Raw genomic sequence first — 230686 nt, 5'->3', positions numbered from 1 at the left:
CAAGTAGGTATTCACGGAAATGCTTCCTCACAGATCTCTTCATGCCGGATGTCAAGACATGGGGGAATTCCCCAATACTTTTATTGATTTCAGCGACATAAATTTTAGATGTTATATAATGCCCAACAAACATCGCAATGTAGCTTAAAATCATTGACCTAGAAGGTCGTTTTGCAAAACAATTGTGATAAGAAAAGCAATCCCGAAATCGTTTGAGAACGGGATAGAGGGTGTTAGGTTGCACCCACGAAGTTTAAGCATCAGACAGATGATGACTTCTAAAGGAGTTTGATAACATGGTCAACGAATTTCGTAACCTGAAAATAGCAGAGCTTAATTTGTATCAGAATACATGAAATAATGAATTTGTAATATGATACAAATATTATTGTATGTGTATTACAATACATATAAAAAAAGAAGGGAAGATCAGGTCAAGGGAGGAGTAGAGTCTATTGGATTGCGCTTTAAGACTCAATTTGAGCACCGTTGAGATGGTTACAATGGATTATGCATTTGAAGAATTGATGAATAACATCAGCATAAGATATACTCCAGCATCTGAATGGATGGTAAACAAGATGAGAAAATACGGGTTGTCTTAGGATTCTGGATTTTACAAAACTCAATATATGCAGAAAAGTTTAGGATTGGTCAATGTCAGAAAAAATAAGGTGTTCTCACATACTTGTGGAGAAGGAGACAACTGCAAAGGAAGTGCTGGAGAAGATTAAGAGTGGAGAAAGTTTTGCAAAAATGGCAGAAAAGTATTCCATAGATGGTACAAGGAAGAGAGGCGGAGACCTGGGATTCTTCAAAAGGGGTGCAATGGTAAAAGAGTTTGAGAAAGCCTCATTTGCCCTGAAGAAAGGAGAGGTATCAGGAATAGTGAAAACGAACTATGGATACCACATAATCAAACGCACAGAGTAGAATCAAGAAGAAATAGGGTAAATGAATTCAGGGCAGTTTTTTTCTTGTGCTTTTTTTCTCTCCCCAAAAATACAATAATTTCAGGTTCAGCATAATATGTGCGAAACAATCCAGTGAAAAAATTATTAGTATCCTCCATTTTCGTTTCATGAAATATCAATGAAAAATAAAAAATCCAGAAATTTCATCATTCTGTTACTGGTTGCAATTCTTATATTCATGCCTGCATTTAATTCCATTCAACAATACCATAGTTCATCGGTATCACAAAGTAATAAGACAATTAATTCCGGTCAATTTAGTGCAAATACAGCGGAAAACCATGGAAAAGCTTCTGCAAATCAATACTACGGGAATCAAGAAGTGCAATCTGCTACAGGATATAAGACACTACCTACAACCTTTATACCGGTGAAAAATTTTAGCAAAAATGGAACAGATATGTCCGTTAATCCGCAATTGTATTACAGTTCTGAGCCTGCACCAATGGGGATAGCTGATTATGGCCTCAGCACTAATGGAATCACCGGGTACAACTCCTATTCATACTCAACCCCGTCTTTTCTTGGCAAGGTCAATATAACCTCATTGAGCACCAATAATACCACAAGCTTTTCGGTAGAAGACCGGATGAGTTTTCAGATGAACGTGAATCTGGAATTTTACGATGCAGTAAGCGAATATGATTACTGGATACAGGATGTTGCACTTGTTCAGACATCCAGCCCTCAGTCCATATTATTTATAGATAACGTCTGGAATTACTCATCCGGGTCTGCTGAAATGCATAATTCTTCAATATCAGGAAATGGAACAGTTGCAAAATCAGGTTCAACAGGCTATTATTATGCAATCGCCAACTCAACTCTTCCGGGAAATAACATGAACTTTGTGTATCCAATGAAATTACAACTGAAGGTCTTATCCACAATTAACAGCAATGGAAAGCCAGAGGTTGCCTTTTTGTACAACGACGGTTATGGCTGGGTTACATTTGATAATGCCACATTCATATTTGCAAATCATGTTACATCTGATCTCGGTTTCGTCGTAAATGGATCGGAGTACAACCCATTCGGCGCATATTATGATGCAGAACTCATCTTGGGCGGTCCTGGAGGAGGCACAGACACAAACGACACATCTTCAAATCTATCATTGAAACTTCAATACTGGAACGGACACAACTACCAGCAGATCAGCAACGCCTTCAATCACGGAAGTGATACAGCTGAGGGGATTTCCAACATAATTTCCAGTGGGGAATTTTCCAAAGTTTCAGGTTCAGTATTAGCCATGGAAACACCCGGTTCATCAAGTCTTGGGCAGATATACAGCTATAAGGATGTAGGTATATTGAATCTCAGCACAACCCTTAGATCAGGGATTTTATCGGTAGGTGGAAGAAGGCATGATTTCCAGAATTACGGTGCAAATCTTACACTAGGCCCCGGAAATTACTCCATTGCGTTATATAATTCTACAAATCCGGATATTCCAGTATGGGATTCCACTGCGAATATAAGTGCCGGATCTTACACAGCACTGGCCGCTTATGGTTTTTATGCCGTGACATTTTCTGAGAGTGGCCTTCCTCAGGGAAGCGGGTGGTATGTCAACATCACAGGGATGGGATCTTCAGGAAAGATCACTGCAGGAGACTATATTGTGTACCTACAGAATGGAACTTATTATTATAATGTCAGTACTGGACTGAAAACATACAGATCATCCTATGCAAGTAAACTGGATGTTTCTGGATCAGATGCAACTCAATATGTTGTCTTCAGGGAACTAAAATACAACATTGAGTTCAGCGAAACGGGTCTCCCTGTTGGGACAGTGTGGAACATAAGCAGTTATCAGAACATTTCAGCCTCAACATCTGGCAGCAATCTAACTCTTCATGTTACAGATGGTACATACTATTTCTATGTTTCAACCTCATCTCCATACTATCCATTACAGAAAATATACAACATCACGGTTTCAGGATCAAACCTTACAGAGAACTTAACCTTCAAACAATATTCTTACATCAGCGGCACAATAACTCCTGCTGATTCTACTTTAAAAATAGACGGCAAGGCAGTGAATGTAACTGACGGAAAATTCAGTTTAAAAGCCATTAACGGCACCTACTCTGTAGTAGCATCTCTGCATAATTACAATAATTATTATACCAACATTTCAGTTAATTCAGGAAGCCATTATTACCTCAACATAAGCCTGAATCTGTCTTTAAATCCCAGGACCGTCAAAGCACAACCTCCAAGTGCAGATTACTATTTTATTGGGGCCCTGTCCGCAATAGTTGCTGTATTTGCCCTGGTTGCTCTGATTTCCAGAAGGAGAAGGTAATTCAATGCTTATATTTTTGAAAATGGTTGAAGGCAAAGCATATAAAATAATTTTCAATATCCATGGGTGCCAGAATGTATAAATGCGATGAAATTAAAAAAATAACGGTAATATATTCCAGTTCCGGCCCAGGTTCATACGCAGGCGAAAAATACAAGATTATCCAGTCGGAGGGTGCCAGAGCCATATGCATGGAAGCCAACAGGCTTGGCATAAGCATTGAGAAACTCTTCAAGGAGAGGGAGGACATAGAATCAGTTGTAATAAACCGGGATGTATCGGTCACTCCTCTAAAAACCGGAAATAACACGGAAAATAAGACCAATACTGAGAAAGAGAAACCTTCACCCGCACCATCATGAACCTCGAATCAAAAGTTAAATTTTCAAAATACTCTTTATGAAGAATTAAATCCGATGTTATATTTTAGGACTGATGACAGACGATTTACCATTGCAGAGGAGTGGGCATCCATATATAATGTATGATATGTTAAGGGATTCTTATAATGGAGTTATGAAAACACTCCAGATAATGAATAGAGTTGACATGTCTATTTTCAGGAGTCCAATCACTGTTACAGGAAACGGAACGGCACTACATTCCGGAATTGCAGGTTCCCAGATACTTGGAAGGAATGGATTTCAGTGGAAAAGCATCCAGGCATATGAGCTGGAACATTTTGGCAGGTCGGAAGGTACAGTTATTGGCATATCGCACACAGGAAAGACAAAATCCACTGTGGATGCAATGAAAAAAGCGGGGGAAAACGCCGTAACTGTGGGGATTTCACATTTTGATAACACCCCCCTCCTGAAAGCTTCCAGACACGGAATTGTCATTGGCAACAGTCCTGATATGTCTTTATGCAATACAAAAGCCTTTTTTGACAATGCGTTTGCCATGCTTTCCATTTCAAACCACTTTGGCCATCTGGGTATCAACCTCAATGATCTGGGAGAAAAATTCAGGAATGTGCTTGAAAAATCAGATGATCCTATGAAGAAAATGGCCCAAAGTATAGGCAGGGTTGAGAGAATATTCGTACTTGGTTCAGGCCCAAATTTTGTGGCAGCAAGAGAGGGTGCCCAGAAGATCAAGGAATCAACACATGTGCATGCGGAGGGGATAGAACTTGAGGAATTCAACCATGGATGCACCTCCGTCATTGATGACAGGTCACTGGTGATAATTGTAAATTCTGAAACCGACAACCCTAGAACAGAAGATATTGTGAAAGCCTGCAGATTTACAGTTACAAAGACTGCTGTTGTAAACGGAGATGGTGATTACAGCTTTACAGTTCCTGAGAAGGTCGATTCATATGTACAGCCCATTCTTAACATGGTGCCTGTCTACTATCTTGCCTACTATATGGCATTGGAGTACGGCGTGAATCCTGATTACCTGAGATTTGAGGATAAGCGTTATCTGGACTATGATAATGTTGTATTTCCCCCAGGTGCACATTAGCCTACTTTCCCATCCTCTCTCTCCAGTGTTCCCTTATTGTCTCCACTGCATCTTTCACAGCATCCTCTGCCTCCTTCATGCTGCTACCCTGTGAGGAGACCTCCACATCGATCTTTGGGTTATTGTTTTCAATGCCCAGGGGATGGGATTTGATGTAGACCTTCCCTTTATATTTCTTCATGAGTTCTGATACCATTGGAGCAAGGGAACTTTCCATGACGCCTTCAAGATGAATTGTATCCTCATAATAGAAAAAGTCGCCATTTCCAATCAGGGTAGATGCATTGGAAAGAATATCCTTCATTTCAGAAGGAACACCTGGAAGAATCAGTATCTTTTTCCCTTCAAGTTCCATGAATACACCTGGGGCAGACCCCACGTTATTCTTAACGGCTATAGACCCTGCGGGAAGCATGGCCATCTTCATCCTTTCAGGCGTAACCTTCAAATTCCGATCCCCGTATCTCTTTTTGAGAATAAAAAGAGCCTCCTGGTTTAAAACCAAATCAATATTGAAATGTTTTGCAAATGACGGGACAGTTATGTCATCAAACGTGGGGCCAAGACCCCCAGATGAGATGACAACGTCTGAGACTGAAAGCGCAGTGTCAAATGCCCATCCGATCTCGTCGGGATCATCCTTCACCACAAGATTGCGTATGACATCATACCCCATATGGGTAAGAAAAGATCCTATGTGGGCTGTGTTTGTGTTAACAGTCCTCCCTTTGAGTATCTCATTGCCCACTGTAATTATGGACGCTTTCATATTATGGAATTACGGGCTGGATTAAGAAGTTTTATTATGTTTTCTGTTAAATTTCTCGATCTTGTCCTTCAGCTTTTTCAGATCATAATTGTCGAGGGGTTTCTTATGCTTCATTACCCATTTTTTCAATTTTATCCTGTAATCTTCGTCCGGGCAGGTATCTATTGCATTCTGTTCATATTTCTCCAGTTCTCTTTCAGCCATTAAATAAAACCTCCAATTACTTTTTTTGCCTTTGTGCTATACTCTCTCTATGTCAAGGAGAAATATAAAAAATACTATTGACGACATCTACTGCCCATGGGATATGGACAGATTTTCCTCTGAACTCAATAAATTCTACAAAAAGGGTAACTCGGAAATAAGACAGGAGGGGATCATACTTGTCTATACAAAGAATCATTACTTAACTCCTTCATTTGATGAAAAATACATAATGTCATTTTCCCTCAGGCTGGATACCTCAACAAACACAATGAATATATCTGTAAAGCCTGAATCAAGCCAGTTGAACAGTTTTCTGCTTCACAAAGGTTTCATGGAGGCAGGAGGTTATTTTACAATCAAGGATATAATTCTAAGCGACTACAACCGACCTGTATACTGGTATTCTGAAAGAAATTTAAGGTCATTCCTCAAAGAACTGTCGGAATAGCCCACCGTTCCAGTTGATTATGAATTGCTATACAAACTAGACAACTACGTTCATGAAGCCTATAAAATAAAGCAGTACAGCATTAATCACAATAAATATCATGACAAGGACGAATGTTTTCTCCCTTGAATTCACAGTAGACAATTCGCTATAAAGATATCTATTTTGCGTTTGAATCTAAAATCAGTGTTTCTTCAATTTAACAGTGGTATCATCCTTTGCCAGATCCTCTCTTATTATTGATTTTATGCGATCCATCTCCTCCCTGAATGTTTTTGTAAATTTACCGCCGCTCATGATTACCAAAATTATATAATCTGGTAGTTTATAAATTTTGTCTGACAAGAGTCAAACACGAAAAAAATCGTCGATGATTCAAACCTTAGATTAAGCCATTTTCTGATTATTTTTACAAACTCATAAAATCAAATTCTCTTGGCAAAATGCGAAATTTCGTCAAAATAGATCAATATACACAAAATATTAAAAAGATAAAATTGCCGAACTACTTTCTCTTTACCATGCAATTTCATAATGGTTAAGGTTTAATACATGCTGTAAGTTTATACTTTAGCATGCTGTACCTGTTATACATATTTCCCGCAGTCATATTTGTACTGACCACTATAATCTATTTTGTGGTCAGAAATGGCCTTAAATCATATGTGGAAGATTTATCCTCAAAAGTGAAGGAAATAGAGAGTGTTCTAGACCTTTCATTTATGCGGGATATGCTTACCAGATTCATGAGCAGAAGCGCAGCAAGAGCTGCCCAGATGTTAAGGAACAACCAATCAGCCACATCAACAGAGGGATCGGCTCTTACAATAAACAGAGGTGATGATATAGATCGTTTTTATGCCTCCATAAGAAAGGTAGCTCAGCCCTCAATCGATCTGGAAAGAGTTAATTTCATAGCGTCCCTTCTTCAAAAGGTACTCTTGATCTATGGTTACACCATAGCAGTGGTGGAATTTGCACTTATTAGTTTTTCATTACTCCCGGCATATTCTTCATACTATGGGGACTTTGATGGAATATTCCTTGGAGGGACGATATTTTTTTCAATGGTTTTAGTGTTGATGATCGCCGATCTTCAGATCTATTCCAAGAGAATCAAGAATTCAGTCAATAAAGCATAAGATTAGCCATTATTCATGGGTTAATTTAGACCTCCGAAATAAACACACAAAGGCAATGATTATAAAGGTGCTATGAATAATCAGATATACAAATAATAAACGTGAAGTGAAGAGAATCAGATGAAAGACAAGGCAGGATCTTTAGGGGAATATATGTTGTTTGTTTACAATTCTACCTGCATATTTATTGATTCTTCTGCAAAGGTATTCTCAAGTATTGTTTTTCAGAAGTATCCAATAGGCACCGCTGGAGGATTGTAGGATGAGCATAAGAAGAGTTGTGCTTGATGTGGACAAGAGCCTTAACAGGCCTGGACTTATCGAGCTGGCAACATCAATTGAAAAAGTGCCGGGTGTGGAAGCAGTAAATATTATAGTTACTGAAATGGACATGGAAACAATGGGCACCAGTATAACAGTGGAGGGTGGAGGTATTGATTATGATAAGCTTATCAATACTATTGAGGACAACGGAGCTGTGATTCACTCAGTCGACGAAGTTGTTGCGGGAAAGAGGATTATAGAGAGCATTAGGCGAATTAATTGAAGTACAGTCTTCTGTTTCCAGCCACCATAGGACTGGCTGATGGAATCATCACTGCACTTATGCTTGTAACCGGAAGCATTCTCAGCGGCCAGGGAATCAGTCCCGGGCTTTCAGAACGGGTTGTGCTTGGATCGGCATTCGTGGGGGTATTCAGTTTCTTCATCGCAGAGTATTCCAGTTTAAGGGGAGAAATAAACAAGGCTTCAAGGCAGTTAAACCTTTCTTCTCCAAGGTCTCTTCTAAAGGGCAAAATTGGAAGGGATATATTCATAGAGGCACTGGTGAGCACTTCCATTTCAGGAGTTTGCGGATATGTGGGGGCCGGAATTCCGCTGTTCATCAACTACCTGTTTCCAAAAAATGGCCTAATTCCAATTATTTCTGCAATACTGGCAATGGGGGCCCTTGGAGCTGGAATTGCAAAGGCTGTTTCGGGCAGATACACTCTGTGGATAGTTGCCATGCTCATAGTTGCAACACTGATTGCCATAATAGGAAATTTCCTGAGAATAGTTCCTTAGTGAACAAAGAAGGTTTCTCTGGATGGTCTTTCACACATTCTCTCACTTCTAAAGTGAAAATTCTTTAACAGCATCGGCATAAGTGTGCCATGGAAAAAACGGTCCCGGATGGACAGAGATACATTAAAAATTTCATCCTCTATTCAGCACTTGATCAACCGGATGTGGACATCGAATCATATACTCTCACTGTTTTTGGGCAGACAGGTAAACGACTTTCATTTACCTACAGGGAACTTATGGAGATGGATCATATTAGTTATACAAAGGATTTCCACTGTGTAACCGGCTGGAGCATAAAGGATGTCGGGTGGGAAGGAGTGAGTCTTAAAAAACTCATAGACCTGGCTGAACCGAAAGGAGATCCCAGATGGGTGATGTTTCACTGCATGGATGAATACTCTGCACCTGTTCCATATGAGGATGCAATGGGGGAAGATTCCATAGTGGCTCTTCTCATGGATGGTAAACCAATATCACAGGAAAGCGGGTTTCCTGCAAGGCCATTCATACCTCACCTGTACGGATGGAAAAGTGCAAAATGGTTGAATGGCATAGAGATAATGCAGGATTATGAAGAGGGATACTGGGAGCTGAGAGGCTACCATTCAAGGGGGAATGTTTGGGAAAATGAAAGATTCAAAAGCCTTTTTAGCAGGCACCTAAAACGTTCTCCAATGACTAAGAAGGACAAGTGAAAATGGCTGTTCACTCTTTCTCCAACCTCTCCTTCATAGAGTAATAAGCCTTCCACAGATCATCCGGAAATCTCTCACCAAAGGATTCCAAAAATGGTTTTGTCGCCTTCATCTCTTCCAGATATCCTCTGCTGTCAACATGCAGAAGTTCTTTCATTACATTTCTTGAAACCTTCCCTGAGTCAAAGTTTTCCAAATTGGGCACAAAACCTATTGGCGTTTTCACAGCATCCTTTATCTCCCCATGGACTCTACCGCTTATCCATTTGAGAACGTATGTATTATAACCATATCCCGGCCACATGAATTTCCCCTCCCCATCCTTCCTGAACCAGTTCACGTTGAATATCCTGGGGGGATGGGTGAGTTTTCTTCCCATATCAAGGTGATGCTGGAAGTAGTCTGCCATATTGTATCCCACAAATGGCCGGTTTGCCATGGGATCATTTCTCAATACTCCAACCTTCCCCTCAGCAGCTGCAGTTGTCTCAACTCTCTGCATTGCACCAATGAGCACTCCCTCTTCCCATGAATATGCCTCATACACCAGAGGAACAAGATCCCCACGCCTTCCACCGTAGAGGAAAGCAGAAACAGGCACTCCATTGCCATTTTCGTACTCCTTTGAAAGATGGGGATACTGCTTTATGGGTGAAGTAAATCTTGAGTTGGGGTGGGCTGCATTCCCCTCACCGGTGTATGGTTTGCCAAGCCAATCCGTAATCTTTTCAGGTTTCGTGTCCATGCCCTCCCAGTATGGATTCATTTCATCGTCAACAGCCACATTTGTGAATATTGTATTTTTCTTTATTGAATTCATGGCATTTGGATTGGTCTTGTAACTTGTATGTGGTGCAACTCCAAAGAAACCATATTCCGGATTGATGCCCATGAGTCTCCCTTTATTGGGATGCATCCATGTTATGTCATCGCTTATCAGCCAGCTCTTCCATCCTGCAGAAGCAAGTTCCTCAGGCGGTTCTATCATTGAGAGATTGGTCTTCCCGCTTGAGCTGGGAAAAGCGCCACTGATATATGTAATGCGTCCTGAAGGTTCCTCAAGGCCTATGGTCATCATGTGCTCTGCCATCCATCCCTCATTTCTCGCCATACTAGTTGCAATCCTAAGTGCATGACATTTTTTGCTCAGGAGCGCGTTACCGCCGTAGTTGGAGTTCAGGCTGATTATAAGCCCCTGTCCCCTGTTCTCCTCAGGAAAGTGGCATATGTAACGGTTGCTTGGTATAAGATCCATTGTTGAATGAATGCCCACTGTCATCCTGTTTGTCTGTGCCATCCTTTCAAGTGCAGCTGTACCGGTTCTGGTGATTATATTCAGATTTACAACCACATAGGGGCTGTCGGTTATCTCAATCCCCCCCATTCCATATTTTGAATCCAGAGGACCCAGCCAGTATGGTACAACATACATAGTTTTGCCTGCCATTGCACCCTTCAGGAGGGTAAAAAGCCTTGAATATGCCTCTGATGTATGCATCCAGTTATTTGTCGGGCCAGCATCATCCTTTGTGCCTGAGGTGCATATGTATGTATCCTTCTCTGTCCTGGCAACATCGTTTGGATTGCTCCTGTACAGGTATGAATTGGGATAATTTTTTGGGTTGAGCTGCAGGAGTGATCCCTCATCCATGATCATTTTTAAGATCTCTTTCTGTTCATTTTCAGTCCCCTTTATGAAAACAATTCTTTCCGGCCTTGCATGGCTTGCGACAAGGGCGACTACGCTGCTTACCCTCTCAGCGAAATCATTATTATGTACGCTGATCTTGGCAGACAGTTCCCTGACATCTGCTTCCTTCATATACTTCCCGTATAATTCCTGATCCAGGAGATTTCCAGGAAGGTCTTCTGTAGTAAACATCTCATGTCATTATGAGGATACTTATTTTAAGGTTTTCACTTTTTCATCGTGATTTATATACGATCATCAACGAACCTCCGGAATTTCATTGCAGACAGATACATAATATGGCCTGAGAAAACTAATTATTGAGTTAAAGCTTTAATCCTTTAATGTATATGGGAGAAAATTCCTCAGTGGAGATCATAGTCGCCAATCCGGGAACCGGGAAGACTACAACCCTGGCAAAGAAGGTGGCCTCACTTCTTAAGGAAGGGGTAAACGAGAATGATATCCTCTGCATAACTTTTACCGAGAAGGCAGCGGATCATATGCTGAGAAACATTGAGAAGGAGGTCAGGAAACAGGGCATAGTAAGGGCTGACATTTTCGGAATAAGGGTTTCAACATTTCACAGCTATGCAATGCAGTACCTGAAGGAGAGGGACATCTCTCCAAGGATAGTTGGGAACAACTACCTCCGTTACTCAATTTACAGGAGCGTTATGGAGAGAAACGTTTTCAATTATCAGGCTGAATACATCATAGACCAGCTGATCCCAAAAATAGAGAATGCCATAAGGTACCTGAAAAGTTTCGGCATCCTTCCTGATCAGATCGCGAGGAATAAATGCATTCCGGATCTTGAGGATATGTACAGCCAGGAAGGCGTTTCCAATGCTACACTTGAAGAGGTCACTGCATTCCTTTCATACTTCATTGATATTTTCAGGGATTATGAGACAAGGAAGAACAGAGACGGAAGAATGGATTTCAATGATCTGCTCATAAAATTCCTGCAGATATACCATGAAAAGCCAGCAAGGTTCAGGTATGTGCTTGTGGACGAACTCCAGGATGTCAATGATCTTGAAGCGGAAATCGCAAGGCTGTCTGGTGACAACATTTTCCTGGTAGGGGATAGGAAACAGGCTATATTTGGTTTTCAGGGGGGTTCAGTTTCAAATTTCCAGATGTTCATGGATCAGAAGGGGGCAATTGTCTCAAAACTTGGCATGAACTACAGGAGCACAAGCAGGATCATAGAGTATTCCAGGGAGTATTATGAAGCGGTTTCATCACAGGGTGCAGAGGAGCTTCAGGAATTCAGGGCATATTACCAGGAAGAGGGTGAAGACATTGATCTCTGTATTACAAAAGATCCATACAGCGTGGTTCTGTCAAGAATAGAAGAACAGCTTCCATCTCTTCAAAATACTGATAAGAAACTGGCTGTTCTGGTACGAACAAACGGACAATTGGAGGAAATGGGCCAGTTGCTAACCGAGAGGGGCATACAGTTTTCCAGCACAATTTCAGGCGGTCTGGTCAGCAATGCCAGGAGAGATATCCTCACCATGATCAGGGGGATATTCTCATCCCAACCCGAGGACATGGTGAACTCCCTCTTCACACCATTTTCCGGCGTCAGCATGAGGGATGCCTTCAATATATCCCAGGCAAGAAGGAGAGACAGGCTGGATGCAGAGGCACTTAAGAAAATGATAGGCGAAAAGGGTGGAATCCCGGCAAGGGAATTCGACGCCGGGAACCTTATGGAACTCTTTGACAGTGTTGTCATACCGGTTTCCATTACAATGGGCAGGGGATATTTCGATTCAGCAGTTGCCATAAAGCAGGGAATCATTGAATATTTCGAAATAGGTGGTGAGAAGACCCTGGATGAGATGATGGATTTTCTCTCATTCTGTGATTACGGCAGCGATTCCGGAGATTCAGAGTCAAATATAGTTCTCTCAACAGTTCACAAGGCTAAAGGTCTGGAATTCGACCAGGTTCTCTACATCCCATCAGGCGAGAGGAAAAAGAGGAGTTTCATTGATGTTGTAATGCATTCAATACTGAAGGGGACACTTGGGAAGGATTCAAGGGAGGATCTGAACCAAGAGGATGTGAGAGTTGACTTTGTTGCATTCACAAGGGCAAAGAAAAAGCTTTCAATAGTCAAGAAGCCGACAAACGGAAACAGTTTCTATATCCAGGGAAAGACAACGCTGATAGACCCTCCCGAAACAATATCTGGTAAACAGCAGAGAAAACTTTACGATGAAGCCTATGCACTTTTTTTAAGCGGAAATCTGGAGGCATCCAAGTCGCTGCTTGAAGATAAGAGAAAATGGGTGAGGGAAACCATATCGTCTTACTTCCAAGGGCTAAAAAGCATCTCATTCAGCATGGTCAACACCTCAACCAAACCATTTGAATTCCTCAAGAGATATGTGTTGGCCGTACCGCTATCCACAAAAGCCCTTTCCAAAGGAACAAGGATACACAAGATTGCAGAGGACCTTTTCACCATGGAGCCTGAGGTCAGTGAGGAGGACAGAGTTTATTTTGAAAACATCAAAAATATCCACAGGGAAATTGAAGACAAATTTTCAATGATGCAGACTGGAGCTGAGAAGAATATGGTGATGGACCTTGATAAGGCATTTCCTGAAATTAAAGAGGCTGATGGGATCACATTCAACGGGAAGATAGATGCGGTATTCTCCGATGCATCAGGAGACAACCATCTCATACTTGACTACAAAACAGACAGGACATCAGACTATGGATCAGATCACAGGCAGCAGCTTTCAGTATACCGGAGGATATACTCCGTTGGGACAGGGATTCCAGAAAACAGGATAATGGTTGCACTTGGATATGTGAGCCTCAGAGGTTCAATAAATACCGGCAAGATTGGATACCTCCTGGATTGCAACCAACCCCGACCAAGCGCACTGGATACCTTCAAGAAGCATCTGGGGGAACTGATTCATTACAGAAACGATCCAGAATATTTCATAGAGGCGCTTATGGCAAAGGAGGAGGATGACACACTCTACAGATATATCACAAGATATCTCTGAAATTTTCTGTCCTCTGAAAGATGAAAAGGAATAAGGGATAATTCATGGGTAGGGAAACAAGAGAGAGGAAACAGAATGTCCATAACACCATAAGACCGTTTCCCACATTCCGTATTATTCTGGTAGTCGACCTGGTTATCTCCATGTTTTTTCCAGTTCTCACCTTTTACTCCCATCTGTGGTATATCATTGAAATTGTGTCAGTAATGGGGGCATATACTGCAGGTGCTGTTCACGATTTCATTGGTTATGCAAGGAAGCAAAATCATAGAAGGAAATTTGTTCGTTTTTATGTTAGAGGTATGATGGCTGTTCTTCCCGCTCTTCTTGTTTTAACCGTGGCATTTCTATTCCAGTTTCATATTATCAAAGGAATAAGGGAATGGTTGATGGTTCTATTTGTGTTGACAAACATACTTTTTGCCTTTTCCATCCTCTTTCCATTCATACGACAGGTGAGAATTGTGAAGGGGAAGGTCAGGACACTGATCAAGGCCCCAGAGAAAACCATGATCACTCTAAAGATGAGGCTGAAGGCAGCAGGATGCAGGGAACCACTGATCTATGTCAGGAATCTGGGAGGAAGGAAGATTGCCAATGCTTCCCAGATTGGTATCACAAGGCCAGTCATAATAATGACAGATTTCCTGTATGAAAACATGATGGAATCTCATCTGGCTGCCATAATTGGGCATGAAATGGGCCATTTTGCCAATCGAGATGCATTCCGATCCATGCTGATGTTCACTCTCCCCGTCTTTCTGGATCTTGACCTCCTTTTCTACGCCCTTATAAAATTTACAGTTACGTCATCAATACTCCTGGGAGTCTTTGCCCTTTTTTGTGCAGGCATAGATCTGGCATTTATCTTTCCATGGTCGAGAAAGCGATCCGAGATACAGGCGGACAGATTTGTGGGTGAAAAACTTGGAATGGCGGAGGGAATGGCATGGGCACTGGAGACCTTAATAATTATGAACGGGCGTCCCCCCGAGTACAGGTTTTTCTCTTCCAGGACCCATCCAAGCATTGACCAGAGAATACTCCTATTAAGGAAAAATTTCGATTTAAAACATTAAAGCTTCAAACTTTTCTCATCAGGAAGGATAAGCCAATGCACACAAGCATAAATTTAAAAGTAAAAATATATATTAATCCTGAGGACAGAACATGCCTTCAAACATGGGTTTCAGACAGTGGGAACATCTTTTCATAACGGGAAAGACAAAAGGTGTATATTTTGCATTCTTTTCATTTCTGTTGTTTATATTTCTCATTTTGTATAATAGAGAAGATCTCTTTTTCTTTGTAGTGGTTGAGGTGGGATCTTTTGCAAGTTTCGGAGTTCTTGTGGATATGGTGTCCCACCTGTTCAGGGACGATTACCTGACAAATATCACTTTTGATCAGTGGATTGAGAGATTCAAAGGTGGAAGAACCCATGATGCTTATGGCATAATCATCCAGTTAATTACTTCAGCAATGGATTTTGTTAAGTTTCATCTTGCTTTAATTCTCTGGATTATGTTATTACCGGAACTCTACTACATTATAAAGGCAAGGTTTTACCATTGAATAAATGATATCTGAAAATGAGGGAAGAATATCAATCTTCAAGATTCCTGGTTCTCTTCAATTTCAATAGAAATTTCATCTCCAGGCTGCAGCAAAGGCATCAACGTCCGCACAGTATCTGGATATTTAAGGCCGCTTCCCGTATTCAGGACAATAACCTTATCGCTGGGATCTATGAAGCCCTGATCCAGAAGTTTTTTGATGCCTGCCACCGCGGATGATCCCTCCGGGCATGCGAAAAGTCCCTCTTCCTTTGTTATCATCTGCTTTGTGCTGAGTATGTCGTTGTCATCAACTGATGTAGCGTAGCCTCCAGATGAGTAGAGAGATTCAAGCACCATAAAATCTCCTTTGGACTTTGGGACATTCATGCCGAAGGCAACTGTGTCGGATTCCTCCCACATTACGCTTTCCCTCTCTTTCTTCTCCCATGCTTCAGTTATGGGGGCGCACCCGGCCGCCTGGACGCATACCATTCTTGTCTTTGAATCATGGATCCAGCCCATTTCATTGAGTTCACGTATTGCCTTGTATATTCCAACCAGGCCAACACCTCCACCTGTTGGAAATGCGATTACGTCTGGAGGTTCCCAGTCAAGCTGTTCCATTATCTCAAGACCCATGGTCTTCTTTCCTTCAAGCCTGTAAGGTTCCTTCAGGGTTGCAGCATTGAATATCCCGTAATCTTGGTTCAGTTGTTCCGAAATGACATTTGCATCAGTTATCCTGCCATCCACAAGATAAGCATGGGACCCTGCGGCAGTTATCTCCTTTCTGGCAATTTCCGGTCCATTCCTGGGCATAATTATGTAGGATTCCATTCCTGCCCTTGCTGCATAAGTTGCCCAGGCTGCACCTGCATTTCCGTTTGTGGGGACTGTGACAGATTCTATTCCAAGCTCCTTTGCCTTGGATACTCCGGCAGTAGCACCTCTGGCCTTGAAGGTACCGGTGGGATTCATGCCCTCGTTTTTTATCATAAGATCTTTCAGGCCAAGTTTTTCACCCAGATGTTTCATCTGCAGAAGTGGTGTCATCCCCTCACCCAAAGTTACAATATTTCTTGGATCTCTCAAGGGGAGGAGTTCGTGGTATCTCCATGGAGAAAGCACTCTTTTTGACATGTTTCTCTTATCCATGTTTTCCTTAGCCTCTTCCAGGTCATATCTCGCAACAAGAGATCCTCCGCACTGGCACAGGTTCTGGATTTCGAATGGATCATAACTCTTTCCGCAGAGTGAACATTCAAGCCTCTCTATTGCAGTAAATTTTTTCGCCATAACTATTTATTAGGTTTAACCTTACTTAAGTATTAGTGAACCACAATGTTGTTTATACATCATATCAGTGCATCAGTTCATCTATTCTGGCATTATGCAATAGCTGGAAACTGATTTCATGTGATTAATCCATGACATATAGTTTCATATCCTTAATTTTCAGGGGTTTCAGCTTAATTGAAATATTGATTCAGGATATGGGATGGGTAAAATAATCAACCTGCTGAACAATTTCTGGGTACTATTCGCATCTCTGCTTATCTTTCTAATGACCATTTCAATCGGGTTCCTTGAGATTGGGAACTTGGCCTAAAGATGAGGAATATCCTTCACAAGTCAGTTCTCATCACAGGAATATAATTCATTGTAATGGCATTTATAAAATTCAATACTGCATTTCCACCTACAATAGGGGGGCATAATCGGGAATCCCTTCTATAGACCTGGGTTCTTTCTAGGTTCATTCGGATCTCCGGTGGCAATGTTCTCAACACAGTGGTGGAGGACTTCATCAGCATATTCTGGTACCGGACTCTTGTCCATAACTTATTTTATGCTGCAGGCAACCTCTGCCTATGTGACCCTGGCACTGGTCTCGGTTGTTGTTCTGAGAAAGTTGAAAATGTCAGCTTTTGCAGCCTTTTCAGTAATGTACTTCATCATAATATTCAACCTTCCGGCAGCCTGGATATGGAACTTGACAGGCTGGATCTACATCATGGGTATGAAGGATTTTGCCGGCGGAATTGTTATACACGGGGCAGCAGGTATAACTGGTCTGATCATACTTGTGAGGATATGGCAGGAGGAAAAGGCAAGAGGATTGAAGAAGAGTCCGAAAGAGATCATCAGGATAAACCATGGTTCTCTGACACTGGCCACCCTTCTTCTAATAGTGGGGTGGCTTTGCTTCCATCCAGGAAATGTTCTCGCATTGAATTTTGACACCATGATAGTTGTTTTCGTAATTCTTATATCCGGTTTTGCAGGGATGATCTCCGCGCTTGGAACCAGTTACATAGTGAGAAAAGACACTGGAGGGTTACTTAATGCTGTAAATGGCATTTTAATGGGTCTCATTGTGATCACACCACTTGCCGGTTTCGTCATTCCTTTAAGTGCATTTATGCTTGGAATCATAAGTGGACCTCTGTATGTCAAAGCAGAGATATTTTTTTCAAGACGTAAATGGTTCAGCGACCCAGTGGGGCTGCTTCCAGATCACATGACAAAAGGCATCTTTGGAATTGCGATGATTGCATTTTTTACCCAGCACAGCTACACAGTTCTTTCTGGAAATCCGGTTCTCCCCAATGGTTTTTTTTGAGGGAGGATTGGCAGCCCTGCATACACTTGGGATTGAGATACTGGGAGTTGTTACAGTTGCCTTAACTGTTTTCATCCTCTCCTACATCACAATATTTCTTATCAGAAAGGGCATGCTTGGCATAGTGGAAGATTACGGGAGATTAGACCCTGCAGGTCACCAGCCCCTTCATATTCACTCGTCCAAGTATGCGGGAGGAGATAAATAGGGATGTGGAATGAAAATATACCGCTGGTAAAGCTTCTTTCATCTCATTCTTTTTTCAACATTATCCATACCATGACTCTTTTCGCTGATCTGCATCCCAGTTATCTGATATGGAAAAAAAGGGGGAGTGACATGTCATACCTATCTTCAACAAATGTGTGATCATTCTGCAAGATTCTCTTTTGTCTCCTTGAACAGTATAACTTTCTCTTTTATGTACCCTATCCTGGTTGCAAATACATATATTAATCCACTTATGACCTTGGAATCACCAATTAATCCTTTCCTGAAACTTGCTGATATTTCTGCAATTTCTGAAATTGCCCACAAAAGCAATGTTCCTGTAGCGGTGGACAACACATTTGCAAGCCCGTATTTCCAAAACCCTCTGGATCTGGGTTCGGACATTGTTATTCACAGTACAACCAAGTACATCAACGGCCACAGTGATTCAATCGGTGGGGCGGTAATGGTTAATAACCAGGAACTCAAAGAACAATTCAAGTTTGATCAGAATGCCATTTGTTCCATGCTTTCCCCTTTTGGCAGTTACCTTGTTATGAGGGGAATAAGGGCACTTGGCGTAAGGATAAAGCAGCATGCTGAGAATGCGATGAAGATTGCAGAATATCTTGAATCGCAGAAATGGGTAAAAAAGTTCTCTACCCGGGTCTTTCATCCCACCCCCAGCATGATCTGGCAAAGAGGCAGATGAGAGGATTTGGTGGAATGCTGTCTTTTGAAATGAATGCTGACAGAAACCAGGTGGAGAAATTCCTCAAGAATCTCAGGGTCTTTTCACTGGCGGAAAGCCTTGGAGGTGTTGAATCCCTCATAGAACTTCCTGCCAGAATGACACATAAAGGTGTGGGGGCTGGAGAGAGGAAGAGTTTAGGAATATCTGATTCCCTGATTCGTGTTTCGGTTGGAATCGAAAACGTTGAAGACCTGATAGAGGATATTGAAAATGCAGTGTCAGGACTAAATCAGTAATTCTGGACTTATCAGTTCCCCCGCCAAATCGGTTCACCTTACCGGGGATAGTTCTGAAGCGGAGAATATGCTAAAATAACTATTATGTAAAAGCCATAAAATTTGCAACTCAGAACCTTTTTGGAAACATCATTCAGGCCAGTCAGAATCAAGAAGCAAGGAAGCATATGGTTAACACTGCTGATAACAGTGTTATGGGATCAACAATTGTAATCTAACTTATGTTTAAGAGAAGAAAATTACTAAAGAAATTCCCATACATCAGATGAATAAGGCAGCAAATGCATTATTGTTACGCCATGGTCATTCTTCCTTGCCTTGCTGTAGAGTAGGGAATAGTACTCGTACATGCTTGACCTGGGAAGAAAAACGGTAACCCTTAGCTTATCTCCAGCAGGCTTAACAAAATGGCGCAGTCTCATTATATGATTCTTGTTTGCATCAGATCTCACAGATTTCAGAAAAGGACTTGAAAATCTGAATTCATAAATATTGTCCTTTGTAGAGATGGGTAAAAGGTTGTTTATTGGATTGGATATGACATGATGTGAGTATACAACAAGCCTGAGATAACTGTCCTTGTCCTGGCTGTTCTTCAATTCTCCAATAATCTCAGCTTCATGTGCAAGATCAATCTCATTCTTATCTTCATTCCACAGGCTGAATTCGTATGTCAGAATGGACACTGGATAATCTGAATTGATCAGATCCATTATTCTTATTATACCCTGGCTGGGCCCAAGCCACTCCACCCTTGCGTTCTCAGAATCCGCGGTGTATTGAGCGACCAGGTCGGAGACAGCATCAATCTGGCTGCTGTGAAATCTTGCATATATGTTGAGGAATCCTCTATACATATCAGCTCTGTTGATGACGAATGAAGGGAGATCTATCAGCTTTCCTATTATTGCAAGATCTTCCAGATTGTTGATTCTTGAATCTACAACGTAGGAATCCTCCCTTTCTGTTGCATTGAATCTGTTCAGAAGGGCCATCATGTTTACTCCCTTTAAGATCTTAGGAAAATAAGTGCTAATTCTTGAGGTTCCATCAACACCGTAAACGTATGTTGGAAGCTTTATGTCAAGTTCAGATGTGACATTAAACAGTTCAGTGGCCTGTCTGACCTTAAGGACAAGTCTCATGTCGAGCTTTCTGTCGATGTCTCTAATAAGCATCTTTAATCTATAAAAACAAAAGAGATAAACTTTCTTATTGCCAGGCATTGCCCATATCTGGTTGATTTCCCATCCCATCTCTATTCTGCCTTTATGGTGAAACTTTCCTAATGAAGTGTGTTTCTTCAAAAATTATGAATGCGGAGGGTGCGATTCGAACGCACGGACCCCTGCGGGAATGGACCCTAAATCCATCGCCTTTAACCTAGCTCGACAACCTCCGCAGTGGTATCCTACATTATTGTGGAGTATATTAAAAGTATTCAAAGTTTATGGGATTTGAGGAAAGACCTTCTATCTAAGTCATTATTCCTGGAAAAATCAGGATTGGTTCCTTAAATAGTATTTTTAAGGATAGCGGTAAATATCTAACAAAATTAGAATATACATTATCTGTTACTATAGAGTACAAGATCTGCCTTATTATTGAAAATGCCATGCACAATCAAAATAAATCACATGAGACCTTAACAGAGAATTTAGATTTAAGTGTTATCAAGGAAATTAAGATGATAAATGTTAAACAATATGAATTCTGAACGTAAATCCATTACTTTAACCAGGACAGACAACCAAAGTTTCATATCTCACATTATAAGAAAGAAAGGATACATCCTGCATATTCGCCCGGAATTTTTATTTTTGATTCAACAACGATCTGAAAGTCTATTTCCAGTGCTGAAATTTAATATTCACAGACATAAACTATGAAATGTCCTTCCATATCCTTCGCAAGACCAATCTCCCTAAATTTATGGATGCATAGGGAACACCATCAATGGTAGGAATGAAGATGTCACATTGACAGTTTTACATTTCTGTGAAGCACTAGGAACTTCATTGCCGGTGGCACAAGTGTCAGCAAAGTTACAGTTCCCATTATAATAAATGCCCAATCAAAATTCCCAAAAATTCTGAATAAGTAACCCACTATTACTGGAGAAATAGCGCCCCCAATCTGAGAACTGAAATTGATAATTCCGCTTGACGATGATACGTTCTGATCCCCTCCGCTGAAGTCTGAAGCCATGCTCATTGACGGACCTGCATAAAGTCCGTAAAAGAATCCGGTCAGGGAGGAGATGATCAGCACATAGAATACCTGAACATAAGGCAGAAGAATCAGAGAGAGTCCAATAAGCGCAGCAGAAAAGATAGAAACTATTGACTTGCCCCTGCTGTGTTTTGCGGAAAGGTATCCACCTATTGGAGAACCTATTAGACCTCCTGACGCAGGAATCCATGCAAGTGAATAAGCTCCAGAGTATGCTATTATGTGATCGAAAACTATGAAAGTGGTAAAAAGAGAAAGGTAGCCAATATAGGAGAAACCGGCTGAAAATCTTATGAAACATACATAAATCAGATCTCTTGAGATCTTGCCCTTTGTCTTTTTCAAACTTTCTTTGGGCTCCCGGATATAAAATAGATTCAGGATGGCAACAGCTGCAAGAAATGCAAGAATAACCTGGAAGGGAAGAACAAAACTGAACCGGAACATCTCAAGGACAAAGAATTCCCCAAAGGATGCGCCCACGAAAAATCCAGTCTGATATAACCCCACAGATGCGGCTCTCCCAGACATGGGAGACCATTTCTGGACCAGTGAAGCGTCGGTGATGTAAATAACTGCGGATATTGCGCCTATAATAACCTGGAGTGCAAAAAGTCCTGAGTAGGAATCTCTGAGAAAATATATGAAAGGAAAAGATAAAGCAAGAAGAATAAAGAAAACCTTGTTCACTGGAGCTGTACCAAATCTGTCTCCAATAATTCCCGATGGAATCTGAAAAAATGTATAGCCTATCCAGTAAGCGGTGATTAAAAGCGATCCAAGGTAAAGGTCTATCCTCAGTGAAATAATGAGAAAAGGAAGAAGTACAGGTATGAAGAATCTGACTGTTGAATTCAGAATAAAGGAGAGAAATGAACTGAAAATTACTCTCCTTGAATCTGAATGTACTGATTCAATCCCCATCTTATGAGAATCAATGAACTCTAAAAAAGAGTATGCTTTATGGAATTTACCTGCATAAAGTCCAACTTATTCTTAAAATTCTTTAAAGTTGATCTAACAATGATATCTCATCTTGCTTTAATTATATAATAGGTTATTCCAATAACTATATTCCCGTGATATATTTTGATATTTACAATGAAGGCTAATGAAGTTTTAAACCTCTTGCGTATTTCTAGAAAAACATTACATGTATATGCAACAACTTGAAAGATAAGATTTACTGTAATGCCCAACCGTTAATATGATTATAACCATGAGGATGTTTACAAACTTCTTAATAGGGATATAAAAAGAAAAACAGTTCTTTATGCAAGGGTATCAACAATAAAACAAAAACACCATCTAGATAATCAGATTAATCAGTTGAAACAGTGGTGTTTCATGAATGGTTATACTATCAATGCAATATACTCTGATATTGCGTCTGGAATCTCCTTCGAAAAAAGAAAAGGGTTTTTTGATATGTTAGATGAAATTATCAATTATAAAGTTGAGAAGGTCATAGTAACATATAAAGATAGATTATCCAGGGTTGGTTTTGAACTTTTCAAGCATCTCTTCAATAAATTCGGAACAGAAATAATAGTTGTTTCAGAAGTTGGCAATGCAGAACTCGATTCGGAAGAGATTTTTGAAGAAATAGTTTCTATGCTTCCCTGTTATTCAATGAAGATCTATTCAAAAAGAGAGAATCACTCTATTGAGGTTGGTTATGAAGATCATTAGAACGGAAGAGATATACATCAAATCCAATGATATAATATCAAAGATGTGTCATTATTCAAATAATCTATACAATCAAGCAAATTATGTGCTTAGACAACAATTTTTCAATAAAGAGAAGCTTTTAGATTACAACCATTTAGTAAAATTGTTTCAGAATGAAAATGAAAGCGATAATAATAATTATAGAAAACTACCAGCACAGACAGCACAATGGACAATAAAGAAATCTTTTTCAGCTTGGATCTCTTTTTTCAAAGCAGAAAAAGAATATAGAAAAGAATATAGAAAACATCTTAAAACCTTTTTTGGAAGACCAAAACCGCCAAAATACAGAGGCAAAGATGGAGAGTTCATTCTAATATTCACAAACCAGCAATGTAAGATAAAGAATGGAATATTAAAATTCCCAAAGATAATGAATCTGGAGGTGAAAACCAGATTAGATGATAATGTAGATTTGAGGGAAGTGAGGATAATACCTCAGGGCATAGGATACAAAATAGAGATAGCATATTGGAAGGAGATGGAGAAGGAGATAGAGAATGTAAGGGGACAAAAGGAACAAAATAAAGGAATCATAGGTATAGATATTGGTGTAAGGAACATTGTAACTATTGTAGATAGTATTGGTAATAAACCAATTGCTATCAAGGGTGGTGCTGTGAGTTCCATTAATCAGTATTTCAATAAAGAGTATTCCAGACTAAAATCAGTAAGTGATAGGCAGTTAGAAGACAGATACATGACAAAGAGAGAAAAGAGATTATTCATGAAGAGAGATAGAAAAATTAAGGATGTTATGCATAAGATGAGTAGATTCATTATCAATTATGCAGAAACAGATCATATAGGTACAATTGCCATAGGCCATAATGAAGGATGGAAACAAAAAACAAATATAGGCAGGATAAACAACCAGAAGTTTGTACAGATACCATTCAATACACTTATACAACAGATCATATACAAAGCAGAAGAGAAGAGAATAAATGTTGTTGCAATAGATGAATCACACACTTCTAAAACATCATTTTTAGATCAAGAGACAATAGAACATCATGATAATTACAAAGGAAAAAGAATCACAAGAGGACTATTCAAATCGGCAAATGGAACAATAATTAACGCAGATGTAAATGGAGCATACAATATCATGAGAAAAGCAATCCCAGAATCATTTGAGGACGGGATAGAGGGTGTTGGGTTGCACCCAAGAAGTTTAAGGATCAGTCAGATCATAACTTCCAAAGGTGGATGTTAACAATGTTAACAGAAATCAAAACCTTGATTCTTAAAAGTGGGCCATCACATCTGTATCCCTCATGTTTTAAGCCAAGTAGTGGTACAAATTTCCTTCCTGATGTTCGGTCTTCTGATCATAATCTCAACGATAATGCTATACAAGAACATGCATCTGGGACTAATGCCTATACTGGCTCTTCTCCTTGATATATATGTTCTCGATGGAGCATACTGCATAGTTACACTGCATCTTGAATCAGGTAATAACCTGATAACTGCAATGGGGCTTTTCCTGTTTGACGGAATCGGTGCAATCCTGGCTCCAATAGCGTACCTTAAGCCTCGATCAAACAGTGTGAATAAGTATCTTTACTATCTTGAGTGGATCATACTTGGAACAGGTACAATTTTCGCGTTGATAATAGTTATATTGCACTGAACGGCCACCTGGGAATCCCGCCATAAAATTTTTATACCTATTTTATTAATTTTTTTCAAATTCTTTTTCCAGTTCTTTCAGTTTTTTGTACCAATAAATCAGAAGGGAACTTCTTGTAAGTTTGTGTTTCCTAGACCATTCAATGTCGATGTTCAAATAAGATAGATGGCTGTAGGTCCTTTTATCTTTTTCATAATCTGAACCAGCCATGTATTTTCGTATATTGTCAATAATGATCTGGCCTGGTTTATTCTCAATTATACCTTCATCAATCCTGGCCTGTATCATTTCTATTTCGGACTTGTAGGTCAGCCTTTCAATTTCGCTTACAGACATCCAGTCAGTATAGTAGTTCAGGAAATCAGTCCAGGAGTTGCCTTTATCAAGCAAATTGTAATAGTCATCTATTGTACTCGCGGTAATGTGGAAGCCATATTTGTCAGGCATCTCATAGATCAAGGAACCTGGATCTATGAATGGGGTCAGAGGAGAGATAAAGACATAAATAGGCATTTTATTCGGCACAGTACGAAGGGTCAGTGCTTTTGCATACTCTATGTCAGCATTCAGTTCTTTCTCACCCTGCTTGCTTAAACCCAGAGTGAAGTAAACATCAAACTTTTTGCAGCCAAATTCAGCAGCACTATCAATGCTTTTCTCAAGTTCCCTGTTCGTGTACTCTCTCCCGTTGAAACGCCTTATATTCTCGTCGGAGCTTTCTGGAGAAATCTCTGCAGCAAAATCATCGAAAGTCCTGCTAAGGGTATACAGATATTCACGTGATGGTGGTCTGAAATATTCTGTTAGGATAGGAATCGTAATCTTTCTTTCTCTCATCTCTGTAAACAGTTTTGAATAAAACTTTTCACCTGCAAGATTGATATCCCCTGCAATAAATCCGGGAGAACCCAGAATCTCCTGTGCCAGTTCAATCTCCTCTGCCACAGTTGATGGTTCCCTGAAGATGGGAGAAGCTCCAAAATAGTTATTCTTGTACGCGAAGTTTGATCCTCCGCAAAAACTGCAGTTGAACTGACAAACATGCTCGATTATCGTTACTGCTTCAGGATTGTTTATCCAATCAGCGTAAGGGAGGTGACCCTTGACGTCATTATATCTTATGGCGTTTTTCATGAGGATCTTATAGTCGAGAAATACATTCTTCATTGAGTTTTCAGGTGATTCAGGATTTTTCTTGATGCCCCCGTTCTCCCTGTAAACAAGGTTAGGAACATTTTCCAGTCCTCGCCCTACCTCCAGTGCATCTAGAAGCTTCATTGTGCTATATTCCTGAAAATCTCCTTTCAGAACATAGTCGATCTCAGGATAGCTCTTCATGATACCGTCAGAAAAATAGCTTGCCGAAAATCCACCAAGCAGTACAGGCTTATCGGGGTGGAGCTTCTTAATAATCCTTGCAACATTGATTGCCCCCTGAACATGCGGAAGCCAGTGAAGATCGATGCCGAAAACTTCAGTTTCGATGGATCCCAGGTATTTCTCCACATCAAATTCCCTTGACATGACCATCATTGTAGCAACATTGCTTATTCTAGAATTATATCCATTCTTGACCAGATACGAAAGCAAACTGATGAAGCCCATCGGATACATCTCAAATATAGGTGTGGAGGGTACAACGTCACTGATAGGTCCTGCCTTCAGATTTCTCTTCCTAAAATCATAAATACTAGGCGGATGGACCAGTGTAAGATCAGCCTTCAACGTGTATATATAGTAATAACGTTTAAAAATGTTGTGTAAGCAATATACAAGGAAACTGGAATCTTTCATTTCAGGAAGATATTGGCTTTATAAACAAAATAATATGTCTATAGCTTACTTTTAAATCAGATTATCCGATTTTTGTTGATGGTGTTTGACCAAATAGTAAGATTAGAAGAGAGAAAAAATCTACAGTGCTTCCATGAAAAAATACCTGAACGTACTGTAATTGAGCCCTAACACATCCATGTATTCAATTCTCCCAAACGATTCTATTACAGACAGAGAGTCTTTTACTGCAGATTGTGCCGCTTTCACGTCGATACGATCCCATCTGGGAAAAAGATCTGTTTCTTCAGTCGCTTTATGATCCACAACTTGTCTATATTTTCTGCCATAGTGATCAGCATTGGTACTTCATCATTATAAAGAAAGCGCATAGCCGGATTTATAAACTCTGATCAACGATCACTCTAATGGATTAAATAATGCATGCAAAAAGCCCCACTCCAAGGATGATCAAAGGATCAGTTAATAAAAAGGATTAAATCAGCAGATTGAATAAACAAGTCACATGGCTGACAAGAAGAATGGAGGCTTTTAATCAAAGGCAGTTTTAATTAGGTACTTTGAAGAAGAAATCAAGGGACCTGCCTTGGACCATAAGCTGGTGATATATCTTGCAGTCGCCATTGCAGTGTCTGTTGATCTTCTCAAGGTCTTCTTCCACATTTGAATAGACAGTTTGGACAGAAAGTAATCTTGTTAGTTTATTCCCGGAAAGGGTCTTTTCTCATTGCTTTTAATTTATCTTGAACCTTACCAATTAGGTTTTTCCTTAATTAAAGAAGAGGGTATAAATGGATGAAGGTGTAAAAATGACATTTGTTGATCCATTGGCAATAATGCTGATAGGTTTGGCTATTGGCACTGCGATAGGATCATTTTATTTTTATTTCGCAGCAAAAGGGAATAAGGAACAGATACAGATCTTGATATATCCTGCTATTGGAATCGGATTCTTTGATTTCATCAGTGGATTCTACATGTCCTTTGCCTAACCCATGACCGGTTTTGGATATGCTTATAACATGCTGTTCGGAGATCCGTTCCTGATGGTTCTCCTTTTCTTTCGAAATTCTATATCAATGCCTGATCTGCAATGTTTTCTGACATTGTATTTTCATAATTTCCATAGCTTTAGAATAATCTTTCTAAAAAATAAAGAAATATAATTTTAAGGTTACAACAATTTAAATCTCTACAGGAAAATCCCTATTGACCCTGTCCAAGTGAAAAACCGGGCTTTCCGTCAAAATTGAAGAGACCTTCAGTCTTTATTGCAGGAACGTCAGCTTCAACCAGGCGCCTTAAAAGATTTACAACTTCCATATGGGTAACAGGCTTACCATCGGATGGATTCTGAAATCTGCAGCGCCAGTGATCGACACAGAAAGTCTCGGGAATTCCTCCGGGATATACCTTTGTTCCCCTATTTGTGATCATTACGAGCTTGAATTCTGGCCCTGCAATTTTTTCCAGCATCCTGCCAAGGTCATCGGCTGAACCTCTCCAGTCAATAAAGGCGTCAACTCCTACAAGGTCCTTTTTCGGCAACGGGCGATCCTGGAGTTTTATAACAGGTGGAGTCGCATGATCAGGGTAACTGACACTTATCAGCTTCTGTGGAACCTTCCCCAAACGTTCAATCACAGCATCGGCAAATTCCCGGGTTCCAACTTTTTTTGTTGATACTGAAGGATCATAAATATCGTATGTGTGTATCCCATCCTCAATGGTTTTAAGCCATGCGTTGTGGACCTTTGTTGCTACATCTCCCTGCCCTATATGAACAAGCATCTGCACGGCTGCAAGCAAAAGTCCAGACGGGTTTGCAAGGTTCTGACCTGCCCTCCTAGGGGCTGAGCCATGGATAGCCTCAAACATTGCAAATCCATCCCCAATATTGGAACTTCCAGCCAAACCTACTGAACCGGCAATCTGAGCTGCAACATCGGAAAGGATATCGCCGTATAGATTTGGCATTACAATCACATCAAACTGTTCAGGGGAATCTGCTAATTTCGCAGCTCCAATGTCAACAATCCAGTGTTCATGTTCAATTTCCGGATATTCCCTGGCCACTTCATCAAAAATTCTGTGAAAAGTTCCGTCGGTAATTTTCATAATATTGTCCTTTGTGAAGCATGTGACCTTATGTCTGTTGTATCTCTTTGCATATTCAAATGCATATCTTATCACGCGTTCAGATCCAGGAATGGATATCAGTTTTAGGCACTGCATTACATCCGCAGTCTGCCGATGTTCTATACCTCCGTAAAGATCCTCCTCGTTTTCCCTGACTATTACCACATCCATTTTTTTATGTTTAGTTGCAACGAATGGATAATACGAAAGGCATGGCCTCACATTTGCAAAAAGTCCCAGAGTTTTTCTTACAGTAACATTCAGGCTCTTAAACCCTCCACCTTCAGGTGTTGTTATTGGCGCCTTAAGGAATACCCTGGTTCTTCTTAGGGAATCCCAGGCAGATGGTTCAATTCCGGAGGTTATCCCTTTCTTGAACACCTCTTCTCCTATTGTTATTGTTTCAATGTCAAGTTTCGATCCGGCGGCTTCTATGATCCTCAGGGTCGCTTCCATAATCTCTGGCCCAATCCCGTCTCCGTAGGCCACGGTTATGGGAACAGCATCTCTTTTTCCATCTTTGTGCATATCTAAGCCTTCTGCCATTTATATTCACTACAAATTGTGATCACCACAATACTTAAAATTATTATTGCGAAAACTATTGTACAACTGAGGAATGTTTATCATCGAATTAGATGAATAAGTTTTGTAAACCATAAATTCTATACAGTTTGTGGTGTAGAACTTTCACATTTGCTCTCAACTACCTTTTCTTAAAACGTAACTTGGCAGGCTTTTGTGCACATGTATTCTCGATACATGATCAGAGAGCAAGACATTTCACGATATTTTCTGTAAATTAAAAATGTATTTTTGTACCATTTTCATTTCAAGTTTAGAACAGACACTAACTCAGTTGTCTGCTAAGTTATCATGTCCCATGAGGTCATGTCATTTGAGAATGGTAAAAACAAGATTTAAATATATAAGCCTATGACAAACAATGAATAAATCTTATAGAAAAAGCATTGCCTGGTACATCTCCTTTTCATATCTTGGCTATATCTTTATTGGTCAACTTCCACTCTTTAAAAATCTGGAAACCTTCTCCACATTCAATGTCTCAATTGGTCTGCTTGTTGTATACATTATTTCTTCATATCTCATATTAGGAGGGAGAAAATCGGTTTATTTTTTCATGATAGCTGCGGTAGTTGGGTCGCTGTTTGAATTGATTAGTCTTAACACCGGTATACCATTTGGATTCTACAGGTACACAAATGAACTTGGGCCTATGGTTGGCCAGCTTCCAATTTTTATTCCGCTTCTATGGGCATCCCTCAGTTTCTATTGCTACATTGGCGGTAAAAAGTTTTTAATGCCGTTTCTTATGGTATTTCTGGATCTGTCCTTTGATCCCAGATATTCAGGAAGACTTTGGATATGGATCTCAAAAACACAGTATTTTGGAGATCCAGTAACAAACTTTCTTGGATGGTTTGTCACCGCAGCGGTTATTTCGATTATTGTTTCAATAGTGGTAAAGACAGATAACCGGCTGGATGAAAAAGCAATGATCTTTGTATACCTGTTTGGGTTGGATAATTGCATATCGGATGTTTACTCTAAACTTTATGTGCCAGCCATGGTGGCAGCTTCTGTTTTAACTGTCACCTTTCTGCTATACCTCTTCAGGGTTCGCATTGTGAGTTCCATTAGCCGAAAGAGTCTGTCAGAAAGATAACAGATACATATAAGGAAGTAGATAATGTTGGATCCAGTTATCATATGATGACATTTTCTTTCTTAATCTTTAATGACCTACCAAACTTTAAAGGGTTAGGGCAAAAAGCATAAAACTTCAGGGGAATGCATGGGATTCCTAAATTCTCAGTCTAATTACATTTTATTACTTTTTCACTCTTATCAAGTTTTCCTTGATTTTTAATAAATAACACAAATTATCAAAACGTAAATTTCATCTCCTATTCTCAGCATATTTATAATGGTCTACTGAAGGGTAGACCCGTTTAACATTTTAAGTTCAGTAAAAATGGTTTAGCAAGCTAAACTGTGATAATCGAAATTAAACAGATCAGAAAAATTTAACCTAAAGGGTTAGTGTATAGAAAGATTATAATTATATAATCAGGTAATATGAGAGTATGATGGTTAAAAACAAAATTGACATAAAGAGAGACCTGGAATTCTTCACCAAAGAAGATCCAATAGGAAAATTAGTTTATGAACACCTAGAGAAACTATAAAATTTTTTATGATTTTCAGTGCAAGCGACATAATTAAAATACACAGTGAGCTTTCTGCTAACTTTGCCATAGAGCAGGGGTACCGAGACAGAAACTCTGTGTACTCTATTTTTGAAAATGCGCATTGAATGATCAAAGGAGAGGAACTGTACCCTGGTTATACATTTAAGGCAGCGGCACTGTTCGAAGGGATAATTCGCTTGCACCCTTTCATCGATGGAAATAAACGTACTTCGCTAGCTACTTTGCAAGAGTATCTTTGGGCCAATGGTTTTATTTTTGTTATTCCTTTTACCGCGGTAAGATTTGCAATAGTTATCTCTAGGAACAACACGCTTAAGACCAACGAAATAAGGAGCCTTGTTCTGGATATTAAAAAATAAATAGAAAGTAGAACAGTAAAGAAAGGCAAAGGAAGTGATGTCCGGAATATAATTAATTATGACTTAAAGCTACTCAAAAGCATAAAAAAATTGGGTATCCAGCGACAAAATTCTAATTATGTACAAGGAATTTTGGATTACCTCCTGGGAAAAGATATCTATCCATTCAAGTCGATAAATTATGCTGAATTAGTTAAATTCCAGGGAATGCGAATTAGGAAGATCAAGCAGTTTTTATTAGACTAGGAAATCTGATTGGTGGTCCGATTATTATGGTCTCCATAGAATAGTTGTCGAATGCCGTATGACGACTGTTATACAGCATCAGACCGCAACAGTCTTTAAGTCCAAGTATTATATTGCACTTAATATGGACGAGTATAAGGATAAAAACATGCGGGAAAACATATTTGCTTTAGTCAAGGAGTATATCAATTCCAAGCTTCCTGAAAAATTCATTCCGGGTAAGACGTGGATAAGGTACGCGGGAAGAGTTTTTGATACAACAGACTTTCCGCATGTCTGATAATAGGTGAATCGCACATCCCTCTTCTTTTGTAGCTTTTGAAAATAATATCAATGTTTTGTTGTCAGACATATTAAAATTGGGTAAATTGATTTTGGATCATGACCTGAACAGCGACTGATATTATCACCTACAGATAGACCTCAAGGATTCACTGTAGCTTTGCGGTTGGGACGCAAATCATTTGCTCCTCTCATTTTCATTGAATATATTTCCGAATCCCATTTTATTCAGTGTTTCTGCATCATGCCTCTTCATGTTCAGGTACCATGTCCTCTTCTCCTTTCCCAGGGTCAGTTCAATTCTCTCCACCCTTGCCAGCCTGTCCAGTAGATCAGCCGCAGATTCCCATGGTTCCTCATGCCCTGTTCTTTTCATGGCCGAAACAAGAGCAGCCATTAGGCGATATGCAGTCACCATGACAAACACGTATGCTTTTACACTTCTTTCCAGGTGGTGTCTCACAGGGGTGATCTCCTCCTGTGTCTTCATGGTTCTGAAGACCTTCTCGACATAATCCTTCCCAAGGTACAGGTTGACGATCTCATCTGCTTTCAGGGATGGATCGGTGCAGAGGATTGCAGATTTGCCGTCCAGTCTTTCGGAGGCAAGGATTGCATGCCTCCTGTACCGCCATGATATCTTATGCTCACCCTTCCTGCTTACTCTCGCCTCAATGTACTGGGAATAACTGCCCACTATCTTCTCCATCTGCCTGTGAATGGATTGTTCATCCATGTCCCCAGGTTTCCGCGAGAGATCGTCAAGTTCCCTGCCGATCCTGGCAAGTTCTGTATTCCGTTCATCGGATTCGTTTAGCCTCTTCTGCGCATTCAGGTAGACGGCAATGTTCCTTTTCTTCCCATACAGATCTGCATGAACGAGATGGGCATACACGCTGCCTGATCTGGCCTTCCTGACAAAGTTCCCCGGTTCAGGATCGATACAGGCGCTGGAAAGTATCTCCCTGATCTGTTTCACGCTCTTCGGAATCCCGGATATCAGATACCATTCCGCCAGTTCCAGGTCATCCAAGTTATTCCGGGATATGTTGCCACGATCCCATATTATTGTATCTCGTTTCCCGCCATGCTTGGGGAGAACTGCAAGCATGTTCTTCACCGTTGTCACACCCGTTCTCGATCCTTCGAATACCGCATGATATTCAGGCTGGTGATCCTCCACTGATACCATCAGCGCAATATTGATCTGCCTTCTGTTCTCGTGGTTGGGATTATATCCGAACTCCGCCAGCGGACATGATGTACCGAAGAACAATACGGTGGTGAGATCATATGCGAACTTCTCCCCTTCCAATACAGGATGTTTTTTCCTCCACCCATCGTATATGGCAGCATCCATCCCCGGCGAGAGATCGACAGTTCTGTCCCTTGATTCGTCATAGCATATTGCATCCAGGGAATCGAGGAAGAGATCCTTTGTCCATCTCTTCTCTTCTATTTCCGCAAGCCTGGGAATATCCGTTGTCCTGACCCAGGATTCCAGCTGGGTAGCGCTTTCCGGATCAACCACGCGGTTTATGGCCCATGCTGTCAGCACTTTCCCTGTGGATATCGAGGATCCAGGGAGGCACATTTCATCGATTATACGTGGAATTGCAAGATCCTGTGCAATGGCCCACAGAAGATCAACATCACCCGCCCTTGTGGAACCTGGCGATTCTATCCTGTCTATGGATCTTGAGGATTTCTTCACGGTCTTATCCGCATTCTCCCTGCCTATGTACCTCACATACGTGCTCACAACCTTTCCATTGACCCTTTTGCTCTTGTATTCCGCAAGATAGACCTTGTTCCCCTTTTTATGCCTCTTTATTGCCACGATGAGTGATATATCACCTATACGCTTATGGACCTTTCCTTCAGGAAAAATAGGAAATCAAAGGCTTCAAACAAGATCGATTTATTGTAGGCGGTAAAAATTTTCTCTGTTCAGGTCATGATGGCATGAATAAAGAATTTGGTCTCGCATGGTGATATTTGTTTGCTGAATTACACATTTTGGAATAAGTCGAATCGGGAAGATTTGTTTCACGATTTCCAGAGTATGAAGTAATAGGGATAGTTTTTAGAAAAACTCTATAATTTATAGCAGTTTTATATCCTTCCTTTTGAATTTTTTCATTGTCATTTCATCTGCAATTAAATTTATTACTCTCTCAGCTAATCATTCACTATCTTTTATATTGCACAAATATCCATTAATGCCACCAGTAATATAATCCTCACTTCCACCCTTTCTTGTTACAATAACAGCATTGTAACATGCCATTGCTTCGAGCGATTGTGACGAAAAGCCTTCTACTAGAGATGGCAATATGAATATCTTTGAAACATTATACATAATTAACATATGCATCATTTGGTCTTAGATGATACTCTATCCATGATGGAGCCGAAGATTTATCTAAAACCTCAATTGCATATACTGCACCTTTGCTTTCACCTTTGGGAAGAATAAGGGAAATCACATTCTTTTTTTCTAAAGAATCATCTCTATGATATTTATCTAAATCAATGTATACTGTAATTTTTTGGACCATTGTTTATAAATCTGTTAAAGGTTTTATTATTTATCACTATTTTTCTTAATAAGAACTTATAAGTTTCCTTCGCTAGATTACAATATTTGGCACTAAATAAAGGTTCATCTTTACTATGTTGTGTAATATATGCTCCTATTTTTCCTGTAAGCTTGCTTTTCTTATATATTATTTTAGCAGTTTGCCTTCATGTGGCAAAGAATATATCGTAATCATCTCCAATATCATTTTCACTTGATATAAATTTTATTTCAATTTGATTTAAAAAACTATAATCATAGTCAACATTCATTATCCTTTTTTCAAATATTATATATATAAATTTAAATATTTTCGTATTTGAAAACGGAGCTGATGATTTTTCTATATAACTTATAAAATCTAACGGTGGCAAATAATCAATGTTATCGCCTCTATAGCCTATAAAATTCTCTTTTAAAAACCGAGAGTTACCGTGTATCCTCTATTCTCTAAACATATTGCAAGTTTGTAAATTACATCATATCCTCCGGCAGATCTTGTCAATGGAATAAGGGGTAATAAAAATAAAACTTTTTACAATTACTCATTTAATTCACTCTTATCTTATTATAGACTTTAATCTATTTTTCTTTATTAATCTTTAACCTCTCTCTTCATATTTAATTGACATTATATTATTTATTTTAATTAGATCATCATTTCTTTTTATCTTTATCTCTGTTATTATGAATCTAATATTCTTTGCCTTATTAGATATAAACTTAGAGAATTTCTTTATGTTATCAAACTTTATATTTTCTAAGGTATAATATTTACCTTTAAATTTATTATAGTTAAAGTTACAATAATTTCATTATATTATTAACGCCATATACTCTTTTTTTATTAAAATATTTTCTAAATAAAAATTTCTAATCTATCCAAAAATTATAAATCTTTATTTAAATTCATATTTTTTTTATAATGATTTATAGTTATTTTCAATGCATCATCGAAATTATATTTTGGTTTCCAATTTAATTCTTTCATGGCTTTATCAGGATTTATTCCATATCTTACATCATGTCCTGGTCTATCATTAACATAAGATATTAAAGATTCATCTTTGTTTAATGTTTTTAAAATTCTTTTAATAATATCGATATTCTTTATTTCATTTCTTGCACTGAATAAATAAGAATTGCCTATATTTCCCTTATGAATTACATCGTCTATACCTGAACAGTGATCTTCTACATAAATCCAGTCTCTTATCTGTAAACCATTGCCGTATACAGGTATTTTTTCATTATTCAATGCATTTAATATTGTTTTGGGTATTAATTTTTCTTTATGCTGATTTGGGCCAAAGTTATTTGAACAGTTAGATATAGTGGCTTTTATATTATATGTATTTATATAAGATCTTATTAGCATATCTGCTCCTGCTTTAGTAGCAGAATATGGATTTTTAGGATTGTATTTTGTATTTTCATCGAATAATTCATTAGAATGTAATGGCAATGAACCAAATACTTCATCTGTAGATATCTGATGAAATCTTTTATCATATTTTCTTATCAATTCTAAAATATTGTAAACGCCATAATAATTTGAAATTATAAATGGTTCAGCAGATTTTATTGAATTGTCAACATGAGACTCTGCTGCAAAATTTATTATTACATCAGAATCTTTTATTGATTTTTCCATTAATTCCTTATCATTTATATCTCCTTTAATAAATTTATACCTTTTTTCAAAATATTTTTGTTTTACATATTCAGGATTTGCGGCATATGTTAATCTGTCTATATTTATTATATAATCTTCCTTATATTTATTTAACCAGTAATTTATAAAATTTGAACCTATAAATCCAGCTCCACCTGTTACTAATAATTTCATATTACTCATCACCTAAAAATTTCTTTTAATGTTTTTAATTTTTTATCCTTTTCAGATATTATATAATCTTTAATTGGCCATTTAATGGATATTTCATTATCATTGAATATAATTCCTGAATCATAATCTTTATTATATTCTTTAGTAGTTTTGTACATTACATATGAATCATTAAGTGCCTGAAATCCATGTGCGAAACCTTCAGGTATATAAAACATTTTATTATTTTCATTTGACAATTCTATGGATACATATTTTTTAAAAGTTTTTGAATTCTCTCTTAAATCAACAGCAACATCAAATATTTTCCCTGAAATTACAGAAACTAATTTTCCTTGTTCATATGGATGCTTTTGAAAATGCAAACCTCTTATAACACCTTTTTTTGAAAATGATAGATTATCCTGTGGAAATTTAACTTTAATATTAAAATTATTAAAGTCATTTTTTTTATAAAATTCAAGAAAATAACCCCTATTATCATTGAATATTTTTGGTTTTATTATTTTTACTTCAGGTATTTCTGTTTCTTCTATTTCAAATGGCATAAAAGATAATTAATAATAATTATTTTAAATATTCTATTTCTTTTTTAAATATATCTAAATTTGAATTTAATGAATAAAAATCAAAATTAATTAATGATTTTGCTTTGTCTATATTTAATGATGAATCATAAGGCCTTTTTGCATACATCTTTACTTCATTTTCATTAATTAATTCTTTATTTAAATTAAAAAAATCAGCGATTTTATTTGCAAAATTTATTCTTGATATTCTTATGCCTGCAATATTTATTATTCCATATATATTATTATCGATCAATTTTTGTATTGCTAAAGCAAGATTATAAGCATGTATAGGCGAATAATACCCCTTAATAATATTTATATTTTTATTATCTTTTAATGAATTATAAACAAATAATGGAAAATTATTTTTATATCCATAAACACCCGAAGTCCTTACTATTAATGATTTATTATATGAATTTATATATATATCCCCTATTAATTTGGAGAAACCATAGTAATTTATAGGATCAGGTATTGATTCTTCACTGTAATATGAACTATTTCCATTAAAAACATAATCTGTGGATATATGAATTAAATATATATTTTTTGACCTTGCATATTCAGTTATAATTTTTAATGAATATCCATTTACTTTATATGCATATTCTTTTTCTTTTTCACATTTATCTACATTTGTTAATGAAGCTGTATTTATTATAATATTTGGATTTATTTTAGATAATTTATTAATGATATCATCTTCATTAAATAGATTTAAATTTAATTCTCCGTGATCTTTATGGTATAATTTTTTTGATTCTGGATATAATTTCGATAATTCTTTTCCTAATTGCCCGTCCGCACCTATAATAAGAATATTATTCATATTTATAACCTTATTTTTGAATCTCTTCCCAATATTAAATTTATATTATTATTTTCATTTTTTTCTATATTTGCATAAGGACCTATTATGCTTTCGCTAATTCTTTTTCCGTAATAATTTATGTTTGTATTATCCATTATAACGGAATCCTCTATTTCTGAATTTTTTATATGGCAATTATTTCCTATACTTGTATAAGGTCTTATAACAGAATTTTCTATTTTTGTATTTTTTCCTATATAGCATGGACCAAATATCTTTGATTTGTCATCAATAATTGCATTTTTTTCAATAATTATTCTCCCCTTAATATTTATATTAGAAATATTGTTGTTTATTTCATCTAAAATTAATCTATTGCAGTCAAGAAACTCATCGGGCGTTCCCGTATCCTTCCACCAGCCATTTACTATTGAATAGCCTATATTTTTATTATTATTTAAAAGCATTTTCAGTGCATCTGTTATTTCTAATTCTCCTCTTAATGATGGTTTTAAATTTGATATTATATTAAATATATCTGGTTTTAAGAAATAAACACCTACTAAAGCCAGATCTGATTTAGGATTCTCTGGCTTTTCCACCAAATTTATTATTTTATTGTTATATACTTCAGCCACTCCAAATCTTCTTGGATCTTTTACATTTGCTAATAGTAGAAAGGCATCATAATAATTTTTTATAAATTCATTATACATATTTTTAATTCCGTTTTGAACTATATTATCGCCTAAATATGCAACAAAATCTGAATTTTTGATAAAATCCTTTGCTAAATATATTGCATGTGCTATTCCTAATGGTTTATCCTGATAAATGTATTCTATACTAATATCCCATTTTTCTCCATTGCCATAATAATTTTTTACTTCTTCTCCGCCTATATTTCCTATAATAATTGCAAAATCTTTAATTCCTATGTCTATCATATTTTTTAATGCGTATTCACTAACAGGTTTTCCTGCCACAGGCAATAACTGCTTTACATCTGAATATGTAAAAGGCCTTAATCTTGTTCCTGAGCCGCCATGCAATAAAATTCCTTTCATTAAATGTTAATATGTAATTATTATTAAAATTTATTCATAATAAGATAATAATATTTAAATACAAAGTTATTATTAAATTTTATGATTTCTAAAGAAATTAACTTAAGTGCATTGCATACAAATTTAAATATAGAAAATAATGAATTGTTCTTTAGTTTAGTTGATTACAGAAACAATTTATTTATGAGCAATGATCCACAAAAAATTATTGAATTTTATAATAGTTTTGAAAATAGAGAACAATTAATACAATGGATGAAAGAAAGACCTAAAGGCGTATGTTATATTAAAGAAATAGAAGGTGATAAAGACATAATAGTCGTTATACCAACAGTTGATATAAATGGAAAATATGCAATTCAAGATAAAGATATATTTAAAGGTCTGCATATAATATTTGTTGAAAGTGGTGCCGGAAATTATTATTTTAATTATGCACATAACTGCAATGTAGGAATAAAAAAAGCTATGGAATACAATCCAAAATGGATTATTGTTTCCAATGATGATATGTATAAAATTGATAATATATCAATATTAAAAAAAGAATTAAATAAATTAAATTTCAATGAAAAAAAATTTGTACATACTTATCCTGCTAAATATCATTCAAGATATGCATATATATCAAATAGGACATTTAGGAGGAGTTTTATATTATCTATATATAAAAACTATAGAAAAAAATTAAAAATAGAATCTTTTTTAAAAATAAAATATGTGATAGGAACAAGTTCAGGAATTAAAAGATTTCTTTATAATAATAAAATTAAAATATTATATTCAGGTGCTATAACTATTCTCAGTTATGGATTAATAAAGAATTTAGAATGTAAAATATTCGACGAGAATTATGTCAATGGTGCTGAAGATATAGACTTAGCTATTAAACTTAAATTAGAAAAGGTAAAATATAATATTATAGATTTTAAAATTAAAGATATCGTTGGTGGTACATTGGGTTCTTATGGCGACATAAGAACCTTTAGAGAAATATGTAATCTATCTTATTTAAATACTAAAATTGTTAAAAACAATTTATTTAATTTTTTGAGTTAAAAAAGAGATTGTTCTATATATAGAATCATTATAAAAATTTTTATTAAGGAATCTATTTTTTAAATCAAGTTTCATTTGCATAAATTTATTATGGTCATTGGACCACATTTCCTTTAATTTAATGATTGCTTTTATTACATTTGTTGAATTTCTATTTACAATCTGCAAATATTCATTATTTAAAAAAAATATGGGCATTCCCATACTTGACCATTTCCATGTTGATATAACAAATAGACCAGAAGCCATTGCTTCAAGTTGTGATAAAGGTGCTGCTGCTTCGCGATTAGAAAGAAGAATAAAGACATCGCTCTCCTCTAAAAGATTTATTTTATCATTTTCAGAAATATAACCTAAATATTTACAATTATTAGAATTATTTACACTATTTATAAATTTATCCCCGCAATCATTATAGCCAGCTATAATTATTTCTGTATCATTATAATTCTTTAATGTATTTATAATATCAATTAATATATCACCTCCCTTTCTTTTATTAATTCTGTTTATGAACAAAATTCTAAACTTCGTAGATAACGAAACATTTTTTCCATATGAATAAGGAAAATTAGGAATATATTTATTGAATATTCCGTATTTTAACATTTCTTCTGAACATTTGTCATTTACACAACGTATCATAACATTTTTATTAGAAATTTTTAAAAAAATTTCTGGTATTATTCTTAAAAAGTCTCTAGCTAACTTTTTATTATTTAAATAGAAATCATGAGAATCTAATATTATTCTAAATTTGTTAATAATAGAATAATATATAATAAGTCTTATTGCATAAAAAGAAGGAATATAAATTGTATCATATTCTCTATTTAATCGTATTTTTATAAATGGCCAAGCAAAATTCATTAAATTAAGTTTCTTTAGTATACTAATAATATTAGACCTATAAAATACATATGTTACATTAGGTATTTTATTATCCTCTTCTTTTAAATATACATCTGGAATATAAAAGGTAACCTCGTAACCATCTTCTAATAATTTATTAGTTATTACGGTAATCCATTTTTCTCCTCCTCCACCAAAAGATAAACCCCATTTCATTATAATTGCAATTCTATATACCATATATTCACCTATTTAATTTCGAACAACACTAAATATCAAATTCAACCTATAAATTTATTGGTTTTTATAATTATTATTTCCTTATGATGGTGTACATGATCTGCTGTAATTTCGAAAAGATCCTGTACAATCCCAATCAACCTCCATGCCCAAATACTTTCTTCCAGTGATCCACTCCTCGTTTATCTATCATTATAGAGACAATTAGTCTTGATCTTGGATATTGTTTTTTGCATATAAATTTATTCATTTTTTGAGACATTTATAATCACCTTCTTATAATTATTTCTCTTTCTGTAACTTTCTTTTAATTTCATTTTGTATGATTTGTAATATTCACTATATTCAGGATCATTGTTATATTTTTCAATGAATTGATTGGGTGGATAATAGTCTATTGTAGAATGAGGTCTTATATTATTGTAATCATAAAATTCATTTTCTATTATTTTTTATCTTCTTCATAATTCTCTATTTCATTTACCCAGATATAATAAGTTTTCAATGAATTATGGAAAGATTCTATTTACTATTCTTTAGGTATTTCCTTTTCTATATATTTATATTAATATTGTATAATTTAATAACATCATTGAATTTATTTGAAATATATTGAACTCCATTATCTGTTCTTACGATTAAATTATTAGGTATTTTAAAACCGTATTCCCTTATTATTGCATCATCTAATGATTTTATTGCATCGCTGGATGTCATTGATTTTGAATAATTATAGCCTAACCATTTTTTAGTGAATGTATCTTTAAATGATATTAAATATGTCATTCCTTTTTTAGTAGGAATATATGTTATATCTTTTTAAGGCTTTATTAGGGCCATCGGCTTCCTTTAAATTGTATTTTATTGTTTTATAATGTATCTTTTTAATGTTAAATTATTTAATTTCATTATTTTATATTTTTTCTTTGATACTTTTATGCCTTCATTCCCTAATAGCCATATTCTGTTATATCCATATGTTATTTTCTCCCTTGATAATTCTATAATTTTGTTAATTATATATTAAATATCATTAATTTATTGATTCTTTTATTATTTCTATTTTTTATATTATAATAGTAAGTTCTTTCATTGAAATTAAGATATTTGCATATTTTATGAATATTAATATTATCTTTTATATCGTTTATTGACATTATTATTTCCTTATAATTTTTTTTTAAGCTTTCATTTATCATTGTCAAATCACTTATTATCCCTTTGAGATTTTCATTTTCTTTTAACAATGCTTTATCAGGATCTTTGCCTGATAATCCATTTTAGTTCTGAGAATTCATCCTTCCATTTATAGAATAAGGAAGGAGCTATTCCATGATTATGATATCTCTGCTATTGTTATATTATTCTTAATTGATTCCATTATAATATTATATTTTTCATCACTTGTATATACTCTTTTATTCATTATTTATTACCTTCTTAAACTTATTATAATTATATATTATATTAATTATATTAATCCTTTTAAAGTTATGCAAATTTGAAATGGTCATGACCAGTCTCAATAGAGACTGTTCCAATGTAAATGCTTCCATCTTCTCTGTATTTTTCTTTAATTCAGAATTCATTCCACAATTCATTCTCTTCAGTACATTTGTTGTTTTTATTTTTCTCATGTTTGAATATCCATATGCATGTTAATTGTAAAGATATGGATAGTATATCTAAAACATCTCTGATGCTTTATCAAGATCTTGTTTCAATATCTGCATAACAGAAGACTGCTTCTTTGGTATTAGTTTCATTTAAATTACTCATGAAATATCATTAGTTTTATCATTAGTTTTACACACTTCAGGTCTCTTCTCTTCATTCTCTTCAGATAATCGTATAATTATTTCCATTCCACTTCATTCCACTTCATTTTCGGAATCATGAACTGTTTGAAGGTATTTCTCTTCTACCTTCACTGTTTACACCAATGCATATAGATACAGATCTTTTTTTTCTGTATTCTTTCCCATATTCACATTGAAGTATGTTGCATCTATGTAGATGAATTTCATGTAAGATTCCATGGATCTCTCAGGGTCTCTCAAATAAATCAAGATATTTACATCCAGATCAGATGTAAGTGGTGATATGTGTGAAGGTGATACATTCTTTATTTTCAATGCCTTCACAAACTTTGTAAAATTGATTGTAAAAACCCTTTATTTATGATTCCAGCATGACCGAATCCAGTGCTTTTTCAACACTTGAATATATTTGGAACACCTCTGTCTGAAATGAAAACTTCCTTATCTGTGATCTCTTAAGAATTATTTTATTATGAACTGTCTTAAGTTTCATTGTTATGGTTCCATATCAGTATCTTTTCTTCTCTTCTAATCTCTCATATGGCATTGAATAGAACTGAACTCTTGCCTCTTCTTATATGAGATCATGGAGAAACTATTCAACAAGATGCTTCTTTCCTTCTTTTCTGTCTTTCAGAAAACTGATTATCATCTCTTTTACTATTTCCAATTGGTCCTGCATATTTTCACCCCTTCAAATCTGAATTGTGCAGGATCTCTTTAATTTTAGAGAACTTTCAGTACATTATTTTTTTTATCGAAGAATTTTGTCAGACTGATTAAATCAGAAAGTTAATAGAAATTCTCATAAAATTAACGTGGTCATAATAAGAATTTTTTAGATTTAAATATAAATACTAATTAATCACAATGATTTATACTTATTGAAATATTTTTTAATTTATTTAAAGGAGTATTTGCAATTGCTATATAATGCCATGTTTCATATGCTTTTGATGATGCAAATGAAAAAAACCCAAAACTACCATAACTTGTAAAATCATTTTCATATGCACTCTGATAAATAGTTCCATTCAATCCAGCATATTCATAAGTATTTCCATTACTTACATTAACAGAAACAAAATAATTTTGAAATTCATTAGTATAATAAGCAGAATCGGAACCAAAACTATTGTTTGCATGAGCAAGAGCCATCGTAGGATGTATTGATCCATTATACCAATTAAATCCAACTCTGTTCCTGCCATTAAAATGCATACCTAAATACAGAGAACTGCCTTCCTAGCCAACACCTGGACTTGTAGAATATGATGACGTTCCGGTATCAAATTCACCATTCCATAATACTGTAGAATTTTGTGGCATACTAAAATTTCTTAAAAAATTAATGCCTATGCCTCCATCATATATTGTTATTCCATTATGTATTTTTAAATATGTAGAATTGCCTGAAGATGAAGAAAATCCATTATAATTTGATATAAAATTCTGATAAAATGTAAAAACTTTCGCCCCATCGTCATATTCACCATATACTGAGCTTAATTGTGGAGCTTCTCCAATTGGTCCGTTGGCAGATAATACATTTATATTCTTGGGATATATATCTAATTTTATATTCTTATTTATATCATTGGTTAATTTGCTATATACTGTGATTGTTGTAGAACTTATACTTTGAATCCATGAATTTATTGGTAATCCGTCAGCATATGTAATTTTAAAATTGCTGCCGTTTGGATTTATGCCATATTTTGAATAGTTATTTATAAGTATCATTTGTTGGTAATATGAATTAATTTTAGCTAATATAGAATATCCATTATTAACTTTATATATATAAATAATTTTAAAAAGATTTGGATATTTATAAATAGGATTTCCATATAATTGTGAATACCATTGATCAACAACTATATAATCTCCAGAATAATGAGAAATAAAAGTTTTATTGACTGAGTTCCAGATTTGTATATAACTGTTTGATGGAGCATAATATACAATCATATCAGTTAAAGCTAGTGATAATATAGTTTTATTCTCAAGATTATGATTTTGTATATACATACCTATATATTTATCTGCTTGAGCTGAGTTAAAAGCACCGGAAAAATTTGCACCACCAACATTTTCCAAATAAGCCAATTTATTTGTATAAGTTGGTATATCGTTTTGATTAAAAGTAGAAGAATATAACAAAAAAACTATAAGAATTATTAAAGTTATTGTAACAAAATAATTTTTTTTAATATTTTTTATTTTATTATTTTCAATTTTTTTAGAATAATTATTAAAAGTTTTTAATGTTAATATTATTAATTTGGATAAAATTCCTGTCGTAATTAAAAGAATTGGTATAATTAATAAAACATAGTTACGTCTCATATAATTTAATAACATATCAAATATTATAAATAAGAAAAATGATAAAATTGAAAGTAAAATAAGATTATCTAATGGTTCATTATTTTTATTTTTTATATTCTTGAAATGTTTATAAATATAGTAATATATAGAAGTAATTAATAATATTAATATTGGAATTTGAGTCTCCATAATAATCATTATAATTGGAAAATATATGGGCGTTTTAAATGTAATTCTATTCATTAAAAATATAGGTATTCCAACAACCCCGGAAGAGGTAGATAAAACAGTTGTTGTATCAATATATATATGGTATAACATCTTAAAAGGATATAATATAAAAATAGGATTTAAAAATAAAAATGTAAGTAAAGAAATCGGAATAAAAATAAAATAAAATTTAATTATATCAATTCTTTTAATTTTTATTATTATATAATATAATAGTGGAATTAGAATCAAAATTATAGAATAATATTGTATACCCATAACAATCCCAAAAACTATAGCTGATATAATGCCATATCTATTAATTCTTAAATCTGATTTATATATGAAAAATATAAATAATAAACAAAAAGGAATTACAAAACCTGCAGTACTAATAATTATTGAATAAAATTCTAGATTGATATAAAATGAATATAATATGACGAACGATAAAGTAAAATATTTATTAATATCATATAAATATATAACAATTATTATAAGAATTATATAATTTATAAATAACGATAGTAATCTTTCAGTTATCAAAAATTTTATAGGTAAATAAGATAAATATGTATAATAAGTAATTTGCGGATTGTGAAATCCATTAACTATAAATATTGAAAAACCATATAAAATAAGATAAAATTGGGGTTTAAGAGCATTATTAACCATAAAATTATAATCTAAAGGTTTTGAAAATACTAATACTGATAAAGGCAAATTTGCGACTTCATCAATATATATTCCTTGTATAAAAATTCTATAAAGACGTAATAAAAAGCCTATTAATATTATAAATGCTATTAAGAATTTAAATGATTTATTTTTTTTTTCCATATTTTACTATACTATAATTTAATACAATATATATATATATTTCTTATTCTTATATAACAATATTAATATAGATAAAAAAAGAATAAAAAGTTGTTTTTAAAAACTTCTTATCTATAGCTCCAGATATTAATGAAACAACTAAAACTGCAATCCAGAACATAGGACTATAATCATGGTCCAGAAGAAAAGAAAGCATCATAATTCTAGATATAGTTATATATATGTAAATATCTTTATTTTTTATAATCATAAGTATTGATATACTCATAAGAATTAAAATTGTTGAATCTGCCCATATACCCCCTTCTGCATTTAAATTCAACGCAGGTGAATTATAATATGCAAATATAAAAATCGGTATTTTACTTATTTGTCCTTTAAAATTGTCTAATAATCTTACTTTCTCTGAATATTTGTTTGTAATTATATATATAAAAAAAATATTATAAAGGAACATAAAATAAGAAAACCTAGTAAAAAACGCTCTTTCTAAGATTCTTACATTATTTGTAAAAATTGAAAATAAATAATATGACCATGTAAAAAAAATTCTATCAAAAGAAAATCCATTTAATGGATTTAAAGAAATTATATATCAATAGGAGGTAACCAAGAAGATAATGGAAAATGTTGATCTGAATATGAATATAAACCACCTGAAAATAATAGTATTCTAATAGAAATTATAGGTATTATAATAATAAATAATAACCATATAATCGAAATCCAATACTTCTTTGATAGTGTACAGATTTTGCTGTAAATTTAAAACGGTCTTGTACAATTATGTTGAAGGTGATAAAAATACAAGACCAAGAAGTAATAATGCAAGAACTCATAAATAGTTACTTATATGACGGAAAAGAAGGAAAAAAGAAATTCATTACATGGTTTTTAAACAATGTAATGGATGAAGAGGCTAATCAGATGATAAAGGCTGAATTGTATGAAAGATCTGAGAATAGAAAAGCATATAGAAATAAAAAGAAGAAGATCACTGAATACAATTGACGGAAGAATAATATTAGAAAAACCACAGATAAGGGAATTTCCTTTAAAAAAAGTATTTGAAAGATATTCAAGAATAGAAGAAGCAATGAAATCAGTAATATTAGAATCCTATATTAATGGTCTATCTACAAGGAATGTTCAAAAGGTAGTATAATCATTGGGAATAGACAATATATGGGCATCATATGTATCATCATTAACATCTAAAATTGATATAAAGGTAAAGGAATTCTTGGAAAAGAAGATAGCATCAGAATTTAAATTTTTATAATATAGATGCTACTTACTTTAAGATAAGGGAAGATTCAAAATATAAAAACAAAGCATTATATGTTAATAGAATAAGTAATGAAGGCTATAGAGAGATATTATCATTTAAATATTATCATTTAAATTTTCAAATTATATGATTCTCAATCAGACATTCAATGGGAATCATTCTTTGATGATCTGAAACTAAGGGGATTAAACAATATAGAGATGGTAATATCAGATGGGCATAAGGGCATAAGGAAAGCAGTAACTAAATCATTCATGGGTTCATCATGGCAATATTGCCATGTACATTTTATGAGGAATATAATGAAATTAATACCTAAAAACAGATATGATGATGTATCATTGATAATAAAAAAGCTTTAGATAATGAATATTTAATATCAACAGCGCAGGATAAATTAATAGAGAATGGACTTAATAAAGCAAGTGATATGTTTGAGAAATACCATGATTCTTTACACAATTATCTTTATTATCCTAAAAATATGCAAAAGAGGTTAAGAACAACTAATGTAATAGAAAGGTAATAGAAAGATTAAATGAAAGAATTCAAGAGACGAACTATAAAAATAAGGAATTTCCATCTGATAATTCTGTACTTAGATTAGTATATTCAATTATAATGGATATAAATGAGGAATGGTTAACAAGAAAATATATAAATATGGAAATAATGTAATTTTGTATAAGATCACTTCAAATTTACAGCAATTTATGTACACTATCTTCTTTATATTAAAATATTTCATAATTTAATTAGTTATAATTAATTAGTTATAATTAATTAGTATTTATATTCTAATAGATATTCTATAAAAAAACCTGATAGAAGATTTTACTTTTCATGTTTTGCTGGTTTTTTTAATTCAAATGTTTTTTTAGAACATGTTATTATAGATATTGTTATGATTATTTAAGTATATAATAAAGTTCATTTAAACTTTTTTAATTTTATTGTAAATAAATTTATTTGTATATTTCTAAAGTTTTTTTAATATTAGTTAACCACAATTCAGCAGTTTTATCCCACGAATATTCCAATGCAATAGATCTCGAACTATTTATCCATCTATTATCATAATTTGAAATAAAATTATCAATTTTTTTTGTTAAATCATCTATTGAACCATCTTTAACAGTAAAACCATTTTTATTTTGTATTATAACATCCCTTACACCAGGTACATCATATGCTATTGTAGGAGTTCCTGCAGATGAAGCCTCTAAAATAGAAAAACCAAAACCTTCAGTTATAGAAGTATGGACATTCAGCCATGAAGATCCAACAATGTTTGATAAATCATTATTATTAATTCTGCCTAGAAAAATTACATTATTTTTAATATCCAAATCATTATATATTTTCATTGTTTTATTCAATGATGGACCTGAACCTATCATATAAAGCATAATATTATTACATTTTTTTATTAAATTATTTACTGCATAAATTACTTCCCAAGGTCTTTTATAATCCCTGAATCCGCCAAAATAAACTATGCTTGGAAATTCAGTTTTTTTTAAAGGCCTAAACAATTCAGTATTAACGCCAGGAGGTATTTTTATTATTCTCTTATTTTGAATTCCCAAATTTATTAAATCGTTTATTGATGAATTGCTTTCAGTTATAAAATGCCATTTTCTGTAAAATACAGGATAAAAAGCTTCTAAACCTGATAAAATCATCCTCATTGGAAAATTAACCTGACCTTTTAAAGATCTTCTATGCAAATGGTGAAAAAAAACAATTCCTGGAATTTTTGTAAAATTTTCAGATAAAAATGGCACAGCATGTCCCATGTCATCTACAATAAAATCCGGTTTTTCTCTTTTAATTATTTCAGGAACTTTTAAATGCAATAATGAATTATTCTTCTCTCTTTTAATAATAATATTATCCATAATTTCTTCAGAATATTTATTATTCCATGACGCAGATATCCATATAAATATATTTCCCTTTAAAGAAATTCTTTTTCCAACTTCGTATATTGTCCTTTCTGCTCCACCAGATCTTGGATTTTTTATATCCCTGTGAGAAAACCAAAGTATCTTCAATATAATGTTTATATTAATGATATATATTAATTTAACATAATATAGCAATTAATTTCAATAATAAAACAAAAATTTATAACTATCTTTATTATATATTTTTTATGCATATAAAAATAAAAAATATGTCTATTTCTTTTGAGGATAATCATGATATTTCTGCTATTATTGAGGTACTTGTTTTAGATGTATATAAAATGGAAAATATAAAAAATGGAGACACAGTTCTTGATTTAGGAGCAGGTATAGGATAATTTAGTTTATTAGCATCAAAATTAGTAGGAAAAAATGGTTTAGTATTAGCTGTAGAGCCTAATCCAAAAGATTATAATATTTTAAATAAAAATATTAAAGATAATAAATTGAAAAATATTATAGCAATAAATAAGGCAATTTCTGAAAATAATAATAAAATAAATTTATCCTTTAAAAATGAAAATTTTGATGCAGACCCATTAACTTTAGAATTATTAAATAAAATATTAAAAAATAATAATAAAAATAATATAGATATTATTAAAATAAATATTGAAGGATTTGAAGTTGATGCCATAAATATATTATATGATTATATAAGGAAATTACGATATATTCCAATAGAATTACTTGGAACTAAAAATAAGGTAGATCAAATTTTAAAATCTTTAGGTTATAATTTTAATAGAATAAATAAAAATGAATATTTATTTAATGCATTTAAATTTTCATTAAAACATCCATATTTGGCAATAAGATTGTATAAATATTTAAACAATATAAAAGAAAATCCTGGAATTAAAAAAATATTCAATGGCATAGAAATATCAAATAGTGAAAATTTAATTGTAGGAACATATATTAAATAACAACAATAAATAAATTTATATGAATTTTAACATTCAACATATATGAATATTTTAGTAACCGGAGGAGAAGGTTTTATAGGCCGAAATATAATATTATATGCTAAAAATAAAGGATGGAATACTGTTTCTTATGATATTAAAGAAGGAAATAGCAGTGCAGACAAAAAAATAAAAGCTTCTATTTTAGATAAAGATAAATTATCTAAGGCATTAAAAGATATAGATATAGTATTTCATGAGGCTGCAATGACATCGCCACCTGAATTTGAAAAGAATCCTGAAACAGGATATGAAATAAATTTACAGGGAACATTTAATGTATTGTCATTATCTGAAAAAGCAGGAGTGAAAAAAGTCGTTCTTGCATCATCGTCTGCAATATATGGAAATACATTTAAAATAACAAATGAAAACGATTTAAATTTAAATTTTATAAGTGCATATTCAATGACAAAATATTTCAATGAAATTTCAGGAAAATTTTTTACTCAAAATTCTGATTTAGAAACAATATATATGAGATATTTCAATACATATGGTTTGGGGGAAAATACTAAAGGATTATATTCAAGCATAATGCATAAATTTATTTATGATTTAAAAAATAATAAAACACCGATAATATATGGGGACGGAAATCAGAGCCGTGATTTTATTTACATAAAAGATGTTGCTAAAGCAAATATTCTTGCTGCACTTAATGGCAAGAACGGTGAAGCATATAATATAGGAACAGGCATAACAACAAAATTCAATGATATATATGAAATTATAAAAGATGAAATGAATTCAAATATAAAACCAAAATATGAAAAAATTCCATTTAAAACATATCAACTATATACATGTGCTGATATATCAAAGGCAAAAAAGGATTTAAATTTTATTCCAGAATATGATTTAAGGTCAGGAATTAAAGAAATGGTTAAATCCATTTAAATATTTTATAATATAATTTTACAATAAAATCCGGTATATATTTATAAATTCTTAAATGTCTTATCCTGAAAGCGATTAATGATATCCCATCCCCTATTATTTCACCAAAAGCATGGAATTTTGAATTTTCATTATGATTATATTTCACAGGTATTTTTATTGTATTTGAACCTTCTTTTTTTAGATAATATAATAATGCTACATCAAAAAATGTGTTTGTAAATGTAATTTTATTCATTGCTTTTTTAAACATTTTAGCATTTATTATTTTATATCCACTTTGAGTGTCTTTAATGTTTAATTTTAATATTGAATTTACAAGAAAATTAAATCCTCTGCTTATAAATTTTCTTATAAATGGAATTTTATTTTTTTTATATATCTATTAAATATTATTGTGTCATAATTATTTTTTAAATTGTTTAAGGAATTAATGATATCACTTAATAGCATTGAATTATCTGCATCCATTAAAAAAACATAATCCGAACTTACATATTTTAAAGAATTTTTAATTGCATTGCCTTTGCCGTTTCTTCCGTTATTTTTTAATCCTTTAATAAAATTATATTTTTTATTATAATCTTTTACTATATCTATTGTCTTATCATTTCCATCTATGGATGCTATAATATTCCATGGCAATTTATTTTAACTTATAATTGAAGAAATATCATCTAAAACCGGTATTATTCGATTTTCTTCATTATATGCAGGTATTATTTTATGGATATTTGTTTGAATATTTACATCTTATGCTTTAGATTTTATTTATTCTTGAATTTTTATATAAAAATCATAACAGTGTTATAAAGTATTATTTTTAAGATTTTTTAATATATACTTTGATGTGAAAGATAGTTTACAGATTTTGCTGTAAATTTAAAACGGTCTTGTACAATTATGTTGAAGGTGATAAAAATACAAGACCAAGAAGTAATAATGCAAGAACTCATAAATAGTTACTTATATGACGGAAAAGAAGGAAAAAAGAAATTCATTACATGGTTTTTAAACAATGTAATGGATGAAGAGGCTAATCAGATGATAAAGGCTGAATTGTATGAAAGATCTGAGAATAGAAAAGCATATAGAAATAAAAAGAAGAAGATCACTGAATACAATTGACGGAAGAATAATATTAGAAAAACCACAGATAAGGGAATTTCCTTTAAAAAAAGTATTTGAAAGATATTCAAGAATAGAAGAAGCAATGAAATCAGTAATATTAGAATCCTATATTAATGGTCTATCTACAAGGAATGTTCAAAAGGTAGTATAATCATTGGGAATAGACAATATATGGGCATCATATGTATCATCATTAACATCTAAAATTGATATAAAGGTAAAGGAATTCTTGGAAAAGAAGATAGCATCAGAATTTAAATTTTTATAATATAGATGCTACTTACTTTAAGATAAGGGAAGATTCAAAATATAAAAACAAAGCATTATATGTTAATAGAATAAGTAATGAAGGCTATAGAGAGATATTATCATTTAAATATTATCATTTAAATTTTCAAATTATATGATTCTCAATCAGACATTCAATGGGAATCATTCTTTGATGATCTGAAACTAAGGGGATTAAACAATATAGAGATGGTAATATCAGATGGGCATAAGGGCATAAGGAAAGCAGTAACTAAATCATTCATGGGTTCATCATGGCAATATTGCCATGTACATTTTATGAGGAATATAATGAAATTAATACCTAAAAACAGATATGATGATGTATCATTGATAATAAAAAAGCTTTAGATAATGAATATTTAATATCAACAGCGCAGGATAAATTAATAGAGAATGGACTTAATAAAGCAAGTGATATGTTTGAGAAATACCATGATTCTTTACACAATTATCTTTATTATCCTAAAAATATGCAAAAGAGGTTAAGAACAACTAATGTAATAGAAAGGTAATAGAAAGATTAAATGAAAGAATTCAAGAGACGAACTATAAAAATAAGGAATTTCCATCTGATAATTCTGTACTTAGATTAGTATATTCAATTATAATGGATATAAATGAGGAATGGTTAACAAGAAAATATATAAATATGGAAATAATGTAATTTTGTATAAGATCACTTCAAATTTACAGGAATTTATGTACACTATCTAGAAATCACTGTAACATTTTTTATTTTGTTAAGTTCCAAATTCTCTCTTAAAATCCTGAGATTTGCAATGTCTGGTTCAAATGCTATAACTTGTTTTGCAAGGCTGGACGCCAGAACTGTAAATATCCCTATATTTGCACCGGCATTCACAACTATATCTTCATTACTTATATTTTTTAATATATGAGGGTAAGATCTTTCAACGAAAACTTGATAAAAGCAGAATAATCATCATGTTTGACCAGCTGAAATCGTAATTTTCTCCCCTTAAATTGTGTGTTTACTATCATTATACCTTGTCCCTTAAATTAGTACCCAAAATGAATAACAGTTTCATACTTTAATCTTCGCACCCGTCTTATTATAAACTTCAATTGTTTTTCCCTCTTTGATCTTTCCCGTTAATCTAATATAGGTACATTCCTCACGGGAACACCGGAGAATCCTACAATATAGGAACCAAAATTTCAAGAGATTTCAATACGAAAGCAAAGATTGTCAGGGAGATAACAGTTGCAGAATCAGAAATAAGGCATGTGCCAAATCCCCTCAGGACATACTAGATGTTCTTACAGGCAGACATGACAAAGAGGGGTCTTAAATTAACCACTTAGTATGATCTTGCAAAATCAGTCAGGGAGTTGGCCAATATAAATCTTACAGGAACTAGATCCACCTGAATTTCCTCACATAAAGGGAGATCATCCATGACGGGACAAGGTGATAAAAACGTGAGTGTCTTATAGCAAAAGCAAAAAGGGAGATGCCCTGCCCGATAACCTCTCCAAGGGGGTGAAACTTGCTCCCTTCATCATGGGTGTAGTGAGCTTTAGTTTCCATTATCTGCCCTCCGGAAGAGTGGATGTGGTAAAGCAGTGAAATGTCATAGAATGTGTTTGTTGCGCCAACTTTTCCCAACGCCGAAAGAAACTCACCCTTCCGAAAAATCTTGTATCCGCTCTGAGTATCCCCGATCTCGAGACCTGTAAACGTACGAACAAGAATGTTGAATCCTCTGCTCAAAAACCTTCTCATTAATGGTATATCGCCCTTGTCATGATATCGGGAGAGTATCACGGCAACATAATCTTGTATGAGGGGAATTCTGCCTACAACCTCCGAGAATTCCATGCTGTTGTCTGCATCCATCAGTATAACAAAGTCACCCTTAGCAAAAGATGATGCCCGAATAATTGCGCTACCTTTCCCCCCCCTTCCGGATGATTTTGTATATGATACAAAGGGATAGGTTTCTGAAAATGTTTTCACAATGTCAGCAGTTCCATCATTTCCGTCTATTGAGACAATAACTTCCCATGGAAGACTATTTTCTGAAACAAATTTTACAATATCCTTAAGAACCGGCTTTATACGTTTCTCCTCATTATACGCAGGTATAATTATGGTGAATCTTCTGTAATAGATCTCACTTAATTCTGAACTGATCTGATCTGAATATTTTCCAACCTGTGTTACTTGCAATGTTAAAGATAATATTTTTAAGGTTGAATAAAGTTTCGCCTTTCGTCATATTGTTAATAATCATCCACACTCCGTATATTATCAACAAAAGGCACAATGCACGGATTCAACAAACTCCTGTATACGAAAATGGATTCATATGTGAAATTTCAGTATGATTTTTAGTCTCCTTTTTCATCATGAATGGTATCCATTCAGATGTGAAGCAGAATTGAAATTCAATACGCCGGAGGAAAGATTTCTTTTAGGCAAAAAGGGATAATAAAATGCATGAGAATCTGATTTGGACGAAACCCACCTCTATTTCCGAGGCGGTCATTCCTGTCATTTGATTCTAAGGCGGCAGGATGGGCAGAAAATAGATTCTTCCATCACCCTCCACCCACATTTTCCGCATCTCATCTCCATAAAACCCTTTTCCATGCCATTCCGATCATTTTTCCCTTTGTCGGATAAAGATTGAAAAAATCAGATGAGAGCTTTAAGTCTTTCCTGTTCCTTTTCTCTGCTCTGCGTATCAGATCATCATCAGCTCTCCTGTCGATGCTATCCTTGCATGTTATGGATGGAATTGTCCATTTCTTTATTGCCGAGGACCACTCTTAAGGCTTGCTGATTATAAACTCCACGTATTAATTATCCATTCTTAATGTGTACCTGACAGAGGGGAAATGGATGGACGCAATCCAAACAACGGGTTGGAAACATGTGCCTCCTTTATTTCACTAATTGGTATGAAAATTTCTGAATTTTATCTGAGAGGAGGATTGGCTTCATACACAAGCCTCACATTTGTTAGGTACAGGAAACAGCTTGAAATGTGCTATGAATTTTCCCTAGGGACCACTCCGTCTTTCATAATTTCATTCTCGTTTGTCTGGAAATGGGGCATGTATCTTTTATACTGTGGCCCATATATAATATTGTACTGTCTTTATGTAATCAAACCTGTGTAAACGTGCATCTGCAATAAGTGACTGAAAATCGGAAAGGATTTCTAATAACTCATTTGCACATGATCCTTAATTTAAAGCCTTGTTTACATGTTCTAATAGAAACATTTATTCATGGGATATTCACGTAACTGTATGATCAGCTTGCTTCATGTTTCAATTGTGGAGAAATGATCAATCATGAAGATAAACCATTTTTCTGTTTTTTTTGTTAAGGATTCAATAGGCTGATCTGTCTTCTCTAAGATATTGAATAACATGTATTATAACCATACAGAAAGAGTAGGTGCATCTAACATCCCTATTACGACAATGATCAAGTTACTATATCTACAGAGTGAATACAACATGGTGGATGAAAAGGCTGAAACCATGATCAGAGTCATCAAAGAAGTTTTGTTGACTCTGATCTGATTCCTATCTTCCGTATTATTTTTCCATGTCTCACGTTGTCAAGATCCGTTTGATAGGTACCTGTGATACCAATAGGATGTCCTAATCAATTCCTCATTGGTCTTGAACCTATGCTTGAACAGCCATGACTGTATGGAGAAGTACTGTTATTCAAGACCAAAAATCTTTACCACTTCAGGATTCTCCATCTACAGGAACATTTTTTTATTTTTTTTTACAGACTTGATGAAATTCTTCATTATTTCATTTTTACCATAGAGGCTTTCAATCTTTTCAAGCACTATTCCAACCATCTCTTTTTCACCTTTTCATTTGGTGAGTTTCCTTATAGCATCACTGTTCTTTCCAACTCTCTTCACGTCTGTTTCACTCTAAAAGAACATGCATCTTATCATGCGCATGGCCATGTCAAGTTCATTCTCCACTCCTTATTTACAAATCTTTACAAATCTTATGTACCATATTTTTATCAATATGGAACATGCATCTCTTCATTCTTATTCCCATATTGATCATGTATGGTTGTATGATACTGGTATGATACCCTTTTCAGCATGGATTCTTAATGGCATCTGTCTTTAGTGATATATATATAATATGGAATGGAGAATATTGAGAGTGTAATGATGAACATGAAGGTGAAGAAAAAGATGAACATGAAGAAGATGAAGATGATGAATAAAAATAAATTTACAAACTTATCACCCACAAGATCATCAAGTATCTTTTCAAGGAAACTTTTTGTTCTGTAATCCTTTATAAGAGAACTGCATTTTTCAATACCGTCTATGTATACATCCTGATCATGATAAGGGAAGCAACCATAATACTCCATGATTATGCTGGGAACTGAATGGACACATCTTTTCACATTCTCATAAGACAATATAAGACAATAAGACATGATCACCATGCCGGGAATGCTGAACAGGTTTGATCTCTTCCTGATGGATGTTTTCTCACTTGTAATCCAATTCTTCTCACTTAGATCATAAGGGTAATCTCTTCCATAACCAGGGCGGATTTGCAAAAAAATTATTCAAAAATTTGATATCTGCAGTCCATGAAGATGTGAGACTGTACCATGTAGTGTGAGGATTTTCATGATCTTAAAGCATGTACCCTTCCTAACCAGGTTCTTGGAAAAGAATTGATGGCACATGAAATTCATGAAGCTGATCAGATCATTCTACTTCAGTTTAATATCCATCATGTGTATGTTATTGATCATGAATACAGAGATACAGAGAAAGAGAACAGTGAAACATAATAATCAAAAGTGGTGAAAACTCTTCTGAACTTGGCTTATAATGCCTTCGGCAATGGCATGGCATGCAGTGCTAATACCATATTCCATGATTTCGGTCAGGGAGAGAGAATGGGAAGTAAATCAAGTAAATATTGGTAATGTCCTATATCCCCAAGCTATAGGGGGTATATAAGACTTCTAAATTGTCAGTAGTATATACAGTATTATTCAATGGTAATTATAGTATTGATATCTTATAAATAGATATCAATTTTCTTAGTATTAAAAAATCGTTCTTGATACCGTGATTATTATCTTTTTTTTAAATCTAAACCATGATCTTTCAGATATTTCCTATTCTTTAAGATTTTTAGGCTTTAATGTTAATATCTAGCTAGTGAATTCTTTATCATTAACATATTCATTGTAAAAATTGTTAACAATTCCTAATACCCATCACTCATCCATATTGTTAGATTCCTTTCCGATGTATCTTATTCTATCAGCATGGATATGTTTCCTTACAGCCTTGTTATCGATATAATCAAATTTGTTGTCTGAATGCCTGAAGTATTCTGTTAGAACATTATAAAGAGATTTCCAATATGCAATTGTTGGTTTATCAAGATTTTTTATAAATTTACCTTACTTATAGTTTATGAATTCATTATATTGAATACAATGAATATCTTTGCTATAAGGTAAACATGGAATAATCTCGTTGATCTTGTTCCTCTTGTTCCCTATAAGTATGAAGTTATACTGTTTTATTTGTTTGTTTATTGTTTTGTTTGGATTTATTTTCTTAAACCTATTGAGGATTGACGGTTTTGATATAGTTATATGGGATACCGCATAAACGCATCCATCTTGCCACTCCAAAGAAGGATGCTTACATTGAATCCTTCAATTCAATCTTTGAGAGCGGTTATAATAAGGTTTGAGTTTGAGAACTTCAAGAAAACTGAATCAACCATCGACAGGTTTGTTGATTTCTAAAACAACGAGAGGCTGTATACCCCAATAGGATATATTACACCAAGGGAGATAAATGAAAAATGGATGAAAGAGAATCAAAAAGCATGAGAGCTTATAGGACAATGTTGTCTCCAATTAGGGAGCCTAACCAATACTAAACTTTCATATGTATATTTAATATCACAATCATATATGGATATAACAGTTATTGTAACAGCATTTAATAGAAAAGAATATTTGGATAATGCTATAAGATCATTAGAAAATCAAACTTTTAAAGATTTTGAAACAATTTTAATAACGAATTTTGATTTTGGCATTAATAAATATAAAATAAAAATAAAACACATAAAACTTACAGAAAATGAAATGAAAAATTATGGCGAATATCTTTCCAATATCGTTTCCATTGCTAAAGGAAAAATAATATCTTTTTTAGAAGATGATGATTTATTTTATGATAATAAATTGGAATTTATATATAATTTATTCAAAAATAATAAGGATTTGGTTTATTATCATAATCGATCTATTTTTGTTGATAAGAATTATAAAGAAATAAAAAAATCAAATAATAATCCAGACTTTAATATGTCATCAATAACAATAAAAAAAAGTATAATAAATAATGATTATCTCAAGCAAATAAAAATTTCTCCAGATACTTTTATGTATTCATCTGCCTTAGAATCAAAAAAAAAAATAATAATTGGAAAAGAGATATTAACAAAATTTATGAGTCATAAATCCACATCTCATATTGTTGAAAATGATTTTAATATATATATAAAAAAAAGAATAGAGTTAACTGAAACCTTTAATAATGAATATAAAAAATTCTTACAATTTTTTAAAAGTAAAAAAGCAAGAAATCATATTAAAGCATTAATTTTTACTCATTCATTAATGCTCTATTCTTTTAATAAAAACAATAAACCTTATTATTTTTCTAATTTTTTATTTTATAATAAAGGATCTAAAATCTTTCCTATTTTTGAATATATATCTTTGTTAATTTTTGGTAACTATGCTCGAAAAATATTAAATTCGCAAAGACAAAAAATAAATGCAAAATTATCCTAGTTTATATATTATATATTAATAACTAAATTAAATGGATAAAAAAATAACAATTGGTTTTATTGGACCTGATATAATTTCATTTTATGGTGGATTACAAACCCATACAATTAATGTTATTAAAATTTTAAATAATTATTTTAATATTATATATTTCTTAAATCCATATTTATATAAAAAATACAAAATTGACAAAAATATATTACTAAATAAAACAAAGAAAGTTGAAGACAACGGAATTCATATAACAAATACATTTTATGATATAATTAATAATAATCATAAATACAATGAAATTATTAAATTATATTCAAAAGAAGATGTAAATTTTTATTTTGATTTGGATTTTATTGATGGTTTTCTTGATAAAAATTTTACAAGAAAAATAGACTCGTTTAATAATAAACCATTATATTTATGTTTACAAGGAATGGGTGATTATAATCTACATTTTTATAAACACATAAAATATACATTAAATATGATATTTATAAGTAAAAATATTAAAATTACTTCTTCTCATATATTAAAGTAATTTTTTAGCCTTTAATAGTATAATTTAATTTTTTTATTTTCATCTTATCTTTGCCCCATTTTATCACTGCAGTTAAATTGAAAACTTATTTATAAGATCTTTTTGTTCCTTTGTAAGTTCAACAGGTGAATGATTCCCATTCCACCATGATCTCTGAATCATATAATCTGGCTGACAGAATCTCTCTCCTACCTTCAGAATTTATTCCTATACATATTATAGAGATTTGTTACCAAATTTCCTGACATCCATGATCTTGAGATGTGTTGCATCTATGTATATGAATTTCATGGGCTGTTCAATCCTTCTTTCCATGAATGTCCTGACGGATGCATCAAGTTGTGATGAGATCTAGGAAACGTATGATGCAGATACATTCTCCAATCCAAGGGATTCTATTACCTTCCTGACATTTAGTGTGGATAGACCATGCAGATAGGATTCAAGAATGACGGAATCAAGTGCCTTCTCTACCCTTGAATATCTTTGAAATACATTGGTTTACAATGGGAATTCCATTATCTGAGGTTTCTTCAATTCCAGATTACCTTCAACCGTCTTCAATGTTCTGTTTTTTGTACAGTTTCCATGTGCCTTCCTGTCTGCTGTTCTCTCTTATAAATAAGGGGATATCTTCATCCATGCTTCCTCCTCCATCACACTGTTGAGAAACCATTCAACAAGGTGCTTCTTTCCTTCTTTTCTGTCTTTCAGAAAACTACTTATCAGTTCTTTCACTATTTCCAATACATCCTGCATATTTTCACCTCTCAAATCTAAATTGTGCAGGACTTTTTCGATTTTACATCATTTTCAATACACTATCTGAATATCAAGAATAAGGTAGAAACACATCAAGGAAAAGTGAGTTTTATGTTTTTTTAAGAACTATTTTTACAAATTTATCATGCATACTGTTCTTAATATATTGGTTCTTCCTTAAGTTGAAACTAAGAAAGGATAACCTTTACTTTCCTAGGGAAATATCAAATCCTCGTTCCAAGAAAAAGTCTCTATTTCGCTTATCATTTCCAAATATTTGTTCCTATTTTCATTAATTTGGACCGGTTTCCCATTTCTTTTAAATTCCTCAACCTGACCGTGAGTAAGGTTCACAACGAGTTTGTATTCGTCAAAATATACCGCCTTTCTGATGGAATTTACTTTATCAAATTTAGCCTGGAAATTATTTTTATTTCTATACTTAAGTATATTTTTTTCAATGCTCCCATAAGATTCCGAGAAACAAACATTATTAGTCAATACGTCATAATTAACGTTTTCCATGGCTATTTGTGGAATAAATTCATATATTTTCGATGTGCTCTGATATCCCCTGCCAACGGAAAACTTCCTAGTTTCGGGTAACTTTAGAATAAGCGGGACCTCTATAATTTTATCTAAAAGCAGATTACCATGTCCATAATACCGATTTTCTTCGAATAGAGACTGACCATGATCAGAAGTAATCGCAATTATTGTATTTTCCAAATACCCTTTTTCTTTTAACATTTTTAGAAGATTGGAAATTATTATATCCAAGTCAGTTGCTGCCTTTTCATATCCGCCAAATATAGTACTCCTGAATTTACTTAATTCATTGGCTTCTCCAAATACAGAATCCTGCCAGCCTATTTTTAGAGATTTGTATTCATGTGGGTCATGCATTTCCATTAGGTTTACAAACAGAAAGAATGGTTCCTCAAGCTTGCTTTGTCTTATATTTTCTATTGTTGCTATTCCTCCTTTGTCTGCAAAGTTTGCCTTCTTGAGCCATTGTCTATCCATTCTCATTTCAATATACTTTTTGCTAAAGTCTAAAAAATCCCTTTTTTTAAAAAGTGTCTTCAAAACACTTCTGGCATCAGTTCCCCAATCGTTTATTATTTTGTTATAATTTAAGCGAAGTCTTGTATTCTTGTCGTCGAATTCATTTCTGGTATAAAAGTTAACATGAAAGCCTCTTGAGAAACCTGTATCACCTCCTACTAAATTATTTTGTGAATAGCTGTAGGTGTTATACCCATTTTGTGAGAACACCTCACTAAGAGTTTTTCCTGAATAAGAATCAATAAGGTATGAAAAATCCGCAATGTCTTGTAGATTTTCATGAATACCTGACTTCGAAGGGTATTTTCCAGTGAATATGGAACCATGTGCGGGAGGCGTCCATGAAGCAGGCGAAACAGCATTAGGAAAAACGACGGAATCCTCTACTAATTTTTTAATTGCAGGCGTATTCAAGTTGGGATTATATGGATAGATGGAATCCTTACGGAGAGTATCAAAGATCAGTAGGATGACGTTATGTTGCATTACATGTATCCCATTTTTCTGAGTTTTTCCATCATACCTTCCTTATCCTGTGATCTGCCCGCCCTCTCCTTTGTTCCTTCAAGGTCTTGTTCCCAGGCTGGCTTATCGCTGGTCTTTGTGGAATCTCTTATCCCGTCGATTGACCTGTAACCTTCCTTATATTTTGGATGAATGGGTAATTTAAACCTGAAGATATAATCCCAGATATCTTTCTCCCTGAATGTTAGAATTGGATGCACCCTCACATGAGGTGGGTTTTCCCGTTGGCTTAAAAATCTTTCAGTTGACCTTGCAGCATTTTCATCCCATCTTATGCCTGTGAAAAGGGCATCAAATCCATATCTCCTTATAGTTTGATTCATGGCCACAGTTTTGAGGAGATGATTCCCTACATCTGTGTCAAGGCTGTAGGGGAAGCTATCTCCATTAAAGCCTATTTTTCTGGCTTCCATGGCATTATCATTTCCAATTTCGGACATGGATATCATACCGTCTTTTACGGCATTGATAACTCTCTCATTCTTTGCTATCACTAATTTAAGTCCCCATTCTTTGGCATATTTGTTCAGCATATCCCATGTCTCCTGGAAATGATCCCCATGGTCTATAAACAGAACAGGTGGAACTTTCATGCCATTATCTGCTGCGACCTTCATAACCATATCAAGAACCACTGTGGAGTCCTTTCCTGCACTCCAGACAACTACTGGAGATTTGAATCTTCCCAGTGCATCCTTTATGATAATGTTGCCAATCGATATCTTTGAATCTAATTCAAGTTCTATCATAATAATGTACCAGAAGATAGACTTAACCAATATAAATCTTGTATGGTACATTGGTTACCAATAGAAAGGAAATTAAGCTTTCCTGTTTTTACTGGTCATTGAAAGAAGACCTTACACTGGTGGTGCCGTCCATCAAAGGAAGCTCTGGCACAAAGTCATACGCAGAAAATACTATAAGAGGACTCAGCAGCCTGAATGTGGATTACAGAACCATTTCAGTAAGAAAGATTGAACTGTCCTTTAGAGGAAAACCATATTTTGGCATATTTTTCCAGTATTTACAGTCTACAACAAAAAAAGGGCAAACTAAGGTTGTTCATGCACTCTCCCCTGATGTTGTCATAAAGGGAACAGATATTGTAACAATTCATGACATAATCCCATTCCTGAACCCGGAAATATACATGAAATCTCTGTATGATAAGATGGCTTACAGGCTAAGCTTTGGGAGGGCATTGCAGGTAAAGACTTTACTTCTGTCAACCGAAACGGGAAAAGGTACATTCCTTGATCGCACAGGAATAGACAACAGTAGAGTGAAAGTAGTGCATCATTCAATAGATCATGAAAAGTTCTTTCCTGAACGTTTTAACCCATATGAGGAAAGCAATAAAGTTAAGGTGATCTCTGTTAGCGACTTCAATCCAAGAAAAAGAATTGACGTTCTGATCGATGCCTTAGGCGGGGACAAAGAAATCGATCTATACCATATAGGTCCTAAACAGGGATGGAGTTCCAGATTTGAAGAACTGTCACGTAAAGCAAAAAATTACGAAAATGTGAAGTTGTTGGGACCTATGGATTCAAAGAAATTAAGGGAATATCTGACTTTTGCCGATCTATTTGTATATCTCAGCGATAACGAGGGATTTGGTCTTCCGCCAATAGAAGCTATGGCATGCGGTACGAATGTAGTTGTAAATGATCTCCCGGTATTTAAGGAAACGTTAGACGATCAGGCTTATTTCTGTAAGATTGATGACTTCGGCAGAGATGTAGTCATGAATGCAATAAAAAAAAGGAAAGACCCTAAACAATTGATTCGCTTCTCAATGAGATATTCAATAGAGAACCATGCGAGGAATCTATTGGAAGTATACAAAAATACATCTTAAGCACACTAAGTGAAAGACGGGTATTTTTCCGGACTCCTTTAAGGAATAGAAATATTTCCAATAATTGAGAACCTTCACAGTCATCTTTTCTTGAAGAATCCTTTTAATCGGATTTGATTGCGTTATTAGAGACTCTGCTACGACCCACAAAGCCAGCTATATAAATAGCTTTATTGGTCATAATCTATAACCATGTATTTTATCTCTCAACTATGTAAATATTTAACTTGACCTTGTGTTTACTTACACTGAATGTCCATTAATTTCAACTCCATAAGCGACTCTAAAATTGATGCAGATGTTCGTAATAATAATTTTGCTATTTTGCAAATAGCCCATGGAAAGGTCATCCCAGAATATGCCAGTGCATATTCACTCAGGTGCCACACTTTAATTAATAGACTTGAACGGAAACTTATATCTGTTGGAGGATCAATTTTAAAGGATGAAAGATCGGGCTATTCTGAACAGTATAGATCACTATTGTTAACTGGTTCGGCATTTATCAAGGGAGACCGATCTCTTGAAATTTATATCTCCAGAAAAAAGTACCTCAGGAAGAAATATATAAAAAGATTAATGCAACTTGTAGAATCATCACAAATAATAATTTTTGAAGGCCCATGGCAATATCCTATTGTTAAAGATGCTTTGAATGGCAAATTCATCGTATATGATGCACATAATGTTGAATATGTTCTAAGAAAAGGAAATAGATTTCAGGAGGAATCAAAAAAAATAGAGGGTGATCTCCTGAAAAGGGCTAATATTGTTCTGTCAGTTACTAAAAGGGATATTAAAAACTTTATTGAAATATATGCTGTGGATGAAAATAAACTATATTACGTCCCTCATGAAATCCGAGCAGAACAAGGCGAATGGAGGGGAAACGATTCTAACAGCATTGTGTTCATAGGTTCTGCCTATGCTCCCAATTACGCTGCCTTAAAGCGTATAGAAGAAATTGCTTACCGATACAAAGAATTCAGATTCGAAATCATTGGTAGTGTTAAACCTGCCAGAGGATCAAAAATGAAGAATATAGTTTATCATGGTGTCATCGATGATGCAAAAAAAAATAAAATAATGAATGGTTGTTTTCTTGCATTAAACCCTGTTACTGAAGGGAGTGGAAGAAATCTTAAGATGATTGATTATCTTGCCCATGGATTGCCGATTATAAGCACTCCAATCGGTACAAGGGGATTAGAAGCCTTTGACATAACAGAATCGATTATAGTATCTGATCCTGACAAGTTTGGAGAAGCCATCGAAAAATTATCAAACGACAGAGACAAAGTAATTAAGATGTCCCTTAAAGCAAAAGAACTCTATAAAAAGATTTTAGAAAGTGAAAAAGGTGAAGTTCCCGATGAAATAATACTTAGAATGTACAATGCAATGGATGGGAAACTAGAAAAAGCTGATTAGACCAACTTGAAACCCTCCATTGATAAAGGTGACTTTCACAGCAAACAGGATTTACCCCACAGATGCTTCAATTCATAGAATCTGGTCAGTATAATGTGCTTGAAAATTCGTCGGAAAGTTTGTTTTGAACCGAAAGATCCATGGGCAATGAATATATTACATTATAAGTGGGATTTATCTATCCAGTTTTGGGCAAGGATAAGGAAAATGCATTTCAGGATGCACATGATTTTGGTTTTTCATATGGTATAATGAAATATTTCCCGGTAATATTACTCCCAGTTATTATATTCACCATAACACTTATAACGCGTTCCGGGAATTATCTTGCATGTATGATACAACAATGGCAGGCAGTTTTTACAGACCAAAGGAGATAGAAGATCTTCTAAAGGTATCTGGAACAGGTGAAGTTAGCGAAAAGGATGAAAAACCCATCAAATCAGCAGAAACCCTGGCAGTATCGGATCAGATCCATCCTCTTGGATCTAAAGTCGGTCTGTCATGGGTGAGCAATGGGGATCAGAGAAAATCAGGATATACAACATATATACCTAACAGGTTCAGCGGATTTTCATCTGGTGAAAAAAAATCTCACAGCAGTTCTCAAAAAAATTTTATGATGAACTCATAGAAGCAAATCCTTTCATGGCACAATCCATACAGGGATCAAAGGTGTTTGATCTTCTCGCAATAGAGAGCAAAATTGTATACACCGGTGAAAAATACGCAAAGAAAGAATCTCAGGACGCCAAAAATATTGCCAAAGAACTTGGAGCTAAGAGAATTTTCATTCCCGCATTTTCACCTGGAGTTATTGCAGTCTTTTATCCACCGGGAAAAGCATATCATGATCATGAGGACTTTCTCTTTGATCTCTCAAAAGAACTGGCAAAAGAGTACAGGGCAATACTTTCTGTTGATGGAGTGGATCTGCAGATTGACGCCCCTGATCTGGCAATGGCAAAAAGCCTTGGAGTGGAGTGGGCGAAAAATTTCATTGCAGTCCTGCCTAAGCATATCCAGGCAATCAATGAGGCAATAAAGGTTCTCCCCTCAGATGGTATACGGGTTCATTACTGCTATGGCAACTATGCTGCCTCCCACCTTACAGACCCGGATTATTTAAAAGTTCTTCCGGAATTTTTTAAGCTTAAAGCCGGCACCATTGTAGGAGAGGTGGCAAATCCAAGACATGCAGGAGATCCCTTTATAATCAGGAAGTATGTTAAGGAACAAGGCTGGCCAAAGAACCTCAAATTTGCGGCGGGTGTCATAGATGTCAAATCACCTTTTGTAGAGACACCTGAAACTGTAAATCTGAAGCTTCACCGCCTTTTAGACATTGATGGTATAGGGTCTGAAAGAGTACTTGGAGGAACAGACTGTGGGTTTGAAACGTTTTCAGGTCTGGAAAGTGTCCCAAAGAGCATAGCCCTGCAGAAACTTAAGGCTCTTGCTGAAGGAGCAATGCTGGATGAAAATTAGAGAACCCCCCTCTTAGTTTATTCAAACTTTTTTTATTTCAAGAATTTACCTTAAATTTTATCTGGTCTCTTTCCTTTGAAGAATTCTAACAACCTATTAATTTTGCCTCTCTTTTCATGTTTATGTAAGATGTTATGAATTCCTTACCGGATCATCCATGAATGATTGTTTTTTATTTTCCATTTTTACTTTTTCATTCTTTTTTCTATTATAATTACATAATTCATACTATCATTCTTCTCTTTTTCATTCTTATCATGCACATGAACATGTTCTTAACCATCACACTTGATACTGTAATTACAAATACATGGCCACCATGGAATATTGCCTTTATGGCAGAATATGGTTTTTTGCATTTTGATCTTTTTCTAGTGATGGGCATGTTACGACTGATGATCTTCATGGGCAGCTTGTGACCCCTGACAGCTTATCCATTGTTTCATCTAACTCAGGATTCATAATTAAGTACGACTCGTTTTAAAAAAACTGGGAAGGTCAAAGCAAACAATAATTAATTACATATTTTATCTTGAGTATTCTCTGATACTTGGAATATTAAAGAATATGCGTCCAGGTTCTCTTTCCAGCTTCCGGAAGATGAAAAGAGTCTCTTTTTCGAGAAGTCCCTTTCTGTTTTCACTTAACAGGGGAATTTACCCTGACATGGGTCTAATATTCGAGAAACTTCTGTTCCAGGCGCTTGTTGCAGACATGTATTATCGGGAAGGAAACGAGGAGATAGATTTCATGCTTCCCCACAAAGGAAATATGACTGCAATCCAAGTAAAGTCTGGAAACTTTAACATTGAGAAATTTTCAACATTGTTGGATAAATTTGATCTTCCCTCGGTGATTATAATCTCAGACAACGAGTTTGGAATCCATGAATAAGGAAGGGTAACAATAAAGATAATGCCATTATGGCTGTTTCTGCTGTTTCCCGCCGGTCTGGATTAAATAAGCTGATAAGTAATGTTTAAAAATAAAAATCTAAACTAATAAGCTAATATACCATTAACATGCAGTGACGTGTTCAACTGTAGGTACAAAGAAGAATATTTCTATCTCTCTGACAATACATCCTGAATCAGTTTTTACCCTATGAAGAAGCATTGAAACGATCTTAATGTTTAGGAATATTCTTGCCATACATTGTATTGTTTTATAAACCACTCTTCTTTATAACCATTATAAATTTGGTAGTTAAGAGTCCTACACTTTATGGTATCATCAAAGAGATTATTCCACTATTCTTGTTGGATTGAGATATTAAAATTGGGAAAGGTTTTCTGAAGTCGAACATTATACATAATTTAACTTGATTTTGCAGAGAGATATTTATATTTTCTAAATATGAAGGGATATGAATCAGGAAGGGCATGTTGACATTTCCCATATATTGAATCCTGATACATGTCTCCTCATACAACTGAATTTTCATGAAGACCTTTTCAGGAACTCATTCAGCAAGATGGAATTCATCATGGCCATGGACTATCTCACTCCAAAGGTCAGTGAACTGAATATGAGAACAATCAATGTGGATACAACACATGCCATATTGCCCTCGAGATCAGGCAACATTAAAAGAGAGAATTACGATTCACTCAAGCGCAGCAGGAAGGAGAGACTCATTCCCATGACATCACAAATGGACATGCAGTTCATTGATCGATTTTCAATGGAACTTTCCCATGAAGGGAAGGAGATTCAATCATCCTCGGAGGACATAATGCTGGACAGTAACATTGTGAATAAGATAGAATTATTTTCCCCATCAACACTTATTTTCACAGGATTCAAGACGGATTATGAGGTTATGGCCAGTGCAATTACAGCCAGCATGCGGGGATATTACAGTGTTGTCGTATCTGATGCCACCTCAACATATTCCGAACGTTTCTTTTTTTCATCTCTGGAATTAATGTCGCAGATTCTTGAGGTTATTGATACCAGGGATCTTATGAGGGTCTGGGGGTATGATCAGTGAGAAGAAATCAGATAATTCTGGTGGGAGGAATTCCAGGTGTGGGCAAAACAAGCATTTCCGGATATATTGCAAGGGAGACAGGAATAGATCTGGTGATGTCTGGAGACTATCTTAGAGAGTTTATGAGACCGTTTTCCGCAAAAATGAATATGGGGATAATGCAAAAGAGTGTTTATGATGCATGGCAGTTCTTTGGAGAAAAAACAGAGGAGAACATAGTAAGAGGTTTCATGGAACAGGGTAAAATCATGAACACTGGAACATCAGGAATGCTTGCAAGGGCACTGACAAACGGTGAGCCCATGATTATCGAAACTCTCTATTTTCTTCCATCTCAAATGGACATGGACATTCTTAAGAGAATCACAGCTTTCTATATCCAAATTTCAGACAGCAGTGTGAATGCACAGAGATTAATAGAAAGAAAACAGTACACCCACTTCAACTCCCCTGGTGAAAGGCTTGCAGAAAAACTGCATGAATATAGGACGATGATGCAGGTATCTCTCAAAGAATGCAGAGACTATGGAATCAGGGTTTTTGATAATATTCATTACAGCGAAACACGCAAGCTTATACTGGAGTATGTCATAAATCAGAAGGATGAGGTATGAATGCCTGAATTCAGGGAAATCGGGGAGAAAATAAGAAAAAAGGCCATGGACATGGGTATGATACACCCCCAGAAAGATCACACCCCTTCCCTGGAACCTGGGAAAATAGGTTATGGTTTCGGATATCCAATAACAGGTCTAGAAAAATTTCTTGGTTACTTTGACAAACAGTTCAATATAGCATACTTTCCATCAATATCTTATCTGACGGATTTCTCTGTAACATATTCGGCATGCATGTACAGCAGTGAACCTGGTTCTGACACAGTATGCCTTGACGGGAAAACTGACGAGAATTATGACAGGAGATCACTGAAGGCAATTAACTATCTTAAGAATCTTTATGCAATACCCGGCTCTCTGCACTTCTACCTGAAAAGGGAGAAGAGGTATGGCAATGCAAAAGGTCTGGGAGAATCGGCATCTGTTGCAGCTGCAGCAGCAAGGTCTGTTATTTCCACCATATTTAAGGAAGAGTGGACTGATGACATTCCGTTTACAAGCAGGCTTGCAAGACTGGTTTCAGGATCTGGAACAAGATCCGTTGCAGGGTCTGTTTCAATGTGGATCTCATACCCATGGATCACAGAATCCCAGTCTTATGCATTTCCTCTGGATGTGAATACGGAGAGAATGTATTTCTGCACCTACCCGCTTCAAGCTGACTTTCCAACAGAGAATGCCCATGATATCGCCAGGTCATCACCCGGATACATGGGATGGGTTAAGGAGAAGTTTGACCGTACATTACAGTATCTGGAAACAGGTTATTCCCTCTGGGATATGGCTGAAAGATCCCAGAAAGACATGTATTCCATGCATTCCCTTCTCATGTATTCAGGAAGTATGGTTCTCAATAGCAGTTCCCTTCGGCTGATCGAAAAGCTAAAAAAATTCAGGGAAAAGAATGGGGGGAATATAGTGTATACTGCTGATACAGGCCCTTCCTTATCTGTAATATCCAATGATAGGAAGCTTCTTTCCCAATTCACTGACGCGAATCCAGGTTCAATTTCAGGAAAAATACCGGATCAGTCAGAGGTGAAAATACCGGCATCATTCAAAAGAGAGAGTGAAAAGTACCTTTCAGAGGTTGCCGGAAAATGAACAGGATGGATCGCTATCCATCGGAGAGTGTCTTCAAGAACATTCCAATAATCACCCCCGGAACCATAAGGATAGTATCGGACAAATTCAGAATTGCAGAGGTTTCCGATTTTGATCCAGATGGTGATAGAACAGGAAAATCATTGCCTTGGGCTACAATATCCAAGGCGGTTCTTCTTAGGGATAATTACACATGCAGGATATGCGAGAAGAGCAATTTCACATCTGTGGGGACTGCATTTGATGTTTCCCAAATTCATTTAAATGTACAGGTTCACCACATAATTCCCAGAAAAGATGGGGGGAGTGACAGTTTCAGGAATCTTATCACACTATGTGAGTCATGCCACCATAAGACATTTAAAGGTGGCTACAGCGGCATTCCAGTTGAAAGGCAGCTCAATCTTTTTTCCTTTGACCAGAAGCTGATAATATGCCTCCCAAAAGGATATGTGCCATCACAGGAACATGTGAAACTAAATGGTTACATACTAGATTATTCTCTCGTGCAAAACACCTTAAGAGAAAGGATGGAGATCTCATACCTTCAGGGTTCAAAGCTGCCAGTGAATGCTGTTTCAATTAAAAAAGGGGTTTATCATGATCTGCTTGATGATCTTTCCCATCTTTATGAAATCAGGGATTATGTGACAATGCACTGCAACATCAACGGTAAAAAAGACAGGATTAGGATTCTTCTGACAGCAAATGGAGAGCCAATGATCTAGGCTTTTGTTGCTGTAGAAATCGATCTCTCAAGATCTCCGATAAGGTCCTCCTCACTCTCCAGGCCCACTGAAAGACGCATTGTTCCAGGCATTATACCGGATCTCAGTCTCTCCTCATGGCTAATTGTTCTGTGGGACATGGTGGCAGGATGAGTTATTGTCGTATTCAGTCCCCCAAGTGTGTTGGCAGGCATTATGATCTTCAGTGCTGACATGAAGGATTGTATATCCACTTTCTCCGTATCGAGATCAAAGGATACAACGCTTGGGTATCCGTTTATCAGCTCTTTTGATCTGGGATAATCTGCATGGTTTTCAAGCAGAGGGTAATGAACCTTTTTTATCATTTCAACCTTTTCAAGCTTTTTCGCAATGGAAAATGCTGTTATTCCAGACTGCCTCATTCTCACATAGAGGGTTTTCATGCCCCTGTTAATGAGAAAGGCTGTGTTGGGATCCATCGACGGTCCAAGTGTTCTTCTGTTCTCATCTATCTTTGAAACAAGATCTTTTCTTCCGCCCACATACCCCCCTATGGTATCATTATGGCCTGAAATGAATTTTGAAAGGCTGTGAATAACAAGGTCGGAACCAAGCGACAATGGTTTTTGCAATACTGGAGTGGCTAATGTTGCATCTGTAACTATCACCGTTTCTCCATCGTGGAATATGGATCTAATCTTTTCTATGTCTGTAACCCTCAACATGGGATTGGTAATGCTCTCTATGAAGATCAGATCCACTTTGCGGTTGCTGTAGGCCATTATGCTTTCTGTTCCAGGATTGAATGCAATGACATTTATCCCCCAGTTTTTCAAAAATCCTGTTATGAATTTGAAACTCCTGGCAAAAATATCGCGCTGCACAAGCAGAGTTTTTCCTGGAGAAAGAAGAGAGAGGAGTGTTGTGGTTACTGCACCCATGCCTGATGAAAAGCAGCTTCCAGCATCTGCACCTTCAAGATTATTTATTTTTATGCATAGAGATTCAACCGAAGGATTGTTTTCCCTGCTGTACCTGAATTTCTCTCCTTTAGGCAGAAGGAAGGCGGAACTCTGGTATATTGGAAACACTATGGATCCCGTTTCTCCCTCTGTTTGGTCCCTTACTATTTTAGTCTGGTCATTCAATTTCCATACCTCCACTTAGAGTTGAATATGATCTCCTGTAAGTTATCCCTGCTGATCTCATGATTTGATCAATTTTATCCTCTATTCCATGAAGATCTGTCTCATTGTCATATAGTATGAGGATGGTGGGACCTGCACCGCTGACACAGACACCAACTGCATTCTTTTTCATTACATTAGCCTTTATTGATGTGTAGTATGGAAAGAGAGAAAGCCTGGATCTCTCTACAATCCCATCATCCATACCATCTCGTATTAGATCCCTTTTCCCAGAGGCAAAACCCGAAATCAGTGAAGCCAGATTCCTTGAGTTCCTTATCCCTGATTCCATGGTTATCGAAAATGGTACCATGGACCTGGCAAGCTTTGTCTTCTCAGGTATGTGAACATCAGGTATTATTGACATGAATCTTAAATCCATTTCCGTCTTGATGTTATATGCCCTTGGAGGGTTCACGGAATTAACGGATACAACATACCCATAAATGGAGGCAGCTACGTTGTCTGCATGTGGTGTGCCGGATGACGCACACTCACCTTCCATGGCAAATCTAATCATCTCATCCCTGCTAAGGGAAAGAGAGAAAAGTTCATTGGCAGCAGCTATGGACGCGGCTGCGGAACTGCCTGAGCTTCCAAGTCCAGATCCTACCGGTATATTTTTCGTGATATGGATGGTTACAGATTCCCTTATATCGAATTCGTTGAACAGTTTGATCAGGGGAAGACCTGCGCTGTTTTTCTTTGCCTCAGGAGGCACATTATTCCCTATTATCCTTATCCTGTTTCCTGCGTGGATCTTATCGATTTCCATAACAAGTTCATCAGCAAATGCATTGTGAGCAAGTGCCAATATATCATAGCCCGGGCCAAGGTTGGCGGATGTTGAATATGCTTTAACCTTTATTTTTCTCAATGCGCAGAGAAGGTCATGTCTGATAAGAATATTATTACATAAACAATACATCAGAGTAATTTCTGCTTGATCTTTAATTTACAACTTATGGATGAAGTATCTAAGTTTTTTACCCATACATTGGTGCTATTGTCTGAATATGCAGGTTATATGATCCATGAATCCATGACCCAAATCACATAAACAGGTTTCTATAATTAGTTTAAATAAAGTCTTATAGGAAAACATGAATTATAACTGAAATAGATATAATTTGAATTCCCAAAGAAATGCAAAGTGGTAACGAAAACCCTTGCAATTTAAAGGATAAACTCCTCCCTGTCTATGACCCTTTTCCTGATTCCCATGGTGGACGGTTTAAGCTTCTCTCCCCCATACAGATCAGCGGATTCTGACCCATTAAACCTGGCAGCCACAACCCTTCCGATTGCGTCTCCCTTAAGGATGCCGCTTCCGCTTGTGCCGGTTGAGACTATAAGATTCAGTTCCCCAAAAACATATGGAGAGAGATCAATCGTGTTATAAGAATAATAACCGGCCCAGGATGCGGTTACTCTGGCCGAATCGAAATCTTTTATGTAAGCATCCAGAACAGGGTATATATTATTTTGGTAAAAGTCCGGTTCCGGCTGAGGATCTTCACTGAATGAGAAATCGCGGTTATAATTATCAGCAACACCTACCCAGATGGAGTTGTTCTGCGGCACAGGCCTCATATAAACCTCATGCGAGGGCAATACTAGAAAGGGCATTATCCTCTCACCTTTTATTATCGGAGACCTGACAAGCTTTTGGATAGGTCCGCCGGATATCTGAAAAACCTGCCTTTTCTTAGGCCTTATATGGCTATCTATGCCTGTCCTATCAAGTAGGTTTGTTGTCCAAACATCTGCAGCCACAAGATATCGTTCCGCCTCTATTTCACCCTTATCAGTATTTAGCGATTTCACCTGCAAATCCTGCCAGATAAATGGCTCTCCCGGGTAATTTAAAGGATTTGTCGGGGATAGCATTATCTGGTTAACAGTGGTATCAAACATGAACTTTACCCCCATCTTTATCAGATTATTGTAATAAAATCCGGCAATGAGATCAGGTTCTATAATACCACAGTTTTCCCCAAGAAAACCCTGATCTACTGGTTTAAGATTCATTATTTCTGCAGCATCTTTGTCTGGATTAAAATTAAGTGAATCAAATACGGCAAGGCCATCCCTGGTCACAAATCTTGACTTTGATCTCTTTATCACAGAATCGAAAAGGTTGCTGGAGGCGGTTTCATTGTCAAGAAGATATAAGTAACCGCTTGTATGCATACCAAGGTTTACTCCAAGATCGTTCTGAATATGCCTGTAAAATGCAATGGAGGAAGAGGAAAGCTTGTAGTTTATGTCTGATGAAAATAGATCCCTGAAACCTGCCGCGCTCTTCCCTGTATTCCCCTGGGCGAAGGTCCTCGCCTTGTCTATTATGACCACCTTAAGTCCAGGATTTGTTTCCATTATGTGGTATGCTGAACTCAATCCGACTATGCCGGACCCTATAACCGCAAGATCCCATTTTAATGCCATAATACCAGCATCGCTTTGCTGGAATTAAATCTAATCCCATGGTCTTTACGCATTTCAGGTTTAAAGATGAACTTTTTAATCATTCGAGCAATCCTGAAGCGTTTAGTAATGAACTGGAGTTCCCGGATTTTTGAAGATCTTCCTACATCATCCTTTTCTTCTGTGATGGGAATTGGAATAGTTTCAGACGCCTTTTTTCAGATTGGCATACTTAAGATATCCAAGGTTCTGGAAATAATAGGTCTGGCCATCTACACATGCCTGATCCTGTTCTTTCTGATCATCATACTGACAGGAAAAGGGAAATTCAGGAAGAGGGTACAGAACCAATTCTCCATTCTAGGTGCATTCACGTTTATAGCTGGAACTTCTGTCATATTCACAAGGCTTTCAGAAGGTGGTTATTATTACCTGGACATACCTGTACTTGTTTTTGGCATAGCATTTTCTATATTTCTTATTATTGGGTTTATTGCAAAAGCTGAAGGAAATTTATTTGAAAAAGTAGACAAACCATACCTCTTTCTTGTACCTTTCATTGCAATGCTTTCACTATCTGTTCTTTCAACACAGACCTATTCCAGAATAGATGGAGACCAGAAGTATTTCTTTGCAGTTTCAGTGTTAACATGGGTAATAGGTGTTGCCGGTATTGTGTCATTATTTGTGTATGCCTTCAAAAATCATGGGAATGACTTTTTGCACCCTGAGAGAATTGATGGATTTTATATGGTATACTCAGGAATAGCATCTTTATCAGCATTTTCCGCAATAATCATAATTAAGTTCTATACCTTAATGTTTCCATTCTTTGTTTCGATTTTATCATATTATGCGGTAATAGCATATGGATGGACTGTTGTCTCCACAATTCCCCTGTTTTTCCTTTATGCATTAAGAATAAAGAGAGGTCATGTAAAGTTTAGGTACAAAGTTTCCATATGGGGTTCTGTGTTTCCCCTTGGAATAAATTCAACGGGAAGCTATTTTGTCTCCTTGTTCTTTCATCAGCATTTCCTGGTCTATCTGGCCTACTTCTATGCATTCATGGGTCTGTTACTGATAATAATCGCATTTTCTGAAATAATTGCAGATCTCATTTCGGGAAGAGAGAGGATGAACTGAATCCATCAACCAACCCATTTTTTTCCAAGATCTACGAAAAGGTCTGTGCTGAGATACTTGAATCCATTATCTGGCATAAGACATACTACGTTTTTTCCCTTGCCAAGTTTCTTTGCCTCCTTGAGTGCATAGTGCAGAACACACCCTGAACTCATCCCTAAAAGGATTCCTTCACTTGAAGCAGCTTTTCTTGTTGTTTCAAAGCATTCCTTCTTTTCAGCCTCAGTAATCTCATGAAGTTCGTCAAAGGCATTGATTCTGACAAGCTTTGAAGGGTTGGGCTCTTTTGGGCTTCTTATTCCCTCTATCTTAACACCAAGGGCAGCTGTGACACCAATGATCCTCACACCTGGGATTTCCTCCCTCATCCTCATTGAGACGCCAGAACTTGATCCCCCGGTCCCAACACTCATAACAATGGAATCTATCCTGCCATCCATCTGATCAATTAACTCCCTGGATGTGGAATTGTAGTGTGCCATCACATTCACGGGGTTGCTGAACTGATCCAGTGATACATACCTGTCTGGATATCTTCTCAACAACTCCTCCTTCACTTCAATAGCCCCTGCTGTTCCCTTCTCAGCAGGTGTAAGAATCAACTCAGATCCATAGGCGCTGATTATCTTCCTTCTCTCTATGCTCACGCCCTCAGACATCAAAATTGTTACTCCAACCCCTTTCGCAGCTCCCAACATGGAGAGGGCAATGCCAGTATTTCCAGAGGTGGCTTCTATGATGTTTCGTCCTCCTTTAAGGAGACCTGAACTCTGGGCATATTCAAACAGATAGAGGGCAGTCCTGTCCTTCATGGAACCCCCTATGTTGAAAGATTCCATTTTAAGATAGACACTGGCGCTGCTATCTCCAGGCACTCTCTTAAGTTTCACAATGGGCGTGTTTCCTATGAGTTCTGTTATGTCATTTGAAATTTTCATATAGTTCTGAGGAAGATATTCACTTTTACCATAGAAATTTATGCAAAAAGTATGACACAGTAATCATACTTTCAAAAATAATAAGATATTGCTAGGTCATATGCTGTACCTTCTCACAATAAATGAAAAGGTAAAGCTATTAACCTTTAGAAAATATTGAAAACAGGAAATTGCGGAAAACAGAGTGAATGAAACTGGGTATTTAGTAACTCTTCATAGGGAGGGAATGGATAAGATGGGTGAATTAAATCAAAATATTCTTGTTACAGCAGACTGGTTAAAGTCCAGAATAGGATCAGATAACATAATTGTGGTAGACTGCAGATACAATCTGATAGATCAAAATTACGGCATAAGTGAATATAAAAAAGGGCATATTCCAGGATCCTACTTCCTTGATCTGGAAAGCCACTTGTCAGGATCAAAAGGGAAGCATACAGGCAGGCATCCTCTGCCGGATGCAAAGGAATTTGCAGAAAAGATGAACAGCATGGGTCTTTCCTCCGATAAAATGGTTGTTGCATACGATGATGAGAGCAGCGGGTCAGCCAGACTCTGGTGGCTTTTGAGATATTATGGCCATGATGAAGTTCGTATCCTTGATGGGGGGATTCAATCATGGCTGGATTTGGGATATCCTCTATCAAAAGAGATTCCAGACCATAAAAAAGGCAAATTTATTCCATCACCCAGGGAAAATATGACAGTTGAATTGGAAGATCTAAAAAAAGGAACGAAGAATATGTGCATCATAGATTCAAGATCACCGGAGAGGTACAGGGGGGAAGTGGAGCCAATCGATCCAGTGGCAGGACATATACCCGGGGCAATGAATATAGACTACAAAAGCAATCTTGACAGCAAGGGCAGATATCTTCCTGCAAAGGTCCTTGAGGATAGGTTCAGCGGAATCAAGGGTGATCCCGTAGTATATTGTGGATCCGGTGTAACAGCCTGCGTAAATATTGTAGCCATGTCACTTGCAGGTAAACATGTCCTTCTTTATCCAGGAGGCTGGAGCCAGTGGGTATCCTACCCGGAAAACCCCGTTATAAAGGAAAACTCTAATTGAATAAAATCCATAAATTTTATCAATTATGTATGATTTTAGCAGGGATTATCTTTTAAGTGAGGCAGACTCATAATTTTAAAATAGTCATTTGACAATACAGAACTATGCCATACACAGATGGAATAGTGCTCAGAGTTGCTGAGGCAAATTCAACAGACCCGGGTATGTCAAGGGTCAGACTTGACGAGGAATCCAGATTAACACTAGGTGCCGAGATTGGAGACGTTGTAGAAATAGAAAAGGAGAAAAAAACAGTCGGAAGGGTTTACAGGGCAAGACCCGAAGATGAGAATAAGGGAATTGTCCGTATTGACAGTGTAATGCGTAACAACTGTGGCAGCTCCATAGGCGATAAGGTAAAGGTACGCAAAGTACACACAGAAGTTGCTAAAAAGGTCATTCTTGCACCCATAATTAGGAAGGATCAGAGGCTTAAATTTGGCGAAGGCATCGATGAATTTGTCCAGAAAGCCCTCATAAGAAGGCCCATGATGGAGCAGGACAATATCAGTGTTCCCGGTCTAACCCTTGCAGGGCATTCTGGTCTTCTATTCAAGGTTATTAAGACTACGCCATCCAAACTTCCAATTGAGGTGGGTGAGGAAACAAAGATAGAGATAAGGGAAGACCCTGCATCTGAAGTACTTGAGGATGTTTCCAGAATAAGCTATGAGGATATCGGAGGTCTTTCAGATCAGCTGGGAAGGGTCAGGGAGATCATTGAACTCCCTCTCAAGCATCCGGAACTGTTCGAAAGGCTTGGGATACATCCCCCCAAGGGAGTACTTCTCCATGGTCCACCGGGAACAGGAAAAACACTTATAGCGAGAGCGGTTGCAAACGAATCCGGAGCAAACTTCTTCTCAATCAACGGTCCGGAGATAATGAGCAAATATTACGGTCAGAGCGAACAGAAGCTCAGGGAAATATTCACCAAGGCAGAAGAATCAGAACCTTCAATCATATTTATTGATGAGATAGATTCAATAGCCCCGAAGAGAGAGGAGGTACAGGGGGAAGTGGAAAGAAGAGTTGTAGCGCAACTTCTCACACTGATGGACGGATTGAAGGAAAGAGGGCATGTAATAGTCATAGGTGCCACCAACAGGATAGATGCAGTTGATCCTGCCCTGAGAAGACCTGGAAGATTCGACAGGGAAATCAATATAGGTGTACCGGACAAGAGGGGGAGAAAGGAGATACTTGCAATACACACCAGAGGCATGCCCTTCGGAATGGATGAAGAAAAGAAGAATGAGTTCCTTGATGAATTAGCCTCTCTTACATATGGTTTTGTCGGAGCTGATTTGGCTGCACTGGCAAGAGAATCAGCCATGAATGCACTTAGAAGATACCTGCCGGAGATAGATCTGGATAAGCCAATTCCCACCGAGATACTTGAAAAGATGGCTGTAACAGAGGAGGATTTCAAAGATGCACTTAAGAATGTAGAACCAAGCAGCCTTAGGGAGGTTACAGTAGAAGTGCCCAACATAACCTGGGACGATATTGGTGGATTGTCAAATGTTAAGGAAGAGCTTAGAGAGAGTGTAGAGCTTCCACTTCTTAAACCGGAAGTATTCAAGAGGCTGGGTATCAGAGCTGCAAAAGGCTTCCTCCTTTACGGTCCCCCAGGCGTTGGAAAAACACTACTTGCAAAGGCTGTTGCAAATGAGAGCAATGCCAATTTCATATCAGTCAAGGGACCTGAGGTTCTCAGCAAATGGGTGGGAGAGAGTGAAAAGGCTGTGAGAGAGATCTTCAAAAAGGCAAAGCAGGTTGCGCCAACAATCGTATTTCTGGATGAAATAGATGCAATTGCCCCACGAAGGGGGTCATTCGGAGATTCCGGCGTTACAGAGAGAATGGTCAACCAGCTCCTGACATCCATGGATGGGATTGAGGTGCTTCAGGGTGTGGTTGTTTTGGCTGCAACAAACAGGCCTGATATAATTGATTCTGGACTACTTAGAGCAGGAAGATTTGACAAGATCATATACATTCCTCCCCCTGATGTGGAGAGCAGGGTGAAGATCCTTGAAGTCCATACAAAACCCATGCCGCTTGCAAAGGACGTTAACCTAAGAATGTTGGCAGAGAACACTGACGGTTACGTTGGTGCTGATCTGGAAAACCTCTGCCGTGAAGCTGGAATGATGGCTTATAGAAAGAACCCTGAGGCCAACCTAGTATCCCAGAAGGATTTCCTTGATGCAATGAAGAACATCAAGCCTTCAGTTGATGAAGAGGTTCTCAAATTCTACAAAAATCTTTCTGAAAACATGGGAAAGAACGTCAAGGAGAGAAGAAAAAGTGTGGACGAACTTGGTCTCTACCAGTGACAGGAAAGATTTTTTAAGCTTTCCAGCTATACATTTGAAGGTAAGCCGATGAAAATGTTTTCAAGCGACCTGACAGGGCGTTCTGTTGTCACAACTGACGGCGTCATTATTGGACAGATAAACAACATAGTTGTTGAAACAGAAACCGGATTTATAAAGACACTTCTGACAGAACCTAAGGGGGAGTTGAAACTTACCGTATTCCAGAAAGATTCAAAGGGAAGATACATGATCCCTTTTGATGCAATAAAATCCTTCAAGGATGTTCTGGTTCTTGATCCAAGAAGCCTTGTAAAGGATACATCCCTCACCAGAGTTTAGTTGGCGCTCTGAGGTATCTGTGAATCCTTGGGAACATACCTGAGTATGGCTGCAAGTCCACCAAACGCTTTTTCAAGCAGCATGCCCTCCTCGCTTTCACCTGATATAATCTCCACCTTGGATCCTGATGCATCTGCCAGATGGTATAAAACCTCCACCAGATCCTCCTCATTTTCAACATTCATGGGACTATTGCAGTTTTTGCAAAACAAACCCTCTTCCGGTCGTTTCACTATTTCCTGAGTGGATCCGCAGTTGGGGCATTTGTATGTATATTTTACCTTATTCAGTTTTTCAGAAATTAGGAGAAGATCAACAGCCTTCTGCTCCAGTGCAGACCTTATTGCAGCTTCCCCGTAAACAGCAAGGCTGTTCTCAGTCTTTCTTACCTCAGTCATGAATCTGTTAACAAGAGATTTCTCCCTTGCAATCTGCATGTCCTTGATTGAATTTGCAGCCTTTTCAACAAGTTCCCTCAATCCGGTTTCATCTGTATACCCGATATCGAAGAGATCTGCAACCTTGGACTTTATCTCATTTCTCAGATAATCTTTTTCGAAGAAATATTCCTTTGTGGCGCCAGGCCCTCCTATGAATACCCCCTTGATATCTTTTATTATGGGTACGAAAGCATTGTTTGCTATTTCCCCAACATTCTTAAAGAATTCATGGGCTGCTATTTCTATAAGCCTCTCATATCGCCTTGAAGACTGTCCACCCTGGTGATGCTTGCTTGGAACCAATGACTGTTCGTTTGCTATAACGTTAATATTTGTTCCGCTAAGCATTCCTATTGTTGCCTCCTTCCTGTCTATAACAATGAGACCATACATCTCCTTAACAGCCAGTTGGGCCTCCAGCTGCTCCATATGAAATGTGGAATCACATTTGTATATGAAAGTCTGAATGGGCTCCGGAGGTTCAACTATTTTCGTATACATTTCTGTCTGATCCCCTCGCGTTGCAACATGCCCCACAAAGAATACAAGTCCAGTGGGGGGAGGTGATTTGTAATATTTCAGCCTTGACATTATTGACTCTATTGCCGATAATACATTCTTCCTTGTGGATTTTGATTTTATGTTTGAAGATGTGGAGAACTCTTCCCTGAGGTATTGCACCACGTCCCATATCTGCTTGTCTGGCGGAATGTAAAGTGAGATCAGTTCTGTCCCCCTTCCGCGGAGATCCTTGATCTCAGTCAGCGCTTTTTTGAATTCGTATCGCCTTATCTGCGATTCGTCGTTAGCCATCAGTCAAGAAAATTTATAATCATATATAATCTTAATCAATACAGTTGTATGAAATCGGTTGTAATTTCACTTGGAGGTTCCATTATTTCTGGAGATAGGTTAGACATAGGATTTATGAAGCGTTTCTCAAATATGATGGAACAGAGCAGGGCATTCGGAAAGGTGGGAATCGTTGTGGGAGGTGGAAGACTGGCAAGAAACTACATATCAGATCTCAGGGAAACAGGCACGAACGACATTATTCTTGATGAGATAGGGATAAATGCAACAAGGATGAATGCGCTTGCCATGACAACATTTTTTAAAAACTGCAACCTCAAGATACCAACCACCATAAACGATGCTGCTGAACTTTCAAGCAACTACCGGTTCACCATTATGGGTGGAACTGAGGCGGGCCACACCACTGATACCGTTGCAGCACTTCTGGCTGAGAGGCTTGGTGCAAAGGTATTGATAAACGCCACATCTGTTGACGGTGTATACACCGATGATCCAAGAACAGATAAAAATGCAAAGAAAATAGGGAATATGACATATGATGAGGCAATTGCCCTCTCACTGAAGAAATCCATAGGGGCAGGGCCCAATGTCTTCATGGACCTTACCTCGTTGCATATCGCAAAGAGATCCGGAATAAGGATATTTGTCATAGATGGCAGGAAGCTGGAAGATTATGCAAGCATTGTGGAACATGACACATGTACGGGAACAGTGATCCTATGATTCTTTAAATTGCAACTGATGGAATTATTCCCGATTCGCAAAACTGATCAGTAAATAGATTCAGCAAGATTGAAAAAGGAAATCATTACCGGAATCTCCTTTCCATTCATGTCCAGATACGCAGCCTTTATTGCTTCAGTCATTGGCTTCTGCTGGGCATTTATCTCTTCGGGAGTTATGGGATCGAAACGTTTTGCAGCAATTTCGTTATATAATGTATCATCTACCCCAATGGGTGAAAGATAAACCATGTCTCCCGGACCAAGGTCCATCTGAGAGATAATGCTTGCAGTTCCTTCAATATGTTCCTTCTGGAATTTCTTACCTCCGGTTCCAATCATAACTACAAGTGAAACAGGTATTCCTGAAAATTTCAAGTTGTTACACAGGTTAATTGTTTCAGATATATTTGTGTGTTCGTTGAAGTATTTGATGATCCTGTAATCCCCGGTCTCTATTGCGATGAACACTCTTTTGAGGCCATGTTTGGCCATCAGCTGGAAGTGGGCCATTCTCTTTGTCTTTGGGGTGGTAAAAATATCAAGAAAAGAATAGATGGGAAGATGAAACGTTTCCACAAGTAAATCAAGAGCATCCTCAAGGACCTTCTGATCCGCGTTCAGGCTGTTTGGATCACCAAGAAATACGCTGCGGCGTGCCGATAAGCCCTTACCAAGGAATTCTTTCACCCTTTTTACGTGATTCCTGAAATCGTCCATCTCAAATGTGGTATACTCCCTTAGTGAATACGACCTGCAGAGAGTGGAATTGTTCCATTTGCAGCCTGAGGTTAAGCCAACGTAGATTGAGTTCAACTGGTCCGGGGGGATCACAGGTGAGATGTCGCCATATATGTCATGGTAAGTCTTTCTGTCCTTTTCGAGATCTTGGAAGTACCTTGTTGGAACATCCATTATTCCGGTATTTACGGCAGTTTCAGTTTTTTTTGCGGCATTGATCATCTCCGCCGATCTGTCTATTATTGATTTAGCCTCATCTAAAGAGACTTTTTCAACAATCCTGAGGTCTCCCTTCCATCCGATCCTAAAAAGATCATTATCAAGGCTCCTCTTGTACATGGTCCCATCTCTGGTGAAATACAGGAGTCTGCCTTCAGCGTCAAAGTTTGCAACCTCAAGCTGGGGTGAAACTACGCTTATGATTCCATTGTTAACCTTAAATGTAAATTTCGGCATAAATTACCATACCATGATTGCTTAAGGCATTGATTTATTTTTTTATCATTCTTTGAAACATTCCCCACAATCTCTAAGATGACACAGACGTAGAAGCCGTATTCTTTATGCAATTTACATTTTAAATCAGCCGGTTTTTTAGAAAAAATTTTTAGTCCTCTGCTAATATCCTATTTGCCATTCTCAGATATTATCTCTTCTTAATGATTATTCCCACTTCACGATTATGGTTGAGGCTTGAGGTAGAGAAGTTCTCAGATCCTATGAAAAAGTTATTTCCTGAAATTATAAACTTGCCATGCATTTATAGTCTGTCAGCAGGTATAGACCTGACTTTAACGCCATGCTTCTCAAGTTCAGTCAGATTTTTCAAATCGTCACCGCCTACTGTGTCTGGCAAAATGATTCTTAATCTGCCCCCTCTGATCTCAGAACCTCCAGTACCACCTTATTATCACCCATCTTTTCCTTCTCTATGAACACTTTTACATGATCCCTAATGAATGAGGCCAGAACCATTTCAGAATTTGGTGACACAACAAGATCGGTTCTTAACAGAAATCCTGCGTCACTGCTTTTCCAGTTTGCGTTAAATATTGCCTGGAGGCTCTTCACAACTTTTTTTTATCAGTTTCATAGATATATTCCATGTTCTTCTGGAAGGCTGCTTCAGTTAGATTAGCTGTTCCAATCTCTGCCATTCTGTCTGACACAATGTATTTAGCGTAATCGAATATTGCCTTTCTTTCAAAACACTGTAATGCAATCTTTACAAAAGCACCGGTTCCCGTGAGTTTGTCCAGATCTCCCTTGCTTCCATATCATTCATAGGGTTTTCCATCCAAAATAATCCTGACTTTAACCTTCCTGTCAACCGCCCTTCTTATTCCAGTCATTACGTTGGGGTCATATATAAGGTAACAATTACTTGAAAGAGACTTTTCTGATTTAGCGATGAAATCAAGTACTGGCCTAATGCCGGCCTCAGGCTCAATATACAGCATGATTGGTGAATGTACTTAAAATAGAAATAATACTTGTGATGGGCAAAACTCATTTAACTCTCCTGTTGAACACTGCCATTTCCTCTGGTGACAGATTTCCAAGTATGTTGAATTCTCCTCCTGCGTTAAGCCATTCTCCGCCGTCTATTGTGACCACTTCACCATTTATATAATCAGCACCTGGAGAAATTAGGTATGCAGCGAGATCTGAGATTTCGTCCAGGTTGCCAAACCTTCCCAGTGGATTTCTTTTTTTAAGCATATCTTCATATCTGCTATCCACAACAAGCCTATCCCACGCGCCTTTAGTTGGAAATGGGCCGGGGGCTATAGCAACTGATTTGATTCCTTTTGGTCCCCATTCAGCTGCCAGTGACCTTGTCATTGCAAGCACTCCCGCCTTAGCAGCCGCTGAAGGCATAACATATCCTGATCCAGTCCAGGAATACGTCGCGGCTATGCTTAGAATTGAAGCCTTTATGTGATTTTCAATCCAGTACTTCCCTGCCTGAGTCGAGAAATATATGGTCCCCTTAAGAACTGTATCAACTATGGCGTCTATTCCTTTTGCAGTCAGATTCTCAGAGGGGGATACAAAGTTGCCAGCTGCATTGTTGATAAGAACGTTGAATGATCCAAACGAAGAGACTACTTCATTAATGGAACGGGATATTTGTTCAAAGTCCCTTATATTACATACAGAATGTTCGCATTCAATTCCAATTTTTCTTAATTTTTTCTCTGCAGCTTTAAGGTTCTCTTCATTTCTGCTGACTATTGCCAACTTTGCACCAAGTAGCCCAAACTTTTCAGCCATTGCGTGTCCCAGTCCTGTGGAACCTCCTGTGATTATTATGGTTCTGTCTTTCAGAAGATTATCTCTGAACATCATAGAGTTAAATATGTTACAATCTTATAATTTTGTTCAAGATTGAAATGAAAGTATTCGATAGAATAGAATAAAACAAATTTTAATTGAATGTGAAAAAGTTAATTCTATTGAGGCAATAAGGAGGCATGAATACATATTCGTTTGAAATGGAGTTAAATGAAGATGTCGAGGAAGTATACGGGAAAATATTTAAGGCGCTTAAGGGAAACTCCTGGATTCTGCTATCCTATGTGGATGCGAAACAGATTATAGAGAACAATTTCCATGAGAACTTTCCACCCTACTACATTCTGAATGTTTGCAAACCTATAGCTGCGAAGGAACTTTTAACTGAAAATATGGATTTTGGTCTCTTCCTTCCATGCAAGGTAATAGTATATAAAACTGAGAAGGGTACGAAAATTTCAGTTTTGAGAGTATCTGCCATGGACAGGGAACATCTTGGTGGAAAAGGGACAATTGCTGAAAAGTACGAAAATGACCTTATCGCGTTGATCAAAGGAATCAAAAATTGATGAAATTGAATTCTATTCAGTTTGAATGGGTTTCAAACCTTTGCAATGAACCATAAATCAGATAGCAATGGATAAACTTAATACACCTATATCGATCTTGGAAAAACCCTGAATCAGCAACTTTTGGGTCTGTGGGGTAGCCTGGTATCCTTCCAGCTTCGGGAGTTGGAAACTCCGGTCCAAATCCGGGCAGACCCATATATAGATTGGGGTTATAGATAAGCAACTCTTATTTTGACGTTTTGCTATTTTTTAATCATCAATGTATAAAAACATACATTAAAGAAATCTCATTATTTTTCAATAAACATTTTTTTAATCTTTTATAAATCACATTCTCATCCATGATAACAGCTGTCAAGCTCGCAGACTGTTAAGAACGTGAATAGTATAATTTATAATAAATACTGACAAGGTTGTGGACAGTAAATAGAAGATGATATATATGATGTTTTGAGATATACCTTTTTCTTAAAGAGGATGAGAGAGAAAAGGAATTTATTGAGTTTTTAGATAAAAAAAACATAAAGAAATTTTATAAAGTAAACATAAGATTAAAATATGATAGATGAAATAAAATGCGTTTTTCTATTAAATTTTTCTATATTTTTTCTATTAAATCTTGAAAATTTATATTTTTTGAATCATTCTACATAACTCCTTGATAATTTTTTCTATTTTTCAATATGTTTTTGAAATATTTTAAATAATTCCGTATAAGCCTTTGACAATCTTTGTCTATTTTTATTTTTAATTTGTTTTTTTATATTGTATAAGGTTTGTCGAGATATCCCGTGTTCTTTAACATCTCGTGGTCTCAAGGATAATATCCATTCCATAAATTTCTTACTATTCTCATATTCAATATACGAATTATCATCAATTCCGAATATTTCAGTTTCATCAAGGTTATTGCTTTCTTTACCAATATATCGTATACGGTCAACAGTGATATGTTTCCTTTGTGCAATTCCATTGATGTAGTCAAATTTGCCATCATTATGTCTTACATATTCTGTTAATACGTTATCAAGAGATTTCCAATATGCTATTGTAGGTTTATCAAGTTCATTTGATGATTTACCTGATTTATAGTCTGTGAATTCGTTATACTGAATGTAATTAATATCTTTAGTATAAGGTAAACATGGAATAACATCGTTAACTTCATTTCCAACAAGTATGAAGTTGAATGGTTTTATTTGTCTGTTTATTGTTTTGTTTAAATTCATTTTCTTAAATCTTTTAAGAATAGAAGGTTTAGTTATGGTGATATGACATATTGCAAATTTATTAGAAAAATTATCATAGTTGTTTGTAAGAATGGATTTCCCTACTGCCTTACCGTCCATATCCTTAAGATGGTCCAAACAGTGATTGGAATAATTTTTTATGTTATCAAGTTCACCATAAAGGGAATATTTCTTTGCAAATACTTCATAAAATAGCAATTTAGAATACTATTCTTAAGATTTTTGAAACTCTATGACAGCAATTGCATTAGCATAAGGGAATTTAGAACCGTAGGCATTTAAACTTGACCAATTCTCATTTGTTTCCGACCAAATATTAAATTTGTCTCTCTTTAAAAACGTTATCTTAAAATTGTATGGATTAGATTGAAGCAGTTCATCTATTTCGGGATTATATTTGACAGGAACTGTAATAATCATTTTCCCTTTCTCGCATAGTGCGTTTATTAAATTATCTATGGCTTTTCTGATCTTTCCATGCTCTTTAATGGGTTCATCAAATCCAACATGTTCAAGAGTAGAAATTGATATTATTAAATCATAACATTTTTCAAATTTGACTAATGCTATGTCTTCGTTTCTAATTCCATTACCAACTTCATATTTATCTATTATGTCATGATTAAAATAGAAATAATGATTCAAGACATTTCCTACCTCAAGGCATTTCCCTTCACTTGTAAGAAATTTTTTTAAATAACTTTTTACGATTGGAATTTCTACTACCCTTTCACTATCAATTGAGTTATATAGCTTCTTAGAATATTTCAACTTTTCATTATGAAAGAGAAAAGTTCTATGAATAAACGTGTATCTAAAATATTGCCTAATATAGCTAAAATATTGCCTAATATAGCCTATAGAAGATAAAATAAATCTGTGTTCCTTAACTGCCAGTATTGACCTTTCAATAAAATTTTCCCTTTTGTTATAATTGTTAAAATAATAATGTCTGGGGTTTTCCTTCATATTTTCACCTTCGTTTTATTATAAACTTTAATTGTTTTTCCCTCTTTAATCTTCTTTTGTTGATACCATAATGTTGATTTATTGATTTTCAGTTTCTTTCTTTCCTCTGGATCAATTGATAATATCCTTTCTCTTGTCTTTATATCATCATTCCTTTTTATCTCTATCTCTGGTATTGTAAATTCAAGTTTCTTTATCTTATCAGATATGAATTTAGAGAATTCCCCGATATTTTCAAACATTATATTTTCCAATGTATGCTTTTTACCTTTATATGGATATCTCTGATTGAAATTGATTTTGATTGTTTCAATTAATCTATTTGCTGTCTCTGGTTTCAATCTTATATGATAATTCTCAGTTGTTATGAAATCAGATTTCTTTAGACCATATTCAAGCATCTGTATAACAGAATAGTCTATAACATACCTGAATAGTTCTTGTAAATCATAGACTAAAGGTGTTTTTAAAGGTGCAATTTCATGCAAAAATCCTATAGAAGGTTCAAGACCTATTGTATTGATATCAGGCAAAAAATTAAAGAGAAAGAAGAAACCTCCATCTAGGACAATCTTTATTCCCTCCACGATCAAGGAAGGATAATCCATTGTTGGTTTCAATGTAACAACATGGGTAATGCTTTCGGAATGCAGTTCATAATAGAGAGGTGCATTCCTGATCTTTTCCATGATTAGTGAGAAATTGGCCTGAAAAAGATCAAAATGATCTTTGGCATGTCCATACTTGAATATTGGTGCAAGAGAATATGGGGGTATGCTTGCGATACCATACAGCAATATAGATCCAGGATTCACTTTCTTGATCATATCAAGGGTGAATCTCTATGCAGATGGGAAGATCCCATCCTGTCCATGAGTTCACTGTTCCTCTGTGATATGATATTTACAGGCATTATGGTGGACAAGTATGTATTACCCTACCATGTCTGAATACTGATCTGAGGCAACGGTGAAACTATCTTTGACACGGCAAGGTTCATAACCCGATTGATCTCATCCTCCGTCAGATATGATTCCAGTATGTCCATTAGATCTTAGATCCTTGATATCTTCAGCAGCGGAATGAATGTTCCATAGATCAGAATCCTTGTTGGCAGAATGCTTCTTATCCTCTTAGTTTCAACGTTGATCATCTTTCCCAATTATCTATAGTGTTGCTTGGTGTTCTTAAGCGTCTTATTGTAATATTGAGTTCTCTTGTAAACATAGATTTGACCTTTGACAGGTTTCTTAACAATCTGCTTCTTTGAAGTAATTATGGTATATGCCACCATTATCTATAAGTCCCCCTTTGTAAATAAAACATTTAAAACAGCTGATTTAAAACGAATTAATAATAGTAAATTAACAAAGATTCAGATGAATGGTTAGAAAATATTCTTAAACGTTTCTACAAGTTGCTACAGGTGACACATGGAGTTTCTTACTTTCTCTTTCTTTTAATCGTTACCTATTCAATCTCCCTCACCACTATCTCATTGTCTTTCATATAAAATCCAACATGATCTCCTTTGTCGACCTTTGTCGATATTCGGATACTCAGCCACCTCCTTAGGAAGCGTTATCCTGAGAGATGAGCCCCTTTGGGAAGATCTGGTTACTGCCATAAGTTTCACTGTTGTCATTCAAGGGGTAATAATGGTAATAAGTTAAATGTTTCATTAAGAGTAATCAGCTTAGTTCTTATGCGTATAAGAAAACGCATATTCCTCTTATGAGGATTTCTAATAACTCATTTGCACATGATCCTTAATTTACAGCCTTGTTTACATGTTCTAATAGAAACATTTATTCATGAGATATTCACGTAACTGTATGATCAGCTTGCTTCATGTTTCAATTGTGGAGAAATAAGAAATCATGAAGATAAACCATTTTCTTGTTTTTACCCCAAATATACCCTCAATTGCTACGCCTCTAAATTTTATTTCACTCCCATCTCTATCTGATCTGAAATGAAATAAAAAGTCTGAACTATCAAAAATTAATCCAGACTGATTATTATTAGTAATTCAGATGAGTAATGGTCTGTTGACTTGATGGAAATAGAATGCTTTTCAAACAGGTTATGCTAATATGAATCAGGCAGTCAAATACCAAATATTATTGATTTTTAGTTACACATTACCAGAAAAGCAATAAATCTCGGTAATTGATTACCAAACTTAATCCTACCACTTTTTCCATGAAAAACATATGGCAGAAAGACAAATGTAAATCGAAAATTTTTCTAAATTCTCAAAAATGCTTTATAGTGTCTTGAATTCATAAACGAGTGAGGCACTGGACAATACTTCTTTGTCTCAGCATCATAATAATGTTGGGTTCATTTTTCATTACCGCAGCGGATAATATGAACCCGACTGTTTCAACCGAGGGGAACCTTGACGGCAGTTATACTCTCACACACGGTATGCAAGAGTACAAAGCGCTTCCTTACACATCTGTGGATCTGAAAAATGAGACTTCAATTTTGGGACCATATAATGGAAATGTCACTGTAATGATCACAATTAGGCTCTCACATGAGAATCAACTCCTTTCATTTCTCTCCAATCTCTCCAATCCTGCAAGTCCACAGTATCACAAATATCTGACACAGGCAGAATTTGTCGCAAGATATTCACCCAGCATACAGGAATATGACAACTTTACCACATACTTTTCCCGTTATAGCAAGATTACCCTGACCACATTTTCCAACCGGATGTCTATTGTAGTTAGCGGGAACTCTGAAATTATTTCAAAAGTATTCAACACCACAATGGTTTCTTACAGACAGGGAAATGCAATCTATCATACAACCGAATTCAATCCGGATCTTCCGGAATATCTTTCTGTAGATGTCTCAGGAGTATCAGGATTTAACAACAGACCGACAGCCTTCTTATCTCCACTTTCAATCATTTCTTCATATAATGCATCAGTTTCGACAGATATAAAGGCGTACTACTCAAATAGCGGTCTTATAACAAATATTACAGGAAGCGATCTCCAGACAGCATATGATGAAACACCACTTTTGAAACAGATCTACCCCACGAACGAGGTAATCGCAACCATACTCTGGGCAGGTACTAACAAAACTACAGGAAAAGCAGTTGCTCCATTCTATCCAACAGACATTTACGATTACTATAACCAGACACTTCCTTCATCAGAACCACATTCAAAGGTGTACGGAGTTCCACTGAATAATGCACCTCCTCCTGGACCGTCGGCAGTTAACGATACAAGCGGTGCCAATGTGGAAAACACCCTGGACCTTGAGATGATAGGGAGCACTGCACCAGGGTCCAGCATATACAATGTTTATGGAGTAAATCCTACCAACACAACCATCGATGAGGCACTGGAGTTCATATTAAGTCCATCGGGGAAGTATGCCAGCGCTTTGGACAACGTTTCGGTAATAAGCAATTCATATGGAAGTCCTGAATACAACAGCAGTGCATGGTATGAAGGGCTGCAGGAGGCCCAGGCCAGAGGGATAACTGTCCTGGCAAGTTCCGGAGACTCCGGTGACAATAAGTTTAGCCCGGACTATTCCACAAATCCTGCATATACTGGAGATTATGTTGAATTTCCATCTGCAATGTCCTATAATGATTTCGGAGTTACTGCCGTGGGTGGAACAACTTTAACACTTCACCCCAATTATACAATAGAAAACCAGACGGTCTGGTACCAGGCCAACCTAATAAATGCCATCTTAATAGGTTCTTTTATCGGTGGAAGCACTGGCGGCATAAGTAATATTTATCATGAACCGTCATGGCAGCTGGAAACTGAGGCAAACAGTGTTATTAAAGGTGCAGGGAGAGGTGTTCCAGATATAGCAGCTGTTGCCAACAACACAATTATGACACTTTCAACTGACGGAAGCATCACACCTGCCAATTACATTGTTATGGGCACCAGTATATCCTCCCCAGTAACAGCCGGCATGATAGGCGAAATAGATTCTTTTCTTGCCTCAAAAGGAGAGAGCAGACTTGGTTTCCTCAATCCTTCGATATATCTTCTGGCACAGAGTCTTTTATTCACCTCCTCATCATTAAATCGTCCCCAAGCATTCTATAACGTTGTTAGTGGCAGTAATGCAGTATACTCTGCACATAAGGGATACAGTCTGGTTACCGGCTGGGGATCAATAAATGCATATAATTTTTCAACCTACATGGATAAAAACTATACACTTACCTTTACAGAATCCGGGGTTCCTGAGAATTCTTCATGGTCAATAAGCCTTGGATCATTACTTCAGGCCAACACAACTGGAAGAAACATAAGTTTCACTGTTAAACCTGGGTTCTACCATTACAGCATAAGTACTACGTTGAATTATTCAGCAACTGCAATGTCAGAAAAGGCCTTTCTTGATTATGAAAATGTTGATATACCAGTTATTTTCCTAAGATTTGCAGAATTGATATTCAACGTTTCTCCAATACATTCCTTTCTTACTTTGAACAATCTCCAGATTGAACTTAAAAATGGTTCAGGAGTTCTTAATGTAACACATGGAGGATACTTTATAAATGCTACAATGAATCATTACCTCCCTTATTCAAACTATTTATCTCTCTTTTTAAACAGTACATACTACGTGAATATTTCTCTTCTTAAGATACACAATTATGGATATCTTTCTGGATCAGTAGCGCAAAATGGCACTGTGGTGATGGCGAATGGCATGGGGATTCCTGTATATGGAAAAAAATTCAACGTCTCTTTGCCCGCTGGCAATTACTATCTATCGTCATACACCCGTGCTTATTCAGATTACAATTCAGAAATTTACATCAATCCAAATGGCACGACAGATGTAAATATAAATACATCAAAAATATTCAATCCGGAACTGGTAACAGGATATACCCATGCGCCCAACACGTCGGTGACATTTGATACTTATTCCGCTTTTGTAAACTCAACCGGTTATTATCAGATATGGATAAACGCAGGCAATTATTCCATATCAGTGTATTCTGGTGGATATATTCCCATATCTGTTAGCCACATATTCCATTCCGGATTAGAAATGAACTTTACCCTGGAACATCTGCCTTTAAGTGCGGTCAATTATACAGAGAATTCAATAAACTCTACATATTACAATATGTCGGTACAGAGCATGATACCCGGACATGGTTATGTCCAGATATCCTATTCATCAGGAAAAAATGGAACATTGATTATATTCTTAAAACTGGCTAATATAACGTATGTCACCCAGAGTTTGTTACCATCTTCAACAGTCCTGCTTAATGAGAAATATGTTCTTAATTATAGCCTTGCATTTAGCAACAGTAATGTTGAAATTCTTACGGTCAGGAATATAACAGGAAGTGGTTTAATATTCTGGAAACTGGTTCCATACGCAATTCTTCCCTCGAAAAATATTTCCAATCCGGATTCTCTTATAATTGGAATGGAGAGGAATGTTCTTCTTATCTCTATGGTTCTGGCTGGAATTATTGCTTCTATATATACAGTATGGAGAAGTAAGAAAGGAAGGACAAAGAAATAGGATGCAAGTTCATCCGGCTGGTCTCATCCAATCTTTGATCCATATTGTAATGAAGATAAAAGTAAATAAGATTTTAACAGGGTTTTGCAAAAAGGTTATAACTTTATTTCGTTTATTCAATATCGATAACTTGTGTTTATGGGAATGGGAACAGAAAAGAGACGGGGAGGACTCAGATACTGGATCCTTAATTTACTGTATGAGAAGAATCTCAATGGTGCAAAGATAATGGATGAGATGGAAAAGCAGACCATGGGGTGGTGGCGCCCGTCTCCAGGCTCAGTATATCCAATGCTTGAGTCAATGGTTGAAGATGGCCTTATAACCAGGCTTAAAGACGGAAAATATGATCTCACTGCGAAGGGAAAATCAACTTTGGAAACAACAGGTATGAGATTTGGCCGAACTCCAAGGACAGTCGAAGGTATTTTAGGTGAGATTTCCGGTTTTCTTTCCTTGTTGGAGGATACTGTTGATTCAGAAATTGAGAAAAATGAAAGGATCAGGGATCAGCTTGAAAAGTTGTCAGAGAGGATGCTGAATCTTTCCAGAAAATTCTAAAATCTAATTTCATATACCTGTGCCCTTTTGAAATCTTCAACGGGTTTAAGAGGAAAAGTTTCTGGCAGGTTCTGAAAGGGCATTGAAGTGTAAAGAACCGTATGGTCAATTTTTCTCGTAATAGGTTTGGAGATCATCTGGTAATTACCATTGGGCGTTTTATAATGGTATATGCTGGATCCAGCTTCTGTGTATTTGCATAAATCTTTTTTCAATGCAGGAACATAGAGACAGAATTCCCAACCCAATGAAATAAACTCACCCTGATCTGGTTCTTCACATCTTAAATCTGATACGTCCATCCCACCTTCAAAGAGTAAGAGGTCAAGTACCTCAACAAATCCGTTTTTTTCAGCAAGGCCTTTTGATCTGTAATTGGTGTCTTCAATCATAAGCCGGCAGCCTTTCACATGTAACTGTTTTGATCTAACCAGCGCTTCCCTCATTAGAGCATTGCCAACTCCAAGCCTTCTAAAATCAGGGTGAACTCTTATTGCACTGAACCAGGCAAGATTATCCGGAAGGAGGGTTATTTTCATGAAGCCAACAGGATCAGGACTTCCTGCCATAAGGGTTGTTCCTTCCTTTAGGAACCTTATTCCCATTTCATTTATATAGTCTTCATACCCGGATATTGAGGACAGATGGCTTATCCTGTCCCAGTCGTTTTCGTTGGCTTCTCTTATTGAAAAAATATCGGGGGTCATGCAAAGGTTATATGAAATCATAAGAAATAATTATTCGTATACATTTCACATTTATATCTTATTTTAAACTGAATTTTATATCTTTTCCCTGCACGCAAGATTAATTTTGTAATCCTGCGGAACATACTAACCATGATATTTATTAATATAATTAACATGATAAATTATCGTGTACGCAGACATATGTTATATTTGCGGCGAAATTGCAGTTAAAAACTGTGTATTCTGCTATAGGCCTGTATGTGAAGTTCACTTGAGAAAGGGGATCATGTGCGAAATTTGCTCATCGCGAAGAAATGGACTAGAAATCAAGTGATTCTTATCCTGTAATTCTTCAGCCATTCAATATCACTCTCATAGATCTCTCTTATATCTTTCAGGTCATAGTATAACATGGCAAGTCTTTCAAGCCCCAATCCCCATGCAATTACGTTATTCCTTATTCTGAAAGGTCTGAGTACTTCAGGCCTGAAAAGCCCAGATCCTCCAAGTTCAACCTCCTTGCCGTTTATTTCTACAACTACATCCATGCTTGGTTCTGTGTATGGATAATATGCTGGGATGAAGCTTAATTTCTCAAAACCAAGTTTCCTGTAAAATGTCCTTATAAGCCATTTGAGTGACGAAAGGCTTGAATCCTTGCTGTGTACAGCACCTTCTATCTGGTGGAGTTCGGCCAGATGTTTCCAGTCTACGCTTTCATGCCTGAATACCTTTTCAATGGAGAAAATGGCAGATGGAGGTTCAGGATGTTCGTAGAGATATTTAATCGTATTGACGGTTGTATGAGTTCTTAAGAGAAGTTCTTTAGCTTTTTCTTCTTTCCAGGAGTATCTCCATCCGGAATATCCGGAAATTCCATTCTCATGAACCTTTTTCAGCTTGGGAAGTATCTCTGGATGTTGGAAATTAATTCTATTTTGAGATTGGAGAAAGAAAGTATCCTGAAGATCTCTAGCTGGGTGATCCTGAGGTATGAACAAAGCATCCATGTTCCATGCTGCATACTGGACATAATCCCCATGCATCTCAGTAAATCCCATTTCAAGAAATATCTCCCTTATCTCCCGTATGAGGTAAGTCAGAGGGTGCAAAGACCCTCCTATTATTCTCTCTACCGGAACGTTAAGGTCATAACTTCTGAATTCCCTCCCCCTCCAGCTTCCCTCGGCGATAATTTCCGGGGTAAGTTGTTCCAGTTTTTCTGCATTTCCGGAATTCATGGCATAATTTATTCCCAGTTCATTGATAGATACAATTCTGACAGTTTTCTTTCTCTCCTCAATTAATCCTCTTTTCTGAAGTTCAATCAATTCCTTCATTTCCCCAGGATCTAATTTTTTGCTGACCTGAATCTTTGAAAGAATTTTTTTCCTATTTATCATTGTGCTTTCCAGTTCACCACTGATCTGAAACGAAATTTCCCCTCCTGAGGGTTTTATGTTGAATTTTGATAGCTGGATCAAAGCTATCTTCCCTTTCTCAGGACCCAATACTTCCATGACATCCCTGATTTTTAACTTCCCTTTCTCCTTCAATAATTCATAGAGTTTCTCTTCAGGCAATCCCGTTTCGAGGTATGTTTTTCCCTCCTCGGTTAAGTTATAATCTTTATGTTCAATCTTATCCACAGAGATGAGCTTCTTGAAATCAAGCCATGAGACAGCGCTGGATATCTCTGTAGAGTTGAGATCGCAGAATTCCTTAATTTCAGTTTCTGAAATTTTTGTTATTCCCTTCTTTGCAAGAATCCATAAATTTTTGAGGACAATATTTTCCCAACGACTGAGGTCCATTTGAAAGATATGAAAGAACCCATTAATAATGTTTTCAGGAAGGTTATCTTATTGTTAAAAGAATTGCGGTATTTGAGATTCGGGCAATAAGGATTATTCAACCATAAAGGTTCTGAATTTATCTTTAAATGTTATTCAAATACATAATATTTTTTATTGATAATGTAGGTATATGATGATATTTTTTATATTAAAAAAGCTTTTAAATACTGTTGCAATCCTCAAATATTGAAAGATAGATCAACTGCTATTGCCCTTATTATATCAACCATAATGATAGCTTCAGCTTTTTCAATGGTATATGCTGACGGCGATCTGAACTCCTCTTCAACACATGTTGCAGCAAGCAGTGGTCAATCATCAGTACTTAATGCAAATAATATGTCCATCCAAACTGGTCATGTTTCTGCAAGCAAATTGAAGTCGGATAATCTTGCAACTCAGATTTCACCAGATATTATAAATCCAAATAATAATGTAAAATATTTAAGTCAGCAATATTCAAGGTTATCTGTTAATCAACACCTTTACCCTGTTTATTTTAACCAGACTGGTCTCCCCATTGGGGAACCATGGAACATTACTATTAATGGCGATTCCGTTCAAACATTCAATATTTCTTATTTGAAATATCTTCCAGGTGGAAAGTATAATTATAGCATTTCAAAATCCGGAAACTTTTATCCTTCTGTAGGTGAAGGAACATTCACTCTAAATTCATCCGGGGTTGAAGTCCAGGTGTATTTCCAATCATCACTATCCATAAAAAACACACTGGTTATGTACAATAATTCATTTGTTTCCGGAGTTTACTATCCGAATAAAACGAATCATGAGTTTTACAAGCCTTACGCTGCAGTTTTCAATCCATTTAATGGATTTTATTATGTTGCTAATCTAGAGAAAGCATCTGTATCCATCATAAATGAGAACGGGCAAATATATAAAAATGTAAAGGTAGGATCTGAACCCATATCATTGACATACAACCCGAGTAATGGAGAGGTCTATGTTGCAAATTTCGGAAGTTCAACGGTGTCGGTTATCGATCTAAATCTGTCAGTATCTGAGAACTTGACAATAATTAATTCTCCAAGCAACGTCCTTTTTGATCCTTTTTCAGGCAACCTTTTTGTTTCCAACCATTCAGAGGTGGTTGGGATATTGAGTCCCAATGGAACCATAAGGCACATACATTTTAATTCAGGTGTAGGCCAGTTGGTGCTTGATAGCAATAATGGCAATGTGTTCGTTAAAACTTCAATCTATTCAAATTATAATAATACGATTAAACCTTATTTCACCAATATATACTATGTTAATAGTAATGGAGCAATTATAAACAGTTTTAATGTTTCTTCCAATCAAGTACCATACTTTATTGCCTTTGATTCTGCTGAAAATACCCTTTACACTGTCACACCTTATGCATCAAACAATCAACTAACAGAGGTCAATTCTGCCGGAAATATTCTTGAATCATGGAATCTTAACTACTCGCCATTTGACATATTTTATGATAAATATTCCGGGAATATATTTATTCTAGGTTACAACAATGAGAATACTGTAATTTCCACATATTCTGGTGGAATGAATCTCATGGGTTCAATGTACGTTGAAGGTGAAATTCAAGATATCGCCTTCCAAAATAAGGGTGAGATACTGCCCGACAGTTATGTGGATGCTGTTTATTACGCCTCTCCAGTAACACTTACAAGAGAAGTTTCAATTACAGAGAAGGGCCTTAAAACCGGTACCTTATGGGGCTTTAACTATTCCGGTCATGAATTTTTAACACGTTCAAGTGTGATTAACTTTACATCCTTTTTTTCCCCTATTTCAATTCAATTTCTGAATGAGACTGGATATGTTCTGAATAACAATCTCACAATTCCATATGGAACAAATTCATTCCTATATTCAATTCAATATCATAGGACATATCCGGTTACAATTTTTGAAAAAGGTCTTCCCAAGGGGACGAAATGGAATGCAACCATTGGTGGTATTGCCTACAGTTCCAGCAATGTGAAAATTGTTGTAAACCTTACAAACGGAACTTATTCTCTTGAAGTGCAAAAATGGGAGAATTACTACCCTGACCCTTCAAACATTACGTTGAATATAAATGGTTCAGGATTGAATTTATCATTACTGTTTAGCACTTTTAAATATTCTGTAAATTTTAATGAAAAAGGTCTTCCCCTGGGATCAATATGGTATCTTAATCTTTCAAACGGTGATCATTTTGTATCCCACAATAGCACTATATCCTTACTTCTTCCCAATAACACTTATTTTTATAGCATTTCCTCCATAAATCATGTTTACAGACCAGTTGCATATACTGGATCATTTACTGTTAATGGTTCAGAGTTGAAATTAGCTGTCAATTTTATAGTAGTGACATACAGGGTAAATTTTACTGAAACAGGTCTTCCAGCGGGAGTTCCATGGTATATTGAAATAAACGATTCAGGAAATTATGTAAATATTAATTCATCTGGTCTTTCTATCAACCTGGAAAACGGCACTTACAGTTATAGCGTAAAAACAACTAACAAATCATATTATCCTTCTAAACCGACTGGCATTTTTACTATTGATGGATTAAACATTACCTTGAACACAGTTTTCGAGGAATTAAAGTTCAATGTCACTGTTTCCCAATCTAGTCTTCCTTCAGGAAGTATTTGGTATTTCAACCTGAGCAATGGTGATTCCATGAGAATTTCAGGAACATCTGCTTCCATAATGCTTCCCAACGGAACCTATTATTATTCAGCTTCATCTGTAAACAAAACTTTTAAACCCTCGGTTGTCCAAGCATACCTTGTTGTAAACGGTTCTCCAGTCACTATAAATATAACTTTCAAACTAGTGGTTTACAATGTTACATTTTCTCTGAGTAATATAACAACTAATAACAACTGGTCACTATATCTGAATAACCGGAATGTAACCACATCCTCCCTACCAGAAACTCATGTTGATCTTTCCAATGGGTCCTATACTTATTCAATAGATTTATGGAATCACATATACAAATCCACATCAGCAAACTTTACTGTGGATGGTCACAATATTGTAGTGGATATTTCAATCAAATCTATGAGATATACTGTCAATGTGGAGGAGGCAGGACTTCCACAAAATTCTATCTGGTATCTTAATCTTTCAAATGGGGTTAATCTATATTCCCAAAGCAATATCATAAGCGTTTTACTGACTAACGGAACCTACCATTATGACTTGAGTTCAAGCAATAGTTCATTCCACCCTTCTTTCTTATCAGGCACACTTGTAGTTTCAGGATCGAACCTCACAATAACGGTTACTTTTAAACTAACTTTATACAATGTTACGTTTGAAGGGGGGAGCAATATCAAGGGAAGCTGGTATGTTAACCTGATCAATGGGAATAACTCAGGACCAATTTCGTCAGGTTCTTCACATGTATTCGCCTTGTCCAATGGTACTTACAGCTATGTAATTTCAACATCAAACGGTTCATTTGTTCCATCCCTTTTTTCTGGCGTTTTCACAGTTAACGGTACTAATGTTCTTATCCATGTACAGTTTATTGAAGTAAACTACACGGTAACTTTCACATACAACTTGCATAGAGTTCCGTGGCAAATTACAATTGACAATGAGAGCGAATTCTCACCACATGGGCAACCAATAACATTCGAATTGCCCAATGGGACATATTTCTACTCCGCTTTTATTTATAGCCATGGAATGGGAAGGCATTATGTTCCATACGTTAATGGCACAGTTACAATAAGTGGAAAAAATGTAACAATTGATTTACTGTTTAAAAAACTCAACAATATTTATGTCAAGATTTTAACACCACCAAATACCAAATGGATTCTTTCAATTAACGGGACCTCCTACACACCCAGCTCTCTTCCCATGTATATTCAATTGCCTGATGGCAACTATTCATCATTTTTTAATTTTAATCTTTCAATGCCTGGCCCGTCACCAGGCCCAACTCCCGGTCCAATTCCAGGATTGGGGCAACAAGTTGGGGGGCCAGATATGGCATCCTACATTAACCGGACTGTTGATTTCTATCTCAATGTATCAGGACCTATGAATGTCTTCCTTATTCTTTCACCACCTCCAGTCGAATTAAGTATAATTATAATTTCACCTCAGCCTTTACCACCTCCACCACCACCTCCTCCAATGCCTCTTCCCAGCATTAATTCTAATCTGGGTTTATATGGTATGGCATTTCCACCATCTCCAGTTAACCATGTGAATAATATTCCAGGTTTGTTTCAAAATTTTATGATTATTAATCCATTCCAGAGAGAACCTGTTGGTCCCTTATCTTGAAATGATATTGTTGTTTTCATATTTTCGACATAATTATGATGTAAATATTATAGGAAACCGTAGCAATAAAAAATCCATAAGCTACACCGGATGAATATAAAGAGGCCAGAAAACTATTTCTCTTGCTTTCCAGCTGAAAGATCAAAAACGTAATAAAAAGAATCAGGGCAGTAATTATGGCATAAATTAGAATTCTACTTAAAACTGAGAAACCGTATATCCAAACCATTGAGGGGGAGATAAAAAACAACGAAATTGCAATGAAAACTAGACCCTCCACATATAAAAACCATTTTCTTGAATTGCCTGTGAAGAATACTATAATTGAAATTGTAGCTTCAAAAATTGATATGCCCAGTACTATTGCCACAATGAGATTTATGGAAGAAGAGAAGTGAGGGATAAAGATCTGTATCCGGCTGTATGGAGTAAGAACAAGAAGCATACCAATCCATGCAGAAATGGCGTAAATTGAGGCAAGAAATTTATAAATAATATGGTTACTGTAAATTTCGCTTTTCTGGAACCTGCTGGATGGTGCAATGGTAGATTTTAACCCTTTCTGATAATCCATACTATAAACTTGATCTTTGATATTATGTTTAGATTTATTTGCAAGGCTACTAATTCTAGAACTTAAAGTTCCTAAGGTGTCTGAATAATATATGGTAAGATCGAAAACAGGTAAAACCCCATGATCAAAACTTAAGGGGGTGCAGAATAAAAAATTAAAATCTGTTAAATCCTTATGCGGTCGCCTAATGAGGGTAAAAAAAAGATCAAATTTAGAAAACCTTTTTTCCAAATAAATAAATATAATTATAGCTATGGCTGATGATACCAGATACTGTGGAAGGAAATATGCAAGATTAGTTAGATTAATAGTAAGCATAAGCCACCATATTACGTGGTTAGAGTAAGATCTATAGAGACCGTGTATTGAGTGAAAATATCAATACTATTTCCAGAAACATGAAAGAGGTTCAGGTTAAGTATGATCTCAGCTTGAAAAACGTTTCGAGGTGTTGTTGTATTATTGTTAACAACGGGCTGAAACATTATCCCCAAGCTAAGAGGATTACTCATATTCAGCACGGTATTTAAAGAAGGGCTTTCACTGTTTACGGTCCCATTATTGGAATGTAAGAATACTTCGGGAAAATAAGTGCCATTTTGAACAAAATAGACTGAAAAATTAGCCAGATAATTGTAGTTATCCAAAAGAGTCCTGAAGGTCAGGTTTGCACCTATATTGGAATTGCTTATAGATTGCAGAAATATGGCCTTTGAGTAGTTTACGCTGGAAAATGTGTTGTTCTGTTCAGGGCCACTCCATTCGTACCCTATATTGGCGTCTGCTGAAGTGTTATAATTATAGATTGATATAAATTCCTCAGGGTGATCATTTATTGAATAATTGGAAAGCCTAACAGCAGGTTCTTCATAAGATACAGTCTCTGGTATATATTGTGATGAGAAAATCGATGCAAATGAAATTCCAGATGGTAAAGCTATAGCTAAAACAATGACAATTGAGATTAACTTTACCCCCGGTGTAAATTTCATCTAGCCTCCTCAGTTAATTGAATAACTGAATGTTATTGATCCCGTTCCTGCCGATCCACCCATGACTAGAAAACTAAGGTACACGGGACTTGAGCCAGAATTTACCTGGAATGTTGCTGTATTATCTGTTGCTGAAACATTCACTCCAGTAATAGTTCCACCCACGACTTTGCTTTGAGATGTATTGTTGTAGTAGAGGAAAACCCCGGATGGCATAGACGATGTGCTTAAGGTAACATTCGCAAATTCACCCGATTTAAGTGTATTGTTGATCTCAAGAACATTGACAAGTTCAAGATAGCCGTTACCAGGAACAGAGTAAAGATCAACGGATACATTACTCGAGTTTGCATTATTCCCAATCAGCTTTATATAACCCAAACCATTTGCAATGCCATAACCCGGTCCTTTGGCAATAAATATATGATTTGAACCTGTATCAGATACTACAACACTAATAGGATCGCTGATGACAACCGAAGCAGTAGCCACAGCTGGGACCATCAAAGCTATAAAGATAACTAATATAGAAAGCATACTCCTTTTCATGTTAGCCCATTATACAGAGTAAATATATAAATATTTACGCATAAAGACTTATGAGATCAAAATAGGTCAGATTATGTCAAAAGGTACAACCGATCTTATTTCAATTTTCCAGCCTGAAAATCTTTCAAAAATGTTTTTCAATGTCAGAAGGTGCTGTTTGACAACGCCCCTGGAAACAATGGTTTCTATAGTTATATGATGATCAGAGAAACTCTGGATTTCCATAAAGGAGGGGTATGACTTAGCTAGAAATTCTTGAAGGTATTGAACCATAAGTTTGCTGCTACTCTTTCTAAAATACAAGCCCTTTTTGGCATCGATTTCAGTAAGTATTCCTTCTGGTTGATCAACCGACCCATCAAAATAATAGACTGAGTAGTAAGAATTGTCTGTGGACTTGAATTTCTGCTCTCTTGTCCACTTTATTGAAGATCTCGATACAAGGCCTATGTCTGTATCAGGAACATGCAATCTCACCGAAAGATAGTAAAGAGGAAGGATCTTATTAAGTTTAGAATAAATTGATTTCAACCCTGCTGACTTCCCAAGATAAACTATCTCAAAATTTTCAAATGCATCTGTGGCATCTACTAAGAATTTTGTTATCAGGTCCAATTCACTGGAATCGAATCTGAAATTCACAATGTGGGTTTTGGCGAGCAATATTTTATAATTGATAACTACTGACGGTATGGATACAAGTTCAGCGTAAAGTTTCAGTGGATCATATTCCTGGCTCTTTATTTTGAAGATCCAAAGATCTCCAGAACGAACAGATTTTGATTCACTAAGAAACATTTTTAACTCCCTGTCTTCTTCGTTTACATCCGAAAGATAAAAAAGGTCTTCTACCTGCCCATTTCCAATGGTAAGACAAACTGGAATTGGAGATCTTTCGAATGTACTGTATTGAAAAATCTTCTTGTTAGATTTAATATGTATTGTGCATTCCATGTCGAGATTTTTATCAACTTCGTCGATTAACAAGAGTGAACAAAAGTATACTTGAACCAATTATAAAAATCTTCCTTGAGGTCTTAACTCATGATACGAAATAATTTGATAGATATTAATTTGATAGATATATAGATTAAATCGGAAAATAAAAGATATGGGTAAAAGATTGAAAACTGAAAAGAGGCTGCATTAGAAAAGCTTGCATAAATAATGGAAAACAAACAATTAGTGTTGATCTGAAAAAAGGGAAAACTTACCCATAGAGGAAAACGATTTAACATTATGCGTAATCGTCCCTGAAATAATGTTTCCAAACGAGTTCATTTGGCAGGTAGATCAGAAATACGGTAATCTATCAGAGGAGATTAAAACATTCAACATGGAAAAGCCCGGATTATTCAATAAGAAGAAAAAGGAGGGGATGGAAATTGCAAGAAGAATTAATCTGTTCAAAGAATGGTTCAAGTGGTTTTTGGCAATGAACACAGTTGTACTTCCGGAGGGTTATGAGGTTCCAGCACGAGAATTCTATATCCAGATGACCCTGAAAATTGAAGCCATACCGCCATACAGACCTCTGCATCCAAAATTTCTCAGCATTGCAGCCCTCTTCACCTATGAGGAATTGTCGGATCTCTTTGGGAACATTTTTTCATCCAAGGTTCAGATGTTGATGAGAGGAAGGTAGTTAATTTCTTTATTTAATTAATTGATAAATCATTACAAAAGTCTTAGATATCGAAAACTAATAACGAACCGATATCGGGATTCCGTCTTCATTCATGTCTTAAATAGAGAACTGTTTAAATCCATGGAATAAACCGATGATAAATGAGGTGTGACAATGACTATTATTATTAAAACAGAAAATCTGACAAAAGTGTACAACGGTAAATTCACCGCCGTGAATAAACTGAATATTGAGATAGAAGAGGGAGAAATATACGGCCTCCTTGGGCCTAATGGGGCAGGAAAAACAACAACGATCAACATGCTTGTTACTAGGATAGCTCCAACATCTGGTTCGGCAATTGTTGCCGGTTTTGATATAGTGAAGAATTCACTGAAAGTGAGAAAGGTTATTGGAGTCGTTCCGCAGGACCTTACTACAGATGAAGACCTAAGTGGTTATGAGAACCTAATTATGGTATCCAAGTTTTACGATGTTCCAAAGCAGGATGCCATAGAAAGGATTAATAAGCTGTTGAAGCTAGTAGACCTCCAAGATTCTGCAAGCAAACTGGTAAAGCAGTATTCAGGAGGCATGAGAAAAAGGCTTGAACTTATAGCCGGCTTGGTACACGATCCAAAGATTCTATTTTTGGACGAACCTACCCTTGGTCTGGATGTCACAACCAGAAGCCTTATGTGGAAATATGTCAGGGATATACAGGAAAAATTGGATGTCACAATAATTTTGACAAGCCATTATCTAGAGGAAGTGGATGCCCTTTCAAATAGAATCTCCATAATTGATCATGGAAAGGTTCTTGTTACAGGAACCAGCGAAGAGCTCAAGGCAAAACTGAAAGGTGATATTATACAGATGACTTTCAAAACTCAGGAAGATGCAGAGATGATGAAAAAATACCCAAATTTGGTATCGTCTAAAGATTTAGGCCCTAACAGTGTGAGATTAACAGTTCAGGATTCGGATTTGGAAATGCCGGAGGTAATATCATATATATCAAATAATAAGTTATCTGTTACAAAAATGACTGTACAGAAACCATCACTTGATGATGTCTTCCTGGAGTATACGGGTAAAGAGATCAGAGGAGAGGAAGCAGGAGATTTTAAACAGACAATGTTCAATATGAGGAGGCTGAGAAAATGAGCGGTCTTGGTCCACTTACGTCCAGGGAGTTCAAGAAATGGTACAGGAACCCAGTATCACTGGTTACAGGTTTGATTCAACCGTTCTTCTGGATTGCACTCTTTGGAAGTGCCTTTGCAGGACTGGCAGATCTTGCTAAAGAGTCTGGTAGCAGCATATTGCAGGGGGCACCCAACTATATAACCTTCATACTTGGGGGCGTTCTAACAATAACAGGCCTCTTTACAGCAATGTTTACCGGTGTAAACCTGATTTTTGATAGAAGGCTTGGAACTCTTGGAAGATTTCTAATAGCTCCAATAAAAAGAAGCTCAATTGTATTTTCCAAGATATTCTCTGCAATTGCCAGGATTGTAATACAGGTTGCTATCCTTATTGGAGCTGCTTTAATATTGCCCAACGGCCTTAAATTTGCTCACGGTTTTACTCTGTTTGATATTGGGGTGCTTATTGCAGCAGTAATAATGATTTCCTTTGTATTCGCCTCAATATTCAATCTTATAGCAATAAGGATAACTCAGCCCAATACACTTTTTGGAATCCTCAATCTCATCAATCTACCATTGCTTTTCACAAGTTATGCCATGTTTCCACCATATCTAATGGCAGGATGGCTAAGAACAGTTGCAAAGTACAATCCTGTATCCTGGTCTGCGGAATCAATTAGGACGGTGGTGATAAACGGAACACTTACGGGATCACAGATGTATCAGCTAGGCATATGGATGTTAGGGTTGTTTATCCTGGCAGTTGTTCTTGTGCTTTTGACATATTTCATATCAGAGAGAGGAATAAGGGAATAATTCAAATTTTTTTTAAAAATAGGTCTAACCTAAAGATCCATACTTTTATTTTCTATCTATTCATCAGAGAGAAAAATCACCAATAAGATCGAGTTTTTGCTTGAACTTTGCTTTCATAATGACTGTTGCCAAAATTATTGCACCAATCCACGCTATTGATCCGTAGATTGCATAAACATAAGGGGCACTCAGGTCAAGATCTATTGCAATAAAGATTGCAAAAATAAGTGTGATGGATGAAATGGTCGGAATTATAACATGCTTCAGGAGACTGATCTTTTTTCCTTCCTTCTTTAGATATATATAAAGAGAGCTGTTGGTAAGAATATGTACAAGGTATGAAATTGGACTCTCAAGTATGAGAAGGAAAAGTGAGGAATAGATAAGTGCCTGCACTGGATCTCCAGGATTTGCAAGTTCAAACGCCACACCGGTTGCTATCACCACCCCTGTGGAAATAACGGCCACAAGCAGTGTTGCGAATGTTGGCGAACCATGCTTAGGATGGGTCTTGGATATCCTTTCGTTTATTACCTTCTCCCTGGCCAGTGAGAATAATACACGAGTTGCGTTGGTACCCAGTGAGACCGTTGCGGTGAAGTATGAGTTTATAACCAGTATTATAAGGATGGCATAAATTCCAGTGCTTAAAACTCCAAAATTCGTATGGTATATTGAAAGAACCGGATATGGATTGGCACTGTTGCCAAACGTTGACATATTGGAAAATCCCCAAGCAATCACCTGTGCGTAGGATGAGATGACTATGACAACACCAAGAATGATTATAGTTGAAATTATGGCAAGCGGTACATTCCTCTTTGGGTTTTTTGTCTCTTCCGCTATAGGTATGGAACCTCCTATACCCACAAAAGTTCCAATAGAATAGATCATCATTGTTGATAGTATGATGGGGTTGTTGCCAACAGGGGAAGGGGTAAATGGTGCGATTGTGAGGCTATTGTGAAATTTCAACAGAAGAAATACTGATGTTATCAGGAAAAATGAAAGCTCAATAACAATGGTAAAGGAGACGAATTTAAGCGATGGCTTGATCCCGCTGTATATAAGAACTGAAATAAGAGCCACAAAAACCACAGTAATGGGTATCCAGAGAAATTGCTGATAGGGGAGATTAATGCCCAGCTGAGGAAAAACTCCATAAACAAAACCTATAAAACCAAGTATGCCAAATCCCGTGAAACTTAAAAACTGATAGCTGACATAGGAAAGTGCCGTTACATATCCAGCACTGGGTCCAAGACCTCGACTCACAAAGGAATAATATCCACCGGAGCTTGAGATTTCCTTGGAGAATTCATACATTGAGAAACTCATCAGAGCATATATGGCAAGCGAGAGGACAAGTATAAGTGGTATGGCAAAAGAACCGTCGGGGTAGGAGGAAAATGTAAATGTCATCAGTGCGGCAATACTGGTAATGTAAAGTACAATCGTTCCCCCTGGGGCATTTAAGGCTGTAGCCTGTGATATTGCATGCCTGAGGCCAAGCTGATTTATTTTCAAGTGCTTTAAACTGCTTCCAGTTCTTTCCACTTTTGAGGTGATAATTTATGGATATTTGAAATTATGTTGCCTTCTGGCGATAATTATTCTTGTATTTTCTCTCCAATCGCCTCAAGTTTTCTTGATACTGAGTTCTCCAGATCAACCCTGTGATCTATCTTTATTATAGTTTCAACTCTTGGAACTCCAGATTTTATCAATTCGTTTTCTGCACCTGCAATTATCCTGAAAGCCTCCTCCACAGTCTCTGTTTCCAGCACTGTGGACATGCTGTTTGGATAATACCTTACACCGGATCTTTTAAAATACTCCAGGGCACTTTTCACATAATTAGCAGCAGAGACTCCTTTACCAATTGTAATATAGGTCACTTCAGCAAGAATCATAACTCATCGTTTAACCATTGCCTGATAGAAATTAAATCTTTTTAGTTTTATTGATAAATTTAATCAGAGGTATGATCTCCTTTATATCATCAATATAGAAATCGGCAATTTCAGTTTCTATTTCCCTGCCATGTCTCACCAGAACAGCTATGGCCCCTATCTTTTTTGCAGGTATAAGATCTGTTTCAACATCTCCAACCACAACAACCTCATCTCCTTTCAAATGCATTTTTTCTAAAGCTTTTATATATGGTTCCGGGTCAGGTTTTCCTATCTTCACATCATCTATGCAAACATAATCTTGGATTGGAAGATCCATTTTTTCCATCATGGTTCTCCTTGAGGAGGTGACGATGGATATAGCAAACCCATTCCTGTAGAGTTGATCAATGGTGGAATACACATCTGGAAAGTAGTGTACCTCCTTCATTGACTGCCTGAAGTTGTCCTCCTGCATCATCTCAATTTTAGATGGATTTCCTCCTATCCTTCTCACCAATTCCACGCCTGGTATTCCGATCAAGGGCCTTATTGTATCAGCATCTACGTTTATTCCCTCATGTTCAAACGCTTTTTTCCATGCATCTATCCTCAATTCAACTGAATCAAGAAGTGTTCCATCCAGGTCGAATATGCAACCCCTGATGATTTTAGAATTTGCCACTTATGTAGATTGCAGGAATGGACATTTATTTTTGTGATCATTTTAGCCAGTTGTACCTATCCCAATAAAGAAGGGCTGTTGTTAATTTGAATATGTCTTTAAGGCACAAATCCATATTCATTCATGGAAACAGCGGTGTTAAAGAAGATCAATACAGATCTTGATATTGAAGATGCGAGTATACCGGTGCCAGGCCCGCACGAAGTGATTATAAAACAGGATATGACCGGAATATGCTATAGGGACATACTCACAAGAGAGGGTTTTTTTCCCAGAGTAAAATTGCCCATAGTACCTGGTCATGAAATTGCCGGACATGTAAATGAAACGGGATCTGAAGTTAAGGGTTTCAAAAAGGGGGATTATGTTGCAAGCCTTATTTACCAACCATGCGGAAAATGTGAATTCTGTCTTTCAGGAAGAGAAAACCTGTGTCCATATAAGAAAACATATGGGGAAACCCTGGATGGCGCATATTCCCAATACGTGAAGGTCAGTGAGAATAGTCTCGTTAAAGTTCCTCAGAGTGTTCCAGCAGAATCTGCCGTTATAGCTGCATGTGTGACAGGTATGGTGTATCATGCCATAAAGGTGGTGGGAGAGATTAAGCAAGGGGACAAGATCCTGATAACCGGCGCCGGGGGAGGTGTAGGTACTAACGCCATTAGTGTTGCTAAGGCGCTTGGGGCTGAGGTTATTGCAGAGACTAGTTCGAAATGGAAGGAAGAAGATCTAAGGAAGATAGGCGCAGACCATGTGGTGGAGATGAGTGATCATTTTGCAAAGGATATAAAAGCAATTACAGGGGATGGTGTTCACATGGTTCTTGAAACTGTTGGTTTGGAAACATTCAATCAGTCGCTGAGATCGCTTCGTACTGCCGGAAAAATCATTGTAATAGGGAATCTTAGGCCAGAACCGGTTGCCCTTCCGCTGGGAAACATTATATTGAAGGGAAATTCAATACAAGGCAGCATAAGCTCAACCAGGGATGATGTGAAAAAAGTGCTGGATCTGACTGCTGAAGGAAAGATCGGACATATTTCCAATAAGCATGTTAACCTCAAGGAAATAAATTCAGCATATAGGCTGATCAAGGACCGGGAAGTCCTGGGAAGAGTTCTTGTGGACTTTCATGACAATAGATAATTCTTTATTATTCTAAATACAAATGTTTTTAAGACACCTTTATTTGCGGAAATCAAGGTGTTTATTTGCAAGAGACAATTTGCAACATAGAATTTGAAAACGAGGATGGCGAATTTGTAGCCAAGCTGAGGACTGAAATGGGTGGACTCAGAGAGTACACCGGCAGAACATTTGAAGAAGTTCTGAATTTTGTTATGCTGGAACTAGAGGAAGAGTTTGCCTGATTTTCTGAGATTATATCTGGCTACCTACTTGTTTTTATTCAATTTGTAAACGAATTGCCTAAGGCATTTCTAGATGCTTGCTATTATAGTAATGCTCTCGAGAATAGATACTAGCAGAAAAACGGATCCAAGGAAAATGTTTATGGTGATCTCTTTCATACTCAACGCTTTTCTGGCGAAATAGAAACCTGAAAGAAGGGAAACTGCACCAATAACCATTCCTCCAACAATATCAATTCTATTGATGGCAACATAACCTGCAGTTCCGCTGACAGCTGAAATAAACATTAAAAGTGTGGCAGTCCCCACCATGGTTTTCGCATCCAAGGAATATAGTAACATCATTACAGCTATGAACATAATTTTACCACTTGATCCAAGAGTTTCGGTCAATGTTTCAATTAAAAGGCTTATCAGGAATCCAAGTATGTATGGATGAGGCAGATTCATGTGTTTCAGGTTGATTCCTGATCTTGATCTCCTGAAGGACTGAATTGCCATCAGAAAAGCAACGATTGAAAATACAACTTCAAGGGGTCTTCCGCCTACGAATGCTGCCACATGTGCTTCAGCCTATGCTTCCAGCAGATCTTCGCCGCCAAGAATGACTGCTATTCTCAAGTTTATCCTGCGTTTCCATAAATAAACATAGACCACAACGGATGTTGTAATTACATCAACAAAGAGACCTGTCCCTGCGGCAATGTGGAAGGGGTACCCAAGAAATGTCATAAACGGCACAAAAACTATGACACAGCTGGATCCTGTTATTCCTGTGAGTATAATCGGTTATAACTTTAATTATTGCATATATTCTAATAATGTTGATCGTTACTGCCATATCAAATACCATCATCCTAAGGGTTCCCGAAAACCGTTCTCCCCTTTTTAACACCCAGAGTTTTTGCTAAATCTGACAGATAGCAAAGTGAACAACAACTAATAAATTTCCTTTTCCGGCAAAATGATTTGCCATTCCACATTCATAACTTTTATGGCAAATAAAGTCTAAAACGCTTCCTAAGCCCTCTCCAGAGAAATGGTTTGATTGTTATGCTATATCCATAATATTGCCTCATTAGCATGATCTAACAGCATAAATGTTCAATGTCCGCATGTGTCCAGGAATTTATGGTTAAAATCAAACAATTATAGAACTATTTTTTGCCGGGGTTTGAAGCTGAACTCTTAATTGAATGTAAATGTAGTGTGTAGTTGTACCAAAAAGAATTATGGGAAGAATAATATAACTAAAACGTTGAAAAGATTATTGGTTCTTTCAGTACTGTTTCTACTTGTTGCAGGTCCGGCTTTATCATATGCACAGACTCCACAGCATCCTGCAGGAAACATTACGCCATTTTCCTATCCCACTGTTGAGATCACAATCAATAAAACAACTTCATTCAACCTCTCCCTGGAATATGTTTGTCTGGTGAGGAATATAAGCAACCATACTTTTTTTTATTCAGCTGTATTGAGAATGGGGAAATGGAATGTCAATACAAATGGCGATAATATATCTTATTCATCCACACTATACATGAGACCAGAGATTCCCGGTAAATTGTTAACTGCTGGAAATAGGAATCCTGGACATAGCCAGAAACCTCTAACAGTTCACATGCAGGTGAACATTACAAAATCCAGTAGTGTTCCATTAATGAATACGTCGAACCAATCTGTCAATTCAACCATGAAAATTACGTATTACCTTAAATTCAATACTGAGATTCCCGGTTCAGGTTATGTGGTTATAGCCCAGGGAATAGCAGAAAACGGCAAGTTTCATTTATTTAACCTTGTACCTCATAATAACGAATGGGCAAAAATAAATCATGATTTTGACCATGGACTGATTTTTTCCAATGAAACAACAAATAACACCTTCGCAGAATTCTGGTGGATGAATTCTTACCAGCTGAACGGCAAACAGCAGAACCTCTCTTCAAATTTTACCATAGGGAATAAAAAGGAATCACTGATATTTTTCAGGTACAACTATACAGATGGAATCAGGACAGTTTTTCAGGACCCGTATTTCACAATATACGGACTCAACATATTCTCATATCCCATTTTAAAGCAGGATCTTGAAAAGGCATACAACTTTATTATCATACATCTGGAAGAACTTATAGCTGGATCAGCCATTGGTTCGGCCCTTATTGGAATGACCTACGCCTCCTACAGAAGAAGGAGAATCTAGGAATCTGATTCGTCCAGCAGGGAAAGAAGGTTTTGCTCCAGAGTGCCGATAAAGCCTTTTCTGTATCTCTTGATAACTTTTATAACATGATCCCTGTCTGTGAGGAAAATATGGTCTGTGCCGTTAACAACCTTTCTTGAAATTATACCATCCTTTTCCATGCTCTCAATAGCTTTCTTGATTTTCTCAAGTTTTGCCTTTCGTCCTCTTAAGATCTTAGAAGAATCAATTTCCCCAGATCTGATGATGCTTTGAATTATCCTTGATGGAATTGAACTGCGAAGGTAAAAAATTATCTTTCTATCCTGCAGGCTGCCCTGATCTGGAAGAAAGTATCTCCTGTTATTTCCATCCTCCTTGATAATTACTTTATCTGATTTTTCAAGCTGGTATAGATGGTATTCAGCTTGGCCCACAGCCATTCCAGACATCCTCTGTATCTCCCTGAAGTGAATTCCAGGATTCTGGGATATTATCTGAAGTATCTTATCACGGGCGGGGGTTTCAGCCAATTTCAGTTACCTCTCACTATTCCCATATAGAAAAGTGCCAGTATTGCAAGGTCAACAAGGACAAAAAGATCCGTGTCATAGGCTGCATATGGAATTATGTAAAATACCTGAAGAATCAAAGCAATGTCCTGAGCCAGTATAAGGGCGAATACGACTATTATATATTTCAGGATCTTCAGCCTCCGTTTCAGCCAGGCTGAAACTGTCACTGCAAGAAGGAAAATGGAGATAACAAGAGAAAGGGCTTCAAAGAATGTGGAGAGTTCCAACATCATTAATCAATAAGTAGGTTCCTAAAAATATTACTCACGTATTTTCAACATTATCCCCTTCAGGGAAATGAGACTGCATATCCCAGGTTATTGAATTCCTTCTTTATCTCATCCCGGTATGATCTGTCCCCTATGATCTTCCCCACAGTTAAGCTTCTGCCTGTTTTTTTCACAGAAAATGCCGCCTTGATCCCACCCTCTGTATAGTAATAATAAAGCCCGGAGGAACCGAATGTAGATTTCAAGTACTGCTTGAAGAACAGCGCCATGTAGTCTTTGGGGGATATGATCCTGGATAAGCTGTCATTTGCAGAATTAACTGAAAAATTCCGGGGTATATATATAAGTCTCCTTTCTGTTGCCATAAGCAATTGGGATATTTTTCCGGATTTCTCCATTGCTGATATGATGTCTGAAAACTGACTATCAATTTTAAACTGTAGCATGTCTTCAAGCAGACCTCTGGAAAAATAGCCAAAGTTTTTTAAAAGGGCATTGAGGAAGATTGTAAGAGCGTCATCCCTGCGGTACTTTTCAGGCACATATACATATTTTCTTGAAGAGTCTCGGGCAACAAGGTTCTTTGAAAATAGGGACTTCAGGACTTCCCTGATACCATAGAAGTCTCTTCTCAGATATGATATTATCTCCGATTCAGAGGCAGGGCCTATCTCCATGACCGACTTAAGAACCCTCTGATCCTGTTCCGTCAATTCAGCATTCCTTATTGCCCTGTACAGCGATACTGTCTCAATTGGAGCCAAAGCTGGTGATCCAAAGGGGCCGTTGAATGTGAATATGAGATTGGACTGGAAGTAGTTTTGAATCTCTGTGTTTCTGATCCCTGCATACGATGATTCTATGTCGGTTCGGAATCCAAGGATCTGATCCTTCAGAAACTGGTAGGTAAGGCGATCCGATTTTTTTCTCTGTGAAGATCTGTTGATGACTATCCTGAAAAGATCAGAAGCGGTGAGTTCAGATATTTGCATGTTGCCAAAGCATAGATTGTTGTCCACCCATCTGAAACCATGGCCATTGGATAAAGATGAAAAGGCAGGTTTGCAATTTTCAACAACTATTGCATTGGCTTCCAATCTCTTGGAGTTGACTGAAAAGTACTCCAGAATTTCATCCTTCACATCTTCCCTGTTAAGTATAAGGTTGCTTATCCATATTGCAGAATCACCCTTATCCATGAAGAAGGTGGCTATCTCCTCCCCTCTGAGTATAAATCTGGAGTTGAAGTCTGCCTCACGCATGTATATCTTCTCAAAATATATGGATGCAGGATCATTTATGTTGAGAATGACCGCGTTCTGGCCATTACTTCTGCCCGATCCACCGTAATACAGGTCATTCTTGAAGTATACAGGCTTAAGATTCAGCCCTTTAAGCGTATCCCCAGGATAGAACCAAAACCAGTGGGATATTTCCCTTGTAGATATGGGGCCATAGGCGTCTATTATTCTCTGCAATGCCTCATGCTTCTCTACTACAGGTTCAAGCCCCATAACTGGATAATACCTGTTTTCCGGCCCTTTGGAAATGCACAACTTGAATTCCAGATTCCTCAACACTTGCCTTATTGATCTGGTGTCTAGTGAAGTCCTCTGTACGAGATCTGATTCTTTCCCGTATCCTTCTCTTATGAGATTATATATCTCATTCTCCTGTTTTCCTCCGTCATCATGCCTGAGAGAATGAAGAGATTCCATTAGCCATCTTGAAATGTAGCATAGCCTGTTCTTTATTGCTTTTATATAAAGAATTTTTTTAGTCTTCAGCAGATCATCAAGATCTGAGTCCATGAAACCTGAAAACCTCGACCTGATGTTGTCTGCATTCAAGGCGTAACCGTACCTCTGGAAATATTCCTCTGTGGAATCTACAGTCCCAGTAATGGCCATGATACGATCCTTAAGTGGATTTTCTGTGCTGGTACCCAGGATATTCTCAAGATCCGATTTAATCATATACTGTTTTGAAAACACGGGAGTAATGTAATCATACACCACCAGCCCTGAATCAACCTGTGGCTGTAATGAATTTTTGATTTCATCTTCAGTAAGGGGGAGCTTGATCAGTATCTCGTCCATGGTCAGTGGCCCGAAAGAACCTATAATTTTCAGTATGGCCTCTTCCATGGTGAGGGGACCTGTATTTTCAAGATCATTGATAATATATGTGGATATTCCTGATCTGTTCTTCCTTCTCACGAGATAAGCCTGCTCCAGCCTGTTCAGTGAATTTTTAAGCATCTCGTCACTAATAGCAAGATGGTGTTTTATTTCATTGAATGTTTTTTCATTGCAATGATCAAGGACTTTTTTGTCCACCTGGTCCAGTTCTATCTCCCGCCTGAAATGATCCCTGAAAAATTTATAGTAGTCACGGTTTATCCACTGAACCCCTCTGACATAAGCACTGACAATTCTGTCCTCCTGGATTAACTTATCAGAGATATCTGTCACTGCGGTATCAGCATATGGAAACGGAGAGTTTACCCTGTTTCTAAAAGGATCAAAATAGAGGAAATGTGAAGCAAAGTCCATGTAAGTCTCTTCATCTGAAATTCGTGGTGTTTTTGCAGAAAAATAAGACTCAACAAGCTTCATGTCGTTGAAAATAAAATGGATATCCTTCTCGCCATAGATTTTATCAAGTATTTTTGACTGAAGCTCCTTGAGGAGCTTTGTGCGATCCTCCATGAGAACCATGTCAGATACACCGGCGAGGATGAGTCCATATGAGAAGGGGCTGGTTTCGGCTGAATAATCTCTTATCCTGTATCTTCCGGCTTCAATTACATTTTTAATATATTCTTTAGCATGGGGAACATCCATCATATCATTCATAATTTCATGGTAGGTCTCCTTTATTACGGGAAAATTGTCCATCTGCCCCAGAAGCTTCAGTACTTTATCGCTTCTCAGCTGCTGCCTTACAACCGAGATATCGTACCCTTTATATTTTCTCAGTACCATGAGAGACCTGGCCGCACAGTGCCTGAATCTCTGCTTGAATACCTCGGTATTCGCTATTGACCTTCTGACAATCTCCTCAAAATTATTCTCCGTAATCAGACGCGGAACTATACTTATTGGTATCTTTTTCTCAGTGGTAATCATAAAGCCGTCGTCTGTAACCGTTATTCTGGTATTAACCGAATATTTAGCGGATATGGCCTGTGCATAGGACCTTGAAAGTGCATCGTTGATTCTTCTACCCAAGGGTATATGAAAAATTATGCTGTATAAATTCTCTTTATCTATATAACCTTCAATAAATAGATTATCATCAGTGGGAACAGTGAATTTTGACTGGGAATCTATGTAAGAAATGATGCTATTTGCCCCGAACTGGTCAACATGGTAGTTCTCCTTCAGCCATGATGTCTGATCAATGCCTGTCTTGATTCTTGCCACCATTTCTTTCCTAAATTTTCCTATGAGCACACCAAGATCATAGCTTCTCGGAAGCATCTCCCCTGTCCATGAAGGCACCGTTGGGCGCATTCCGGTGGCTTCTTTCACATAGACCCGGTTTTTCGATGACCTGACATACATATACGTTTTTGCCCCCAGGACAAAAACGTCACCTTGTCTAAGTCTCTCAACAAACTTGTCGCTGAGCTGCCCAAGATTCCTACCCCTTTCACTTATAACCTGGTAATCTGCCTCCTCTGGAATTGTTCCAACATTCATGAAGTATATCATACGGCTGCTTTTTTTCTTCCCGAAAGTTCTCTCCTGATCGTCAACCCATATTTTTGAATATATGGTGCTGTCCTCTATCTTTCCAGCAAGATAATCTATTGTGGCCATGAAATCTTCCCATGGCAGTGTATGAAATGAGTAGGATTGTCTCACTAGATTGTATGACTCCTCAAGTTTCCATACCTTTTCAAGAGACATTCCAACAAGTATCTGGGAAAGTACGTCAAGTGAGTTCTCCGGAATTACAACTTTATCTATTTCCCTGTCGTAAGCAGCTTTTGTGAGAACAGATGTTTCTACAAGGTCATCTAGTTCAAAGATCAAAAAGCGCCCCTTGGAAAGTTCATTTATGCTGTGCCCGGATCGCCCTATCCTCTGAAGACCTTTGGAAACTGACTTTGGGCTTCCTATCTGCACTACAAGATCAATATATCCTATATCTATTCCAAGTTCCAGTGATGTGGAGGTAATGACACATTTTAGCTCCCCATTTTTCAGCTTCTGTTCAACGTCAAGCCTGGTCTCTTTGCCAAGGGAGGAGTGATGTGCCTCTATTTCATCAATCCCTCTCGCCTTAAGCCTCATTGCTACATGCTCTGTTCCGCTTCTGGTGTTTGTGAAAACAAGTGTTGTCTTATGTTCATTAATCAGCTTGACCAGTATGTCGTACATCCTGTCATTTGCAACCTCGTAGCTTGTCCTGGTCAGATCGTTTACGGGAGTTATTGTGCTCAGGTCCAGAAATCTCTTTGTATCCACATCTATAATGGAAAATTCCCTGGGTTTATCGCCAGTGTATCCACACAGATATGTGGCTATCTTATCAAGTGGTGCCTGAGTAGCAGAAAGGCCAATTCTTACAAATGGAGATGCAACAACAGATTCAAGCCTTTCAAGATTGACAGATAGAAGTGATCCCCTCTTTGTAGCCGATATCTCATGTATTTCATCCAGTATTACGTATTTCAGGTCCTTGAATTTCTCCCTGAATTTTGGAGCAGAAAGGGCAAGAGAGAATGATTCCGGTGTGGTAATTAGGATATGAGGCGGTTTTCTGAGCATCTTCTGACGGTCACCCTGTGAAGTGTCACCCGATCTAACTGCAACCCTTATTTTGGGAAGGTGAACATCCTGGTCCTTTGCTAATTCATATATTTCATTTAGAGGATTATTGAGGTTTTTTGTAATATCATTTGCAAGGGCTTTCAATGGACTGATATAAAGGCAATATATCTTATCCTCCAGCTTATCCTCTCTTGACATTAGGAAAAGCTCATTGAGTATTGCAAGAAAACCTGTCATGGTTTTTCCGGTTCCTGTGGGACTTGAGACGAGTACGTTCTTTTTTAGATGAATCAGAGGGATAGCCTTTGACTGTGGCTCCGTAAGCCCCTCATATTTTGAATTGAACCATTTTGCAATTATTGGGTCCAGGAACTTGAGCTGATCCTCTACTCTGAAATTTACAACGTCAGTCTCTTCCATGTCAGATTATCCTTATATTAGTGCGTATTTGTATTTAACAATATCTAGATCCATGATCTACTCCGGCAATGTCATGGCATGGGACCCTCCAGTTTAAAATCTATGTCGCACCTGTTTTAAAGGCACTGTATTTTGATAGAGATCTTGAAAGTTTATCCATTACGGCTTTCTTCTCCGGGGTACCGCTTAAAACTTCATTATAAAATTCTATTGCAAGATCATAGTCATGCGTGTTAACTGGCTTGGGGACTCCGTCCTTTCCACCCAGTGCGAAAGAATACTTTACAGGGTCTTCATATGAGGGGGATTCTCCGTAAATGACTTCAGCCAGGTAGGATAATGCCCTCAATGTTGATTTCCCAACACCTTTGAAATCCATGATGGATTGAAAGTCTGAAGGCTGATATTCATAGAGTTCTCTCATTTTGTTCCAGTCGATTCTGTAATCCATATTCAGAATCTTATGTCTATTGGTGCCTGATTCGCTGAATGAATCAATGGTGATCTGCCCTTTTTTTGCAAACGTGAAATAAAATTTTTGAGGATTTTCACGTGCCACTTCCAGCATGCCCTTCCTGTTATTTTCACTCAAAGAGGAAGATAAGTCCAGAGTATTGTTATTATTATAGAAGCCTGAAAGGCCGGATCTGCCATCGTTCAAAAAATCGTTTTTGATCTCCCAGGACCAGTGATATCTTCTGGCAAGCCGGGACTCGCTGTTTAAACCCTGCTGAATTATGGACCATCTGTTCCTAGCATCCAGTATTATGAATTGAAGATAGAGGTTGTAGCTGTCCTGGAGGAGGTTCTGATCAATTCTTGCCACCTTTTTTGAGGTGCTATAGATCCTGGGCAATTGGCTGTCATCTATGAAGCCATTAAGTTCTGCGTTCTTTAACTCATCCCTGACATTACCCATCTTACTCCCCTTTCCACCTATAATGGAAATATCACCTTTTCCGGGTGAATAGTACTCCTTTAGTGCGGAAAGCGTTGCTGTTGTGGTGCCGCTTGAATTCCAGTCAAATCCTATGGCCAGTGAGAGTGAATGAAACCAAAAGGGATCTGACATCTTCTCAAGCAGTGTCTCAGTTCCAAACTTTTCAGAAATAAGATCGCATATTATTCCACCAAGCTTAACCATCCTTCGGTAAAGATATTCTGGGGGGTGTCCGTAATGAAGGGGAAGGATGGCAGTCCCTCGTTTTTCCATTGCTAACGTACGATAGCATTTTAAATAATTAATTATTACGTAGCTATGGCAGAGTTTCAATGTTATGTTTGCAATAAGAAGGTAAAGACCGGAGAGAAATTCACTTTTACAAATTCCGGGTCGGTTCATTTTGACTGTTTTGCCTCCTCCAGAAGGAAAGAGGTAGGGCCGGAAAAGGTAGAACAGCTGAGTGTACTTGTATCGCTTCTTGATTCAGAGCTAAGGCATCTTTTGAATATACTTGATATTCAGGCTTTCAGCCCTGAGGCGAAGGAGATGCTTAAAACCAAGTACAAGGATATCGAGAAGGCCGCAGGGGAAACCACAAGAATGATTTCCAGTCTCTGATAGCATCCAGCCTTCTATTCATTTTTAATGAGGGTAATTCCATTAAAATTATATGATTTCATAAATATGAAAATGAAGTACATTTTTCAAAAATAACCATAATCCATATTTTTTATATTGATGAAAAGACCCATATTCTGGTCTGAACATTGTAAAATAAAAGACAAAAAATTATTTCTGCTGCTTCTTCTTTCCACCAGGTGTAGCCTTTTCAGTCTTTGGTTTTTCCTGTTTTGGTTCCTTTCTTATTTCAGTGTAACCACATTTTCCACATGTAAACCTGTCCGCATGTTCGGCAAGGTATACTCCTGCACCGCATCTAGGACAGGTTCTTCTTGACCTGGAAAGTTTCTCTCCTTCCATGGAGTAGATCTCCCTCTTTTGCATTATGCTTTCTCCTCCTTCGTCTTGAGATTGTTCCTGTACAATTCGTAATCGGGTTCGTAAAGCATCGCGCTCTCTCTGTCCTTGTAAATCTTCGCGTATCCCTTTAATGAGTGAACCCCGGTACCCTGGAGATTTCTATCAACGATAACAAGGTCAATCTTTGATCCTGTGTTCTTTGCCAGCATATCCCTTATACTTTCCCTCTTAGGAGTGGGTGAATTCTTGAAACTGACCGTGTATCTTATTTCAGTTCTCTTGAGCAGTTTATTTTCAACACTGCTTTCTATCTTTATTTCTGCCATTCTATATCCATCCTTTTTAATAGATCATCAATTTTTTCCTTTAACGACTGTGTCACTTCCAGGCATGCCATCCCTTTGTCTGGGATGCCGTAAGCTATCACTGTATCCAATTTTGAATAAAAAATTATTGGTATTACAGCAAGGTCCTCCTCGCCATCAACTTCGATCCTTGCCTTTTTCCCTTCCTTGAATACTTTTTCTATTGCAAGAAATAGATCATGCGTTATAACGCCAGGAGGATTGAAAACCTTAATGGAACCTTCAATATGGGGGAAAGATCCGTCATTGTTCCTCTTTGTTTTCAAATCAACCACCTGAAGAAACACTTCCACAGATGCAGAACTTAGAATCTTTGTAGTAACATCCCCTACGGAACAGATAGTTCTTCCGGAATATCTGTTTAAAACAATTTCAGGGGAACAGAACTCCCCGTTGCTTTGGGATATCTCCTCTCTTATTATATGGGAAACTATGAATTTACTGCCTGACTTTAATTGCATAGACACCTTTTTCTTTGATTCCGGCTTTGGCCGCTATAGTTGAGTTTGCCGGTTCTGCAACTATGACAAAACCAAGCCAGTCAGGTGTGGTTTTTTCCTCGGGATGGAAGGCGCAATTCTTTTCTGTAGTGATTCTTTTACATTTCTTGCATGCCCTGTATACCTGCTTCATTTAAAACACCTTAATTTTCCACTTTCTTTTTATACAGCCACTGGAGTTTCCCAAGCCCCATCTGCTTCATTGTAAAACCAATTCTGCTATCCCTTACATTGGATGAACTCAGGTTAAGGTTTACTATCTTGACTCTTACTTTATCCCCTGTTCTCAGATCCTTTTTCGTATCCTTACCTATAAGTCTCTGGTTGTCCAGATCTATATCAATCCTGTCATCCATGATCTGACTGAGGTGCAAAAGCCCTTCAAAGGGACCAAATTTGATAAACGCTCCCAGTTTGGTTATAGAGGTTATGTATCCCTCCACAATTTCCTGCATCTCAGGATAAAAAGCCAGAGCCTTGTATGATACTGTCTGGTATACACCTCCGTCCCCGTGCACTATTGCTCCATCTCCGTGGCGATTGACTTCTATAACCGACACTACAAAACATTTTCCTGAAGGCCTATCATTTTTATTTTCCTCAAAAACATCAATAAGTTTTCCCTCCAGAGATTCTCTGGTAACTTTTGCAATTGCAACGTCGTAATCATCGCCAAGCATCTCCGGCGGAATTCTCGCTGTATATTCATCCTCAACAATTATGTACATTAGAATCTACCCTTTAATTCTATGCCAATGATTATTTCCTCCACACTCAAGCCACAATGTCTGGAAGATAGAGTATAAGAATCACGGTACATAGACGGTATGTATATCGCATATTTTTAATTAAGCTTGTGCTTTTTGGACAATTTCAACTTTTAAATAATATATGCTGATTTGTTTCAAGTGGCAGTTTCTTATTATTTATTTGCAATGCGCCCCTTTATGGTTTGTTTTCAGATTCACATATAACTTCAGTTTGCAATTTCTGCACCTACCAACTATTTCTTGGCAATTTCTAGTTTGAGATTATGTCAATATCTGGTTGATAGATATTTTTTAACTGGATTCAAGTTCCTGGCATTATAGGATCCACACTGACCAGATTCATTAACAGTCATTGCTGGATGATGGGATAATATCCATCTTATACTGCATCTTTATCGCCTTGTGATTTTCCAGGGATTAAAACAGATCTTTTCCATATTTTCATGGAATCTAAGAGTCTATCCAACTGTAAATTTCTAATCTATGTCTTACAAAGAAGGCGGAAAAAAACTTAAGCTAAAACTAACAATGAAGAAAGGTTCTTGACAACTTTTTGAAAAATGTTCATTGGAAAAACATATAATGGTATACTACGATTATAACTTATGCTGGATGTTGAAACATATAACATATTCAAGGACAGTGTTAAGGAGTTTGCAAAGCGTGAAGTTTCCGGTATTGCCTCAAAAATGGATAGGGAAGATTACTTTCCTATGGATGTGTTTAAAAAAATGGGAAAAGCTGGATTCCTTGGAACAACCATTCCTGAAAAGTATGGAGGATCAGGGATGGACTATGAAAGCCAGGCAATAATCGAGGAGGAGCTTGGTTATTACTCTCCCTCGCTTGCTCTTTCTTTTGGAGCTCACAGCAACCTTTGCCTTGATAACCTTTACAGGAACGGTTCAGAGGAGATAAGAAAGAATTATGTTCCGAAGCTTGCCAGCGGAGAATGGCTTGGATCTCTCTGCCTCACCGAGCCATCGTCTGGTTCTGACGCACTTGCCATGAAAACCCACGCTGAGAAAAAAGGTGATCATTACGTTCTCAGTGGTTCAAAAACTTATATCACCAATGCACCTTATGCAGACCTCTTTCTTGTTTACGCAAGAACAGGCCAAAGTTATACCGCGTTTGTAGTTCTTTCAGATGACATGGGATTCAGCAGGGGTAAGAAGTTTGACAAAATGGGAATGAGAGGTTCCCCTACCGGAGAAATTTTCTTCGATGAAATAAAACTTGGAGAGGATAGAATTATTGGGAAATTCGGTGATGCAAAGAATATTATACTGAGTGGCCTGAATTCTGAGCGTGTAATTCTATCCTTCATTTTTACAGGTATATCCAGAAGGTCTCTAGAAATTGCCCTTGATTATGCCATAAATAGGAAACAGTTCGGTCTACCCATATCAGATTTTGAACTCATACAGGAAAAACTGGCTGTTATGTACACAAAACTACAAACAAGCAGATTACTCTGCGAGAAGTCATTAAAGACACTTGAAAAAGATAAGATGGATGCGCTTTCTGCGGCTTCAGCAATCTACTATGCGGCCGAGTGTTCAGAATATATCAGCAGGGAGGCAATCCAGATTTTAGGAGGTTTAGGTTATATCCGAGAGGGTGAGGTTGAGAGGTTTCTCAGGGATGCCATTCTTGGACAGATAGGTGCGGGGACCACCGAGATCCGAAAGAAGCTTATATCTCAAGGCCTTGTGAAAAGATATAAGGAAAAAGGCAATATTGAAGACTGAGTGTTTCAGAGATGTTGTGCATATTATGCGGAAAGGAGGAGGTTACTGAAGGAAGACTATGCAAAAACTGCATGGCATCCACAATCGATCTTTCTGTTCCTGATTTCATGGAGATCACCCAGTGCCCGAAATGCGCATCTGTAATGATAGGAAAGTCATGGTACAGGGGAGACATAGTGCCTAGAATAACCAAATCCATTGGAAAAATAATTGTACTTAACAATCCTGGATTTAGACTTGACATATCATGGGTGGGAGTCGATTTGGATAACGCCAATCTAACTGCAAATCTGAAAATTTTCAATGGTGGTACTCTGATCAAAGAAGAGAATGTTGTCATCAAACTTAAGATAACTAAAAACAGCTGTCCAACATGCAACAGAGTATCTGGTTCATATTATGAATCCATCCTTCAGGTCAGAACATTTTCCCATGAGGCGACTGAAGTAATAGGTGAGGTAGAACAGTTTGCAGTAAAGTTTATAGAATCTGCTGAGGGGTCAAACCCCACATCTTTTATATCTAAAGTGGTTTCGCAGAGGGAGGGAGTGGACATATACCTGGGGAAAAGGAGCGATGCCCTTAAACTTTCCAAAATAATAATGGACATGTACTTCAGCAACCTGAAAGTTTCAAAGTCTTTGGCAGGAATGAAAGAGGGCAGCGAGATATACAGGTATACATATTCAATCAGGATTTTCAATCTTAAACTGGGTTCAATAATTGAGAGCAAGTCTCAGAAATTTGTTATTATTGGCATACATCCCCAGACCATTTATGTTCTTGACCCCAGGGATATGAAGAAAAGAGTTCTGAAACGCGCTGATGTTTTCGACCAGGACTGGAGGATTGTGGATGCATTGGGCAACCTTAAAAAATTCATTGTTCTCTCAAGCGGCCACGGTGAGAGCGAAATAATGGACTCAGTAACTTTCAAAACCCATACTGTTAAGCTGGAGACTGAGGAAAAGGAACTGGACCTCATACAGGTTGACAACAATATAATAGTACCTCAGTGAGAAAGCCAAAATATATGAAATTCCAGCATATGCTGTAATGATTTTATGAAGATCAGATCAGAATGGGATACACTTAAGGAAGTTATGATGCACCGACCGGGCATCGAAATAGAGTATGCTATGCTATCCCCAAGACCTTTCCTGTTTGAAAGACCATTCCGGACTTCCGTTGCCATTAAGGAGCATATGAATCTGCAGGAAACATTGGAGAAGAATGGCGTTAAAGTCAGGATTCTCAAAGAAGAAGTTGTATCAAAGGCTGATGAAAACAGGGCTTTCCGTAAAGCACTGGAGGACAAGATTGTCAATATGGTTTCCTTCTATGGGTCTGTCGAATCGAGTAGGGCTGCAAAGGAACAGCTCAAAAAGAACGTCTCTATGTTTGATTCCTCAACACTGTTTTACACACTCACTCTTGAACCTTCCATTGACCTTAAAAAGGAGAATGGAAATTCTGTTGAATACCCAACAATATATTCCAATATACCCCTTGCAAACCTATATTTTATGAGAGATCAGCAGGCTGTCTCTTCAGGTGGAGTGATCATAGGCAACATGAAAAGAAGGCAGCGGATTAAAGAGCCTGACATAACAGAATTCATATTCAGAAATGCATTTGGGGAGGATAATCTTGTAAGGATATCTGGCAAGGGTCTTTTTGAAGGTGGAGATTTTATTCCGGCTGGAACCTTCTGTATCATAGGGGTTGGAACAAGGACAAATATGGAAGGTGCAATGCAGGCAATGAATTCCGGCCTTGTTAATTTTGACGAGGTATGTCTGGTGGAAAACCCGGTCTATGATTTTCTAGAAGAGGATCGGGACCCCATGGTTAATATGCATCTTGATACCTTTTTCAACATAGCTGCAGATGGTGTTGCGGTTACCTCTGTTGAACTCTGCAGGAAAGCAAAGGCAATAATTTTTGGAAAAAGTGGTAATGAATATGTTAAAACAATAGAAACCACACTCTTCGAATACCTGAAGGGAAAGAACTTTAATTTTGTAAACCTAAGCATAGCTGAGCAGATGAGTTATTCCTCTAATTTTCTAACGCTGAAAAACGGAACCATAGTTGCCGTCAACGCACCCATTGTTCTAAAGAAACTCTTAAATCTGGGGGTGTTTCCGGATAATCTACAGACTGCCATAAAACAGGAATTGACTTCTGTTGAAGAAAAGAACCTCTTTCCCTTTAGTAAACAGGTCAAGGAAAATGGGATTGAGATCATAGTTGTGAATTTAAGCGAGCTTACAGGTGGTTATGGTGGTGCACACTGCATGACTGCTGCTTTGAAAAGATGACTGCCTCAATATGCTGATTCAACCATGAAATGCAGAAATTTTAATATAAAATCTAATAGAAAGGTTTAACTTTACTTTTCCATTACCAGGGTACCACGTTTAATTCAATATTTAGAGGGATTTAATGGCGAGAGAAAAAGGTCAGAGAAAAGGCAAGGATAAATGGAAGGAGAAATCATGGTACACCATAATGTCACCGGACTATATGGGAGGAAAGGAGATAACTGTAAGCCCCAGTTCAGATGAAACATCCATGATAGGAAGGCATATTGAGGTCTCTATTGCAGATCTCACAGGTAATTTTAAAAAGTCCAATGCAAAAGTTATATTCAGAGTAGATTCCTGCCAGGGAAGTAAATGCAGTACAACTTTTATTGGCCATTCCATTAGTGACGATTATATCAAACGAATGGTGAGACGAAGAAAAGAGAGAATAGATATTATAAAAGATTTCAGACTTCAGGATGGTTTCCAGGTTGCAATCAAAATTGTTGTAGTGACAGATGGAAAGCTTACAAATACAAAAAGACTTGAAATAAGGAACACCATTGTGGAGTTTCTTAAGAGCAGGCTGGAGAACGCATCTCCATCTGACACCGCTAGGTACGTTATAGGTGATGATATCTATAGCGACATGGTATATGCAACTAGAGATGTTTATCCCATAAAGAAACTAGAGGTTAGAAAATCTGAGTTCTATACATTGGGTGAAAAAAGAACTATGACCAATGTTCAGGAAGAAGATCAGACACCTGAACAGGCATAATTTTTTTTAGGGCCGGGGTGGCTCAGTTGGTAGAGCGCCGGACTCATAAGTTATTCTATAGCTGAGAAATCCGGAGGCCTCGGGTTCAATCCCCGATCCCGGCATATTCTTTTAAATCCAATTTTATAAGCGTTCTATGGGTGCAATTTGATTTTGGAATTTACTGCCTGGCATCATATTTATGATAAGATTGCACCATCTTTTCTAGGATATTCCAGTGGTAAGATCATGGCATTCTCTTTTTTACTCTAATATGATAAATAGAATTACCATCTGAAGTTGAAACCATTTCACCCAAAATAGGTTTACGAAACTATTCTTTTATGCGGTATCTAGTGCAATAAAAAAATTTTGATATAAAAAGCAAGAGGCAAAAACAGATAGATACGAAGCGTATTACCGCAATGTTGAATTAGTGTATGGATATTGTTATAATCTGTATAAACTCACTTTAAATTTTTAATAGACCATCATATTCATACATTTCCTTTCAGGAATCCACTCTTCATTTATATCCAGTGTTTTTGTAACTGCTAGTCTCCCCTGTGAAGTAAATATTGTATTACATACAACTGGCAAAAGCCTTAATACCTTTATAATTCTTCACTCTCTGAGAATGAAAATCAGTGAAGGAGATTATTACGATCTAATAACCTACATGGCTGGTCTGTTTGGCATTAAAAAATTACCTGAAGTCTCTATTGACAAATATAGGATAAAATTTGGAAAAGCATCCCTGGTGAAATCAGCAGACACAGGTGAAGTAATGCATATTGATCGATTTCCTGAGAAACATGAGAGAGATAGAATAAAGTCCCTGTCTCTTGAAGTTTCTGGTATTACTCCGGGAAACAAGTTGAATGTCATTATTAATTGGGATTTTGTAGAGTTTACGCCTGAAGCCGATATAAAAGCTGCCAGAGAATTTCTTGAGGTTATGGATCGATCCACCTTTAGATATTTCTAGGTCAGGTTTACAGTTTTGTACCGGCATGAGGATTCTGTTGCAATCAGACCTAAGACCTTTTTTTCCAAGGGGACTGCATTATTGGGTCACACCTTCTCAGGCCATGAAGTGTACCTCTCCCAAGAGGCACTTGACAGCCACATCCTTATTCTTGGTAAAACAGGCATGGGGAAGTCAACAGTCCTGAACTCACTTTGCGAAGGCATTATTTCAAGAAAGCTTGGAAACGTCATACTCATCGATCCCCATGAAACGCTATCAAGGCGGATCTTATCGGTAATAGAAAGTGACAGAGTATATGCAGTTTCACCTTCAACTGAAATTTCAGGAAACATAAGCAAATCGCTGCATTTCAACGTTCTAAGTAATAGTGGCACCCCCGAGAGCCGTGAGGTTATTTCAGGATGGATCAGGGACCTGTTCTTTCATGAAGAGGCATTTTCCGGTGGGACTTGGGGGCCCAGACTTGAAGTAGTTTTCCGGGTTCTGCTTTCGGGATATATGGATGATGTTGAATCGCCCTCCCTTGAAGGGTTTCTGCAGTTAGTTTCTGATATGGAAAAGATGAGAGAATACCTCAAGAAGGCAAAAAATAAGGTTGTATCGGCATATTTCAGGGATCTGGCTGCCAATCAGAAATCGTGGACTGAATATATGGGAAGCACAGTAAACAAGCTTCTCCCCATTGTATCAAACAGTGCATTGCACAACCTGATTTCGGGCGAGAACCAAAACGGCACTCTGAAAACGTTTCTGGAAGGAGGAAACGGTTTTGTTCCCATAATTATGGATAGATCATCCATGTCGGAAGAAACATACAGGATGGTATCAATAATGATTCTTTCATTAATATTCAACATAATACGTTCATTCAACTCTCCATCAGATCCGGTACGCAACTATGTAGTCATAGATGAAGCACAATCGCTTCCAGCGGGAATTACTCTGCGCCTTCTGAATGAGGGAAGGAAATACGGTATCAGGCTTATTCTCTCAACACAGCACCTCAGGGGGCTGATCCAGGATGTATCCAGATCCGTTATGGCAAATGTTGGAACTTTCATCTCCTTCTCAATTTCCGGAGATGATGCACAGAGTCTTTCCGAAAACATATTTCCATTTCCATTGAACCGGAGAATTTCCGAGATAATGAAGGGACAGGGGAGGCACAGTGCACTTGTATGGAATATTTCCCCAGAAGGTTATAATGGCCCCCTCTCTTTTAGGACAGACCCACTAGAAGATATAAAGACAGATATTTCCAGAGACATAATCCGGAAATGCATATTGAAGTACGGTTCTATGAACACTGAGAAGGCAGTATTACCCAGGTCAGTTGTGCATCAGGGAATTCTTGAGAAATTCAGGGACTTTGTCATAAAGAATGACGTTAATTGGCAGGATTCAAAAAGAGTTGCAGGACACGTTCCAGACGGCATTTTTTTGTACAGGGGAACAGAGTATATAGTTGAAGTGGAAAACAGTGATCTCAACCATAAATTCAGGCTACTCCAGAAAATAGCAACTTATTCTGGAAGAAAAATAATATTTATCTGCAGGGAAGGTGGGGGTTCATCAGCACTGGAAATGATCAGGAAGCCAACTTTTGTTGGTGAGAAGAATGGGCTTATGCTGGAAATTCCCATTTTAAGCAATGAATCTGCCCTTCATTTCCGTGATATGGGTGATTTTCTCAACAATGTCATTATACTTGAATCTGATCTAAAAGGCTTTAAGTGTATTATGAACGGTAAAACCCCTCATTTTTCTATAGCAAGGCTTTCCAGCAAATTTGGATGGGGAAACTACATACCTCCCGACAGATTCTCAAACGTAAGGGCAAGGCTTTATGAAATCATGGTTAAGACTGGTATTCCATTTATTTCAAGATCATCACTTGTTAATTATCCTGATTTCAACCCTCAACTTCTATGGGAATTTTTCGCGGAATTAGGAAAGGAAACTGTTACCTATCCGGATTTACTTCTAAATTTGAAAAACAAGAGTTAAATGTTCAGCCCGATATAAGAAATCAGAATCTCATCCACTATACTGAATCCAACCTTCCTGTATGCTGTGATTGCAGCCAGATTGTCTTTCCGTACAAAAAGATATAAGACCTGCCCTTTGTTATGGCAGTAACCAACAATTGAAGCCATAAGCGACGTGGCATATCCCTTATTCCGGTAGACTGAAAGTGTCTTCACAGAACCGATAACAGCCATTTCTGGAGTACTGGTCTCAATAACTGCTCCCGATACCATGATTTTGTCAACAAAAATGCCGAAACAGGTCTGGTTTGTAAGAGTCCTGAGAAACTGATCATTCTCTTCCCTGGAGATAGATTTTCTTTCTGTTTGAAGAAACCCCCACTGATCTATATATTCTGGTCCAAGTATTCGAAAATCAATTTCCGTTTTATATTCATCTTTTCCAGTGCATAGCATTATGTGTTCCGGATACGACCTGGCATCCCTGAACCTTTCCTGCAGTTTTTTTTCCAATTCTACGGGTGTAAGTATTACAAATGTACCATCATCGAGGCTTTCTATGAACCTCTCTACAGTCTGGTGGTCTCCAAGTATCCATGTTATGCCGGAACCCGGAATTCCCCAGTAGTATAGAATGATACCTGATATATCAGAATCCTCAACCGCCACAAACATGCTAAATTTACCGGATCCTGAAAGCATGTCACCCATCAGATATACAGATTTGGGCATCTGTTTCATAAGAAAATCCATGATCTTTTGCCATTCCAGTGATCTGTAATCAATAATCTCGACTTTTTTCAACTTTGATCTGATGTAACAGCAACTGAAAACTTAAAAAATTATCTGCAATCTTAATCGGCGAAATTAGAAAAAAACTGGTAATTTAATGGACTTCCATTATTTTATTTTGCTATTTTCTTCTTAATTTCCTTTATTTCTTCCTGAAGACTCTTGTTAAGAGGATTTTTCCTCGCTTTTTCCTCCAGATCTTCAAGATTTCTCTCCAGGCTCTTCTTCTTTCTGTCCAAGTCTCTTTTGCCCAGTCCCATGTCTGTTAAAGAGCAATTGAGTATATTGAACTTTGCATAATTATCGCCCTTCTTCTCAGAAAAGAAATGAAAAATTGCAGCAGGATAATGATCAGTCAACTATCTGTGCTTTTTCTATCACAACGTTCTCAAGAGGGCGATCCTGACTGTTAGTTTTTACTTTAGATATTGCATCCACAACCTCCATCCCAGAGATTACCTTGCCGAATACAGGGTGCTTTTTGTCAAGATAGTTGTTGTTGACGAGATTGATAAAAAACTGTGATCCTCCAGTGTTTGGTCCGGCATTTGCCATGGAAATGGTTCCCCTGTCGTTTCTGTTATTTTTTGTAAACTCATCCTTTATTGAATACCCTGGACCACCCATTCCGGTTCCAGTGGGGTCTCCTCCCTGAATCATGAAATCTTGGATTACCCTGTGAAAAATAACCCCATTGTAAAAACCTTTCTCTACAAGTTTCCTAAAATTTCCTGCTGTAACCGGCATCTCCTTTTCAAACAGATCTATGGTTATTTTTCCTTTATTGGTCTCAAGCACCGCTTTCGTCATTCTTATCAAGTCCAGATTGAAACTTTATATGTAAAATTAACCATTAATAATTGGGAATGAAACGTCTTATTCATATCCGCATTTATAGAAACAAATTTTATGCATTCAGTTGCTTTCCTCCGTAATAACCCGGAATTTAATTCAGGCTAAACCTGAAAGCAATTTCATTTTACCCTTCTAACTTCCTTTTCAGCTTCATAAAATGCTTTCTTTAACACAGTGGTGAGAATAGATACAGTGGCTACTCCAATTATAATGATAATGATGCCGTAAATTCCTACCCTGTTTATGAGAAACACAATGCCTATAGCTGCAGCGGGTGGATGTTTCGCTTCAATTCCAACCAGCGTTATGGCTATAGCAGTTTCAACAACAGCTATTGAATAGAAGAGTCCAATATAAGGCACAATGAAAGTGCATAATAATCCTATGACCCCGGCAGCAAAGTAGCTTTTCACAAATTTACTGACTTTTGAGGAATTACTTTCGGGCATAAGGTACATTAGAAACGCGGATGACCCGAATGATGCAAATATAAGATACTTGGCATCTATTGATATGATGAGTAAATGTTCAGCCAGATTGAGAAGGAATATAAGAAGGGCTACCGTAAGACCAAGCATTATGGCAGGAATAATGCTCTTTTTCAGGTTTTCTCCTATTTTTTTATCCGTTTGAAAGCCCTCTTTTTTAAATAGATTGGAAACTGTTCATGGGAGGATATCCACGATCTTTCCTGCACTTTTTCCCCGGTATTGAAATCTATCCACTCCCCTTCCGGAATATAAACTTCTCTCGTGTCTTTCGCCCTGTAGACCTGTGGGGCATATATTAAGTCAGATCCAACCATGTACTCGTCTTCTATGCCAAGCGTCTCCCGGTCATGGAAATAGTGGTAGAAAAGGGGCCTTATGATAGGATGTCCAGTCAAATGGCTCTCCTCGGCAACAGATGAGAGATAATCCCTAAACCTCATCCTCATTTCAATTGCCGATTTTATACGTTTTTTGTACTTATCAGGAAGGTTGTAAAGTTCCTGGTCGTTTCCCGTTTTCACTTTGTGGTTTCTGAATATGGGAAAAAACAGTGCCATCTGGTAATACCGGGAGAGAAGTTCGTAATCAGAATAACCCATAAATCCCCCTAGATCACAACCAGCGTAGGGCATCCCGGATATGCCTAGAGACATGATCATTGCCATCTGAAGAAGAAGATCATCATAGGATGCTTCATTGTCTCCTGTCCACATAGCAGCGTATTTCTGAATTCCGGAATAACCCGATCGCGTGAGAATAAACGGTTCCTTTATATTTTCTTTCAGAGAATTATAGGTAGCCATGGCTTGGAAGTAGGAGTAGAAATTATGAACCTCTCCGTGTCTTTTTTCAACCCCGTCATCAAGTCTGTGAATAGCCTTGCCATCTATGGTTTCACTTTCAACCATCTCTCCCTTTACTGATTTAACAGAGGGCTCATTCATGTCAAGCCATATCCCTTCAATTCCAGCCTCCGAGAATCTTCTCATCTCCTCCCCCCAGATTTTCCTCGTTTCACTGTTCATGAAATCCGGGAAGGCACAGATGCCGGGCCATACGTACCCGGTGAATATTCCATGATCTCCATCTTCCACATAATGCCCCAAAAATTTCCTGAATATGTCAAAGTCCTGGTCCAACTTTATACCTGGATCAATAATTGGAATTATCCTTACACCTTTCTTGAGAGATTCTTTTACCAATTTTTCAGGTTCAGGAAACTTTTCTTTGTCCCACGTGAAGATCCTGTACCCCCGCATATAATCTATATCAAGATATAGGGCTGATAGATCAAATTCCCTGAGATAACTGTCACGGACATGTTCAACCACACTCTGAGGATAGTATGACCACCTTGAGACCTGATGGCCAAGAACCCATGAGGGCAACCTAAATGGCCTGCCTGTTATTGAGGAGTGCCACTCCATGATCTCATGGAAGGAATCTGCAGAACCCATGAATAGTTCAAAGTCCTTAACTGGAATCCTTACCCTGATACTGTTGTAATCACTCACACCAAAATCAAATGATATTTCTGACCCGCAATTAACAATGACTTCAAAAATATTGGATGATACAACAATAAAAGATGGAAATGAAGAGTATATCTCTTTCAGCTTTTTGTTGTAATTCCAGGCGTCCATGCTATAAACAGAATGAACCGACCTGTTTCTTGCCATTCTTCCCGGCTTCTCTCCAAGACCATAGATCCTATCTTCCTGTTCAAGTGATATTCTAATCTCAATTATCCCCTCTGACCTACTTATTTCAACCCTTCTGGAATGAAAATCAAAACTGCCCTTCTCGGAAAAACTTTCAAAACCTGAAACATCCTTTATGAAGCTGAGAACAGGTACAGAATCAGGATCCCTTAAAGCCAGACTTTTATCCTCCCTCCTCACCTGGAAAGCCATGTTTTGGTAATGGGTTTATACTAAATATATTCAGTCTCTATATTGAGAAACCATCTTAATATAATTTTATTTTGAATCCGTCAGCACAATGAAATTGCAAATTATACAAATCCACTTTCAATAAGCCTAAAAGCTTTCTTCCTCCACAATTTTGTTCTGGTGATTGATATCAAAGCAAAAGCAACCATCACAAGGGCGAAAATAACCCCAAAGTATGGTATGATTACAGAAATTGCAGCAATAGGAAGAAAAAGAATGGAGGGAAGAGCATTGAAGAACTGCTTTGAGTTAAACTGTTGCGTCACAAATTCCGGATCGCGAATCTGGAATACCCCAACCGAGAAGCCTATGTAAATGTAGACTACAAGAAGGCATGGTATTGGTACCAGTTCAAGGAGAGCCAGACCAAGATAAGGAAGGCCGTAAAATAGTGAGATAAATATCAGCCCGGCAGAGATTGGTGCAGTAAAGCTGATGGCCTGCAGAATTTTTCCGGTCATGAAGTATTTCATGTAAACTCCAGGATCCATTGATGTGAACGATAACCATGCCCTTTCAAGAGAGAGGGCACTCTGGCTGAATAAAATCGGTATGAACATAACAGAATATACAGATATAAATACTGAAATAAGCAGACGGGTGGATCCAGTGGTGCTGAATTTAACCAGAATAAAATTTAGAAGGATTGATATAGCTATGCCCACGATTATAACCCTGGAAATTTTTGTTGTTCCGCTCCTGCTCCTTGAGATGAATGAGGTCCTTGAATATATGGGAACCCTTGAGAAGTTGAAGGCTATTGTATTAAAAGCGACTGACCTGTTTCTGAAGCTGGATTCCTTTGGAATTTTTATGATGACATTCCCGCTTTCGTCTCTCTTCACTTTTGCAGATCCTATTACTCTTGTCTTTTCTATCTGGCTTGCTGCAAGAGTTCTAAATGCAAAGTAGGTGAAACAAAATGAAAGGATAACAACAAAAAGTGTGCCATATATAAAATGGCCAAATAGAAAAGCCATAGGTGAGTAATAGAATCCGAAAATAGGTCCTATGAACCATACTGTTATGGCAACACTAACTGCTACCCTGACTTTGATTGAGAAATCGTAAAGTGCAAGACCTATAGATGTTACGAAGAAAGTCATCAGTAGGCTGAGAATCAGCCCTAAACCCTCATCAATTCTTCCACTCTGTGTATAGGGAAGCGTGTAAAGAACCGGTATAAGGGAGGACAGTCCATAGAAAACATACTTGGACGTAAACAGGCTAAGTATAAGATCCTTCTTGGGCATAGCCGAGACGAAAAGGAAATGAACATCTGATTTCAGCAGGGGTACAGTGCTGTTAACTCCTGCCAGCAGTGTAAAAAAGGAAAAAATTGCCAGGACAACATAACGGTAGTAAACAATCTCTGCAGGCTTTATTACAAGACCTATGAAAATATTGTATGCAAGCAGAAATAAAAGGATTAGAATGAAGGCCCTGGAGTACCTTGTTATGAGTATAAGCTTGATGGTCTTAAGCAACATCTTTCATCAGCCTTGCAACAACTTCCTCGATTCTCTCGCCATTTTCTGCCATTTTCCTGAGATGGTCCATTGTACCGTTCCATGTCACCCTTCCATGCCCTATGATTATTACGTTTCTGGACAGTTTTTCAGCGATCTCCATAATATGGGTTGATACAAGATATGTTGCTTTCAGATCGTCCAGCATCTTTATTACAGAGGCCTGTGTTGGTATATCCAGATAGTTAAGAGGCTCATCCAACAGGATAACTTTAGGATGGTGCACTATGGCAAGTGCAACTGAAAGCTTCTGCCGGTTTCCCCTTGAAAGCTGCGACACCTTTGTGTATCGGTAAGGGAGGAGATCCAGCTTCTCAATTAGATCCATTGCCCTTGATTTAGGATCTTCAACGCCTCTTATGGCCCCTATATACTCAAGATTCTCCTTGAGTGTGAGATTTATGTATGGGTAAGCATCTTCCGGTAGATAGCCTATAATCCCCTTTGCTTGGTTTGTAACTGGATCGAAGCCACCTACAGTAACCTTCCCACTATCTGGCTTAAGAAGGCCCACGAGTATTTTCAGGGTGGTTGATTTTCCTGCACCATTGGGGCCTATAAGAGAATATCTTGCACCACATGGTATCTCCATGTCTATGCCGTTTAAAGCTGAAATAGAATCATATTTTTTTGTAACTTCTTTCATCTCAATGCAGATGCCGCTTTCACCATAATCATACATCTGGTACCCTCAATATTGACAGACTTGCAGTTATATAATGAATAAAGTTTTTTGCTGATCTCAATCTTTTCGATTCATTGTTCCCAATAACAAGGTCTATACAATTGCATGGAAAGTGAAAAGTTCGGTTATGCAACTGCCTATATTTCAATTTATCGTGTATCAGTAATTCTACCGCCTTGAATATCAGTTGCAAAATTAAAATGATAAGTTTTTGTCATTCTCTATGGAAGTCATTCTAAAAAAAAAATTGATTCAGTCTTTGTATGCTATCATTGAGGAATATCCAACTACAGTTTCAGTGTCCCCGTTTACCGATGCAGATGTGGAGTGATGCAGAATCTTGAACCTGCCCTTCTTAATTTTGGTATATTCCATGAGAGTAGCTATGGAACCAGAACCGCAAATGGAGATTGATTCCTTTTCAATCGACTGGTAAAACCCCCGTGTGTCAAGGTCAACTATACGCGACATGATTTCAAAATCCTTGGATTCAACTGATCTTTCGTTTTCGTAATGAGTCATGTCTGAGCTTGATACAATTATGAAATTGTCGTCAATCTCTGAAAGGCCCCTGGCAAGCCTGCCGGCGTTAACAGGACTCTGGTCACCCATTATTATAGGCACAAATGAAAATGAATTCTTAAAGAGGAATTGAAGATAGAGTAGTTGAATCTCTATTGAATACTCATCATCATTGGATTCCTCGTCGTCAATGATCCAATCGCAGCCATACATTATTTTGTTGGCCAGATCCTTGTTTATACCTGATAATCCAAGGGGTGTCATCCAGTCTCCTTTTGAGGTTATAAAAGTCCCATCTTTGTAAGAAGAGTGGTTGGTGCCGATGATGACATATTTTCTTCTCTCGCTTTTTTTAAGGGATTTGAATGAATGCATTGCTGAATAGCCTGAATAGATCAATCCGGCATGTGGAGCAATGATTCCGAGGATTTCCCCATGAACGCCGGCTTCCTGTACTCTTTTATAAAGAGAGTCCAGCATCTTTCGTAGTTCATATGGATCGGCAGGATAAAATTTTCCTGAAACTGTGGGGAATCTCATTTACCTGTAGTATACACTATATCACATATTAAACATTGTCCTGTGTTTTTCAGAGAATGGCCCAGGTAATTGACTGGTTTGGTTAAAGATAAAATTTACAATCTTCTGGTTTGAAAAATCTATTATTTTCTGTTGGGGTTTGTCTTACGCATCAGCCTGGCAAGACCACCGAATGCAAGAATGAATATTACAAATGCACCAATTACAAGTAAAACCCAGTATACGTTATTTTTCGGTATTATAAGCAAGAGGTAGTATATGCCTGCGCTAATTGCGGCAACTATGCCCATATACGCCAGTATGAATATTGCCAGATGTGTATTCGAATTCAATTAACTCTGCCCCTTGACAGTATATCAGTCCAACCCATATTAATGTCAGTGCATGTTTTCGTCGCTGATTGGCTTTCCATGTGGACAGACCTTGGGCATACCCATTCCGGCCATGATGTCCATTACAGTTTTTTCCTCCATCATGAAATCAAAACTGCTTACCTCTTCACAAGCCTTTTCTTCATCAATTCCCATTCTGACAAAGAGAGTTTCGAACAGACGGTGAGATGTAAGAAGCTTATGGTATTCCTCCATCCCATCAGCAGTGAGTACCACCATACCATCCTTTCTTGCCACAAAATTGTACTTTTCCAGTTTTTTCAGAATTTCTATGGCCGATGGTGGTTTTATGTGCATTATCCTGGAGAGATCAACCAGCCTTATTGGAAACTCCGCACTATTATCCCCTATGGCAATAAGGCAATCTCTTTCTCTTTTTGTAAGTAGAGTATCCATTGTATTAGTATAACACTAACATATTAAAATTTATACAATTTATCTAATAGTTTGGTATATAGCACTGTAAATGTCATATCTAAGGATCATAAAATATCCAGGATCTAAAACTACTCTTTTGCCTGACATAGATAAGGTCTTCAAAAGATCCAGGATGAGGAGGATCATTGATGTATTCGGTGGTTCCGGAACAGTTTCCCTTAACATAAGGGCAAAGGAAGTCGTGTATAATGACATAAATCAGGAATTAAGCAACCTTTTTCTGGCTATTAAGGAAGACCCGGGCTATATGATCAATGAATTGACCCGTATCCTTTCAACTGCCAGGCGGGATCATCCAGACGATAATGGATCTGATCTTAAGAGAAATACAGGAAGAGAGAAGAATGTTGCCCTCAAACAGATCATCGATTCCATTCTGGTGAAGGATGATAAACATGTATGGGATGATAAAAAGACTGATATTCCAGATCTGTTCCATGCATTCAGTACACTCTGCAGATTCAGTGTAAGTTTTGGAGGTATGGGTAAAACCTACGGAACTGAGACCGAAAAAGCCATATTTTCCTACATGAGGAAAACGCTTCATGATTTTAGGCAGATTAGTATATTCGTATCTGGTTGGAATATTGAGAATCTTGATTTCAGGGAACTTGTTAAAAAATATGATTCCCCCACATCATTCTTCTACTTTGACCCACCATATCCCGGCAAGGACTGGTATGATAACGATTTTAGCTTGAGGGACTATGAGGATCTGGCAGAAATATTGGAAACCTTAAAAGGGAAATACCTTATGAATCTGGACCGGAAACACAAAAATCTTGAAAGCGTTTTTGGAAAGCCTGCCTTTATAAAAAAGTATTACAATATGAACGGCGGCCAGAACTCAGGACAACCAGTCAGGTTCAAATCATTCTATACCAACGTAATTCTTCAGAATACCAAAGTTTGATTGGCTTAGTTTAGACTTGCAACTTTGTATTTATGCAGAAGATGGGGAGATATTCCAAAATATGGGCCATGGAATCAACTTGGTACTGATGTTGGCTATACAGCACATATATCAGACATGCTTCAGAGTTTCAACCTTCCTGAATCTTACAATAAACATTAAACAGCTGACGAATCCAGTAATGGTGGTGAATAGCCAGAGTTCATATGGATCTGGGAAAAATGTAAATGCAGATCCACCAATGGTTGGTCCTATTGCCCTCCCTATTGAAAGGAACGCATTGTAGATTCCCATGTTTTTTCCTATATTTTCCGGTTTTGATACGGCCGACACCATGGAATAGCCAACAGGGAAGGCAAAATCTTCCCCAATCGTGAGGACAATAGTGGAAATTATCATTCCAAAGAGATTGGTATCAAATGCGTATGAAAAGAAACCAAAGGAATATATGAATGATCCTATGGCAAATGATACATAGTTTCCAATTCTTCTTGATATTTTGTATACGAATCCCTGTGATACAGTGACGAATATTCCATTTGTAAGGTATACGAATCCCAGTTCGTAAACTTTTATAGATCTGATGATAGTTGCGTAATTGGTAAGTGTAACAGTCTCCTGTGCCTGTACTATGAATAGAAGCAGGGCAATCATTGAGAGTTCCAGGAGCCATGTGTTGCTGGTGATCAGTGCTGGGCGTGGTTTCATGCCATCATTTTTTACGTTGTGCAGGAAGAGGCTGATTCCAATCGATATAATACCAGCCAGAAGTCCAAAGATGAAGAGGAAGTGGTATCCGGAATATGATTCTATAAAACCTCCAATAGCTGGCCCAAACCCCCAACCTATGTTATTCCCCACCCTCAGTATTGAAAACCCCTTAAGTTGCACATCAGAGGACTTTGATATCAGGGCATTTGATGCAGGTGATTGAATGGCGTTGGAAATCATCAGTGCTATGAATGCTGCTGGATAGAGGATTGCAGATAGTGCTACCCCTTGAACAAAGCTGATTACGGCATATATGATAACTGCCATTGAGTAAGAAAATATCATGGTTTCTTTATGTCCAACTCTGTCGGATATTGAGCCACCGTATATGTTTACAAAGGCAGCCAGGAATCCGCCTGCCGTAAATATAATTCCGTCAAAGAAAAGTGATATTTTAAGGACTTCATGCATATACAACGAACTGTAAATCCAGATGGATGAATATCCCAGACCTCTTATGGTGGAGGAAGCCGTAATTAGGGAAACGTTCCTGGAAACCATAGGCGGACTGATTATATTCAGGCATATATTCTATTTGCCCTGCGTCATCACAGAATGCAATTTTTTTATATCCCCAAAGTATTGTATATTATGATGAAAACCAAGACATGCCAGCTGTGCGGCAGTAAATTTTCATGTGGAGGACTGTTGGGATGCTGGTGTGATCAGTTGAAAATTGACAGAAAGCAGAGGGAGTTGATTTCACTGGTGGCTTCAGATTGTGTCTGCCAAGAGTGCCTTACTAAAAAGATGGAGAAATATTGAAAATTGAAAGACTTATTTATTTTAACTGACCAAAAAATATCTGTGTCTTATATTCTATAACAACAAAACCGTTCTCCTGAAATTTTCCGAAGAGTTTCTTCAGGCTTTCAACTGCGTCTTCATATTTCGATTCTCCAGGTGAAAGAGCATATGAAGAGGACATGTACCTGCCCAAAAGGCCATCGAGATTCAGTTTCTGGTCGTTTGAAATTTCCAGCATTTTGTAACCTTTGTGAAAGAATGTGTTAAATGTTTCTTTTTCTATTCTTGTGTTTCCTGTACCATGGTAACTGTGACTGTATTTAGAGCATATAGAATCATATTCATTGATCAGCCCATTTTCCCTCCCTGACCGGTTGTTCCATATTAGGGCAGTAAAGCCTCCAGGTTTAAGAATCCTTTCAAACTCTTTTTTTGCAGCAACTGGATTGAACCAGTGAAAGGACTGGCCAGCAACAACCAGATTAATACTATCTGCTTCCAGTCCACTGTTTTCCGCCCTTCCATTTATAGTCGTACAGTTGGAGAAACCTGCATTAAATTTTATGGATTCGTTTCGCATATCGTCATTAGGTTCGACACAATGGACCTGGTTTCCATTTTCCAGGAATAACCTTGACAGTATTCCTGTACCGGACCCAATGTCAGCTACAACCCATTTCTGATCAAATCCAATTTCTCTGCGAAGTATTTCCAGAAACTCCTTGGGATAAACTGGCCTGTATTTTGAGTATAATGATGCCTTTCCGGTGAAAAGAGTCTTATTGTCAACCATAATGGTGGAATAAAAAAATTGTTAAAAATTTGTCTAATAGCCTATATCTCATAAGTCTCTATAATCTCTTCTTCCATCGTTATTATATCTTCTTGGGCCTCGTGATCCACCAGAACTCCGGCCACCACTGTTACCATAATGCCTTTGTCCCCTGTTTCCACTATTCTGCCTCTCACTACCATACCCACCGCGGTCGGATCTGTCTCCACGGCTTCCCTTCCGTCCGTAAAATTCAGTGGAGCTTACCATCTGGACATTTTCTACATTTTCCAGATCGAGATCAAGTATCTTTATTTTCACATTTGCCTTTCTCTTTATATCTGAAATTAGAGACTGTTCTGAAGCGGAAATTATGGTAAACGCTCTTCCGTCTTTTCCCATTCTTGCGCTTCTCCCCACTCTGTGAACATAAGAATTTCCAGTATCCGGTGCATCATAATTGATTATGTCCGTAACATCCGGTATATCCAGACCCCTTGAAGCAACGTTTGTGGCAATAAGAAACTGCGATCCCCTTTTGAAATTATTCAGTGACCTTTCTCGCTCTGCCTGGGTAAGTCCGCCGTGAAGAAGGATTGCATTGAACTCCATCTGCTTTAGCATATAGTGGATTTTGTTTGCTGAATCCTTTGTGTTTGTGAATATTATTGCCTTTGCAGGTTGGTACTGTTCTATGTATGCCAGAAGAGTTCTAAATTTCTGGTTTCTACCGGCAACAGAATAATAATGGCTTATGCTCTTTACAGTAACTTCCTCCTCTTCCCCTACAATCAAATTCTCACGGTCCTTCTTCATATGGGACTTTGCTATACTGAGTATCTCTCTGGGCATTGTTGCCGAGAACAGCATTGTCTGCCTTTCTCTAGGCATATATGATATAATCTCCCGGGCATCGTCTATAAAACCCATATCAAGCATAACATCCGCCTCATCGAGAATGAGGTATTCTATCTTGCTTAGATTCAGGGCGTCTCTCGATATGAGGTCAAGTACCCTTCCAGGGGTTCCAACCACAATATTTGCACCTCTCCTCAATGCATCCAGCTGGGCATTTATTGATGCACCGCCATACACTGTGACAACATGCAGCTTTCCCTCTTTACCCATCTTATCTGCAACTTCAGCAACCTGCTTTGCAAGTTCCCTTGTGGGTGTAAGAACGATTGCCTTAAGCCCCCGTGTACCCCAGATTTTGTTTATAACTGGTATAAGAAAAGCCCCTGTCTTTCCGGTTCCCGTTTTTGCTCTCACTACTACGTCTTTTCCATCGAGAATCAGGGGTATTGAAACTTCCTGAACCTCTGTGGGGCTGGTAAAATTCATCTTCTTAAGTTGTTCTACCAACCTGTCATCTATTCCTATTTCTGTAAATGTTCTCACTTAAAACTATCCAATATTACACCTAACTAATTTAAGCATTGCATTATTCTTTTTTCTAACAAGATCTCTTTCAGATGGAATTTAATCTTTGCTGGAGGTTTTTAAAATACCGCTATTATGAATTGAATGAACCATTACCAAAATCTGAGAGATATTGAATCTGGTTAAAACTATCAATTCTCAGTTAAACCAAACTGCACGATGAATGAAGCTGATATTGGGTATATTTGCGAATTTGGCGGCATTGGTGGTGGAACTGGATTGGGTGGTGATGGTGGCGTGGGTGGTGGAGGCGGGGGTGGAAGTAATTCGGGCGGATTTACCAGACCATTCTGAAAACTGTTTCCGTCCTGGGGTGGTATGAAAAAACCAACATATAGATGAGTCCATGAGCTTACAATGAAGCTTCCTTCAGTGATACCTATTGGAAATCCCTTCACTACTGAATTTCCTGAGTAAAGGGAGAATTCAAGCATATTTGATCCCAATATATTTCCATCAGGAAGTATGGTTAATGGGGAAGTTGAAACAATCATGAATGTGTTTTTTGCAAAATCACCGTTTCTTACATCTATTTGAAAAATTGAATTTTTAGCGACTCCAGATGTAAAATTTATTTCAAGAACATTTACTTCAGTAATAGTTTCGTTGGACATCATCCCTAACCATACGGTTCCCAAGGTTTCTTGCGGGCTTTGTTTCTCCGGAATCCAGCCAAATAGCCCAGATCCGTTAGCTGATTGGTAATTTGTTCCATGATTAATTATAAACGTATCGCTGGTTTGCAATCCTTGAATCAATATCTGTCCGCTAACCATGACATCCGCAACAGCAATAGCAGGTATCATAACTGCAACTGCCAGAACTACCAGTAGAGTCCATTTACTATTCATAAGGTATTACTTTGGTTGATTCATTTACTTAACGTATATTAATATCATAGAATTTCAACTATATATTCTATATAAATATCACCGCCAGATGAAATACAGAAAGGACATTGCAAAAATGCGGTTGATTAGTAATTGTATGCCACTCATATCACACTAGAGCCAACATTAGAGGAGAGTTTCCAATCAACGTTTGCTTTACCTGATATTTCACCTTGAAGTAGATCCTGAAATTTCTTCTTTCTTCATCTCTTTGTCTTAGATATGTGCTTCAATATTCATAGCCGTCAGGAGATTTAGTGTTCTATATGATCAATGACCTTTTTTATTTCAGGATTTTTCAGATTCAGAAACTGTTCGGTTACTTCTAATTAAGAGGGTAATAAAATGTATCGTTGATGCATTTCCTCCATAGAGACACTAAAGGTGTGAAGGCTAGATTAACTATGTTTAACAGCATCTTTATAATGCAACTTTTTTATACATGCAATGGTTTACCATGTCATGGCTATGCCTGATTTGAATGAATTTACACATAAAGGATTGCGTAAGAATGCAGTATCCACCAGAGGAGTTGTATTCCAGGGAATCGCTGCATCTGCCCCAGCTGGCGCAGCAGTTGCCACAATGACCGGTGCTGCAGTTTTTGCCCTTGGATCTCTTCCTCTTACTGCAATTGTGGCTTTTATTGTTGTTGCTCTGAACGCCTATATAATAAACAGAATCTCGGTTCATGTCGCCGGAGCCGGAGGATATTATGATTATGTGAAAATGGGATATGGAAAACATGTTAGTGCCTACACAGGCTGGTCTTACATAATTTATCAAGTAACCTCGCTTGGATTTATTGGCCTTAGCATTTCCGTCTTTGTGCCTGCCCTTCTTTCCAACGTGTTCAATATAAACCTCCCATCTTACACATGGCTACCATTGCTTGGGGGCACAGTACTGTTTGGCTATCTTATATCTGTCCTGGGAGTCAAGGGGTCCCTGAAATATGCATCTATTATGGCAAGCCTTGAGATTGCAGTGGTCGTATTTATAGGACTTTGGCTGATAATATCCAGGCCGGATTTAAACACCGTTTCGGTGTTTACGCCGAAGTATGCCTCTGGAGGTTTCAGTGGAGTAATGCTTGGTGTCCTTTTCATGTACACAGCCTTTTCTGGCTTTGGTACATCCACTCCTCTTGGTGAGGAAACAAAGAACGCAAAGAAGTCTATCGCGAAAGGGATTATACTCACAATGATAGTACTTGGTATTTTCTTTGTATTTGCGTCTTATGCTTTCACTGTAGCGTGGGGTGTAGATAACATGGCATCATATGGAAATGCACTTGTTCCAGGAATTTCGCTTTCCTACACTGACATAGGTGTATGGGCTGCAATTCTTATAACTGTTTTTTACATAAATAGCATACTTACTGACATGGTAGCTTTCACAAACAGTTCTTCCAGGGTACTCTATGCAATGGCAAATGATGACATATTTCCAAAAAGTATTTCGAAGGTGCACAAAAAATATTTGACACCGCATGTAGCCTCTCTTGTTATGGCACTTGGAAGTTTTGGGGTTGCTGCGGTTGCAACTGAACTAATGGGCGGCTTCAATGCATTTCTCTTTACTGGAGTGGCTGGGACACTTGGGTCCATACTGGTTCACATGATGGCCAATGCATCACTTCCAAAGATATTGAAAGACAAGAAAGTAAAAATCGGGTTTTTGAATATGATAATAACAGTCGTTGCAATTCTCATACTGGTTTTTGTCTTTTATGGTTCGTTTATCTCAATCAGTCCCCCGGTTCTTATAGCTGCCTATGTCTTTGTTGCATGGATGATTCTGGGTTTCATCTATATTGAATACAAAAACCGGAAGGGGGGATCATGGAGAACGAATTCAGTTGCAGAGGGAGAAAAATGATGACTGATTAGTTTTCCAACTTTCCATTTTCTTATTTGAGGCGGCATTCAATCTATGTTCAAACTTTTACCATCTTTTATTTTTATTCTCTTTGTCATGAATTTGGAAAGGGAGGCATATCAATATGGGAACGGAATAATTGTTTTTGAAAAGCGTGTGATCATCAAAGGGGGATAAATGTTGTTTCCTGTTTAAACTGAGATTATATCACCTATATTTATCTTTTTTTAACATTGGTATTTTATGGGATTTATCCTTATTGATAATAAATATGACTTTCTAAAATTGATCTCGTTCTCAACTTCTTACCTTACCCCCTCAAAGAGAAAGTTATAACTGTTTTGTATATTCTGAAGACGTAATAATGGCAATTATAAAGGACATTTCTCAATTACGCAACCAGATCTTATGCGGAGACACAATTAAAACTCTTCGGGTCATTCCTGATAATTCTGTTGATCTTATATTTGCTGACCCACCTTACAATCTTCAGTTGAGGGATGAACTGTGGAGACCCAACCAGACAAAGGTCGATGCAGTCAACGACGCATGGGACAGATTTGAAAGTTTCGATGAATATGATCAGTTTTCAAAGCAATGGCTTGTGGAGTGCAGAAGAGTCTTGAAGGAGGATGGAGTAATATGGGTTATAGGGTCCTATCACAATATATTCAGAATTGGAAAGATCATGCAGGACCTCGGTTTCTGGATTATAAATGATATCATTTGGATCAAGTCTAATCCCATGCCAAATTTTAGGGGAACACGATTTACCAATGCGCATGAGACAATGATATTTGCAGTTAAAAATAGGGATTCCCATTACACATTCCACTACAAATCCATGAAGGCATACAATGATGGAGTTCAGATGAGGAGCGACTGGGATATACCAATTTGCAGCGGGGAAGAACGGATACGCATAAATGGACAGAAAGTTCACTCAACGCAGAAACCTGAAGAACTAATGAGAAGGATAATAATCTCAACAAGCAATCCTGGCGATTTAATATTGGACCCTTTTATGGGGAGTGGCACTACTGGATCTGTGGCCAAATTGCTTGGAAGAGACTTTATAGGAATAGAGAGAGATGAAAATTATACTAGAGTGGCACAAGAACGTATCTCAAAAGTCAGAACACTGGATGAAGATCTGCTGGATTACCCTCTTGAGAAGAGGGATCCCAGAGTGCCATTCGGTAGTCTTCTAGCTTCAGGTTTAATCTACGATGGTGAGACTCTGTACTCCAGAGACAGGAAATTTCATGCGAGAGTACTTTCCAACGCTACAATTGTTTCCGGAGATGCAGCAGGGTCAATTCACCAGGTAAGTGCATTGCTACAGGGTAAACCAAATTTCAATGGCTGGAATTTCTGGTATGTGGAGAGAGATGGCACTATGGTCTCTGTTGATGACCTGCGAAGCCTGTTTATCAAAAAAAATTACCAGAATATAGGTGCAGATGTTTAAATCTTGGAGTCAATTTTTATATAGGTTTGCCTATATTTTAATACTATATTGAGCGGGGATGATCTCACTGTCCCAGTTTACATTGGAACTTTTCATTTAATTCTGTAATTCCGGAACAAAACTTACCTTTCGGCCATTCCTTCCCTGAAACATATTGTCATTAACTTCATATTTAAGGGTAACAGTTAATTTACTGAAAGTTTATGATAACATGATCTGCATGACTCAACTATTTAATCTCACTGAAGCCAATGTTCAGAAAAGTCCTGTTTTATTGCTTGGAAATGAAGCTATAGCAAGGGGGGCTGTAGAAGCGGGAATAGAATTTGCCACCAGCTATCCTGGTACTCCATCCAGTGAGGTGGGAGATGCCTTGTCCCGGGTTGCAAACAGCCTGGGAATAAAATTTCTGTATTCTGTAAATGAGAAAGTTGCATTGGAAAGTGCCTTTGCGGCGTCTTTAACGGGCATCAGATCTCTTGTGTTCATGAAACATGTGGGGCTGAATGTTGCGTCAGATCCATTTATGAGTATTGTATATACTGGCGTAATGGGTGGACTGGTTATTATGACTGCAGACGACCCATCCATGTTTTCATCCCAAAACGAACAGGATAACAGGCACTACGCAGATCTGGCCCACGTTCCCATGCTTGAACCTTCCAACCCCCAGGAGGCAAAAGACTTCATTATTGCAGCATTTGAACTCTCTGAAAAATTCCATATTCCAGTGCTTTTCCGAACTACTACCAGGGTAAGCCATATGAGGGGTTTTGTAAACATGGGCAATATTCCTGATAAAAAGATCATTATAAGAAAATTTGTAAGAGACCCGAGGAGATTCGTCAGCCTACCGTCCAATGCCATAGGATTGAAGAAAGAACTTATGAACAAACTTGGAGACCTTGCCAACGAATCCAATCTTTCAGCTTTGAACAGAGTATCCACAGACATGATAAGCAGTATAGGTGCCATCACCTCAGGATCAGCATATAACTCACTGATGGATAGTATAACCAGTCATTCAATAGAGATGGATGTCTTGAAAATAGGATTTACAAATCCTCTGCCTGAAAGAAGAATAGAAGATTTTCTCAGAAAGCATAAAAAGATTGTTATTGTGGAAGAACTGGATCCATACCTGGAGACAAAGGTCAGGTCAATTGCACAGATGAATGATATAAAAACAGTAATTTATGGTAAAATGAATGGATATTTTCCACAGAGTTATGAGTTGAATCCTGATATTGTTATTGATTCACTGTCCCATATAATTCTTGTAAATAACTATACACCAGGAGATAAAATCATCACCAGCAGCGATATAGCACCAAGGCCACCAGTTCTATGTCCTGGTTGCCCACACCGGGGAACCTACTATGCCGTCAGGAGATCAGTAAAGATGGCAAACATAAAGGACCCTATTTATGCATCTGACATTGGCTGTTATTCTCTAGGCACATACTATCCGTTTGACGAGGCAGATACAATAATATCCATGGGATCATCCATTGGTGTTGCAAACGGGTTTGCTATGGTAACTGACCAGAAGGTCATAGCATTCATAGGAGATTCAACGTTCTATCATTCAGGAATTCCGCCACTGGTAAACGCCGTACATAACAACCTGAACATGCTTGTTGTTATAATGGATAATGGAACCACTGCAATGACTGGACAACAGCCGAATCCCGGCGAAGAGAGGGACTACGATGGAAAACCTGTAACGCCAGTACCTATCGAAGATGTTGTAAGAAGTCTTGGTGTGAAGAATGTATCAATAATTGATCCCTACGATTTGAAACAATCGCTGATAACTTTAAACAGAACGTTACACCAGACAGGAGTATCAGTAATTATTTCAAGGCGGGATTGTGCCATAAATAGAGACAGAGAAATGCGTAAGAAAGGTGTAATGGAAGTGTATGTGGTAAACCAGGATAAGTGTGGCAAATGCATGAACTGTGTTGAGAATTTTTCATGCCCTGCACTATTCATTGAAAATGGGGAAATAAACATAAATCCAACAATCTGTGATGGGTGTGGCGTGTGTGCTGAACCACTTGTATGTCCTTTTCAGGCAATTGAGGTGAAGAATAATGTATAATATTCGTCTTGCAGGCGTAGGTGGGCAGGGTATCATAACCGCAGGTACAATTGTATCAGAGGCAGCAAAAATATCCGGAAAAAAAGTAATCATGTCTGAAATACATGGGCTTTCGCAGAGAGGAGGATCGGTTACAGTAGATGTCAGGATGGGAGAGGTGTATGGTCCTATAATTCCCATGAATACCTGTGACCTAATTTTTGGGCTTGAAATGATGGAATCTTTCAGATCCATGGAAGCACTGGGGAAGGTAAAAACAGCGCTAATAAGCACTGAAAAACTGAATCCCATATCACTGAGTATGCAAGGCATGGAATATCCATCGTTTGAGGAACTTGTTGAAAAACATGGAAAGGATACAGTAATTTATCCTGTTGATGCAGTAAGCATAGCAGTGGCAGCGGGGTCCCCTAAATCTGTCAATACGGTTATGATAGGAATTGCACTTGGTCTGAACCTTATCCCATTAGGCATCAGTTCTGTGACCGAAGCCATGAAAAGTACGTTTTCAGAAAAAAATATAGGAATCAATACAAAGGCTCTTAAACTTGGACTTGAGTGGGCAGGGCGTATGAAGAATACTCAGGTTCCCGGTTCACCGGAGCGCGTTTACACTATTTCATAATTTGCAGTCAATTCTTGGCATGCAAAAGCGTTGGCATGCAAAAGCGGATTCTTAAAGCTAAATGGTGAAAAGTACCTGAAGGTTACAGTATTCAGATTAACATTTTTTAGAGGCATTAAATGTAATTTTGAATTCGATTATGGAAGTTTCATTTGACCTCCTAACCAAAAAGGTCATTAAATGATATCTTAGATGCAGGAAAGTGATTATCCTTTATTTGCAATTGTTTTATGGTTTTCCGCACATATTATAATAGTGTTCAAGATATGCTGTAAAATTGAAAATAATCTTTCTGGGCTTGCGCACTGGATGATACTTCTTTTCCAAAAAAGAAAGATAAACCCCTCTAAATGGGTGAAAGATTATGTAAAAATTCCATCTTATCAAAGGCAGTTTTAAATCTTTATTTGCTCTCAAAGAAGATAAATAAATTTGTTAATCTCGTTAACAAATAGAAAAGCAAATGGAGAAATTTTTGATAACAACTATGTACAGAGTGTGTTATACTCAAATACCCAGAAAGGCTTGTACTTAGTTTATAAACTATGCCAGTAAAATTCCCCCAGAATTAGGAACTTATAAAGTATATCTTGAAGTTATGGTGGAAATATACTAAGGCAAATTTTTGTTGGCATAAGGTTATATCAAGATATTAGGTCAAAAGATTCAATTTCTAAATATGGATATACTTCCATGAATTCACAATTATCATTTACTAATTTATCCACCATGCTTGAATGCCGGATAAATAAGCATACCACCGTCCACCACCAGAGTTGTTCCTGTGATGTATGATGCCATGTCACTGACCAGGAATGTGACAGCCTGGGCAATATCAGATGTTTCTCCCATTCTTGGCATTGCTATCTTGGTCAGAAGGTCTTTGTAAGTTTCAGGATTTCCCCACACTTCCTTATTTATAGGTGTCTTTATGGCACCTGGGGCCACTGATATGACTCTTATACCTGATTCCGAAACCTCCTGGGCGAGCGTCTTTGTAAACATTGACAGCCCAGCCTTGGCACTGCTGTATGCTGTATAGCCGGACCACGGAACAAACTCGTGCACAGATGTAATGTTGATAATGACTCCATGCCCTGCCTTCTTCATCCTCTTTACTGCTTCTCTGGCACAGTAATATGGACCAAAGAGATTTATGGCTATAACTCTTTCCCAATCTTCAGGATTATCATCTCCGCAGAATTCTCTCTTACCATCAACCCCGGCGTTGTTCACAAGAATGTCAATAGGCCCCAGATCCTTGTCTATGTTTTTGTATATAGCTTCAACCTCAGCCCTGTTTGAAACATCTCCCCCGAATACTGCCGATCTTCCCCCATTGCTGTTTATCTCTTGTGAAAGTTGTTCTGCCTGCTGTTTTTCAGAGTGATAATGAATCGCAACTGATGCACCTGCTCTCGCCAGATATTTTGCGATTTCCATTCCAAGTCCTGAGCTTGAACCAGTGACCAGAGCCACTTTACCTTTAAGGCTTATATTTATACCGTTGCCGTAAGAAACTTTCTTATCATCAGCCATGTAAGCTTATCGTATAATTCAAGATAAGTTTAACTGAGTGAACTTGACACAATATCAACAAAGTGGAGAAATAATCTAGGTAAAATTATGAATGGATCATCTTAAAAACTAGATCCTTTATTCCTGTGAATCCCTTTACCACTTATGAACGTTTTCAACTTCCACCGGCAATCCATGAATTGAGTTTCATATTTTCCTTATATATTTTGCGCTTTACATTTAAGGTTCATTATTAATAAGTATTGTTAACATCTAAATTTCAGTGATAAAGATGGAAGATAGGATATTAATAGTATTTACAGTAGCAGTCATACTTGCAGGGATAGGTGGAGGCATATGGGTTGTCCACCAGCCTGACATGGCCAATGCATCCCCTGTTATTGACCATAACCCATACAACATAACCCTGGTGATACAGCATGGCGTAATATTCAACGCCAGCACTGGAACACAGCCATCTTACTTCATACTGCAGAATGGATCACTTCATGACGCCTCCAACCTGTATCTGCCTGCCGATCGTGTCATAAATCTCATACTGATAGATTTCGACAATGGACCATCTCCACTGATGAATCCCAATATGAACACTGTTCTTGGAACCATGGGCGGCCATGTGTATGTTACAGGCATAGGCAATATACAGAATATACCTGATATCAACCATGAGATGACAAAGGCACAGTTCATGTCGTATTACAATAATAATGATTCCAGTGCCCTCAGAACCCTCTACTCTGAAGTCAACTCCCCGTCATTCTTCAGCAATTCAACATCAGTGAGCAGCCTTCCATCTGGAAACATTGCACATACATTCACAGTGAGTTCATTTGGGCTGAATATACCCTCACAGGCGGAGACTGTAACGCATGCACAGTTTGTAATAACCAGTGGTGGAACAGCAGTATGGCAGTGTGAAGCTGAATGCGGATCGGGATCACTTGGCCTTAACGGTGCAATGGCCACACCCGGATGGATGCTTGGCACAGTTACGGTGACCTAATCTATCTTTTTTAATTCTTAATCTTGGACTTATTCTTAGACTTTAAATCTTTAAGGCGTGGCCAGTAATACATTATGGAACGCCTGACATATAAACTCCGAAACCAGATTTAATTTCAGTGAATGATGGATTGGCTTTAGAGGATAGGATTGTAAGAGTTTTGAAAACGTTTAAAAATAAATTAGTCCAACCACACCCATGCATATTTTGATATTTCCCAAGGTCGAATTCTCATGAAAATTTTGTAAATTAACAAATCTATAACCTATATGTTGTATATACCTATTATAACGGTTTTCACAATATTCAATAATGGCTACTCGCATACAGGAAGGATCAATGCAACTTGGCAACATCAATTAACCAGGGTTCAATTTGATGTCATATGTTATAATGCTGTATAATTGTAATTATACTGCGTTATTGACATAAACTACAATTGTCCAGAAAAGCCCTACAATGCCGGCCCTAATTAAAAATTGTCGGCAATTTACAAAAAATCATGTAATTGTACAACTATCACTACTAATCCATGAATAAGATTTCTTAACACGATTATCAAGACCAAATGTCTCAAGGTCATTAAATGATTTCTAAATTTGTCATGTATAATAAGCATCAATGATGTTTCAATAGGACTTTTGAATTGTAGCTGATTTAACGCTTATGATATACCTAAGGTAGCGAATATGTATGTATAATACAATTACATGTTATTTATCCAGTTGACTTAAGGTTTTTAATCTCAATACATGTACCATATCAAATTAGTTATATAGCGCTATTAACATTCTGATGTATGTAGATTATAGGAACACAGACAGATCTCTTATGATTTCTCTTTTTAAAATACATAAATTAAAAAGAAGGTAAGTTAACTTCTCAACTTCAAAGTAAATTCCAACGATCTGTTCCCATCCTTCAGCTCCAAATACTGTATAATTTTACGGACTGTAAATGTGGAAATCTTCGATGTTTTGATTACACGCTGACCAGTAACCGGGCAAGTCGAATTCATAACCAAAAGAAGTGGACATTTTATTTAGAAAGCCAATGCCAAAGTTTATTGTATAGACAAATGAACTATGCAGCTTGAAATCATAATACCTACAATGAAAAATCACTTAATAAAAATATATTCCGAGTAAATTAAATATAAGAGAAGCTGCACATCTAAGGCGATACACAGAGTGATTCCCCAAGGCTATAAGTATTCCATGAGGTTTGTTACTACGTGGGATTGTTGAAAAACTTGACAGACTATATTTGCCCATTAATTGTTATTTCCACTTAAATTGACTTTAAAGAATCTAGGGTTGTAAACTTACATGGATATACCTATGTTTTTCGACTTTTAAAACTACTGAATCGTGTTTCCAGTATAAGGTGAAGACCGAAGGGACCAGATGTAAAGGTGGCTACTTTCTGAAATGATACAGGAAGGCTGTTTGTAGTATTAACATAAATCAAGAACTGTGAAGCCATAGTAATTGCTGAAACTAAATGGGAATCATCATTCTGGTCTTCCCTTTTAAGATGTTCACATCATTAATCGACCTAATTCTTCATATTTACTGGTTTTCATTATTTTTTAATTCGAATTAATTTGGGAATTCTATGGGTGCCGACGATACTGCAATATCTTTCAAATGAAGAAAACATTTCATAAAGGGCTTTTCAAATAGAAAGTGATTAAGTGTCCTGATGGTTCCGTCTTTTGGTTAGTAGATCTTGCAAAATACGTCGATAGCAATTAAGTATTAATGAACGCTTATGAAATATTGCTTATATGTGTATTATATGTATTGAATACATCATAAATAAGTTTCATGATTCATGCTGGTATATGTGGTAAAGTAAAATTGATCCACCCATTATATTATATTCAATTCTCTTTTTCCTTGATGTATGTGATAATTTCGTCTTATACGGGGTCCTATTATTTGGTCAAGAGTTCATTATTGATGACTGTAAAAGAATTTTTAGTTAAATCCAGTATTATTTTCTAAGTGAGAGTTTTCCCTTGAAGTTATAAATTAGAAGCTTATTTCTACCAATTGATCCCCTACCATTTTGCTATAACTAACCTTACACATTGAGGAATATCTAATACCTTCATTAATCGAGTATTACGCAATGGAAATCTTCACAGTTACAAATCCATGAACACTGATTCGTTCTCGCATTAATTCGCCTTTCTTCTATGAAACTTTTTACTTCAATTTGCAATTAGTCCATATTTTAAGCCAGGTGATCTTCGTGATCGTTATTTTTTTTAAATGGTTGATTTAAATTTAAAACTTGATTAAGTATTCTTCAATAACCTTTGAATTAGTAACTTCACGGCCTTTGATGCGAAAAAATTCTTCTCTAAGGAAATACTGTATGGTTATGATAGACTGCGAAGACTTTGGTGAAATTCAGATCTATACAAAAGCGGGAGGTCGGAAAATAATTGACCATGAAACAACAGTTAGACTGTGCAAACAGGCCCAGGAAGAAGGTATAGGTATAGATGAAATAATTAAGAGAGATGTAGAGCCTGAGCTAAAGACCCTTAGATTCGTATAAATCTTTCTGGATAGTAGTAATACATCAACGAGCATGTAGCATATATAAGCAAATGCAAGTATTTCGCTTCTGCTTCAAGAAAAAGCTCTCCCCACATTCTCGGTATTTAGAAATTAGATAAAACAAACCTAAAAATGAAAAAATATGTCTTTACAATACTGAATAAACAAAAAATTCCGAAAATTTGTTTAACCTTCTGAAAGATAGAGAAAGAACTATTTTAGGTTAAGTCAGAGAGTTATAAAATGTAAAACTATTTACGTCTGAATGGAAAGAAAATTTTATAAAAATAAAAATTTGGATCAGAATAAACCAAATGGCATATTTTGCAACTGCCATATCTGATCATATATTATTGAAGCTGCATAATTTGGTTGTGTTGCATTGTTGGCTAGGGCTTCAATTATGTGAGTATATGAACTGACCAGAGTAGAGTTAATTATTGTTGCAGAGTAATAGTACTTTGTTGTCAGGCTTGATACATTGGTTACTGAATTTATTATGCCTGCATATGGGTCTGTAAGAGTAAGGTTTTCCACATTGTAAGCATTGGATACATCTGCAATATCTTCAGTAATATGCTCACCAGTTCCAACAAGACCTGAAGGGTACTGTATCTCACTTATACTTGTCTGGATCCATCCTTGCTCCATTACTGGTATATCTGTTATTGAAAGTACAATCATAGGGTAGCCACCGTTTGTGGTTGAAACAACAACAGTTGGGAAACCAATATCCATCACCAGTGGAAACATTGTGGATTTTATCACAGTCTGGCTCGTGTAATTGCCGTCTGACATATACGTGGTAAAGTCTACTGTTGTGGTTGCAGATAGCTGAGTAATGTTCTCCCAAACATCATTTGGACTATAATCCTGTATATTCACAAAAGTTTCATTGTTGTTAGTTCCTGCAATTATATAACCAGTTTCTGTTGGTATCAGAGAAGAATAGGAGTATGAAGAAACCCCTATGGTTGTATAGTTTAGACCATTGCTGCTCGACTCTGTAAAGCTAATGGGCTGTGAAAAGTTGTAGGCCAATAGTTCTGCTGGTCCGGCCGATGAACTTGTATATACGAGTAGATCAGCTGAAACCTGCCAGAAAGATCCGGGATCTATTTTATTCATTGACACTGTAAGATTATGTGTCCCCTCAAGAATTCCAAGAGCCGCAGTTACGTTAACTTCATAAGGCCTGTCATTTAGGGTGTAAACTCCAGTAATCGGTCTCCACTGAAACAGGTTAATTCCACCTGTATTTATGTAGGGGAAAGGAAGCACGTTTGCAATAGGTGTGCTTCCTGAGGTAACCTGTATGTTCTCAAATGGCGAGTAGGTTGGTTCATTGGCATACCAGAACTCATCTGCGCCATACCCATAAACGTAAAGAAGAAGCTTTGCAGCAACTGCATTATCCGGAACAGTTATATTCGCTGTAGATACATCATTTGCGTATCCCAAGGGTGTGGAGAATATCTCATTTGGTTCAGATGGAGAAACCACACCCGGTGCTACTGGATAGAATGATATTGTAACGCTATTAATGAAACTGCCATTTATGATTGTCATTGGAGGATAGAAAAAGTAATATACCTTACCATGAAGCATTGAAGCAAACTGGGTAACGTTGTCCTGTACTGTCCAGTTTCCATATTCTGGGGTAGTACCTGTAAAAACTGTAACATTATTCAGTGTCATCCAGTATGAAGAATCATACACAGCACCAGTTGCCTCACCATTGTAAGTAAGAACTATGGAAGCAAAGTTACCAGATGGTGCCTGGAATGTGCCACTTATTGTTGGGCACCAGTGTACAACAGTGAAGTTGCTGAACAGTGTGATATTTATTGGTGTTGTGTCTGGTACCACGGGAGGCTGTGATGCCTGTACGTATGAGTCATTAACAATCCCATTGTAAGGATCTGTAACGTTCACAAAACATTTAAAGGTTCGTAATCTCCTCCGTTTGCAATTAGTCCGTAATCATTGAATGGTACTATCCCATCGAAATTATACCAGTAATTTCCACCCTGGTAATATCCTCCTATTATATTTCCAGAAAGATGGTATCCATTAAAGACATGCACTTCAGAGGCGGGTTGCGTTGAAACATTCCAGGAATCCAGATAGTACGCCTGATACCCAGTATATATGCTTTCATCCGGGCTATAGGCAGGTATAGAAGTAGTGAAATTGTTATCGTATATTAGATTCCCTGAACTATACACTGAGAGGGCAAGTGGTTTCCCATACAACGAAACATTGGCCATTGCTGACGAATTCAGCAATACGGGTGCCACGTTTGTGAAAGTGTTACCCCATACTGTATTGTCGGTCCCCCCAAAAATTAGCATGGAACTATCCATAGTCTGGAAGGTATTATTACCCACAAGATCATTGGAGGAATTCCACATCATAACATTTGCATATGGGAATCCAGCACCATATGGGGTGAACCACCCTGTAATTAGTGAAGTGTCCCACAGAGATATATTGGATGCATTGTAGAGCCAGTAACCCATATAGTTTGTAGTTGGTATATTATAATAACTCAGAAATAAGTCTGTATACTGTGGCATCTGGAAACTGAAAGCAGGCATGCGGTTCATATCAAAATGTGCATCCGTATTCATAATCATGACCCCCTCGAAAACGGGGAAAAGGAAGTCATTTACCTGACCGAATAATGGGCTGATACTAGTATACTCAACATTTTCAGCCAAGTACGGGTTTTCTGCGGTTCCGGTTCCGGAGACCGAAATGTTTGCTAGCTGCGCATTGTTCATGGCAAATAATGGCGTGTATATTCCATCATACACATCTCTCACTAGTTGGATGTTTTGTGCCTGATTCAGGAAATTGTTTTGACCTAAGGGACCTTGCATAAAGGGATTTGGCATGGGATTTGGCATATTCCCAGACAGAGGCATTACAACGGGGTTGTAATAGCTCAACATATACTCAGCTGTATACATTCCAGCGGGAAGCCAGAAGTTGTAAGTACCGCTTTCCGTCAATGGAGCCCATCCTGCTGTATTGGGGTTTACGTAATTTCCAGTATCTACAAACATAAATGCGTTTGATGGAGAAACATGACCAGTGAAATGCTCCATGGACATTACATTTGATACTCCCCACATCCCATAAAGCAATGAAGGTCCTGCCGTTAAGATAGCCTGATCCTGGGAGTTCCAGGCAACTGCTACCCCCTCTGAAGTTTCACCGGTATCTGTCCCAAAATCATATGCGGATGGAACGTTGAGATATACTCCCTTTGTAGATGGAGCTTGAGGATGTGGCATTGGCCCAGGACCGGGCGGAACTGGTGGTGTTCCGGGTCCTCCACCTGGAGAGGGTCCCGGGAGGTTCAGACTATGAATATATGGCGTCATACCAGGTCCTGGTGGAAGTGGTCCTGGTGGGAGAGGTCCTGGAGGTGCCGGTGGAGAAGGCATTTGAGGCGCTGTTGAAAGATATTTAAGGGACATTGTTGAATTCAACGTATATATGGAATTAGTACTTCCTCCACCAGGACCGCCTATCATTAGCTCCGCATCATAAAGCAGGCCTTCAGGATTCAGTTTATTACCGTTTACCTCAAAGTAAGCTGGCGGAGCAGAATAACCAGGTGGCATTCCATAGGTTGAATTGAACATGACCCGATCATATGTGCCATTCATCATGAGGGAAGGTATTGAGTAATTGAAATATACCGTATCCATTCCATCCAGAACTGTTGTGTTCAGGAACAGATTCACAGTGAATGGATAATTCAGAGTTACTGTTGGTCCTACTGCTATATGAACACCGGAGTAAGGTATAACCTCACCAGTTGAATTATATATTGTATTTGGAGTCATGACAGCTGTTGGGCTTGAGAAATTCCAGATATTATCCTCAAAGGAAAGGCTGTGTGTCCTGGATGAGTAGACAATCACATTTTGCGTCCAGTAGACGAAATTAGATTTTCCAAGGATTGTAGTGTGTGCAAGAATTGTATTCATCTGAACCGTAACTGAGGTAGGTCCATCGTTACCCAAATTAAAAGCTGTGAGGTTGTTTACCGTCCATGTGCCTTCAAAACTTGATGTCGTCATATATGTTCCAACTATTTTGCCTCCATGGTTTACAAGACCAAAATCCCCAATCCCCATTGGAGCAGGAGACTGATCATAAAGAGGCTGAACATGTCCTGAACTCATACCTGGAAGAAAATTCACATTTGGGATGAAAAGATCCTTAGTCAGATTCTTATCCTTTAAGGCATTATTCACCACTGATGACAGGGCTGGATTTGTATTGCCAGTTACTGTCTTTCCTGCCGTTGTTGATGGCGTTGTAGGCGTTGTACTTGCTAAAACACTTGAGGATAAACCAGTAGACCCTGAGACATCTCCAGATGCATATACAAGACCAAGCGTGGATAGAACCATCACTACAGATACCAACACCACTAGAAAAATTTTGAATTTTATCCCTAACATATTACCCTAAAAATATACTTCTTTAAGATTAATAAACTTTATGTAGTAATGTCAGGATAAATCTTATCTTTATAAATATTTGTATCTTTAAATATAAGATGAACATTTCCCATAACCTCTAATTTTTGACGGATATTATTGAAATGCATTATTTTCAATAGAATTGATACCTGAATTGACTATGATTGTTTCAAGTCTTGTTATGTCTCTCTGTTTTTTCAATTTTTTTATAGATCACGCTGTTCGATAAAGAAATCTCGTCTTGAGAGGTTGTAGCACATTTCTGTAAAATATGTCTTGACCCTTACCCTTTAAAGGGTTGTAACCATGGTGTGTGCAAACCCAAACATTCCTTTCATGAATGCATATGGATGATCCACCCGTGACCTGATCCTGGAGATATGCAGGATCCTGCTTATGATCTTCATGGGGAGGCTGTGACACCTAACAGCTTTATCCATTGTGCCATTGATCCCCCTGCACTCGTTTTGCAAACATTGCTGACATATTCTCCATGATCTTGATCTCATCCACAAGATCATGGGCCTTGTAACAGAAGTGATGATCATGATTCTTTGTTTTTGTTGCCCATTCATCATCTTTCCATGTTGGTGTCTTTGAATCTACCATTGGCTTTCCATGATTACCTATATCTGCCAAGATGAATGAAGCATCCTGCATCCTTCCCTTCTTTACCCTGATCTTTTTGGCCATGAACTGATCTCTTATCTCATTAAAGATATGAAAACCCTCTCCTGTTTTGGAAATCCTTTCCATGAAGTACCAGATGGTGATCCTGTCCAGTAATGAATCATGATATCCAATGAAATTGAGGAATGATATGCAATTTCTGATCTCCCTCTCAACCTGTGGATTTGAAGGGTTGTACCACTGCTTAAGCAACAGAATGACCATAAAGAGTTGGCAACAGTAAGCATGAGTAACTTTGCTTCGGGGAACTGGGTTAAACTGAATCTAACAATATATAACCATGGATCAGTTGGCTTGAAAGTAGGACCTGTTACTATCGCTCTCAACTGGATCAACAATGGATATAGTGATACTTATCTTAAGAACTAAACAAGATTTAGCGCTTTATGTCGGGACAGTATGTAAAATCAACTGAAATGAACTACTATGGTTCACTCACTACTCAGTAGACAATGATCCTTTCCATTAACGCAAGTGGTTAGTATACTCTCTCCGTTTACATAGATAGGTCTTTAAATAGATTCAAATAACGAATATGAAGAGAACATGGTCCCTTTTGTTGTATCTGTCAGTATAGTCTTAGGCCCATAATCTTTGTTTCATTAGGGTATCTCCAATTTTTTTAAAATTTATTTCAAGATCCTTATTTTTTCAAAAATAAAATCAGTTCTATTTTATGTTTCTTGACAAGTTTCCATATTTTTTTGCGATATTACCTGTGAACCCATTCTTCTAGAGCCTGTGTTTTGATACTCAACAATGTGAAATGTAAATGACAAAGTAAAAATCATCCACTACACTTATAGATTCAATTCTCAATTTCTTCCTTTCATTTCCCCAACATGATTCTCCTATAATATTCACTAAAGTTTAATGGTACAATATCCTGTCCTAACCGGTTTATGCTCTTGCCCGAACCCCAAGTACTTCGCCACATTCCGTGATTCCCATGTTAAAGGTTTTTATTGTGGGTCTTTTTTCATATATTTATTACACAAACTATAGGAATAGAGTGGATTTCGCCCTTTAAGGCGGCAAAAATATTAACTAATTCACCATCGTTATATGAAATATTGAGAAAGTTAGAAGTAAAGCCAGAATTTGTCCTGCCAGAGATCGTACTCTTCCTTCAGTTCCTTGATATCAACCTTTTTGAAATCGCCTGATGCTTGCTTTTCTTTATATTGTTTTAAGAGTTCTTTAAGTTCAAGTTTTGACAGTTCATCAAAGTGTTCTCTTATCTTCTTTTCAACACCAGGGTGGAGCTTCCCCACTTTCTTTCCAGTATAGAGAACCTTGAAGAATTTATTCTCTCCCAGCGTGACATGGAAAATCCTCCAATCAAGTTCCAGTTCGCCTTTTAGATCATTACCGGTGATGTTCCCCAATGCTAGAACAGTCTCCTGCCCCTCTCTGTCATTTTTCAGCTGAAATGATATTTCAAGTCCTTTTTCCATAGATATTTCACCATATTTTGCAAATATCCATACTTATAAAGGTAAATAACATTTTCATCCTCTTTATTATTTCATGAAAACTTCCATCTTATCTGATTTTTCAACCAAAATTGTTCTATGTAATGACCGCATATTGCCATATGGAATACAAAAGACTGGGAAACACTGGAACATTGATAAGCGAACTTTGCCTTGGAACCATGACGTTTGGAGGGCAGACTGTTGAATCAGATGCAGTAAAGATTATGGATAGGTTTGCACAGGAAGGAGGCATTTTCTTTGATACTGCCAATGTTTACACAGGTGGTATATCTGAAGAAATATTAGGTAAATGGCTTCATGATCACGACAGGGATGATTATGTTGTAGCAACCAAGGTAAGGTTTCAAAGTGGAAATTCAAAGAACTCGATAGGCCTTGGAAGGAAGCATATCCTGAAGTCGGTTGAAGAGAGCCTTCAGAGGTTGAAGACTGATTATATTGACCTTCTTCAGGTGCATGCTTGGGACCCTATCACACCCTTGGAAGAAACTCTTGGCACTCTTACCGGACTTGTGGATCAGGGTCTTGTGAGATATATAGGGGCCAGCAACTTCAGGGCATGGCAATTTGAAAAGGCGCTTGGGGTCTCTAAGGAAAATGGCTTTGAAAAGTTTGTAAGCCTGCAACCACAATACAATCTTCTTTCCAGATCTACAGAGAATGAAATAATTCCCATGGCTATTCATGAAGACGTGGCTATTCTGCCATGGAGTCCTCTCAAGAGCGGTGTTTTAAGTGGAAAATATTCAGCTGAAATGAACAACCCACCGGAAGGGACCAGACTGGGGGATGCCTTTAAATCAGGAAGAAAAACACCCTGGGAGTTGAATAACAATGAACACACATGGAGAGTTGTTAATGCACTGAACCGTGTGGCAAAGGAGGTTGGAAAAACAAATTCTCAGGTTGCACTGAACTGGCTTCTCACCAGAAAAGGTGTTACATCTCCAATCATCGGTGTCAGAACAATGGATCAGCTTATTGATAACCTAGGATGCCTGGGATGGAAGCTAACAAAGTCTGAAATAGATGAATTAAACCAATCAAGTGCGCTTCATGTAACCTACCCCTATGATCTTTGGGCAGAAAACCAGCAGAGAAGTGGGCGAATGGATGATCTTGAGGAACTTTAATAAGCGAAATCCTCACCATTTTTTCGGTTCAACACATTCCTGCATTTAAAGAAATAGCGAAATTTATTTCATGCACAGGTCATTATCTTATTATATACATCAATACATATAGAGACGCCAGGAAATATTCAAAGTGATGCTATTTGGTTAAACGAATAACGGATGATGAGAAAAGAATGATAATGGACAGCTTCAAGTCCGGAATCAGGAAGTCTGAAATCTCTAAAAAATTCGATGTTTCAATTTCAACTGTTAACAGGATTATCAACAGTTTTCAGAACAAAACAATACAGAAGGAAAAAACAGAAAACGTTACTGAAAGTTCAATTAAGGTTGAAAACCACATTTCTTCAGACAGGATTTCTGAGAATATTGAAAACTATGAAGAAAATAAGGATTTCACTAATGAGATAAATTCTGAAGTTATGGACCTGGCAAAGAACCTTTCTGAACTGAACCTTAATGTGGAACAGGTCAAGTCCATAATAAATATGGCAAAGAGAATAAGAAAGATTGGTAACACCATAGAATCCGTAAACACCGAAAGTTCCATCTCTGTTCCAGATGAGAATGATTTAACAGCCATCAATGAATTTATTGAGTATTACAATCGCAGGGAAGAAATGCAATCTCAGATTGAATCTATCATGTTGGAAAAAGAGAGACATGAGAAGATAAGGAATGATCTGGTAGATGAGATATTCAATCTTGAGTATAAACTCAGTTCTCTTGCTATAAAAATCGGGAAATCTGAACAGGCAATTAAAAGAATGAGCTACCTGCTTGGAGACGCAGAAAACAAGGGTAAAGTTCTTCAGCTGAAACTGGACGGTATGACTGAAACTGCCGCCATATCTAAAGCATTTGACGATATTATCAGGAATGACAGAATTTCATATGGAAGCATATCTCTTCTGAACAGACTGCCCATCTTCAAAGATCTTACAGAAGAGGAGGCAAGAAAGAAGATTTTACAAATGCTGGACAATTTCCTTCTAAACCACGATGAGGACTCAAACATTACAGGAAAACGCCTTCCCAAAGAGGAACTGATCAAACTACGGGAAGATTCCTACCTTCTGTCAGATATAATTAAGGAACTGGAAAATATTTCTCAGCAGAAGGATTCACTTATAACTTACATGCAGGCCCAGAACATATTCACAATACTAAGTGAGAAACTTTCACTTTCCAGAGAGATGAAGATCGAACCGACTGAGATCATTTTAACACTTGAAACAATAAGCGACAGGTTAAAAATAATGGATGGAAAGTCTGTGGGATTTAAAGATTTGAATCCCAAGGAATAAGTTCTTAGAGATATTTCCCTATTCGTGTTATCTTTACCTCGAAGTTGCCCATGATTGAATGGACACCCCTTCCTAATTTAAGAATAAGTCCTTTCTGATCGCTTACCGTAACCGTTATACCAATCTTTGCTGTTATTCTTGAAATCAAATGCATAGTCTTCATTTTCTTCAGAGAATGTGGCATAACTTTCGAAAGTTTCTTTGCCCTTTCACCATTTTCCAACAGAATATCCACATCGCCTTGATTCAGGTTCACCCTGGCGAATGCTTCACCATTGAATTTTATTGATAATGAACCGGAGTTTAAAAGATTGGAAGAAAAATGAGCTATCGCGTTATTGTTTTGGTTTTTCATGTACCGGCATCGCCGTTACGCCAAGCTTTCCATTTATCACCAAGTTTGCATTCATGCCAGGCAGTTTAATGCTTATGTCCGTGAATACGAATTCTAAAGATCCCTTGGATCCTTCCAACGCTTTCAGAATGTTCTCGATTAATGATTCTTCTTCCATATTTATAGAGTAGATCATTATATAAAGATTTATTGAATGAAAGATCCATCTTATGATTTAACCAGCATAGAAGGAGGCAAATTCACATACCCATAGGGTTTAACTTTAATTAGTTCGTTATTATATGTCAAGTCACAATTGCACTTTTTTTCTTCTATTAACTACCATTGATTCTCTGGTCTTGTAATGGATCTATCTCGTGAATATATGCGTGCAATATGTTCGTGCATATGGGTTACACAGAGATTTTCTAGTTGGGTAGTTATGTATATAGTACATACGAAGGACTCATACTAAAGCCGAATTACATATACTCTCTGGGAACTATCAGCATCCATAAAATAGAGGTATCAGGAAGTACTTGAATGAGGGAAGCAAGAGTTCTGATTTTTAACTATTTTCGATTCGAAAGGTGGACTTTATGTCAGTTATTGATATTAATGAAGGGTAAAGTAAAATAACGACGTGGTAAAACCCTCCATCTATTTAGAAAAAACACAGAACTCGGAAAAAAAATAAAAATAAAATAAAATATTATATATTATATTTAGTTAGATTATCTAAGTTTAGCTACTGAAGACACCAGAAAGGCTGAACGAGGCTCCAGAATATGGACCAGCTCCAACTTCAAAGGCTATGTATATTGTAGTACTGGGTGTTACGTGGTGAAAGTTGAGTGTGGTGCTACCTGGATTTGAAAGACTAACAGATTGGGTCGATGAAATACCTGAGGCTGTAAGCGTAAATGGCGTGGTGCTAAAGTATATAGTTGAATCCGCTGGAAACTCTGCGGTGCCTGATCCTGGGAGAACTGTTGGTACGTTAACTGTGAGATTGAAATATCCTGAGGACGAGAAATTAATGTCAAGCACATTTACCTCATAGATTGTTTCGTTGCTCATGATTCCAACACTAATATCCCCCAGAATCTCACTTTCATTAATATGGCTTGCGGTCCAAGTAAAGCCAGAACTGGAATGCGCTGATGCATAATTGCTTCCAGGCTGCACAGTAAATGCATCCATCGCCATTACACCCGAACCACTGACTGATCCGGTTACCATCACGTCTGCAACAGCCACTGCTGGGAGGACTGTCGCGACGACTGCCACCATCAATATCATCATTTTTCTATTCATGTTTTCACCTTTTTATTTCCTCTGCATATTTTTTTAATATACGCAATTAGTCATAACATGATTAATATTATAAATCATAAGAATAATAGATATAGATTTAAAATATAGATAATTAGTCTATGCCCTTTCAGATCCCATTTTGTCATCGCGATTATATCATAACGATTACTGAAATCAGTAATACAAAACGCTTTTAGAATCTTTCAAAATTTAACCAGGAAAGTATATTCTTTGTTTTAGTAAGATATGCCAAAGTTGCCAAAAATAGGTCAGAAACAAATCATGTTTTACGGGTTTGCTTTCCCTCTTTATAATTCTGTATCAGCTTTATCCTGGCAACAGTTTACTTCAGTCTCCCACATAAATGATCCCTGACCCCTGGTACTGAATGTTGAAATCCACCTTCCTGAGTTCAAGCGCCTTGGCAATCCTTTCATGGAGTTCTGGTTTTGCAAAAAACAGGAGAAATCCACCACCCCCTGCACCAATCAGCTTTCCACCAGTAGCTCCCATCTTTAGAGCCTCATCATAGCACTGGTCTATGAAATCCCAAGTAATTCCTGATGCAAGTCCCTTTTTCAAAGCCCAGTTCGCGTGCATTATCTGTCCTGTTGAATTATAGTCTTTGGTTGAAAGCTTCCTGTAAAGTTCGTAGGCAAGATTCTTCATAGAATCATAACTCTTGATTTTCTCTTCAACAGTAGCCTTCTGTCTGTTATGTATTGTTGCGGAGCTTCTCTCCTTTCCAGTATAGAGAAGAAGAAGGTGTGAATTCAGATTCATTCTTGTATCTTCATCTGAAATCAGAGGCTTGACCTCCACGCTTTCATCTCTGTTGAAAACAATCATGTTCAACCCGCCATAAGCCGCTGCATACTGATCCTGCTTACCCCCAGGTTCTTCCAGAATTTGACGTTCTATCATCACAGCTTCCTTAGCAAGTTGCCCTGCAGATGCAAGTTCGCCTCTGTATGCATGCAATGCATTGAGCAGTCCCACAAGAAAAGTGCTGCTTGAACCCAGGCCAGTACCCTGTGACGGTATGTCGGAAATTGATACAATCTCAATACCACCGTCTATATTGAGAAGTTTCAGGGCCTCCCTCACAGTCGGGTGCCTGATCTGGTCAACATGATCCACAATCTCTGTATGTGAATAGCTCACCCTTATCTTATGGTCAAATTTTTTGTTCACCAGCACATAAATGTATTTGTCAATTGCAGCCGATACAACAGCACCTGGACCATGTGTCCTGTAATACTCAGGCAGATCTGTGCCACCCCCTGCGAAAGTTATTCTAAGCGGGGTCCTTGACATTATCATTCTCTGCTTCATTTATAAAACTCGGAAATGATCTTTATACCTTCATCCAGTGTTGTTTTAGCCCTGAAACCAAGAACCTTTTCAGATTTTTTGGTATCTGCCAGTGTCTCCATAACATAATTCTTCACAGGCATTTTTATGTATTTTGCCTTCATATTTGTACCAAGATGGCGGTTCAGCATCTCAAGCATCTGATTCAGTGAATAGTTCTTGCCTGAACCAACATTGAACACTTCACACCCCTTTATCTTTGATGCAAGAAGCAGGGATTCGACCAGATCTTCAACATAAACAAAATCCCTTCTCTGCTCTCCATCCCCATATATTACAGGTTCCTGTTTATCCCTTATGTTCCAGAGAAACTGCGTTACCAGGTTTGCATAGCCTCCCTTTGCCTTTTCATATTTCCCATATATGGAGAAAAATCTCATTGCGGCAACATTTACCCCAAAGAGATCGTTGTAAAGCTTTGAAAGCCTTTCCGTGTATATTCTGGCTTCAGTGTAAAAATCGGTCACGCCAGGAACAATATCTTCCCTGTGTGGAGGTTGAACGCCATTGTATATTGAGGAAGTTGATGAATATACAAGGTTTACGCTGTTTTCCTTGCAGTATTCCAGAACTGATGTCATCCCGGCAACGACTTCTGATACCAGGTTTGGATTTTCCCTATACATTGGTGATGCTGATGGAAAACCAAGATGGAATACCATATCACTCTGCAATTTGTATTTTCCAATGTTCCTGGCATCATCTCTTATGATCTTTATCTGTTTGCTGTCAATGAGTTCCTTGAGATTCCCCTCTGAACCGGTGTGTAAATTATCAATAACAGTGACCTCATTGTCGGGTGCAAGAGTCCTGACCAGATTTGTTCCTATGAATCCGGCCCCCCCTGTAACCACTATTTCCTTATTTTTTATTGTACTCTGCATCAATATCCTTACTTGATTGCAAAACAACTATAAAATTAATCTGTGATATCTGTTTAAATTCCAATCGTGTTAATAGCTGTGAACAATTAAATACGTTAACTTAATCTTGTGAGAAATGTCGGAAGAGACTGCCAACAGTGATTTCTCTAGGAGTGTTATCCTGCAGTATGCAAGTTCCGGGTCCCTGACTATTGCCGGTTCTCTTTTCTATATTTACGCAATGAGGATTTTTCAGCCTGCCCAGGTTGGTTCATTAACTCTTCTTGTTGCAATAATGGTTATATTTCCAACAATATTTTCCCTTGGTGTCCAGTATGGAATGCAGCATTATATATCATATGAACTGGGAAGAAAGAGACCTCAGGGTGCCGCCGCAATAATCAGCAAATTTCTTAGGATCGGCATAGGGCTTTTCTTTGCAGCAACCATTGCCGTGGTGGCTTTGGCACCTTACATTTCACAGATATTCTTCCATTCTGCAGGCTATACCAGAATCATTGAACTTCTCTCTCCAGATGTGGGCATAATGGTACTTTTCAACATACTTGGAGGTATGCTTCTTGGGCTGCAAAAGTTCCAGACTTATGGCAAGATTACCATCATAAGTTATATACTTGCTTATGGTTCCGCAGCTGTCCTGATATTCTTTTTCCCATCTATTATTTATGTCCCGGTTGGCTGGATGATTGGATACTTCATAGGTGCAGGGGCAATGATCTACAATATACTCATATTCAAGGGAAATGAACAGCCAATAAATGTGGGAACAGGAGAAATATTCAGGTATTCCGCCCCTCTATTCTTCTCCTCAATAATAAGCATTAGTGCATCCTATGTGGATAGGTTCGTTGTAGCCTTCTTCCTCAATCTTGGAAGCCTAGGCATCTACAACCTTGCACTGCTTGTAGTCTCTTCAGTGGGAATATTCATAGTGCCAATAAACAACATAACCCTTTCCAAATTCTCCCAGTTTTACGCACAGAGGGGCAAAGATTCGGTAAAGGGAGGTGTCAGCCTCACCAACGACGTGATATCCATGCTTTACGTACCTGCCACGCTTGGCATTATGGCTCTTTCCACTCCAATAATAGATCTGATTGCGGGATCCAACTATCTTACCAGCGCACTTCCAATAGATATAATTCTTACAGTTTCTGCAGTCCTTGTATCGGTAAATGTGCTCAACCAGGGGCTTTTCAGTGTAAGGGTTACAAAAATATTCATCTACTCCTCGACACTTTCTCTCTTTTCAAATATAGCCCTTTCGTATATACTGATACCTAAATTTTCAATAATTGGTGCATCCATTGGATATTCAAGCATAATGGTTGTCTCCTTTCTGATCATACTTTACGCTTCACTCAAGAGCCATATATTCGGCCTCAACTTCAAGACGGTTTTCAAGATTTGGGGTTCAGCAATAGTTATGGCGGTGGTTGTTCATTACTTTGCATTCATGACAGGTGACAGGATTCTTTTCCTACCCTTGTATATAATTGCTGGCGTGGCGATCTATCTTTCTTTGATCAAGCTAACCCATGCCCTGAACGGTGAACACAGGGAAGTTTTCTCAAGGTTCTTTCCCAGCGTCTACAACAGGTTCAGATTCATGTTCAACTGATCGCATGATTAATAAATTCCTTGTTACCTTTTTCTGGAAAAATTAATTCATGGGCTTATAGAATCTTCAATTATCTGTGATATAATATGCCCCACAGCAATGTGTACCTCCTGTATTATTGGTGTTGATTCACTTGGGACCTTTATTGTGTAATGAGCAATTCTGTCAATCTCTCCCACCTTTGCACCGGTGAAGCCGATTGTTAGGGAACCAAGTTCCTTTGCCTTTGCCAGACCTCTTACAACATTCTTTGAGCTCCCGCTTGTGGATATCCCAATGACAGCATCTCTCTTGGACGCAAAGGCTTCTATCTGCCTTTCAAACACAAATTCATAGGAATAGTCATTGGAAATAGCTGTAAGGGCAGAAGTGTTTGTTGTTAGGGCTATAGCAGGCAGTGATCTTCTCTCCTTGAAATACCTCCCAAGAAGTTCAGCTGCTATATGCTGTGCATCAGCGGCACTCCCTCCGTTTCCCATGAGAATTAGCATTCCACCTTTCATAATTTTCTGTGCAATTTCATTTCCTACTTTATATATCATTTCTGTGTTCATGGAAGACCGGGTGCGTGATCCAGCTTCCAGGTAGTTCTCAATTTCAAACTTGTCCATGAATGTATTAAGATTAAAGTTACTAATAATATTTTCATATTGTAAATTGTAAAGTGTGTTGCACAAATCAATATGCATGGATCATTCCCTTCATGATGTTGTAGTACTGCACCTTCAGTGCTATCTCCTGAACAATATATTCAGGTTTGACCGTCTTTATTATTTTACCCACAGTTCTCTTCAGACCTGAGAAATATATTCCTACATTCCAGCGTTTTCCATATTCCACGGATTTCTTTTACTTGGTTTCATAGGTCTTTTATGTGAATGTAACAACCTTAACCCTTGCAGTTGATCCTCTGATCTATGAGGAAGCATTCTTCCCGAGAGGTATTATTGCATTCCATCCTAATGAATTGAATATTGACTTTGAATCATATCTATTATGGCCGAATATTCTTCTTATCCCCTCCCTGATTGATTCCAGTATCTTCATGCCCTCTTTTGCATCATGAGCATGATCATCTGTTATGCTGAACGCCATAACAGAGATATCATGTATGGATATGACAGTATGGAGTTTGCACCATTCTTTTCTTTCCCTTTTCCATTTTGATCCAGGATAGTCAACGCGTATTGTGAACACAATACACTTCCCTCAGTTTTGCAAGGAATGTCATGAATGCATTTGGTGTCCTGAAGGGATGCCCTTTCCTTTCCCTGTTCTTAATTAACAGCAGATTCTTCCATTAAATAAGAATCTGCATGAAAAATACCGAGAAAAATTTGAACTGTTGTAGAGATCTGATCTCAACAATGCAAGGGGATATGCCATAAAGGAGAATCTCAGGAATCTATGGCGATCCGGGACAGGGGAGGAGGTCAGATCATTCTGGAATGACTGGTACGGATGGGCAAAACGTTCCAGAATTGAACCTGTGAAGAGAGTTGCAAGGATGATGAAGCACCAACTTTATGGCATACTCTCATATTTCAAGCATCATATAACAAATGCAATTGCTGAAGTCATCGACATAAAGATAGCAACAATCCAGAAGATGGCTTATGGATACAGGAACATGGAAAACCTGAAAATCGACATATACTTCCATTGCTGAGATCTAGAAATAAAGGATTTAATATCTATTGAAAAAAATACATCCCACAAATGTGGGAAGAACCGATTTAAAATAACTGGCCTATATAAAAGTTTTTACAAATACAAATATGAAATATATATGGGAGTTGTTCTCCGGGAGGCCTAGGATGCTGGTGCTAGGCCAAGGTAATACGCAACAAAAACGCCCTGTGCATAGTCTGTTGGCACAAGATCTCCGAGACCGAAGAACGCCTGATATGTGAAGGTTCCCCCTGGAGCTAGACTTGTGGGAGGTTCGTTCATACTACTCATCGCAAAATCCCAACTGTCATTGTAGTATGGTGCGCTTGTAACAAGAGGTTCCATATATTTGACAAAACCATCAATTGTAGGAGGAGTTGTATAAAGATCACTCATAGGAAAAGTTGTGTTTGGGCTAATTGGCTGAATTGTTTTCACATATGCACCAGCTGAGTTTATAGAGTAAGTATCCAGCGTAAAGTTGGTCAAACTTAGTGTGCTTTTACCATTATTCATGACAGTTACATTAAAGATAACCCAGGCTCCATTCACGAAGTCACTTACATCAAAAGGTATGTAGTTGCTGTTCGATTCAACATTGAATGTATCAATGTTAGCATTTGTGTAAAGTCCATTATTAAGTAAAAGGGCAGGTGTTCTGCTTCCATTTAAGAACGTTCCAACCATAACTCCTTGAACATCTGTAGATACACTGCCACTGCTAGCAGGATCTGAACCAAGTACCAGTTTATCAATCGGCATTACACCTGGCAACATAACCATGTTAAGGGAAAAAGTTCCTCCCGCAATTCCAGCTCCGACTGAGAATGCAATTTACAAAGTTATGGTTGGGGAAACATAATATCCTATCGTCGTCTGTGTGGATGATTTGTTAAGCTCGAAACTGTGTTCAGCGCCAGTTGTACTTATCACTCCATTCACGAAGCTAAATGGAGCATTGGATATGTAAAGGACTGTGCTTTGAGGCAGGGGCGTGCTGGTACTGACTGTTATGTTGAATGATCCCGTTGTCGTGAAGTTAATGTCAAGAACATTTATCTCATAAATAGTCTCGTTGGTCATAACGCCGAGACTAATGTTTCCCAATACTTCATTAGAATTTACCATGTGACTTATCCACCCAAATCCTGCGGATTTGTTTGCTGCCAGATAATTCCAACCTGGCTGTACAATGAAGCTGTCTTTTGCTTGCACATCATGGCCTGCAACTGATCCTGCGATCATAACATCCGCCACTGCTACTGCCGGAAGTATGGTTGCCACTGCTGCTACCATAATCAACATCAGCTTTCTATTCATCATTATACACCCCTTTTATAAAATAAGTTTTCATACGTTTTTTAATGATCTAGTATTATAAAAGAAAATATGAATTTATGATATAACCTAAAGATACATAGATCACAATATAGAAATTTTCTCAATATTTTGCAGAAAGACAAAGTTGCTTCTCGGTGTTATCCTTATCTATGTCTGGGTAAGTATGTGTTCTGTTGATATATTACCTGCTTATCACGGCTGATTCCCAGGTCTCATTTCATTAGGCAATGTTTAAAACCAGTTCTCTGTATTGGCCACTTCACCAACAATTTTTAAGTCATGGTTTTGATGAGGTTGCACGAAGAAATATCCTGAAATATTATCGTTGGTACTGATCATAGCAATAATTGTCAATGCAACTGTCTATTCATACCTAGCAATAATGAAATATGTTGCAATGAATGCCAGTGTATACGATCTGGGGGTCAGTTCGCAGCTTTTGTATTATGTTTTCCATTCAAGCCTGTCTTACAATCTTACCCATATCACATTCAACAAACTGATCTATATTCCCCTTGCAGTCATCTATCTTGTTTATCCACATCCACAGACAGTACTTGTGCTTCAGGCATTTGTTATTTCAGCGGGTTCCTATCCTGTTTACCTCATTGCCAGACTTAAGTTTAAAAATGATAGAACTGCTTTCATGGTGGGATTGACCTATCTCCTTTTTTACCCTCTCTACGGACCACTTTGGTTTGATTTTCACTTTATGGCACTCTTTCCCACACCCTTTCTTTTCTCATTCTATTTCTACCTGAAAGGAGAGAAGGGAAAGAGCCTTGTTTTTGGAATTATTGCCTCAATAACTGATCTTCTGGCGCCTGTGATTGTGGGGTTTTTTGGGATATATGCCATCGTGGCTAACCGAAGCAGGAATAATCATGTTGATCTGAAAGCCACCGGCTTTCTCCTCCTTCTGTCGTCAGTAGTCATATTTGTAGCCGCAAACCTCTATATCGGCCCAAGCTACGCCTTATCTTTTGCAAATAACTCTGTCTTTTCCTCCACATTTGCATTCACACACACAACCAAGCTTTATGAGGCGGAGTTTTTCCTGTGGCTTATGCTCCCCATGTTATTCATATGCATATTTGCACCAGAGATTCTTTTCCTTATCCTTCCGTTTGCCGCACTGGCGTTTACTAACTCTTATTTCCCCTATGTGGAAACAATGTTTTATCAGTATACTTCACTGGTAGTGGCTCAGATATTCATAGCGTTCATATTTGGCGCTGAAAGGCTGGCAAAGAAATATGGGAGACATGGAATAACCGTTAAGAGGGTTGTTGCGGTTGTCTTTGCTTTCAACATATTCCTTGCAGCCCTATTTACCCCGGTTGGTGCAGTTGCAACAGGAGGCATGAGTGATCACTCTCTGAACTATGATCTTACAGGCAACCAAAACAGTTATCCCACTATGGTCACCATCACCTATCACCAGTATGAATCCGGCGTTATGAAGCTCTCTTCCCTGGTGCCTGAATATTCATCCATAATAATACAGGATAACATGCCCCAGCTTACTGCCGGTTACCACTGGGCGCTTCCCGACTTCTATCCGAAGGTGAAAAATCCGGAATTTGTAATCACTTATCCATACAGTCCCGCATTTTACAGCACATATTTCACACTTGACATGAATTATACAATGCTGAATGAGACAAATAAAATATTCATGCCCAATCATTATGGGATAGTTGGAGAGGATTATGGTGAAATACTCCTGGAACGGGGATACACAGGACCTGTAAAGCAGTTCATCCCCATAAATGAAACCATGCATTATTCAGCTTTAACACAGAACAGCAATGCTGGGAAGAGAAGTGAATCCATCGTTTACAGAACGTCATTTCTTGCCCCCGGAGATTATGAGATTAAATCATCTTATCCTGGAATAAATACTACAGATACGCAACTGAGGATAACATTCAACAATTTTAATGGAACTTCCCCATTACCGGTGCAAACCATGAATTCATCCCCTAATGGGACATTAACCGCCATGATCCAAATACCATACTACATGATGAATTTGGAATTTACACTTTCCAATAATGGTAATGGAATAGTACCTTCATGGCTTCAACTGGTACAGAAGACTCCCGGAAAATAATTATTCTTCCCTGAACTGCTTCATTATCGCCTTTGGCATGAATGATCTGATCAATGAGGCGATATCACTGAATGAGGTCTCTCTCATTGCAATTGCAATCAGAAAATAGATGGCAATGGCGGCTATGCTCAGAGGTGCCAGAATCAATATGTTTTTTGGAGAGACGAAGTGCACTACAAGCATTATGAATGCCGTCTGCACAGCAGCTGGTATTATGTGCCTGGCAATATGGAAATTATAACCTGTCTTGTCCAGTTTCGACAGAGATATCCGGTAAAGAAAAGTGTCCAATATGGTTATTGATGTGGTGGCGACTGCCGCCCCCACAGCACCCAGCGAGAAAAAGGTAATTCCAAATATGGCTGGCGGAACAAGAATCAAAATTAGGGCAATGTTTCCTATGACAGAGAGAAAATCTATAATTGCAATTCTTCCGGTTCTCTGCCTTGACATTATGGCAGATGAATACGGGCTATTTATTGCCGAAAAGTAAGTCCTGACAGAAAGTACTGTCAGGATTGCACTGTACGCGATATAAGCCTGGCTGAATATATTCATAAAATACTCTGCAAGCACTGCAAGATCAACCACAAGGGGGAGAATAAATAGTGAGATGAGCCTTTCAAACTCCTTTATTGTCTGTTCATGCTCCTCCCTCTGATGTTCCTTACTTATCCTTACAAGCATGGGAAGAAAGAAGATGGACATGGAAGCACTGATCGATGCTATAACAAGTGCTATATTTTGCGATGAGAAGAAAGCACCTGTTGCGGTAGCATGCCAGTAGAACTCTATGATAACCTTGTCAATGTTACCGTTGACGGTTCCAACAACTGAGACCAGGGAAAGGGGAAGAGCCAGAGCAGTATAGGCCTTCAGCATCTTCCTTGTTGGCCTTGCAATCTTCCAAGGCCGGCCCAGAATAAATGATGTCAGGAAGTATACTGCATAGGAGACGCTATAGGCTGCTGCAACCAGAATAGCCGGAAAATATCCTGCATTTGAGAGTATGCTGTACCGTATGGCCAACCCAAGAGCTATGAATACTGAATTTCTCAATAAAGCTTCAATGACAGGAGGAATGGCAATTCTTGTCGATTTCAGGTTTGCCACATAGAATGTTTTTGTGAAACCGATGAAATTTGAGAAGAAAAAATATGGAATGAGGACAAGAATAATCCAGTACTCTACCGGCGACTGAAAACCTCTGTGGAGAACATGTGTCCAGATCAGGAGTGATCCTGTGACAATGACAATGAAAAGAAAACTCAGAATAAGCTTGATTGTAAGATATGTTCCATTGCAGGTCTCAATTTCCTCCCCCTGAGAAAGTTTTATGTTATGTGCGGTTGAATACCCCAGATCCCCAAACAGAGAGAGGATCCCCACAAACCCAATCCCGAATGAAACAAAGCCCCAGTCAGTTGTTCCCACAAAGCGTGTTATGAAGAAGAGCCCTACTATACCAAGAATCGCACCAATGATATTTTGGACCAGTATAACAGGAGATCTTCTGGATAACAATTCAGCACGCTGATTATCAGGAAATAAATAATCTTATTCATGTTACTATATTTAATGCTATTTTTCCTTCCATTCAGAGATCAGCAAGATGTCTAAAAGATTGAAACAGTGTCTCTTGGGAAACAACACCAATCATGGTATCAACAACCCGTCCGTGATAAAACATCAAAATTGTCGGCACATAATCAATGCTGAATAGCTTCATGACAGTTGTGGAATTGGTAGCAACTGCACGTCTGCACCTGATCACAGAAGAGTATTGTTCCGAAGCTTTGCGGAATACTGGCTTCATCATGGTACAGGGAAGGCACATGGGTTTCCAGAACTCAACAGCGAGTTTAACATTTGACATCAAAGTAGACGCAAATGTTGCATCGTCTATTTCAGGAATATTATCCGTTTCATCAGCATCAGGAGTATATGAACTCTCGGTATGTTCAATCTTATCATAACTCCATGTCCGCTTCATGGTCAGCAATTGTAATTAAAGGCTTTACTTTACCGGTCGGTCTGATGGGCAATTGAAGAAACTTTTTCCCATAAAGGGTTGAATATCAGAACTGATGTCCGCAACTATAACAGTACCTGGCATCGGCGGGGACTTGTGCTCCACATGATGGACACGTCTTTGTTTCAGCGGGAAGGTCTTCTCCATTTTCACTTTCAACATAGTTTGGGGACCTGCTCTGTTGCTTTTTCTTACTTTCATTATAGAGAATATTTATATTTGCTCCGGGAGTCTTTGCTCTTGCCATCTCAATCTCCCTTTTTTTCTCATCTTCCTTTTCCCTCTCTGATTTCTCTGTGTACCTGCGCTTTGCCTCTGATGCCCACTGCTGAATGGATCTTGCCCAAGCGTCAGGTTCTTCAACAACAAAATCCACGCCATTTGTGGCATTGTCTCTTTCGTAAGTTATTGTAAGAATTCTTTTTGCCCAGAATTTTAGTTTCGGTTCCGATCCAGCAGCATCCTTGAGCTCCGTAAGCTTGAGTTCCAGATCTATACGCGGGGGAATAGCCTTGAACAGTTTCTTCTTCCCTTTTCTTTCATAGATTACCCTGCTGTTGCTCAGGTACAGCGTACCATCCGATACCTTGACTCCGTGATCGATCAGGGTTGCGTCGCTCTTCATTATTTCATGCTCATCGCTGTTATATATCGGCATTCATTATCCATATCCTATATTGATATAAATTTTTCACTAAAATATTTTTTGTATTCATTTTCAACCGAAGCTAAATATCTCTTTGCCATATTTCCCGCTTTAACAACATTGAGAAAAACTCTGCCAGAAAGTTTTATTTCTACAAATTCCATAATGGAGGATATTGAAAAATTCAATCAAGTCTTACTTCGCCAACAGATCAAACCGGCATCTTGCCCCTGTTGAATCATACTCTTCAGGAAGGATCTTCATGCTTTCTGCTGGTACTTCCCTTTTGGTTACACCGTTTTATATAAACACAATTTTTGGTTACACATCTCTCCCTGCAATTATTTTGGAATTTGTAATGTTCATAACCTCTTTTTTCCTTTTTTTCCTCCCCCTTGCAGGCATATATAAACCGGATTTCATAGCTGGGTTAACAATTTATCTCTTATCCTTTTCAATAGAAGTTTTATCTTTCTACTTTGTTCCTGGTTCTTCCCTTCTCTTCTTGGAGATAATCTTACTGTGCATTGCTGTTACACTTGCGCTGATCATAAGCCAGTATAAGGGGTACGCGGAGAGAATACACCTAAGATCATTCATAATTGGCGCAGTCATTACATCTCTAATTATCCTCTTCATAATGCTGATGAATTCGGTGCCTTTTCCTACTGACGAATCTGTTCTCGATTACTACTCCGCAAAGTACTTTCTTCATGGTATCAATCCATACATAAAAGGCACCCTGTATGGACTCCTGCCCAAGATGGGCTTTACCTTCGACAGAACAACGCCACTAACAATTGGGGGGTTTGTGCAATCTTTAGGTTATCCTGATCTAGCATTCATTTCATACATCCCTGCAGTACTATTTCACATAAAGGAGGCATTTGTTCAGATACCTCTCTATATAATTCCATTTCTTCTTGTATCTTACAATTTCCGGAAAAAGGGCTACTCCAACTACATTCCATTTGCAGCACTTGCCATATTTTCCGCAATGCCATTCTTCTATGAAGGCCTGACCACTGGGAACAGCGTATTCTGGGTATCCCTTATCATGGCCTCCTACATATTTGAAGATAGATCTGCAATATCTGGAATAATGCTTGGACTTTCGTCTTCATTCAAGCAGTTTCCTCTCATAGTGTTGCCGTTTCTCATAATATACATGTTAAAGAGGAAAACTAAAAAAGGGTTGTCCATCTGGTTTACTTCTTTTGTTGGATCTTTTATCCTGATAAATGCATATTTTATTTTTCTCAACCCCATGGCATTCTTCACTTCCTTAATATCCCCTGAAATGTCAAGCCTGATAGGAGTTGGATCTGGAATATCTCAGCTTTCATTTGCGGGATTTTTACCAATATCAAGAGAGTTTTTCTTTCTTATTATGCTGTATCTTATCATATTCTTCGTGGCTGCATACCTGATATATTTTAACAGGCTGAAGTACTGCCTTTTCATCATACCGGTTATCATTTTCATATTCAATTACAGGCTTTTTGTCCAGTATGTTATGTTCTGGCCTCTCATCTCCCTTCTTGTGATTCCAGGGATAATGAGGGAACATGATATCAGAGATACAACCAATGGGATTAAAAGATCCATTACAGGTAAGGTTTCTGGACTTTCGCCTACCAGGGCAGCCAGGAATATAGCAATAATCTCTATTATATTTCTAATTGTCCCCACGGCGGCATTTCTTGAGGTTTCCCATGTAAACAGCTATTTCAGCATAAATTCAGTGCATACGAATAGCGTTCCGGAACTTAACACAAGTGTTGTGTATGAAATGTCTGTCAATCTGACATATCACGGATCCGGAAACGACAGCATCCCTGTTTTCTTCAGGATAATGCCTTACGGCCCTATGACGAATATAAACAACATGATATGGCACAGTACAAACAGATCCCAGATAATTGGCATTGATCAGACACAGACTTTTTTAATAGTACCCTACAATTCAACACAGTTTCTGAGAACAGGCGAGGAATTTAGATTAATAGTCTATTTTGGAAATATCATAGGGGAAAAGACAGTATCCTGATTTAAAGATGGATTGAGTTTTTTTTTCAAATAAGGTCAGATTTCCCCTGGAAATTTTACATGCAAGGATGATTGCACGTTCATCTAGACTTCAGACAAATAATATACTTATTCGTTATAGAGACATGATATAAATGGAGTGGAATAACCATAATTACGCACGTACCACCGAAATGAGAGAAAAATACATACCATTCGCCAATGTTGATAAATTCTTGGAACTCAAACCGGACGACAATCTTCTGGATGTTGGACCTGGAGACGGATTCTATGCCCTTACTCTTGTAAAAGAAGTGCCACGGGGAACAGTTACTGCAATGGATCTGAATGAATACTCGGTCAATGAGATAAAGAAGGGGAAGGAGGCAGGCAACATAAAGAATCTTGTTGTATCACAGATGGATATATGCACAGTTACAGATTTCAGCCATTATAGTAAGGTCTTTTTCTCAAATGTGTTCCATGACCTGAAATGCAGGGACAAGATACTTGATCGCATGATAAGCACCTTTAGAGACAAGACTCGCATTATTTTCATAGAATTCAAGAAAGAATCCGCCATAGGTCCTCCTGCGAATATCAAGATAAGCCAACAGGAACTTAAAGATACAATGAAAAGACATGGGTTTTCTTTCGTCAAGGAGGAGGAACTCACAGAACACTACATGCAGATGTACACCATCTGATTCGCTATCCTTTCCATCATATTATTTGAATGATAAAAATTAATTATAAATATAGTTTATTTTTTCATAAGAATGAATTTCATTCCTGTTCTCCTGGCAAGTTCTCCATCCATATCCTCCCTGTCTCCCGCCATTACGGAATTCTTCAGATCAATCCCGAGATCTTTGGCCGCGTCCATGACCATTCCTGTCTTAGGCTTTCTGCACTGGCAATTTTCATCTGGTTTATGAGGACAGAAATAGATGGCGTGCACATTTACACCCTTTGACTTGAGTTTACTGGTTAATACATTATTGAATTTTTCCAGATCTTTTCTGGTAAAATAGCCACGGTTTATCCCGGACTGGTTTGTTACTATAACAATGAGGTACCCCATGCCTGCATACTCCTTCATGAGTTCAACAGCATCTTGGTAAATAACAATTTTAGAAGGATCTGCCGAGTATGGCACATCCTCTATTATTGTGCCATCACGGTCAATAAAAAGAGCTTTTCTTAACGTGCCCATCAATTGATCTTTTTTATTTATGATTTTTCCCCTCTGTTTTTGGATTCCTTCCATTCATCTTTCTCCCGCATCCCGGGCATATTCTTTTCCTCTTCGGCCATGTTGTGCCGCAGCTCAGGCAGGGATAGTATGATCTTTTTCTTATGTCCATATAGTAAAGCAGGCTGAGAACAATAAAGACTGAAGATGCAAAGGTATACCCTAAATGCTGTTCAAAGAAACCAGAAATTCCACCTGTATATGAGAAGCGAACTAAAATTAATGTGGAAGAATTTGATATGTTAACTGTTTCACTTCCATGATATGGAGAATAATACCTTAAAGAACTGAAATTTAGTGTATATAGTCCAGGTCTCAATTCCACCTGAAGAAATTCAGTACTGGTTGCAAATATTGAATTGTTGATTGCAACTTTCCATGTTGTATTTTGTGGAAGGCCAACCTCTACTAAATCCAGGTGATAGTAAATAACATGGAAGAAGACATAGAGATTTATCATGGAACCATTGACATTGAAGACCAGGCCTTTATCAGTGGTGTTGAAGCCATAAGGGCATTGAATGGAGAAGAAATAGGTACCATTTGGAAGATTGATGAAAATTGTTCCGTTTTCACTGGTATAACGGGATGTGCCGTTAAAAATAGCCCACTGATCTTTATCAGGTATGCCAATTCCCTTTATTGCAACATTATAGGTGGATGCATTCACCGAAGATTTTTCAGGTATGCTGTTGAATGCAGAAATAAATGAGCTGTAATGTCCGCTATTAGGGAAAGGAAGGGAAATCAGTGATTCCACCTCTGTTCCATTGCCTGTATCATTGAAAACGGTCTGAAATGACTGGTTTGAAGAACCCGAAAAGCATTCTGTAACATTCTTACTTTCCACAGTTCTCTTCCCATTCTTCACAAGAAATACAACTGGAGCAATCCCTTTTATATAGGGTGATAAGCCCTGTACCTCTGCATTGATGGAAAGGCTTCCGTTTGAATCTATCCTATCCTCCAGTGAAGTGGAAATGCCGGCAGTTGAATATATTACCTTGTCTGCATGAATTTTCCACACTGTTTTGTTTGAAAATGGATCGTTCTCGACTGCATATAGTGTTACCTTGTAAAGCCCAGTGTGGATATTGATTCCCGGAGAAATATTGATGGTCCGCCTGAAATCTGCACCCGATTTTACAATATGGGGGGTTAGATTCCATGAACCTACGTTTGCTGTGCTGTTGGATACAGTTATTTTAATCAAGGTGAGATTTGATGATCCCTGCATGGAAACGATTGAAATGTTGATACTGTTTTCAATGCCTGAAACCATATCTGGTGCACTCAGATTAAGTACTGGATAGGGGTCGGTGTATGTCATATTCAGCGATGAATAGAAGTCCAAGGATTCAAAGGGCTGGAGAGAGAAATAGTGAATAAATCCAAGTGTGTTATCTCCATAATCCCCCATGAATTCCGGGGAATTGGTTCCATTCTGAAGTGTATCCAGTAGGGCATAATGTTTTGAACCGGCCGTACCATTGAGTTGGTGCATCCCGCCGGGGAAGGCTAAAAGCATTGAGTCTATCTTTCTGTTCCATGAAGTGGTAGCATTGCGTATTTGCGGATCAAGAGATGTGGATGTAATGTTGTTGTCTGCCTTAAGTGGGTCACCAAACTGGTTTACCTGTGTAACGTTGAGTATTGAGAAATAGGCAGCAATGGAATTGTTGTAAACATATACTGGAGGAGTTTCTCCTGACATATCAGAAGGGATCTTAGTTCCAATAGCATAAAGATATGAATGATCCCGAAGAAATATAGAATTCTTTTCCGGATTGGGAACGTATGAATAGACGTAGTAAGGATTCATATTCAGGCTAAAACTGTCCTGGTATGAAAGCCAAGTGCTGTTATAAAGATATATTCCAAAATTATTCTGGCCTATAAGTGAAACAGTATCGTTGGAAAGAAGGGTGATGTTGATATTTCTCAGGATGATCTGTTCACCCGACTGCTGGAGATGAATGGAGAAATTTGAGGATGAGTTCAGGACCGAAACAATCTCTGGTCTATTTTTTATTGAAATGTTGAATTTAGCTGACACGGAAATAACGGGGGAACTGTGGGCAGGAATGTTGTAGTTGTAAATGTCCTCTCCAAACAGCATGAATGAAATATTTGACATTGTAGTTGTGTTTCCTATCTGGTAATTCAGTGAGACAGATATGATATTAACCAGGGAATCGGGCTGGTATACCCAGTCAGAAATAGGGTCCATATTTCCGGTCTCCTCCAATGGAATATTGTTCATGTTCAGGCCTCCGGCAATGAATTCACCTACCTGGTTGTGCCTCTCCAGCCCTGAGAATGATGAATTGATTGAATATATGTGTGAATTCGAGAAACTGTATTTCAGGTCTTCGAAGGACTCATTCAATGCCTTATAGGGAGATTTAATGGAAGAGTTGTATATTCTCAGCGATGCATTATCTCCTTTTATATATCCGCTGAAATTAAGGCATGAATTCTCCATTAAAAGGCCTGTACTGTTAGCGGAAGAATTTCCGTAAATGTTCAGTAAGATTTCTGAATCCGTTGGGTCCTCAAGGACGATGCTTGAGTTAATGAGAATCAGTTCCCCTTCTACATTTATGGAATAATTATACGCATAATCGGGAATAAATTTCACAATTGTGTTTAGAAATTCTAGGGATGAACCGGGATTGACTGTTATATTCTGTTGAATCTGATATATATCAGTAGAATTGTTCTGCCCTATGATTCCTGAATCCACAAATCTGTGGTTCATATTCGCTAATGAAATTGATGTATGATCACCCTGATAATACTCCCCTTGTTGGTATATGTATGTCGTGAATAATAAAAGAGTGATAATTGCTATCACAGTAAAGGTATTCAATCTCATGATTCACAGAGGATATGTAAGCTATATTATATATTTGGCATAAGACCATAGATGGGAAATTGTGTATTTGCAACTTATTACGGAATAAGTATATTTTTATCACTTAATACCATTATTTTATAAATATCAATAAGTGCAGGAAATTCCACTTTTGCATGAATAAATAAAGGCTACGTCATATGACTGAAGAATTTTGCATGCAAGGGCAGGGCAGAATGAACTATGTATTCTTAAATGGATGTTTTCTTATTATTTTTTTAGAAGTTGTTATATATCAATAAAAAAGGTTTGGTTATACTTATCTTAATTTACTAGCTCAAAATATGATCCTTGATAAAGTACATCTGTGAATTTCATCTAAATTATCCTGAATATATCGCAAAAATATACATGCATTGTCATGGCTTTCCCATTGTGCTTACTGACCTGTATTCTATAATGGAATCTTTGATGTCTCTGTAAAGCTTGCTTTTTTCCATGAGATATGATGCCTGCTTATCAGTTATCCTGAACCTTATGGGCATATCAGTTGTCTCTATTCTTGTGTATTCTTTGAGCACCAGTGATTCAAGAATTGATTCCAGGACAATAAGATAGTTGTTTCGATCAAACTTGTAAGGCTTTACTGAGGAGATTTTTGAAAGTACATAAGCTGCAGTGTACAGTAAAAAAATTTTAACTGAAAATTTCCCGTTTCTGGAATTCAGGAGGGGTTTCAGATCCCCCCAGGAATGATTGCAACCAATAATGAGGTCTCTCAGGTGGATAAGTCTTTCCCCAAGCTTATCAACACCCATATTCACACAGTCAGGGGATGGTAAATAAAATCCCCCCCTCCCATCCTCTGAACCAATGAAAGGAAATGCCAGGATTCCATATGAAAGCGCTATTCTCGTATAGAGATCGATGTCCTCGCCATCAGTAAGTTCTCTCCAGCTTCCCACTTCCGAAATTATCATTCTTGGTATTATTGCAAGAGGAGAAAAAACCATCTTCTTAATTCCTGATAGTATAAAATTGTGAATCATATCGGCGAGATCAAGGTTGTAGACTGTCCTGGCATCAAACATTATCAGAAATTTTCCAGCACTGTTTTCAACGGCAGCCTTTTTTCCATACCCCGCGTTGCTATGATCAAGAATAACTTCATTGAGTTCAGGAAACATTCTCATAAGGTGAAGTTTCCCCTCCCCTTCAGTAACCCCATTTAATTCGCCTGTTACAATTATTTCATAGGAGAAACCAACCTCCTTCCCCATATTGTCGATGCTCCTTATACTGTCTTCATGAATATCCCCAAGATCCGGAATCCAGGAACAGAAAGAGATTATCATCCCATTTCCAAGGGTGTTAACCACCTGGAAGTTCTTTTTTATGAGTGATTCAAGAATATCCATGTATATTGATATGATCTATATTCTTTAAATTTTATGAAGTTGGAATACTGATGATGACAACGTTATTCATCTGCCATGCGTTTCAACTCTGTTGGTATTGCATGGATGTGACCGTATATCAGACTGAAAGAATGAAACTAATAGAGGCGTTTGAATACCTTGGAAATTTTAAGAAGGAAGATTTTGCCCCAGATTCACTATCAATCATGCCGGAGAAATGGATAAAAGACGTAATTGATGTAAATTCTCAGGAATTTACCAACCTGGTACAGATGCTGGAGAATCTCTCTAATGCACCTAATTGCGCCATTGTTCCTGGCAGCATTTCCCTGAAAGAAGATGGAAATGTTTACAATGCGTCTCCCCTGATACTCAGTGGTCATCTTTTAGGATGGCAGAAAAAGATCTCTCTATTCAAGATTGAGAAGAAAACTTACAGTCCAGGCAGGGAATTGTCTATTTTTCAAATTGCCAGGCTGAAACTTGGAGTTGCAGTATGTTACGACATAGATTTTCCATATTATGCAAAAAAACTTGTATCCCTTGGGTGCGACATAATTGTAAACCCATCACTGATCCATTCAGATTTTACCGATATGTGGCACCTTTACATAAAAGCCAGGGCCTTGGAAAACAGGATTCCCATAATATCTGTAAACTCAATTTCTTACCCCTTTCTTGGAAACTCAATCGCTGCTGATCCTTACAGTTCAGGTTCAGGGGCTCGACTCAGGGAACACATTTGTGGTTCAGATTATAGATCAGTTTTTACCATTAATCCGGAAGACTCTCAACAGATAAGAAGAGATAGATTCAATGAAGACCCGGGAGATTATGAACTGGCATCCTATGACCATTTCGAAACCAAGTTCAAGTAGAGGAATATTCTGTAAGACTATTCTAAACTATTTTCCAATAATTCTAAGGCAATGATGCAAAATTTTATAGAAATACAAGGCAATCAGGATTATGGAACCGAGAGATATATATTCCGTTAAAATTCTGGGAGAACCCGTAATTTACCAGGAATCAGTTTTTTTTACAATGAAATGGATAGAGTCTAATGAATACAAAAGCTCCATATTCGTGCTGAAAAAGGGAAAGAAAGAACCTGAAAGACTCACTTTTGGAGGTAAGGAAAGGTCTCCACTTCCAGGTCCTGAATATCTTTATTATATAAAGTCCGGGGAAAATTCAGATATCATAATGGTGATAAGAAACAACAGTGAACCTATTGAGCTTGTAAAACTGAAAAAAATAGAAAAATATGAAAAATTTGGACCGAGCCTTCTTTTAATAGGGGTTGAGGATGCTCCAGAGGATAAACCTTTTGTAGCCAGCAGGCTTAACTACAGGTTTGATGGGAGAGGACTTATCAGAAGCAGAAAATCCCTTTTTATATTCAGTGAGAAAGTTGAGAAAATTCTCAGTGGGGATTATGATGTTACAGATTTTGCGGTACAGAATGGGAGGATATGGGTAACCATAACCAACGAAGGAAATGATGCGGGATTGAGTGATATATATGAAATGGATCCATCAACACATCAGCTTACAAAGGTTACCTCTGGATCAGGCATTGTGAATTCAATGGCTGCTCTTCCAGATGGAGATATTGCCTATTCGGGTCATAGGGAGGGAATCAAACCATGGGCTCAGAAAAGACTGTTTCCCGGATTGAAAAAAGACCCTGTTGTTATTGGAAAGTATACAGGAAATGGATCTGTCATTTCAGATTTGTTTCTTGGATCAAGGGAGAGAATGTTCTGGGATAATGGACTTTATTGCTGCGGTCAAAGCGGAGGAACAGTATCGCTTTACAAATACACTGATAAAAAGATTAAGGAAATCGCTTCAGGTGATTTTACAATTCAGGATTTCCATGTTGACAATGGAAAGATTGCATATATATACAGTACACAGGAGAAACCATCGGTGCTTGTGTTCCAGAATTCTGAATACGATCCTAACCGTGAATTCAAAGGTGTGAAAGGGGTTAAAGTCCAGTCTGGAAACGTGGAAGGTTGGGTCATGAAACATGGAGAAGATGATCCAAGCATACTGTTCGTTCATGGAGGTCCACATATGGCTTATGGAGAAAGCTTCATGATAGAATTCCAGTATTTCTTCAACCAGGGATACAATATATTCTTCTGCAATCCAAGAGGCAGTGCCGGTTACGGAGAAGAATTCTCTGCCGGTTGTGTTAATGACTGGGGGAAGGGACCAGCTGAAGATATTTTTAGTTTCATAGAAAAGGGAAAAGAAATGGCAGGATTAAAGGGCAGTTTTGCAATTACAGGAGGATCCTACGGCGGATTTATGACAAACTGGATGATTACTCATAACGACTATTTTAGGGCTGCAATAAGCGAAAGATGCGTATCAAACCTTGTGAGCATGTGCGGAACAAGCGATATTGGGTTCTGGTTCAACGCTGTTTACATGAAAGTCGACGATCCCTGGACTGAAGAATCCATTATGAAACTTATGAAATCATCCCCCATTATGAAAATCAAAAATGCAAAAACGCCAACAATGTTCATACATGGTGAGAATGACTATAGGTGCCCCATAGAACAGGCTGAACAGATGTTTGTAGGCCTTAAGATGAATGGAGTTGATACGGAACTGGTAAGATACCAGGGAGACGGGCATGAACATGCGAGATCAGGCAAACCCGGTAACATGATCAACAGGCTGGAAACAAAGAATAACTGGTTCAGAAAATATATGAAAGGATGAAAATCTTTCTATCCAGATAATATTTTGAAATCAGCCTTAGAACTGATGTGCTGCAAAACTGCATAAAGTGAATGTAGAACTTTGGCTGCCAATTTTGTACAAGGCTTAATTAAACCACTTAACTATTGTTTTAATGAACGTAAATGGAAATATTACTGCAAGCCGCAGTTGATAATTATGCATTGTAGCCGGAGTCAAAGTATCCAGATCCCCGATCTAATTTTGATCCATTTTATTATACGAAAATGGGTTGGACTGGTACACACTGAAAGTATAGTGGTGTTTTGTAACACCTCTATACTTGTTCTTATATCTCTCTTAAATGTTTCTTACTGGTAATGAGTGCATTTTAGGGTTATTTTCATGTTCTTCCTCTCCATACTGATCAGATCCGTCATGAACCAGGCATAGGATGGACTGGGCTGAAGGAGAAATTCCTCCTAGAAAAGATGTTCCTAGATCTGTAGAAGTTCCATATCAGTAGATCAGAAGGATAAATTAAGAAAACTGGAAAAGACGCAGAGAGAGAAAGACATTCCCTCGCCCTCGAACCAATACAGTGGTGGCAAAGGCAGAGAGTTCAGTTTGGTTCTTAATCAGATCTTAGTTAAAATCTCCATTTTTCAGGCATGATATAGGGATATACCGAAACAACTGATTCCAAATGAGACTGACATGAACATCCTGATGAAATTCACTACTGGACGAACCGGATAAAGTGGTTGATTGGAAAGGATTATTATTTGGAGAGCAGATCTACGGCGGTTCTATAAAGTATTTCAGTACCGTATTTCATTGCATCCTCGTCAATGTCATATGTAGGACTGTGCTGTGGGCTTGTAATACCTTTCTTCTCATTCCCTACCCCCAGGAAATAAAATGATCCGGGCTTCTCCTGAAGATAATACGAGAAATCCTCACCACCCATTGATGGATTGGGATGGAGGACTTTATCCTTTCCTAGCACATCCTGAGCAACTGCCTCAATGACCCTGGCAACCTTCTCGTTGTTGATAAGTGCTGGGTATCCTTCAATATATTCAAATTCGTACCTGGTATGTGTTGCATCACACACCCCTTTCAATATATGTTCAAGTTCCTTTTTTATCTGTTCCTGTACACTTTTGTGAAAAGTTCTTACTGTACCTGTCAACTCAGCATGTGCAGCAATTATGTTGTATCTGTAGCCTGAATTGAATGTCCCAACCGTTACAACAGCAGGCATATATGGATCCACCTTCCTTGAAATGATTGTCTGTGCCAGATTTACGAACTCTGCGGCAGCTATCAGGGCATCCACAGCCTCCTGAGGTGCAGAACCATGCCCTCCCACTCCGTGTATCTTAACCCTGAATTCATCGGCGTTTGCCATTGCTTCGTGATAGAAAACTGCAGCATAACCTGATGGAATTCTTGATTCAACATGCTGTCCAATTACAAAGTCTACATTCTTAAGGGCTCCGCCATTTATCAGTTCCTTGGCCCCTCCGGGAGGGAGTTCCTCTGCAGACTGGAAAAGCAGCCTTACCGTCCCCTTGAAGTCACGGTACTTTGTCAGGAGCTTACCAACACCCAAAACCATGGTTATATGAGAGTCGTGGCCGCATGCATGCATCACCCCTTTATTCTGTGAAACATATTCCACTTTATTTTCCTCAGTAACAGGCAGTGCATCTATATCAGCCCTTACTGCCACCATCTTCCCAGGGTACATTCCCTTGATATCAGCATAAAGGTTTGTATTCCCCACCCTTACAGGATTCAGCCCCATTGATTTCAGTTCGTTCTCAATTCTATTTGCTGTTTCAATCTCTTTGGTGCTGAGTTCCGGGTGTTGGTGAAAATAACGCCTGGTTTTAGTCATGTAGTTCTCAAGTTCACTGTCTACAATAGAGGGTTTCATAGCACATAATCTACAATGTGGTTAATATTTATTTCTGAAAAAATTCAGGTTGCCCATATTTTCCATAAATAGCTGGTCAAAGAGATGGATCAATGTTATATGAGGATAATTTTCATACATAATAACAAAATAATTTAAGTGTATTCAGTTCATGCATAGACGTGATTCTGGATGCAAAGAATACTTCTGTTGTTCTTCACAGAGAAAAATTAGGATTTAAATTATTTATCCCCGGCAACTTTGAATATAGGGATATGAGCCTTAGGATAAAAGACAGAAAATGGGATACGTTTCGATTTTTCTCTTCGGTAGACGGCATTAGCCTGAGGGTGAAGGAGTTCTTTTTGGACTGGTTTTACACAGGCTTTCCAAAGAGCTTGCTCAGCAGCTTCATTGGAACCTATTCCCCTGTTCAGCATGCAATAACAAAAAACGGGATCATTTTTTACGGAAAAAACTACAGGGGGAACGATTCAGTATCACTGAATATAAATGGCACCCAGATTGAGGTAGAGAGCACTGTTCCAGCACCCATTAATCTGTTCATGGAACTGATAGATGATCTTCACCCATACCAAGGTGTGGATTTTGACTGCAGCATGCCTTTCCTCAGAAGGTCCTTCTATGCCGCAGGAAAACATGGAGACTGGTATGAGGACAATAGAATCTCAAGGATGAAATGGGAAAACCCAAGGAAAGAGGCAGTGATTAAAATTGCGGGGATACAGCTTTCAGCTTCATCTGTAGGCAATTTTGGGAACGGTGAATTCCACAGAATAATAGTTCTTGAAAATGACTGCTTCAACAAAGTTTCCTGGATAGACTTCTGCACTTTTCCCAACAGCATTGACCAGTCCTTCTACAATATCAGGAAAGAATGCTGCCTTTTTGACAGTTTTATATTTGAAGAGAATAGAAAATATGTTTTCAGAAAAAATTCCGGACCTGCACTCTACCAGTTTTTTAGAGATGGCCATCTGTATACTGTATCTCTCTCCCCCAATATTCCCATTCCTGAATTGGAATACTGGAAATCTATTGAGGATCTCATAATGCAACTCTGTTGGGACACATTCAGGGCATACCAATAGACTCTTTCATTTTCTTAAGCGTCTCTATGAATGATTCCCTGCTGAGTTTTCCCGTGTTGACATTACGGGGGCTTGGATGATAGGCGCAGAAAATATTCACATTTCCTACTGTTACGTAATCACCGTTCCTGAACTTGAGTCCCCGGGTATTGTATCCTTCTGAAGAATAATAGTTCAGTACAGCCTTGAAGGCGAACTGCCCCAGGACCAGTACTGTTTTAAGGTTCTTCATAGCTTTCATTTCAAAATGGAAATATGGTTGGCAGTTCCGTACCTCTTCAGGCAGTGGTATATTGTCTGGAGGGACGCACTTTACTGGCGCAGTTATGTATGTGTTGTAATAGATCAACCCATCCCCTATTCCAACACTCTCAGACTTATTAGCCAAACCAACCTCATAGAGTGATGAGACAAGGAAATCAGAGCTCTTATCTCCAGTAAATACCCGACCTGTACGGTTCCCGCCAGAGGCAGCAGGAGCAAGGCCTACTATTAAAATCATTCCGTCTATATCTCCGTAACCTGGCACAGGCTTCCTCCAGAACTCTTCCCCTTCATATCTCTTGCTTCCAGAGAGCACTGTTTCCCTGAAATCTACAAGCCTGGGGCATTTCCTGCATTTCACAAGATTGATCTTGAATTTTTCCATGAGTTTATCTGAATTTTCCATGAAGTATTCCCTTATGCAGTTTAGCGATAAAAGGGATTTTTAATTTCCCTCTTTCAACTGGAATTATCCATGTACCAAAATAGTTTAATAAGTTTATTTTCATTTTAGGACCATGCCGAATAGCAGAAAACTGTACATTCTGATTTTTTCAGTGGTGGCCGTAATAGTCCTTTCATCTTTTATGGCCGGTTTCCCCCAGGTTGCCAATAATTCTGCGTCATTGAAAGGTGCGCCCAATGGATTGGGGGGAAGCGTTTCCAGTAAGAACCTTTCAGGCAATCTTAAATATGTCAGCCCTAAACTGAATAATTCCAACACAGAAAACAGAAGTGCCACAAACTGGTCCTCAATGAGGGATACTGTTCTGTCAAAACTAAATTCCCTGAACATTCCTTCTGCTGCAAAACTTCCTCCAAATTACGATGTCAAGCCAAATTCAGAAAATGGCTATATTTACCTCCCCTCTTACACAAGCGCTCCAGCACCAATGGGAATTGCCAGTTATGGCATTTCAAACAGTACCGGAAATCTTCAGCCAGACGGCTACAATACCCAGAGCTTTAACGCAAGCATCACCATGAACTCTGCAAATGAGATGTATATGGATGGAGATGCAGTTCATACTTTTTCCATCCAGTTCAATGCGGTACTGAACAATGTAACACTATTCGGCCACAGAGGCTACCAGTACTGGACGCAGAATGTTGTGGACTATTCCACCATGACACACCAGCTTACCTTTATAGACAATATATGGAATTTCTCATCACCCACGGCAGTTATAACCGGGAATGAAATTCATTCAGGAAATGGCACTGCCGTTCCGGGTGTTTATTATTATGACATAGGCCCATCCTTTACCGTAAATTTCCCATTCACACTGGACCTATATCTGACCACCGCAAATATAGGAGGTTATAATACTGTCTTCTTCAATTACACCATAATAAACACAGCCTCCACTGGCAATATTTCCACACATAGCGGATCATTCGACCGTGTGGAATTCAACTCCACCGGTGCAAATAATGCTGTTAAGGCAGATCCGGCAAATTTCGCAGTAAGTGGAACAACTCTCACAGATACTGGATATGTGCCCATGGATGCAGAGCTTATCCTGGGAGGTGCAGGTGGTGGTTCAATTGCTGAATTCAGCAATATAAACGCTACTATGACAATGAAATATATCCCCATGGGAGGATATTCATACAGATATATTCCTTCGGCCTATGATGTTGGATCAGAAACAGGGGAAACCTCGATTGGAATTTCCGAATATTATTCCGGCAATGTTGCACACCTTAATGCTGGACCATCATTTGTCGAAGGACTTTGGAATATTTCAGGCAATCCCGGACATGCGACTATTTCTGGCACGCTTCAGCCATCAAATGGCTTTATCTTCATCAATGCGGGAAACAATATTGATAACGGAACTGCCCAATGGTCTCCAACAAACCCCAACGGAACATTTAACTTCTATCTGTCTCCTGGAAACTATTCATTGGAAGCCATGATGAGTTATCATAATCCTTTTTACAATGCCTCAATAACTCTGGCCTCCAATAAAGTAAAAAACATGGGGAAAATTTATCTTGAACCCAATGTGAGTGCCGGGATCTACACACCATTATATGCCTTCAGCAATTCACAGCTTGCAAATTTGAGCGCATCTGGCGACGGTAAACAAGGCGAACCGTATAAAATTCTTGGCCCAACCTATTACAGTAAAAATGGAAAAACTGTTCCTGATAAATTAAGCACTGTTTTTGCCCAGGTAGATGATTACTTGTATCCAGTCTTTTATGGAATTATGGTCTCCGGAACCACAGCCAATTCCACTTTTGAAGGATTCTCCAGCAGTGGGGGTTCTCCGGCATTTCAGATCAGCTATAACACATCCCTTCTTGCACAACTGGTTGAAACATTTGGTGAAGTCCCAACAAACTACCTCCAGATGGTCTTCTACAATTCATCCGGTATAGTGGTGACAAACAATACACTTTCAGGATGGTTTTCATCTGTCACCTATACCAACTTTACAGCTTACAACATCCCTCCTGTTGCAAACCTCATACTGTGGAACACAACCAACAGTCTTGTTGAACATAACAAATTCATGAGCCAGGGTTCTGCTGTGCTGATATACAATAATAATGCAACAGATTCAGGCAACTACGTATGGAACAATAGCTTCAGCAATTACGGAATCATATCTGCCGGTTCCCTGTTTGGATATGCCCCAATCGGCCTGATTGTTGCAAGTTCAGGAAATACAATATACAACAACATATTTGATACAACAATTCCTGTTGTAAGCCTTGAAGGGAAGGATGGTAACCTGTACACTGGCCTCAATGTTACATACCATAACCTTTTCAATATAACGAGGGAGAGTTTAAGGGCATATAGAAATGTGGATGGGTGCAACCTAACAGGAAGCGCCATTCCTTCCACATACCAGGGTGGGAATTACTATTACAACTATTTTGGAAACGGAAAACAGGGCTATAACGGATCAGGAGTGGGGCTGGCATTCAATGATCAAAATCTGATCAACGGAAGTATAAATTATGCCAACGACAGTGCACCCCTTACACTTTATGGATATTCGGTAACCGTCAATGACAGCGGTCTTACTGAAGTTGATGGATATTTTGATATAAACAACGCCATATATCCAACTGACAGTGCGGGTACCCAGATATACCTTCCAAATGGAACTTACAACCTTGCTGGGATTTCCCTAATCTCTAAACAGGTTAAATTTGTGCCAGAACTTTATCAGGGTGCACTTGCAAATCCAACTGGTGATTTTGTTGTCAATGGTCCTACAGTTAACATGGTGGTTGCTTATTCGGTACTTTACAATTTGACTGTTTCTGAGACTGGACTGCCTGCAGGAACATTATGGGGATTCTCCATACCAGAAATTGATCAGGGATTCATATCTACTAAGACCAATGTGTCATTTTACATAGCACCTGGAAATGAAAAAAAATATGATCTACTCCCCCAGGACCCCTATGGTTATTATGCCACAGATGTCCCTTCATTCTATGTATTACATCCTGGCCAAATAATCAACATTAGCTATCAGTACAGCAATTCTCTTGTAAGTTCTTATATAGTCCTGTTCAAAGAATCCGGACTTCCAGGAGGTCAAAGCTGGTCAGTTGATTTCAACGGAACCCACTATTCATCGACCACCAATACAATTGAAATAACAAACGTCACAAACGGGAACTACAATTACACAATCTCTGGAATTGCAGGTTACAACCATATTCCTGACGGTGTAGTTTCAGTGAATTACTCCAGATCCTATGTGAATGTAGTGTTTCAAAAAACATCAGCAATACCTCTGATTGGATATGTTTACATTGGAGTTGGTACGGTTGCTGGAATTGTTATGGGTGCGTTGGCCGTTTCATATGTTTTAAGGAGAAAATGATTTATATTTTATGCACAATTCAATAACATGAATTAAGAAATCTATAAATCATTCCCTTAAATTGAATTATCAGCAAACCCCTTGAGAATTGCCAACAGACGGAAAGTGGATAACCTTAAATAGTGTTTTTTTAATCTATATCTGGTGAAAACATGGAAGTATCACAAGGTGAGGAATTTTACAAAAAGACGTATAATTTTGTCAAGGCTCATAATGCTACCAGGAACGATTTCATTGATAGATTCTCCAGAGGAGATATCAGTGAGGATGAGTTTAAGAGATTTAGTATAGAGTTTTATCATTTTACGCGGGAATGGCCAGCTATTCTTTCCACACTTCTTGTTAACACTCCAGACGAAAGTGACGCTGCAAACCTTACGACAATACTTGTCTCGGAGCTTGGAGACTCAGACCCTAAAAAAAGACATGAACTGCTCTACAGAAAATATCTTAGGAGCCTTGGTTATGAACCCGCTGATCTTGTAAAGAGAAAACAGCTTGATACCACAAAAGCATGGCTTGACGGAATGAGAGATTATTTCGGATCCGATTATTATGAAGCACTGGGAGCTGAATTTGGTCTGGAAAACATGGCAATACCCATGTGGGATAAGATTCTGGCAGGATTTAAAGTCTGGGCAGAAAAGCATCCAGAATACAAAAACATGGACATAAGATATTTCACATTCCACAGAGAACTTGAAGAACATCATGAGGAGGCAATGGAAGATGTCCTTGGACAGCACAAAGACGACCCGGTTGCAAGGGAAAAATTTATGAAGGGAGCTTCCGGGATTCTCGATCTTGAAGAGAAATTCTGGCTTGGCCTTTCTGATCCACATTATTAAGGTCTCTCTTTTTTCCATACTACAAACCATTTATTTCCTATTTTTTAATTCCCTGCAGATATGCAGAACAACCAGACACGGTATATTATTGCAAGACATGGGGAGACCTACTCCAATCTCAATCGCTGCTGGCAGGGTATGGGCGACAGTCCCCTGACAGAGAGAGGGAAAAAAGAGGCTGAATCTCTTGCAGAAAGGCTAAAAAACTATAAAATTTCCAAAATAATCACAAGCAAACTCGCCAGATCGGTAGAAACCGGTAAAATTATATCAGAAAGACTAAGGGTTAAAGAGGTATTATCCTCAGATCAGCTTAATGAAAGGAATTTAGGCATTCTGGAGGGATACACAACCCAGGAGATCAGGGAGAAATTTGGGATAGAATTTACAACAATAACTTCGAGGGATATTGACAGACTTGAAGGTGTTGAAGCTTGGAAGCCTTTTGTAAGGAGGGTTTTCGCTTATCTGGAATATGTCAAAAATGAGAATAATCCGGGAACAGTACTCTTTGTAACGCATGGGGGAGTCATGAGGTGCGTATTCAACACCCTTACAAACACCTATGAACAGAAGGTTCTTTTTAACAACTGCTCTTACTTGGTTCTACATCCAGAGAAAGGTAACTGTTTGATTGACAGTGTCAACACTATGAATCATATGGAAGTTTGATTCTGTGGTGGAATGATCCCATTCTCAACGAGGGTAGGTAAATAATTTTAGGCCGGAAAAAAATTTAAAAAGTTTTTGCTGTTTTAGTTTAAGTTTGATTAACAGGATTAAGGAGATAATTCACCCGTCTGAGAAAAATGTCAATTTAACCATTGAAGAGAGACACTTAGCCATATTTCTGGGTCTTGTAACAGGGTCTTCCTTTATTGAGATTGCTTATTTCATCTGGGTTAAACTGGGTTATCTCAATATCCTTGCTATTTTATTGGAAGGGGCCTTTCTATTTGCAGGTTTCTTTCTCATTTTATACAGCCTGGTGGGGAATATGAACAGAAATTTAAAATTCCTCTGGATTTCTGCAGTCATCTCTATTTTCATCCAGATTCTAATATATCCATACCCATCAGGATTTGGAATATTGGCAATGATCTTCATTATTGTTCTCTTCGCTGTTCTATTCGCATATGTTATTTTCCAGCTAAAAAGAGGCTTTACGCAAAAAGTATTATATTTCTATACATCTGAGATTATTTTATTTTTATTTATCTTTACATTCCTTACAGGATTATTATACCCAAGATATTTTCCAAGTGATGAAAGTGCCATTGATGCCTATGCAGCCACCCTTTTTTTAAGAGGCATAAACCCATATAATGCAGCCAGCATGATTAACTCCCTTTCAATCATGCATTTTCCATATTATTTGGGAACACCATTATTGACAGGCGGATATGTTAATGCCATTGGATACCCAGTCCTTTCATTCATTGCCTATCTTCCCACGGCAATTCTCTCTGTTAAACCTAGTTTCTTCCAGGAATCTCTCACTGTTATTCCAATTCTTATACTTGCTTTGGAATATCTTGAAAAAGGACGCCTGAATCTTATTCCATCCCTATTCCTTGGCATATTTTCATCCACCATGATGCTTTCAGAGGGTCTTAACGGAGGAAACGGTATTTTGTGGGCATCATTTGTTATGTTATCCTATATTTTTTTGAGTAAACCCTTTAAATCCGGTATTTTATTTGGTATTGCACTGTCGATTAAACAGATTCCTGTTTTTGTTCTGCCGTTTTTTCTTATCTTTATCCTCAAGGATCATGGAAAGAAGGACGTGGGAAAATGGTTTCTGGCTGTTATAAGCACTTTTTTGATTATCAATGGATATTTCATTGCATTAAACCCCACTTTTTATATAAAGGCTGTATTGAGTCCTGAACTGCTCCCAATTATAGGCGATGGCTTTGGCATTTCACAGATCTCGTTTCTTGGATTTTTAAGTATACCAAAAACTGTCTTTACAGTACTTATGATATCCGTTGCCATCATTCTGTTTTCACTATACTACCTTTATTTTGAGAGATTAATGTATGCAATTTTTGTGTTTCCAATGATTATACTTGCCTTTAACTACAGAGTTGCCATAGAATATTTTGTCTACTGGGTGATCTTATGTTTTTCAACAATACCCTTTTTGCTGGAAAGTAAGGTTCCTGTTAGTAGAACCTATGCAACTCCTTTAAAGAAAAAAGGTCAGACTGTATTTCGTTCAATTAAGAAAAAAGGGAGAAAAAGTGTAATGATAACTCTATTCATTCTTCTATGCATAGTTCCTGTTTCGGCAGTACTATACCACGACCATAACAGTTCAACCATCACCATTGAATCTTCCATTCCATATGCCATAAACAACAATACCTCCTTTGCAGATTCCATGAAAATCACTGTTCATTTTTCATCCGTATCAGATAAACCGCAGGATATATTTTTCAGGATAGTAGAACCTGGACCCATAGTAAATGGCAACGGTCTTATCTGGAATATAAGTGGTAACAACAGTTTAATCAAACCCAATTCCAACAGCACGTTCCTTCTATACACGGATGTTCCCTCAGAGTACCTGAATCTCAGTGAACCATACCGCCTTGTTGTATACTACTCTGGAATGGTTTCTGCCAGGAATTTCAACTGATTTGCTCAACATAATGCAGCTATGTGTTGGAAGAGTGCATTCCTGTTATTTTTAAGCAGCATTAATAAAAGCCTCTGTACCCATTCAGCATTAGAGTTTTATGTTTATGTGAGAAAATAATCCAGATACATATTCATTTTTCAATTTGTGTGCTTTTAACCCATAAAAGTGATCATAGTGGTCTTTCTATCTCAATAACATGAAGAGTTTCATAATCAGTGTAGTTAAACCGAGGATGGGTTGAAATATAGCAAGAGAATTTCATTCCCACAATATTTCCATTTGGCTAATTTACAGAACCGATTTTGGAGTCAGACTTTCCAGGAAGCTGAATTGCGTGCACAGAAGGGCGGACCTGAAAGATTTTGATTACATATCTAAGGCCACAGATGAACTCACCGAAGCAATAAAAGGGGTTGGAGGGGTTGTGCATTGCCCTGGCGGCATTTTCAGCACAGATGGGGTCATGTAGAGAGATATGACGAAATTCATGGAGGCACTGGAAAATAGATCTGTAACTTACTTCAATGTTGCCAGAGTTTCAATAAGAAACATTTGGAAGGTGAGGGTTCAATCACTGCAATCTCTGCAGCCAAAAATGTTTATTATGGAATCAAACCCCGTTTATACAGCCGAAAAAAAATATAGTGTACATGAACATGATTCTGGTTAAACACCTTGCACGCTACAATATAAATGTGAACTCTGTTAATCCAGGATTTATCAGGGAGGATGATTGCAAATCGTCACCGGAAGATGTCAAACTTCTGGGTCTAAAAAGATACCCGTCATCAGCCATTAAAAGAATTGTATGTGGAGTATCCATTAATGTTATAACAACAGGTTAGATCATAGAAGCTGATGGAAAGGTCATTTCCCAGATCCCTTTTACCGGATACTTCGAGATTGCCCCTGAAAATTTATTCCCTTGCAGGACATTCACCACTATGTTATCAAAGATAGAAGGAAACGATATACTTGTGAAAATGGAAAAGGGCGAAGGGATCCTTCCCACTCTCTCCCAGGTGGTTGAGAAATATGGCTTATCTACAGGAACCGTGGTTTTTGGAATAGGCATGATAAGGAATCTGGAAGTTGGATATTTCAATGGAAAGGAATACGAGAAGAAGATATATCCAGAGAATCTTGAGACACTTTCATTTCACGGATCAATTGCAGAAAATGAACCCAGGTTCCATATTCACGCATCATGTGCAAACAGGGACCACAATGTTGTGGGAGGGCACCTTTTTTCCGGCATAGCTGATCCTCTTCTTGAAATTCAGATAAAAAAACTGGATGAAATAAAGTTCAGAAGGGAAAAGAATCAGAAATCTGGCCTCATGGAATTGACCCTTTAAATTAAAGCATTGACTGGATCAGGGGCATAAGTTCTTCCCTGTTCCCTTTCAGTTTTGACACAATATAGTCTAGATCATCATCTTTTATGTAATAATCAGAGAGCTTTCTTGTCAAACCAATTCTCCTTATGAAATTCTCCACCATGTCTGCGGTTTTGTAAGCCTGATCTGACGGGTTCAGGCCGCCTATTCCAAGCTGCCTTGAAATTTCTGCAAGAGGTTCTGGATTATTTCCTGCATAATAACGCATCACTGCGGGGAGAGTTATGCATGATGTTATTCCATGTGGAATGCCCCACTTTGCCCCTATTATCTTCCCTATATTGTGGCTCAGACCCATAGGGGCATCAAAAACTTCAAAGTATGAATACCATGCAGCCTTCTGACATTCCAGCCTTGCATCCAGTCCGCTTTTCTCTAAATTTGTCATAAGTTTCTCTATGGCTTTCATGGCAAACATGACTGCAGGTTCGCTGAAGTTGTTTGTAACAATTGTCTCCAGTGCATGATCAAGACTTCTAATCCCCGTGGATTTCCACAGAATATCCGGTGTTTCGGCAGTAGCTGCAGGATCAAGAATGACATACTGTGGAGTTATGCCTTTATCCCTTATGCCTGTCTTTTCCCCTCCTATGGTATATCCGGCTATATGTGAAAATTCAGCGGCTGAAAGAGTGGTAGGTATTGCAACCTGGACAGCATTCATGTTATAGTAATACCTGATTACCTTGGAAGCATCTATAACGCTCCCACCTCCAATTGATATAATTGAATCGCAGTTTTTATTCCGCATGCTTTCCACCCCATGCTCAATCTCCTCCAATGGGGAGTGCTGTGTTATCTGCGCAAACTCTGTGAATGGTGTTTTGATAGAATCAATCATATCCTGGTAAAAGGTGGTCATGGAAACCGAATGACTGGCAACCACAAGCGGATGTTTCATGCCATTTTCTGAAATAATGGAATCGAGGTTCTCAATGGATCCATTCCCATAAAAAACTTTTCTTAAAGGCAGGTAGTTGAATTCCATGGTCAGACATACCAGGATTTCATATAGTCCTTATCCTCTATTTCCTCTGATTTCTCTGTGGGTACCAGTTGTTCATAAGCTTCCACCATAACGGCAATCTCATCAGTTCCCTCCTTTCCAATAGCCTTCTCAACGGAACCTGGCTGTGGGCCATGTATCAGTCCCCTCACATGTATTGTTATTGATCCCGGCTCTATGCCTTTTCTGCTCATAAAGTTCCCCGAGGAATAGAATAGAACCTCATCCGTATCTATATTGCTGTGGTAATAGGATATTGGTATGGATCTTGGATGAAAGTCGAACTTCCTTGGAAGAAAAGTACCAATCATGAATGATTTTCCGCTGAATGTCTCATGGACAGGTGGCGGCTGATGAAGCTTGCCCACAATAGGGGCCATGGTCTCAGCATTGATGGCATAAGGGTAAAGATAACCATCCCAGCCTTCCACGTCGAATGGATGTTCATCCCTTTTTTCCACCACAAAATATGCTGAATAATCCACATATACTGTGTAGTCACCCTTTTCCATGGAAGGCTTTCCAAGAACAGGTGTCCTAAAATCCCTCTCATAATATGGAGTGCCTTCTTTGAGTTGGCCATAAATATTGAGATAACGTGGCGGTATGCCTATTCTTTCCCTGGATTGCACAAAGAATGTCTCCAGTTCCCCCTCATGATCAATTTTATAGGTAGTTCCTTTGGGAATGTAAACATAGTCGTTTTTCCTGAATTTCAAGTCACCAAGCATGGACTTCAGTACTCCGCTCCCCCTGTGGATAAACAGAACCTCGTCATGAAGTGCATTCCGGTAAAAGAAATCAGATGAATTTCCCTTGAGTTTCATTACCCCTATTTTTAGTGTGCTGTTAAAGAGAATAATTTCCCTGGACCTGAAATGATCAGTTGAATAATCAATCCCGGATGTCTTGAAATGACGGTGAACCGTAATATTTTCCAGCCCCTTATCTCCATGTTTTTTCTCCGTCTGGACTGAACTTACTCTTGTTGGCTCATTAATGTGGTATAAGAGAGAATAAGGTCCATCAAAACTTTCCTCGCCAAACAGTTCTTCTCTTCTCAGTTTTTCCCTCTCCTCATACGTGTGCCTGCTTTGTGGCACAATACCCTGTTTTACATAATACACCATATTTATCCCTCAACAATTTTATTGGATGTTTCACCAAGCACATCCGAATGGAACATGACGACATCCCCTTTTTTTAGCCATCCATGATCTTCAGGGCCCATCTCCAATATGCAGCCTGTACCAACTGTTCCTGACATTATTATATCTCCAGGTCTTAGCGTTGTATCCTGAGATGCCCATGCAATCATGTCCTCAAAATCCCAGTGGATGGACTTCAGGTTTCCCTGGGAATAGATATTTCCGTTTACAGATGCCGATAATGAAACATCAATTTTACCATCACTGTTTGTCAGGTCAGAGAATTCATCCATCGTTGCTATGTAAGGGCCGAAGGAAGTGGCGAAATCCTTAGCTTTCGCTGGGCCAAGACCAATCTTCATCTCCTTCCTCTGTACATCCCTTGCACTCCAGTCATTAACAAGTGTAAGCCCGAAAATATAATCCCTTGCATCTCCTCGGGAAATATTCCTTCCTTCTTTCCCTATAACTGCCCCCACCTCCAGCTCATAATCCAGTTCTGAGGTATAGGAGGGGTAGGGTATGTTGTCATTTGAACCAAAAAGATTGGAGGTCCCTGAATAGTAAAAGGCCGGGATCTCGTACCACTCTGGAACCATGTCCAGCCCTCTCCTCTCGCGTGCCCTTTTCACATGATCCTCGAATGCATAGAAATCACGAATCTGATTTACTCTTGGAACAGGAATTAGGAAAGATCTGGGAACAACCTCCTCAAGATCCTCAGATGGTGTCTGATCAATGAATTCTAAAATTTTGTCTCTGTTTCTGGTGAGTGTGGAAAAAAAAGACTTTTCCATATTGTCAACAGTATCGTTCAGAATAGAAGATACATCAATCCATCTATCCTTCCCATACACTGCCACATATCTCCCTTCATCGCTTCTGATCCTTGCAACTTTCATTGTAATTATTCCCCGAAATAGCTAATGCCTCCGTGCCAGTTCTTTATATAAGATAACCCCTGACCCGGAACCAGAGTCTCCATTACGGTTACCTTTTTTAATTTTCTGGCTTTGCGAATATTCTCTTTTACTAATGAAATCTCAGAGATTCCCCCTTTTGGCCTGCTCTCTCTCAATGGACTCAAATAGTGCCTTGAACGTTCCCTTACCAAATGACCTTGCCCCCTTCCTCTGTATAATCTCATAGAAGAAAGTTGGCCTGTCCCCCATTGGCTTTGTAAATATCTGCAGGAGATACCCGTATTCATCCCTGTCCACTAGTATGTAATTTTTCTTGAGGTCTTCAATGTCCTCATCAATGCTTCCAACATGATCTGCCAGTGTGTCGTAGTATTTTGCTGGAGTATAGAGAAATTCCACTCCCCTCTGCTTGAGTTCTGAGACTGTTTTTACAATGTCATCTGTTTCAAGTGCAATATGCTGGACCCCTGGAGAATTATAGTAATCAAGGTATTCCTGTATCTGCGATTTCTTAAGTCCAAGTGCCGGTTCGTTGATAGGGAATACTATGCTCCTATCATTATACTGCACCACCTTCGATCTCAGGGATGAGTACTCTGTGCTTATGTCCTTGTCGTCGAATGTGATAAGCTGCTCGAAACCCAGTCCTTTTATATAATAGTTAACCCATGTGTCCATTTTCCTGTCTTCAACATTCCCGACAATATGGTCAATTCTCTTCAACCCCACTGATTTTTCCTTAATATCAGTTGGTTCGAAACCGGGTGGAACCTTGTCATCATACTCTGAAACATCTACCAGCGAATGCACAGTTTCACCATATGTTGGGATAACTGATCTTTTGACCTTTCCAAAATCGCCCTTCACAGTCTCAATCTTTCCCGGTTTGACTACACCTCTTTTTTCCACATATTCATTGGTTTCTTCTATGTTGGGAACTTTCAGGGATATGTCCCTCACACCATCACCGTGAAGCTTTACATGATCAGCTATTGGGGAATTATGGTTAAGGAAGGATGTAAAAATGAGATTAATATTGCCCTGTTCCATTAAATAGGATACTTTATCTCTTACACCTGTTTCAGGGCCGGCATATGCCTTCAGATTGAAGCCCATTGCCTTCTGGTGGAAAAATGCCCACTGCTTCGCTGACCCTACGTAATATTCCACTGTATTTACAGTGTCAAAATATGGTTGTTCGGACATAGTATAATATTAACATATGGGCTAATATACTTTTTGAGAAACTTATTGTCATGGTGATATCCTCCCGATTGAAAGATCATTCTTCCATGATGGTAGGGAGATTCATTTCCCATTTCTAAACACCGGACCCCACAGGCGTGAATTCAGGGGTGACCCTCCCTACCTTTATCAATCCAGCATTCCGGATATTGATGGGTGCATTGATATCCTGTCGATGAGAAAAATAGACACTGCATTGGTACATCCTGTCTGAAAGCTTCAGGCTATTTTTTATATTAAAAATTCATATTTAAATGTGTTTTTTCATAAGATGCGTGAATTGGTGCCTCTGTGCCTTTTTACCTGATATTTCCATGTCTCCTAAATACACCTGCATTTTAATGGTTGCTTTTCTCAGAGGTTTTATGAAAGGAGTCTTTAAATTATCCAGTTATTCAAGAATATGCTAAATGAATAATCAATAACCATATGAAATTCGAAACATGAGATAATATTTTCATGGGATCAAAATACTGGCAATATATTTAAAACAGACAGAAATATGAGGACGATAATTTTGGCTGATAAAATCTATACGATGATACTTGCCTACAAAGGTACTGAAAAACTGTGGAATTCAACACAGGATGAAATATCTGCCCTGGAGAATGTTATTGAAGGCAGACTTGGTTCTCTCAGAAATGACTTTATAAACATAAGATCATACCATTCACTGCGTTACGACAGCGATTTCATATTCTGGATTTCCTCACACAAACCTGAGAATTTCTACAAGTTCAAGGCTGACCTTAATTTGCTTTTCAGAGGTTTGGCCGAGACCAGTTTCAGTATGCTTTCAATATACGAGCACTCTCCATACCTTAAAGGAGGTAAGACTCTGGAAGACACCCTTCACGATACACCTTCCCTATATTTTGTTGCATATCCAATGAGCAAGACTGTGGATTGGTACCTCATAGACTATGAGGAGAGGAAGAGAATACTTGCCGAACACATAGGCATAGCACTTTCACATCCTGAAAACAAGGATATAAGATCATATACCACCTACAGCTTTGGGCTTGGGGATCAGGAATTTGTTGTCCTTTATGAAGTCGATGATCTTTCAGCATGGTCACATGTTACTGAAAAGCTCAGAGAGGCCACTGCCAGAAAATGGATTATCAAAGAGTGGCCCATACTTATTGGAACCCTGAACGAACCCTTTAGGATTTGTTAATATTCATAATCGAATACTGTAAAAAATTTTTCATAAAATTAAGATAAGGAAATCTTATCTAATTTTAGATATTGATATATTTGTATTAGTATATAATTATAAAAAAAATCTTCAATTTCACCCATCTTTGTTTTAATTCTATCTATACTAATTGCTCTAACTTGAAATATTAATGCTATTGAATCTTTGGATAAACCATTATTATTGGATTTTTAATTTCTAAGGTATTAGGAAAACGTTTAGCATTTAAATTTGATGTCATAGGTATGATTATTAACATACCAGTATTAGATTGATGTTTTGCAATCACTACTGCAGGTCTTTCATTAGCTTGTTCATGGCCTTGAACATCTTTCAATTCAATTAAATATATGTCGCCAATTTTATATCATCAAAGTTAATCAAAGTCCCACATCTCTAATTCTTTCTTAATATCAACAGTTAGATCTTCATCCTTGAATATTAGCTCTTTAGCTTTGTTTATACCTAAAATTATACCATAATCACTTAAATGAGGTTTTCTTTTTTTTACTTCCTTAATCGTGTTATCTATGTTTGAATATACTAAATTAAAGTATAATATTGTTGAAACAGATTCTAATAATGAATGGTCCATATCTATTGTTTTTTTAAATAGAGTGAGTATTTTTTCTTCCTTGTCACTTAAATGGTGATTAGAACTATAATTATTGAAAGAATCTTTAGAATCATAATAATCATTTGTTAATTCCTTTGAATAAACACCATAGTGATGAAAGATAAATTCATAACTTAATTCAAGACCCATGGATTTCAAAATAAAAGCTATTTTTTGGATAGAAAATCTTGAGTCAAATGCCTCTACTTCAACATCTTTTCCCAAGTATTTTAAATAAGAAATTAATTTATCTTTGTTTGTTTCCATTTTTTACACTTTTAAATATGTGTTACAAATATTTATAAATTTTTAATTCAATGTTATCAAAATTTACTATAAATTGAAAATATTTTGTATTTACAATTTTATTGTTTCATATTTTTAGGTCATTTTATATGAAAATTAACCAAATACTAATATAAACACTTGCAATTTAACTAAAAATGGTAATCGTATCAAAAGAGCGGAGCTTTATTACTATGAGGCCCTGGAATTAGCTGATAATATCTTAGTAATTAAGTCTGGGGCTGTCCTAAAGCAGTGGTCTATGTTTGATAAATAGGGTATTTGGATTATCTCAGTAGAGTCTTAGGATGAGGCATCTAAAGTTGTTGGAAAATTATTTGTTGTATGGCATAGACAAAGTGTATGTTTGGAACACTTTGTAGGTATTATTTTAGCAAAATTTTTAAATAAAAAATGACTGTTATTAAAAAAATTTTGGATGTGGAAATGTTAAGTGAAAGATCGACAAAAGAGATTTAGATAATGATTTAATTTTAAATGTCAATCCGCGCGATATTTTGCAATTTAATTTTAAGATGTTAACCGATGCAGAATTCAATGAGAATTTCTATAAAAACCCAAGCGAAATATTAAAAAATTATAAAATAACTTTAAAAAACAGCTTAGAAATCTAAAAAATAAAACCATTAAATGATGGGGAAACTAAACTAATCGAAGAGAGCATAAAGAAACTTCAAACAGATGTGACGGTAACGGTGCACACAACTTATGATTTTGATTTTAACGTTTCTGCTGTTTCTACTGTTGTTGCTTTAGTGCCCATAGATGTGTAGGGGGACTGATTAAATTAGGAGGTATTAGTCCTCACGTATATCTTCAATCGAGCTTTACACTATCATTGTATTGATAGTAGTAATAATTGAAGTGATTGGATCAGTGTTAGCAATAAGAATGAGAAAGGGCAAGAACAAAAGAATTAGTAAACAATCACAGGAAACAGAGGAGGATAAAAATATGGAAGAAGAGAAATAAAATCATTAATTTTTTTATTTTTTAATACCTAATTTTCACAAATTTTATGAATAAATATAAATTTAAATAATGTAATGTTGTTATTCCTAAATTGACAATAACATACTCTAAAAAATTAATATAGAAAAATTTGGATCAAAAAATTCATTTAAAATAGTATTTGATTATATTTATAATTAAATCCAGTAGGATTATGCCCTGATTTTTTATGGCCTGCAGAATTATATGGGGTAATGAGATGACATATTTCATAAAGATGGAAAACATAACTGTTGTGGATACCAGACCTACAACCATGATGATTAAATATCACATTGTAAACTCAATGCCTTACAGGAAATTTTTGGCATTCAGCGAAGATGAATATGATATCTCAAACCAAAAAATAGTATTTGTCTGTTCAAGGGGGCACAAAAGTTACAGACTGGCTGAAATATTTTCAAGAAAGACAGGATTAACCACATACTCTCTTGATGGAGGACTTACGAAATTCAGGAGGTTCTATTCTGATTTTGTTTTAATAGGAGGTAAAAACAGATGAATTTCGAGGATCCAATATATATAATAAGATACTCCGAGATTGGACTCAAGGGTCCAAGAGCAAGGAACCGAATGGAGCAAACCCTTGTAAAAAACATTTTGGAAGGTTTGAGAAAAAAAGGACAGAACGCCGTTATAAAGAGAGAAAAGGGTAGGATTTACCTTTCATCGTACTCGAGAGATGATATTGTATCATACGTTCTTGAAAGAACCATGGGAATCAAGACTTTTTCACTGGCCATTACGGGCAAGATAAATGGGCTTAGTGATATTGTCGATGGTTCAGTTGATCTTTACTCCTCAAAAATACATGGAAAGACATATGCAGTGAGATCCCATAGGAGAGGTACACACACATTTAGGAGCTCTGACATAGTTAGGGGAGTGGGTGATGCCTTATACCCATACAGTTCTGGAGTTGATCTAAAAAATCCTGATCTTGAAATATTTATTGAAGTGAGAGACAACAGAGTATACTTTTTTAATTCAAAAATCAAAGGCCCAGGTGGACTCCCCCTTGGATCGGAGGGGAAGTTAACCGCACTTGTCTCAGGTGGAATTGATTCCCCCGTGGCAGCATGGCAGATGATGAAAAGGGGATGCCCTGTGGACATTGTATTCTGCTCACTTGCACATCCTCAGGATACCATTGGAATGATTAAAAGCATTATACCGCTTTATGAAGACTGGGGGCATGGATACAACGCCAGAATACACATAGTGGACTGCTCCATGCTTATTGATGAGCTGACACTTTCCGGTAAATACACTCTTCCCAATATTGAATTCAAAAGAGCAATCTATATGCTTGCAAAAAAAATTGGCCTTGCCAGTGGTTCATGTGGCATTATTACAGGGGAATCAGTGGGCCAGGTATCATCCCAGACACCGGAAAACCTTATGGCAATCCAGAGCGGATTTGACTTTCCCATCTACAGGCCCCTGATATCATGGGACAAGGACGAAACAACAGATCTTGCAAGAAGGATCGGTACTTTTACTGGAGAAAACATAGGTGAATACTGTGCCCTTTTTGCTGAAAAGCCGGTAATTAAAGCCAAAGTATCAGATATAAACAGGGAAATGGTTAACTATAAGCTCACCGAAGATATTCTAAGATTATCCATAACTTTAAGGTCCTCAGATCTGGTTGAATACTATCGTACCCTGTTAAGGGAGAATGCTGAACAGACTGAAGTGCCAGAAGAAGCGGTCTTAGTGGATCTGGGCAGTAGCTACGGGGATTCGCCAATACCTAATTCTGTAAAGGTCCACCCAGCGGAGATCAGGGAATTTGTAAACCGAAATGGTAGAGATCGAGTTTATCTTCTTTTCTGCAAGAAGGGGTTACAGAGTACCCACTGGTCAGGAATACTCAGGTCAGAAGGGATAAAAGCATTTCATACGACAGAGTCAAAACTGCGTGAAAAACTGGCTACCGGTAAAGTTAAAGATCAGTACTGATTGCAATTATAAAATAATCATGCGGGGTTTATCCGGTCCATTATGCCACTCATCCCCAGGGCTGAGGCAACCTCCTTTGCTCTCTCCTCAAACAGTGCCAGCTTTCCTTTAAGGAATTCTAAATCAAGAACATCGCTTCCTGAAATAGCTAGCTTTTCCCCGGCAAGTAGCCTTGAAATAATTGGTGAAATCTCCTCTTCAATAATGCTGAATACGTTAATGATCAGATCAAAATAGTTCATCTTTGTAAGGATGTCGGTGTCCCTGAGTGAGAGTTTGATAAGCTTTAGCTTCTTTGACTGAAGATCGGCTATGTTTTTGGTTATCTTATCCATTATGTTGGTGAGTTCCCCTGATTCAAGCTTATTGTTCAGAGCCGGTTGAGACGTCACATCAACCTTCTGGATACGATCGCTATATTCAACATCCATGAAAATGCTTGAATCCGCCCTGGAAAGAACGATTTTGAACTGTGACTCCTTCTCCGGATCCATAAAAATAACAGAAAGATTTTGTTTAGTGAGTTCTGCTGATTCCATGAAGTACCTGTCCAGTTTCTCATAGTCCACTGCAGGATCTTTGCTTATCCAAGTCTCTGCTGTTCTAACCGGAATCTTGAACCCCCTTGAAAGGGATGAAAAATATAGCTGAGATTTAAGAAGTTCAGAATCCTTTGTGTTGGCTGCAAATTCATAATATATATCCCTGGGGCACCGGTTCTTTATCCTAACGTCATACGCTCCATCCACGAACTTCACTGAAAAGTTTCTTTCATTTACTGGAATTGGGTCCCTGGCAAAGAATGCCTCAGCGCTTTTCGTGGCCTTTGACCTGTCTGATTCCACACTGTTGAGTATATTTTGCTGATTAGATGCAATCTCTTTGGATACTTTATCTTTATATTTTCCAAGAAGTACTCCTGTGAATTCCATCAACTGATCAGCATATTCTTGGAAACCTTTTGAATTAGGTTCTTCCTGAAATGCTTTGAGAAGTTTGGAAATATCGTCCTTTATCTTGTCTACTCTGTCCATTCTTACCTTTATCTGCGTATTGAAATCATCCAGATCATTTTGATCCTCCATTGCCCTGTCAGAATAAGATATCGCATCAAGTAAATCCGTCAGTGCATAATAGAGAGTTCGAGCATATTCCATACTCGTGTTGGTATCGCCCTGTGTCATCCCTTAGCCATGCATTTGTATTTATTAAGAATTGCCTGTTTTTGTAATATCATTTTAACATTGCCGTGAGAATTTCATTTTGATTAAGTTCCATTCAGTATCATGGGTTTACATCTTAAGCCCCTGGCAAACAAAAAGAGATATATAGGTATGTGAAAATAGCCAACAGAGAATTTTTATGGCAGACAAAGAAGAACCTCTAGATCCCTTAATGGAAAGGCTGTTCCTTGACATAAAGTCGATTATGATTCTTGGACGGAACGATGCTAAGGTTCAGAACGACATGAGAAGGAGAATTTTTGATTCCTATGATGATGATATCACTAACTTTCGGCAGATGATACAGAAAGGAAAAGCGATTGAATTCAGGAATCTATTCTTAATAGCTCTGGGGGAGATTGTGTTTTCAGCGTTGCTTCTTCTAATCGGGCTAAATCTCCTTGTCCCATCAATATTCTCGGTTGCCGATCCATCCAGGATATTATACTATTTGAGGAATTTTTCTGTTACGTATTCAAACACAACTGAATTTTTTGGAATAGTCATAATAGTGGACTTTTTCATATCTATCCTTATGCTTATCTCTGCATTCTATCTTTTAAGGCAGGCCTCTGGAAACCTGAAAGAGGCAGGTCTGCTGGTATCTGGTTGATATGAGAATTAATTTCAGTTACTCCAAGATTATACCATTAATATTCAAGATAATAGTGGTAATTCTTGGGGTTATAGTTCTTACGTTCTCCATTTCTTACCTTCTGGGCGGTCTGACAAAAACAAATCTGGTTCATGACATGACGCCAGGGTTCATAATGGACCTTATGGGTTCAGCTATTGGCATAATGTCCGGGATAGTGCTCATATCCATTCTGCCTGAGTCTCTCATAGTAAGGTTCAGGAGACCTTCCAGCCGTGGACTACCCAACCCAACATATGGATTTTACATTCTTCTGGCTATCGGAATTGGTTCAACTATTGGGTCTCCACTTTTCATAATTCTGCCTGTAAATGTGGAACAGTATGCCATTATTTCCATAATATCACTGCTTCTGGCTACAACATTGTCCTTCCTGATGGCAAAAATCTACAATATAATGTACCGTCAGACCAGGATGAGCGGAATGCATGCGATTGGTGGGCCCTCATTTGTGAAGATGGCCATTGGACCTTCCTCTGTGCGCTATTTTATCTCAAGATTTTCAATGTGGATTGCAAACACTGCCCTAGCAGCCTTTTCTGCAATCTTCTTCGTGGAGTTTAATTTCCAGGTAATACCCGGAATCCTTAATGAACTAGGTTTATCAGGCATTCTGAGCAGCGCGGTAATATATTCAATAACAGGAATATTCATATTCTGGTTTGTTTTGAACGCATTCTTTGAGAGGAGGTTCATACGGCATATTGGATTTATACAGGTTGCCCTGGTCATTATCCTGGTAGGAGTTATTGTATACCAGGCTTTATCTCTTGGGTTCATAGGTTCCTGGAACATATCCGGAATATTCAGCCTCCCTCATGGGAATATTACTATTGATATACTTGAGAATACAGGATACCTTTTTATTCTGTTCTTCGGTTTTCAGGAGATTCAGGCAATGGAGAGAGAGGCACTGGAAAACGGTAAGATACCTTTGCTTTCCAGGATTCACAAGGGAAAGTTATACAGCAAGGAGACTCAGATATTTGCGTCCATGTTTGCAACGGTGCTGATAGCATCAACCGTTATGATTCTACTCGCCTTTGCCCTTTTCTCACTTCACGCAAATTCTTCTGCCGTCAGCAGGTCCAGCATACCTATGATATATATTGCAGGTCAGTATCTTGGACCTTTTGGCGAAGCCATCACTGCTGCGATATTTCTTATAGCTACGATTACCACTTTTGTACCAGCATTCCTTGCGGCTTCCAGGCATCTGAGAACCCTTGGCGAGGAGGGTTTCTTCCCAAAGTCGGTCTCTTCAGTTTCATGGGTATTCACCCTCGCCCTCATACTGGTACTCTCTCTGAGTAATGGACCTTTCCTTGTTAATATAACAGATTTCATGGTTCTGACCAGCCTTGCCATGATATCCCTCTCCCTTCTTTGGAACAGGAGGAGAATGCCAGGCAAACATGTCTTCGGAAGTGTAATATCACTGATCGTTGGTGCAGGGTGCCTCATAGCAGCGGTTTCAGTCTACTTCGAAGATCCATCGGTTGTTCTCCTGGGTGCTGTTGCAATTGTTCTTAGTTACATGATCTATGATGCGTTGATGCTTGGTTCAGTGGGATTGCAACTTTTCATAGCCCTGCTGGATATCATTCTATTCTTCTCGATCTCAGTTCTTCCGTTTTACCAGGTTCCAACCTATTTTTATTATTTCCCAGCTTTTCCATTCTTCACAGCCTTTACATCAATAAAAATATTGAGTATAGTTCTAGCTGCAAGTGCGGCTGCCATTATAATAAACCTCACTATGGATCTTTTCATAATCAACAGGATTAAAATTAATCCGGGCTGGAAAAAGAATAACTAAAACTGATTCAAACCTTTCCTTTTGTCTGCCACTGATCGATATTGATCAGCCCCACTGAATGCAATATTAACTGCTTCCTCTGGAGTTGAAGCGTGAACAAATGTTCCGTCGCCCGGCTTTCTGTGGTCAATCTCCATGTCACCCAATGCAACGACCAATTTTCCCTCTGTTATTGCAAATGCAGCCTCTGAGAGTGTTCCGGATGACCCATCAATGGCAATAAGTGCTTCTGAAGCCCTCACTATGAGAAAATTACGCAAATATCCTATACCTGTTGGGATTTTTACATTAAGAAACTCATTGCCGTCCTTTACGTCTGATCCAGGCAGAATACCAACAACCACACCGCCATTGTCGTGAATCCCATGTGAGACCCATTCCATGACCCCTCCTAGTCCTCCACAGAATACTACAGCCTTTCTCTTTGCTAGTAATGAACCAACCTCATAGGCAACTGGTTTAAATCTATCATCTGCAGTGCTTCCGCCTATGACACCAATGTTATACATGTCCCTGAAATTCCATTACCTATTAAAACATGTATTTGGATTTGCGTTTACGCATAATGACATTAAGTTAAGGAAACCCCCTTATACTTCATTCACCAAACAACTAATTTAAAAATATTAAGTATGAAGCTTATGCCCCTACCTTGTTATTCAATGATCCATGTATATTCGGCAACACTGATGCATATATTTTTAGAGAAGTTTCTTCTAACAATCCATGGATCCATGTGTTTTTTGCAGAATAGTACAGAGGGTGGAGCCGGCATTTACTGTGTATGAGGACAAGCATGTAATGGCATTCCTTGATAATAACCCTTTTTCGGTGGGACATACTCTGGTTATCCCAAAGAGACATTTCATCAACATGTTTGACATGGATGAAGATACGCTTTGCGAGGTTATAGCTGTGGTCCATACTCTTGTAAAAAGATATGAGAAAAAGATGGGGATGTCGGGTGTGGATATACTTAATTTGAACGGATCTGATGGACAGCAGACAGTCTATCATTTTCACATGCATATAATTCCCAGAACTAAAGATGACCATCTGGTTCCTTGGATCGAAACCATACCCAGAGTGAAAGTTGATCTGAGATCAGTTCAAACCAGACTTAAGGAGGACTGAACAAAAATTATATCCTTTTAACAGACTACAGAAATTCTATAATTTTCCTTAACAACACTTTAAAATAGATAATAAAATTATAGCATTACCTCATATGCATTCCTTTAATGAGAAAAAGGTGGAAGAAAAAGAACCGGTTGAAGTTTATTCCAGTATGGAGGAACATCCTGGTTCTTTAAAAATAATAGACGTTAGAGAACCTTACGAATATTACGGAGATATGGGTCATGTGAAAGGATCCCATCTTATACCGCTTAACGAACTGCCAGACCATTTGGAAGGACTGCGGAGTCTAAAAGTCCCCATAGGCATTATCTGCAACAGCGGTGAAAGGAGCTACTATGCATGCTCATTTCTTATGCAGAATGGATTAAAGGATGTCTTCAATATACGCGGTGGCATTATTAGGTGGCATCTTTCAGGTTTGGAAGTTGAATACGACTGACCAGACTGAAACGCATATACCAGAAAAATTGGCAAATTTTTCGGAAAAATAACAATTACAAGACTTAGTTGGATTTTAGTCTCTTCTCTGGTATTTCTATAGTTGAATTGATGCGGTGAAATTCTTCATTATGATAGTAAAATTGTAAAAAATTGTTTCTAAATTTGAAGAATTCTGAAATGGAGAAGATTAGTGGCTCCACAAAACAATACTTTTCATTACATTCATACCTAATGAAAGCACTAGGTCAGACCAAGAGATAATTTGCTTAGATCACCATACGATTATCACAGATACTAATCAATCTGATATTGACAATGTCCGCCAAACAAAAAGCATATATATTATCTTTCGATCTTTACCTCCAATGGACACACGAACCATTTCTTTTATCATAAGAAGAGCCATATATGCAATATTAACTCTTCTCATCCTCATCGTGTTTATTTTTGTTCTCATTCATGTAATCGCTCCTAATCCTCTTGCACTTGCTAGACTTTACGCTGGAAACCCACATGCTACTTTATCGCAGTTGAAAGGAGTTGTTGCTAAATATGGTCTTAATTTACCTATCTATTTACAAGTTTTAGACTATACAAAAAACATACTTACTGGGAATTTTGGTTATGACCCCCTACATGATAAACCTGTCATTACACTACTTGGAATATACCTTCCTAGGACATTGGAGTTTGTTCTTCCAGGAATAACACTCTCAGTGATAATTGGTCTTTTTACGGGAGCATATGCAGCCAGCAAGAGAAGGAAACCTAGTGATTACGTGGTAAAAGGCTTTTATCTTGCGACATGGTCAATGCCCACGTTTCTTTTAGCCGCTGTACTTCAGCTAGTGATAGCGTATGATTTTGGCTTACTTCCTGCAATTGGAATGGTTAATCCAACTCTTGCGGCTCCCCCTGATGTTCTCGCTTTTCCAATGCTTAACGCAATCTGGGCCAGAGACTGGGTTTATCTGGTTAGCCTCATACATCATGTTATTCTTCCAATGACAGCAGTAGCTCTTCTCTCTTTTGGTCTTATCACAAGACTTACACGTTCAACTATGCTTGATACCATGGAAACAGATTATTTTCGGTTAACTCTTATGAAGGGCGTTTCGAGAAACAAGGCTATTTATGGGGTCGCCCTTCGTAATGCTTCCATTCCACTGGTAACATATATAGTTCTTGCTTTTGCCTACGCCATGGGCGGAGCAGTTGTAATTGAGGATATTTTTTCATACCATGGGATGGGATATTACATTTTTCAAGCAGTTTTTAACCTTGATTACATAGGAATATTGGGAACCACTGTTATAATAGCTATTGCTGTGATAGTCGCTAATCTAGTGGCAGACATACTGTATGGAATTTTAGATCCAAGGGTGCGTTTAGAATGATTGATGAAACGGGACACAGGAACAAAAATGAAAGCAATATACCTAAACCGACAAATAGGTTTGTAGAGTATTTAAAAATAATGACAAAAGATAAGACCGCCATTGTTGGACTGGTTATCGTTGTGGCTTTCCTTGGATGGTCAACCGTACAAGGAATTCTTGAAATGTTATTTGGAACATCTGGTTTGGCTGTGGCGTTACTTCCACATAACCCATTTAATTACAATCTTGTAATTGGACTTCATGCGCCTGATAGAACCTACCTTTTGGGCACCAATGCAAATGGCGAAGATATACTGTCCAGAATGCTGTATGCAATGCCCAGGGACGCTTTTATTTCTCTTGCTGTAGTTCTATCTGCAATACTTTTTGGCGGATTATTGGGGATAATCGCAGGTTATCGTGGGAAATACACTGACGAAGTAATTATGAGATTCACAGATGCTTTCCTTTCACTTCCAGCCCTCATACTTGTTTTAGCTCTATCTGTTCTTTTCAATGAAACACTTGATGGAGTTATACTGGCTCTTATCATAGTCTGGTGGCCCATTTATGCAAGATTTTTCAGGGCACAGACACTGAAAATAAAAAATATGGATTACGTACAGGCTTCTAAATTGAATAATGTATCATTCCTGAAGTTTTTTTTCAGCTACCTCTTTGTAAACTCCATTGACCCTGTAATAGCATATGCTGCACTGGATTTTGGCAACGTGATATTGACTTATTCCACTCTTGCTTTTTTGGGAATTGGTCTTGAACCCCCCATTCCGGAACTTGGGTCAATGGCAGCAAATGGAGTTGGCACTTTGCCAACTGGATGGTGGTATGCGGTATTTCCCGGTCTTGCAATACTTATTATAGTGATAGGATTTGTACTGGTTGGGGACAGAATGCAGGACATAATTTCTAACAGGATTAATTATTAAGGTGTTAACTGGTGTTACTAAGTATTAAAAATTTAGATGTTTCGTACAATACTGTAGCTGGACGTTACAAGGTTATTGACAACCTCAATCTCGATATTCAAGAAGGAGAGTTCGTTTCCCTTGTTGGTGAATCAGCTTCTGGAAAATCAACTCTGGGACAGGTCATATCAGGAATGCTTCCGAAAGTGGGAAAGGCAACCGGTAGTGTCCTTTTGAATGGTGTGAATATACTTGAGCGGTCAGAGAGAGAAATGACCCAGATAAGAGGCACTACTGTTTTCATGATCTTCCAAAACCCACTTAATAGTCTTAATCCGGTCAAGAGAATTGGAGATCAACTTCTGGAGGCTTTGGCTATAAGAAATAGCAGGAACAATAAGGATTCAAGCTATGAGGAATCCAGAAAAGAGGTAATAGACGCAATGACCAGCTTGAGGCTCCCTGATCCGGAAAAACTTATGCTTCGATATCCTCATGAACTTTCCGGTGGTCAGATACAGAGAGTAGTTATATGTATGGCTCTTCTTCTTAAGCCAAAGTTATTGATTGCGGATGAACCCACCACTGCCCTGGATGTTACAATTCAGGCACAGGTAGTAAGGCTGATGAGGGAACTTAATAAGGAGACTAACATGTCAATCATCTTTATTACCCATGATGTTGGGCTCGCGTATGTGTTATCCGATAAAATGCTAGTTTTTTATGCGGGAAGGGTCATGGAGAGTGGCAATACAGTAGATATCGTAAAGAAACCAATGCACCCTTATACAACTGGACTTATCGCCAGTATCCCTACTTCACCAAAGAAAAGTGGAAAACTTTACTCAATACCTGGATCGCCCCCTTCATATCTTAACCTTCCGGATGGGTGCAAATTCAATCCTCGCTGTAAATTTGTATTTGATAAATGCTACCATAATGAACCTGATTATGTAGTGAACAATGGCAGGGTAATAAGGTGTTGGTTATATGAGTGAGATAATACGTCTTGAAAAGGTTGAAAAATACTATCTAGCCCAGAAAAGGGGGCTTATAGATACGGTAATAAAGGTCCCGAAAATATTTGTTAAAGCTTTAGACGGGGTCTCAATATCCATAACTAAGGGTAGCGTCGTTGCTGTAGTAGGTGAAAGTGGATCTGGGAAAACTACCTTGGGAAAGATAATTACAACCCTTGAAAGACCAACTAAAGGGGAGGTTTTTTTTGAAGACATTAAGGTTGAGAAAAAAAATTATTTTGAAATTAGAAAAAAACTGGATATGGTATTCCAGAACCCCGGTACCTCTTTGAACCCAAAAATGAAGGTTAAGGACATTGTTTCTGAGCCTCTTGGGCATTTTGATGAAAAAAGAGTATCTGATGTAATCAGTGAAGTTGGTCTCTCCTATAACGAGGTAAAAAACAAACAGCCAAGAGAGATGTCAGGTGGACAGGTACAAAGAGTAGCTATTGCTAAATCATTAATGAAACAGCCAGAACTCCTGATTCTCGATGAACCGACATCGGCACTTGATGAATCAATACAGGCTCAGGTCTTAAATTTGCTTGTGGATATTCAGGAAAAATTCAAACTTACATATATTTTTATAACTCATAATATACTTGTTGCTAAATATATTTCTGATCTTATAACTGTACTTTATGCTGGAAAGATTTTTGAATATGGCCGAACAGAAGAAGTCCTTTCAAAACCTCTGCACCCATATACCCAGCTGTTGCTCAGTTCGGTCCCAACCACTGATACAAAAGAAGTAAAACCTCCTGTGGGAGATGTCCCAAGTCTGATAAATCTCCCAAGCGGCTGCAGTTTCCACCCTAGATGCCCATTTGTAATGGAAGTCTGCAAAACGAAGGAGCCCCCATTGAGAAATTATGGAAATAATCAGGTAGCGTGCTGGCTTTATGAATAAACCAGGCATTAAAAAGACTACTATAAAGAGTTTAATTGCCCTGGCAATTTTTTCCCTTGTACTGGAAATAAGTTCGAAGACCATAATAAAGTACCTTCTTTTTGTTGCACTTTGGCTTTTTGCTACATTTCTATATGAATTATACAAATATTCTACAAAGTATTCTATAACTGTTGAAGGAGTTTCAATTAGATCTCTTATTAAGTCAAAATTTATATACAACTCAAATGTAAAAGAGACTTTTATTGTTGAGGGATATCTGCAGAAAAAATTTGGGCTCTCCTCTGTTTATCTTGTAACAAATAATGGAGTTATAGCCATCAGGGATATCAGTTATGGAAGGAATTTTTTAGAAAAAGTGAACAAGGGGATCGGTAAAGAACCCATGGACTCAACCTGAATTTTTTTACTGGCAGCACATATGTCTTATTGCCGCGGATGATTTTTGCTTATGATGGAGGCTTTTCTCAAAAGATTTCTTTAGTCTCACCCTGTTATCACTAATATCGGCTGGCGAATCAGTGTGACTCTATTTATTTATGAAAAACTTGGTCATAGATTTGACGCCTTGAAGCTGTAAAGATCTTTTATCATTTTGGATATTTTATTCCATCCTTTATTGAATTATTTTTTATGGATGCTAAAGGCTTAAAATAACATATAACTATATAATAACTCAAACATGGATCAGTAATTCCTGCATACAAATAACCTTAAAACTTGTTTAAATTTTCAAGAAATAAAAGTAATATAAAAAATTTATAAAAAAAAATTTAGAAAATTCTAACCATAGCCATTGAAGTGTTTTCAACCAACTGATTCATGGACAAAATGGCTGATGTCAGGACAGCAAGGGACGAATCGGAAATAGATGTATCTCCTATTCTTGTTCCATTTGGTAGAGTAACGTAGTAGCCCTCCTGCTTCAAACCCATGCCCAGGTAATGTATAGCCAGTGAAAGATTCTGCGCTGGTGCAGCTAAGCCTTGTGTATCATTCACGTAGAAACTTTTAAAACCAGGGGAAATTGGACCAATGTAGTTCTGTGCCAATAACTCTGTTGTTCCGTTTGACAACTTGTAATAAAATGGGTGATCAAGGGCTGTGTAGTTTATTGCGTACCATATGCCTTCCCTGACGTTTGAATTGTTTGTTGGAGATATAAAGTTATTCATTGAGAGATCAAAGGCTGCAGGAGTAGCACCAACGTTTTTAAAGTATGAAGAGACAGGAACAGAGCTGGTAAATGGGGAAACGCCAATTATTGATCCCAGATATGATGCACTTACTTCAGACATCTGATATTGGTTATCCAGGAAACCAGAAACTCTTCCTGAGTGGTCAACTGTGTAATCCATTACAATTGTTTTTATATGAGCTGGCTGGGCTACTGCTGGAAATCCGTACATTCCTTTTCCAGTTTTGTTGTCCCAGTACTTATTCCCCCAGTAGTTTGAGACCTTTGTCATGGTAACAGAATCAAGTGCTGCACCTACTGTTTTTATATGGTAAGGACCGGTTCCAGGCATTCCGTTGGAATCTGTGTAATTGTTGGGAGAAGTAGCAGTTACTCCGCCGTGAGTGTCCAGGAATAATGGATCAGCTATATTACCCCACCATTCTGCTGTGTCCTGAAGGAAGAACGGATATGGGTTTAGAAGGTTAATTGTAAAATTCAGAGCTGCATGATTAGAGGAAAATGATGGTACTGAAACTGCCTGATCTTTATAAGTCAACAGAAGAGCCTGGGTTGTGTTGCTCCATGGGTGGTAATCTGAAAGCATGCTTGCCAAGAATTTTGCAGCAAATACTGTATTGCTCATATTGAGATTGGAGTAGTTGGTAGGATAGGGCAATTTAAGCTTGCCGTATTGTGTCACATTGTATGCATGCCTCATGTCCTTCAGGAAACCAACTGGGAGAGAATATGGTGAAGTTGCACTGTAAGCTGTTGTGTTAAAGAGCATCCCACCATAGTTATCAATAGAAACACCCTGTGCCATAACTAATGTCCTGTAGTATGAAAACCATACTGTTGAAGCATTTACTGGATCAGAGTTGTTGAATGTTATGCCATTTCTCAGTGTTATGTTATAATTCATATAATTTGACGTTGCATCTTTGACCGATGTGTTTGCTAGCACTGGAACTACTTGGTTATAATTTGTTCCATTCAATTCATAAAGTTCCTGATAGGCTCCGGTAAACATTGGGCCATCTTGTACAAAGAAACCATGAGATGGGTCAAGATAATCTGGAGCAGCCAGAGAGTCTCCATCAGCAACATCAGTCAGTACACTGGTGTTGGATGGCCCATAAGTATTACTGCCGTTGGGCAATTTGTAAGATGTGTTATATGACATCATATTGTAGTAATAATTCTCATAAGGGTTGTAAGTGAAATTATTTATGTAAGGCTGGACGAAAAAGTATGTTGATGGGTTTGGTAGCCATATGTACGAATACTGGTCATAGAATATCTTATAGAGCTTCTCCATTTCCATTTGCTGTGCTGTTTTGTTACTATTGAAAATTACCCCTGGGAAAGCATTGTTAAGCGTGGCATTGTCCACCCAAGCATTGTTTGCTCCAAACGCTCCACCATTTGAGTAAGTCGCGAAAGGATCAAACTGCTGAGCAACTGGATCAGGCCAATCCGGAAGCCACCCCAAGTCCACAAATTCAGGAGTACTGTTAGGGCTCAACCAGGTACCCTCAACCGTTGGAGAGACCAGGGAGATTTTTGCCGGTATTCCCACTGCTTTCAAATTGCTTACTATAGAGTCCAACTCAAATTCTTCAACCGAATTTAAAGGTGATAGCGCTGTAATCTTTATAGAAGGTAGATTAGTTTTCTTGGGATGAGTGTATACATACCCCAAAAATCCTGCGACCCCTGCCACGATTAATACTATCACGACAATTGAAGCTAATACTTTTTTATTCATACATCTGGTTATCTTAATACCAGTATAAGAACTTTTTCTAGAGTTGTCAAAAAGAAATTACTGAAGTGCTTTTTTCAATTGGGTTATTTAAAACCAGATATAATTTGGGCCAGATATGGAAACTGCAATGCTTTATTAACGGTTCTAAATTTATAAATCCTGCGATAAATCCTATCAGGAGGTCCTCGATTTTTTGACCATGTAGATCTCAGTTTTTCTTCATGTATTTATTAAAAAGAATGTCAAAACGAGTTTCGAATTCATTTAAATCCTCATTTCTTTTTGCAAGTCTGTATTCACCAAGCAATCCGGATAAACTCAATAAATTCCTAACAATCAAATCTTTAGTATCTACATATTCCATGTGTAATCTAGCCTCTTCGGACTTTAGTGAAACCAACTTCATTATTAGATGGGCCTTCTCTAATCCGAAAGTTTCTTCATTATTATGTCCTCTATATATGTTATCTCTTCCAGATCCTCTTTCATTTCCTTTAGTTTTATCATTGTGGTTTTGTTTTTCCTTTCCCATGATTCTACCTCGAGGTTAAGATCAAAAATACTTAGATTCCATAGATCCTTTGTATCTTCCATTTAATTCTTTTTACTATTGAATCTATCTATATCTACTTTTCAGTAAATAAATGCTGAAATTCCCATGAAAAAATATCTTTAAAGGTATTGACGGCAAGATTCCCAAAGCTTATATATTTACCAAAGATGAGAGGCTGTCTTTTTAGACAAAAGGAAGTAATAGAATGGAAGGAACTACCAAAATTAAAGACCTAACACCTTCTTCAAGACGAGTTAACGTTTTGGGAAAGGTATTAAACGTAGGCGAGCCCAAGGAAATAACCACAAGATTCGGCGAGGCAAAATCCGTAACCGAGGTTGTAATAGGAGACGACACAGGAAAAGTTACCCTGTCATTATGGGGAGAACAGGCCGGTCAGGCTTCTGAAGGACAGACCGTCTACATCGATAACGGCTACATATCACTCGTAAGGGGACATATGAGACTCAATGTTGGTAAATACGGATCTATCGCTCCTGGAACCGAGGAGGTTTCTGAGGTTAACGAAGAACTGGATGTAAGCGAAAAAGAATATGAGAACCAGTTCCACGGAAACGGCGGAGGCTACGGCGGAAGAGGAAGACCCTCATCATACAACCGTGGCGGTAGCGGGGGTAGCGGCGGAAGAGGAAGATCCTCATACGGCGGAAGAGACAGAGATAGAGACCAGTAAACTTAATTGTTTCAATAGTTTCATATCAATTAATTATTCCAGCAAATTTCCAATATTTTTTTTCTGATTTTTGTACATATTTATTATTTCATTAACTGTAGTGGCATCATCGGGCCTTTTATCATTTCTCCACTTTCCGGTGAATCTTGGAAATCTTATGGCAAGCCCCGCCTTCTCCTTGATTAATCCAAAGGCAGTGGAATGAATAGGGCTTAACGTTATTTCGGATCCTACTATTTCCATAACAAAATTGGGTATAATCCATATGTCTGGTATCAACCCGGATTGGACATTCGCTGGTTTTTCTTTAACTGTATATTCGGAAAACATCTTTGGAAGGTTGAACAGTACATCATCCGTGAAGCCAGTACCCAGTTTGCAAACAGACTGGTAAATACCTGTTTCATTATTATAGGAAGCCATCAGCAGTGCTCCATATGTACCCTTTCTTCTTCCATGCCCGGAAAAGGCACCAATAACAACAAGATCAAGGCTATCACCGAGATTGGCTTCATAGTCTCTCTTATATTTAATCCATAACCATCCTCTGGAACCTGCTCTGTATATGGATTTATCAGTAATGTTTTTGGCAACTATCCCCTCACAGCCACTGCTTATGGATTCTTCTATAAATTTCTCGGCCTCGTCTTTATTTGAAGTAACCAGGCTTGACGAAAGCTTGAAGCTATTGTCCTCCTGGAATGTTTCTTTGAGTATCTCCCTCCTCTTCAGATATGGCAGATTTTGCAGGGGTTCTCCATTTTTGTAAAGAATGTCAAAGAGAAAGACAACTATGGGAATATCATCAGATATCTCATCCAGATGGTATTTCCTTCCTCTTCTCTGGGATACAGCCTGAAAGGGATATAGATCCCCTGTTTCTGGATTAAACGGTACTGCCTCTCCATCAAGAATCAGGGAATCAGCCTTGAAAGTACTCAGTACGTTTTTTACAATGTCAGGAAACTGGCCGGTGGTCTCTTCGCTGCTTCTGGAAAAAATCCTTACCTCTTTTTCCTTCTTGTGTATCTGAGCCCTCATCCCGTCATATTTGTATTCAAGAGATGCGGTTCCTTCCATTTTTGCAAGTATATCTCCAATATCCGGGAGTCTCTCCGCCAGCATGACCTTCATGGGTATCATTGGTTCCGGACCTATTTTCTCAAGGTCTTCTATCTTCCCCTTTCTTAGGAGATCAGCTATGTAACCAATATCTGGATGAAAATTATAAGCGGTAGTTGCTATCTCCTTTTTCTCTGAATCCGTGAAGGCAAGAGCAAGAGCATCAAGAATCGTTGCATCCGATACCCCCAATCTTAATTTTCCGCTGACAATCCTTGTAATGTACATTGCATCGGCTGGAGTGCCGTTCAATATAAGATCAGTGTATATATCAGTCTTAACCCTTATACTTCCGCTTCCAGAGATTTTTGATATCTTCAAAAGTGACTGGTAGACGTAGTCAAGTGTCATTGACGTGGAAAATAAAGCTTTCTGTGTCTTCCTCTCTGTGACGTTATATGCAACCTGCCCCAGATCTCCTGTTTTTGTATAATCTTCCTGAATCTCTTCTTCACTCTTACCCGACACATGGCTGAGTGCTTTAATTATAAGTTTGTCTGCTATGCCCATTTCAACTCCATAATAGTCAGGCAACACTTTTCCCTGCAGCAGATAGGCAAGTTGGGGAAGATCGTCACCTGCATTTTGAAATAACTTTCTGAGGATCTCTGTCAATTCCAGCCTTTTCCTGGTATCACCCATTGCCTGAAAGCTTTCTGTAAGTTCTGAAAAAAGCACATTCAGTTATATGTGATCTGTTTAAAAACCTGCTTGATCAGTATGATTTTCTCACAAATAACAGAAGTAAAATTAAAACAATTCCGGAAAAGCCTATTGTAAACCATGAAAAACCGTATCCGTAAAAAAGCACGAGAACAGTGAAAAAGAAAGGAGAAAGGGAACCAAAGATGTTCTGTATAAAATTTATAAACGAAAGATTGAAGGAGACCATGCTTTTGTCTTTTGTAGCGTTCACTACCTTTTCATACAGAATAGAAAGAACTGCAACCGTCATAATACCAAGAGCTGCCATGACCGCAAGGAGAATTATAAAATTTGAAAATAAAGGGATTATAATGATCAGGAGTCCAGTAAGAACCATTGAACCCACAAAAATAGGATTTTTTCTTGAGGAACGCCCATAAAGATATCCACCAATGGTACCCCCGGCGAACCCGAACAGGAGAAACGCCGTACCAAGTATGCTGGCAAGACCTGAATCCATGCCAAGATGGACTTCTGCATAATAGACAAAGAGCTGTCCTGTGATAGTTTCAGCAAGAATTCCTATCAATGCTGCCAGAGGGAGTATCCAGAGAATTCTTGTCCGTAGGGCTGTTTTTACTCTTTTGGAAAGTGGAACAGTGCTCCTGTGTGATTGTGGAATGCCGGAAACCATTATAAAATTCAAAATAGCCACTGCAATCATGATCATACCTGCAAGCTCAAGAGGAAATCTCCAGCTGTAAACACTATCCAGATAAGTCCAGCCAAGGATTCCAATTCCGCCCCCTATATTGAAGGATCCGTTGAAAAGTCCTATATGAAAACTCCTGCTTCTGTCTGGAACTATTTCGCTAAGCATTCCAAGTGCTGGGGAGAAGAAAAGGGAGGAACCAATGCCTTCAAACATCCTGGCAATGAAGAGTTCTATTAGTGACCCGGAAAGGCCGGAAACTATGACAAATGAACCTAAAATCAGGAGACCAATGAATGATGTTATCCTGTTTCCAATCTTTGAAGCAATAACTCCACCAGCAATCTGAAACGGTGCCAGACCTATGTAAAAGCCGGTGGTAATGATACCAAGATCCACGATCTTAAGGTTCAGAGATGATGCTATATCAGCAAGCCCAGGAGCTATATTGAACCAGTTGAGCGCATAAACGGCCCTTGCCATGTTTATTGTGCCTATCTGGAAAGGCAATTTTCTAACTGACAAACCTTTCTATCACTTTCTGCACTTGTATTCAAGCCAGCATAAAACATTAACGCAAACATTGCTTCGTGAGAATGAAGTGTTAATCATATTCCGTTATCCTGATCCTGAAGCCGGAGAATGGAATCTATAGCATGAAAATCAGCAAACTGCCTTTCCCATAAACGTGAAACATACTTCTCCTTGGACCTGATTGGCACTCTCCTGAACTTTATACCCTCATAGGTTATGTCAATCAGCACCAGGTTTTCAGCAGGTGCTATGTATGAATTTACAACTCCATTGGTGAATGGATTATAATCCTGTTCAGTAAAGTGTTTCATGGAAAAACCGACTATGGATCTAATCTGGTTCCAGACAAAACTCCTTCCATAGAAATCTATAAATCCGTATCCATTCTCCCAGGTTGACCTTATTTCACTTATTGTTCTGACAGGATTCCGGTGGTCTCTCCTGCAGAATCCCGAAAAATCATGTTCTCCTTTGAATTTCATAATAAACCTGTCAAATGCAATGTGGTCATCAATCCACGGCAAGAAATAACGGTAATGTTTCATTTTATTGTGCCTAGGATTGGCACCTTTTGTTACATTGGCAAATGAGTGAAAAACACAGTTTTTCACACCTGCATTGAGTATTCCCATGATCTTTTCAATTGGTTTATCGGCTTCCATTGAGAATACATTTCCAACAGCAGATACACCTCTGTCCGTCCTTGCGGCAGAGTGAATTTCACCATCCATGCCGTTTCTCTCAAGACATCTGATAATGCTGTCTTCAATGCTGTTATCCCCGTTCCCTCTCTGGAAACCGGAGAACATGAAACCAATGTATGAGAATTTAATGAAATATTTATTCAAATGATTCTCCATTTAAATTCCTTAGAAATATGCCATTTTAATCTTTTGCATTCTCATCGGGCAATGAAAATAATATACTGCGAAACTTATACAGTCCTGTTGAAAATAGGAAGCATAGCGATTGGAGGTCTGGGAATATCGGGTTCTTATCTTTTGAGAAGGATGAAAGATTCAGGATTCAACGTAACAGGCTTCGACCCCAAAGTACCGAATTATTACATTCCCTGCGGCTACGCAACAAATATCAAAAAACTTAAAATTTACATGAAGAAAATAGGGATTGATGCTGATAAATATGTACTCTCAAGATCATCAAAAATAACTTTTTCAGGCCATAACTTCAAACCTATAGAGTTTGGATCAATGGGGCTTTGCACAATTGACAAGAACATGCTGGAAAGGGATATGATTGATGGGTTGGACACTAAAAGAGAGATCATTTCTGGCGAGTTCAATCTTGTGGTTGATGCTACAGGCGTATCAAGATTCTATCTGGGCAAGCACACGTCCGATCTTCTTATGCCGGCCAGAGAATACCTGACAGATTCTGCCCATCACAGTGACTTCTATTTTTATTTCTTTGAAGGAGGAAAGGGTTACTACTGGGAGTTCCCACTTGGAGACCACTATCATATCGGGTCTGGAGCGGTTGACCTTGAGATGATTGATTCGTATCTCAAGCCTGTTCCTCATCTCAGGGTTACCGGGAGAAAGATACGCCTTAAACCTCTTTTTGACCAGATATCAAGAGATAATGTAATTGGAACTGGGGAGGCAATAGGGACAGTTTCCCCAATAACAGGCGAAGGGATAATCCCTTCACTTAAATCTGCAGAGATACTATTTCAGTGCCTGAGAAAGAATGACGATCTGGAAGAGGTAAAGATAAAATATTCAGGCGAAATAATAAAAAATTTTAGATCTTACCCAGAGCTTTACCGTTTGCTTTCAAAGGTCCAGAGGGGAGAAAATTTTCATATTCAGGACCTTAAAGCTGCACTTTTTGCCAGGAAGGATCTGAGGAATTTCGGCATTGGCTTCAAAATCACAAAAGTAATCGGGCACTTCCTGAGGTAAATATTGATATTATTTGACACCGCCATCCACAGGTATCATTGCGTCCGTTGTCGCACCGAAAGTCTCCTCATCCACAAGGGCAAGCAGAACGTTTGCAACATGTTCAGGAAGAACTTCCCTTCTCAAAAGATTCTGTGTCTTGTATTCATCAACAGTCTGCCCTTTTGCCCTTGCTCTGGCCTCAAGTACACCGTTTTCCCATATTTTTGATCCTTTGAAAACTTTGTCAGGGTTTATTATATTGGCCCTTATTCCGTATTTTCCACCCTCTTTTGCCACATAATGGCACACGTATGCAGCAAATGCCTTTGCGGATCCATATGAAGTCATTTCAGGTCCCGGGTTTGTTAAATTCTTGGTTATGTTGAAAACAATATTCCCGCCAATACCCTGTGCTTTCATAATCCTGAACGCTTCCTGTGAGATAATAAATGAACCTCTTCCTATGATTGCATAATGCCTGTCCAGATCCTTTACATCCAGATCCTCGATTGCAGCTGATTTAAGGATGCCTGCATTGTTGAATACAATATCCACTCCTCCGAACTTTTTCCTTACATTATGAAACATCGCCCTTATTTCCTGTTCACTTGAAATATCAAGTACATATGGCAGCACAGGAGATCTTGTCATGGTTTCTATCTCCTGGGCTTTTTTTGATACTTCCGGATCTATATCGCACATCACAATTGCTGAACCTTTCTGTGCAAGCTTCAGGGAGGCAACATAGCCGATTCCGTTGGCCGCACCGGTAACCAGGGATATGCAACCCTGCAGTGGCATTGGTTTAAATTTTTTCAGTTTCGCCTCTTCCAGCGGCCAATATTCCATGCTATAGGAAAGATCCAGATCTATGAATCGCTGCCCGGAAAGTTTTTCTGCAATTGAATTGACCCTCATTGAATGGACAAACTGGTCTCTTACTATTTCCGCTTCTTTTGCAGAAATCCCTGAAGTTATAATTCCCGTTCCTCTAACAACAATTATTGGCGGAAAGGGATCATGCATGGGATAATCTGATACGTATCTGCTGTACTGATCCTCATATTTTTTCTCATATTCCGCAACCTGACTTTCAAGACCCTTGACATCCGGGCAATAGATGTAATCGTGCTTTGTTCTTATTATCATGTCTGGGGTGGCTGGCCCTCTTTGCGTGAATTTTTCGGCCTCTTCCGAACAGGCTATTTCAATAGCTTCGGGTGAATTGCAAATGTTCAATATCTTTTTTGATCTTTTTGAGATCATTCCCCTGATAGCCGGTAGTGAATCTGAAATTGATTCTATTGATAATGCTTGGAATTTTTGCGTGAATATATTTCTATTGACCTTCTTCTTTATGAAGTCCTCTGCAACTGTCACCAGGTGGATGTGTCTCTCATAGCTTTCTTTGGCGCTGTCGCCAAATGTGAAAAGTCCATGCATTTCAAGTATTATCCCCTCTGTATCCGGACTTATGGATCCAAGCCTTTCAAGTACACTTCTTGCCAGTTTGAATCCTGGTGGAGAATATGGTATAACTACCACATTTCCAAATATAGACTTGATCTCATCCTGGGAGACATTTCTATTGGTTATTGCAAGTATGCTGTCAGCATGTGAATGGTCAACAAATTTGAAAGGGAGAAAGGCGTGAAGAAAAGTTTCAACAGATGGCGAAGGTTCAGATGGATCAACCATACTTTTTTTCATATAGTCAACCATTTCCTGATCCGTCATTTCCAGGATGTCTTTGGCGGCCAGAAGGTCATCCATCCTAATCCCCGTGAAACCCTCCCTTTTTATAGTTGCAAGATCCCATCCACTCCCCTTTACTCTCAAAACCGCAGCTT

The 230686-nt window shown here is 37.8% G+C and carries 213 protein-coding genes, 3 tRNA genes and 12 pseudogenes (2 of these 228 running past the window's edge); 106 read left to right on the top strand and 122 right to left on the bottom strand.

Features of this window, described 5'->3' with window-relative positions; translation table 11 throughout:
* Window positions 1-55, bottom strand: the beginning of a protein-coding gene (locus tag OXIME_RS04120; protein WP_393972198.1) for a hypothetical protein. Its footprint begins 1049 nt before the window's first position; the window shows 55 of its 1104 coding nt (coding positions 1-55); its start codon is at window positions 53-55; the stop codon falls past the left edge of the window.
* A gap of 611 nt (window positions 56-666) precedes the next feature.
* Here OXIME_RS04120 and OXIME_RS04115 point away from each other — a divergent pair.
* The 4 genes and pseudogenes from OXIME_RS04115 to OXIME_RS04100 all read left to right on the top strand — a co-directional run.
* Window positions 667-930 (top strand): annotated as a pseudogene (locus tag OXIME_RS04115) (peptidylprolyl isomerase); the annotation flags it as partial.
* A gap of 366 nt (window positions 931-1296) precedes the next feature.
* Window positions 1297-3294: a thermopsin gene (locus tag OXIME_RS04110; protein WP_393972197.1), complete on the top strand. Its 1998-nt coding sequence runs from the start codon at window positions 1297-1299 to the stop codon at window positions 3292-3294.
* 74 nt (window positions 3295-3368) lie between these two features.
* The gene (locus OXIME_RS04105) at window positions 3369-3656 is read left to right on the top strand and encodes a hypothetical protein (RefSeq protein WP_393972196.1); all 288 of its coding nucleotides are present in this window, start codon (window positions 3369-3371) and stop codon (window positions 3654-3656) included.
* Window positions 3657-3729: 73 nt separating this feature from the next.
* Complete coding sequence (locus OXIME_RS04100) at window positions 3730-4767, top strand: SIS domain-containing protein (protein WP_393972195.1); 1038 nt, start codon at window positions 3730-3732, stop codon at window positions 4765-4767.
* A gap of 1 nt (window position 4768) precedes the next feature.
* Here OXIME_RS04100 and OXIME_RS04095 read toward each other — a convergent pair whose 3' ends face one another.
* Both OXIME_RS04095 and OXIME_RS04090 read right to left on the bottom strand, forming a co-directional pair.
* A complete protein-coding gene (locus OXIME_RS04095) occupies window positions 4769-5536 on the bottom strand; it encodes a nicotinamide mononucleotide deamidase-related protein (RefSeq protein WP_393972194.1) in 768 nt (255 codons plus the stop codon).
* A 21-nt stretch (window positions 5537-5557) separates the two neighbouring features.
* Window positions 5558-5740 carry a hypothetical protein gene (locus OXIME_RS04090; protein WP_393972193.1) on the bottom strand — a complete coding sequence of 61 codons (183 nt, stop codon included), beginning with the start codon at window positions 5738-5740 and terminating at the stop codon, window positions 5558-5560.
* Between the two features lie 49 nt (window positions 5741-5789).
* On the opposite strand from OXIME_RS04090, the gene OXIME_RS04085 reads away from it, so the two are divergent.
* From OXIME_RS04085 to OXIME_RS04065, 5 genes are all read left to right on the top strand, one after another.
* Entirely contained in the window at window positions 5790-6191 is a 402-nt protein-coding gene (locus OXIME_RS04085) for a hypothetical protein (RefSeq protein ID WP_393972192.1), read from the top strand.
* Between the two features lie 575 nt (window positions 6192-6766).
* Window positions 6767-7333 (top strand): hypothetical protein, encoded by a 567-nt coding sequence (locus OXIME_RS04080; protein ID WP_393972191.1) that lies wholly within the window; start codon window positions 6767-6769, stop codon window positions 7331-7333.
* A 262-nt stretch (window positions 7334-7595) separates the two neighbouring features.
* Window positions 7596-7880: a DUF211 domain-containing protein gene (locus OXIME_RS04075; protein ID WP_393972190.1), complete on the top strand. Its 285-nt coding sequence runs from the start codon at window positions 7596-7598 to the stop codon at window positions 7878-7880.
* Window positions 7877-8401: a hypothetical protein gene (locus OXIME_RS04070; protein ID WP_393972189.1), complete on the top strand. Its 525-nt coding sequence runs from the start codon at window positions 7877-7879 to the stop codon at window positions 8399-8401. The genes OXIME_RS04075 and OXIME_RS04070 overlap by 4 nt, the downstream gene beginning before the upstream one ends.
* Before the next feature lie 89 nt (window positions 8402-8490).
* Window positions 8491-9099, top strand: coding sequence for a sulfite oxidase-like oxidoreductase (locus tag OXIME_RS04065; RefSeq protein WP_393972188.1), 609 nt, complete (start codon window positions 8491-8493; stop codon window positions 9097-9099).
* A 10-nt stretch (window positions 9100-9109) separates the two neighbouring features.
* Here OXIME_RS04065 and OXIME_RS04060 read toward each other — a convergent pair whose 3' ends face one another.
* Complete coding sequence (locus tag OXIME_RS04060) at window positions 9110-10981, bottom strand: phosphoenolpyruvate carboxykinase (GTP) (RefSeq protein ID WP_393972187.1); 1872 nt, start codon at window positions 10979-10981, stop codon at window positions 9110-9112.
* Between the two features lie 158 nt (window positions 10982-11139).
* Between OXIME_RS04060 and OXIME_RS04055 the strand changes: the two genes are divergently transcribed.
* The 3 genes from OXIME_RS04055 to OXIME_RS04045 all read left to right on the top strand — a co-directional run bounded on the left by OXIME_RS04055 (window position 11140) and on the right by OXIME_RS04045 (window position 15411).
* Entirely contained in the window at window positions 11140-13836 is a 2697-nt protein-coding gene (locus tag OXIME_RS04055) for a UvrD-helicase domain-containing protein (RefSeq protein ID WP_393972186.1), read from the top strand.
* A gap of 44 nt (window positions 13837-13880) precedes the next feature.
* The gene (locus tag OXIME_RS04050; RefSeq protein WP_393972185.1) at window positions 13881-14915 is read left to right on the top strand and encodes a M48 family metalloprotease; all 1035 of its coding nucleotides are present in this window, start codon (window positions 13881-13883) and stop codon (window positions 14913-14915) included.
* A gap of 91 nt (window positions 14916-15006) precedes the next feature.
* Window positions 15007-15411, top strand: coding sequence for a hypothetical protein (locus OXIME_RS04045; protein WP_393972184.1), 405 nt, complete (start codon window positions 15007-15009; stop codon window positions 15409-15411).
* Between the two features lie 38 nt (window positions 15412-15449).
* On the opposite strand, the gene OXIME_RS04040 is transcribed toward OXIME_RS04045, so the two are convergent.
* Entirely contained in the window at window positions 15450-16691 is a 1242-nt protein-coding gene (locus OXIME_RS04040) for a threonine synthase (RefSeq protein WP_393972183.1), read from the bottom strand.
* A gap of 481 nt (window positions 16692-17172) precedes the next feature.
* Between OXIME_RS04040 and OXIME_RS04035 the strand changes: the two genes are divergently transcribed.
* The 3 genes and pseudogenes from OXIME_RS04035 (at window position 17173) to OXIME_RS04025 (ending at window position 19218) form a co-directional block, all read left to right on the top strand.
* Window positions 17173-18018, top strand: a complete 846-nt coding sequence (locus OXIME_RS04035; RefSeq protein ID WP_393972245.1) for an ammonium transporter — start codon at window positions 17173-17175, stop codon at window positions 18016-18018.
* On the top strand, window positions 18005-18226 hold the full coding sequence (locus tag OXIME_RS04030; RefSeq protein WP_393972182.1) for a hypothetical protein: 222 nt from the start codon (window positions 18005-18007) through the stop codon (window positions 18224-18226). The genes OXIME_RS04035 and OXIME_RS04030 overlap by 14 nt, the downstream gene beginning before the upstream one ends.
* A 153-nt stretch (window positions 18227-18379) precedes the next feature.
* A pseudogene (locus tag OXIME_RS04025) lies at window positions 18380-19218 on the top strand (trans-sulfuration enzyme family protein).
* A gap of 242 nt (window positions 19219-19460) precedes the next feature.
* On the opposite strand, the gene OXIME_RS04020 reads toward OXIME_RS04025, so the two are convergent.
* The 3 genes from OXIME_RS04020 to OXIME_RS04010 all read right to left on the bottom strand — a co-directional run bounded on the left by OXIME_RS04020 (window position 19461) and on the right by OXIME_RS04010 (window position 22374).
* Entirely contained in the window at window positions 19461-20396 is a 936-nt protein-coding gene (locus tag OXIME_RS04020; protein ID WP_393972181.1) for a hypothetical protein, read from the bottom strand.
* Between the two features lie 139 nt (window positions 20397-20535).
* Window positions 20536-20620 (bottom strand) — tRNA-Leu (locus tag OXIME_RS04015).
* A gap of 572 nt (window positions 20621-21192) precedes the next feature.
* Entirely contained in the window at window positions 21193-22374 is a 1182-nt protein-coding gene (locus OXIME_RS04010; protein WP_393972180.1) for a nitrate/nitrite transporter, read from the bottom strand.
* Window positions 22375-22551: 177 nt separating this feature from the next.
* Between OXIME_RS04010 and OXIME_RS04005 the strand changes: the two are divergent.
* The 3 genes and pseudogenes from OXIME_RS04005 (at window position 22552) to OXIME_RS03995 (ending at window position 24823) form a co-directional block, all read left to right on the top strand.
* A pseudogene (locus OXIME_RS04005) lies at window positions 22552-23142 on the top strand (IS607 family transposase).
* On the top strand, window positions 23129-24403 hold the full coding sequence (locus OXIME_RS04000) for an RNA-guided endonuclease InsQ/TnpB family protein (RefSeq protein WP_393972179.1): 1275 nt from the start codon (window positions 23129-23131) through the stop codon (window positions 24401-24403). The pseudogene OXIME_RS04005 and the gene OXIME_RS04000 overlap by 14 nt, the downstream one beginning before the upstream one ends.
* A gap of 78 nt (window positions 24404-24481) precedes the next feature.
* Window positions 24482-24823 (top strand): DUF981 family protein, encoded by a 342-nt coding sequence (locus OXIME_RS03995; protein WP_393972178.1) that lies wholly within the window; start codon window positions 24482-24484, stop codon window positions 24821-24823.
* 45 nt (window positions 24824-24868) lie between these two features.
* Here OXIME_RS03995 and OXIME_RS03990 read toward each other — a convergent pair whose 3' ends face one another.
* Together OXIME_RS03990 and OXIME_RS03985 are read right to left on the bottom strand one after the other, a co-directional pair.
* Complete coding sequence (locus tag OXIME_RS03990; RefSeq protein WP_393972177.1) at window positions 24869-26548, bottom strand: TIGR04190 family B12-binding domain/radical SAM domain protein; 1680 nt, start codon at window positions 26546-26548, stop codon at window positions 24869-24871.
* A gap of 189 nt (window positions 26549-26737) precedes the next feature.
* Window positions 26738-26923: a hypothetical protein gene (locus OXIME_RS03985; RefSeq protein ID WP_393972176.1), complete on the bottom strand. Its 186-nt coding sequence runs from the start codon at window positions 26921-26923 to the stop codon at window positions 26738-26740.
* Between the two features lie 199 nt (window positions 26924-27122).
* On the opposite strand from OXIME_RS03985, the pseudogene OXIME_RS03980 reads away from it, so the two are divergent.
* Window positions 27123-27284, top strand: a pseudogene (locus tag OXIME_RS03980) (preprotein translocase subunit Sec61beta).
* 124 nt (window positions 27285-27408) lie between these two features.
* Window positions 27409-27609 carry a DUF981 family protein gene (locus tag OXIME_RS03975; protein WP_393972175.1) on the top strand — a complete coding sequence of 67 codons (201 nt, stop codon included), beginning with the start codon at window positions 27409-27411 and terminating at the stop codon, window positions 27607-27609.
* Between the two features lie 214 nt (window positions 27610-27823).
* Here the strand turns inward: OXIME_RS03975 and OXIME_RS03970 are convergent, their stop codons facing one another.
* Entirely contained in the window at window positions 27824-29302 is a 1479-nt protein-coding gene (locus OXIME_RS03970) for an NADP-dependent isocitrate dehydrogenase (RefSeq protein WP_393972174.1), read from the bottom strand.
* Between the two features lie 400 nt (window positions 29303-29702).
* Between OXIME_RS03970 and OXIME_RS03965 the strand changes: the two genes are divergently transcribed.
* The 3 genes from OXIME_RS03965 to OXIME_RS03955 all read left to right on the top strand — a co-directional run bounded on the left by OXIME_RS03965 (window position 29703) and on the right by OXIME_RS03955 (window position 31875).
* Window positions 29703-30443 (top strand): carotenoid biosynthesis protein, encoded by a 741-nt coding sequence (locus tag OXIME_RS03965; RefSeq protein WP_393972173.1) that lies wholly within the window; start codon window positions 29703-29705, stop codon window positions 30441-30443.
* A gap of 651 nt (window positions 30444-31094) precedes the next feature.
* Window positions 31095-31349: a Fic family protein gene (locus OXIME_RS03960; protein ID WP_393972172.1), complete on the top strand. Its 255-nt coding sequence runs from the start codon at window positions 31095-31097 to the stop codon at window positions 31347-31349.
* Window positions 31350-31653: 304 nt separating this feature from the next.
* A complete protein-coding gene (locus OXIME_RS03955; RefSeq protein ID WP_393972171.1) occupies window positions 31654-31875 on the top strand; it encodes a hypothetical protein in 222 nt (73 codons plus the stop codon).
* Window positions 31876-32055: 180 nt separating this feature from the next.
* Here the strand turns inward: OXIME_RS03955 and OXIME_RS03950 are convergent, their stop codons facing one another.
* From OXIME_RS03950 to OXIME_RS03915, 8 genes are all read right to left on the bottom strand, one after another.
* Entirely contained in the window at window positions 32056-33717 is a 1662-nt protein-coding gene (locus OXIME_RS03950) for an IS1634 family transposase (RefSeq protein ID WP_393972170.1), read from the bottom strand.
* Between the two features lie 345 nt (window positions 33718-34062).
* Window positions 34063-34239, bottom strand: a complete 177-nt coding sequence (locus OXIME_RS03945; protein ID WP_393972169.1) for a glycosyltransferase — start codon at window positions 34237-34239, stop codon at window positions 34063-34065.
* Window positions 34232-34438, bottom strand: a complete 207-nt coding sequence (locus tag OXIME_RS03940; RefSeq protein ID WP_393972168.1) for a hypothetical protein — start codon at window positions 34436-34438, stop codon at window positions 34232-34234. The genes OXIME_RS03945 and OXIME_RS03940 overlap by 8 nt, the downstream gene beginning before the upstream one ends.
* A gap of 187 nt (window positions 34439-34625) precedes the next feature.
* The gene (locus OXIME_RS03935; RefSeq protein WP_393972167.1) at window positions 34626-34832 is read right to left on the bottom strand and encodes a hypothetical protein; all 207 of its coding nucleotides are present in this window, start codon (window positions 34830-34832) and stop codon (window positions 34626-34628) included.
* A gap of 515 nt (window positions 34833-35347) precedes the next feature.
* Window positions 35348-36307 carry a dTDP-glucose 4,6-dehydratase gene (gene rfbB, locus OXIME_RS03930; RefSeq protein WP_393972166.1) on the bottom strand — a complete coding sequence of 320 codons (960 nt, stop codon included), beginning with the start codon at window positions 36305-36307 and terminating at the stop codon, window positions 35348-35350.
* 8 nt (window positions 36308-36315) lie between these two features.
* On the bottom strand, window positions 36316-36855 hold the full coding sequence (gene rfbC, locus OXIME_RS03925) for a dTDP-4-dehydrorhamnose 3,5-epimerase (protein ID WP_393972165.1): 540 nt from the start codon (window positions 36853-36855) through the stop codon (window positions 36316-36318).
* Window positions 36856-36874: 19 nt separating this feature from the next.
* Complete coding sequence (locus tag OXIME_RS03920) at window positions 36875-37711, bottom strand: SDR family oxidoreductase (protein ID WP_393972164.1); 837 nt, start codon at window positions 37709-37711, stop codon at window positions 36875-36877.
* Window positions 37712-37713: 2 nt separating this feature from the next.
* Window positions 37714-38760, bottom strand: a complete 1047-nt coding sequence (locus OXIME_RS03915; protein WP_393972163.1) for a glucose-1-phosphate thymidylyltransferase — start codon at window positions 38758-38760, stop codon at window positions 37714-37716.
* Window positions 38761-38841: 81 nt separating this feature from the next.
* Here OXIME_RS03915 and OXIME_RS03910 point away from each other — a divergent pair, with 81 nt between their 5' ends.
* Window positions 38842-39819 (top strand): hypothetical protein, encoded by a 978-nt coding sequence (locus OXIME_RS03910; protein ID WP_393972162.1) that lies wholly within the window; start codon window positions 38842-38844, stop codon window positions 39817-39819.
* Here OXIME_RS03910 and OXIME_RS03905 read toward each other — a convergent pair.
* The 8 genes from OXIME_RS03905 to OXIME_RS03870 form a co-directional block, all read right to left on the bottom strand.
* Window positions 39799-40911 (bottom strand): glycosyltransferase family 4 protein, encoded by a 1113-nt coding sequence (locus OXIME_RS03905; RefSeq protein WP_393972161.1) that lies wholly within the window; start codon window positions 40909-40911, stop codon window positions 39799-39801. The genes OXIME_RS03910 and OXIME_RS03905 overlap by 21 nt on opposite strands.
* Window positions 40912-41047: 136 nt before the next feature.
* Window positions 41048-41173: a hypothetical protein gene (locus tag OXIME_RS03900; protein WP_393972160.1), complete on the bottom strand. Its 126-nt coding sequence runs from the start codon at window positions 41171-41173 to the stop codon at window positions 41048-41050.
* Window positions 41174-41463: 290 nt separating this feature from the next.
* Window positions 41464-41715 (bottom strand): DDE-type integrase/transposase/recombinase, encoded by a 252-nt coding sequence (locus OXIME_RS03895; protein ID WP_393972244.1) that lies wholly within the window; start codon window positions 41713-41715, stop codon window positions 41464-41466.
* A gap of 614 nt (window positions 41716-42329) precedes the next feature.
* The gene (locus OXIME_RS03890; RefSeq protein ID WP_393972159.1) at window positions 42330-42548 is read right to left on the bottom strand and encodes a hypothetical protein; all 219 of its coding nucleotides are present in this window, start codon (window positions 42546-42548) and stop codon (window positions 42330-42332) included.
* Between the two features lie 297 nt (window positions 42549-42845).
* Window positions 42846-43055, bottom strand: coding sequence for a hypothetical protein (locus OXIME_RS03885; protein WP_393972158.1), 210 nt, complete (start codon window positions 43053-43055; stop codon window positions 42846-42848).
* Between the two features lie 34 nt (window positions 43056-43089).
* On the bottom strand, window positions 43090-43224 hold the full coding sequence (locus OXIME_RS03880; RefSeq protein WP_393972157.1) for a hypothetical protein: 135 nt from the start codon (window positions 43222-43224) through the stop codon (window positions 43090-43092).
* Window positions 43225-43592: 368 nt separating this feature from the next.
* Window positions 43593-43952, bottom strand: a complete 360-nt coding sequence (locus OXIME_RS03875) for a hypothetical protein (protein ID WP_393972156.1) — start codon at window positions 43950-43952, stop codon at window positions 43593-43595.
* A gap of 24 nt (window positions 43953-43976) precedes the next feature.
* Window positions 43977-46112: a hypothetical protein gene (locus OXIME_RS03870; RefSeq protein WP_393972155.1), complete on the bottom strand. Its 2136-nt coding sequence runs from the start codon at window positions 46110-46112 to the stop codon at window positions 43977-43979.
* A gap of 804 nt (window positions 46113-46916) precedes the next feature.
* Between OXIME_RS03870 and OXIME_RS03865 the strand changes: the two are divergent.
* Window positions 46917-48081 (top strand): annotated as a pseudogene (locus tag OXIME_RS03865) (IS256 family transposase).
* A 287-nt stretch (window positions 48082-48368) separates the two neighbouring features.
* On the opposite strand, the gene OXIME_RS03860 reads toward OXIME_RS03865, so the two are convergent.
* Window positions 48369-49460, bottom strand: a complete 1092-nt coding sequence (locus OXIME_RS03860) for a glycosyltransferase family 4 protein (protein ID WP_393972154.1) — start codon at window positions 49458-49460, stop codon at window positions 48369-48371.
* Window positions 49461-49561: 101 nt separating this feature from the next.
* On the opposite strand from OXIME_RS03860, the gene OXIME_RS03855 reads away from it, so the two are divergent.
* From OXIME_RS03855 to OXIME_RS03845, 3 genes and pseudogenes are all read left to right on the top strand, one after another.
* Window positions 49562-49711, top strand: a complete 150-nt coding sequence (locus tag OXIME_RS03855) for a hypothetical protein (protein ID WP_393972153.1) — start codon at window positions 49562-49564, stop codon at window positions 49709-49711.
* 15 nt (window positions 49712-49726) lie between these two features.
* Window positions 49727-50302 (top strand): annotated as a pseudogene (locus OXIME_RS03850) (FkbM family methyltransferase); the annotation flags it as partial.
* Between the two features lie 42 nt (window positions 50303-50344).
* Window positions 50345-51241, top strand: a complete 897-nt coding sequence (locus OXIME_RS03845; protein ID WP_393972152.1) for an NAD-dependent epimerase/dehydratase family protein — start codon at window positions 50345-50347, stop codon at window positions 51239-51241.
* Here OXIME_RS03845 and OXIME_RS03840 read toward each other — a convergent pair.
* Together OXIME_RS03840 and OXIME_RS03835 are read right to left on the bottom strand one after the other, a co-directional pair.
* Entirely contained in the window at window positions 51228-51479 is a 252-nt protein-coding gene (locus tag OXIME_RS03840) for a hypothetical protein (protein WP_393972151.1), read from the bottom strand. The two genes, OXIME_RS03845 and OXIME_RS03840, sit on opposite strands and share 14 nt — an antisense overlap.
* A gap of 113 nt (window positions 51480-51592) precedes the next feature.
* Window positions 51593-51886 carry a glycosyltransferase gene (locus tag OXIME_RS03835; protein ID WP_393972150.1) on the bottom strand — a complete coding sequence of 98 codons (294 nt, stop codon included), beginning with the start codon at window positions 51884-51886 and terminating at the stop codon, window positions 51593-51595.
* Window positions 51887-52162: 276 nt separating this feature from the next.
* On the opposite strand from OXIME_RS03835, the pseudogene OXIME_RS03830 reads away from it, so the two are divergent.
* Window positions 52163-53327: pseudogene (locus OXIME_RS03830) on the top strand (IS256 family transposase).
* A 42-nt stretch (window positions 53328-53369) separates the two neighbouring features.
* On the opposite strand, the gene OXIME_RS03825 reads toward OXIME_RS03830, so the two are convergent.
* Both OXIME_RS03825 and OXIME_RS03820 read right to left on the bottom strand, forming a co-directional pair.
* Window positions 53370-53558: an FkbM family methyltransferase gene (locus OXIME_RS03825; RefSeq protein ID WP_393972243.1), complete on the bottom strand. Its 189-nt coding sequence runs from the start codon at window positions 53556-53558 to the stop codon at window positions 53370-53372.
* A gap of 483 nt (window positions 53559-54041) precedes the next feature.
* Window positions 54042-54857, bottom strand: coding sequence for a glycosyltransferase (locus tag OXIME_RS03820; protein WP_393972149.1), 816 nt, complete (start codon window positions 54855-54857; stop codon window positions 54042-54044).
* Between the two features lie 671 nt (window positions 54858-55528).
* Between OXIME_RS03820 and OXIME_RS03815 the strand changes: the two genes are divergently transcribed.
* A complete protein-coding gene (locus OXIME_RS03815; protein ID WP_393972148.1) occupies window positions 55529-55813 on the top strand; it encodes a hypothetical protein in 285 nt (94 codons plus the stop codon).
* Between the two features lie 255 nt (window positions 55814-56068).
* Window positions 56069-56224: a hypothetical protein gene (locus OXIME_RS03810; protein ID WP_393972147.1), complete on the top strand. Its 156-nt coding sequence runs from the start codon at window positions 56069-56071 to the stop codon at window positions 56222-56224.
* Between the two features lie 562 nt (window positions 56225-56786).
* On the opposite strand, the gene OXIME_RS03805 is transcribed toward OXIME_RS03810, so the two are convergent.
* Entirely contained in the window at window positions 56787-57254 is a 468-nt protein-coding gene (locus OXIME_RS03805; RefSeq protein ID WP_393972146.1) for a hypothetical protein, read from the bottom strand.
* Between the two features lie 1089 nt (window positions 57255-58343).
* Between OXIME_RS03805 and OXIME_RS03800 the strand changes: the two genes are divergently transcribed.
* From OXIME_RS03800 to OXIME_RS03790, 3 genes are all read left to right on the top strand, one after another.
* Window positions 58344-58472, top strand: a complete 129-nt coding sequence (locus tag OXIME_RS03800; protein WP_393972145.1) for a hypothetical protein — start codon at window positions 58344-58346, stop codon at window positions 58470-58472.
* Between the two features lie 171 nt (window positions 58473-58643).
* Entirely contained in the window at window positions 58644-59534 is an 891-nt protein-coding gene (locus OXIME_RS03795; RefSeq protein ID WP_393972144.1) for a glycosyltransferase family A protein, read from the top strand.
* Between the two features lie 31 nt (window positions 59535-59565).
* Window positions 59566-60066, top strand: a complete 501-nt coding sequence (locus tag OXIME_RS03790; protein WP_393972143.1) for a hypothetical protein — start codon at window positions 59566-59568, stop codon at window positions 60064-60066.
* A gap of 351 nt (window positions 60067-60417) precedes the next feature.
* Here OXIME_RS03790 and OXIME_RS03785 read toward each other — a convergent pair.
* The 4 genes and pseudogenes from OXIME_RS03785 to OXIME_RS03770 all read right to left on the bottom strand — a co-directional run.
* A pseudogene (locus OXIME_RS03785) lies at window positions 60418-60552 on the bottom strand (transposase); the annotation flags it as partial.
* A 129-nt stretch (window positions 60553-60681) separates the two neighbouring features.
* A complete protein-coding gene (locus tag OXIME_RS03780; RefSeq protein ID WP_393972142.1) occupies window positions 60682-60825 on the bottom strand; it encodes a hypothetical protein in 144 nt (47 codons plus the stop codon).
* A gap of 216 nt (window positions 60826-61041) precedes the next feature.
* Window positions 61042-62382 (bottom strand): sulfatase-like hydrolase/transferase, encoded by a 1341-nt coding sequence (locus OXIME_RS03775; protein WP_393972141.1) that lies wholly within the window; start codon window positions 62380-62382, stop codon window positions 61042-61044.
* The gene (locus OXIME_RS03770; protein ID WP_393972140.1) at window positions 62382-63170 is read right to left on the bottom strand and encodes a phosphoadenosine phosphosulfate reductase family protein; all 789 of its coding nucleotides are present in this window, start codon (window positions 63168-63170) and stop codon (window positions 62382-62384) included. Before OXIME_RS03770 ends, OXIME_RS03775 begins: the two co-directional genes overlap by 1 nt.
* Before the next feature lie 50 nt (window positions 63171-63220).
* Between OXIME_RS03770 and OXIME_RS03765 the strand changes: the two genes are divergently transcribed.
* The 4 genes from OXIME_RS03765 (at window position 63221) to OXIME_RS03750 (ending at window position 67204) form a co-directional block, all read left to right on the top strand.
* Complete coding sequence (locus OXIME_RS03765) at window positions 63221-64285, top strand: glycosyltransferase (RefSeq protein ID WP_393972139.1); 1065 nt, start codon at window positions 63221-63223, stop codon at window positions 64283-64285.
* Window positions 64286-64537: 252 nt separating this feature from the next.
* Window positions 64538-65716: a glycosyltransferase gene (locus tag OXIME_RS03760; protein WP_393972138.1), complete on the top strand. Its 1179-nt coding sequence runs from the start codon at window positions 64538-64540 to the stop codon at window positions 65714-65716.
* Window positions 65717-66047: 331 nt separating this feature from the next.
* Window positions 66048-66350 carry a hypothetical protein gene (locus tag OXIME_RS03755; protein WP_393972137.1) on the top strand — a complete coding sequence of 101 codons (303 nt, stop codon included), beginning with the start codon at window positions 66048-66050 and terminating at the stop codon, window positions 66348-66350.
* Between the two features lie 14 nt (window positions 66351-66364).
* Window positions 66365-67204 carry a hypothetical protein gene (locus OXIME_RS03750; RefSeq protein ID WP_393972136.1) on the top strand — a complete coding sequence of 280 codons (840 nt, stop codon included), beginning with the start codon at window positions 66365-66367 and terminating at the stop codon, window positions 67202-67204.
* A 223-nt stretch (window positions 67205-67427) separates the two neighbouring features.
* Here OXIME_RS03750 and OXIME_RS03745 read toward each other — a convergent pair whose 3' ends face one another.
* Window positions 67428-67610, bottom strand: a complete 183-nt coding sequence (locus tag OXIME_RS03745) for a hypothetical protein (RefSeq protein ID WP_393972135.1) — start codon at window positions 67608-67610, stop codon at window positions 67428-67430.
* A 161-nt stretch (window positions 67611-67771) separates the two neighbouring features.
* Between OXIME_RS03745 and OXIME_RS03740 the strand changes: the two genes are divergently transcribed.
* From OXIME_RS03740 to OXIME_RS03720, 5 genes are all read left to right on the top strand, one after another.
* Window positions 67772-68098, top strand: coding sequence for a hypothetical protein (locus OXIME_RS03740; protein ID WP_393972134.1), 327 nt, complete (start codon window positions 67772-67774; stop codon window positions 68096-68098).
* Between the two features lie 472 nt (window positions 68099-68570).
* Window positions 68571-69197 carry an isochorismatase family protein gene (locus OXIME_RS03735; RefSeq protein ID WP_393972133.1) on the top strand — a complete coding sequence of 209 codons (627 nt, stop codon included), beginning with the start codon at window positions 68571-68573 and terminating at the stop codon, window positions 69195-69197.
* A complete protein-coding gene (locus OXIME_RS03730) occupies window positions 69194-69811 on the top strand; it encodes a mevalonate-3-phosphate 5-kinase (protein WP_393972132.1) in 618 nt (205 codons plus the stop codon). Before OXIME_RS03735 ends, OXIME_RS03730 begins: the two co-directional genes overlap by 4 nt.
* Window positions 69812-70918 carry a hypothetical protein gene (locus OXIME_RS03725; protein ID WP_393972131.1) on the top strand — a complete coding sequence of 369 codons (1107 nt, stop codon included), beginning with the start codon at window positions 69812-69814 and terminating at the stop codon, window positions 70916-70918. It begins immediately after the preceding gene.
* Window positions 70915-71646: an HNH endonuclease gene (locus OXIME_RS03720; protein WP_393972130.1), complete on the top strand. Its 732-nt coding sequence runs from the start codon at window positions 70915-70917 to the stop codon at window positions 71644-71646. Before OXIME_RS03725 ends, OXIME_RS03720 begins: the two co-directional genes overlap by 4 nt.
* Here the strand turns inward: OXIME_RS03720 and OXIME_RS03715 are convergent.
* The 3 genes from OXIME_RS03715 to OXIME_RS03705 all read right to left on the bottom strand — a co-directional run bounded on the left by OXIME_RS03715 (window position 71643) and on the right by OXIME_RS03705 (window position 75263).
* The gene (locus OXIME_RS03715) at window positions 71643-72776 is read right to left on the bottom strand and encodes a PLP-dependent transferase (RefSeq protein ID WP_393972129.1); all 1134 of its coding nucleotides are present in this window, start codon (window positions 72774-72776) and stop codon (window positions 71643-71645) included. The genes OXIME_RS03720 and OXIME_RS03715 overlap by 4 nt on opposite strands.
* Window positions 72769-73692 (bottom strand): homoserine kinase, encoded by a 924-nt coding sequence (locus OXIME_RS03710; protein WP_393972128.1) that lies wholly within the window; start codon window positions 73690-73692, stop codon window positions 72769-72771. Before OXIME_RS03710 ends, OXIME_RS03715 begins: the two co-directional genes overlap by 8 nt.
* 299 nt (window positions 73693-73991) lie before the next feature.
* A complete protein-coding gene (locus tag OXIME_RS03705; protein WP_393972127.1) occupies window positions 73992-75263 on the bottom strand; it encodes an NAD(P)/FAD-dependent oxidoreductase in 1272 nt (423 codons plus the stop codon).
* Window positions 75264-75371: 108 nt separating this feature from the next.
* Here OXIME_RS03705 and OXIME_RS03700 point away from each other — a divergent pair, with 108 nt between their 5' ends.
* Window positions 75372-76388 (top strand): hypothetical protein, encoded by a 1017-nt coding sequence (locus tag OXIME_RS03700; RefSeq protein WP_393972126.1) that lies wholly within the window; start codon window positions 75372-75374, stop codon window positions 76386-76388.
* Between the two features lie 5 nt (window positions 76389-76393).
* Here the strand turns inward: OXIME_RS03700 and OXIME_RS03695 are convergent, their stop codons facing one another.
* A complete protein-coding gene (locus OXIME_RS03695) occupies window positions 76394-77326 on the bottom strand; it encodes a PLP-dependent cysteine synthase family protein (protein ID WP_393972125.1) in 933 nt (310 codons plus the stop codon).
* Between the two features lie 184 nt (window positions 77327-77510).
* On the opposite strand from OXIME_RS03695, the gene OXIME_RS03690 reads away from it, so the two are divergent.
* The 3 genes from OXIME_RS03690 (at window position 77511) to OXIME_RS03680 (ending at window position 81061) form a co-directional block, all read left to right on the top strand.
* On the top strand, window positions 77511-78398 hold the full coding sequence (locus OXIME_RS03690; RefSeq protein ID WP_393972124.1) for a sulfurtransferase: 888 nt from the start codon (window positions 77511-77513) through the stop codon (window positions 78396-78398).
* Between the two features lie 104 nt (window positions 78399-78502).
* Window positions 78503-80740, top strand: coding sequence for a VCP-like ATPase (gene vat / locus OXIME_RS03685; RefSeq protein WP_393972123.1), 2238 nt, complete (start codon window positions 78503-78505; stop codon window positions 80738-80740).
* A gap of 48 nt (window positions 80741-80788) precedes the next feature.
* A complete protein-coding gene (locus OXIME_RS03680) occupies window positions 80789-81061 on the top strand; it encodes a PRC-barrel domain-containing protein (protein ID WP_393972122.1) in 273 nt (90 codons plus the stop codon).
* Here OXIME_RS03680 and prf1 read toward each other — a convergent pair.
* Window positions 81058-82314, bottom strand: a complete 1257-nt coding sequence (gene prf1 / locus OXIME_RS03675; RefSeq protein ID WP_393972121.1) for a peptide chain release factor aRF-1 — start codon at window positions 82312-82314, stop codon at window positions 81058-81060. The two genes, OXIME_RS03680 and prf1, sit on opposite strands and share 4 nt — an antisense overlap.
* A 48-nt stretch (window positions 82315-82362) precedes the next feature.
* Here prf1 and pyrH point away from each other — a divergent pair, with 48 nt between their 5' ends.
* The gene (gene pyrH, locus OXIME_RS03670; protein ID WP_393972120.1) at window positions 82363-83040 is read left to right on the top strand and encodes a UMP kinase; all 678 of its coding nucleotides are present in this window, start codon (window positions 82363-82365) and stop codon (window positions 83038-83040) included.
* 47 nt (window positions 83041-83087) lie between these two features.
* On the opposite strand, the gene OXIME_RS03665 is transcribed toward pyrH, so the two are convergent.
* The 5 genes from OXIME_RS03665 to OXIME_RS03645 all read right to left on the bottom strand — a co-directional run bounded on the left by OXIME_RS03665 (window position 83088) and on the right by OXIME_RS03645 (window position 86132).
* The gene (locus OXIME_RS03665) at window positions 83088-84236 is read right to left on the bottom strand and encodes a radical SAM protein (RefSeq protein WP_393972119.1); all 1149 of its coding nucleotides are present in this window, start codon (window positions 84234-84236) and stop codon (window positions 83088-83090) included.
* Between the two features lie 190 nt (window positions 84237-84426).
* Entirely contained in the window at window positions 84427-84540 is a 114-nt protein-coding gene (locus OXIME_RS03660) for a phospholipase D-like domain-containing protein (RefSeq protein ID WP_393972118.1), read from the bottom strand.
* 104 nt (window positions 84541-84644) lie between these two features.
* Complete coding sequence (locus OXIME_RS03655) at window positions 84645-84851, bottom strand: hypothetical protein (protein WP_393972117.1); 207 nt, start codon at window positions 84849-84851, stop codon at window positions 84645-84647.
* Window positions 84852-85057: 206 nt separating this feature from the next.
* Complete coding sequence (locus tag OXIME_RS03650; RefSeq protein ID WP_393972116.1) at window positions 85058-85240, bottom strand: hypothetical protein; 183 nt, start codon at window positions 85238-85240, stop codon at window positions 85058-85060.
* A 49-nt stretch (window positions 85241-85289) separates the two neighbouring features.
* A complete protein-coding gene (locus OXIME_RS03645; protein ID WP_393972115.1) occupies window positions 85290-86132 on the bottom strand; it encodes an SDR family oxidoreductase in 843 nt (280 codons plus the stop codon).
* Window positions 86133-86257: 125 nt separating this feature from the next.
* Here OXIME_RS03645 and OXIME_RS03640 point away from each other — a divergent pair, with 125 nt between their 5' ends.
* Together OXIME_RS03640 and OXIME_RS03635 are read left to right on the top strand one after the other, a co-directional pair.
* Window positions 86258-86647 carry a DUF302 domain-containing protein gene (locus OXIME_RS03640; protein WP_393972114.1) on the top strand — a complete coding sequence of 130 codons (390 nt, stop codon included), beginning with the start codon at window positions 86258-86260 and terminating at the stop codon, window positions 86645-86647.
* 125 nt (window positions 86648-86772) lie between these two features.
* Window positions 86773-86845, top strand: a tRNA-Pro gene (locus OXIME_RS03635).
* Window positions 86846-87321: 476 nt separating this feature from the next.
* Here OXIME_RS03635 and OXIME_RS03630 read toward each other — a convergent pair.
* The 3 genes from OXIME_RS03630 to OXIME_RS03620 form a co-directional block, all read right to left on the bottom strand.
* Complete coding sequence (locus tag OXIME_RS03630; RefSeq protein ID WP_393972113.1) at window positions 87322-87999, bottom strand: hypothetical protein; 678 nt, start codon at window positions 87997-87999, stop codon at window positions 87322-87324.
* Between the two features lie 114 nt (window positions 88000-88113).
* Window positions 88114-88869 (bottom strand): hypothetical protein, encoded by a 756-nt coding sequence (locus tag OXIME_RS03625; protein ID WP_393972112.1) that lies wholly within the window; start codon window positions 88867-88869, stop codon window positions 88114-88116.
* Window positions 88866-89558, bottom strand: coding sequence for a CRISPR-associated endonuclease Cas1 (locus tag OXIME_RS03620; protein WP_393972111.1), 693 nt, complete (start codon window positions 89556-89558; stop codon window positions 88866-88868). Before OXIME_RS03620 ends, OXIME_RS03625 begins: the two co-directional genes overlap by 4 nt.
* 1684 nt (window positions 89559-91242) lie before the next feature.
* Here OXIME_RS03620 and OXIME_RS03615 point away from each other — a divergent pair.
* Window positions 91243-94422 (top strand): protease pro-enzyme activation domain-containing protein, encoded by a 3180-nt coding sequence (locus OXIME_RS03615; protein WP_393972110.1) that lies wholly within the window; start codon window positions 91243-91245, stop codon window positions 94420-94422.
* Window positions 94423-94560: 138 nt separating this feature from the next.
* On the top strand, window positions 94561-94983 hold the full coding sequence (locus tag OXIME_RS03610) for a PadR family transcriptional regulator (protein ID WP_393972242.1): 423 nt from the start codon (window positions 94561-94563) through the stop codon (window positions 94981-94983).
* On the opposite strand, the gene OXIME_RS03605 is transcribed toward OXIME_RS03610, so the two are convergent.
* Together OXIME_RS03605 and OXIME_RS03600 are read right to left on the bottom strand one after the other, a co-directional pair.
* Window positions 94980-95711, bottom strand: a complete 732-nt coding sequence (locus OXIME_RS03605; RefSeq protein ID WP_393972109.1) for a GNAT family N-acetyltransferase — start codon at window positions 95709-95711, stop codon at window positions 94980-94982. The genes OXIME_RS03610 and OXIME_RS03605 overlap by 4 nt on opposite strands.
* A 287-nt stretch (window positions 95712-95998) precedes the next feature.
* The gene (locus tag OXIME_RS03600; RefSeq protein ID WP_393972108.1) at window positions 95999-97486 is read right to left on the bottom strand and encodes a phenylalanine--tRNA ligase subunit alpha; all 1488 of its coding nucleotides are present in this window, start codon (window positions 97484-97486) and stop codon (window positions 95999-96001) included.
* Window positions 97487-97714: 228 nt separating this feature from the next.
* On the opposite strand from OXIME_RS03600, the gene OXIME_RS03595 reads away from it, so the two are divergent.
* On the top strand, window positions 97715-101842 hold the full coding sequence (locus OXIME_RS03595) for a hypothetical protein (RefSeq protein WP_393972107.1): 4128 nt from the start codon (window positions 97715-97717) through the stop codon (window positions 101840-101842).
* A gap of 16 nt (window positions 101843-101858) precedes the next feature.
* Here OXIME_RS03595 and OXIME_RS03590 read toward each other — a convergent pair whose 3' ends face one another.
* The 4 genes from OXIME_RS03590 to OXIME_RS03575 all read right to left on the bottom strand — a co-directional run bounded on the left by OXIME_RS03590 (window position 101859) and on the right by OXIME_RS03575 (window position 104944).
* Window positions 101859-102734 (bottom strand): hypothetical protein, encoded by an 876-nt coding sequence (locus OXIME_RS03590; RefSeq protein ID WP_393972106.1) that lies wholly within the window; start codon window positions 102732-102734, stop codon window positions 101859-101861.
* Window positions 102735-102745: 11 nt separating this feature from the next.
* Window positions 102746-103408, bottom strand: a complete 663-nt coding sequence (locus tag OXIME_RS03585; protein ID WP_393972105.1) for a hypothetical protein — start codon at window positions 103406-103408, stop codon at window positions 102746-102748.
* 9 nt (window positions 103409-103417) lie between these two features.
* Window positions 103418-103957: a hypothetical protein gene (locus OXIME_RS03580; RefSeq protein ID WP_393972104.1), complete on the bottom strand. Its 540-nt coding sequence runs from the start codon at window positions 103955-103957 to the stop codon at window positions 103418-103420.
* A 66-nt stretch (window positions 103958-104023) separates the two neighbouring features.
* Window positions 104024-104944 (bottom strand): hypothetical protein, encoded by a 921-nt coding sequence (locus tag OXIME_RS03575; protein WP_393972103.1) that lies wholly within the window; start codon window positions 104942-104944, stop codon window positions 104024-104026.
* Window positions 104945-105218: 274 nt separating this feature from the next.
* Here OXIME_RS03575 and OXIME_RS03570 point away from each other — a divergent pair, with 274 nt between their 5' ends.
* The 3 genes from OXIME_RS03570 to OXIME_RS03560 all read left to right on the top strand — a co-directional run bounded on the left by OXIME_RS03570 (window position 105219) and on the right by OXIME_RS03560 (window position 107554).
* The gene (locus OXIME_RS03570; RefSeq protein WP_393972102.1) at window positions 105219-105602 is read left to right on the top strand and encodes a hypothetical protein; all 384 of its coding nucleotides are present in this window, start codon (window positions 105219-105221) and stop codon (window positions 105600-105602) included.
* Between the two features lie 156 nt (window positions 105603-105758).
* Complete coding sequence (locus tag OXIME_RS03565) at window positions 105759-106751, top strand: ATP-binding cassette domain-containing protein (protein WP_393972101.1); 993 nt, start codon at window positions 105759-105761, stop codon at window positions 106749-106751.
* Window positions 106748-107554, top strand: a complete 807-nt coding sequence (locus OXIME_RS03560) for an ABC transporter permease (RefSeq protein ID WP_393972100.1) — start codon at window positions 106748-106750, stop codon at window positions 107552-107554. Before OXIME_RS03565 ends, OXIME_RS03560 begins: the two co-directional genes overlap by 4 nt.
* A gap of 63 nt (window positions 107555-107617) precedes the next feature.
* On the opposite strand, the gene OXIME_RS03555 is transcribed toward OXIME_RS03560, so the two are convergent.
* The 3 genes from OXIME_RS03555 to OXIME_RS03545 all read right to left on the bottom strand — a co-directional run bounded on the left by OXIME_RS03555 (window position 107618) and on the right by OXIME_RS03545 (window position 110131).
* Window positions 107618-109081, bottom strand: coding sequence for an APC family permease (locus OXIME_RS03555; protein ID WP_393972099.1), 1464 nt, complete (start codon window positions 109079-109081; stop codon window positions 107618-107620).
* A gap of 83 nt (window positions 109082-109164) precedes the next feature.
* Window positions 109165-109467: an MTH1187 family thiamine-binding protein gene (locus OXIME_RS03550; RefSeq protein WP_393972098.1), complete on the bottom strand. Its 303-nt coding sequence runs from the start codon at window positions 109465-109467 to the stop codon at window positions 109165-109167.
* Between the two features lie 31 nt (window positions 109468-109498).
* Window positions 109499-110131, bottom strand: coding sequence for an HAD family hydrolase (locus tag OXIME_RS03545; RefSeq protein WP_393972097.1), 633 nt, complete (start codon window positions 110129-110131; stop codon window positions 109499-109501).
* 123 nt (window positions 110132-110254) lie between these two features.
* Here OXIME_RS03545 and OXIME_RS03540 point away from each other — a divergent pair, with 123 nt between their 5' ends.
* Both OXIME_RS03540 and OXIME_RS03535 read left to right on the top strand, forming a co-directional pair.
* The gene (locus OXIME_RS03540; protein WP_393972096.1) at window positions 110255-111280 is read left to right on the top strand and encodes a zinc-binding dehydrogenase; all 1026 of its coding nucleotides are present in this window, start codon (window positions 110255-110257) and stop codon (window positions 111278-111280) included.
* 65 nt (window positions 111281-111345) lie between these two features.
* Window positions 111346-111504 carry a hypothetical protein gene (locus OXIME_RS03535; RefSeq protein WP_393972095.1) on the top strand — a complete coding sequence of 53 codons (159 nt, stop codon included), beginning with the start codon at window positions 111346-111348 and terminating at the stop codon, window positions 111502-111504.
* Between the two features lie 69 nt (window positions 111505-111573).
* Here OXIME_RS03535 and OXIME_RS03530 read toward each other — a convergent pair.
* Window positions 111574-112275 (bottom strand): annotated as a pseudogene (locus OXIME_RS03530) (sulfite exporter TauE/SafE family protein).
* Between the two features lie 487 nt (window positions 112276-112762).
* Here OXIME_RS03530 and OXIME_RS03525 point away from each other — a divergent pair.
* Window positions 112763-113713 carry a hypothetical protein gene (locus OXIME_RS03525; RefSeq protein WP_393972094.1) on the top strand — a complete coding sequence of 317 codons (951 nt, stop codon included), beginning with the start codon at window positions 112763-112765 and terminating at the stop codon, window positions 113711-113713.
* Here the strand turns inward: OXIME_RS03525 and OXIME_RS03520 are convergent.
* The 4 genes from OXIME_RS03520 to OXIME_RS03505 form a co-directional block, all read right to left on the bottom strand.
* Window positions 113710-114225 (bottom strand): winged helix-turn-helix transcriptional regulator, encoded by a 516-nt coding sequence (locus OXIME_RS03520; protein ID WP_393972093.1) that lies wholly within the window; start codon window positions 114223-114225, stop codon window positions 113710-113712. The genes OXIME_RS03525 and OXIME_RS03520 overlap by 4 nt on opposite strands.
* Before the next feature lie 2 nt (window positions 114226-114227).
* Complete coding sequence (locus OXIME_RS03515) at window positions 114228-114500, bottom strand: hypothetical protein (RefSeq protein ID WP_393972092.1); 273 nt, start codon at window positions 114498-114500, stop codon at window positions 114228-114230.
* 56 nt (window positions 114501-114556) lie between these two features.
* The gene (locus OXIME_RS03510; RefSeq protein WP_393972091.1) at window positions 114557-119701 is read right to left on the bottom strand and encodes an ATP-dependent helicase; all 5145 of its coding nucleotides are present in this window, start codon (window positions 119699-119701) and stop codon (window positions 114557-114559) included.
* A gap of 100 nt (window positions 119702-119801) precedes the next feature.
* The gene (locus OXIME_RS03505; RefSeq protein WP_393972090.1) at window positions 119802-120914 is read right to left on the bottom strand and encodes a DUF763 domain-containing protein; all 1113 of its coding nucleotides are present in this window, start codon (window positions 120912-120914) and stop codon (window positions 119802-119804) included.
* A gap of 45 nt (window positions 120915-120959) precedes the next feature.
* Between OXIME_RS03505 and OXIME_RS03500 the strand changes: the two genes are divergently transcribed.
* A complete protein-coding gene (locus tag OXIME_RS03500; RefSeq protein ID WP_393972089.1) occupies window positions 120960-121262 on the top strand; it encodes a DUF2175 family protein in 303 nt (100 codons plus the stop codon).
* Between the two features lie 237 nt (window positions 121263-121499).
* Here OXIME_RS03500 and OXIME_RS03495 read toward each other — a convergent pair.
* The 5 genes and pseudogenes from OXIME_RS03495 to OXIME_RS03475 form a co-directional block, all read right to left on the bottom strand.
* Window positions 121500-121649 (bottom strand): annotated as a pseudogene (locus OXIME_RS03495) (30S ribosomal protein S27ae); the annotation flags it as partial.
* Complete coding sequence (locus OXIME_RS03490) at window positions 121649-121951, bottom strand: 30S ribosomal protein S24e (protein WP_393972088.1); 303 nt, start codon at window positions 121949-121951, stop codon at window positions 121649-121651. The pseudogene OXIME_RS03495 and the gene OXIME_RS03490, both read right to left, overlap by 1 nt.
* On the bottom strand, window positions 121939-122451 hold the full coding sequence (locus OXIME_RS03485) for a GTP-dependent dephospho-CoA kinase family protein (protein WP_393972087.1): 513 nt from the start codon (window positions 122449-122451) through the stop codon (window positions 121939-121941). The genes OXIME_RS03490 and OXIME_RS03485 overlap by 13 nt, the downstream gene beginning before the upstream one ends.
* Window positions 122429-122623: a transcription elongation factor subunit Spt4 gene (spt4, locus tag OXIME_RS03480; protein ID WP_393972086.1), complete on the bottom strand. Its 195-nt coding sequence runs from the start codon at window positions 122621-122623 to the stop codon at window positions 122429-122431. Before spt4 ends, OXIME_RS03485 begins: the two co-directional genes overlap by 23 nt.
* Window positions 122624-122633: 10 nt before the next feature.
* Complete coding sequence (locus OXIME_RS03475; protein ID WP_393972085.1) at window positions 122634-123218, bottom strand: DNA-directed RNA polymerase; 585 nt, start codon at window positions 123216-123218, stop codon at window positions 122634-122636.
* Between the two features lie 647 nt (window positions 123219-123865).
* Between OXIME_RS03475 and OXIME_RS03470 the strand changes: the two genes are divergently transcribed.
* The 7 genes from OXIME_RS03470 to OXIME_RS03440 all read left to right on the top strand — a co-directional run bounded on the left by OXIME_RS03470 (window position 123866) and on the right by OXIME_RS03440 (window position 131081).
* Entirely contained in the window at window positions 123866-125014 is a 1149-nt protein-coding gene (locus tag OXIME_RS03470) for an acyl-CoA dehydrogenase family protein (RefSeq protein WP_393972084.1), read from the top strand.
* Window positions 125015-125025: 11 nt separating this feature from the next.
* Window positions 125026-126033 carry an NMD3-related protein gene (locus OXIME_RS03465; protein ID WP_393972083.1) on the top strand — a complete coding sequence of 336 codons (1008 nt, stop codon included), beginning with the start codon at window positions 125026-125028 and terminating at the stop codon, window positions 126031-126033.
* Window positions 126034-126078: 45 nt separating this feature from the next.
* The gene (locus OXIME_RS03460) at window positions 126079-127338 is read left to right on the top strand and encodes an arginine deiminase family protein (RefSeq protein ID WP_393972082.1); all 1260 of its coding nucleotides are present in this window, start codon (window positions 126079-126081) and stop codon (window positions 127336-127338) included.
* Window positions 127339-127462: 124 nt separating this feature from the next.
* The gene (locus OXIME_RS03455; protein ID WP_393972081.1) at window positions 127463-128104 is read left to right on the top strand and encodes a 30S ribosomal protein S3ae; all 642 of its coding nucleotides are present in this window, start codon (window positions 127463-127465) and stop codon (window positions 128102-128104) included.
* An 11-nt stretch (window positions 128105-128115) separates the two neighbouring features.
* Window positions 128116-128208, top strand: a tRNA-Met gene (locus tag OXIME_RS03450).
* A 512-nt stretch (window positions 128209-128720) separates the two neighbouring features.
* Window positions 128721-129071 carry a hypothetical protein gene (locus OXIME_RS03445; protein ID WP_393972080.1) on the top strand — a complete coding sequence of 117 codons (351 nt, stop codon included), beginning with the start codon at window positions 128721-128723 and terminating at the stop codon, window positions 129069-129071.
* 15 nt (window positions 129072-129086) lie between these two features.
* Window positions 129087-131081, top strand: a complete 1995-nt coding sequence (locus tag OXIME_RS03440; RefSeq protein WP_393972079.1) for a helicase HerA domain-containing protein — start codon at window positions 129087-129089, stop codon at window positions 131079-131081.
* Here OXIME_RS03440 and OXIME_RS03435 read toward each other — a convergent pair.
* The 10 genes from OXIME_RS03435 to OXIME_RS03390 form a co-directional block, all read right to left on the bottom strand.
* Window positions 131078-131866, bottom strand: a complete 789-nt coding sequence (locus OXIME_RS03435; protein ID WP_393972078.1) for a GNAT family N-acetyltransferase — start codon at window positions 131864-131866, stop codon at window positions 131078-131080. The genes OXIME_RS03440 and OXIME_RS03435 overlap by 4 nt on opposite strands.
* A 101-nt stretch (window positions 131867-131967) precedes the next feature.
* The gene (locus OXIME_RS03430) at window positions 131968-132213 is read right to left on the bottom strand and encodes a hypothetical protein (protein WP_393972077.1); all 246 of its coding nucleotides are present in this window, start codon (window positions 132211-132213) and stop codon (window positions 131968-131970) included.
* Entirely contained in the window at window positions 132206-132664 is a 459-nt protein-coding gene (locus OXIME_RS03425) for a peptidylprolyl isomerase (protein WP_393972076.1), read from the bottom strand. The genes OXIME_RS03430 and OXIME_RS03425 overlap by 8 nt, the downstream gene beginning before the upstream one ends.
* A gap of 164 nt (window positions 132665-132828) precedes the next feature.
* Entirely contained in the window at window positions 132829-133287 is a 459-nt protein-coding gene (locus OXIME_RS03420; protein WP_393972075.1) for an HPP family protein, read from the bottom strand.
* A 35-nt stretch (window positions 133288-133322) separates the two neighbouring features.
* Window positions 133323-135113 (bottom strand): TIM-barrel domain-containing protein, encoded by a 1791-nt coding sequence (locus OXIME_RS03415; RefSeq protein ID WP_393972074.1) that lies wholly within the window; start codon window positions 135111-135113, stop codon window positions 133323-133325.
* Window positions 135114-135214: 101 nt separating this feature from the next.
* Window positions 135215-136642 carry a hypothetical protein gene (locus tag OXIME_RS03410; protein WP_393972073.1) on the bottom strand — a complete coding sequence of 476 codons (1428 nt, stop codon included), beginning with the start codon at window positions 136640-136642 and terminating at the stop codon, window positions 135215-135217.
* Window positions 136632-137363 carry an ABC transporter ATP-binding protein gene (locus OXIME_RS03405; RefSeq protein ID WP_393972072.1) on the bottom strand — a complete coding sequence of 244 codons (732 nt, stop codon included), beginning with the start codon at window positions 137361-137363 and terminating at the stop codon, window positions 136632-136634. Before OXIME_RS03405 ends, OXIME_RS03410 begins: the two co-directional genes overlap by 11 nt.
* Before the next feature lie 255 nt (window positions 137364-137618).
* Complete coding sequence (gene amrB / locus OXIME_RS03400) at window positions 137619-138428, bottom strand: AmmeMemoRadiSam system protein B (RefSeq protein ID WP_393972071.1); 810 nt, start codon at window positions 138426-138428, stop codon at window positions 137619-137621.
* A gap of 122 nt (window positions 138429-138550) precedes the next feature.
* Window positions 138551-138760, bottom strand: coding sequence for a hypothetical protein (locus OXIME_RS03395; protein ID WP_393972070.1), 210 nt, complete (start codon window positions 138758-138760; stop codon window positions 138551-138553).
* Between the two features lie 45 nt (window positions 138761-138805).
* Entirely contained in the window at window positions 138806-139216 is a 411-nt protein-coding gene (locus tag OXIME_RS03390; protein ID WP_393972069.1) for a metal-dependent transcriptional regulator, read from the bottom strand.
* A 70-nt stretch (window positions 139217-139286) separates the two neighbouring features.
* On the opposite strand from OXIME_RS03390, the gene OXIME_RS03385 reads away from it, so the two are divergent.
* Entirely contained in the window at window positions 139287-140171 is an 885-nt protein-coding gene (locus OXIME_RS03385) for a DNA adenine methylase (RefSeq protein ID WP_393972068.1), read from the top strand.
* Between the two features lie 111 nt (window positions 140172-140282).
* Here OXIME_RS03385 and OXIME_RS03380 read toward each other — a convergent pair whose 3' ends face one another.
* On the bottom strand, window positions 140283-141443 hold the full coding sequence (locus OXIME_RS03380; protein ID WP_393972067.1) for an MFS transporter: 1161 nt from the start codon (window positions 141441-141443) through the stop codon (window positions 140283-140285).
* A gap of 54 nt (window positions 141444-141497) precedes the next feature.
* Between OXIME_RS03380 and OXIME_RS03375 the strand changes: the two genes are divergently transcribed.
* Window positions 141498-141707, top strand: coding sequence for a cysteine-rich CWC family protein (locus tag OXIME_RS03375; protein WP_393972066.1), 210 nt, complete (start codon window positions 141498-141500; stop codon window positions 141705-141707).
* Window positions 141708-141723: 16 nt separating this feature from the next.
* Here the strand turns inward: OXIME_RS03375 and OXIME_RS03370 are convergent, their stop codons facing one another.
* From OXIME_RS03370 to OXIME_RS03360, 3 genes are all read right to left on the bottom strand, one after another.
* The gene (locus OXIME_RS03370; protein WP_393972065.1) at window positions 141724-142482 is read right to left on the bottom strand and encodes a class I SAM-dependent methyltransferase; all 759 of its coding nucleotides are present in this window, start codon (window positions 142480-142482) and stop codon (window positions 141724-141726) included.
* Between the two features lie 48 nt (window positions 142483-142530).
* Window positions 142531-143862, bottom strand: coding sequence for a DEAD/DEAH box helicase (locus OXIME_RS03365; protein WP_393972064.1), 1332 nt, complete (start codon window positions 143860-143862; stop codon window positions 142531-142533).
* Window positions 143863-144035: 173 nt separating this feature from the next.
* On the bottom strand, window positions 144036-144755 hold the full coding sequence (locus OXIME_RS03360; RefSeq protein ID WP_393972063.1) for a hypothetical protein: 720 nt from the start codon (window positions 144753-144755) through the stop codon (window positions 144036-144038).
* A 507-nt stretch (window positions 144756-145262) separates the two neighbouring features.
* Between OXIME_RS03360 and OXIME_RS03355 the strand changes: the two genes are divergently transcribed.
* The 4 genes from OXIME_RS03355 to OXIME_RS03340 all read left to right on the top strand — a co-directional run bounded on the left by OXIME_RS03355 (window position 145263) and on the right by OXIME_RS03340 (window position 150878).
* Window positions 145263-146675, top strand: coding sequence for an APC family permease (locus tag OXIME_RS03355; RefSeq protein WP_393972062.1), 1413 nt, complete (start codon window positions 145263-145265; stop codon window positions 146673-146675).
* A gap of 364 nt (window positions 146676-147039) precedes the next feature.
* Complete coding sequence (locus OXIME_RS03350) at window positions 147040-148146, top strand: site-specific DNA-methyltransferase (RefSeq protein ID WP_393972061.1); 1107 nt, start codon at window positions 147040-147042, stop codon at window positions 148144-148146.
* Window positions 148147-148366: 220 nt separating this feature from the next.
* Window positions 148367-150253 carry an indolepyruvate ferredoxin oxidoreductase subunit alpha gene (gene iorA, locus OXIME_RS03345; RefSeq protein WP_393972060.1) on the top strand — a complete coding sequence of 629 codons (1887 nt, stop codon included), beginning with the start codon at window positions 148367-148369 and terminating at the stop codon, window positions 150251-150253.
* Window positions 150246-150878, top strand: a complete 633-nt coding sequence (locus OXIME_RS03340; RefSeq protein WP_393972059.1) for an indolepyruvate oxidoreductase subunit beta — start codon at window positions 150246-150248, stop codon at window positions 150876-150878. Before iorA ends, OXIME_RS03340 begins: the two co-directional genes overlap by 8 nt.
* A gap of 720 nt (window positions 150879-151598) precedes the next feature.
* On the opposite strand, the gene OXIME_RS03335 is transcribed toward OXIME_RS03340, so the two are convergent.
* Window positions 151599-152417, bottom strand: coding sequence for a glucose 1-dehydrogenase (locus tag OXIME_RS03335; protein WP_393972058.1), 819 nt, complete (start codon window positions 152415-152417; stop codon window positions 151599-151601).
* Window positions 152418-152688: 271 nt separating this feature from the next.
* Here OXIME_RS03335 and OXIME_RS03330 point away from each other — a divergent pair, with 271 nt between their 5' ends.
* Both OXIME_RS03330 and OXIME_RS03325 read left to right on the top strand, forming a co-directional pair.
* Entirely contained in the window at window positions 152689-153420 is a 732-nt protein-coding gene (locus OXIME_RS03330; protein ID WP_393972057.1) for a hypothetical protein, read from the top strand.
* 2385 nt (window positions 153421-155805) lie between these two features.
* Complete coding sequence (locus OXIME_RS03325) at window positions 155806-155991, top strand: hypothetical protein (RefSeq protein WP_393972056.1); 186 nt, start codon at window positions 155806-155808, stop codon at window positions 155989-155991.
* Window positions 155992-156293: 302 nt separating this feature from the next.
* Here the strand turns inward: OXIME_RS03325 and OXIME_RS03320 are convergent, their stop codons facing one another.
* The 5 genes from OXIME_RS03320 to OXIME_RS03300 all read right to left on the bottom strand — a co-directional run bounded on the left by OXIME_RS03320 (window position 156294) and on the right by OXIME_RS03300 (window position 162645).
* Window positions 156294-157928, bottom strand: a complete 1635-nt coding sequence (locus tag OXIME_RS03320; protein WP_393972055.1) for a peptide-N4-asparagine amidase — start codon at window positions 157926-157928, stop codon at window positions 156294-156296.
* Window positions 157925-160441, bottom strand: coding sequence for a thermopsin family protease (locus OXIME_RS03315; RefSeq protein ID WP_393972054.1), 2517 nt, complete (start codon window positions 160439-160441; stop codon window positions 157925-157927). The genes OXIME_RS03320 and OXIME_RS03315 overlap by 4 nt, the downstream gene beginning before the upstream one ends.
* A 347-nt stretch (window positions 160442-160788) precedes the next feature.
* Window positions 160789-160938, bottom strand: a complete 150-nt coding sequence (locus tag OXIME_RS03310; RefSeq protein WP_393972053.1) for a hypothetical protein — start codon at window positions 160936-160938, stop codon at window positions 160789-160791.
* Window positions 160931-161392: a transposase gene (locus OXIME_RS03305; protein WP_393972052.1), complete on the bottom strand. Its 462-nt coding sequence runs from the start codon at window positions 161390-161392 to the stop codon at window positions 160931-160933. The genes OXIME_RS03310 and OXIME_RS03305 overlap by 8 nt, the downstream gene beginning before the upstream one ends.
* Window positions 161393-162270: 878 nt before the next feature.
* Window positions 162271-162645: a DUF2004 domain-containing protein gene (locus tag OXIME_RS03300; RefSeq protein ID WP_393972051.1), complete on the bottom strand. Its 375-nt coding sequence runs from the start codon at window positions 162643-162645 to the stop codon at window positions 162271-162273.
* A 140-nt stretch (window positions 162646-162785) separates the two neighbouring features.
* Between OXIME_RS03300 and OXIME_RS03295 the strand changes: the two genes are divergently transcribed.
* Window positions 162786-163820 carry an aldo/keto reductase gene (locus tag OXIME_RS03295; RefSeq protein WP_393972050.1) on the top strand — a complete coding sequence of 345 codons (1035 nt, stop codon included), beginning with the start codon at window positions 162786-162788 and terminating at the stop codon, window positions 163818-163820.
* A gap of 143 nt (window positions 163821-163963) precedes the next feature.
* Window positions 163964-165130, top strand: coding sequence for a hypothetical protein (locus OXIME_RS03290; RefSeq protein WP_393972049.1), 1167 nt, complete (start codon window positions 163964-163966; stop codon window positions 165128-165130).
* A gap of 4 nt (window positions 165131-165134) precedes the next feature.
* On the opposite strand, the gene OXIME_RS03285 is transcribed toward OXIME_RS03290, so the two are convergent.
* The 5 genes from OXIME_RS03285 to OXIME_RS03265 form a co-directional block, all read right to left on the bottom strand.
* Window positions 165135-165485 (bottom strand): hypothetical protein, encoded by a 351-nt coding sequence (locus tag OXIME_RS03285; RefSeq protein WP_393972048.1) that lies wholly within the window; start codon window positions 165483-165485, stop codon window positions 165135-165137.
* The gene (locus OXIME_RS03280; protein WP_393972047.1) at window positions 165466-165642 is read right to left on the bottom strand and encodes a hypothetical protein; all 177 of its coding nucleotides are present in this window, start codon (window positions 165640-165642) and stop codon (window positions 165466-165468) included. The genes OXIME_RS03285 and OXIME_RS03280 overlap by 20 nt, the downstream gene beginning before the upstream one ends.
* A gap of 566 nt (window positions 165643-166208) precedes the next feature.
* Complete coding sequence (locus OXIME_RS03275; protein ID WP_393972046.1) at window positions 166209-166781, bottom strand: hypothetical protein; 573 nt, start codon at window positions 166779-166781, stop codon at window positions 166209-166211.
* Window positions 166782-167129: 348 nt separating this feature from the next.
* The gene (locus OXIME_RS03270) at window positions 167130-168116 is read right to left on the bottom strand and encodes a kinase (RefSeq protein ID WP_393972045.1); all 987 of its coding nucleotides are present in this window, start codon (window positions 168114-168116) and stop codon (window positions 167130-167132) included.
* The gene (locus OXIME_RS03265; RefSeq protein ID WP_393972044.1) at window positions 168113-169039 is read right to left on the bottom strand and encodes an NAD-dependent epimerase/dehydratase family protein; all 927 of its coding nucleotides are present in this window, start codon (window positions 169037-169039) and stop codon (window positions 168113-168115) included. The genes OXIME_RS03270 and OXIME_RS03265 overlap by 4 nt, the downstream gene beginning before the upstream one ends.
* 115 nt (window positions 169040-169154) lie before the next feature.
* Between OXIME_RS03265 and OXIME_RS03260 the strand changes: the two genes are divergently transcribed.
* Complete coding sequence (locus tag OXIME_RS03260) at window positions 169155-170660, top strand: oligosaccharide flippase family protein (RefSeq protein WP_393972043.1); 1506 nt, start codon at window positions 169155-169157, stop codon at window positions 170658-170660.
* A 47-nt stretch (window positions 170661-170707) separates the two neighbouring features.
* Here OXIME_RS03260 and OXIME_RS03255 read toward each other — a convergent pair whose 3' ends face one another.
* Entirely contained in the window at window positions 170708-171271 is a 564-nt protein-coding gene (locus tag OXIME_RS03255; RefSeq protein WP_393972042.1) for a D-sedoheptulose 7-phosphate isomerase, read from the bottom strand.
* 67 nt (window positions 171272-171338) lie between these two features.
* Window positions 171339-171960: pseudogene (locus OXIME_RS03250) on the bottom strand (transposase); the annotation flags it as partial.
* Window positions 171961-172041: 81 nt separating this feature from the next.
* Between OXIME_RS03250 and OXIME_RS03245 the strand changes: the two are divergent.
* Window positions 172042-172329, top strand: a pseudogene (locus tag OXIME_RS03245) (transposase); the annotation flags it as partial.
* 143 nt (window positions 172330-172472) lie between these two features.
* Here OXIME_RS03245 and OXIME_RS03240 read toward each other — a convergent pair.
* Entirely contained in the window at window positions 172473-173093 is a 621-nt protein-coding gene (locus tag OXIME_RS03240) for a hypothetical protein (protein ID WP_393972041.1), read from the bottom strand.
* 72 nt (window positions 173094-173165) lie between these two features.
* Window positions 173166-173654: a hypothetical protein gene (locus OXIME_RS03235; RefSeq protein WP_393972040.1), complete on the bottom strand. Its 489-nt coding sequence runs from the start codon at window positions 173652-173654 to the stop codon at window positions 173166-173168.
* 343 nt (window positions 173655-173997) lie between these two features.
* On the opposite strand from OXIME_RS03235, the gene OXIME_RS03230 reads away from it, so the two are divergent.
* Window positions 173998-175788 (top strand): DUF2079 domain-containing protein, encoded by a 1791-nt coding sequence (locus OXIME_RS03230; protein ID WP_393972039.1) that lies wholly within the window; start codon window positions 173998-174000, stop codon window positions 175786-175788.
* Here OXIME_RS03230 and OXIME_RS03225 read toward each other — a convergent pair whose 3' ends face one another.
* The 4 genes from OXIME_RS03225 to OXIME_RS03210 form a co-directional block, all read right to left on the bottom strand.
* A complete protein-coding gene (locus tag OXIME_RS03225) occupies window positions 175789-177312 on the bottom strand; it encodes an oligosaccharide flippase family protein (RefSeq protein ID WP_393972038.1) in 1524 nt (507 codons plus the stop codon). It lies immediately after the preceding gene.
* Between the two features lie 73 nt (window positions 177313-177385).
* Window positions 177386-177781 carry a thioredoxin family protein gene (locus tag OXIME_RS03220; protein WP_393972037.1) on the bottom strand — a complete coding sequence of 132 codons (396 nt, stop codon included), beginning with the start codon at window positions 177779-177781 and terminating at the stop codon, window positions 177386-177388.
* 85 nt (window positions 177782-177866) lie between these two features.
* A complete protein-coding gene (locus tag OXIME_RS03215; RefSeq protein WP_393972036.1) occupies window positions 177867-178478 on the bottom strand; it encodes a zinc ribbon domain-containing protein in 612 nt (203 codons plus the stop codon).
* Window positions 178479-178492: 14 nt separating this feature from the next.
* Window positions 178493-178630, bottom strand: coding sequence for a hypothetical protein (locus OXIME_RS03210; RefSeq protein ID WP_393972035.1), 138 nt, complete (start codon window positions 178628-178630; stop codon window positions 178493-178495).
* Between the two features lie 11 nt (window positions 178631-178641).
* Between OXIME_RS03210 and OXIME_RS03205 the strand changes: the two genes are divergently transcribed.
* Complete coding sequence (locus OXIME_RS03205; RefSeq protein WP_393972034.1) at window positions 178642-180516, top strand: hypothetical protein; 1875 nt, start codon at window positions 178642-178644, stop codon at window positions 180514-180516.
* A gap of 133 nt (window positions 180517-180649) precedes the next feature.
* Window positions 180650-181201, top strand: coding sequence for a class I SAM-dependent methyltransferase (locus OXIME_RS03200; protein ID WP_393972033.1), 552 nt, complete (start codon window positions 180650-180652; stop codon window positions 181199-181201).
* Between the two features lie 56 nt (window positions 181202-181257).
* Here the strand turns inward: OXIME_RS03200 and OXIME_RS03195 are convergent, their stop codons facing one another.
* From OXIME_RS03195 to OXIME_RS03185, 3 genes are all read right to left on the bottom strand, one after another.
* On the bottom strand, window positions 181258-181764 hold the full coding sequence (locus tag OXIME_RS03195) for a D-glycero-alpha-D-manno-heptose-1,7-bisphosphate 7-phosphatase (protein WP_393972032.1): 507 nt from the start codon (window positions 181762-181764) through the stop codon (window positions 181258-181260).
* Window positions 181724-184510: a hypothetical protein gene (locus tag OXIME_RS03190; RefSeq protein WP_393972031.1), complete on the bottom strand. Its 2787-nt coding sequence runs from the start codon at window positions 184508-184510 to the stop codon at window positions 181724-181726. Before OXIME_RS03190 ends, OXIME_RS03195 begins: the two co-directional genes overlap by 41 nt.
* Before the next feature lie 515 nt (window positions 184511-185025).
* Entirely contained in the window at window positions 185026-186024 is a 999-nt protein-coding gene (locus OXIME_RS03185) for a hypothetical protein (RefSeq protein ID WP_393972030.1), read from the bottom strand.
* Between the two features lie 131 nt (window positions 186025-186155).
* On the opposite strand from OXIME_RS03185, the gene OXIME_RS03180 reads away from it, so the two are divergent.
* Together OXIME_RS03180 and OXIME_RS03175 are read left to right on the top strand one after the other, a co-directional pair.
* Complete coding sequence (locus tag OXIME_RS03180; protein ID WP_393972029.1) at window positions 186156-186902, top strand: carbon-nitrogen hydrolase family protein; 747 nt, start codon at window positions 186156-186158, stop codon at window positions 186900-186902.
* 91 nt (window positions 186903-186993) lie between these two features.
* Complete coding sequence (locus tag OXIME_RS03175; RefSeq protein WP_393972028.1) at window positions 186994-188769, top strand: prolyl oligopeptidase family serine peptidase; 1776 nt, start codon at window positions 186994-186996, stop codon at window positions 188767-188769.
* A 739-nt stretch (window positions 188770-189508) separates the two neighbouring features.
* Here OXIME_RS03175 and OXIME_RS03170 read toward each other — a convergent pair.
* Entirely contained in the window at window positions 189509-190672 is a 1164-nt protein-coding gene (locus OXIME_RS03170) for a M20 family metallopeptidase (protein ID WP_393972027.1), read from the bottom strand.
* A 161-nt stretch (window positions 190673-190833) separates the two neighbouring features.
* Here OXIME_RS03170 and OXIME_RS03165 point away from each other — a divergent pair, with 161 nt between their 5' ends.
* Window positions 190834-191763, top strand: a complete 930-nt coding sequence (locus OXIME_RS03165) for a hypothetical protein (RefSeq protein ID WP_393972026.1) — start codon at window positions 190834-190836, stop codon at window positions 191761-191763.
* Here OXIME_RS03165 and OXIME_RS03160 read toward each other — a convergent pair.
* Entirely contained in the window at window positions 191747-192433 is a 687-nt protein-coding gene (locus tag OXIME_RS03160) for a uracil-DNA glycosylase (protein ID WP_393972025.1), read from the bottom strand. The two genes, OXIME_RS03165 and OXIME_RS03160, sit on opposite strands and share 17 nt — an antisense overlap.
* Before the next feature lie 112 nt (window positions 192434-192545).
* Here OXIME_RS03160 and OXIME_RS03155 point away from each other — a divergent pair, with 112 nt between their 5' ends.
* The 7 genes from OXIME_RS03155 (at window position 192546) to OXIME_RS03125 (ending at window position 200743) form a co-directional block, all read left to right on the top strand.
* The gene (locus OXIME_RS03155; protein ID WP_393972024.1) at window positions 192546-195887 is read left to right on the top strand and encodes a thermopsin family protease; all 3342 of its coding nucleotides are present in this window, start codon (window positions 192546-192548) and stop codon (window positions 195885-195887) included.
* A 152-nt stretch (window positions 195888-196039) separates the two neighbouring features.
* Window positions 196040-196735, top strand: coding sequence for a TenA family transcriptional regulator (locus OXIME_RS03150; protein WP_393972023.1), 696 nt, complete (start codon window positions 196040-196042; stop codon window positions 196733-196735).
* A gap of 60 nt (window positions 196736-196795) precedes the next feature.
* Entirely contained in the window at window positions 196796-197407 is a 612-nt protein-coding gene (locus OXIME_RS03145; RefSeq protein ID WP_393972022.1) for a histidine phosphatase family protein, read from the top strand.
* Window positions 197408-197501: 94 nt separating this feature from the next.
* Entirely contained in the window at window positions 197502-199382 is a 1881-nt protein-coding gene (locus tag OXIME_RS03140; protein WP_393972021.1) for a hypothetical protein, read from the top strand.
* Between the two features lie 337 nt (window positions 199383-199719).
* Window positions 199720-199854, top strand: coding sequence for a hypothetical protein (locus OXIME_RS03135; protein WP_393972020.1), 135 nt, complete (start codon window positions 199720-199722; stop codon window positions 199852-199854).
* 187 nt (window positions 199855-200041) lie between these two features.
* Window positions 200042-200230 (top strand): hypothetical protein, encoded by a 189-nt coding sequence (locus tag OXIME_RS03130; RefSeq protein WP_393972019.1) that lies wholly within the window; start codon window positions 200042-200044, stop codon window positions 200228-200230.
* Between the two features lie 99 nt (window positions 200231-200329).
* Window positions 200330-200743, top strand: coding sequence for a PPC domain-containing DNA-binding protein (locus tag OXIME_RS03125; protein WP_393972018.1), 414 nt, complete (start codon window positions 200330-200332; stop codon window positions 200741-200743).
* A 1-nt stretch (window position 200744) separates the two neighbouring features.
* Here the strand turns inward: OXIME_RS03125 and OXIME_RS03120 are convergent, their stop codons facing one another.
* The 4 genes from OXIME_RS03120 to hppD all read right to left on the bottom strand — a co-directional run bounded on the left by OXIME_RS03120 (window position 200745) and on the right by hppD (window position 205068).
* The gene (locus OXIME_RS03120) at window positions 200745-201773 is read right to left on the bottom strand and encodes an iron-containing alcohol dehydrogenase (protein ID WP_393972017.1); all 1029 of its coding nucleotides are present in this window, start codon (window positions 201771-201773) and stop codon (window positions 200745-200747) included.
* Window positions 201774-201775: 2 nt separating this feature from the next.
* Complete coding sequence (locus OXIME_RS03115; protein ID WP_393972016.1) at window positions 201776-202921, bottom strand: homogentisate 1,2-dioxygenase; 1146 nt, start codon at window positions 202919-202921, stop codon at window positions 201776-201778.
* Window positions 202922-202923: 2 nt separating this feature from the next.
* Window positions 202924-203841, bottom strand: a complete 918-nt coding sequence (locus OXIME_RS03110; RefSeq protein WP_393972015.1) for a fumarylacetoacetate hydrolase family protein — start codon at window positions 203839-203841, stop codon at window positions 202924-202926.
* Between the two features lie 141 nt (window positions 203842-203982).
* Window positions 203983-205068, bottom strand: a complete 1086-nt coding sequence (hppD, locus tag OXIME_RS03105) for a 4-hydroxyphenylpyruvate dioxygenase (RefSeq protein ID WP_393972014.1) — start codon at window positions 205066-205068, stop codon at window positions 203983-203985.
* 556 nt (window positions 205069-205624) lie between these two features.
* On the opposite strand from hppD, the gene OXIME_RS03100 reads away from it, so the two are divergent.
* Complete coding sequence (locus OXIME_RS03100; RefSeq protein WP_393972013.1) at window positions 205625-206287, top strand: chlorite dismutase family protein; 663 nt, start codon at window positions 205625-205627, stop codon at window positions 206285-206287.
* Between the two features lie 175 nt (window positions 206288-206462).
* Here the strand turns inward: OXIME_RS03100 and OXIME_RS03095 are convergent, their stop codons facing one another.
* A complete protein-coding gene (locus tag OXIME_RS03095; protein ID WP_393972241.1) occupies window positions 206463-206660 on the bottom strand; it encodes a type II toxin-antitoxin system PemK/MazF family toxin in 198 nt (65 codons plus the stop codon).
* Window positions 206661-206684: 24 nt separating this feature from the next.
* Window positions 206685-207191 (bottom strand): hypothetical protein, encoded by a 507-nt coding sequence (locus OXIME_RS03090; RefSeq protein WP_393972012.1) that lies wholly within the window; start codon window positions 207189-207191, stop codon window positions 206685-206687.
* A 1249-nt stretch (window positions 207192-208440) separates the two neighbouring features.
* On the opposite strand from OXIME_RS03090, the gene OXIME_RS03085 reads away from it, so the two are divergent.
* Both OXIME_RS03085 and OXIME_RS03080 read left to right on the top strand, forming a co-directional pair.
* On the top strand, window positions 208441-208743 hold the full coding sequence (locus OXIME_RS03085) for a rhodanese-like domain-containing protein (protein ID WP_393972011.1): 303 nt from the start codon (window positions 208441-208443) through the stop codon (window positions 208741-208743).
* A complete protein-coding gene (locus OXIME_RS03080) occupies window positions 208740-210206 on the top strand; it encodes a THUMP domain-containing protein (protein WP_393972010.1) in 1467 nt (488 codons plus the stop codon). Before OXIME_RS03085 ends, OXIME_RS03080 begins: the two co-directional genes overlap by 4 nt.
* Before the next feature lie 17 nt (window positions 210207-210223).
* On the opposite strand, the gene OXIME_RS03075 is transcribed toward OXIME_RS03080, so the two are convergent.
* Window positions 210224-211390 carry a hypothetical protein gene (locus OXIME_RS03075; RefSeq protein ID WP_393972009.1) on the bottom strand — a complete coding sequence of 389 codons (1167 nt, stop codon included), beginning with the start codon at window positions 211388-211390 and terminating at the stop codon, window positions 210224-210226.
* Window positions 211391-211568: 178 nt separating this feature from the next.
* Here OXIME_RS03075 and OXIME_RS03070 point away from each other — a divergent pair, with 178 nt between their 5' ends.
* Window positions 211569-212042: a hypothetical protein gene (locus tag OXIME_RS03070; protein ID WP_393972008.1), complete on the top strand. Its 474-nt coding sequence runs from the start codon at window positions 211569-211571 to the stop codon at window positions 212040-212042.
* 1 nt (window position 212043) lies between these two features.
* On the top strand, window positions 212044-213903 hold the full coding sequence (locus OXIME_RS03065) for an APC family permease (RefSeq protein WP_393972007.1): 1860 nt from the start codon (window positions 212044-212046) through the stop codon (window positions 213901-213903).
* On the opposite strand, the gene OXIME_RS03060 is transcribed toward OXIME_RS03065, so the two are convergent.
* The gene (locus tag OXIME_RS03060) at window positions 213900-214412 is read right to left on the bottom strand and encodes a TIGR00725 family protein (RefSeq protein ID WP_393972006.1); all 513 of its coding nucleotides are present in this window, start codon (window positions 214410-214412) and stop codon (window positions 213900-213902) included. The genes OXIME_RS03065 and OXIME_RS03060 overlap by 4 nt on opposite strands.
* Window positions 214413-214629: 217 nt before the next feature.
* On the opposite strand from OXIME_RS03060, the gene OXIME_RS03055 reads away from it, so the two are divergent.
* From OXIME_RS03055 to OXIME_RS03025, 7 genes are all read left to right on the top strand, one after another.
* Window positions 214630-215037 (top strand): HIT family protein, encoded by a 408-nt coding sequence (locus OXIME_RS03055; RefSeq protein WP_393972005.1) that lies wholly within the window; start codon window positions 214630-214632, stop codon window positions 215035-215037.
* Between the two features lie 94 nt (window positions 215038-215131).
* Window positions 215132-215482 (top strand): rhodanese-like domain-containing protein, encoded by a 351-nt coding sequence (locus OXIME_RS03050; RefSeq protein WP_393972004.1) that lies wholly within the window; start codon window positions 215132-215134, stop codon window positions 215480-215482.
* Between the two features lie 367 nt (window positions 215483-215849).
* Entirely contained in the window at window positions 215850-216881 is a 1032-nt protein-coding gene (locus OXIME_RS03045) for an ABC transporter permease (protein WP_393972003.1), read from the top strand.
* Between the two features lie 80 nt (window positions 216882-216961).
* Window positions 216962-217810: an ABC transporter permease gene (locus OXIME_RS03040; RefSeq protein ID WP_393972240.1), complete on the top strand. Its 849-nt coding sequence runs from the start codon at window positions 216962-216964 to the stop codon at window positions 217808-217810.
* Window positions 217811-217818: 8 nt separating this feature from the next.
* Window positions 217819-218787, top strand: a complete 969-nt coding sequence (locus tag OXIME_RS03035) for an ABC transporter ATP-binding protein (protein WP_393972239.1) — start codon at window positions 217819-217821, stop codon at window positions 218785-218787.
* Window positions 218780-219721, top strand: coding sequence for an oligopeptide/dipeptide ABC transporter ATP-binding protein (locus OXIME_RS03030; RefSeq protein WP_393972002.1), 942 nt, complete (start codon window positions 218780-218782; stop codon window positions 219719-219721). Before OXIME_RS03035 ends, OXIME_RS03030 begins: the two co-directional genes overlap by 8 nt.
* Window positions 219714-220121, top strand: coding sequence for a PH domain-containing protein (locus tag OXIME_RS03025; protein WP_393972001.1), 408 nt, complete (start codon window positions 219714-219716; stop codon window positions 220119-220121). The genes OXIME_RS03030 and OXIME_RS03025 overlap by 8 nt, the downstream gene beginning before the upstream one ends.
* 373 nt (window positions 220122-220494) lie before the next feature.
* Here the strand turns inward: OXIME_RS03025 and OXIME_RS03020 are convergent, their stop codons facing one another.
* Complete coding sequence (locus OXIME_RS03020) at window positions 220495-222669, bottom strand: ABC transporter substrate-binding protein (protein WP_393972000.1); 2175 nt, start codon at window positions 222667-222669, stop codon at window positions 220495-220497.
* 208 nt (window positions 222670-222877) lie between these two features.
* Window positions 222878-223201 carry a hypothetical protein gene (locus OXIME_RS03015; protein ID WP_393971999.1) on the bottom strand — a complete coding sequence of 108 codons (324 nt, stop codon included), beginning with the start codon at window positions 223199-223201 and terminating at the stop codon, window positions 222878-222880.
* Between the two features lie 226 nt (window positions 223202-223427).
* Between OXIME_RS03015 and OXIME_RS03010 the strand changes: the two genes are divergently transcribed.
* The gene (locus OXIME_RS03010; RefSeq protein ID WP_393971998.1) at window positions 223428-223916 is read left to right on the top strand and encodes a single-stranded DNA-binding protein; all 489 of its coding nucleotides are present in this window, start codon (window positions 223428-223430) and stop codon (window positions 223914-223916) included.
* Window positions 223917-223949: 33 nt separating this feature from the next.
* Here the strand turns inward: OXIME_RS03010 and OXIME_RS03005 are convergent, their stop codons facing one another.
* The 3 genes from OXIME_RS03005 to OXIME_RS02995 form a co-directional block, all read right to left on the bottom strand.
* A complete protein-coding gene (locus OXIME_RS03005; RefSeq protein WP_393971997.1) occupies window positions 223950-225716 on the bottom strand; it encodes an ATP-dependent DNA ligase in 1767 nt (588 codons plus the stop codon).
* Window positions 225717-225753: 37 nt separating this feature from the next.
* Complete coding sequence (locus OXIME_RS03000; protein ID WP_393971996.1) at window positions 225754-226920, bottom strand: MFS transporter; 1167 nt, start codon at window positions 226918-226920, stop codon at window positions 225754-225756.
* Window positions 226921-227003: 83 nt separating this feature from the next.
* On the bottom strand, window positions 227004-227789 hold the full coding sequence (locus OXIME_RS02995; protein ID WP_393971995.1) for a hypothetical protein: 786 nt from the start codon (window positions 227787-227789) through the stop codon (window positions 227004-227006).
* A gap of 87 nt (window positions 227790-227876) precedes the next feature.
* Here OXIME_RS02995 and OXIME_RS02990 point away from each other — a divergent pair, with 87 nt between their 5' ends.
* On the top strand, window positions 227877-228854 hold the full coding sequence (locus tag OXIME_RS02990) for an NAD(P)/FAD-dependent oxidoreductase (protein WP_393971994.1): 978 nt from the start codon (window positions 227877-227879) through the stop codon (window positions 228852-228854).
* 9 nt (window positions 228855-228863) lie between these two features.
* Here the strand turns inward: OXIME_RS02990 and OXIME_RS02985 are convergent, their stop codons facing one another.
* Window positions 228864-230686, bottom strand: the 3' portion of a protein-coding gene (locus OXIME_RS02985; RefSeq protein WP_393971993.1) for a bifunctional aldolase/short-chain dehydrogenase. The gene runs 151 nt beyond the window's last position; only the last 1823 of its 1974 coding nucleotides appear in the window; the start codon falls outside the window, past its right edge — the gene reads right to left on this strand; it ends in the stop codon at window positions 228864-228866.

Origin of the sequence: Oxyplasma meridianum, from assembly GCF_038024865.1 — an archaeon.
GTDB lineage: Archaea > Thermoplasmatota > Thermoplasmata > Thermoplasmatales > Thermoplasmataceae > Oxyplasma > Oxyplasma meridianum.
The sequence above is the reverse complement of the archived record's forward strand: the minus strand, read 5'-3'. Positions and strand labels throughout refer to the sequence as shown.

Coding starts and splice junctions, on each gene's coding strand:
- OXIME_RS04105 (WP_393972196.1), top strand. CDS start 3,369: ATGTATAAATGCGATGAAATTAAAAAAATAACGGTAATATATTCCAGT.
- OXIME_RS04100 (WP_393972195.1), top strand. CDS start 3,730: ATGACAGACGATTTACCATTGCAGAGGAGTGGGCATCCATATATAATG.
- OXIME_RS04095 (WP_393972194.1), bottom strand. CDS start 5,536: ATGAAAGCGTCCATAATTACAGTGGGCAATGAGATACTCAAAGGGAGG.
- OXIME_RS04090 (WP_393972193.1), bottom strand. CDS start 5,740: ATGGCTGAAAGAGAACTGGAGAAATATGAACAGAATGCAATAGATACC.
- OXIME_RS04085 (WP_393972192.1), top strand. CDS start 5,790: ATGTCAAGGAGAAATATAAAAAATACTATTGACGACATCTACTGCCCA.
- OXIME_RS04080 (WP_393972191.1), top strand. CDS start 6,767: ATGCTGTACCTGTTATACATATTTCCCGCAGTCATATTTGTACTGACC.
- OXIME_RS04075 (WP_393972190.1), top strand. CDS start 7,596: ATGAGCATAAGAAGAGTTGTGCTTGATGTGGACAAGAGCCTTAACAGG.
- OXIME_RS04065 (WP_393972188.1), top strand. CDS start 8,491: ATGGAAAAAACGGTCCCGGATGGACAGAGATACATTAAAAATTTCATC.
- OXIME_RS04060 (WP_393972187.1), bottom strand. CDS start 10,981: ATGTTTACTACAGAAGACCTTCCTGGAAATCTCCTGGATCAGGAATTA.
- OXIME_RS04055 (WP_393972186.1), top strand. CDS start 11,140: ATGGGAGAAAATTCCTCAGTGGAGATCATAGTCGCCAATCCGGGAACC.
- OXIME_RS04050 (WP_393972185.1), top strand. CDS start 13,881: ATGGGTAGGGAAACAAGAGAGAGGAAACAGAATGTCCATAACACCATA.
- OXIME_RS04045 (WP_393972184.1), top strand. CDS start 15,007: ATGCCTTCAAACATGGGTTTCAGACAGTGGGAACATCTTTTCATAACG.
- OXIME_RS04040 (WP_393972183.1), bottom strand. CDS start 16,691: ATGGCGAAAAAATTTACTGCAATAGAGAGGCTTGAATGTTCACTCTGC.
- OXIME_RS04035 (WP_393972245.1), top strand. CDS start 17,173: ATGTTCTCAACACAGTGGTGGAGGACTTCATCAGCATATTCTGGTACC.
- OXIME_RS04030 (WP_393972182.1), top strand. CDS start 18,005: ATGGTTTTTTTTGAGGGAGGATTGGCAGCCCTGCATACACTTGGGATT.
- OXIME_RS04020 (WP_393972181.1), bottom strand. CDS start 20,396: ATGCTTATTAGAGACATCGACAGAAAGCTCGACATGAGACTTGTCCTT.
- OXIME_RS04010 (WP_393972180.1), bottom strand. CDS start 22,374: ATGGGGATTGAATCAGTACATTCAGATTCAAGGAGAGTAATTTTCAGT.
- OXIME_RS04000 (WP_393972179.1), top strand. CDS start 23,129: ATGAAGATCATTAGAACGGAAGAGATATACATCAAATCCAATGATATA.
- OXIME_RS03975 (WP_393972175.1), top strand. CDS start 27,409: ATGGATGAAGGTGTAAAAATGACATTTGTTGATCCATTGGCAATAATG.
- OXIME_RS03970 (WP_393972174.1), bottom strand. CDS start 29,302: ATGGCAGAAGGCTTAGATATGCACAAAGATGGAAAAAGAGATGCTGTT.
- OXIME_RS03965 (WP_393972173.1), top strand. CDS start 29,703: ATGAATAAATCTTATAGAAAAAGCATTGCCTGGTACATCTCCTTTTCA.
- OXIME_RS03960 (WP_393972172.1), top strand. CDS start 31,095: ATGATCAAAGGAGAGGAACTGTACCCTGGTTATACATTTAAGGCAGCG.
- OXIME_RS03955 (WP_393972171.1), top strand. CDS start 31,654: ATGACGACTGTTATACAGCATCAGACCGCAACAGTCTTTAAGTCCAAG.
- OXIME_RS03945 (WP_393972169.1), bottom strand. CDS start 34,239: ATGTATAATGTTTCAAAGATATTCATATTGCCATCTCTAGTAGAAGGC.
- OXIME_RS03940 (WP_393972168.1), bottom strand. CDS start 34,438: ATGGTCCAAAAAATTACAGTATACATTGATTTAGATAAATATCATAGA.
- rfbB (WP_393972166.1), bottom strand. CDS start 36,307: ATGAAATTATTAGTAACAGGTGGAGCTGGATTTATAGGTTCAAATTTT.
- rfbC (WP_393972165.1), bottom strand. CDS start 36,855: ATGCCATTTGAAATAGAAGAAACAGAAATACCTGAAGTAAAAATAATA.
- OXIME_RS03920 (WP_393972164.1), bottom strand. CDS start 37,711: ATGAATAATATTCTTATTATAGGTGCGGACGGGCAATTAGGAAAAGAA.
- OXIME_RS03915 (WP_393972163.1), bottom strand. CDS start 38,760: ATGAAAGGAATTTTATTGCATGGCGGCTCAGGAACAAGATTAAGGCCT.
- OXIME_RS03910 (WP_393972162.1), top strand. CDS start 38,842: ATGATTTCTAAAGAAATTAACTTAAGTGCATTGCATACAAATTTAAAT.
- OXIME_RS03905 (WP_393972161.1), bottom strand. CDS start 40,911: ATGGTATATAGAATTGCAATTATAATGAAATGGGGTTTATCTTTTGGT.
- OXIME_RS03900 (WP_393972160.1), bottom strand. CDS start 41,173: ATGTCTCAAAAAATGAATAAATTTATATGCAAAAAACAATATCCAAGA.
- OXIME_RS03890 (WP_393972159.1), bottom strand. CDS start 42,548: ATGAGAAAAATAAAAACAACAAATGTACTGAAGAGAATGAATTGTGGA.
- OXIME_RS03880 (WP_393972157.1), bottom strand. CDS start 43,224: ATGAAACTTAAGACAGTTCATAATAAAATAATTCTTAAGAGATCACAG.
- OXIME_RS03875 (WP_393972156.1), bottom strand. CDS start 43,952: ATGCATTTTAATGGCAGGAACAGAGTTGGATTTAATTGGTATAATGGA.
- OXIME_RS03870 (WP_393972155.1), bottom strand. CDS start 46,112: ATGGAAAAAAAAAATAAATCATTTAAATTCTTAATAGCATTTATAATA.
- OXIME_RS03855 (WP_393972153.1), top strand. CDS start 49,562: ATGCATATAAAAATAAAAAATATGTCTATTTCTTTTGAGGATAATCAT.
- OXIME_RS03845 (WP_393972152.1), top strand. CDS start 50,345: ATGAATATTTTAGTAACCGGAGGAGAAGGTTTTATAGGCCGAAATATA.
- OXIME_RS03840 (WP_393972151.1), bottom strand. CDS start 51,479: ATGAATAAAATTACATTTACAAACACATTTTTTGATGTAGCATTATTA.
- OXIME_RS03815 (WP_393972148.1), top strand. CDS start 55,529: ATGGATGGACGCAATCCAAACAACGGGTTGGAAACATGTGCCTCCTTT.
- OXIME_RS03810 (WP_393972147.1), top strand. CDS start 56,069: ATGTATTATAACCATACAGAAAGAGTAGGTGCATCTAACATCCCTATT.
- OXIME_RS03795 (WP_393972144.1), top strand. CDS start 58,644: ATGGATATAACAGTTATTGTAACAGCATTTAATAGAAAAGAATATTTG.
- OXIME_RS03790 (WP_393972143.1), top strand. CDS start 59,566: ATGGATAAAAAAATAACAATTGGTTTTATTGGACCTGATATAATTTCA.
- OXIME_RS03780 (WP_393972142.1), bottom strand. CDS start 60,825: ATGCAGGATGTATTGGAAATAGTGAAAGAACTGATAAGTAGTTTTCTG.
- OXIME_RS03775 (WP_393972141.1), bottom strand. CDS start 62,382: ATGCAACATAACGTCATCCTACTGATCTTTGATACTCTCCGTAAGGAT.
- OXIME_RS03770 (WP_393972140.1), bottom strand. CDS start 63,170: ATGATAGAACTTGAATTAGATTCAAAGATATCGATTGGCAACATTATC.
- OXIME_RS03760 (WP_393972138.1), top strand. CDS start 64,538: ATGTCCATTAATTTCAACTCCATAAGCGACTCTAAAATTGATGCAGAT.
- OXIME_RS03755 (WP_393972137.1), top strand. CDS start 66,048: ATGTATGATACAACAATGGCAGGCAGTTTTTACAGACCAAAGGAGATA.
- OXIME_RS03750 (WP_393972136.1), top strand. CDS start 66,365: ATGGCACAATCCATACAGGGATCAAAGGTGTTTGATCTTCTCGCAATA.
- OXIME_RS03745 (WP_393972135.1), bottom strand. CDS start 67,610: ATGAAGATCATCAGTCGTAACATGCCCATCACTAGAAAAAGATCAAAA.
- OXIME_RS03740 (WP_393972134.1), top strand. CDS start 67,772: ATGCGTCCAGGTTCTCTTTCCAGCTTCCGGAAGATGAAAAGAGTCTCT.
- OXIME_RS03735 (WP_393972133.1), top strand. CDS start 68,571: ATGAATCAGGAAGGGCATGTTGACATTTCCCATATATTGAATCCTGAT.
- OXIME_RS03725 (WP_393972131.1), top strand. CDS start 69,812: ATGCCTGAATTCAGGGAAATCGGGGAGAAAATAAGAAAAAAGGCCATG.
- OXIME_RS03720 (WP_393972130.1), top strand. CDS start 70,915: ATGAACAGGATGGATCGCTATCCATCGGAGAGTGTCTTCAAGAACATT.
- OXIME_RS03705 (WP_393972127.1), bottom strand. CDS start 75,263: ATGGCATTAAAATGGGATCTTGCGGTTATAGGGTCCGGCATAGTCGGA.
- OXIME_RS03700 (WP_393972126.1), top strand. CDS start 75,372: ATGAACTGGAGTTCCCGGATTTTTGAAGATCTTCCTACATCATCCTTT.
- OXIME_RS03695 (WP_393972125.1), bottom strand. CDS start 77,326: ATGAAAATTTCAAATGACATAACAGAACTCATAGGAAACACGCCCATT.
- vat (WP_393972123.1), top strand. CDS start 78,503: ATGCCATACACAGATGGAATAGTGCTCAGAGTTGCTGAGGCAAATTCA.
- OXIME_RS03680 (WP_393972122.1), top strand. CDS start 80,789: ATGAAAATGTTTTCAAGCGACCTGACAGGGCGTTCTGTTGTCACAACT.
- prf1 (WP_393972121.1), bottom strand. CDS start 82,314: ATGGCTAACGACGAATCGCAGATAAGGCGATACGAATTCAAAAAAGCG.
- pyrH (WP_393972120.1), top strand. CDS start 82,363: ATGAAATCGGTTGTAATTTCACTTGGAGGTTCCATTATTTCTGGAGAT.
- OXIME_RS03665 (WP_393972119.1), bottom strand. CDS start 84,236: ATGCCGAAATTTACATTTAAGGTTAACAATGGAATCATAAGCGTAGTT.
- OXIME_RS03660 (WP_393972118.1), bottom strand. CDS start 84,540: ATGCATGGCAAGTTTATAATTTCAGGAAATAACTTTTTCATAGGATCT.
- OXIME_RS03650 (WP_393972116.1), bottom strand. CDS start 85,240: ATGCTGTATATTGAGCCTGAGGCCGGCATTAGGCCAGTACTTGATTTC.
- OXIME_RS03645 (WP_393972115.1), bottom strand. CDS start 86,132: ATGATGTTCAGAGATAATCTTCTGAAAGACAGAACCATAATAATCACA.
- OXIME_RS03640 (WP_393972114.1), top strand. CDS start 86,258: ATGAATACATATTCGTTTGAAATGGAGTTAAATGAAGATGTCGAGGAA.
- OXIME_RS03630 (WP_393972113.1), bottom strand. CDS start 87,999: ATGGACGGTAAGGCAGTAGGGAAATCCATTCTTACAAACAACTATGAT.
- OXIME_RS03625 (WP_393972112.1), bottom strand. CDS start 88,869: ATGAAGGAAAACCCCAGACATTATTATTTTAACAATTATAACAAAAGG.
- OXIME_RS03620 (WP_393972111.1), bottom strand. CDS start 89,558: ATGGAAAAGATCAGGAATGCACCTCTCTATTATGAACTGCATTCCGAA.
- OXIME_RS03615 (WP_393972110.1), top strand. CDS start 91,243: ATGAACCCGACTGTTTCAACCGAGGGGAACCTTGACGGCAGTTATACT.
- OXIME_RS03610 (WP_393972242.1), top strand. CDS start 94,561: ATGGGAATGGGAACAGAAAAGAGACGGGGAGGACTCAGATACTGGATC.
- OXIME_RS03605 (WP_393972109.1), bottom strand. CDS start 95,711: ATGATTTCATATAACCTTTGCATGACCCCCGATATTTTTTCAATAAGA.
- OXIME_RS03600 (WP_393972108.1), bottom strand. CDS start 97,486: ATGGACCTCAGTCGTTGGGAAAATATTGTCCTCAAAAATTTATGGATT.
- OXIME_RS03590 (WP_393972106.1), bottom strand. CDS start 102,734: ATGCTTACTATTAATCTAACTAATCTTGCATATTTCCTTCCACAGTAT.
- OXIME_RS03585 (WP_393972105.1), bottom strand. CDS start 103,408: ATGAAATTTACACCGGGGGTAAAGTTAATCTCAATTGTCATTGTTTTA.
- OXIME_RS03580 (WP_393972104.1), bottom strand. CDS start 103,957: ATGAAAAGGAGTATGCTTTCTATATTAGTTATCTTTATAGCTTTGATG.
- OXIME_RS03570 (WP_393972102.1), top strand. CDS start 105,219: ATGTTTCCAAACGAGTTCATTTGGCAGGTAGATCAGAAATACGGTAAT.
- OXIME_RS03565 (WP_393972101.1), top strand. CDS start 105,759: ATGACTATTATTATTAAAACAGAAAATCTGACAAAAGTGTACAACGGT.
- OXIME_RS03560 (WP_393972100.1), top strand. CDS start 106,748: ATGAGCGGTCTTGGTCCACTTACGTCCAGGGAGTTCAAGAAATGGTAC.
- OXIME_RS03550 (WP_393972098.1), bottom strand. CDS start 109,467: ATGATTCTTGCTGAAGTGACCTATATTACAATTGGTAAAGGAGTCTCT.
- OXIME_RS03540 (WP_393972096.1), top strand. CDS start 110,255: ATGGAAACAGCGGTGTTAAAGAAGATCAATACAGATCTTGATATTGAA.
- OXIME_RS03515 (WP_393972092.1), bottom strand. CDS start 114,500: ATGATGTTGGAACTCTCCACATTCTTTGAAGCCCTTTCTCTTGTTATC.
- OXIME_RS03510 (WP_393972091.1), bottom strand. CDS start 119,701: ATGGAAGAGACTGACGTTGTAAATTTCAGAGTAGAGGATCAGCTCAAG.
- OXIME_RS03505 (WP_393972090.1), bottom strand. CDS start 120,914: ATGGAAAAACGAGGGACTGCCATCCTTCCCCTTCATTACGGACACCCC.
- OXIME_RS03500 (WP_393972089.1), top strand. CDS start 120,960: ATGGCAGAGTTTCAATGTTATGTTTGCAATAAGAAGGTAAAGACCGGA.
- OXIME_RS03490 (WP_393972088.1), bottom strand. CDS start 121,951: ATGGCAGAAATAAAGATAGAAAGCAGTGTTGAAAATAAACTGCTCAAG.
- OXIME_RS03485 (WP_393972087.1), bottom strand. CDS start 122,451: ATGCAATTAAAGTCAGGCAGTAAATTCATAGTTTCCCATATAATAAGA.
- spt4 (WP_393972086.1), bottom strand. CDS start 122,623: ATGAAGCAGGTATACAGGGCATGCAAGAAATGTAAAAGAATCACTACA.
- OXIME_RS03475 (WP_393972085.1), bottom strand. CDS start 123,218: ATGTACATAATTGTTGAGGATGAATATACAGCGAGAATTCCGCCGGAG.
- OXIME_RS03470 (WP_393972084.1), top strand. CDS start 123,866: ATGCTGGATGTTGAAACATATAACATATTCAAGGACAGTGTTAAGGAG.
- OXIME_RS03465 (WP_393972083.1), top strand. CDS start 125,026: ATGTTGTGCATATTATGCGGAAAGGAGGAGGTTACTGAAGGAAGACTA.
- OXIME_RS03460 (WP_393972082.1), top strand. CDS start 126,079: ATGAAGATCAGATCAGAATGGGATACACTTAAGGAAGTTATGATGCAC.
- OXIME_RS03455 (WP_393972081.1), top strand. CDS start 127,463: ATGGCGAGAGAAAAAGGTCAGAGAAAAGGCAAGGATAAATGGAAGGAG.
- OXIME_RS03445 (WP_393972080.1), top strand. CDS start 128,721: ATGAAAATCAGTGAAGGAGATTATTACGATCTAATAACCTACATGGCT.
- OXIME_RS03425 (WP_393972076.1), bottom strand. CDS start 132,664: ATGACGAAAGCGGTGCTTGAGACCAATAAAGGAAAAATAACCATAGAT.
- OXIME_RS03420 (WP_393972075.1), bottom strand. CDS start 133,287: ATGCTTGGTCTTACGGTAGCCCTTCTTATATTCCTTCTCAATCTGGCT.
- OXIME_RS03415 (WP_393972074.1), bottom strand. CDS start 135,113: ATGGCTTTCCAGGTGAGGAGGGAGGATAAAAGTCTGGCTTTAAGGGAT.
- OXIME_RS03410 (WP_393972073.1), bottom strand. CDS start 136,642: ATGTTGCTTAAGACCATCAAGCTTATACTCATAACAAGGTACTCCAGG.
- OXIME_RS03405 (WP_393972072.1), bottom strand. CDS start 137,363: ATGTATGATTATGGTGAAAGCGGCATCTGCATTGAGATGAAAGAAGTT.
- amrB (WP_393972071.1), bottom strand. CDS start 138,428: ATGAGATTCCCCACAGTTTCAGGAAAATTTTATCCTGCCGATCCATAT.
- OXIME_RS03390 (WP_393972069.1), bottom strand. CDS start 139,216: ATGGATACTCTACTTACAAAAAGAGAAAGAGATTGCCTTATTGCCATA.
- OXIME_RS03385 (WP_393972068.1), top strand. CDS start 139,287: ATGTCATATCTAAGGATCATAAAATATCCAGGATCTAAAACTACTCTT.
- OXIME_RS03380 (WP_393972067.1), bottom strand. CDS start 141,443: ATGGTTTCCAGGAACGTTTCCCTAATTACGGCTTCCTCCACCATAAGA.
- OXIME_RS03375 (WP_393972066.1), top strand. CDS start 141,498: ATGCAATTTTTTTATATCCCCAAAGTATTGTATATTATGATGAAAACC.
- OXIME_RS03370 (WP_393972065.1), bottom strand. CDS start 142,482: ATGGTTGACAATAAGACTCTTTTCACCGGAAAGGCATCATTATACTCA.
- OXIME_RS03360 (WP_393972063.1), bottom strand. CDS start 144,755: ATGAATAGTAAATGGACTCTACTGGTAGTTCTGGCAGTTGCAGTTATG.
- OXIME_RS03355 (WP_393972062.1), top strand. CDS start 145,263: ATGCCTGATTTGAATGAATTTACACATAAAGGATTGCGTAAGAATGCA.
- OXIME_RS03350 (WP_393972061.1), top strand. CDS start 147,040: ATGGCAATTATAAAGGACATTTCTCAATTACGCAACCAGATCTTATGC.
- iorA (WP_393972060.1), top strand. CDS start 148,367: ATGACTCAACTATTTAATCTCACTGAAGCCAATGTTCAGAAAAGTCCT.
- OXIME_RS03340 (WP_393972059.1), top strand. CDS start 150,246: ATGTATAATATTCGTCTTGCAGGCGTAGGTGGGCAGGGTATCATAACC.
- OXIME_RS03335 (WP_393972058.1), bottom strand. CDS start 152,417: ATGGCTGATGATAAGAAAGTTTCTTACGGCAACGGTATAAATATAAGC.
- OXIME_RS03330 (WP_393972057.1), top strand. CDS start 152,689: ATGGAAGATAGGATATTAATAGTATTTACAGTAGCAGTCATACTTGCA.
- OXIME_RS03325 (WP_393972056.1), top strand. CDS start 155,806: ATGGTTATGATAGACTGCGAAGACTTTGGTGAAATTCAGATCTATACA.
- OXIME_RS03310 (WP_393972053.1), bottom strand. CDS start 160,938: ATGGATAAAGCTGTTAGGTGTCACAGCCTCCCCATGAAGATCATAAGC.
- OXIME_RS03305 (WP_393972052.1), bottom strand. CDS start 161,392: ATGGTCATTCTGTTGCTTAAGCAGTGGTACAACCCTTCAAATCCACAG.
- OXIME_RS03300 (WP_393972051.1), bottom strand. CDS start 162,645: ATGGAAAAAGGACTTGAAATATCATTTCAGCTGAAAAATGACAGAGAG.
- OXIME_RS03295 (WP_393972050.1), top strand. CDS start 162,786: ATGGAATACAAAAGACTGGGAAACACTGGAACATTGATAAGCGAACTT.
- OXIME_RS03285 (WP_393972048.1), bottom strand. CDS start 165,485: ATGAAAAACCAAAACAATAACGCGATAGCTCATTTTTCTTCCAATCTT.
- OXIME_RS03280 (WP_393972047.1), bottom strand. CDS start 165,642: ATGGAAGAAGAATCATTAATCGAGAACATTCTGAAAGCGTTGGAAGGA.
- OXIME_RS03275 (WP_393972046.1), bottom strand. CDS start 166,781: ATGAATAGAAAAATGATGATATTGATGGTGGCAGTCGTCGCGACAGTC.
- OXIME_RS03270 (WP_393972045.1), bottom strand. CDS start 168,116: ATGAAGCAGAGAATGATAATGTCAAGGACCCCGCTTAGAATAACTTTC.
- OXIME_RS03265 (WP_393972044.1), bottom strand. CDS start 169,039: ATGCAGAGTACAATAAAAAATAAGGAAATAGTGGTTACAGGGGGGGCC.
- OXIME_RS03260 (WP_393972043.1), top strand. CDS start 169,155: ATGTCGGAAGAGACTGCCAACAGTGATTTCTCTAGGAGTGTTATCCTG.
- OXIME_RS03255 (WP_393972042.1), bottom strand. CDS start 171,271: ATGGACAAGTTTGAAATTGAGAACTACCTGGAAGCTGGATCACGCACC.
- OXIME_RS03240 (WP_393972041.1), bottom strand. CDS start 173,093: ATGCCGATTGATAAACTGGTACTTGGTTCAGATCCTGCTAGCAGTGGC.
- OXIME_RS03235 (WP_393972040.1), bottom strand. CDS start 173,654: ATGATGAATAGAAAGCTGATGTTGATTATGGTAGCAGCAGTGGCAACC.
- OXIME_RS03220 (WP_393972037.1), bottom strand. CDS start 177,781: ATGAAGCGGACATGGAGTTATGATAAGATTGAACATACCGAGAGTTCA.
- OXIME_RS03215 (WP_393972036.1), bottom strand. CDS start 178,478: ATGCCGATATATAACAGCGATGAGCATGAAATAATGAAGAGCGACGCA.
- OXIME_RS03210 (WP_393972035.1), bottom strand. CDS start 178,630: ATGGAATTTGTAGAAATAAAACTTTCTGGCAGAGTTTTTCTCAATGTT.
- OXIME_RS03200 (WP_393972033.1), top strand. CDS start 180,650: ATGGAGTGGAATAACCATAATTACGCACGTACCACCGAAATGAGAGAA.
- OXIME_RS03195 (WP_393972032.1), bottom strand. CDS start 181,764: ATGGAAGGAATCCAAAAACAGAGGGGAAAAATCATAAATAAAAAAGAT.
- OXIME_RS03190 (WP_393972031.1), bottom strand. CDS start 184,510: ATGAACCACAGATTTGTGGATTCAGGAATCATAGGGCAGAACAATTCT.
- OXIME_RS03185 (WP_393972030.1), bottom strand. CDS start 186,024: ATGGATATTCTTGAATCACTCATAAAAAAGAACTTCCAGGTGGTTAAC.
- OXIME_RS03180 (WP_393972029.1), top strand. CDS start 186,156: ATGAAACTAATAGAGGCGTTTGAATACCTTGGAAATTTTAAGAAGGAA.
- OXIME_RS03175 (WP_393972028.1), top strand. CDS start 186,994: ATGGAACCGAGAGATATATATTCCGTTAAAATTCTGGGAGAACCCGTA.
- OXIME_RS03170 (WP_393972027.1), bottom strand. CDS start 190,672: ATGAAACCCTCTATTGTAGACAGTGAACTTGAGAACTACATGACTAAA.
- OXIME_RS03160 (WP_393972025.1), bottom strand. CDS start 192,433: ATGGAAAATTCAGATAAACTCATGGAAAAATTCAAGATCAATCTTGTG.
- OXIME_RS03155 (WP_393972024.1), top strand. CDS start 192,546: ATGCCGAATAGCAGAAAACTGTACATTCTGATTTTTTCAGTGGTGGCC.
- OXIME_RS03150 (WP_393972023.1), top strand. CDS start 196,040: ATGGAAGTATCACAAGGTGAGGAATTTTACAAAAAGACGTATAATTTT.
- OXIME_RS03145 (WP_393972022.1), top strand. CDS start 196,796: ATGCAGAACAACCAGACACGGTATATTATTGCAAGACATGGGGAGACC.
- OXIME_RS03130 (WP_393972019.1), top strand. CDS start 200,042: ATGATTCTGGTTAAACACCTTGCACGCTACAATATAAATGTGAACTCT.
- OXIME_RS03125 (WP_393972018.1), top strand. CDS start 200,330: ATGTTATCAAAGATAGAAGGAAACGATATACTTGTGAAAATGGAAAAG.
- OXIME_RS03120 (WP_393972017.1), bottom strand. CDS start 201,773: ATGGAATTCAACTACCTGCCTTTAAGAAAAGTTTTTTATGGGAATGGA.
- OXIME_RS03115 (WP_393972016.1), bottom strand. CDS start 202,921: ATGGTGTATTATGTAAAACAGGGTATTGTGCCACAAAGCAGGCACACG.
- OXIME_RS03110 (WP_393972015.1), bottom strand. CDS start 203,841: ATGAAAGTTGCAAGGATCAGAAGCGATGAAGGGAGATATGTGGCAGTG.
- hppD (WP_393972014.1), bottom strand. CDS start 205,068: ATGTCCGAACAACCATATTTTGACACTGTAAATACAGTGGAATATTAC.
- OXIME_RS03090 (WP_393972012.1), bottom strand. CDS start 207,191: ATGGAAACAAACAAAGATAAATTAATTTCTTATTTAAAATACTTGGGA.
- OXIME_RS03085 (WP_393972011.1), top strand. CDS start 208,441: ATGACATATTTCATAAAGATGGAAAACATAACTGTTGTGGATACCAGA.
- OXIME_RS03080 (WP_393972010.1), top strand. CDS start 208,740: ATGAATTTCGAGGATCCAATATATATAATAAGATACTCCGAGATTGGA.
- OXIME_RS03075 (WP_393972009.1), bottom strand. CDS start 211,390: ATGACACAGGGCGATACCAACACGAGTATGGAATATGCTCGAACTCTC.
- OXIME_RS03070 (WP_393972008.1), top strand. CDS start 211,569: ATGGCAGACAAAGAAGAACCTCTAGATCCCTTAATGGAAAGGCTGTTC.
- OXIME_RS03065 (WP_393972007.1), top strand. CDS start 212,044: ATGAGAATTAATTTCAGTTACTCCAAGATTATACCATTAATATTCAAG.
- OXIME_RS03060 (WP_393972006.1), bottom strand. CDS start 214,412: ATGTATAACATTGGTGTCATAGGCGGAAGCACTGCAGATGATAGATTT.
- OXIME_RS03055 (WP_393972005.1), top strand. CDS start 214,630: ATGGATCCATGTGTTTTTTGCAGAATAGTACAGAGGGTGGAGCCGGCA.
- OXIME_RS03050 (WP_393972004.1), top strand. CDS start 215,132: ATGCATTCCTTTAATGAGAAAAAGGTGGAAGAAAAAGAACCGGTTGAA.
- OXIME_RS03045 (WP_393972003.1), top strand. CDS start 215,850: ATGGACACACGAACCATTTCTTTTATCATAAGAAGAGCCATATATGCA.
- OXIME_RS03040 (WP_393972240.1), top strand. CDS start 216,962: ATGACAAAAGATAAGACCGCCATTGTTGGACTGGTTATCGTTGTGGCT.
- OXIME_RS03030 (WP_393972002.1), top strand. CDS start 218,780: ATGAGTGAGATAATACGTCTTGAAAAGGTTGAAAAATACTATCTAGCC.
- OXIME_RS03025 (WP_393972001.1), top strand. CDS start 219,714: ATGAATAAACCAGGCATTAAAAAGACTACTATAAAGAGTTTAATTGCC.
- OXIME_RS03020 (WP_393972000.1), bottom strand. CDS start 222,669: ATGAATAAAAAAGTATTAGCTTCAATTGTCGTGATAGTATTAATCGTG.
- OXIME_RS03015 (WP_393971999.1), bottom strand. CDS start 223,201: ATGGGAAAGGAAAAACAAAACCACAATGATAAAACTAAAGGAAATGAA.
- OXIME_RS03010 (WP_393971998.1), top strand. CDS start 223,428: ATGGAAGGAACTACCAAAATTAAAGACCTAACACCTTCTTCAAGACGA.
- OXIME_RS02995 (WP_393971995.1), bottom strand. CDS start 227,789: ATGGAGAATCATTTGAATAAATATTTCATTAAATTCTCATACATTGGT.